Below are 227,828 nucleotides of genomic sequence, written 5' to 3' on the forward strand. Positions count from 1 at the left end.
ATGCGGGTGATCGTCCCGCGGATCGTCGCGAGCCGTCACACGCGGCCGGAGAGCGGGCCCGCGTAGCAGATCACCCGCACGGACGGGGCGAGTGATACTGGAAGGACCGAGACGTGGTACGCCCAGGATCTGGAACCGGCCGCTCCGGCCGAGGCCGATCCAGCACGGCGGAACCGGCCGCCGGGTTCGGGCCGCCCGGTGGCCGCGCACGAGACGTCCGACGGAAGGAGCGCACCGGCGCGGAACACGGCCGAAGGCGCGGAGCTCGCCGTACCCGGCGGCCGTGCCGGAACGGCGACGCGAAAGGGTGCCCGCGGCCCGCGTACTTCGGCCAGATCGTCCCGGATCACCGATCTGGCCGAACTTGCCGTCGCCGCCTAGATGCCCCGGGCATCTAATGAAGATCGGCACGACGCACTTCTTCGTCTGCGAGGTCTATCCATGACGGAACTGACGGACACCACCGGACCGGCGACCCCGGCCGAACCCGTCGCATTCCCCCAGGACCGCACTTGCCCCTACGACCCGCCCACCGGATACGACCCGGTGCGCGACGGACGGCCCCTGTCCCGGGTCACCCTCTTCGACGGGCGTGAGGCGTGGCTGGTCACCGCGCACGCCACGGCCCGCGCGCTGCTCGTCGACCCCCGCCTGTCCACCGACCGGTGCCGCCCCGACTTCCCGGCGCCCACGGCCCGCTTCGCGGCCGTCCGCGACCGCCGGGTGGCCCTGCTCGGCGTCGACGACCCCGAGCACCGCACACAGCGCCGGATGATGGTCCCGTCGTTCACGCTCAGGCGGGCGACCGAACTGCGGCCACAGATCCAGCGGACCGTCGACGCGCTGCTGGACGCGATGATCGAGAAGGGACCGCCGGCCGACCTGGTCTCCGCCTTCGCGCTGCCCGTGCCCTCGATGGTCATCTGCCATCTGCTCGGGGTGCCGTACGCCGATCACGAGTTCTTCGAGGCGCAGTCCCGCAAGCTGCTGCGCGGCCCGGAGGCGGCCGACACCCTGGAGGCGCGCGCCCGGCTGGAGGCCTACCTCGGCGATCTCATCGACGAGAAGGCCGCGGCGCCCGAGCCCGGCACCGGCGTCCTGGACGATCTCGTCCACAACCAGCTGCGCGACGGCACCGTGGACCGTGCCGAAGTGATCTCGCTGGCCGTCATCCTGCTGGTCGCCGGCCACGAGACGACCGCCAACATGATCTCCCTCGGCACCTTCACCCTGCTCCAGCACCCCGAACGGCTGGCCGAGCTGCGCGCCGACGCGGCGCTGCTGCCCTCCGCCGTCGAGGAGCTGATGCGCATGCTGTCGATCGCCGACGGGCTGCTGCGCGTCGCCCTGGAGGACATCGAGGTCGACGGCACCACGATCCGGGCCGGCGAGGGCGTACTCTTCGCGACCTCGGTGATCAACCGCGACGCGTCCGTGTACGACGATCCCGACGCCCTGGACTGGCACCGCCCCGCCCGCCATCACGTCGCCTTCGGCTTCGGCATCCACCAGTGCCTGGGGCAGAACCTGGCGCGCACGGAACTGGAGATCGCGCTCGGCAGCCTCTTCGCCCGTCTGCCGGACCTCCGGCTGGCGGCGCCGCCGCAGGAGATCCCCTTCAAACCCGGCGACACGATCCAGGGGATGCTGGAACTCCCCGTGACTTGGTAAGAGGCTCTGCCCATGCATATCGACATCGACAAGGAACGCTGCATCGGCGCGGGCCAGTGCGCGCTGACCGCGCCCGGCGTGTTCACCCAGGACGACGACGGCTACAGCACGGTGCTTCCCGGCCGTGAGGACGGCGCCGGCGAACCCCTGGCGCGGGAGGCGGCCCGCGCCTGCCCGGTGGGCGCCATCAGCGTCACGGACGGCTGAGCCCCGGAGCACCGGGTGCGCCGGGTGCACCCGGCGAGGGCGGCGGATCCGGTGCGCCCGAGCGCCCCACGCACTCGGCGGGTCCGGTGTGCCCGGAGAGCCCGGTGCGGGCCGGCCGCCGTGCCGTCAGTAGGGTTCCCGGATGACCGAACACGCCGGGAACCCCTTCCTGTACGTCGTCGTCTGCGCGGCCGGGATCGCCGACGGCGTCGGCACCCTGATCACGGCCGCCCAGGAGCGGAACTGGGAGGTCGGCGTCATCGCCACCCCGGTCGCGATGGGCGGCTTCTTCGACACCGCCGCCGTCGAGGCGCGCACCGGCCGCCCGATCCGGTCCGCCTGGCGCTCGCCGGCGGACCCGCGCCCGTTCCCGCCGCCGGACGCCGTGGTCGTGGCGCCCGCCACCTTCAACACGCTCAACAAGTGGGCGGCCGGGACCGCCGACACGCTCGCCCTCGCCACCCTGTGCGAGGCGCCCGGCCTGGGCGTGCCGGTCGCGGCGCTGCCCTGTGTGAGCGGCGCGCTGGCCGCCCACCCCGCCTACCAGGACAGTCTGACCCGGCTGCGCGGCATGGGCGTCCGCATCGGCGACCCGTACCCGGGCCCGCCCCGGGAGGACGGCGCCCGCCCCCGGTTCCCCTGGGAGCGGGCCCTCGATCTCCTGGAACGGCCCTGACGGCAGGCCGCGTCAGCCCAGGCGCTGGGTCAGCGCCTTGACGAGGTCGGTCCTGGACACCTGCAGGGCGGGCTTCCCGTCCTTGCCGGGAGCCGGCTTCGCGTACCAGGGCAGTCCGAGTCGGCGCCACTTCGCCGCCGGAAGCGCGGAGAGGGACGGCAGGGGGCAGCGCCAGGGCCCGAGGTGGAGGTGTCCGCTCCACAGACCTGCGGCCAGGTCGGTGACGGGGACACGCACGGTGAAGCGTCCGTCCTTGTCCGGCGCGGTGAGCGGCCGGTACGTACGGGTGGCGCCCTTGTCGTTGGACAGGGTGATCCCGAGCTCGGCCGCGGGGTACTCGGCCAGGGTGCAGCGCGCGGTGAACTCCAGCTCGGTGGGCGCGTCGGCGGCCCAGCGGACCTTCTTGCCGAAGCTCAGCCCGGACGCCACCCGGTGCTTCTTCTCACCGAGGTCGAGCGTGAAGTTGCCGTACGGCTTGGTGGCGTAGAGGGTGACGGCGCGCAGGCCCTTGCCGGTGGTGAGCACCTGCGTCTCGGGCTCGCCGGAGACGTCGGCGGCGCGCTTGCTGCCGATCCGGACCTCCTTGGACAGGCCCTGGGCGCCGACGGCGAGGGAGATGTCCCAGAGTCCGTCGCCGAGCGGCTTTCCGCCGGCCGCCGTGGTGATGTCGACGACGGCCTCGAAACCGGCGAGGTCGTAGGCGAACCGCCCGTCGTCCTCCGTGGCTCCGAGTCCGGGCGTGGCGGTGTGCGTGACCGGCAGGCGGTACTCGGTCTTGCTGTCGCGCTCGCGCAGGACGAGTTCGGTGCCGACGTCCTCGGTCTCCACCCGGTGGAGGTAGGCGTGGCCGGCCAAGTGCAGCTCGGTGCCGAGGAGTTCGGCCCGGGTGACCTGGTGGCGCAGGCCGAGCTGATCGGTGACGTCGTAGCAGGAGTCGGGGATCGCGAGGGACTCGTCGCGCAGGTAGGGGTAACGGGCGTACGCGCGGCCCCCGTCGACGAGGAGGGGGGTGGCCGCCTTGGTCCGGGCCAGTTCCCTCTCGAACTCGATGAGGCCCAGCACCTCGTCGAGCAGGCGGTGGCGCACCAGGTGCAGCCGGAGCCGCGCCATGGCCGAGAGCTGCTCGGGCAGTTCCTCGTGCCAGAGCGGTTCGATGACCTCGGCGAGCCGGTCGAGCGTCTTCTCCTGGGTCTCGCGGCCCTCGTAGGAGAGGTGGTTGAGGATGTGCTGCATCTCCACCGTGAGGTGACGGTGGGCCAGGTGGTCGCGGCCGGGGCCGGGCGGCACGTTGTCCAGGATCAGGTCGACCATGCGCGGCAGGAACCGCAGCCGGCGCTCCGAACCCTTCAGCCGCTGGGTGATGTTGCCCTCGTCCTCGCGCCGCACCCAGTACAGGCAGTCGTAGTCGGCGACCACGGAGATGCCGGACGCGTTCAGGTAGGCCGCGCCGACGAAGAGCTGGTCCTCGCCGATGGCCAGGTCCGTCGGGAAGCGCAGCTGCAGACGCTCCAGCAGGTCCCGGCGGAACAGCTTCATCGGGTTGAGCGTCCAGTACACGCGGGAGGCGAAGACGTCCGTGCGCGGCTGGTTGCGCTTGAACATCGACTTGGGCGCCCCGCGCCCGCCGACGCCCACCATCTTGCCCAGGACGACGTCGGTGCCGTTCTCCTCGGCCATCCGCACCATGCGTTCCAGGGCCTCGGGGCCGAGGTGGTCGTCGGAGTCCAGGAAGAAGACGAACTCCCCGGTGGCGTGGTCGAGTCCGGCGTTGCGAGGCGCGGACGGACCACCGGAGTTGGCCTGGTGGAAGACGCGCAGCAGCTTCGGGTGGAGGGCGGCCAGGCGCTCAAGCTCGGCCGGCGTGCCGTCGGTGGAACCGTCGTTGACGACGATGACCTCGAGGCGGTCCTGGCCGATGGTCTGCTCTGCGACGGAGGCGATGCAATTCGTCAAATAGGGCATCGCATTGTACGCGGCGATAATCACGGACACAGTGGGGCCAGGCATGATCATGCGCTCCAAATACCGGACGACCCCGATCCATGGAGTGTTCGGATATCTCTCATGGAGGCTTCACGCGCCTGGGGCAAGCCTTCAAATTTTTGTGAACATATCATGTGCCACCTGTGTGTGGGAGTGGTCCCGTGAGGTGAAGAGCGCTGGTCATCCGGCTTCCCGGACATATCCCGCGCTGCCCGGCCGGGAGACCTTCACGTCACGGCGGACGATGCTCAGGCGGGCGCCCCAGCGGGCGAGAGCCTTGCGCAGTCCGCCGGCGGTGTACTCGATGTCCACCACGCGGTCGTCGAAGGCCTTGGCGTAGACCTCGCACTCGTCGTACTGCCCGCACTCCTCGGCCACCGCGAAGTCCAGCCCCGTCCGCCCCCGTTGCCCGGCCAGTTCCGCGGTGTTCTTCTGGGCGACGGCCAGGTGCCGGGCGTGCGCGTGGCGGGAGAGCAGACGCATGAACGCGGTCGCGTCGGCGGCGGTGAGCAGGCCGTGGGAGCGGGTGTAGCTGTCGTAGTTGTCGGGCTCGACGGCGTCGAAGCCCTTGTCCGCGCAGCCGTCGGTCCATCCCCCGACCCGCCGGGCCACCCGCTCGCGCTTGGCCGGGGTGCGGAGGTCGAGCAGGGCCTCGTCCCAGTCCTCGTCGACGACGACCCGGCCGCGGGAGTCGCGCAGCAGCAGGTCGGCGGCCCAGGAGGAGCGTTCCTGGGGCTGGGCCTGGAAGGCGTTGACGTAGCAGATGTTGTAGAGGCCGGGCGCGGGGGAGTCGGACCGGTCGCGGCTGACGATCCGCACCCCGGAAGGCGGGGGGTAACTGCCGCCGATCTGGTAGTCGAAGCCGGCGTGCCTCGGGGGCAGGCGCACCGAGACCGGCTTCGGTGACGTGGTCCGCCCGGTACCGCCGGACTCGCAGCCGCTCAGCGTGGCCGCCGCGAGGGCGAGGCCGAGCAGTGCGGCGCCGGCGGTCGTCCCGGGACCTCCGACGCGGGGAACACCCTTGTGGGGCACGTCCGCTCCATCGATCGCGGGTACGGCCCCGCCTCGGACCGGCGCGGGGCCGTCCTGGCGACTGGGGCCGGGCTGGGGCCGTCTCCGTGACGGCCCGTCACCGGCTGGGCGCACCTCTGTGTGTCCAGCCGTACGGCGCGACACCTGCGTGGAATCCAATCGGGAGCTCGTCGTCGCCGTCAAGTCCGCGCCGGAGTGCCCCGTAGGCTCCCCGTGACAACCGACCGTCCCGAAGGCGGGAGCAGCAACTATGCAGTACGTGAAGCTCGGTTCGACGGGCCTGGACGTCTCGCGGATCTGTCTGGGCTGCATGACCTACGGCCTGCCCGACCGCGGCGTCCACGAGTGGACGCTCGACGAGGAGGCGTCCCGGCCGCTCATCCGGCAGGCGCTGGACGCGGGCATCAACTTCTTCGACACCGCCAACGTGTACTCCGACGGCACCAGCGAGGAGATCGTCGGCAGGGCCCTGCGCGATTTCGCCGACCGCGACGAGATCGTGCTCGCCACCAAGGTGAACGGCCGGATGCGCCCCGGCCCCAACGGCGGCGGTCTGTCCCGCAAGGCCGTCATGACCGAGATCGACCACAGCCTGCGCCGGCTCGGCACCGACTACGTCGACCTCTACCAGATCCACCGTTACGACCACGCCACTCCCGTCGAGGAGACGATGGAGGCGCTGCACGACCTGGTGAAGGCCGGCAAGGTGCGCTACATCGGGGCGAGTTCGATGTACGCCTGGGAGTTCTCCAAGGCGCAGTACGCGGCGGAGCTGAACGGCTGGACCAAGTTCGTCTCCATGCAGAACCACTACAACCTGCTCTACCGCGAGGAGGAGCGGGAGATGCTGCCGCTCTGCGCGGACCAGGGGGTGGGCGTGCTGCCGTGGAGCCCGCTGGCCCGCGGCCGGCTCACCCGCGACTGGGGCACCGTCACCGGGCGCAGCTCCCGCGACGACTTCGGCAGCCGCCTGTACCAGGAGGGCGACCGCTCGATCGTCGAGGCCGTCACCCGGATCGCGGACGACCGGGGTGTCACGCGCGCCCAGGTCGCCCTTGCCTGGTTGCTGCACCAGGACACCGTGGCCGCGCCGATCGTCGGCGCGGCCACGTCCCGCCACATCGAGGACGCGGTGGCCGCGGTGGAGCTGGAGCTGAGCGACAAGGAGATCGAGGAGCTGCAGCGGCCGTACACCCCGCGCGCCGTCAGCGGCCACTGATGCCCGCCTGAGGTTCGCCTGCTCACGTCCGGTCGGTGCGGTGCGGTGCGCCGCGGTGTGTCGAGGTGTGCCGCGGTGTTTCGCGCTGCGCACATGCACCGCTCCGACCGGCGGTAATACGCGGCCAAAGCCTTTCTCGACGATACGTCAATAAGGGATTCCCCATATCCAATGTTTAAGGGTGGGAGATCTCTTGTTCCGTCGCGCCGGCCTGTGCGAAAGTGTGCGCTGTCGGCGCACGGGAAATCACATTTCCATAGCTCGCGCCAGGTCACTCCCGTACGCCCCCGCGCTCCAAAAGAGCTGCCTCGGGCGGACGTCCGAGATGCCACGTCCCACTCCATACCGGTTGGTATGGACTAATTCCGTGTCGCGTCTGGAGGAATGCAGTCGTGAATGACGCAGGCCCGTCGAATTCCCCCGCTTCCGGCAGCCCGTTCGACGCCTCCGACCAGGAGCTGAGCGCCGCGCTGAAGAAGTGGACGGGAACGACTCCCGCGCTCCATCAGGTCGGGGAACTCCTGGACCGGCACTGGGAAGCGGCCTTCGCCTACGCCCGGCTGTGCACCGACGGACCGCGCGCCGCCGGCATCCTCACCACCGCCGCGTTCACCCGCCTCTTCGGGGAGTCCATCAGACAGGCGGGCCCCTCGGCCGCCTGGCGCCCCCACCTCCTGGTCACCGTCCGCCGCGTCGCCGCCGAGTGGGACGGCGAAGGCGGCGACGGCCGCCGCGAACTCCTGCACCCCGCGCTGCGGACCGCCCCCGGCAGCGCCGAGCGCGCGTCGGCCCGGCTGCTTCCGCCGCCCGGCCGGAGGCTGCTGTCCCGTGCCTTCCAGTGCCTGCCCCAGTCCTCCCGCGCCGTGCTCTGGCACGTCGAGGCCGAGGTCGACCCCCTCTCCGTCCCCGCCGCGCTGCTGGGCCTGGAGGAGGAGGACATCCGGATCGAACTCCGCCGCGCCCGCGAGCGGTTGCGCGAGGAGTGCCTCCAGACCCACCGCGAACTCGCACCCGACACCGAGTGCCGGCGCTATCTGCGGATGCTGGACGTCACCTTCCGGCGCGGCGCCCTCGACATCGACCCGGACCTGCGGCAGCACCTGTCCGGCTGCCGGCACTGCCGCTCGACCGCCGACCAACTGGCCCAGTTCCACAACGGGCTCGGCCTCGCCCTCGCCGAAGCCGTCCTCGGCTGGGGCGCCCAGGCGTACCGGGAGTCCCGGGCGGCGCGGGCCGACGACACCGCGGGCGGGGAACGCGCGGCGGAGGGAGCCCTGTACGGGGACATCCCGGGCGCCGGTACCTTCCGGCCCGCCGCCGCGCCCGCCGAGCGGGCCGGAGGTGCCACTATCCCGCAGGCGCCTCCGGCAGCGCCCTACTGGGCGGAAGCGGCCTTCCCCGGGGCCGAAGCTGCCCCACCCGCCGCCCACGTCCGGCCCGCCTCCACGGCCCGCGCCGGCTCCGTCGGACCCGCCCGCTCACCCCGCTCCACCCACCGCGCCGTGCGGCGGGCCCGGCGCCGTAACCTCGGGCTGGCGGTCGCCACCGTCAGCGGTCTCGTCGCCCTGCCCCTGGTCCTGTGGTCGGCGTTCGGCTCCGACGAGCAGTCACCCGCGCCCGGCGCCACGTCCGCCACCGCGACGGGCGCGGAGTCCGTGGCACCGGGCCCGTCCTGGGCCGGGACGCGCGGCACCGCGCAGGGCGCCCTGCACGGCCGGCTGCGCAATCTCGCCTCGGGGCTGTGTGCCGGGGTGGCCGGGAACAAGGCCGTCCAGGGCGCGGAGACCGAACTGTCGCGCTGCTCATCGGCGCCGGGCCAGCAGTGGACGTACGAGACCGACGGGCTGCTGCGCAACACCTCCGCGCCCGGCCTCTGCCTGGACTCCCACCTCGGCTACTCGGTCCGGCTCGCCCCCTGTTCGGCCACCGGGAAGGCCGCCAGGAACATCCGGTACGACTTCACGCTCCAGGGCGCCCTCGTGCCCCGCTGGGACCAGGACCTCACCCTCACCCCGGCCGCCACGGACGGGTCCGGCGCGCTGGTCCTCAAGAACCGCTCGGGCACCTCCGCCGAACGCTGGACCGTCGACACCGCCAAGCCCGAGCTCCAGATGGAGAACGTCAACTGGGACACGGTCACCACCCCTGCCCCGCCCCGTTCCTCGCCGACGCCTCCCGCCCCCAGGACCTCCGCGGGCACGTCACCCGCCGCCACCCCCACCCCGGCCGGCTCCGGCGGCACGCCGTCGGGCGACCCCACCACCGACGTCTGCTCCGCCCACCCGGACTACTGCGACCGGGGCGAGGGCGGATACGACGGCGGAGGCTACGGCGGGGGTTACGGAGACGGGGGTTACGGAGACGGGGGTTACGACGGCGGAGGTTACGGCGGCGGGGGCCACGGCGGAGGCCGCCACCGCTGAGCGCCCACGCCCGGGGCCACGCCCGCGTCCGGCCACGGCACGGGCGCTGGGCCTCAGGCGCCGGTCCCGGAGCTGAACACGGTCAGGAACACGGAGGACGAGTTCCCCGAGACGGGGACCGTTCCGGCCGTCCACGCCACCTTCAGGTGGTCGCGCTCGTCCGGCGGGGTGATCAGCAGCGAGGCCGGCCTGGCCGTCTTCGCGTCGCTGATCTCCGGGTTGGAGAAGGTCAGCCCCGCCCAGGCGCTCTGTCCGGGCCGCAGTGTGACCGTCACCGGCGTGGCGGAGGAGCGCCTGGGGTCGGGGCCGAGCTGACCGCCGGAGGCGTTGACGAAGGCCGCGCCGGGATAGCCGCGCAGGGTGCAGACGCGGGCGGACTTGTTGGTGAGCACGATCGGGAAGTTCTCCTGCCCGGCGCCCGGGTTGTTGCCGCCCACCGAGGCGCGCAGCTCGGAGGTGTGACACCGGGTGCTCGTGCCGCCGGGCCTGGTGCCGGAGCCGTCGCCGCCGCCCGGGGAGGCGGACGGCCGGGCGCCGGAGGACGACGCCGCCGCACCGGTCGGGGTGGCGGCGGGGGTCTTGGCGGCCGTGGAGCCGCCCCGGGTGGCCTCGGTCGCGGGAGCCGCCGTGCCGGTCGCCGTCTTCGCCGGCTCGACGCGGACGTCCTGTCCGTCGCCGCAGGCGGTCAGGAGGCCCAGTACGGCGACCGTGCCCGCGAGCAGGGCCGCGCGCCGCTGGGGCCGGGATGAGTTCGCCATGTCGCTCAACACTCCTGGATGTTCGCGGTACGCGGCTGCCCGCGTACCTCCGGCGCCGGGTGCGCCGTCACCACATTCCGATGCGCGTGCCGCCGGAAAAGTTCGGAACGTACGGGATTCTTTTTCCCCGTCCCGGCCGCCGGCCCACGCTCCGGCCTTCAGGTGACCCGGAGTGAGCGCAGGACGGCGTCGTCGGCGGAACCGTCGTCACCCTGCCGGCGCACTTGGACGTACACCTGCGGCTCGGTGCCGCCGTGTGCGGGGTGGAGGACGGATTCGGTGATCGAGCCGCCGTCCGGGCAGCCGGTCCAGGTGCGGACGGTGCCGCGCCAGTCGGGGCTCGTGAAGGTGTGGCTCGCCGTGGAGCGGCAGCCGGGGTGGGCGAGGGCGGCGACCCGGGCGGCCGCGTCGCCGTGCGCCCCGGACCCGACGAACACGCCGTCGACCGCGGCCCGCAGATCGGACCAGGCCGCCAGGTCGTCGGCGACCACCAGCCCCGGCTCGTGCCCCCTCGGCAGTCCGAGCGTCCGCGGGTCCCAGCCGGAGGCGCGCAGCTCGCGGGCCCAGCCCGCGGGCACCTCGACGCTCACCCGGCCGGTCGCGTCCGTCACCCGGACCGGGCCCGCGTGCGCGGGCCGGTGGAGCACCAGCATCACGGCCCCGGCGGTCACCGCGGCGACCACCCCGGCGGCCACGGCCAGGGTCGTGCCGCCGATCCGGCCCCGGACCACGTCGAGCCGCCGCGGGCGCCGGCCGCCGGGGTCCGCGGCCAGCCGGTCCAGCTCGTCCGCGAACGCCCGCGCGCTCGGCCAGCGCCGCTCCCGGTCCGGCTCCAGGGCGCGCAGCAGTGCCCGCTCCGCGTCCTCGCCGAGGTCCGGCCGCAGCCTCCTGGGCGGTACGGCCTTCCCCGGCGCCCCCGGCACCCTCCCGGTGACCAGCTCGTACCCGACCGCGCCCAGGCTGTAGACGTCCGCGCGGGCGTCGATGCCCGACCCGGGTTCGGCCTGCTCGGGTGGCTGATAGCCCGCCGAACCCGCGGCGAGGGTCAGAGCCGAGGCCTGAGCGAGGCTCTTGGCCAGCCCCAGGTCGGCCAGCAGCACCCGCCGCCCGCCGTCCGGCGCGGTGTGCAGCAGCACGTTGGTCGGCTTGATGTCGCGGTGCACGATGCCCGCCTCGTGCAGCGCCGCGGCGCTCCGCGCGGCCTGCGCCGTCAGCTCCAGCGCCTGCGGGACGGGCAGCGCGGCGCCGGCGGGCAGATCGGCGAGGGTGCCGCCGTCGGCGTACTCCATCACGAAGTACGGCCTTCCGTCGGGGAGTTCGCCGATGTCGTAGACCTGCACCACCCGGCTGGAGCCGGCCCGGCGCAGCAGCCTGGCCTCGGCCAGGAACCGGTCCCGGACGTCGAGCCGGTGGGCCCAGTTCTCGGCGAGTACCTTCACCGCCACCGGGGCCTGCAGCTCGTCGTCGTGGGCGAGCCACACCGTCGCGAAGGCTCCCGCGCCCAGACGCCGTTGGGGGCGGTAGCGGCCGATCCGCTCCAGGGAGTGCATACGACTATCATGCCTGCCCTGAGATCGACTCCGAGGGAGACCTGAGGTGCAGGACGAGGCGACGGCCGAGGACCTCGCCCGGCGGGCCGCCGCGGGTGACCGGGCGGCACTGGACCGGCTGCTGGCCGAGCTGCGGCCGGAGGTGCTGCGCCGCTGCGGGCGCTTCCTGCCGTGCTGGGAGGACGCCGAGGAGGCAGCGCAGGACGCGCTGCTCCAGGTGGCCCGGCACATCTCCTCCTTCGAGGGCCGCAGCCGCTTCAGCACCTGGCTGTACACGGTCGTCGCCAACTGCTGCCGCCAGAAGTACCGCGAGCTGAAGAGGCGGGCCGCCGAGCAGCCCGCGGCCATCGAGCCCGCCGCACACGTCGACCCGCGCACCACCAGCGTCATCGCCGGCTCCCGCGTCGACCTGCTGGAGGCGTTGGACCGGCTGGAGCGCGAGCACCCGCACCTGGTGGCGCCGCTGGTCTACCGGGACATCTGCCAGTTGGAGTACGCCGAGGTCGCCGAGCGCGTCGGCATCCCGCTCGGCACGCTCAAGTCACGTCTGCACGAGGCCCGCAGACAGGTGCGGCCCTGGCTGCGCGGCTACTGACCCGCCGCCGGCCATCCCGTCGACGACGGCCCGTCCTCCGGCCGCCCCGTCGCCCGCCCGTCCGTCGCCCGCTGGTCCGTCGCCCGCCCGCCCGCGGCCGGCTGATCCCGCGTCGCCGGTTCCTCCTGCGCCGACGACAGTTCCGCCCAGATCGTCTTGCCGTCCGCGGTGTGCCTGCTGCCCCAGCACCGGGTCAGCTGGGCGACCAGCAGCAGCCCCCGGCCGCCCTCGTCGAAGATCCTGGCCCGCCTGAGGTGCGGGGCGGTGTGGCTGCTGTCGGACACCTCGCAGATCAGCGTGCCCCCGTCGTGGATCAGCCGGAGCCGGATCGGGCGGGAGCCGCGCGTGAGCGACGACCCCGCGGCCGCCGGGCCGGCCTTCCGGGCGGGTCCTCCGGGGCGGGAGTGGACGGCGGGTCCGTTCTGGCGGTCCGTCACGGTTGTTCCGGTCGGGCACCGTTGTGATCCGCGCGGGGCCGTGCGCGCTCCCGGCCGGGGCTGTGGCCCGGGCCGGGAGCGGGGGACGCCGTCGGCCTCCCCCGGGCCCCGCTGCCGGGCCGGTCCGTCAGGTGCGGTAGCCGAGGACGGTCATCATGCCGCCCTCCGAGTGGTACTGGTTGTGGCAGTGCAGCATCCACAGGCCGGGGTTGTCGGCGTCGAAGTCGACCACCAGCTTGCGGTGGGGGAGGACGATCGCGGTGTCCTTGCGCGCCCCGGCGGAGTCCAGGCCGGCGAGTGCGTAGGTGTGGCCGTGCAGGTGCAGCGGGTGCCACATGTCGGTGGCGTTGACGAGGGTGAGCCGCACCCGCTCACCGGCGCGGATGGGGTGGCGCTGACGGACGTCGTACCCCTTGTGGTCGAAGCCCCAGTCGTAGCTCTGCATGGTGCCGGTGACCCTGATGCGCAGTTCACGGTCGGGGTGGCGGTCGGGGAGCGCCACGGAGGGGTGCGGTTCGAGGCGGCGCGCGGGCACGAGCTTCCCGTCCAGTTCGTCCGGGCGCACGTTGGCAGGCGGAACGGTTCTTCCCTTGTCGGTGCGCATCACCGCGAGGGCCTGCCCCGTCTTGCCCTCGGCGAGTGCCACGAAGGGGAAGACGCCGTCCTTGGCGGTGACGAGGACGTCGTACCGCTCGGCCATGCCGATGAGCAGGGCGTCGGTCTGTTTCTGCACCACGGGGTAGCCGTCGGTGTGCGTGACCGTCATGCTGTGGCCGCCGAGCGCGACACGGAAGGCCGTGTCGGAGCCGGCGTTGATGATGCGGATCCGGACGCGGTCGCCGGGGCGGCACCGGAACATCGTGGGATGGCTGGGGGTGCGGCCGTTGGCGAGGTAGAGCGGGTAGGCGACGCTGCCCGCCTCCGAGTGCAGCAGGCGGCTGCGGGAGTTGTGCAGCCGGCGGTCCGGGCCGGTCGCCTTCTTGGTGTGCGACGCGTGCGGTCCCGCCGTGCCGCCGGGGCCGGGACGGCCGCCTCCGGGGCCCATGCCCATGCCCATGCCCATACCGCCGGCCATGCCCGGCTTGAGCTGGTCGAGCACCTTGTCGGGGGTGGAGCTGTCCACGCCGTCCAGCCAGTCGTCCAGGACGATGATCCATTCCTTGTCGTACGCGAGCCGCTCCTTGGGGTCGTCGACGATGAGCGGTGCGTACAGGCCGCGGTCGGGCTGCATCCCGACGTGGGAGTGGATCAGGTAGGTGCCCGGATGCGGGACCGTGAAGCGGTAATTGAAGTCGGCCCCGGACGCGATCTCCGACTGGGTCAGCCCCGGCACGCCGTCCATGTCGCAGCGCAGGCGAATGCCGTGGGAGTGGAGCGTGGTGGTGGCCGGCAGCCGGTTGGCGAGGGTCAGGCTGAGGACGTCACCTGAGGTCACGCGCACCAGCGGCCCGGGGAGCGAGTCCTGGTAGGCCCAGGTCCGCACCTGCCGCCCGCCCAGGTCCAGCGTGCTCACACCCGCGGTGAGCTTCAGCATGCGGACCTGCCCGGAGCCGCGTCTGCGCTCGGCCGCACGGACCTCCGGACCCGACGGCTCCACGTATCCCTTGGGCCCTGGGGGAACAAAGTCCCCCTCGACGACCGCCGCGTGCTGCGGGCCGGAACGTGAGTGGGAGCCGGGTTCGGTGCAGGCAGCCAGGAGTCCCGCGCCGGCGGCAGCGATCGGGGCTCGGAGCAGGGTACGCCGCGAAGGTGTGTGCATAAAGAAATAAGACACGTTTTGTGCTGATATCTGATGGATCTACGGCGGCGCGTCTGGTGATGGCGGGTCCGGGAGGCCGGAAGAAGGAGGTGCGGGGCGGTGCGGAGCGGTGCAGAGTGGTGGTCCCCACGTGCGAGAGGCCGGGCCTGCGCCGCACGCGGGGCGCGGGTGCGCCGCGTACTGCCCGCACAACCCGCAGGTACCATCCGAAATGGTAGATGACCTGGTGGTATTTACGGGTAAGTACCCGCGCGGTACCGTGATGGCATGCCAGCTCTCAACGTGGAGTTCAGTGAGCGCGAACTTGAGGACCTGCGGCAGATCGCCAAGGAGCGCGGTACGTCGATGAAGGCCCTCGTGCGGGAGGCGGCCGCCGCCGACATCGCCCGGCACCGGGCACTGCAGGAGGGCGCGGAGGCGTTCCGGAGCTTCTTCACCGCCCATGCCGAGGAGTTCGCGGCGGCGTTCCCCGAGGACGAGCCCGCCGCCAAGGGTGAGGCCGCCTGAGCGATGCCCCCCGTCATCCACATCGACGTACCGTGGCTGCTCCAGCGTCACGAGGACGTCCTGCCCGACCAGCCCGCCGTGCACGACCTCTCCGCGCTGGTGGCCGCCGTCGCCCGGCACCGGGTCGACCCGCCCCGGCTCGGCGTGGACTCCGACCCCGCCTGGCGGGCCGCCGCCCTCCTGCACACCCTCGCCGTGCTCAGGCCGCTGCCCGCCGCCAACGCCCGTTTCGCCTGCGCCACCGCCGTGGCCTACATGTTCGCCAGCGGCGTCGGCATCGACCCGCCCCACGGCGCCCTCGCCGACCTCGCCCGCGACCTGATGTCCGGCGGGGCCGACGTGTACGGCGCGGCCGGCCGGCTTCGGTCCTGGCAGATCTGACGGCCTTGTTGCTTGTGTGGAAGTTGTGCGAGGGTTGAAACCCCGTGCGGGGGGTAAGGGGCCGTATTTTCGCGGCAGTTGAGGAACAGCCGCGACGACACCGGTGCGCTCCCGCTCCCCGTGCGCGCGTCCCCGAGGTGCGCGTCAGCGCACCGACGTCACACCCGCGCCGCCCGCACGACCCGTACCACACGCGCCAAAGGAATCCGCCGAGTGCCCACCCCCCACTCCCCTCGTCCCGCCTACCCGCCACCCGGCGGCGATCCCGGTGAGTCCGACGACTCCCTCGCCGCCCCGCTGCGCGCCGGTTCCGACGCGGAGGCCTCCCGGTCCGCCGCGCTGCTGATGGCCCGGCACTGGCAGCCCGCGCACGACTACGCCGTCATCTGCCTGGCCACGCCCGGGCCCCTCGCCCACATGGTCACCGGAGCCGCCTTCCACCAGATCCTCGACCGGCTCGCCCTCGGTGAACCCGCGGAGGCGCTCCGGCCCCGGCTGCTGGGCGCCGTCCGGGACACCGCCGCCAACTGGGCCGCCACGGAGCGCGTCGCCGCCGCCCTGCCCGGCCTGGAGAATCCCGCCGGAGGGCGCGGCATGAGCACGGCGAAGTCCCTGATACCGGAGAACCGCGCCCTCGCCGAACACTCCTTCCGCAACCTTCCCCTGCTCGGACAGGCCCTGCTCTGGCACACCGAGGTCGACGCCGAGCCGGTGAGCGTCCCCGCCGCGCTCCTCGGCCTGGACACCGACAGCGCGGCGGCCGCGCGCGAGGAGGCCCGCGACAGATTCCGCGAAGGCTGCGTCCGCGCCCACCGGGAACTCGCGCCCAGCAACGACTGCCGCCACTACAACCGTCTGCTCGACGTCCCGATCCGCCGGGGCGGCGACCTGCTTCCCGACGTCCGCGAACACCTCGCCGCCTGCCCCTACTGCCGGCACGCCGCCGACCAGCTCGGCCGGATCGACGCCGCCCTCGGCCTCCTGCTCGCCGAGGCCGTCCTCGGCTGGGGCGCCCGCCGCTACGTCGACTCGCGCCCCGGCCGTACCCGTCCGAGCGCGGCCGGTTCGCGCGGCGCCGCCGGGCGTTCCGGCGGCCGACGGCGGGGCGGCGGCGGAACCGGGCTCCCCGGACTGCTGTCCCGGGGCTCGGCGTCCGGCGGCCGGCGCCGGGAGGAGGGCGGAGCCGGGACGCCGGCCGGGGGTACCGAGCCGGGCAGGCGCCGACGCGGCGGCGACTCCGGCGGCCTCGACCGGGCGTTCACCCCGGACCGCCGTGTGTCCGGTGCCGGGCCGTCCTCCAGGACGCTGCTCACCGGCTTCGGCGTCGCCTCCGTGGGACTGCTCGCGACCGTGCTCGCCGTCAGCGTCTGGCCCCAAGGGGGTGCCCACGCCGACCCGGTCACCGCCACCGGCGCCACACCCGGCGGCGGCGTCGCGTCCTCTCCGGCCGCCGCCTCCGGCACCGACGCCCGCTCGCCGGTGGCCGACACCCCGGGTACGGCGTCGGGCCCCGCGGGCCTGCCGTCCGCCGGACGGGCGACCCGGCTGCACAACAGCGCCGCCGCCGGCCTGTGCCTGGACGTCAAGGGCACGCCCGAGGCCGGCGCCGGCGTGCTGCTCGCCGCCTGCTCCTCGGCCGGGACCCAGCAGTGGATGTACGACGCCGACGGGCTGCTGCACAGCATGGTGGATTCCGGCCTGTGCCTGGACTCGCGTGCCGACGCCGCCGTGGTCATCCTCGGGACCTGCGCCGACATCGGCACGGCGCGGGGTGACGACGTGCGGTACGACCTCACCGTGCAGGGCGAGTTGCTGCCCCGCTGGGACCCCACGCTCGCCCTCGCCGCGACCGGCACCCGCCCTGGCGCCGACATCGTCGTCACGGCCCGGGACCGGTCGCCCGACCAGCGCTGGCAGGCCGACACGCCGTCGGCGGGGTCGGGTTCGCTGTCGGTCGTCGGCGGTGACGGCCGCTCCGCGCGGCCGGCGGAGGCGGACCAGGGGGCGTGACGGGCGTGAGCGGTTCCGCCTCGGTCCTGTCGGGTCGCGGTCCTGCGGCGGTCGTGGGGCGGTCGTGGGGTGCAGTGGATGACGGGTTCGGGGATCGGGCGTGGGGCGGTGTCGGCGGCGTGGGCGTCGCGGGCGTCGTGTACGGGGGCTGACATCGTTGCCACGGACCGGCTCCGGTTCGCCGTCCGACCGCCACGGCGTCGCTTCGCGCGGGCGTGCCGGGGCGTGGGCGTGCCGCGTCGCGGGGTGCTCCGGTGTCCTGGTGACATGGCGTCGCGGCGTCACGGTGCGCGATTCACCTCGCCCCCTGCCGCGTGAGCGCGTCCGGCGCTGGGACGGGATGAGGCCGGGCGCCGGGACGGGGTGAGGCCGGGCGGCGGGGCACCGAGCCGCCGGCGCGTTCCCGCACCCGGCCGGGGAGGGACACCGAGCCATCGCGAGACCGGCCGGCGCTCCCCGCTTCCGTGACGCCGGCCCTGCCCGCGGCCCCGTCCCCGTCCCCGCCCGCGCTCGCCGAGCACGCGCAGTCGGCCCGCGCCCGTTCTCCGCCCGCCACGGAGACGTACGCGGCCCGGACCGGGATGCGGCGGCCGCTCCCACGCGGGCGCGGCCGCCGTGTGCCGGGCCGGGTTTCAGGCGGACGGCTCCGTGAGGTCGTCCGCCGTGACCGTCGTGGGGGTGGAGTGGCCGGACAGGGCGAGGGTCAGGTCGAGTTCCGCGAGGACGCAGCGGATGACGTGCTCGACGCCCGGCTGTCCGTCGAGGCCGAGCCCGTACACGTACGGCCGGCCGAGGAGGACCCCGCGGGCGCCGAGGGCGAGGGCCTTGAAGACGTCGGAGCCGGTGCGGATGCCGCTGTCGAAGAGCACGGTCAGGCGGTCGCCGACGGCCTGCGCGACGCGGGGCAGGGCGTCCGCCGCCGCGACGGAGCCGGCCACCTGGCGTCCGCCGTGGTTGGAGACCACGACCCCGTCCACGCCGGCCTCGGCGGCGAGCCGCGCGTCGTCGGGGTGCAGTATGCCCTTGAGGACGATCGGGCCGTCCCAGTGCTCCCGGAGGAAGCCGAGGTCCGGCCAGGTGTGTCCGGCGTCCCCGAACAGGCCGAGGAAGTGCATCACGGCCGCGTTCGGGTCCTCGTGGACCGGCTTCGCCAGGCCCGCCTGGAAGGCCGGGTCGGTGAAGTAGTTGGCGGTGCCCACTCCGTGCAGGAACGGCAGGTATGCCTGGTCCAGGTCGCGCGGGCGCCAGGCCAGCAGCGGCGTGTCCAGCGTGACGACCAGCGCGGTGAACCCGGCCGCCTTCGCGCGGGCGAGGAAACTCCGCGTCACCTCACGGTCCTTGCCCCAGTACAGCTGGAACCACCGCTCGGCGTCCCCCATCGCCTCCGCCACCTGCTCCATCGGAGTGCTGGAGGCGGAGGAGAGGGTGTAGGGCACGCCCTGAGCGGCGGCGGCCCGGGCGGCGGCGAGTTCGGCCTCCGGGTGCATGATCGACAGCACGCCCACGGGCGCCAGGGCCAGCGGGGCGGCCAGCGGGCGGCCCAACACCTCGACGGACAGGTCCCGTTCGCTCACGTCCCGCAGCATGCGAGGGACGATCACGCGCCGTTCCAGGGCCGCGCGGTTGGCGCGCGCGGTGCTGCCGTCACCGGCGCTGCCCGCGACGTACCCCACCGGGCCGGGGCCGAGCCGCTGTTCGGTCAGCTCTTCCAGCCGGGTGAGGTCGGTGGGCAGCCGCGGTACGGTCCCCGCCATCCCGTTCAGGTAGATCTCGTACTGGAAGTCGGCCCAGTGCTTCGCCATCCGTGCGTACCGCCTCTCGTCGTCGATCCCGCTCGTGGCGTCGATACTCGCGGGCGGGTGCGGTTCCGTCCACCGGCGGTGACCGGCGGACGGAACCGCGGCGGGCGTCAGCCCACGCGGGCGACCGCCCGCACCGGGGCGCCGTCCGCCCCCGGCAGCCGCAGCGGGAAGAGGAACACCTCGACCTCCCGCGCGCCCACCAATTGCTCCAGCCCCGTGAGGTTCTCCGCGATCACCCCGCCCGCGCCGCACAGCACCCGGTGGGCGGGCAGACCGAAGTCCGCGTCCGGATCACCGGGTTCGGGCGTCGGGTCGACGCTCAGCGCGTCGACGGCCACCATGCGCGTGCCCGTGTCCGTGACGGCTCGGGCCGCCTCCGGGGTGAGCCAGGGGTGGGCCAGGTACTCCGGCGTGCCCCAGTGCCGGGACCAGCCGGTCACCAGCAGCAGCGACGAGCCCGGCGCGGCGGCGAGCGCGTCGAGCGCCGGCGCCAGCCGGTCGGGCGTGATCGGCGCCCGGGGCGGCAGACCCCGTACGTCGGCGACCACCGCGGGCCCGGCGAACAGGTCCAGCGGCAGTTCGTCCAGCCGGGGCCACGCGTCGTCCACGTGGTACGGGGCGTCGACATGGGTGCCCGACTGCGAACCCATGTGCAGGCTCAGGACGTTGACGCCGTCGGTCGGGGCGTGCAGGGCGGGGGAGACCGTGACCTCCGGATCACCGGGGTAGACGGGCATCCCGGTCTCCACGGGTACCGACAGGTCCAGCCAGGCGCTCATCGGCCGCCCTCGGTGACGAGCGCGGGGGACACGCCGTCGACGTCCGTGCCCGGACCGGTGATCGGCGGCACCGGCACGTCGACGGTACGGGCCAGCCGGGCGCCCTCGGGCCCGTACGCCGCCCGCGGTTCGGGGAACAGCCACAGCAGGGCCAGGAACAGCACGGCGGCCACGGCCAGCGACAGCGGCAGGCTGATGTCGACGCCGTTCGCCAGGTCTCCCAGCGGGCCGACGAACTGCCCCGGGATGTCGGTGAACAGCACGCCGATCACCGCCGACACCCACCAGGCGGTCATACCGCGCCAGTTCCAGCCGTGCGCGAACCAGTAACGGCCGCCGCGCTGACGGCGGTTGAAGACCTGGAGCGCGTCCGGGTCGTACCAGCCGCGCCGGGTCCAGAAGCCGAGCATCATCACGATCATCCACGGCGTGGTGCAGGTGATGATCATCGTGGCGAACGTCGAGATCGACTGCACGAGGTCCAGGGCGAACCGGCCGATGAAGATGAACGCGATGGACAGCACGCCGACCAGCAGCGTCGCCTGCACCCGGGACAGCTTCGGGAACACCGACGAGAAGTCCAGGCCGGTGCCGTACAGCGAGGTGGTGCCGGTCGACATGCCGCCGATCAGCGCGAGCAGACACACCGGCAGGAAGAACCAGCTCGGCGAGATCGCCAGCAGGCCGCCCACGAAGTCGGGCGCTGCCGGGTCGACGTACTTCGGCGCCTTCGCCGCGATGATGCTCGCGGTCGCCAGACCGAAGACGAACGGCAGAAGGGTCGCGATCTGCGAGAGGAACGCGGCGCCGACGACCTTGCGGCGCGGGGTGTCCGCCGGGATGTAGCGCGCCCAGTCGCCGAGGAAGGCGCCGAACGACACCGGGTTGGAGAGCACGATGAGCGCCGCGCCGATGAACGACGGCCAGAACATCGACTGGGTCGCCGCGTTCGCGTGAGCCGTGAAGACACCGGCGTACGACGGGTCGAAGTCACCGGCGAAGGCGATGGCGCCGAGCAGGAACAGCACGGTCGCCGAGGCGACGGCGATCTTGTTGACGAAGAGCATGAACCGGAAGCCGTACACGCACACCGCGAGCACCAGCCCCGCGAACAGCGCGTACGCCACGACGTACGCGGGCGTGCTGCGCTCCAGGCCGAACAGCCGGTGCGCGCCGCCCACCAGGGCGTCGCCGGAGCTCCACACCGAGATGGAGAAGAACGCGATCGCCGTCAGCAGCGACAGGAACGAACCGACCACACGGCCGTGCACGCCCAGGTGCGCGGAGGAGGCGACGGCGTTGTTGGTGCCGTTGACCGGGCCGAACACCGCCATCGGACACAGGATCAGCGCGCCCGCGACGACACCGAGCAAGGTGGCCGCGAGGCCCTGCCAGAAGGAGAGCCCGAAGAGGATCGGGAAGGCGCCGAGGACGCAGGTGGAGAAGGTGTTGGCGCCGCCGAAGGCGACCCGGAAGAGGTCGAGCGGGGTCGCGGTCCGCTCCGTGTCGGGGATGCGCTCGACGCCGTAGGGCTCGACCTCGGTGAGGGACGGGGGCGGTGCGGTGGGGGAGTCGGACGGTTCGGCGGTCGGGGAGTCGGGGAACTGTGAGGTCAACGGGGCTCCAGCGAGGTTCGCGGCAGTGGAGCGCTTGATGGCGCGGGGTGGTGAACGGCCCGTCGCCGCCACGGGGATACGGGGCGGCGGCGATCACGTCCTGGAAAGGTCTGCCGAAGGTACGGCGCGGGCGAGACCGTCGGCCAGAGGACGTTTCATCCATCTTCTCGGTCACCGGTGGAGGAATCGGCTACTTCCCGTCGTCAGGGCCTGTCTTCAGTACCTGCTGCGCGGATGCGTCGTCCGGAACCGCTGCCCGGACCCGTCTCCCGGACCCGCCGTCCGGTCTCGCGCGCCGTCACCGTGCGGGCCTCGCGGGTGCGTTCGTGGAGCTTCTGGGATCCGGGCGCGCATGAACGCGAGAAGTCGTGAAGGAGGCGTGAAGGGGTTCGGGGCCGCCGGGGCCTGAATGTTTCAGGCCTATTAACGAAGAGGTGTTTTTCGGCCATCCGGCGGTGTTCGACGATCAAGAGCCGCCCATTTGCGCGGTCATGGTGTTCGAGTTCCGTGACTTCGCGCCACTGATTCAACACGCAAGGTTACTCAAACCTGTGGGGTCGATGTGTGTTTCGCCGCCGGACTCGGCAGAGTGGCGCTCGCCGCTCCGGAGCCCACCGGGCCGGAGCCGGCGCCCCGTCTGATCGAGCGGAAGGATGCACACCATGCGGAACACCGCGCGCTGGGCGGCGACTCTCACCTTCGCCGCCACCGCCGTCTGCGGACCCCTGACCGGGGTCGCCGGCGCCGCACCGGACACCGCCGCACCGTCGCTCTACGCCCCATCGGCGCTGGTGCTCACCACCGGACACGGCGACACCGCCGCCACCGTCACACCGGAGCGCGCCGTCACCCTCAACTGCGCCCCGACCCCCTCCGGCACCCATCCCGCCGCCGGCCTGGCCTGCGCCGAACTGCGCGGCGTCGGCGGGGACTTCGCGGCACTGAAGACCCGCGACGACGTGTGGTGCACCAAGCGGTACGAACCCGTCGTCGTCACGGTCCAGGGGGTATGGCAGGGCCAACGTGTCTCGTACGAACGCACCTTCGGCAACACGTGCGCGAAGGACGCGCTGAACAGCAGCGTCTTCGCGTTCTGAGGACCGGGATCGCGTGGTCCCCGTGACGCCGGATCAGGCTCGCAACTGGGGAGTGCGGCCCCTGGACCGGGGAAATTCGCGATCTCGTGCCGGGGCAGGCGGGCGGTGTGGGGCCTCCCGCCGGCTCCCGGTGGCACCACCGCTTCCCGGGTCGGTCCGTGGGGGGCCGCCCGGGAAGCGGCCAAAAACAACCGGTTTCAACCAGCGTGCAGACGAAAGCGAGGAGCGGCCGCCGTCCCCGGAGGGACGGCGGCCGCCGCGGTCGCGCGTGTGCGCGCGGCTTCCCCGATCAGCGCGGCACGCGGCTGCTCGCCCACTCCTCGCGGAGCATCCCGAAGAGCACACGGTCGTACCGCGCCCCGTCGACCAGGACGGCCGACCGGCGCCGGCCCTCCTCCACGAAGCCCATCCTGGTGAAGGCGCGCACCGCGCGTTCGTTGCCGCTCCACGTGTCCAGCTCCAGGCGGCCGAGGCCGTACGCGCCGAACAGATGGTCCACGAGGGTCCGCAGCGCGTCGGTGCCGTGCCCGCGCCCCCAGAACTCCCGCTCGCCGATGGTGACTCCCAGCGTGGCCACCCCGTCGTGCGCGTCCAGGTCGCGGTAGTCGGCCATGCCTATCACCCGCCCGTCCGTCAGGGTCTCGACCGTGAACACGGCGGACTCCCGCGGGCTCAGCCGCAGCATGGTCTCGAAGCCGCGCCCGAGCGCCTCTGCGCTGACCGGCCCGAAGCACGGGTCGCCCGCCGCGGCCCAGCGCACCACCTCCGGGTCGTTGCGCCACCGGAGATGGTGCTCCGCGTCCTCGGCCCTCAGGGCACGCAGCCTTACCAGTTCGCCATTGATCATTGCGGAATCCTAGGTCCTGCCCGGTGCCCGGCCGCCGCCGTCAGGTCATCTGGCGGCGCACCAGCTCGTGCAGCCGGCCCTGGGTGTCCGCGAGCAGTTCCGCGGGCGTGCCCTGCTGGATGACCTTGCCGTCCTCCATCACGACGACGCGGTCCGCGTCCATCACCGTCGACAGGCGGTGGGCGATGACGACACGGGTGGCGTTCAGCTTGCGGGTGCTGTCGATGACCGTGCGCTGGGTGTCGTTGTCGAGCGCGCTGGTGGCCTCGTCGAAGAAGAGGATGCGCGGACGGCGGATCAGCGCCTGCGCGATCATCAGGCGCTGGCGCTGGCCACCGGAGATCGCGCCGTTGCCCGCGACGATCGTGTGCAGACCCATGGGCATGCGCTGGATGTCCTCCGCGAGACCCGCCATCGCCGCGGCCGCCATCGCCTCCTCCGGCGTGTACGGCTCGGTGCCGCAGATGACGTCCAGGATGGAGCCGGTGAAGGGCTGGGCGTGCTGGAGCACGACACCGCACTGGCGGCGCACCGCCGACTGGTCCAGCGCCCCGAGGTCCTGGCCGTCGTACAGGACACTGCCGGAGACCGGCTTGTCGAAACCGATGAGCAGGCGCAGCAGGGTGGACTTGCCGCAGCCGCTGGGGCCGACGACCGCCACGAACTCGCCGGGGCGGATCGCGAAGGACACGTCGTCCAGCACGAGGGGCCCGTCGTCGGCGTACCGGAAGGACAGGCGGCGGGCCTCCAGCGCGCCCGTCAGCGGACCCGGACGCGTGCTGGCCGTGCGCACCTCGGGGGTGGCCTCCAGAACCGGCTTGATCTCCTCGAACAGCGGCAGCGCGGCCACCGCCGAGACGAAGGAGCTGGTCAGCTGGGTGACCGACGTCAGGACCATCGTCACCGCGGTGTTGAAGGTGAGGAAGGCCGCCGCCGACATCGCGCCCCTGGCCGGACCCGCCAGCAGGACGAACATCAGCAGCGTGCAGACCGGCAGGTACACCGCGCCCAGCACCGAGGTGACGTTCTTGATCCGGCCGACCTTCTGCTGGAGCTCCCGGCTGCGCGCGAACTCCCGCGCCCAGGCGGCGTACGCGTAGTTCTCAGCCGCCGCGACCCGCAGTTTCGGCAGCCCCCGCAGCGTCTGGAACGCCTGGTTGTTCAGCTTGTTGCCGAGCGTCACCAGGCGCCGCTGCCAGCGCACCTGCCACAACCCCAGCCCGAGGAACACCGCGGCGATGACGACCAGCATCCCGATCGCCGCGAACGCCATCGGCGCGCTGTACCAGAACAGCAGTCCCACGTTCATCGCGCCGACGGTCGCCGACTGCGCGACCACCGGTCCGACTCCCGCCAGCAGCCGCCGGATCGAGCTGATGCCCATGGCGGCACTGGCCAGCTCACCGGTGGAGCGCTTGGTGAAGAACCGGGTCGGCAGCCGCAGCAGCCGGTCCCAGACGGCCGGCTGGAGCGCCGCCTCGATACGGCCCTCCAGACGCAGGATCGTCAGGTTCTCCAGCAGCGTGAACGCGGCCGACACCACCCCGCTGATCATCACGGCCAGACAGACCTGGACGATCAGACCCGTCTGCGCCTTCGGCACGTACTCGCCGAGCACCTTGCCCGTGGCGATGGGCACCAGCGCGCCGATCGCCACCGTCACCAGTCCGGCGAGCATCAGGTTGACCAGGTCGCCGCGGGTGCCGCGCATGCTGAAGCGGAGCAGTTCGAGCGCACCGAGCCGGCGTTCCGGCAGCGGCCGGTAGAACATCACCGCGCGCGGCTCGAACTCCTCCGCGTTCGCCTTCTCGATCGGGGTCTCGCGTCCGGTCGCCGGCTGGACGGCCACATAGCCGCCGCGCCGCCACAGCAGCGCCACCGGCGCCCCCGACAGCGCCCGGTGCCCGACCAGCGGACCCACGTTCTCCCGCCACCAGCGGCCGTCCAGACGCACCGCGCGGGTGCGCACCCGGGAGGCCAGGGCCACCCGCTCGACGGGGTCGAGCCGCTCGCTCTCCGTGCCGCTCTGCGCGGGCTCGGCCAGCCTGATCCCGGCCGCCTCGGCGACCAGCTTGCAGGCCGCGTACCCGGCGTCGGCGTCGGCGGCCGTCGTGGGGCGGGACGAACGCTTGCCGATGGAGGCCAGCAGCGTCTGGTCGGCCTGGACGCGAACCGCCTCACCGGCCTTGATGCCGGCCGCCGCACGCGTCTCGTGGGTGCGCTCCAGCTGCTCGATCCACCGGTCCAGCGCGGTCAGCAGCCGGTACTGCTGGTCGACCATGCTCTGCCACAGCGCGGGGTCCATCAGCAGATCGGCGGCGGCGTCCGCCCCGTACACCGAGCCGTACTGCACGCTGCCCGGCGGCACCTGCATCCAGAACACGTCGTCGTCGGAGGGCGCCGTCGTCCGCTCCTCGGCCATCGGCGCCTGGAAGAGGACGGACAGGCCGCGGCCGACGCCCAGCGCGATGGCGTACTCCAGCGGACTCGAAGTCGGCGGAACGTACTGCGGGTTGCCGTACTCGTCGTACGACCAGGTCTGGGTGTCGGCGGTCTGGTACAGCTCGCGCAGGTTGACGCGGTGGACCACGCAGTCCCGGACCGGGCGCGCCACCAGCGTGTGCTGGGGTCCCGCGACCGGGCCGAGCAGCAGCGCGCCCGCCTCCAGACGGCCCAGGTGGTGCCAGTGGCCCTGCTGGGCGGCGTCCACCGCGAACAGGTCCAGCGCGCCGGCCGCGACCAGCCACACCACCTGCGGACCCTCCAGGTCCAGGCGGTTGAGGCCGGCGCAGTCGACCCGCGTGCCCATCGAGCCCAGGGCGCCGAGGACGAGGTCCTCTTCGTGCACGGACGTCATCTCACCGTTCCTTGACCAGCGCGGCGTACGCTCCGCCGCGCGCCACCAGCTCTTCGTGCCGCCCGCGTTCGACGACCGTGCCGTGCTGGAGCACGACGATCTCGTCGCTGTCGCGGACGGTGCTCAGCCGGTGGGCGATCACCACGCAGGCGCAGCCGCGCCGGCGCAGGTTGTCCATCACGACCAGTTCCGTCTCCGCGTCCAGGGCGCTGGTGACCTCGTCCAGCACGAGGATGCTCGGCCGGCGCACCAGCGCCCGCGCGATCTCCAGACGCTGGCGCTGCCCGCCGGAGAAGTTCCGGCCGTCCTGCTCGACCATGCTGTGGATGCCCCCCGGCCGGCGGGTCACCACGTCGTACAGGGCCGCGTCCCGCAGCGCCTCCACCACCGCCTCGTCGGAGATCGACGGGTCCCACAGGGCCACGTTGTCGCGGACCGAACCCTCGAACAGGAACACGTCCTGGTCGACGAAGGACACCGAGGAGGCGAGGGCGCCACGCGGGATGTCGTCCAGACGGCGGCCGTCGATGCGGATCACGCCGTCCCACGGCGCGTACAGGCCCGAGATCAGCCGCGAGACCGTCGACTTGCCGCTGCCCGAACCGCCCACCAGCGCCACCTGCTGCCCAGGGCCCACGACCAGGTCGAAACCGCTCAGCAGCGGCTTGTCCAGCGGGCTGTAGCCGAAGGTGACGTTCTCCAGTTCCACGTGCCCGTGCAGCCGGCGCGTGGAGTCGCCCCCGCCCGGGCGGGCGTAGAGCGGGTCGGCCTGGAAGTTCTCCACGTCCTTCAGCCGGGCCACGTCGGCCGCGAAATCCTGGATGCGGCCCGCGACACCGTTGAGCCGGGTCAGCGGGGCCGTGAAGCGGGCCACCAGCGCCTGGAAGGCGACCAGCAGACCGACCGAGATGTGCCCCTCGACCGCCCGCATACCGCCGATCCACAGGATCAGCGCGCTGTTGAACGTGGCCAGCGTCGGCGCGACCACACCGAGCCACGCGCTCGGCACCCCGAGCCGCTGCTCCTCCTCCAGCGTGGTGGCGTGCTGCCCCGCCCACTTGCGGAAGTAGCCGTCCTCGCCGCCGGTCGCCTTCATCGTCTCGATCAACTGCAGACCGCTGTACGCCGTGTTGGTCAGCCGCGCCGTGTCCGCGCGCAGCTTCGCCGTACGCGTCGCGCGCAGCCGGATGACCATGCGCATGGCCACCACGTTCAGCAGGGCCACACCGATGCCGAGGAAGGTCAGCTGCGGGTCGTAGGTGTACAGCAGCACCGCGTACAGCACGACCACGATCGCGTCCACGCCCGCCGCCGCGAGGTCGCGGGCCAGGGTCTCGGCGACCGCGTCGTTGGACTGCAGGCGCTGCACCAGGTCGGCCGGGCTGCGCTGGGAGAAGAAGGTCACCGGCAGCCGCAGCAGATGGCGCAGGAAGCGGGCGCTGGAGAGGGTGGAGGAGATGATCCGGCCGTGCAGCAGGTTGGCCTGCTGCAGCCAGGTCAGCACCAGGGTGAGCAGCACACAGGTGGCCATCGACGTGAACAGCACGCCCAGCAGCGAGGTCTGCCCGCCGATGAGGAACATGTCGATGTAGGTACGGCTCAGCGCCGGCGTCGCCGCGCCCACCGCCACCAGCAGCAGGCTGGACAGCACCGCCGCGGGCAGGGTGCCCGCGGTACCGCGCAGCCGGGCCGGCATCGCGCCGAGCACGCCCGACTTGCGGCCGCCCTTGGTGAAGCCGTCGCCGGGCTCCAGCACCAGCACCACACCGGTGAAGCTGCCGTCGAACTCCTCCATGGGCACGAACCGGCGGCCCTTGGCGGGGTCGTTGATGTACACCCCGCGCCGGCCGAAGCGGCGGCCCATGCCGTCGTAGACGACGTAGTGGTTGAACTCCCAGAAGAGGATGGCCGGTGCCCGCACCTCGGCGAGGGCGGCCAGGTCCATCTGCATGCCCTTGGCGGTCAGGCCGTAACTGCGCGCCGCCTTCAGCAGGTTGCTCGCGCGCGAACCGTCGCGGGAGACACCGCAGGCGATGCGCAGTTCCTCCAGAGGCACGTGCCGGCCGTAGTGGCCGAGCACCATCGCCAGCGAGGCCGCGCCGCACTCGACGGCTTCCATCTGCAGCACGGTGGGCGTACGGACCGTGCCGGTACGGGACTTGGGGACCGGGCGCCGGGCCGGGGCGGCCCGCCTGCGGCTGCGGGTCTCCTGGGGATCACCGGTCTGGACGGTCACGGGAGCAGCCAATCGACGGGACGCTGGTCGGCCAGCCGGATCGAACCCGCGGCCAGGGTCATGGAGTCGAGTGCGAACGGCGGACCGTCCGCGGACGACCAGTGGTAACCGCTCTTCGTCGAGGATGACCTGTCCAGCGCGACCAGGACGGCGACCGGTCGGCCCTTGTCCGTGAACTGCCGGCCGAGCTGGCTGTCGCCGAGGAACGCGGCGATCGACTGGGCGGACTGCGCGGTGCGGTCCACCGACTTCACATGCCCGCGCAGCACGCCGTACTGCTGTGTCGGCACGGAGGGCACGGTCAGGTCCACGGCGGCGTGCGCCGGGATGGCGGCGGCGTTCTCGGCGGGCACGTACACCGTCGCGTACAGCGGGTCGGAGGCGTGCGCCACCTTCTCGACGGCGGCGACGTTCGCACCGGTCTGGATGATCTGCCCGATCGTCGCGGCGAGCGCGGTGACCCGGCCGGCGGCGACCGTCCGGATCAGTGAATCGCCCTGCTCGGTACGGACTTTGAGAACGGGGGCGTTGGCGGGCAGCCGCTCGCCCTCCTTGGCGAGCACGGCCGTCACCTGGCCGGCCACGGGACTCTGGAGCAGATAACTGCCCTGCCCGTGCGTGAGGATGGCCTGGGCGCTGACGGTGGAGGCGACCGAACCGGTCACCGCCCACACGGAGGCCGCCGCCATGACGACGACGGTGACACCCAGCGCGAGCCAGCCCTGCGGGCGCGCCAGACGCACCGGAAGGTCGAGATCCTCCGGCGACTGGAGCTTGGAGAGGGCCTGTTGGCGGAACTGCACGGAACTTCCCTCACCCGTGGAGAGACATCGTCACGACATGTTTCAGGGCATCCGAGAGCCCCGGAGCCGCAGTGCGGCTCCGGGACTTCGGTCACACCGAGGTGCGATCAGAGACCGGCGACCAGGCCGTTGACCGGGGCCACGTTCAGGCCGGTGACACCCTGGACGGTGCCGACGACCGAGTCGACCAGCGGGGTGACCGGGGCCACGCCGTTGACGACACCGGTGACGGTGTTGAGGGCGTTGAGGGACAGACCGCCGGAGACGTTGTCCAGCTCGGCGTCCGAGATCTCGACGGTCTCAACCTGGGGGGTGGAGTTCATGATGGAACTTCCCTTCGTATGGGTATTTCACAAGGGGGGAGCGGCCCCCTCTGGGGACAGATGGACGGCCGCGACCGCAAGGCGCCGGACGCCCGTCTCCGGGAGCCCGGGGCGACCCCGCGGTGCGATGGATCAAAGCACGCACGCGGCGCCCGCTTCCAATCAATCAAGCCCCTCACCAGGGAATTTGACTCATGTTCGGGCCTATCCGTGCAGGCGCGCGCACGACATGTCGGCGACTCCTTCACATGCTGTGCGGCTTCATCGCGTCGAATCGGCCGGCCGCCGTGCGGCGAATCCGGCACTCCGCGCCAAAGGAGTGTCCGGGAGTGTGCAAATGTGCAGATCTCCTGGTTCCGGTGACCTGCTTGGGTAGCCGGTGTGCAGATTCCCTGAAGCAAGCATTCCGCTACGCGATCGGAACAGACCGTTGTCGATCGGTAGCTGACCGTGTCCACCCGGAATTCGGATAGCCCGGGACCGTGTCCGCCTGGAATCGGGTCAGCCCGGGACCGTGTCCGATCGGGACCGTGTACGCCCGGAACCGTGTCCGCCCGGGACCGTGTACGCCGGGGACCGGTCAGCCCAGGATCGCGTAGACCGTGCTCGCCCGCGCCGCGAGCGCACCTGACGCCGCGTCGCTCAGCGTGATGTCCGCGAACGCCGTCCGCCGGCCCAGCTTCGTCAGGACCGCCTCGACCAGGACGTCCGCACCGGTCACCGCCCGCTGGAAGGACGTCGACTGCTGAACGGTCGTCATCGGCACGAAGGCACCCCGCGCGGCCGAGACCGCGATCACCGTCGCCGTGTCGGCGGCCGCCATCAGCGCCTGCCCCGACATCCCGCCGCCCTCCCGGGCCAGCCGGTCCGACCAGGGCAGCCGCAGGACCGCGCGGTCCTCGTCCACCGCCTCCACCGACAGCCCCAGATCGAGCACCCACGGGGCGAAGTTGGCGGAGAGGATCTTCTCGGCTTCGGCGCTGGTCATCGTCATACGGCGGAGTGTTCCCGGCGGCGGCGCACGACACACGGAGCACGGCCGATCGGCCGCGGCGCGCCGGCGGCCGGAAAACGGAATTGAACGCACCGCACGACTCGCCCGTACCTACAGCCATCCAGGCGCCCCCAGAACGACTGCCCGACACGGGCAGAGCCACGTCTCCAGGAGGTCGAGAAGTTTGAGTCACAAGCGAATGCCCAAGCGCAAGGCAGCGATAGCGGTGGGCGGTGTCGCGGCGCTCGGAGCGGCGGCTCTCCTGCTGCCCAACGCCAACGCCTCGCAGGACAAGGCCTCGGAAGCGGCCGGCACCGCCAGGACCCTGAAGGCCGCGGACGCCTCGGACCTCGCCGCGCAACTGCAGAAGCTGCTCGGCGGCGCCTTCGCCGGCTCCTACTACGACAGCACCAGGCAGCAGCTGGTCGTCAACGTGGTCAGCGGCGACAACAACGTCATCGTGCAGGCGAAGAAGGCCGGTGCGGCGGTCCGCGAGGTCAGCAACAGCACCGCCGAACTCAGGGCCGCCGCGGGCACGCTGAAGAAGGAGGCGACCGTCCCGGGCACCGCCTGGGCCGTCGACCCGCGCACGAACAAGGTCGTCGTCACCGCCGACAGCACGGTGACCGGCACCCGCTGGAACCAGGTCGAGTCGACCGTGAAGAGCCTCGGTCCCGGCATGGCGACCCTCAAGAAGTCCGCCGGCACGTTCCGGACCTTCGTCTCGGGCGGCGACGCCATCTTCTCCCAGGTGCAGGGCGGCAGCGTGCGCTGCTCCCTCGGCTTCAACGTCACCGCCTCCGACGGCAGCCCCGCCTTCCTGACGGCCGGTCACTGCGGCGTCGCCGCCAAGCAGTGGTCCGACTCCGAGACCGGGCAGCCGATCGCCACCGTGGACCAGGCCACCTTCCCGGGCAACGACTTCTCCCTGGTCAAGTACGACGACCCCAACACCCAGGCCCCGAGCGAGGTCAACACCGGCAACGGGCAGACCGTCCAGATCACCCAGGCGGCCGACGCCACGGTCGGTGAGAACGTGTTCCGGATGGGTTCCACCACCGGGCTGCACGACGGCCAGGTCACCGGCCTCGACGCCACCGTCAACTTCCAGAGCGAGACCGACCCGAACGGCGTCGACACCGTCAACGGCCTCATCCAGACCGACGTCTGCGCCGAGCCCGGCGACAGCGGCGGCTCCCTGTTCACCCAGGACGGCGGCGCCGTCGGCCTCACCTCGGGCGGCAGCGGCGACTGCACGAGCGGCGGAGAGACCTTCTTCCAGCCGGTCACCGCCGCCCTCCAGGCCACCGGCGCCACCCTCGGCGACGGCGGCGCCGCCGGAAACGGCGCGGGCGACGAGGCGGGTGCCGGGGATCAGGCGGGTGCAGGGGACCAGGCGGGCGCCGGGGATCAGGCGGGCACCGCCGACCCGTCGGCCTCGGCCGGGGACCAGTCCGGGGCGGGGGACCAGTCCGGGGCCGGCGATCAGTCCGGAGCCGGGGCCGGTGACCAGAACGCCGGATCGGCCGACCCGTCCGGCGCGGGCGGTGACCAGAGCGGCGCCGACGACGGCTCGGGCACCGGGGACCAGTACGGCGCGGGCACGGGCGACGGATCGTCGTCCGTGACGGGCACGCACTGAGGCGCAGAGCGCACCGCGCAGAGTCCAGAGCGCCCAGCGCAACGGGCTCCGCTGACGGGCCGTGAAGCCGATCCGGCCCGTCGGCGGCCTCGGAGCTGGTGAGGCCGCCGGTCGAGACCCGGTGACAGCGTCCCGGAGGGACGTACCGCCCACCTTCCCTCCCCCGTGACCCCACGGGATCCGGAGGACAGGCCCTGGTGGTCGCCGTCTGCCCAGCTGATTCCCAGAAGGCGGAAGGGCAGCCGGCGGCCGCGGTGCCCCACCGAGCAGCGCTCCTGACCGAAGCAGGGTCGGCGGACGAACCCGGTCAGCCGCTCCGGCGATTGGCGCCCGTCGACCGTCGACCGTCGACCGGCGGCCGGCGGCCGGCGTCCGGTGCCGGGGGGCCGATTACCGGCGTTCGCCGGCTCAGCCGTCGCCCCGTGCCCGCAGGAGCAGCAGGGCCACGTCGTCCACCCGCTCCCGTGCCGCCACGCTGTGCCGGACGAGCTGGTCGGCGAGGGTCTCGAGCGGCAGGTCGCCGACTTCGGCGAGCAGGGCGCCGAGGCGGGCCACGGCGTGTTCGATGTCGACGCCGGGGGATTCCACGAGGCCGTCCGTGTAGAGGGCGAGGACCGAACCGGGAGGCAGGAAGACCTCGGTCGTCGGATAGGTCGCCCCCGAGTCGATGCCCAGCAGCGGGCCACCGGCCAGGTCCAGCACGCGCACCCGCCCATTGGGACGTCTGAGCAGCGGCGGCGGATGGCCCGCGCGCGCCATCACGGCCCGCCCCTGGGCCGGGTCGAGACGCAGGTACAGACAGCTGGCGAACAGCTCGGCGCCGAGGTCGATGAGCAGCCGGTTGGTGCTGCGCATCACCTCCTGGGGCGGCTGGCCGACCGTGGTGTACGCCCGTACTCCCGTACGGATCTGCCCCATCAGCGCCGCCGCCGTCACGTTGTGCCCCTGTACGTCGCCGATCACCGCGGCCGCCTGCGGCCGCGCCGGCACCAGGTCGTAGAAGTCGCCGCCGATCTCCATCCCCTGCGTGGCGGGAAGATAGCGTGCGGCCGCCTCGACCCCGGGCGGCGGCACCAGCGAGTGCGGCAGCAGGGCGTCCTGGAGCCCGTGCGCGAGCTGCTTCTTGGCGTCGTACAGCTGGGCGCGCTCCAGCGCCTGCGCGATCAGGCCGCCGAGGCTGGTCAGGACGGCGCGCTCGTCCGCGGGGAAGCAGCGCGGCTCGGCGTACGCGAGCACACACGTCCCCACCGGCCGTCCGGACACGATCAGCGGCAGGTAGGCCCAGGCCGAGAACCCGTCGGGCGCCTCGTGCGCGCGGTGCCGGCCGGGGTACTGCCGGCGCAGGTGCTCGATCGATCCGAAGAAGGCCGGCACCCCGCTGCTGAGGGCCTGCGCGCCCGGAGTGGGCTCGCTGAGCGGCAGCCCGTCGAACCGCCGCACGACACGCGGATCCGGATAACCCCGGTGCCCCAGCACATGCAGCCGCCCGCCGCGCGAGCCGAGGACGACGAGCGCCTGGCTGCCGACCGCCGGGACGACCTCGTCGGCCACCAGCTGCACCACGTCCTCGACCCCCACCGCCTCGGTGAGCGCCCCGGCCAGGCTCAGCACCTGAGAGATGGTCACCAGCCGTGCGGGCCCCACGCCCGGCTGCGCCGCCTCCTGTCGCAGCTCCGTCACCGCCCGGATCCTGGCGATGCGCACGCTCAGCCCGGTCGTGCTCGGATACAGCCGGAACGAGAGCCATTCGCCCGGCGGACGCAGCGCCACGAACGAGGTCACCCGCTGGCTGATCAGCGCGTCCCGGTAACGCTCCTCGTACGCCGGGTCGCTCAGCCACGGCACCGACACCCACGGCAGCGTGCCCAGCAGCTCCCCGGGCGACCGGCCGAGCAGCTCGGCGGCCGCCGCGTTGGTGAAGCCGATCCGGCCGTGCAGGTCCAGCGACAGCAGCCCGTACGGCAGCCGGGACACCATCCGCGCCGCCTCCAGCGAACCCAGCGACCCCGGCGTGCCCACGGTGCCCGACGTGGGCAGCGCGAGCAGGTCGGGCTCCGGGCCGGCCGGCCGTCGCTCCGCGGTGGCCCGCTCCAGCAGCAGGGCCAGCTGGTCGCACGCCGTCGTCAGATGCTCGCGGTCGCGGCCGGACAGCTCCGGACGCGCTCCCGGCCAGGTCATGAACACGGCGCCGTACACCGTGTCCGCCGTCGCCACGGGCACCGCGGCCAGCGCGAAGGGGTACGGCAGCACCACGGCGATCCGCGGGAAGCGGCGCGCCATCTCCTGCTCGCCGCTCACCCACACCAGCCGCCGCTCCCGGGCCGCCTGCGCGACCGGGACCGGCGCGCTGAGCCCGACCCGCTCCCAGGGCGCGACGAACGTGCGGGGCATGCCCGCCATGACGGCCATCTCCAGGACCCGTTCCCCGGGCTTGAGCAGATAGACCGCGCCGGAGTGCGCGCGCACCTCCCGCATCATCGCGGCCAAGGTGATCGACAGCAGCGGCCCGTCGGCCGGCGCCGTGCCGGCCGCCGGTGCCCACGCGGGCCCCGGCTCGTCGGACACGCCGACCACCTCCTCGCCCGGCCGCGCGTCGCCTCCAGGATGTCAAGGCTCCCTCGTGGGGGCGCGCCGCGCACGGCGAGCGCCGGCCGCACGCCGCGTCCGCCCCCCTGACCTGCGGCGACCTTTTCGCGGCGTGTGCGCGCGGGTACTTCGCGCGGGCTGGGCCGATGCCCTGGAATCCGAAGCGTGCGACGGCACACAAGCGCCCTGTGTGCGCCCCCGCGCCTCCTTATGGCCGGTTCTCCGCGCCCGCGAAGGGAAATGGCATCCAAGAATGGGGCACGCGCTCAACATCCGATTGCGCGAGTGCGGCGCCACAGGGAAGGAGCACGGCGCGGTACGGGCCGAGGCCACGCGGAACGACCTGGAACGACCTGGAACGACCTGGAACGACTCAGTACGACTCCGTACGAGCTGGTACGGCGAACCTAGGGGGCGGCAAGTGATAAGGGTGCTTCTGGTGCAGGACGCGTGTCTGGTGCGATCGGTGCTGGCGGAATGGCTGCGGCGGGAACCCGGCCTCCATGTGGACGACACGCCGTGGCGCGGCGTGTCCGCGCGGGTGCGGTCGTTATGTCCGGACGTGTGTGCGGCCGACCTGGACTGTGCCGAGGGCCACGGCGTGCCGCCGCTCGCCGACCTGTGTCCGGCGGGCATGGGCGGACAGCCCCCGGCGCTCGTGGTGCTCGCCAGCGCGCACCGGCCCGGACTGCTGAAGCGGGCGGCCGAGGCGGGGGCGCAGGGCTTCGTGGACAAGGCGGGCTCGCCGGAGCGGCTGGTGCGCGCGATCCGCGGAGTTGCGGCGGGGAAACGTTTCGTCGATGCCTCGCTGGGCTTCGGTTTCCTGCAGGCGACGCAGATACCGCTGACCAGACGTGAGCTGAGCGTACTGAGCCTGGCGGCCGGGGGAGCGTCCATCGCGGAGATAGCGGGGAGCCTGCACCTGTCCCACGGCACGGTCCGCAACTACATGGCGGCGATCACCCGCAAGACGGGCGCCCGCAATCGCATCGACGCGATACGGATATCGCAGGGGGAGGGGTGGCTGTGATCAGCGGACCGGTTCGGCTGCTTCGGTTGGTTCGGCCGGTTCGGTCGGGGTGGCGGGTGCTTCAGGGGTCGCCGGTTCGGCCGGGGTGACCGGTCCGGCCGGCGTGGCCGGTTCGGGCGTCCAGCCGCCGACCAGGTCCCGGTACAGGTCAGAGGCCTCCAGCAGCTCGTCGTGACTGCCGCATGCCGTGCGCGGGCCGTCCAGGACCAGGATCCGGTCGGCGCGCCGCGCGGAACTGATGCGGTGGGCCACGACCACCAGCGTGCCGCCCGGGCGCGCGGCGAACGCCCTCTCGGCCCGGGCCTCCGCCTCAGGGTCGAGATGGCAGGTCGCCTCGTCGAGCAGGGCGAGCGGTGCGGGCGAGAGGTAGGCCCTGGTCAGCGCGATCAGCTGCCGCTCGCCCGCCGACAGCGTCGCCGGATCGACCCGGGCCGCCGGCCCGCCCAGCGTCCGCATCAGCTCTGTCAGCCCGACCGCCTCGGCAGCCGTCATCAGTTCCTCCTCCGGCACCGGGTGGGAGCGGAAGAGGCCCAGGTTCTCGGCGAGGGTGCCCCCGTGGACGTACGCCTCCTGCGGAATGAGCACCCGGGACGCGCGCGCGTCCGGCCGAGTTGCGGTACGTCCGAATGTCCGTACGACACCTCGTCCCGGCTCCAGCAGCCCGGCCACCAGCCCCGTCAGCGTCGACTTCCCGACCCCGCTCGGCCCCACGACGACCAGATGATCGCCCGCCGGGAGGCTGAGGTCGACCCCGTCGAGCACCGGCTCGCTCGCGGGGCCGTACGCGAAGGTGACGGAGTCGAGGGTGAACGCGGGGGCGTCGGTGCGCGGGGGCGGAGTGGTGGTCGCCGGGGCGGCGGTGGCCGGGGCGGTGGTGGCCGGGGCGGACGACCCGGGCACGTCCTGCGGGGCGTGCTGCCGGGTGCGGCCCGCCGTACGCCGGGAGCCGTCCTGCGGGGCGGGTGACGTCGGTGCGGTCAGGCGGCGCAGGACGATCGTGAGGCGGGAGCCGCTGGTGCCGAGGCCGTGGACCAGGTTCTGGAGGGCGGGCAACAGCGACTGGGTGACGTAGGCGAGGGCGCCGAGGAGGGCACCGGGGGAGACGCCTCGGCGGAGCAGCCAGGGCGCGGTGACGAGCAGCAGCAGCACGGGGAGTTCGCCCCCGACCGCCAGGGCCGCCACGCGCGCCACGCTCCAGTGGGCCAGAGCCCGGGAGGCGCGCCGCTCGGCGTCGACGCGGGCCGCGGTGTCCGCCGCCACCGCTTTCTCGGCGCCGGCCGCGGTGACGTCGCGCAGGGCCGGACAGACCTCGCCCAGCTGCGCGGCGAGCGCCTCGTCGGCGACGAGGAAGGCCTCCTGACGCCGGGCCAGGGGTCGCAGGGTCGCCGCGAACAGGCACACCCCGGCCACCAGCGGGGGCACGACCACCGCGAGCAGGAGTGGTGCCAGCGAGAACAGGCCGATCAGGGCGCCCGCGGCGGTGAACACGAACGCGCGGGAGACCATCACCACTCCGGCGAGCGTGTCCCGGGCGATCTCCACCTGCTGGGTCAGCCCGGACAGCGACCGCGTGTCGGCCTCCCGCACCCCGCGCCCGACCACCGTCTCCACCAGCCGGTCCCGGACCGGTTCGACGAGCGCGGCGACCACCCCGTACACCCGCCCGGTCCCGTACGCCCCCGCCACCACCGCGAGCCCGGCCGTCCCGAGCCACACCAGGCCGGTACGGGCGTGCCCGGCGAGGAAGCCCGTGTCCAGCGCGCGGGCCAGGGCGTAGCCGACCAGGAAGGTCTGCCCGCTCTCCAGCAGCGACCAGACGCCGAGCCCGGCCAGCACCGGCCACCGCGCCCTCAGGTACCGCAGTGCCCGCGTGGAGAGGTTCACGTGCCGCTCCCTTCGCCGCCCCCGAACACCGCCCGGTACGCGGGGATTTGCCACAGCTCGCCGTGGGTTCCCACCGCGCGCACCCGGCCCCCGTCCAGCCAGGCGACCGTGTCGGCGCGGGCGGCGGTGGCGGTGCGGTGGGCCACGAGCAGGCGGGTGGGGCCGGTGCCCGGGGCCAGCAGGGCACGGGTGATCTCGTGCTCGGTGACCGTGTCCAGGCTGGAGAGGGCGTCGTCGAGGACCAGCAGGCGGCCACCGTGGGCGAAGGCGCGGGCGAGGCCGAGCCGCTGGGACTCGCCGCCGGAACGGGGGGCGTCGGCAAGGCGGGTGGCGTAGCCCTGGGGCAGTCTGCGGACGAAGTCGTCGGCACGTGCCGTGCGCGCCGCCGACCGGACGCGGTCGGGGGAGGGACGGGTGACACCGAACGCGACGGTGTCCTCGACGGTCGTACCGAGCAGGGCCGGGCGCTCGAAGGCGTACGAGACCGCGCCGCGCAGTTCGTCGTGCGTCAGCTCGCGCAACGGGACGCCGTCCAGGAGGACTTCACCGCCGTCCGGGTCCGCGAGGCGGCCGGCGACCGCGGCGAGGAGCGACTTCCCGCTGCCGGAGCGGCCCACGACCGCGAGGGTCGTGCCGCCGGGAACAGATAGATCGACATCATCCAGGACGGTCCGCCCGCCCCGGCGTGCCGTCACGCCCCGCAGCTCCAGCCGCCCGGAGCCGGCCGGCAGCCGCCGGGAGCCGTGCGCCGGCGCCGGTTCGCGCAGTACCTCGGCGAGTCGCGCGGTCGCCGCGCGGGCCCGGCTGACCGCGGCGAGCCGGCCGACCAGCACGCCTACGCCGGTCGCCAGCGCGGCGTACCGGGAGGCCGCCAGCAGCTCGCCCACCGAGAGCCGGTGCCGGGCGAGCAGCAGCCCGGCCACCGCGACCACGCCCAGGTTCAGCAGCGGCGCCACGGTGACCGCCTGCGCGGCGGCCCGCCCCTGCACCCGCCACATGCGGTGCCCGGCCCGGGACAGCTCCGCCAGCGGGGCGAGGACACGCGCCGTCTCCCGGTCCTCGGCGCCCGCCGCCCGGATCGTACGGTGGCCGCCGATCGCCTCCGCCAGCGCCGCCGCGATCCCGCCCTGCACCCGCTGGTAGTCGGCCACACACGCCGACGTGTCACGGGCGAGGGCGCGCAGCAGCAGTGCCAGCACCGGCGCCCCGGCCAGGAACACGGCCGCCAGCCACGGGTCGATGAGGCCGAGCGCCACCACGGCACCGACCGGCCCGGCGAGCGCGGCGAGCAGCGCGGCCACCGCGCCCGGCGCCGTCCCGGCCTGCGCGGCGTTGCCGACGAGCCGCGCGACGAGGTCTCCGGCGCCGAACCGGGCGCCCGCGCGCGGACCCAGTGCCAGCACGTGCCCGGTGACCCGGCGGCGCAGCCACGCGGTGGACCGCGCGTCGACCGTGCCGGTGAGGACATCCGCGCACCCGTCGAGCACGGCGAGCAGCACCACCAGCCCCGCGCAGCAGGCGACCCAGCGCCCCGCCGGCGCCTGGGCCAGCAGCAGGTCGAGGGCGCGGCCGAGGGCGGCGGGCAACAGCAGCCCGGCCGCCGTCGCGGCCGTACTCACCGCGCACAGGACGGCACACCGGACGCCGCCGTGCCGGAGCACGGCGCGCGCGAGCCGGTCGGGGGCGTCGGGGTCGGCGTCGGAGGCGGAGCCGGAGCCGGGCTCGGGGGCACGGCCGGAGCCTGAGCCCGAGCCCGAGCCGGAGTCGGAGCCGGGGGCAGGGGCGGAGCCCGAGCCCGAGCCCGAGCCGGGGGCAGGGGCGGCGTCGGATGTCATCGCTGGTGCCTCACTTCGACGGCGGGGGTCTGATGGTGGCCCGGTGTCGGTTCCGCTGGTGGTCCGGCGGTGGTCCGGCGGTGGTCCGTCCTCGGTTCGGTCGTGGCCCGGCGGCGGGCCGGCCGTACTCCGGCGGGGCGGGAGCGGAGACCCCGTTCGCCGTGGGCAGCGGCCGTCGGCGCGGCGAGCCGCGTGCGGCGGCCGGCCGGGCGTGTCGTTCCAGGGGGTCCGCCGAGACCTCCACCGGGGCGGTCCGGCCGTCAGGCCCGCGTGGGGGCCGGGCCGGACGGTCCGAGCGGCCCGAACGAACCGGCCGCCCCGCACGGCTCGCACGGACCGGCCGCCCCGCACGCCCCGAACGGCCGGAACTGCCAGGGCAGTCGGACGGCGTGACACAAGCAGAGCGGCCGGAGTGGCTCCAGCGACCCGAGCGCCCCGAGCGGTCAGGGCGAACGGGAAGGCTCCGGACGGCCTCCCCCCGCGTGGAGGGGAGAACCGCCCGGAGCCCTGGACTCACCGGTCCGGTCAGAGGCAGAGCAGGATGCTCGCCGCCGAGACGCAGGAGAGCAGGCTCAGCGTGCTCGCGCCGCCGCCGTGGTTGTGGTCGTCGGACTCCAGGATCTGCAGGTCGAGAAGTGCCATGATCGTGTCCTTTCGATTGATGTGGGGACGGGGGTACAGCCACGGCACCGTCAGGTCACGGAGCCGCGTATGGGGGCCGCCTGTGGCGGCGGGAGGAAGGGCAGGTGCGCGGCGGGCCCGGCGTCGAGTGCCGAGGCGAGCGCGAGCAGGCAACCTGCCGTTCCGGTGGCGAGGTCCATGGAGAGGCGCATCATCTGGTGCCCGGGGAAGGCGAGTTGGCCCTCGTAGGCCATCGTGAACCAGCCGAGCCCCGCGATCTGCTGGGCGAGGCGTTCCCGGGTCGCACCCGGCGCGGAACCCCGGGCGAGGTGCAGGATCATCCCGGCGCGCCCCTGGAAGAGGCCGGGCTGGGCGTAGAAGCGGGAGGTCGCGGCGGTGAGGATGCCGTCCCGGGCGCGCTCGAACTCCTCGGCGGCAGCGGCCGCGTGGGCGAACAGTGCCGACTCCCGGCCGTCGGTGGTCGCGCCGGCCAGGGCGCCGAACGCGGCGCCGCCGGAGCCCGCGTGCGCCAGGTAGTCGTCGAGGACCAGCCCGATCCCCGCGCTTCCGTCCCCGAGGTACGGCAGCGTCCGCCAGCCCTCGTCGACCTCCAGGCCCCCGGTCGCCTTCTGGACGACACAGCCGGCCAGGTCACGGCGGAGCGCCTCGGCCGCCGCGGCCGCCGCACGGGCGTCGCCGGTCAGCGCGTGGCGCCGGAGCAGGAACAGTGCGGGACCGCTCGCGCCGCGCATCAGTCCGGCCCGGCGCCGAGGCGTGTCCGGTATCGGTTCGGCGAGGCGGCGTATCAGGATCTCCTCGGCCTCGGCGGCACACGCCAGCAGGTCCGGCTCGCCGGTCGAGGCGGCCAAGTGGCCGAGAACCAGGCCGAGTCCGGCGAGACCGCCGTGGAGATCGGAGGACAGCTTGCGCCAGTTCTCCCGCAGGATGCCGGAGACCAGGTCCAACGCGCGCTGCCGGTGACCCAGTCGGTCGAGGACCAGGGCGACGCCCGCGAGGCCGTCGTACAGGCCGAGCGGGGTGCCGGGCGGCGGCGGGGCGGTGTGGTCCAGCAGCCAGCGCTCGCCCTCCTCGTAGCGGGCGGCACCGCAGGCCGCCAGCGCGTACAGCACACCGGCCGCGCCGTGCGCCAGGCCGAGGCCGCCGCCGTCGCCGAACTGGGCGATGTCGCCCGGGAAGAGCCGGTCGTCGCGCTCCGGGGTCGCGGAGGCCAGGATCGCCTTCACCATCGAGTCCCGGCTGTGCGGCCAGTCTCCGGGCAGCGTCAGGGGCGCGGCCGTACGACGGGTCCGGCCGCCCGCGACGTCCCGGGTGATCTCGGCGACCGCCTCGTCCAGGAAGGCGCGCGGTACGTCCGGGAACTGCTCCGCTATCACCTCGGCCAGATGCGCGGCCTTGCCGCGGTCCACCACGAACAGCGTGGTCACGGGCAGGAACAGGGCGAGCCGCAGACAGGCCAGCGCGTACCGGTCCACGTCCTTGCCGCGGCGGTCCGGCGGGGCGAAGAAGCCGGGGTGCGCGACCGTCTGCCGGCCGTTCTCCTCGGCCGGGGCGGCCGCCTCGAAGTCGATGAGGTACACCGTCTCCTCGTCCGGCGCGACCATGATGTTGAAGACGTGCAGGTCGTTGAAGACCAGCCCGCGAGCGTGCAGCGCCTCCACCGCCCGCTCCACCGCCCCGTGCACGCGCAGCGCCCAGGCCGTGTAGTCGGCGATCCCCGCCGGGTCGGGGTCGGGTGTGAGCAGCGGATGGCGCTCGGCGAAGAACGAGTTGAGCGGACGCCCCTCCACGAACTCCATCACCAGGAACCGGTGCTCGCCCAGGGCGAACCAGTCCAGCACCTCCGGCACCACGCCCGTCCCGGCGGCCCGCTCCAGCGCCTCCTTCTCGCGCTCCAGCCGGGCCACCGCGTCCGCGCCGTCGGCGGCGAGCCCCGCGTGCGGCCGGCCCTCCTTCAGCACCACCCGGCGGCCGTCCCGGGTGTCCGTGCCGACGTACACCCCGCCGCCGTTGGAGAAGTGCAGCGCCTTCTCGATGCGGTACGGCAGTTCGCCCACCGTCGTGGTGTTGCGGGCCTCCAGCTGCGGCCGCAGGAACTCCGGCAGCGTGACCCACTCCGGAACCTGGAAGGACGGATCGCGCCGGTCCGGCACCAGACGCCCCTCGCCGTCGGCCACCGCCAGGACCAGCGAACCGCGCTCGTCGACGACGTACCGGCGGGCGAAGGCGCCGTAGCGGACGTAGAGCGGGCCGTCCTCCCAGCGCAGGTCGGTCAGGATGTACGGCCCCTCGAAGCCCTTCAGCAGCGCACCCAACTCGCGCAGCACCTCGTGTAGTTGCTCCTCGCCGTCGGGGTAGACGGTGACGAACTTGCCGCTGGTGTCGCGGCCCGCGTACTTGGCGTTGCGCAGATGCAGCAGATGCGGTCCGGGCACGAACTTGAACGGGATGCGGCGCGGCACGCAGTAGTCCCACACGATGTCCGCTATTCGCTCCGCGTTCACCGCCGTCGCCGAGGAGTGGATCTTCCAGCCCTGGGCCGGCGCCGGCGGCGGTGTGCCGTCCTCGCCCAGCGGGGTCAGTGTCAGCCAGTCGCCGGTGCGCCCCGCGTGCCAGCCGTCGGGGACCGCGCGGCGGGCCGTCGCGAACTGCGGTGCCGGTTCGCCGCCGCCGGCCGAGAGCCGGTCGGGCGTGTCGTAGAAGTGCGTGTCGGCGAGCGCGTACACCTCGTACCGCTTGTCCATGCCCCTCCCGTCCCTTCCTCCGGCCGGCCCGGTTCTCCCGGGCGACCCGGTTCCATCGGGCGACCGGGATAGACACTCGCAGGAGTCGGCCGAACGCGGACAGTAGCGGCTGTCATGAGGTCGTCATGCGGAACGCACATGTAAAGATGTGTTCGGGTCGTTTCGAGCGGTATGGCCAAAGCCGACACAATGCGTTCACAGGGGCTGCGCGGAAGGCTGATAAGCGCTCTAATGGCGTTCGTGGCGAGCGAGGGTGCTGCGGTACGCAGAGCGACGAGAACAGAGCGTGCCGGACATGCCCTCGACACGCTGAGCGCCTCACCGCCCTCTCCCGACCGGCTCCGCCGCGTCCTCGAACAGGCCCTCGTGCTCGCCGGGGCCGCTTTCGCCGGGGTGTACGCGCCGGGTGACGATCCGTCGGTGCTCCGCCTGGCCGAGTCGGCCGGCCTGCCGCGCACGCTCTACGGCCTGCGGGACGGCTATCCGGTCAAGGGCGGTTCACCGGCCGCCGAGGCGCACCGCACCGGCCGGCCCGTATGGCTCGGCCCGCAGGAACTGGCCGACTGCCCCGAGTCGCGGCGGACGCCGTCCCCGGACTTCTCCCTGGCCGCCCTGCCCCTCGGCCCGCCCCATGACGGCTGCTTCCTCGCCGTCAGCGAGCACCCCGGCGGCTTCGGCGCCGACGACCGGGCCTGCCTGGAACTGATCACCCAAGCGCTCGCCGTCCCCTTCCCGAACACCCCGGCCGCCGGCCCGGTTTCCGATCCGGCCGCCGGCCCGGGCGGCCTGCCCGCCGACGCCTTCAGCCTGGCCATGGACACCGGCCGGGTCGAGGTCGGCGAGGAGATCCTGCGCCTGTTCGGCATCGACCCCGAGGACTTCGACGGCAAGGTGGAGACCCTGCTCGGCCTCACCGTTCCCGAGGACCTGCCGGCCCTGATGTCGGTGGTCGAGGCCGACCACATGTCACTCGGCGACCGCGAGCTCGAGTTCCGCGTCCTCCAGCCCGCCGGGCCGCCCAAGTGGCTCCGGCTGCGCGGCCGGCTGCTGCCCGGCGGGGAGGGCCGCCCGGTCCGGATGGCCGGCACCGTCGCCGACGCCTCCACCCTGCGCTCCGACGTCACCGACGTGGCCCGCGTCCAGCGCCTGGCCGCCGCCCTCGCGATGGCGGGTACCGTCAAGGACGTCGGCAACGCCGTCGTCGCCGCCCTGCGCAAACCCCTGCGGGCCGACCGCATCGCCCTGGCCGAACTGGAGAACGAACGGCTCGTCGTCACCGTCCTCGACCCGCCCGAACCCGAATCCTGGCCCGACCTGTGGCGCACCGAGTGGCGCACCGAGTGGCCCGACGCGCCGGTACGCGCGATGCCCACCCTCGCCGCCGCCCTGCGCGAGGGACGCGCCCGCATCTGGCCCGCCGGCTCCCCGCTGGAGCCCGCCCTCGCCGACGTCGGCCCCGGCGGCCTCGCCGTCCTGCCGCTGCCCGCCGGCGGCCGGATGGCCGGCGCCTGCCTGATCGGCTGGGACCAGCCGCACGAGTTCGGCCCCGACGAACGCGCCCTGCTCACCGCCTGCGCCGGCCTGACCGGCCAGGCCCTGGTGCGCGCCCACGCCTTCGACGCCGAACACGAACTCGTCGGCATGCTCCAGCGGACGCTTCTGCCGCGCCGTCTGCCCCGGCTGCCCGGCGCGGTCGCCGTGGCCCGCTACCTGCCCACGACCGCCGGCCTGGAAGTCGGCGGCGACTGGTACGACGTCATCCCGCTGGCCGACAACCACGTCGCCCTCGTCATCGGCGACGTCCAGGGCCACAACGCGGGCGCCGCCACCCTCATGGGCCAGATGCGCACCGCCCTGCGCGCCTACGCCGCCGAGGGCCACACCCCGGACGTCGTCGTCGCGCACGCCAACCGGCTGCTGCTGGACATGGAGACCGACCTCTTCGCCACCTGCTGCTACGTCGACGTCGACATGGAGCAGGGCACCGCCCTGTGCGTACGCGCCGGCCACCTCCAGCCCGTGCTGCGGCACCCGGACGGCTCCGCCGAGATCGTCCAGGCCGAGGGGGGACCGCCGCTGGGCGTGCTCGCCCAGGCCGAGTTCCCGATGACCCCGCTCCGGCTCCAGCCCGGCACGGTCCTCGCGCTCACCACCGACGGCCTGGTGGAGTCCGCCGACACCGACATGGACGAGGGCATGGACCGGCTCGCCCGCGGCCTCGCCGCCGCCGACCCCGGCCATCTCGGCCTCGTCGCCGACGCCCTGCTCACCGGGGCCCACCGCGGCGACGACGTCGCACTGCTGCTGACCCGCTACGACGGCATGGCCGTACGCCCGCTGCGCGAGAGCTGGACCGTGTGGCGGGTGCCGGAAGCCGTCCGGCACGCCCGCCGCTTCACCAAGCGCACCCTTCGCGTGTGGGGCGCGTCCCCCGACACCCTGGACGCGGCCCTCCTGATCGTCTCCGAACTGGTCACCAACGCCCTCGTGCACACGGAGGGTCAGGTTCGTCTCGAACTCAGCCGGGTCGGCGCCCGCCTCCGGCTCGCCGTCGCCGACGCCTCGCCACGCAGTCCCGTCAAGCCGACCAACATCGGCTGGGAGGCCACCGGCGGGCGCGGCATCCTCCTGGTGGAGGCGGTGTCGGCGACCTGGGGGACGGTCCCGGTCAGCGGCGGCAAACAGGTGTGGGCGGACCTGGTGCCGGACGCCTGAGGGGCGCACCCCGACGGTGCCCGGGTGCGGTGCGGCGACCCGCCACACGGGTAGCGGTCGGCGCCGGCGACGGCAGGTCGGAGCGGCCCGCTCGCGGACCGTGCCTAGGGTCGGGCGGTGTGGCACACACCTTCGATGAACTGGTGCAGAAACAGCGCGCGGCCGACGCGGCCCACGCCACCGTCGCGGACCTGCGGGAGGCCTACGGGCCCCCGGCGGAGCGGGGGATGACGGGCGCTCAGTCGGACCAGTACGAGACGGCCCTGCGCGCCTGGCGTGACCTGGCCCGCGACGTCCAGACCGCGGTGAGCGACTACGCCCGGGACACGGGCCAGCCCAGGGCCGAGATCGAGGCGGAGGTGGAGCGGGCGGCGGCACAGGCACAGGAGGGGCAGGAAGGCCGGGAGGGCTGGGAAGGCCGGGAGGGGTAGGTGGGGCAGGCGGGGGAGGAGGGCTGAAGGCCGAAGGGGCGGGTGGTGCGGGCGGGGTGGGGGCGGCAACCTGAAGGCCGGGGCGATGCCGACCCCCGTGCGGGCGGAGGCGAACGGACCCGCGGCGCGGGCCTGGTGCCGGGCAAGGTACAGATGCCCGTATGCACCTCCTCGTCACCGGCGCCGCCGGCTTCATCGGCTCCACCTACGTCGGCACGCTGCTGGCCGACACCGGCCCCGACGCCCCGCGCGTCACCGTGCTGGACAAGCTCACCTACGCCGGCACGCTCGCCAACCTCCCCCTCGGCCATCCCCGGCTGGACTTCGTGCACGGCGACATAGGCGACGCCGGCCTGGTCGACAAGCTGATGGCGGACGCCGACCAGGTGGTGCACTTCGCCGCCGAGTCGCACGTGGACCGGTCGATCGAGGGGGCCGGTGCCTTCGTTCTGACCAACGTGGCCGGCACACAGACTCTGCTGGACGCTGCGGTGCGGCACGGTGTCGGGCCGTTCGTGCACATCTCCACCGACGAGGTCTACGGCTCCGTCGCGTCCGGCTCCTGCCGGGAGACGCACCCGCCCGCGCCCAGTTCGCCGTACGCCGCCTCCAAGGCCGCCGCGGACCTGCTCGTCCTCGCCTGCCACCGCACCCACGGCCTGGACGTCCGCATCACCCGCTGCTCCAACAACTACGGCCCGCGCCAGTTCCCCGAGAAGGTGATCCCGCTCTTCGTCACCCGCCTCCTCGACGGCCTGAAGGTCCCCCTGTACGGCGACGGGCGCAACCTCCGAGACTGGCTGCACGTCGAGGACCACTGCCGGGGCATCGACCTTGTCCGCACAAAGGGGCGCCCCGGCGAGGTCTACAACATCGGCGGCGGCACCGAGTTGAGCAACAGGGAACTCACCGGACTGCTCCTGGAGGCATGCGGCGCCGGCTGGGACCGGGTCGAGTACGTCGCCGACCGCAAGGGCCACGACCTGCGTTACTCGGTGGACTGGGACAAGGCCCGTGACGAACTCGGCTACCGGCCGCGTCGTGACTTCGCGACCGGGCTGGCCGAGACGGTGGCCTGGTACCGGGACGGCCGCGAGAGCGGGTGGGGTCCTGGCCGCGGAGCGACGGCTGAGGCGGTGAGGCGGTGAGGCGGTGACGTGGTGAGGCGGTGGTGGGGCGGTCGGCGGGCCGCGCCCGGTCCCCCGCGCGAGAGGGACCGGGCCGGTCCGTCAGGCGTGGGTCTTGGCCAGGAGCTCCAGGATCTCCGCCGTCGTACCGGACTCACCGAGCCGCGGGAAGACCCGCTCGACGCTGTTGCGGTGCGCCTCCGCGTCGGCGTCGGCCATGGCGTCCGTGGCGAGGGTGACGTGGTAGCCGTGGGCGTAACCGTCACGGGCGGTGGACTCGACGCCGATGCTGGTGGCGATGCCGGTCAGCACGATCTGGGTGATGCCGCGGCGGCGCAGCTGGACGTCCAGGTCGGTGCCGAAGAAGGCACTCCAGTTGTGCTTGGTGACGTGGATGTCGCCGGGGTGGCCGGACAGCTCGTCGACGATGACGTCCCAGCCCTCCGGGAAGGAGAGCCCGCGGGCCTGGCGCTCGGTGCGGCCGGGCATGGCGTCGGCGCCGTCGGCGGCGAAGGAGACACGGACCAGGACCACGGGCAGGCCCTGGGCCCGGAAGGCGTCGGCGAGTTCAGCGCTGCGGGACACCACCTCCGGGCCCGTGTACGGCTGGGTGGGCATGCCCACGATGCCGTGCTGAAGGTCGATCACGACGAGGGCGGTACGGGGGTCGAGGGTGCTGACAGACATGGGTCGATCAGGCCTTTCGGGGGGTGAGCCGGCCGAGTGAACGGTCCGGGAGGGGCGTCGCCGGCGGCAGGGGGGAGCCGACGAGCGGGAATACGGCCGGGCGTTGCGGCCCGGCCGGTCGGCGCGGCGGGGGAGGGAACGCCGCGGTGGCGGCGAACGCGCCCGGCGCGCCGGGGTACTTGGGGATCCGCTACGGCCCCGGAGCCGTCGGCGTGATCAGGGGGCGGAGCAATCCGGCGGGGGAGGGGCGGGCGGTCCGCCCGGGATGTCCGGTGAGCCCCGGTGTCACGGCCGAGCGAGCCGTTCCATCAGCTCCAGCGCCGTGAGCACCGACCGCCGCTCCTCCTCGGTGAAGCGGTCCTGGAAGGCGCGCGCCAGCCACTCCTCGCGCAGCTGTCTGTTGCCCTCGACGCGGGCGCGGCCCGCGTCGGTGAGCGTGACCAGCTGGCGGCGGCCGTCGTCCGGGTCCGGGGCGCGGCGGATCAGGCCGTGCTGGTCGAGTGCGGCCAGCGTGGCCGCCATCGACTGCGGCCGTACGCCCTCCGCGGCGGCCAGGGCACTGGCCGTGGCCGCGCCGTGCTTGCCGACCAGGGAGAGCGCCGACTCCTGCGACGGCGTCAGATCCGCGTCCTGGGCGACCTCGCGGATACGGCGTCGCAGCCGGCTGAACACCACGCGCAGGTCGCGCGCGGCGAGCGCGGCGGAGTCAGAGATGTCAGCCATGCCGTGAGCGTAGAACCGTCAGGCGAAACTGTCCAGTCCAGACTGTTTAATGTTGGCTGACGATATCCGCCGTACGTCCATCCGCCCGTGCTTCCATCCGGCTGCCCCCGCTTCGCCCGCCTGAGGTCTGTGACCCGCGCCGCCCACGCGCGCCATTCCGTGCCGCCCGCCGACCGGCCCCCTGCTTCCCTACGCTGGTCGTGTGCGTCTGCTCCTGCTGTCCGACACTCATCTCCCGAAGCGTGCCAAGCGGCTCCCGGACCCGCTGCTCGCCGAACTCCCGCGCGCGGACGTCGTGTTCCACGCCGGTGACTGGGTCGACACCGCCACCCTCGACCTGCTGCAGAGCCGTAGCCGCCGCCTGATCGGCGTGTACGGCAACAACGACGGACCCGAGCTGCGCGCCCGGCTCCCCGAGGTGGCCTACGCCGAACTGGACGGCCTGCGCTTCGGCGTGGTGCACGAGACCGGCCCCGCCCAGGGCCGCGAGGCGCGCTGCGCGGCCCGATTCCCCGACCTGGACGTGCTGGTCTTCGGTCACAGCCACATCCCCTGGGACACCGTCGCCCCCGGCGGCCTGCGGCTGCTGAACCCCGGCTCCCCGACCGACCGCCGACGCCGGCCGTACTGCACCTACCTGACGGCGACCCTCGCCGACGGGGCGCTCACCGAGGTCGCCCTGAAATGCCTGCCCCAGCGGTAATGGGCCTGTGGCACGATACGGCGATGATCTCTGACGACCGGATACCCGACGTCGTACCCGCCGGCGCCATGGCCGACGTCGACCAGCCCGTGCTCGACCTGCCGGGGGGACTGGAACTGCGGCCGTGGCGGACCGGCGACGCCGACGCCGACGCGCTGCTCGCCGGCGGCCAGGACCCGGCGATCCGGCAGTGGAACCTCTTCTCCGTCGGCAGCCGTGACGAGGCCCGCGCCCGGATCGCGCGCATGCACGAGCGGTGGCGTGCGGAGACCGGCGCCGTATGGGCGATCGCCCGGCCCGGTGGGCCGCCCCTCGGGCTCACGGGACTGCACTCCGTCAAACTTGCGGAGGGCAACGCCGAGATCATGTACTGGGTGCTGCCCGAGGCGCGCGGCGGCGGCATCGTCGTCGAGGCGACCCGGCGGATCGGCCGATGGGCCCTGGACGACCTGGGCCTGCACCGGCTGCGGCTGTGCCACGCGGTCACCAACACGGCTTCCTGCCACGTCGCCGAGAAGCTCGGCTACGCCTTGGAGGGCACCATGCGGTCCTCGCTGCTGCACGCCGACGGCTGGCACGACGAGCACCTGCACGCGCTGGTGGGCGGGGAGGCCTGACCGGGCAGGCCTGACCGGACAGGCCGTACCGCCGCCACGCGCCGGGTTCACCGCCGTGGATGAATGGGCCCTCGCACCATGCTCAACGGCTCTCCGCTCCCGCCCCACCGCAGCGCGATGATCTCGCCGGCCACCGACACGGCCACCTCCTCCGGGGTACGGGCGCCGAGGTCCAGGCCGAGCGGGGCGCGCAGGCGGGTCAGTTCCGCGGCGGTCACGCCGGACTCGGTGAGCCGGCGGAGCCGCTCCTCGTGGGTGCGGCGGCTGCCCATCACGCCGATGTAGGCCGCCGGGCGGCGCACCGCCTCCCGCAGCACGGGCACGTCGAACTTGGCGTCGTGGGTGAGGACGCAGATCACCGTCCGCTCGTCGGTGTACGTGCCGCGCAGATAGCGGTGCGGCCAGTCCGCGACGACCTCGACGCCCTCCGGGAACCGGTGGGGCGCGGCGAACACCGGGCGGGCGTCGCACACCGTCACCCGGTAGCCGAGGAACTCACCCATACGGGCGAGGGCCGCCGCGTGGTCGATCGCGCCGAACACCAGCATGCGCGGCGGCGGGGCGAAGGACTGCAGGAAGACGGTGACGTCGTCCCCCAGGTCTTGGTTCCCCAGCTCTTGGTTCCCCAGGTCTTCGCGCCGCTCGGTTTCGGGCCGCTCACGTTCATGCCGCTGGCCTTCGCGCCGCTCACGTTCACGCTGCCGGCCTTCACGCTGCCGGCCTTCGCGTTGCTCGCCTTCACGCCGTTCGCCGTGCGGCCCGTAACGCCCGAGGCCGGTCGCGCCGAGGGCCAGTCCGCCGCGCGCGTCGGCGGCCACCGCCGCGTCCAGGCCCGGCGTGCCCAGCCCGCCGGAGGCCGTACCGTGCCACACGGCCAGGGTCGCCCCGCGCGGAGCCGGACCGTCCACCACGGTGGCCACGGTGACCGGATCGCCGGCCGCGACGGACGCGGCGACCGCCCCGAACGCGGGATCGCTCGCCGGTGTGACGGGCCGCACCAGTACGGTGATCTCGCCACCGCAGGGCAGTCCGACCGCGAAGGCGTCCTCGTCGCTGTAGCCGTATGTCTCCAGCCGGGCCTCACCGCTCGCGACGACCTCCTCGGCCAGCGCGAACACCGCGCCCTCGACGCAGCCCCCGGACACGCTCCCGACGACCTGGCCCTCCGGGCCGACGGCCATCGCCGCACCCGGTCCGAGCGGCGCGCTGCGGCTGACGGCGACGACCGTGGCGAGCCCGAACGGGACATGAGCGGCGTACCAGCGGTCCAGCACGGCGAGAATCTCACGCATCGTCCGCTCCTCGGCTCGCCTGTCGGGGCACCTCGTTGAACGTTAATCCGTTGGCACGGCCCGCGCCGTTCTGCTCCACTGCACCGGTCGGGTCCCCGGAGAAACCAGGAGCGATCATGCGCACACCGTTCATGTCCCCCCAGGAAGGAACCACCCACTCACTCGAGGACATGACGCAACGTGCACCTGACCAACCTCAACCTGGGCATCCTCGCGCACGTCGACGCGGGTAAGACCAGTCTCACCGAACGGCTGCTGCACACGGCCGGAGTAACCGACGAGATCGGCAGCGTCGACGACGGCAGCACCGTCACGGACACCCTCGCGCTGGAGCGGCAGCGCGGCATCACCATCAAGTCGGCGGTCGTGTCGTTCCCGCTCGACTCGGTCACCGTCAACCTCATCGACACCCCCGGTCACCCCGACTTCATCGCCGAGGTGGAGCGGGTGCTCGGCGTGCTGGACGGCGCCGTGCTGGTCGTCTCGGCCGTGGAGGGCGTCCAGGCGCAGACCCGGGTGCTGATGCGCACCCTGCGCCGGCTGCGCATCCCCACGCTGGTCTTCGTCAACAAGATCGACCGGCGTGGCGCCCGCGAGGAGGAGGTGCTCCGCGAGATCGCCGACCGGCTCGCCGTACCCCTCGTGCCGATGGGGGCGGCCACCGCCCTCGGCACCCGCGGCGCCCGTTTCGTCCCCGGGCTCGGACCGGCCGCGCTGGACGTCCTCACCGGCCACGACGACGCCCTGCTCACGGACTACGTGGACCGCGGTGGCCTGTCCGCCCGGCGGCTGCGCGCCGCTCTGACCCGGCAGACCCGCGCGGCCCAGGTCCATCCCGTGTACTTCGGCTCCGCCCTCACGGGAGCCGGCGTCACCGAACTGATCGACGGCATCGAACGGCTGCTGCCCACCGCCGACGGCGACCCCGACGCATCGCTCTCCGGCACGGTGTTCAAGGTCGAGCGGGGTCCTGCCGGGGAGAAGGTCGCCTACGCGCGCGTCTTCGCCGGAACCCTGCGGGTGCGGGACCGCGTTCCCTTCGGGGACGGCCGGGAGGAGGGCCGGATCACCGCGCTCGCCGTGTTCGACCAGGGCACCGACACCCGGCGGGACAGCGTGACCGCGGGCCGCATCGCCAAGGTGTGGGGCCTCGGCGGCATCCGGATCGGTGACCCGATCGGCGTGCCGGGACGGGCGTACGAGCACCACTTCGCGCCGCCCACCCTGGAGAGCGTCGTCGTCCCCGGCCCCGGCACCGACCGGCGCTCGCTGCACCTCGCGCTCACCCAGCTCGCCGAGCAGGACCCCCTCATCGGCGTCCGCCGCGACGAGCTGCGCGGGGAGACCTCCGTCTCCCTGTACGGCGAGGTGCAGAAGGAGGTCGTGCAGGCCACCCTCGCCGACGAGTACGGTCTCGGCGTCACCTTCCGGGAGACCACCACGCTGTGCGTCGAGCGACCGGTCGGCAGCGGGCAGGCGGTGGAGTTCGACAAGAAGGACCTCAATCCCTTCCTCGCCACCGTCGGCCTGCGCGTCGACCCCGCCCCGCCCGGCTCGGGCGTGGAGTTCCGTCTGGAGGTGGAGCTGGGCTCCATGCCGTACGCCTTCTTCAAGGCCGTCGAGGAGACCGTCCGCGCGACCCTCGGCCAAGGGCTGCACGGCTGGGAGGTCACCGGCTGCGCGGTCACCATGACCCACTCGGGCTACTCACCCCGGCAGAGCCACGCCCACCAGGGCTTCGACAAGAGCATGTCCAGCACGGGGTACGACTTCCGTAGCCTGACCCCGCTGGTCCTCGTCGAGGCGCTGCGCCGGGCGGGCACCCTGGTGCACGAGCCGATGCACCGCTTCTCCCTCCGGGCCCCCGCCGACACGCTGGGCGCGCTGCTGCCCGTGCTGGCCCGGCTGGGCGCGGTGCCGGAGACCACCGGCACGCACGGGCGCGCCTGTGTGCTGGAGGGCGTCGTCCCCGCCGCCCGCGTCCACGAACTGGGGCAGCGGCTGCCCGGACCGACCCGGGGCGAGGGCGAGGTGGAGACCGCCTTCGACCACTACGCGCCGGTCACCCGGGGCCCGGTCCCCGAGCGACCGCGCACGGACCACAACCCGCTGAACCGGAAGGAGTACCTGCTCAATGTGACGCGCAGGGTCGGGGACTGAGCCGCCGGGTCCGGGAGTGTGCCCCGCACTCCCGGGCCGCCCCACACTGCCGGGCCGCGCTGCGCGCCGACCGGGCCCGCGCCCGAAAGCCCGTTCGACGCCGTGGTCGCCGCCGCCGCTCGACGCGCGCGAGAGTGCCGGAGCTGGTCTGCTGGATCGGGGGTGTTCCCTACCCGTCCCTGTTCTCCGGAGAGACGCATGAGTACCTATCGAGTCGCGCAGGTGACCGCCCCCGGCGGCACGTTCGAGCTGGTCGAGCGGGAGGTGCCGCGGCCGGGTCACGGCCAGGTCAGGATCGCCGTGGAGGCGTGCGGGATCTGCCACAGCGACGCCTTCTTCGTGGACGGGGCGCTGCCGGGCGTGACGTTCCCGGAGGTGGCCGGGCACGAGATCGCCGGGCGTGTCGAGGAGCTGGGCGAGGGGGTGGAGGACCGGGGCTGGCAGGTCGGCGACCGGGTGGCGGTCGGCTGGTTCGGCGGCAGCTGCGGCTACTGCACGCCCTGCCGGGACGGCGACTTCGTCGTGTGCGTGCGGCTGAAGGTGCCGGGCTGGGCCTACGACGGCGGCTTCGCGGAGAAGGTGATCGTCCCGCAGGACGCGCTTGCCAGGATCCCCGAAGGGCTGTCGGCGAGTGATGCCGGGCCCATGGCCTGCGCGGGTGTGACCACGTTCAACGGACTGCGCCGCAGCGTCGCGCGGGCCGGGGACCTGGTCGCCGTGCTCGGTATCGGCGGCCTCGGGCACCTCGGGGTGCAGTACGCGGCCGCGATGGGCTTCGAGACCGTCGCGATCGCGCGCGGTCCCGAGAAGGCCGACTTCGCCAAGAAGCTCGGCGCCCATCACTACATCGACAGCACCTCCGGCACTTCCGTCGCCGAGGCGCTGCAGGCCCTCGGCGGCGCGAAGGTCGTCCTGGCCACGGCCGGCAACGCCGAGGCCATGTCGGGCGCGGTGGACGGCCTGGCCCCCCGAGGGCAGCTCGTGGTGATCGGCGTGACCCCCGAACCGATGAAGATCGCCCCGGCCCAGCTGATCCTGGCCGGCCGCGAGGTCACCGGTCATCCGTCCGGCACCGCGCAGGAGGTGCAGGACACCATGGAGTTCAGCGCCCTGCACGGTATCCGCCCCATGACCGAGACCGTGCCCCTGGACCAGGTCGGGCCCGCCTACCAGAAGATGCTCTCCGGAAACGCCCGCTTCCGGATGGTGCTCACCATGAGCTGAGCCGGGGCCTGTTCGTCTCCCTGACCAGGAAGGACCGCATCGCGCTGGCACGCTACGGCATCAGGGCGGTCTCGTTCGTGCTCCGGGAGCGGTCCCCGGCCCTGCTGGAGAAGGCACTTCTGGGGGCGGGCCTGGGCTTCGAGGACGAGGAGGGTCCGCGCGAGCTCATGGTGGACGTCTGCCTGCACCACGTCGTGGCCACGATGCTCGGTATGCGGCCGGAGGCGCTGTTCACGCGGGTCGCGGGACGTCTGCCGGGGACCGAGGGGGCGCGGATCATCCGCGAGTTCGGGCCTCGCGACGACGTCACTCCGGCGGCGTTCGCGTGGACCATGGCCGACACCCCTGACGGTCCCGACTTCTTCCGGGGCTGAACACCTCAGCCGGACCTGGGAGTTGCCCCGACCCCGAGCCGGCCACCAGAGGCTCGAAGCAGCCGTGCGTGACCAGGGTGACGTCGTGCCCGGCACGGCCGAGCCGGTGCCCCAGTCCGGTATAGGGGGCCACATCGCCGCGTGACCCCGCCGTCATGATCGCAACCCGCATGACGGCAAGTATGGCGGCGAAGAGGCTCGCCGGGGCCCAACGAACCGGCCCCGGCACCGACTTCACGCCGGTCCGCGCCCGCGAGCGCACCCGTGGGCGCCGGTCACACCCCGAGCTGCCGGGCGGCCGCGTCGACGGTCTGCTCCAGCAGCGTGGCGATCGTCATCGGGCCGACACCGCCCGGCACCGGAGTGATCAACGAGGCCCGCTCCACGGCCGAGTCGAAGTCGACGTCGCCGACGTTGCCCGCGTTGTAGCCGGCGTCGATCACGACGGCGCCCGGCTTGATGTCCTGCCCGCGGATGAGGCGCGGCCTGCCCACGGCGGCCACCACGATGTCCGCCTCGCGCACGGCCGCCGACAGGTCACGGGTGCGCGAGTGGCAGTACGTCACGGTCGCGTCGCGGGCCAGCAGCAGCATGCCCACCGGCTTGCCGAGGATCGCGCTGCGGCCCACCACCACGGCGCGCTTCCCGGCCGGGTCGACGCCGTACTCGTCCAGCAGGCGCAGGATGCCGCCGGGCGTGCAGGACACGAAGCCCGGCAGGCCGAAGCTCATGGTGGCGAACGACGCGAACGTGACGCCGTCGACGTCCTTCTCCGGGGCGATCGCCTCGAACGCGGCCCGCTCGTCGACGTGGTCGCCCACCGGATGCTGGAGCAGGATGCCGTGCACGGCCGGATCGGCCGACAACTTCCGCAGGGTGCCGACGAGTTCGGCGGTGGTAGTGGTGGCGGGCAGGGCAACGTGACGGGACTCGATGCCGGCCTTCCGGCAGCGGTTCTGCTTCATCCGGACGTAGGTGACGGACGCCGGGTCCTCACCGACCAGCACCGTCGCCAGACAGGGCGCGACGCCCGTCCTCGCGGTGAGATCCGCGGCCTTCGCCGCCGTCTCCTCGACGATGCGACGGGCGGCGGCGGTGCCGTCCATGAGACGGGCCTGGGTCACCTGGGTCATCTGCGCGCTCCTGAGCTGGTCGACGTTCATCGCCCAGGCGCGCGGCATCAACCACGGACCGCTCCCCGGTGGTACTCCACCTCAGCGCCAGTCACGGCCCGCGTACAGCGTAACCGAGGACGGGGACGGCACTGCGAGTGCGTACGGGGAACGGCCTTTCGGGCGGGTACGGGGAGGGTGGCCGGCGGGCGCGCCCACCGCCCGCCCCACTCCTCCCCACCGCATGGGTGCGTTCGCCGGGGCTGGTACCCCCTCACCGCAGCCTGGAGCGCCTCCGTCGCGAGGCGCCCGGCAGCGGAGGGTGCGCGCGTGCCGCGCGCACGAGTGAGCGGAGGAGCGCGGCCGAGGCCCGCAGGACCTGCGCGGACGGCGGCCCCGGCTGCGGAGAGTACGGCGTACCGCCCCGCCCGAGCGAGGTCCTGGCCGAGAAGGTCCAGGTCAGCCGGGAGGTGACCTGGACCCTCGTGGCCCGCCTGCCTAGCCCTCGTCCCATGCCTGGATCAGGATCTGCTCGCCGATCTTGCCGTCGCGCAGCGTGATCATCGACTCGGAGAGGACCTTGGTGCCGTCCGCGTACTCGCAGGACTCGGTGAACGCGGCGTGGGTGCCCTCGATGACGCACTCTTCCAGGTGGTGGGTCATGTCGCGGCTGTAGACCTCGTCGAGCATCTCGGCTATCTCGCCCCGGCCGCGCACGATCTTGGGATGGCTCGGCTGGGCGTTGTGGTCGATGATGCGGATCTCGGCGTCGTCCGCGTAGAGGGACAGCAGGTTGTTGCCGGTGTCCCCTTCGATGCCCCTGCGCAGTGTCTCGATGTCGAAGGTGGAGCCTGTCGCGGTGCCCATGATGACCTCCTTCGGGCGCCCGCGGCCCTGGGGGAGCGGATTGCACGGGCCCCACCTTCGAGGCTCCTCCGCCCCGGCGGTCACGGCAAGCGCAGGCGCCACCCTCCGCCTCACGAGTGAGCGCGGCCCGGCGCCCGTGTCCGGCCGGGGGGCGCCGCCGTTGCTGAAGACATGATCTCAACACGACGTATCGTCGCCGCCGTCGGTCTGGCCGTCGGCGTCACGGGCCTCGCCGCACCGCTGGCGAACGCGGCCGACGCGGGCACCACGAACCCCCAGCAGATCAACCCGATGACCACGCTGGACACGCTGGCCGTCAGCGACATCCCCGCCGAACACCGCGCCGAGGTCCCGCGCGTCACCGACCAGATGCGTTCGCTGAACGACCTCGGCAGCGGACTGAACCGGCTCAACGAGCTGCACCAGCTCACCGACCTCGCCGCGCCCGTGACCGGTCTGCTCCCCGCGGTCGAGGCCTGACCCGGCACGCGGACCCGAGGGCCGTCCCCGCCCGGGGGCGGCCCTCGGCGCTGCCGGAAAGATCCACTGCCGTCGACGTGTCCGTGCCGCGACCCGTCCGGCGCGCGTAGGGTCGGCACCGCAGGTGATTCTTCTACGCAGAGGGGCCAGGTCATGGCGCAGGAAGTACGCGGCGTTGTCGCACCGGGGAAGGACGAGCCGGTACGGGTCGAGACGATCGTGATCCCGGATCCCGGGCCCGGGGAAGCCGTCGTGCAGATCCAGGCCTGCGGTGTCTGTCACACCGACCTGCACTACAAAGAGGGGGGAATCACCGACGAGTTCCCCTTCCTGCTCGGCCATGAGGCGGCCGGTGTCGTGGAGTCGGTCGGCGAGGGCGTCACCGATGTGGCGCCGGGTGACTTCGTCGTCCTCAACTGGCGTGCGGTGTGCGGCAACTGCCGTGCCTGTCTGCGGGGCCGCCCCTGGTACTGCTTCAACACCCACAATGCGAAGCAGAAGATGACCCTCGCCTCCACCGGGCAGGAACTCACCCCGGCCCTCGGGATCGGGGCGTTCGCCGAGAAGACGCTCGTCGCGGCCGGACAGTGCACGAAGGTGGACCCGGCCGTCTCCCCGGCCGTGGCCGGCCTGCTTGGCTGCGGTGTGATGGCCGGCCTCGGCGCGGCGATCAACACCGGCAACGTGGGCCGCGGCGACTCCGTCGCCGTCATCGGCTGCGGCGGTGTCGGGGACGCGGCCATCGCGGGGGCGAACCTCGCCGGCGCCGCGAAGATCATCGCTGTCGACATCGACGACCGGAAGCTGGAGAAGGCGCGCGCCCTGGGCGCCACCCACACCGTCAACTCCCGTGAGACCGACCCGGTCGAGGCGATCCGCGAGCTGACCGGCGGCTTCGGCGCCGACGTGGTGATCGACGCGGTCGGCCGCCCCGAGACGTACAAGCAGGCCTTCTACGCCCGCGACCTGGCCGGCACCGTCGTCCTCGTCGGCGTCCCCACCCCCGAGATGAAGCTCGAACTGCCGCTGCTGGACGTGTTCGGACGCGGCGGCGCCCTCAAGTCCTCCTGGTACGGCGACTGTCTGCCCTCGCGGGACTTCCCCATGCTCATCGACCTGCACCTGCAGGGCCGCCTGCCGCTCGACGCGTTCGTCTCCGAGACCATCGACATCAACGAGGTCGAGGCGGCGTTCGAGCGGATGCGGCAGGGCGACGTGCTCCGTTCGGTGGTGGTGCTGTGATGACCGCGCGCATCGAACGCCTCGTCACCTCCGGCCAGTTCACCCTCGACGGCGGTACCTGGGACGTCGACAACAACGTGTGGATCGTCGGCGACGACCACGAGGTGATCGTCATCGACGCCGCCCACGACGCCGAGGCCATCCTTCGCGCCGTGGGCGACCGCCGGGTCACCGCGATCGTGTGCACCCACGCCCACAACGACCACATCGACGCGGCCCCCGCCCTCGCCGACCTCACCGGCGCCACCATCTGGCTCCACCCCGACGACCTGCCGCTGTGGAAGCAGACCCACCCCGACCGCGACCCCGACGCCCATCTCGTCGACGGCCTGGTCCTCGAGGCCGCCGGCGCCGACCTGACCGTCCTGCACACCCCCGGGCACGCGCCCGGCGCGGTCTGCCTGTACGACCCCGGGCTCGGCGTCGTCTTCACCGGCGACACCCTCTTCCAGGGCGGCCCGGGCGCCACAGGACGGTCGTACTCGCACTTCCCGACGATCATCGACTCCGTCCGCGACCGGCTCCTCGACCTCCCCCCGGAGACCAAGGTGCTCACCGGCCACGGCGACTCCACGACCATCGGCGCCGAGGCTCCCCACCTGCAGGAATGGATCGACCGGGGGCACTGACCCGGAAGACCGGCACGAGAAGTCCGGCACAAGAAGACCGGCACAGAAGCCGGCGAAAAGGCGACAGGAGATGTCCGGCTTTCCCGTGAGAGTGGTCCGCGACAGGAGTCGTACCGCACAGGAGGCCGGACATGTCAGGACCGCTGCAGGGCAAGGTGGCGCTGGTCGCCGGAGGGACCCGGGGTGCCGGACGGGGCATCGCCGTGGAACTCGGCGCGGCCGGCGCCACCGTCTACGTGACCGGCCGCAGCACCCGCGCCCACCGCTCCGAGTACGACCGTCCGGAGACCATCGAGGACACCGCCGACCTCGTCACCCAGGCCGGCGGCCACGGCATCGCGGTGCCCGTCGACCATCTGGACAAGCCCGCCGTACGGGCCCTCGTGGACCGCATCGCGGAGGAGCAGGATCGCCTGGACGTCCTCGTCAACGACATCTGGGGCGGCGAGAAGCTCTTCGAGTGGGACGCGCCCGTGTGGGAGCACGACCTCGACAACGGGCTCCGGCTGCTCCGGCTCGCCGTCGAGACGCACGCCGTCACCAGCCACTTCGCACTGCCGCTCCTGCTGCGCCGGCCCGGCGGCCTGGTGGTGGAGGTCACCGACGGCACCGCCGACTACAACCGCGACACCTACCGCGTGAACCTCTTCTACGACCTGGCCAAGGCGTCCGTGCTGCGCATGGCCTTCGCGCTCGGCCACGAACTCGGCCCGCGCGGCGCGACCGCGGTCGCGCTGACCCCCGGCTGGCTGCGCTCCGAGATCATGCTCGACACCTTCGGCGTCCGCGAGGACAACTGGCGCGACGCCCTCGACCAGGTCCCGCACTTCGCCATCTCCGAGTCCCCGCGCTTCGTCGGCCGCGCCGTCGCCGCTCTCGCCGCCGACCCCGGCGTGGCCCGCTTCAACGGGCAGTCCCTGTCCAGCGCCGGACTCTCCCAGGTGTACGGCTTCACCGACCTCGACGGCAGCCGGCCCGACGCCTGGCGGTACCTGACCGAGGTGCAGGACACGGGCAAGCCGGCCGACGTGACCGGCTACCGGTGACTCACAGCCGCGGCAGCGGCCGGCGCGCCGAGTGACCGGGCGGCAGCGCGAGATCCTCCCGCACGGCCGCGTAGTAGCTCGCGCGGCCGGCGCGCTGCCGCTCCAACAGGGCCTGCCAGGGCGCGGGTTCGCGCCGCTCCTCCCGCACGAACCGTTCCATGTCCATGACCACGACGACCCATTCGCGGGCCTTCTCCACGACCGCCTGGCTGCCCAGCAGCAACAGGGTCTCCACGGACGGATCCCTGGCGACGGCCGCCTCGGCCAGCAGAGGATCCGCCTCCGCGGGCGGCAGCGGGTGCGGAGGCGGGTCATTGCCGAAGTGGGCGGCCGTCCGGTACGTCAGCGTGACCGACTGCTTCAGCGTGCGCGCGTAGTCGGCGTACACCCTGAGCCGCCGCTCCTCCCAACGCGCCGCCTGCTCGCGCCGGAAGCGGACCTGATCGCCCCGGACCACGGCCAGATACGAACCGAGCGCGCCGATCACGACACCGATGAGGGCCGGAAGTTGCTGCAGGAACGCGGACATGTGCGCACGCTGTCTGTCGCGTTGATCGTCCGGGCCGTACGGTCACTGCCATGACCGGACTCGAACGCTTCGCAGGCCACGGAGTTCTCGTCACGGGCGCGGCCCGCGGCATCGGCGCCGCCGTCGCCCGGCGGCTCGCGGAAGAGGGGGCGCGGGTCCTCGTCACCGACCAGGACGCCCCCGAGGCGGACCGCACGGCCGCCGCCCTGCGGCAACAGGGCCTCACCGTCGAGGCGTTGGCGTGCGACGTCGCCGACCGGGCATCCGTCGAGGCGGCCGTCGCGCACGCCGTGACGGCCTTCGGCTCGCTCGACGTGCTGGTCAACTGCGCCGCCCACTGCACCCCGGACGTGCCGCTCTTCGAGGACGACCCCGACGAGGCCTGGGCCCGTGACCTCGACATCACCCTCACCGGCACCTACCGCTGCTGCCGCGCCGCCCTGCCGCACCTCGCCGCCCGCGGACGCGGTGCCATCGTCAGCATCGGCTCGGTCAACGGACTCCAGGACTACGGCAATCACGCCTACAGTGCCGCCAAGGCAGGCCTCGGCTCCCTCACCAGGACCCTCGCCGGGCACGCGGCCGCCCGCGGCGTCCGGGTCAACCTCGTCGCTCCGGGTACCGTCCGCACCTCGGCCTGGGAGGGGCGCGACGGCGAAGTCGAGGCCGTCCGCGCGCTGTACCCGCTCGGTCGGGTCGGTGAACCGCAGGACATCGCGGCCGCCGTGGCCTTCCTCGCCTCCCGTGACGCCGCCTGGATCACCGGGACCACGCTCGTGGTCGACGGCGGACTCACCGCCGTGCACACCGGTTTCCACGCCGCGCTCCGCCAAGCCTGAACCGTCAGGACGTGTGCGCCTTCAGCGCTTCCAGCACGCGCCGCGTATCGTCAGCCGTCGTACGCCAGTTGCTGAACGCCGCGCGCAGCGCCGGCACCCCGCCGTACACCGTCGGCGTGAGGAACGCCTCGCCGGACTCGGCGACCGCCCGCGCCAGCGCGTCGACCCGCTCCACGGACGGACTCTCCCCGGCGAGCGTGAAGCAGACGACGTCGCCGGCCGGCACGGGCTGACCGTCCTCGCCGACGAGACGATGCGCGACCTGGACCTCAGAACACCGCCCGGCACCGAACCCCACCTCGCCGGAGCCCGGGTGATCCAGATCGGCTCCGCGAGCAAGACCCTGTGGAGCGGCCTCCGGGTCGGCTGGATCAGGGCGGGCGCGGACCTCGTACGAGAACTGTGCCGCAACCCCCTCCAGGCCCAGCTCTCCCCGCCCCCGCTGGAGCAGCTGGTCGCCACCGAACTCCTCGGGGCACCCCTCCCGGACCTCCTCGCCGACCGCCGCGACCGCCTGCGCGCCCAGCGCGACCACCTCGCGGCGCTGCTGACCGGGGCCGGATGGACGTGCACCGTCCCGGACGGCGGACTGACCCTCTGGTCGCGCCTGCCCGACGGCATCGACGCCACCGCCCTCGCGGCGCACGCCGCCGCCCTCGGCCTCGCGGTCACCCCGGGCCCGTACTTCGCCGCCGACCGCACCACCCTCACCCACCACCTGCGGCTGCCGTTCACGGCGACGTGCGACGTGCTGACACGGGCGGTGGGGCTGCTGGGGGAGGCGGCGAAGTTCACCGTTTCGTCACAACCCGGCCGGAACGACAACTGCCGGGGGCGTGAACAGGTCTAGTAGGCGGAAGTAGCGCATACCGCGCACGGGCGCCCGGGAGGATCTGGGCAAAAGGGGAGAAGGGGAAGAGGGAGACATGGGGGACATACGTCGACGAGGCGTCGTCGCGCTCGGTGTCGCCGGGCTGGTGGCGCCGCTCACGCTCGCGCTCGGCGCGGCACCGGCCCAGGCCGCGAGCTGCACCACGCAGGCGGGGCCGTACCAGAAGCAGGTGGAGAAGTTCCTGGGCCGTCCGGTCGACGGCAAGCAGTCCACCGCCGACTGCAACGCCATACGGTCTTTCCAGAACAAGCACGGCATCACGCCCGCCATCGGCTACGCGGGCTCCGTCACCTGGGGCGTGATGGACCTCATGAACAAGCAGAAGGCCGTCGGGAAGAACCCCAACAAGGACGGCAAGTGCCCGGTGAACAAGGGCCGCATCGCCTGCGTGAACCTCACGCTCCAGCTGAGCTGGATCCAGGACGGCCGCAGGCTCGTGCACGGGCCCGTGCCGGTGCGCACCGGACGGAACGGCTACGAGACGCGCACCGGGCTGAAGAAGATCTACTGGCGGGACATCGACCACGTCTCGAGCATCTACAACGTGCCGATGCCGTACAGCCAGTTCTTCGACGGCGGCCAGGCCTTCCACTCGGTGAACCTCAGCATGTGGAACCCGCCGGGCTCCCACGGCTGCGTCAACATGACCCCGAAGGAGGCCAAGGCGTACTGGTCGCTGCTGAAGAAGGGTGACGACGTCTTCGTCTACGGCCGCAAGCCGGGCACCTGAGCGCATGGCCGACGGACGGCGGGCCGGCGGGCGCGGAGCTGAACTGCCGCGCCCGCGGACCCCATTGACGTGATGAGCGACACGGTCCGAAATGTCCGGATCAGGGGTACTTACTCACAACGCCTTCACCCCGGTCGGCATATGCTTCACAGCATGTCCACCACTGTTGAAGCCGCCTCCGAGCGATCGGCCGCGGAGGTCAACGAGGAGATCCGGGCCCTGTGGCTCCGGTCGGGCGGGACACTGACCACGGAGCAGCGCGCGGAGTACCAGCGCCTCGTGTTGGAGTGGGCCGAGGCGGCCCCCGAGTAGCACCGGGGTGGTCCCGGGCGACCGCTGTCGCGGCCTCCCGGACGACCTTGGAGCCACCTTTCGTCGGCCCCGCCCGCGATGCCCCCGCTCAGCCCCAGGTCGCCGAGTAGTACCGCCGGTAGGCCCGGCGATCCTGCTCCGCCCGGATGAACCGGGTCGCGACCAGGAGGATCAGGCTGCCCGCGATGACCAGCAGCCCGGGGCCGATGGCCCGGGCGTCAGTGAGCCGTGCCAGCAGGGTCTGGCCCTCGGTCGTGCCCGTGACCGGCGCCGAGGAGCCGGGAGAGGCCGCGTTCGGCGTCATCGCGCCCTGGCCGGCGGCCGTGGCCGAGGGCGCCGGGGAGGCGCTCTGGGTGCCGGCGGCGTTCGCCGCGGAGACCAGCAGGCGCACGTTCAGCGCCGCCAGCGCCTTGGTCACCGGCTGGAAGAACGTCGTTCCGCCCGTCTTGCAGTCGCCGTTGCCGCCCGAGGTGACACCGAGCGCGACGCCCTCGGAGAAGAGCGGGCCGCCGCTGTCGCCCGGCTCGGCGCACACATTGGTCTGGATGAGCCCGGTGACCGCGCCCTCGGGGTAGTTCACGGTCGCGTTCAGCGCGGTCACCTGGCCGTCGTGCAGCCCGCTGGTGCTGCCGCTGCGGAACACCCGCTGCCCCACCGACGGATCGGCCACCCCGGTGATCCTGACGCCCTTGCCGCCGCCGATCGAGACCACGTCGGCGCCCTCGCCGGCCGAGCCGGAGTCGTACTGGACGAGGGAGAAGTCGTTGCCGGGGAAGGTGCTGCGGACCGTGCTGCCCAGCTTCTGGTCGCCCTGGCTGTCGGCGAACCAGATGGATCCGGACGGACCGCAGTGGCCCGCGGTGAGGATGAAGTCCCGCTGTCCGTCACTGACGTTGAAGCCCGCCGAGCAGCGGCCGCCGGTGGACAGCAAGGGCAGCGCCCCGTTCAGCCGGGTGGTGAAGGCACCCTTGGTGCGCTCCATGTGCACGAAACCACCGATGCCCGAAGCGACTTGGGACAGGCGCGACCAGTCGCCGGCCGACACCGTGCGGTCCGCCTGCACCACGACCTGGTTGGTCCGGTAGTCCACCATCCACGCCGTGCCCGCCACGCGCGGCGCCGAACCCAGCGTGGCGGTGGCCGACTTCAGCTCGTCCATGCTGTGCCGTACGACCTTCGGCACGGCCCCGGCGCCGCGCACCTCCCGCGCGGCAGCCGCGTCGGTCACCGCGACGACCGGGCGTCCGTCGGCGCCGATCCAACTGCCCGCGGTCCGTGTCGTGCCCAGCCTCGCGGCCAGCGCGGCACCCGCGTCACCGGCCTTGCCGGCCGAACCGGCGGCGGTCGTCCCGGCGGCGGCGGCCGACGTGGCGGGAGGCTCGCTCGCCATGGCCGCCTGGGCGACCATCGCACCCCCCAGAAGAACTCCGCCGACCGCCGCCAGCCGTGTCACCCGCCGGACGACCCGTCGTCGTGCGTGCCTCATGCATGGCTCCCGAACCCCGAACGCGCGATGCCCGTCCGGCACCGCGGGGCCCTCCGGTCGTCGAGCGCCCGGCCTTGAGTACGTGCCCCGGGCCCAGGGTGTTCACCGGCGCCCGGGGCGTTCACCAGGCCGAGGTGTCCGGCGGCGTCAGTTCTTGCGCGCGACCCCGCCGAACATCGCGACCTCCTCCGGCTCGGCCCCGTTGGTGTGCTCCGGGCGCCAGCGCGAGCAGGACACCACGCCCGGCTCCAGCAGCTCCAGGCCTTCGAAGAACCGGGTCACGTCCTCGGGCGTGCGCTGGGTCAGCTTCGGAGTGCCGTGCTCGTTCCAGAACTTGACCGCCTCGTCCACGTCCGGCATCGACGGGCTGGTGATGGTGTGGGACAGCACCAGATGGCTGCCGGACGGCAGCCGGTCCGTCAACTGCCGCACCAGGCCGTACGGGTCCTCCTCGTCACCGATGAAGATGGTCACGCCGAGCAGCATCAGCGCCACCGGCTCGCTGAAGTCCAGTGTCTTCGCGGCGTGTTCGAAGATCGCGTCGACGTTGCGCAGGTCCTCGTCCAGATAGTCGGTACGTCCCTCGGGCGTGCTGGTGAGCAGGGCGCGGGCGTGCGCGAGGACGAGCGGGTCGTTGTCGACGTACACGATCCGGGTGTCCGGCGCGACGCGCTGGGCCACCTCGTGCGTGTTGTCGGCGGTCGGCAGCCCGGTGCCGATGTCCAGGAACTGCCGGATGCCCACCTCGCCGACCAGATGACGGACGGCCCGGCCGAGGAACAGGCGGTCGGCGCGCGCGTACTCGCCGATGCCCGGGTGCAGTTGGCGGATCTGGTCACCGGCCGCGCGGTCGACCTCGTAGTTGTCCTTGCCACCGAGCCAGTAGTTCCAGATCCGGGCGGTGTGCGGCTGGCTGGTGTTGATGCGGGCGCGCAGCGACGAGGCGACGTCGTTGGTGGTGGCCGGGTTGTCGGTCACGTGGTCAGCTCCTGGATACCGGGTGAGAGGTACACCGTTCATCCGGCAATCTAGACGCCCGAGTTGATCTCCGCCGCTGGTCCGCGGTATTCCGTCGCCCCGAGACGGGAAGCGCCGGGTGCGACGCGCCGGATCGGGCGCGGATGGAGAGCGGATGGGCCAGGGAGAGACCGGTGAGAGGCCGGGGAAAGGCCGGGGGGAGGCTGGGGAGTGTCCGCGGACGGGCCTCCCGGCCGTGGGCCAAGAGGCCGCCGCCCGCGCCACGCCCACCGGGCCCGCCCCGTTCCCGGGCACGCCACGGGCGCCTATCTTGAGCCCCATGACCCGCATCCCGCACGACGCATCCGGCGCCCCCGACCCGCTGCGCGCGCTCGGCCTCGATCGGCTGCGCCGTCGTACGAGCATGAAATGGCGCACCTATCCCGAGGACGTGCTGCCCCTGTGGGTGGCCGAGATGGACGTGCCGATCGCCGAACCGGTCGTCCGCGCCGTCACCGACGCGCTCGCGCTCGGCGACACGGGCTACCCGGCGGGCACCGCCTACGCCGAGGCGCTGGCCGGCTTCGCCGCCAAGCGCTGGGACTGGGACGGCATCGCCGTCGAGCGCACCGCGCTCGTGCCGGACGTCATGCTCGGCGTGGTCGAGATGCTGAAGCTGGTCACCGGACCGGGCGACCCGGTGATCGTCAACTCGCCCGTGTACCCGCCGTTCTACCAGTTCGTCACGCACATGGACCGGCGCGTGGTGGAGGCCCCGCTCGGGGCCGGACTGCGCATCGACCTCGGCGTGCTGGAGGACGCGTTCCGCGCCACGACCGCCGGCGGTGACCGCGCCGCGTTCCTGCTGTGCAGCCCGCACAACCCCACCGGCACCGTGCACATCGCCGCCGAACTGGCCGCCGTCGCCGACCTCGCCGAGCGGTACGGCGTCCGTGTGGTCGCCGACGAGGTCCACGCCCCGCTGGTCTCCCCGGACGTCACCTTCGTGCCGTATCTGAGCGTGCCCGGCGCCCAGCGCGGCCTGTCGCTGATGTCCGCCTCCAAGGGCTGGAACCTGCCCGGACTCAAGGCCGCGCTCGCCCTCGCCGCCCCCGGTGCCGCCGCCGACCTCGACCGGATGCCCGAGGAGGTCAGCCACGGCCCCAGCCACCTCGGCGTCCTCGCCCACACCGCCGCCCTGAACGACGCCACCGACTGGCTGGACGCGCTGCTCCCCGGCCTCGACGCCAACCGGCGCCTGCTCACCGCCCTGCTCGCCGAGCACCTGCCGGCCGTCCGCGTCCACCCCGGCCAGGGCACCTACCTCGCCTGGCTCGACTGCCGTGCCCTCGGCCTCGGCGACGACCCCGCACAGGTCTTCCTCGACCGCGGCCGGGTCGCCCTCAGCTCCGGAATCCCCTTCGGCACCGGCGGCGCCGGGCACGCGCGCCTCAACCTGGGGACCTCACCGGAGATCCTGGCCGAAGCGGTACGGCGTATGGCGGCGGCCGTGGCCTGACGTCCTCCTAGACTGCGCACATGGACGAGACGCTCGTTGCCCGGCTCGGCGCCGGCAAGTACCTGCTGGTCACCAGCTTTCGCAAGGACGGCACGCCCGTCTCCACTCCGGTGTGGGTGGTGCCGGACGGCGACACCCTCGGTGTGTGGACGGCCGCCGACAGCTGGAAGGTGAAGCGGATCCGCCGCCGCGCCGACGTCCTGGCCGGCCCCTGTGACCTTCGCGGCAACCCCACCGGCGACCAGGCCCCCGCCACCGCCGAGATCGCCGACGCGGCCACCACCGCACGCTACCGGGGCCTCATCGCCCGCAAGTACGGCATCGTCGGCCGCCTCACCCTGCTCGGCAGCAGGCTGCGACGCGGCCTGGACGGCACGGTGGGGATCACGGTGACGATGAACCCGTGAGGTGCGGGGCGCCGGGTGCACCGCGTATGCGGGTCAGCTGCCGGTGTCCAGCCGGCGGGCGAGGTCATGGGCGGTGGCGCTGGTGAGGTCACCGACGAAGGGCCCGGCGATCTCGAGACGGCCGCCGGTGATCGAGGAGGTCACCAGGGGGTTGCCCCGGAGCTTGCCGTCGATGACGATCGCGAACTCGTTGCGCGGGGACGGGGCCGCGGCGATGGAGCCGGTGAGGGCGGCGAAACGGCTCCGGTCGGCGGAGTCGAGGGTCACGTCGACGCGCCAGGTGCCGTCGGTGCTGCTCCTGGCCGCCTTCGCGGAGGCGACATGGACGTCCGTCATGCCCCTGGCCCGGTCGGCGTGGATGCAGAACGCCTGGTGGGTCGCGCTCGCGTGGACGGTGTAACCGCCGCTGCCATGGGTGCAGGTGCGCTCCCTGGACGAGGTGACCGGCAGGATGGACAGGGCCGCCTTCCCGGTGTTCCCCGTGACCCCTGCGGCCGGCCGAACCACGTGCGCGTGCCCGGTCGCGCCGTCCGCGACGGTGACCCAGGCGGTGGCGACCACAGCGGCGACGGCTACGCCGACCCCGGCGCGGGCCAGGCGCTGCCGCCGCCGGGCGGCCTCCAGCGCGCCGTCGGCCAGGCCGACCAGATGGCGACCGGCGGACTTGCCACCGCTGTCCTGGACATGGGCGTGCAAGGCATCGCGGAGCAACGTTTCGTGCAGCGGGTGTTCGGTCGAGTCGTTCATACGACGACGCTCCTTCCGGAGGCGGTGGAGGAGGCGGTGGAGGAGGCGGCGGCGGTGGAGGAGGGGTCGGCCGACGGCCCTGCCTCGGCCAACGTGGCGCGGAGGGAGGCGAGGGCCTTGTGGGTCTGGCTGCGGACCGTCCCCTGGGCGACGCCCAGAATCGCGGCGATCTCGGTGTCCGGCCGGTCCTCGAAGTAGCGCAGCACGATCACCGCGCGCTGGCGCTTGGGCAGCCGTCGCAGCGCGGCCATGATGTCCTGCCGCTGGACCACGGTGTCGGCCAAGTCGGCGACCTGCGTGGACCGATGGTCGGGCAGGGTGTCGGTGACCGTCTCCCGTCCCCAGCTGAGCAGTCGGAAGCGGTCCACCTGGGCGTGGTAGATCGCCCGGCGCACATAGATCTCCGGCTGCTGCCGGTCGCGCAGCCGCGACCAACGCCGAGCGGTGGAGGCGAGCGCGGTCTGGAGCAGATCGCGGCCCTGTTCCCAGTCCCCGGTCAGCAGGTAGGCCGTGTGCAGCAGCGATCTCGACCGCGCCGCCACGAACTCGCGGAACTGGCGTTCCTCGTCGGCGTTCAATGTGCCCTCCCTCTTTCCCCCGTAAAGACGGGTACGGAAGAGGGTTCGACTGCCTTGCCGGTCAGACTTTCTCGGCCCCGAGCCTGTCGGGCTCCTCGCGCGGAGCGCCGTGGCGGTTCACGCGGCCCTGCCGCGCGAGCCGAGCCGTGCGGCCGACTTCACGCCGAGGCCGGGCTGTTCGGCCGCGACCGGCACCGCACTGGCCCGGTGGTGGTACATCCGCCGGCCCGACTCCTCGTCGCGCACCCGCCACAGGGAGCTCCGCCGGGCGCGCCGGCCCTCCAGCCCGGCCTCGTACGTCAGGTGCGTCAGGCCCGCGGCCAGGACGACGCCCGTGACGGCCGAGGCTTCGTACCGGGGGCCCTGGTGCGAGCTGCCCGCCGTCAGGTCCAGGCGCGGTACGGCTCGTCGAGCAGCTGGAAGACGGGCTCGCCGCGGACCGGATCCTTGGCCGTGGAGATGCGGACGCGGTCGCCGCTGTGGATGCCGATGGGCGGGCCCATGACGCGGCCGCGCACGACGAAGCCCTCGCTCATCTCGATCAGCGACACGTTGCGCGCCGCCGGTGTGTTGCGGTGCACCACGGTGGAGTGGCGGACGGTGCCCGTGCCCTCGCTGCGCTCCGTGCGCAACTCGCTGCCCTGGCACACCGGACACAGCAGCCGGTGGAACATCGCGGTCCCGCACCAGGTGCAGCGCTGGAAGAGGATGGCGTCCTTGGAGTCCGCGGACACGGGGTCGAGGACATCCGTCCCGGAACCGGCCGCCGGATACGAGTCGCTTGCTGAGTGGTGATGCACGCTGGTCAACTCCCTGCGCTCGGCCGGTGTCCCGCATGCGGGCGGGAACCCCGCACGCGTGTGCGCGGTCGCGGTGCCACCGTGCACGCCGACAGCGTATGGCACTGAGTGTCACTCGTAAAGGCACTCCGTACCCCAATATCCGTGGAGTCCCGGAGCAGGGACGGTCTGCCCCGGCAGGGTTCAGGCGCGGCCCAGCGCGGTCTCGAACTCCTGCACCACGCGCCACAGCGGGGCGTCGCGCCGCGAGACGAGCACGACCACGTCGTCCGGGTGCTCGCCCCGGGCGCCGGTGCGGACCGGCCGGCCGAACGCGGTCTGGACGTACGCCAGTGCGTGGTCCACGGCGGTCCCCGCGTCGCCCTCCCCGTCCGAACGCAGCCACGAGCGCAGGGCGTTGTTGTGCGCGGCGACGACCGCGGACGCGACGACGTCCGCGTGCAGCGTCCCGTCGGGCCGGCCGGCGAACCGCTCCCTCAGGTACTCGGCGAGCGCGCGCTCGTAGCGCCACACCACCGACAACTCGTAGGCGCGCAGCCCCGGGACGCGCCTCGTGAGCCGGTAACGCTGCACCGAGAAGGTCGGGTTCTCCGCGTACATCCGCAGCACCAGCCGGGCCGCGTCGCACACGCGCCGCACCGGATCGTCCGCCTCGGCGCCCGCGTTCAGGAACGCGGTCATGTCGGCGAGGCAGCGTTCGTGGTCGGGGAAGACCACGTCCTCCTTCGAGGGGAAGTAGCGGAAGAACGAGCGCCGTCCGACCCCGGCCAGCGCCACGATGTCGTCCACCGTGGTCTGCTCGTACCCGCGTTCCAGGAAGAGCCGGAAGGCCGCCGCGACCAGGGCGTCCCGCATCGGCGGCTTCGCGGCCGGCGCCGCGCTGCTGGAGCTCATGACCGGGAACGTAGCACCGAAGGCGGTCTCATGGCACTCAGTGCAATGTGGGGATTCCCGGGGAGGAACTGAGTGCTGCCGGACCGGACCAAAGCCGTGGTCAAACTGTCCCTACGCTGCGAAGTAACCTTTCTCCACAGTTGCCGCCGTCAGTCCGCACGAGGAGATCCGCATGCCCGCCGCGCGCCCCCGCCTGCTCTACGTCACCGATCTGGCGTACCCGGCCCGCGGACGCCGTTACGGCGACGAGGACGTCTTCCTCACCTCCCGGCTGCGCGCCCACTTCGACCTCGCCCTGTGTCATCCCCTGGACGCCGCCGCGCTCATGGACGGCTACGACGCCGTGGTCGTCCGCAACAGCGGGCCCGTCCTCGGCTACCAGCAGGAGTACGACGCCTTCCGCGCACGCGCGCTGGGCGACGGGGTCCGGGTGTACAACCCGCTCACCGGCAAGGCGGACATGGCCGGCAAGCAGTACCTGCTCGACCTGACCACGGCCGGCTTCCCGGTCATCCCGACGGTCGACCGCGCCGAGGAGCTGCACCGGCTGCCCGCGGCCGAACACTACGTGGTCAAGCCCAAGTTCGGCGCCGACTCCCTCGGCCTGCGCGTCCTGCCCGCCGGCCGGATCGCCGACGCGCCCCGCGCCGACGGCGGCCTCCTCGTCCAGCCCTGCGTCGACTTCGCCTACGAGGTGTCCTTCTACTTCGTCGACGACGACTTCCAGTACGCCCTGCACGCCCCCGACCCCGAGCGCCGCTGGGAGCTGAAGCCGTACCCGGCCACCGCCGCCGACCTGGAGTTCGCCCGCCGGTTCATCGACTGGAACGCCCTCGGGTACGGCATCCAGCGCGTCGACGCCTGCCGCACCGCGGACGGCGAGCTGCTGCTGGTGGAACTGGAGGACCTCAACCCCTACCTGTCCCTGCACGCCCTTCCCGAGGAGGACCGGGACTCCTTCGTGGCCGCGCTGACGTCGTCCCTGAGCCGGTTCGTCCAGGGGTCGTTCCGCCCGGCCTGACGGGGGCTCGCCCAATCGGTCGTGCCTCTCCTGGTGGCGGGGAGCCTGAACAGCGCTGCCCCGCGGGCCGTATCCCCTCGGGGGACCGCGGACTCCCGTACCCACGGGACGGAAGGAGAGCAGCGTGCCGGCACCGTCGCCCGACCCCGAAGGGCCCCGCGTCGAAGGGCCCCGGGCTGAACGGCCCCGCGCCGAAGGGCCTGCCCCCGGGCCGGTTCTGGAACCCGTCCGCATCCTGCGGTTACGCCGCTTCGACGCGCTCGCGGAGCTGATGCGCGAGGTGATGCCGGACCTGGAGACGATGGAACCGCCCGACCCGTCGCCGACGGCGCGCGGGCGGGAGGACGCCGAGGACGACACGCAGGAACTTCCCCCTGTCGCGGCAGCTCCGCCGCCCGCACCCACCGCGTCCGCGCCGCCCACTCGGCCCACTTCGCCCGCGGCGACCATTCCGCCCCGCGCCAAGGGTCCGCTCGACACCGGCTCCGACGGTGCGTCCCGTCACCGCTCCGGAGTCCGCCGGGCGGCCGTCGCCGCGACCCTCGGCGCCGCCGCACTCGTCGGCTTCGGCTGCGCCCTCCTGCTCCCGGCCCGCCACCAGACGGCCGACGCAGCACCCCGGGGGCCTTCCCGCTCCGCCGCCACGGCACAGGCCTCCGCGGCCCCGCCCGCGTCCGTCCCCGGGGACCCGGCCGGCGCACCTCCGGCTTCGGCTCCGACCACAGCCGTCGACCCGGACGGCTCCGGCACTCTCCGCCAGGGTGACACCGGCCCCGAAGTCGTCGAACTGCAGCAGCGCCTCCTGCGCATACCCGACGTCTACCGGGACGGCTCGACCCAAGGAACGTACGACAGCACCCTCACCGAAGCCGTGGCCCGTTTCCAGCTGTGGTACGGCATCAGCGGCGACGAGACCGGCGTCTACGGCGACGACACCCGACGCGCGCTGGAGTCCCGCACGAGCGCCGGAACCGGCTGACCGCCCCGGCCCGCGGGCACCCCACCCCAATTGCGGAGGCGCGGTGCGGTCGGCCCGTCCGTCAACGCGCCTGTCAGCGCCCGCCGGAGCCGCGTCCGCCCAGCGCCTCGGAGACCGCACGGACGCTGCGCGCGATGTGCTGGAGCTGAAGCACCTCCGCCGCGTACAGCTTGATGCTGTGCTCGATGACCGACTCGGGCATTCCGAGGGCCGGGAGTTCGGCGCGGGCGGTCTGCAACGCCGTACGCGCCACCCGGACTTCTTGTTCGACCTGGAGCTGCGCGTGCCGGGCGAGCAGCACGGGGTGCCGCATCAGTGCCGGGTAGCTGGCGTACCGCGCCGGGATCAGCTCGCGCAGCCACCTGGTCGCCGACCGCTCCCAGTCGTAGCTGCCGGGCGTCTTGACCTGGCAGGGCCAGTCAGGGCTGATGCGCGTGCTGGTCAGTGGCATCGTCATCGCTTCCGGTCTGCGGCGTCGGGAGGGGTGGTCCGGCGGTGTGGGGCGGTCCCGGCCCAGGGGATGACCGGGACCGCCACGGGCGCGTCGCCGGGGCGCCGCGCCGGCGGACGGTCCGGGCACCGGCGCGAGTAGGGCGCGACGGCGTCGGGTGTCCGTGCGGGTGCCCCGGGCGTCAGGTGCCTGCGCTGCGGGTGTGCCTGCGTGCGCATGGGCGGGTCCGTCGGCTTTCTCGGGGCGGGGTGGGGTGGGGCGGAGCGGGATGCGCGCGGTGGTCGACCTGGCGCGATCCGTGAGCAGTATTTATATATGCCGACGACTTGGCAAGGCGCATGAAAACTTTCATGTGCCAATTGTCGTGAATGCTCCGCGGGCGCCGAATGATTCCTGCGCTCTGTGCCCTGTGCTCTGCGCGCAGCGCCCCCTGCCCAGCGTCCCGTGACGTCCGCCCCGTGACAGGCCCCGGCCCTCCCGGACGGAAGGAGGGTCAGTTCTTGAGGAAGAACTGCTGCTGGTCCGCGACCTGTTCGTACTTCTCCAGGCGTCCCTGGGTGCGTTCGGGATCGGCGTCCGTCATGGCCTGCAGCAGCGCCGCGGCCATCACGCCGGGCGCGGCGTAGGAGTCGAAGACCAGGCGGGAGCCGGTGCCGGTGGCGAAGGTGACGTCGGCCTCGTCGGCCAGCGGGCCGAGCGCGAGGTCGGTGACCAGCGCGACCTTCAGACCCGCCTCGCGCGCGACCCGGAGCGCGGTGAGCGTCTCCTGCGCGTGCCGGGGCATCGCGAACGCCAGCACCCAGCTGCCGCCCGCCTCACGCGCTTGCAGCAGCGCGTCGTACGCCACGCTGCCGCCCCGCGTCACCAGCCGCACATCCGGGTGGATGCGCCGGGCGGCGTAGCCGAAGTACTCGGCCAGCGACATCGAGATGCGCAGGCCCAGCACGGTCAGCGGGGTGGAGCGGGACAGCGCCCGGCCGACGCGGATCACCCGGTCCGGGTCGGCGAAGTCGCGGCGCAGGTTCTCCAGGTTCTGCAGCTCGGCGTCGACGGCGGCCTGGAGTTCGTTGGCCCGGTCCTCCTCGCCGGGGCCCCCGGCCAGCGCGCTCAGCGCGATCGACTGGAGCCTCTCCCGGAGCGCGGGATAGCCGCTGAAGCCGACCGCCGACGCGAAGCGGGTGACGGAGGGCTGGCTCACGCCGACGCGGTCCGCCAGCTCGGTGATCGACAGGAACGCGGCCTCGGTGATGTGCTCGATCAGGTACTGGGCGATCCGGCGCTGCCCGGGGGACAGCCGGGGGCCGTCGAAGAGCTCCCGGAGCCGGGACGTGGGTGCGGCCTCGGACTCCGGGCCGGTCCTGCCCGAAGTGATCGCCGACGCCTGGGCGCGCGCCTGCTGCGGCGAGTGAACCGGTCCGGACGGTCCGGCGGGTACGGCGGGTACGGCGGGTACGGCGGGTTCGGCCGGGGCGGGCGGCGCCGCGGGTTCTGCCGGCTCCGCGGTTTCTGCCTGTTCTGCCGGTCCTTCAGGTTTGTCTCCCACGAAAACTCAACATAGCTCACCCACCATGGTGACCAGGGAGTTGTGACGGCCCGGCAGCCCGGCAGCCCGGCAGCCCGGCAGCCCGGCAGCCCGGCGAAACCGGCGGCCCGGTGGCCCGATGGCCCGACGGCCGGCGGACCGCGGCCTCACCGCCGGTACAGGGTGATCGAGTGCCCCACCTCGTCGACCGCGCGGCTCGTGCGGATCAGCTCGGCCAGCCCTCCCCGCGCCTTGGCGACCGCGGAGTCCGACACGACCAGCAGCCCGTGCACCCGCTCCGGCGCCACCTCACGCGGATCGGAGGCGCGGATCCCGTAGGACGACGGAACACCGCTGCCCTTGTAGACCAGCCACACCCGCTCGCCCGGATAGCGCTCCCTCAGCCGGTCGGCGAGCCGCCCCAGGTCCTGACCCCAGTCCACGTTGGAGTCGTGCAGCACCCGATGGGTGTGCGCCGGACCCCCGAACGCCTCGTTGGCGTACGGCAGGTAGTACGGGAACGCGCGCAGCGAACTCACCGCCGCCCACAGCACCAGCACCCCCGTCACCGTTCCCGCCCGGCGCCGGTGCTCCGCGCGGCAGGCGGTCCGCACGCATGCGGCCGTCACCGCGAGGAACATCGGCACGAACAGCGCGTACCGAGTACCGAAGTCCCGCGAGCCCGTCATCGCCGCCGCGAGCAGCACCACGGGCGGGAGCAGCAGATACGGCGCCGCCGACCGCAGCCGTCGTACCGCCACGACCGCCACGGAACCGGCCGTGCCCAGCGCGAGCAGCCCGATCGGCGTCTTCACCAGCAGGGCGACCGGGAGGTAGTACCAGAGGGCGCCGGCGTACACGTGCCCGAACAGATAGCCCTGCCACGGGTAGTCCTCCAGCCCGAACTGCACGCGCATCCCGGCCCGGTACGCGTCCGGCAGCGGCAGCAGCTCCGTCAGCAGCCCGCGCGGCCCGGGCACGGCCGGCACCGGCTCGGTGGGCGTGAACCGCAGCCGGGGGTCGACCGCGAGATACGCGGCCCATACGACGGCGACCGCCACCAGCGCCACGACCGCCGCCCCCGCCAGGCACAGGCGCGCCTCACGCCACCGCCACCGCCGCCATGACCCGGTGCCGGGCAGGGCGGCGCGCACGGACACGACGGCGAGGGCCATCAGCACCGGTACCGCGGGCAGCGCGCTCATCTTGGTGGCCACCGCCGCGCCCAGAGCCGCCCCCGCGAGCGGCAGGCACCGCCACGGCCGCTGCCGCGCCAGCCACACCAGCCAGGCCGACGTCAGCACGAACCCGGCCGTCGGCACGTCCAGCGTGGCCAGCGAGCCGTGCGCGATCACGTCGGGGGAGTAGGCGTACAGCGCGAGCGCCACGAGCCCGCCCGCCGTACCGGTCACCTCGCCCGCGAACGCCCATACGACCAGCCCGAAGAGCAGCGTCAGCGCGATCACCGGCAGCCTTGCCCACAGCATCAGCCGCCAGGGGTCGTTGCCCGACTCGTACAGCAGATGCCGGCCCACGTCCCCCTGGGTGCCCGTGTACGACGGGTCGTAGTGGGGGTCGGCCACCGCGACGCCCGCCGCGATCAGCAGCTTGCCCAGCGGCGGGTGCTCGGGGTTGTAGCGCAGGCGGTGCTCACGCAGGTAGTCGGTGGCCGTGGCCACGTACACCGGTTCGTCGATGGTGGGGGTCTGCTGGACGGCCGTGGTGACCATCGCCGCGGCCATCTGAGCCAGCAGCAGCGTCACGAGCGCCGGCACCAGCCACCGCCGGCGGCGGCGCAGCCCGGCGTACAGCACGGCCCGGAACGGTGTCCGCGCGGGTCCGTCGTCGCCGGTGGGCCCGGGGGCCAGGACCGCCTGGCCCGCACGGGCCGTCTGCTGTTCGTGCGTCGTCACCGTCCGCCGCTCCCGGACTCGTAGTCGTACCCACGCTTACGGCCCGAGGCCGCACGGAGTTCAGCACGACACGGGTGATCTCCGCACGGATCACTCGACGCGACCACGGTGGAATTCTCTGCGAGGGTGGGAACCGCACGCGTCGGACGAGCCGGGACGGTGGACGGTGACGGCATCAAAGCTGAACGGCACGGGGTACGACCACGCGAAGCGCCTGATCGAGCAGGGGCGTTTCGTCGCCGACAAGGACGACTGGCAGGAGGTCCAGCCGTCCGCGCAGCAGGAGAACGCCTTCATCGAGGCGCACGGGTTCGGACAGTTCGCCGAGTGGTACCTCGGCGTGAACGAACAGGAGCCCGAGGAGACCAAGGCGCGGTACTCCTTCCCGTACGGCGACTTCGACAAGGTTCACCGCAGCGGCCTGGTCGCTGTGGAGTCCCGGGCCGGACAGTACAAGCACCATGACATCGAACGTGCCGCCCGCCATCTGCGTGAACTGATCGACGAACGCGCGTAGCCGGCCGACGAACGCGCCTAACCCACCGACGACGAGGGCCGGCGATCCGCTCCGGCGGTGGGCTCAGCCCCGCCCGGAGGCCGGCGCGGTGTCCCGCGCCGCGCACGGTGTGGGCAGCGCGGTCGACGGCACCACCAGGTCCGCCCGGTCCCGGGTCGTGGCGACGAGGTCGGCGTTGCGCTGGTCCGTGCCCAGCACCCAGGCCACCGCCGTCTCGTGGTCCTTGCCGAACTCCTCGTGCCGGGCCACCAGCCGCCGGACGCGCTCCGGCTCTTCGCTCTCGCAGAACCACACCTCGTCCAGGGCCGGCCGCACCCGCGCCCACGAACCCTCGCGCAGGAGCAGGTAGTTGCCTTCGGTCACCACCAGCCGGGCGGCCGGTGGCACCGGGATCGAGCCCGCGATCGGCTGCTCCAGCACCCGCTCGAACCCGGGCGCGTACACCACCTCGTCGGCGTCCTCCCGAAGTCGCCGCAGCAGCGCGGCGTAGCCGGCCGCGTCGAAGGTGTCGGGTGCGCCCTTGCGGTCCCGGAGGCTCAACCGGTCCAGCTCGGCGTCGGCGAGGTGGAAGCCGTCCATGGGGACGTGCGCCGCCCAGGGCGGCCCGTCGGCGTTGAGGGCCCGCACCAGATGCTCGGCCAGCGTCGTCTTCCCGGCACCCGGAGCGCCGGCGATGCCCAGGAGCGCACGGCGCCCGTCCCGGGAGAGGGCGCGGGCCCGCAGGAGCAGGTCGTCAAAGGTCAGCGACACGGGGGGCACAGGGGAGAGTCTGCCAGGCCGCCGCCTTCGCCTCTCGGACAGCGGCGCCTTCGGCGGCACCTTCCCCTCCCGGGCCGGCGCCTTCACTTCCTGGGCCGGTGCGTTCGCCTCGCGGTCAGGGGTCTCACCCGGGCCGGGTGACTGCCTCTCGGGCCGGGTCGCTGCCTCTCGGGTCGGCGGCTTCGCCCTTCAGGCCGCGGCCGTCGCCCCCCTCCGACCAGGGCCCTGACTTCGGGGCCGGCGCCCTCGCCTCTCAAGGCGGCGGAGCTCGCCTCTCAAGCCGGACCCTCGTCTCTCGGGCCGGCGCCCGAAACCCCCGGCCGGGGCCACTTGCCTCTCAGATGAGTGGGCGCGCCAGGAGTCCGAGGAAGTCGAGGAGGTCGCGGGTGGCGTCGGCGGCGCCGAGGGCCGGGAGGGCGCCCAGGGCGAGGACGGCGAGGGCGGCGGGCCACAGGTGAGGGGGCGGTGTCGTCTGCAGGGCCGCGATGCGCCGGGAGACCGCGCGGTCGGTGAAGGTGAGGGCGCAGCCGGACCGGGCTTCGCCCGCCGTGAGCGCGGCGCGGGCCAGGGCGCGGGCGGTGGTCCGCCGGTCCCCGACGGTGGCCGCGGCCCGCTCGTCCGCCCACCGCTCCACGAGGAAGGTCACCGCGGAGCGGACCGGGCCGAGCAGCGGATTGGCCGCGGCGGCCAGTGTCGCCGCCGTGACCAGCCGGCCGTGCCGGTGCGCGAGATGGGCCCGTTCGTGCGCGAGCAGCACCCGGCGTTCGGCGGGTTCCAGCGCGGCCAGCATCGCCGACGTGACCAGGATCCGGCCCGGCCGGCCGGGTACGGCGAACGCCTGCGGCACGGAGGACGCGGCGACGACCAGCTCGGTGTCCGCCGGATGCCCCGCGCACAGCCGCCGCAGGGCCCGACGGGTGGCCCGCTCGCAACGGATCGCCCGGTACACCCGGTGGGCGACGAGCAGGAGAGCGAGGCCCGCGGCGACCCCGACGACCTCGGGCACCGGGTCGACCAGCCGGCGGCCGTCCTCCCGGGCCTCCGCGATCACCGGCGGCGCGTCCCCGAGCAGGGCTGCGGCCAGCAGCATCAGCGACCAGGTGGTGGCCGCCGCGGTCAGCACCGCCGCGCAGGTCAGTACGCGCGCCGCGAGCGCCGGGGCCACCCGTCGTCCCATCACCGGACTGACGAGCGGCAGCAGCACGGACAGCAGCAGCGGGGTGTACACGTCGAATCTCATGCCCCGCCTCCGGCGAGCAGTTCCCGCAGCGCCCGCTCCTCCTCGGGGCTCAGGCCGGTCACGAACTGCTGCAGCGCGGCGATCGGATCGGGGCCCCGGTCCAGGGCCTCGTGCATCGCCGCGGCGGTCAGCTCCGCCGCGTTCTTCGCCGGCCGGTACGCGCCGCGCCGCCCGTCGGCGTCGCGCAGGACCAGCCCCTTGTCGTACAGGCGCTTGAGAATGGTGTGGACCGTGTTGTAGGCGAGTCCGCCGCCGATCTCGGCCTGGATCTCCGCCGGAGTCAGCGGCCCTTCGGTGGCCCAGAGGGCGGCCAGTACCTCACTCTCCAGCGCCCCGGCGCTGCGCCGTTCCGCCCTGCCGCGGGACCCTGTGCCAGCCATGCCCCAACCTTACAGCGCGTAGGGCCGTCGCTCGGATGGCCGTACCTGCCCGCCGGACATCCACCGTGCGCGCTAGTTTGTCCCTGTTGCCCTCGAAGCCGGACCTGTAGCCCTACAGGCTGTAGGGTCGCAGCAGGCCCTACACGGTGTAGGGGGTGAGGGGCGACGATGGCCGGCAGCGCGCACGCCACAACGACCGAGGACGGGCGCGCAGGCTCGCGCCGCACTGTCACGGGTGCCACTCCCGGCCACGGGGCTCTGCCCCTCGCGGTGGTCGCCGCAGCCTTCACCCTGGCCCAACTCCTCCTCGTACCCCCGGTCATGGGACTCGGCTGGGACGAGACGGTGTACGTCAGCCAGGTCAGCGGACACGTGCCCGCGGCCTTCTTCAGCGCACCCCGCGCGCGGGGCGTCTCGCTGCTGACGGCGCCGATCACCTCCTGGTCCTCGTCCACCCCGCTGCTGCGCGTCTACCTCGCCCTGCTCTCCGGTTTCGCCCTGTTCCTGGCCCTGCGTGCCTGGCGTGGCCTGTTCCCCGTCCGCGTCCTCGCCGGGGCCGGCGTCTTATTCGCCTCGCTCTGGGTGACGCTCTTCTACGGCCCTCAGGCCATGCCCAACTACTGGGTGGCCGTCGGCGCCCTCGCCGCCGTCGCCTGCTTCCTGCGCGCCGGTACCGCCGCGAGAGGGGACCGCCACCCGCGCGGAACGAAGAACCCCACGGAGGGCCGGAAGGACCGGGAGAGCTGGAGGAGCTGGGAGGGCCGGAAGGACCGGGAAGACCGGGAGGGGCGGGAGGCCGGGGAAGGCCGAGACGGCCGGACCGTGCTCTGGGGCTTGGCCGCGAGCGGGGCGCTGATGGCGTTGATGCGGCCCATGGACGCGGTCTGGGCCTGCCTGCCGCTCCTCGTTCTAGGCCTCCGGCGCCCCTACCGGCGCCCCCTGCTCGTCCTCCTGGCCGGACTCGCGGCGGGGGCCGCCGAGTGGGTGATCGAGGCGTACGTGGGATACGGCGGCCTGTTCCAGCGGCTGTCGGACGGTTCGGCGATCCAGGGCGGCCTCGGCCTCCACCTCGCCGTCGTCGACCAGTTGCGCAGCCTCGGCGGGCGCGCCCTGTGCCGGCCGTGCACCGGCGGGTTCCCCGGCCCCGCGGTCATGGGGTGGTGGTTCGCTCTGCCCCTGCTCACCGCGCTCGGCCTGGCGGTCGCGGTCCGCGCCCGGCGTACGACACCCACTCTGCTCCCGCTCGCCTGCGCGGTCACCGCCGCCACCCCCTACCTCTTCCTCATCGGCTACGCGGCGCCCCGTTTCCTCCTGCCCGCGTACGCCCTGCTCGCGATCCCGGCCGCCGACGCGCTCGATCGTCTGACGACCGCCCGCGACGGCTCCCGCCGCCCCCTGGCCGTCGCCCTGGTGGCGCTCGGGCTCGCCGCCCACCTGACCGTCCAACTGACGGTCCTCATGCCCCTCGTGGACCGCACCACCACCGCCCGCCGGTCCTGGTCCGGCACCGCGGACGCCCTGCACCACCTCGGCGTCCGTCCGCCCTGCCTGGTCACCGGGCACGAGGCCATCCCCGTCGGCTTCTACGCCGGCTGCTCCTCGGCGGCCACGTCCGGGCACAACGCCAACAGCACGGACGAGGCCATCGGCCGCGCCGCCCGGCGCCTTCCGGTGGCCACCCTGGTGGTCCCGGGCACCCGGCCACCCGCCTACGCCCGCGACTGGCCGTCCGTGGCGGTCGGCGCACTGCGCGTGTACTACGCCGTACCCGAGGCCGGTTGATGAGCCGTGCCGGATCCCGGTTCATGAACCGCCGCGCCAGGACCGCAGGTGCGCCGTCGACTACACGCCGCGCCAGGGAGACCGGTACGCCCGGTACGCCGTCGACGACACGCCGCGCCGGTGCCGCCCGCGCGCCGATGGTGCCGCGCCGCGCCGACGAGCAGGAGGGGCATTGATGACGCGCCGTGTCAGTGAGCAGGGAGGCCGCTGATGTCCCGTCACGCCGCTGCGGAGGCCGCCCATGAGGACCGAAGGCCGGTGACCGAGAGCGCTCAGGACGATGGGATGTCAGCCGCCGCGGCAGGCGAGGACGGTCCGTCTCCACCTCCGGACCCGACCTCGACCTCGGCCCTGGGGGCGACCTCGGCCCCGGCGTCCGTCCCCGCCCCGGTCCCGGCCTCGGGACCGCTCACGGCATGCCTCGCGGACCTCATCCCCGCTGTCGCGCGGCGACGGGTCTGCTGGCACGGCGCCGGCTGCCTCGCGGTACTGCTCTGCGTGGGCTACCTGGCCCGGCGGCACTGGCCGGTGGTGCGGGCCGGGGTGGAGCGACTGGCCGTGGCCGATCAGGGGTGGTTGCTGGTCGGCGCGGTGGCGGCCGTCGGCACGTGGGCGGCCTCGGCGCTGGCCCAGCAGGGCGCGGTCACCCGGCGGTTGCCCACGGGGCGGCTGATCGCGGCGCAGTTCGCCGCCTCCGCCGCGAACCACCTGCTGCCGGCCGGCCTCGGCGCGGGCGCGCTGAACCTGCGGTTCCTGATGCGCTGCGGACTGTCCGCGAGCCGTGCGGCCGGCGCGCTCGCCGTCAAGGCCGGCGCCGCCGGGGCGGTCCGCCTGGCACTGATCGCGCTGCTCGCCCTGGCCTGCCCCGGCCTGCTGCGGGTGCCGCACTTCTCCCCGGCCGTGCTCGCCGCCGTACTGGCCGCCGTCGCTCTCCTCGCCGCACTCGTGGCCGTCCCGCTGCGGCCGCGCTGCCGCCGCGCGGTGACGGCCGTGCTGACCGACATCCGTGCCGTGCACGCCTGTCCGCTCCGCACGGCGGCCCTGTGGGGCGGCTCGCTGGCCTTCGCCACATTGCACTGCGCGGTGTTCGTCGCCGTCGCCAAGGCCGTCGAACTGCCCCTCCCCGTCGTACAGGTGGCCCTGCTGTACCTGGCCGCCAGCACGGCGGCCGCCCTGCTGCCCACTCCGGGCGGCCTGGGGTCCCTGGACGCCGCGCTCGCCTTCGCGCTGACCGCGTCCGGCGCCCCCGCCGCCACGGCCGCCTCCGCCGTGCTCGGCTACCGCCTGCTGACCGTTTGGCTGCCGCTGCCACCGGGCCTTGTGGTCCTGGCGGTGCTGGTGCGCCGCAAGGCGTTGTGAGAAAAAAGATCCGGGAAGGAACACCCTGCCACCGGGTTTTGGAGTTTCCGCGGTCCCCGCATCAGGTAGGAGTCGATTGCTGCCGTGCGACACAGGAGGATGAGTGGCATGCCGGATAGGGACATCGCGGGTCTGCCGGCCGAGGAGTTCTTCGTGCCAGGGAGTTCGTCCTTCACCGAGTTCCTGGCGGCCCACCGGCCCGGGCTGCTGCCCACCACACCGCCGTTCCCGGACGGCGTTCGCGTCGCGCCGGACCGGTTTCCGCATGGCACCACGGTGCTCGCCCTCACCTACCGGGACGGCGTCCTGATCGCCGGCGACCGCCGCGCCACCATGGGCAACCTCATCGCCCAGCGGGACCTGGAGAAGGTGCACCCCGCCGACGACCACACGGCCGTCGCCTTCGCCGGCACCGTCGGCCTCGCCCTCGACATGGTGAAGCTCTACCAGGTCGAACTGACCCACTTCGAGAAGGTCGAGGGCGCCCCCATGACCCTCAACGCCAAGGCGACCCGCCTGGCCGCCATGATCCGGCAGAACCTCGCCCAGGCCATGCAGGGCCTCGCCGTCGTCCCCCTCCTCGCGGGCTACGACACCGCCGCCACCGCCGGTGAAGGGGGCCGCATCTTCGGCTTCGACGCGGCCGGAGGCCTGTACGAGCAGCGGCACTTCCACGCCGAGGGGTCCGGCTCCCCGTACGCCAGGAGCGCGCTGAAGAAGCTGTTCACCCCGGGGATGTCCCGGCGCGAGGCCGCTCTGACCGCGCTGCACGCGCTGTACGACGCCGCCGACGACGACTCGGCCACCGGTGGCCCGGACCTGCACCGCCGTATCTTCCCCCTCGTCCACGTCATCACCGAGGACGGGTTCGAACGGCTCCCGGAGGCGGAGACGGAGGAGTTGAGCCGCGAGATGGTCGCACAGCGCCAGAGCCGGCCGGACGGGCCCCACGCCACTCCCTGACGGGTGAGCGGTGAGCGGTGATTGGCGAGCGGCGAACGGCAGTGCCGCGGCGCGGACCGCACGACGAGGATTTCGGCACCCCCCACCGGGTTCCCGCCCCTCGCGGCGCTCACGGTGGCTGCGAGCGATCGTCGCCGGGGACGGATTCATCCCGGTGTGCCGGCTCCGACGCGGGTTGCCTCGTGGAGGTCGGTGCCAGGCTCGGCGCCCGTCACCTCGTGGGCTCCAGTGCGCGTATCAGGTGTCCGGGCAGCCACCAGGCGCCCGCGCACAGCCACATGCCGAGCCAGCCGACGGCGAACAGCCAGCCGCCGAGCACGTCGGTGGACCAGTGCACACCGAGGAAGACCCGGGTCAGCCCCACCCCCGCGCCCCAGCAGGCCACCGCCAGGGCCACGCACAGCGGGAAGCGGCCGCGCGGGGCCCGCAGGAACAGCGCGATGATCACCAGGCCGGCTGCCAGGGCCGCCGTGGTGGTGTGCCCGGAGGGGAAGGACCAGCCGGAGGCCCGCGTCAGCCAGTCGTGCCGCGGCGGCCGTGCCCGGCCGACCAGCTCCATGACGCCGTACCGCACGGCCTGGCCGGTCGCGAGGACGACGACCGCGAGCAGTGCGGCGACCGCGCGCCGCCGCCGGCCCCGGACCGCGAGCAGCCCGGCCGTCGCGACCAGCGTGTACGGGATGACTCCGGTGCCCGTTGCGGTCAGCCCCCGGGCCACGGCCACCGCCACCGCCGGACGGTGACCCACGGACCAGGTGTGCGGGACGCGGTCGGCGAGGAACGGGGCGCCGTGCCGGCCGGACACGACCATCGCCAGCACCGCGAACGCCGCCCACGCCCCGAGCGCGGCACTTCCCGCGAGCTCGGCGACGCCTTTTCGGTTCACCACAGCCACGCTGGGTTCGGTGCCTCCCGTGCGATCCTCCACCGCTACCTCGCCCCTTTCGCGATCCGTACGACCCGCGGTACAGCACCGCCTGTCCGTACTCCCCGCGGAACAGTCCCGGTCGCTCACGGGGCCCGCAGGGGAGCCCCGACCGTCCGCGGGGTGCGTGAAGCGGCCCCGACCGTCCGCGGGACCGGCGGCAGAGCACCGACCGTTCGCGGAGCCCCCAGGTGAGCCCCGACCGTCCGCGGGACCGGCGGCAGAGCACCGACCATCCGCGGGCCCCGTGGAGCGGCCCCCGCTGTCCGTGGGGCCGGCATCGGAGCGGCGCTCGTGGCCCGGGTGTCCGCCGGGGGTGCCGTCGCGGTTCATGCCACCAGCAGGGGACGCAGCCTGGTCGCCGCCAGCCGTCCGGCCGGTCCGGAGGCCCAGCGGCGCAGCACGGTCATGGCGAGGAAGGCGACCAGGCCACCGACGAGGGCGCCCGCGATCACGTCGTGCGGGTAGTGGGCCCCGACCCAGACCCGGGAGGCCGCCATGGCCACGGCGAACCCGGAGGCGACCCGTCCCAGTCGGCGGGAGACGAAGAAGAGGGCCACCGCGGCCGCGATCGCGATCGCGGTGTGATTGCTGGGGAACGCGTAGTCGCCCGGCGCCGGGCACGCCTCCAGCGTGCGGAAGGGCAGGTTCCGGCAGGGCCGGTCCTCCCGCACGAGCAGCTTCAGCCCCGAGTCGGCGGCGAACGCCACCAGTACGGCCACCGGGACGGCCAGCGCCGTCATCGCCGCGGCGGCCGCGACCCCGCGGGCCCGCCACCAGCCCACCAGCATGAGCACCGCGAACACCGTCAGCCCGTACGCCGACCACGCCGCGACGACGCCGTCCAGCCAGCCGGGGGAGCGGCGGGCGAGATCCACCACATCCCGGTACAGAGACCCGTCCACCGACGAGCCCGTGAGCGCGAGAATCATCAGCGGGCCTCCTTGGCGGCCTTGCGGGAGCGCAGCACCTCGGCGGCGAGCGGGATCAGCGAAACGACCACGATCAGCGCGATCACCGGCAGCAGGTATCGGTCGACGTTGGGGATCGACGAGCCCAGCGCGTACCCGCCGAGGGTGAGGCCGAGGGTCCACACGAGGCCGCCGGCCACCTGCCACAGAGTGAAGGTGCGCGCCGGTACGCCGAGAGCGCCCGCCATCGGGTTGAGCACCGTGCGCACCACCGGCACGAAGCGGGCCAGCACGATCGCCTTGGCGTATCCGTACCGCTCCAGCAGTTCCTCGGCACGCTGCGCGCCCTCGTGCAGCCGGGCCGACCGGCTGCGGGCCAGCAGGGCGCCGCCCGCCTTGCGGCCGAGCAGATACCCGACCTGCGAACCCGTCAGGGCGCCGACGGCCGCCGCGGCGAGCAGTGGCCCTAGCGACAGGTGCACACCCCGGTCGGACGCGCCCGCGCACAGCAGGCCCGCCGTGAACAGCAGGGAGTCGCCGGGCAGGAAGAAGCCGATCAGCAGGCCCGTCTCGGCGAACAGCACCACACCGACACCCAGCACGCCGAAGGCGGCGAGCAGGGAGTGGGCGTCGAGCACGTTGACCGCGAGCTGCGACGCCAGGTCTGAGGGAGTGGCCATCGCCGCACGCCCTTTCCGTTGGTTGCGTGGGTTCCGCCGGTTCGGCCGACCGGAATCCGCACGACTACACATGTGTAGACCGTCTACTGAACTGTAGACGATCGGAGGGCCGTGATCGTTCCCGGGCTTCGCCCCGTCATTGCCACTCCATGGACGAACGACCATGCGCGTCCGGTCGTGACGGTCCGAGCAGGGGCCGTCCGGGTGCTCCTCGCCCGGCGGTCGCCTTTCCCCGCCCACGAGGAAGGCCTGTCGCGGCCCTTTACTGCACATGACTTGCAGGTGCGAGATGATGGCGAAAGGTTGTGAAGCGCAGTCGTACCCGTGTCACCCGAAGGAAAGCCCCATGACGGCCGCCCCTGGTTCCGCTCCACCCCTCCCCGCACAGGCCGGCGCAAGGCGCTCGGCCTGGCAGCGCGTGCGAGGCTCGATGACGCGGCAGGAGTGGACCAGGGTCGGCTCGATGGCCGCGTTCGTGCTCGCGCTGCACGTCGTCGGCTGGGGCACGCTGGTCGGCGTCGTCGCCCCCGAGCGCTTCGACGTCGGCGCTCAGTCCTTCGGCATCGGCATCGGCGTGACCGCGTACACCCTGGGCATGCGGCACGCCTTCGACGCCGACCACATCGCCGCGATCGACAACACCACCCGCAAGCTGATGGGCGAGGGGCAGCGCCCGCTGTCGGTCGGCTTCTGGTTCTCCCTCGGCCACTCCAGCATCGTCTTCGGCCTCGCCCTGCTGCTCTCCCTCGGCATGAAGACCCTGTCCGGACCGGTCCGCGACGACAACTCGCACCTGCACCAGGTCACTGGCCTGATCGGTACGACGGTCTCCGGCGCCTTCCTCTACCTCATCGCCGGCATCAACCTCGTCGTCCTGGCCGGCATCTGGAAGGTGTTCCGTGAGATGCGCACCGTCCGGTACGACGAGGCCGCCCTGGAGCGGCGACTGAACGACCGCGGCTTCATGAACCGCCTGCTGGCCCGGGTCACCGGGTCGATCACCAAGCCGTGGCAGATGTACCCGCTCGGCCTCCTCTTCGGCCTCGGCTTCGACACGGCCACGGAGATCGCGCTGCTGGTCCTCGCCGGCTCGGGCGCCGCGTCCGGGCTGCCCTGGTACGCCATCATGTGCCTGCCCGTGCTGTTCGCGGCCGGCATGTCCCTGTTGGACACCATCGACGGCTCGTTCATGAACTTCGCCTACGGCTGGGCCTTCTCCCAGCCGGTCCGCAAGGTCTACTACAACCTCACCGTCACCGGCCTCTCCGTCGCCGTCGCCCTTGTCATCGGCACCGTCGAACTCCTCGGCCTGCTCGCCGACAAGCTCGCCCTGCACGGCAGCTTCTGGGACTGGGTGGGCGGCCTCGACCTCAACACCGTCGGCTTCGTGGTCGTCGGCCTCTTCTTCGCCACCTGGCTCCTCGCCCTGCTGGTGTGGAAGGCCGGCCGCATCGAGGAGAAGTGGACGGTCGGCCTCGCCCGTGCCGAGCGGCCCGCCGACCAGGCCCTGTCCGGATTCCTGATCAGCGGGATCTGCGTCGGACCCGAAGAGAACGCCGGGTCGGCCATCGGCCAACCCGGCTTCCCCGCCCGCCTGTCCGGGGCCCCTCGGTCGCCCCGCTCACGTGCCCCTCAGTCGCCGAGGTGGTCGATCTGCCGCAGCTTGTTCGTCGCGTCCAGAGCGGCCACCTTGTACGACTCCGCCAGCGTCGGGTAGTTGAACACCGCGTCGACCAGGTAGTCCACCGTGCCCCCGCAGCCCATCACGGACTGCCCGATGTGGATCAGCTCCGTGGCGCCCGTGCCGAAGCAGTGCACGCCGAGCAGGGTGCGGTCCACCGGGGAGACGAGCAGCTTCAGCATGCCGTGGGAGTCGCCGATGATCTGCCCCCGGGCCAGCTCCCGGTAGCGGGCGATGCCCACCTCGAACGGCACGCGGTCCTCGGTGAGCTGGTCCTCGGTCCGGCCGACGAAGCTGATCTCGGGAATGGTGTAGATCCCGATCGGCTGGAGGTTGTGCATCCGCCCGACCGGCTCGCCGCAGGCGTGGTAGGCGGCCGCTCGGCCCTGCTCCATGGACGTGGCCGCGAGCGCGGGGAAACCTATGACGTCGCCGACGGCGTAGATGTGCTCCACCTCGGTGCGGTAGTGCTCGTCGACCTTGATCCGGCCGCGCGGGTCGGCCGCCAGCCCGGCCTTGCCGAGGTCGAGGTCGTCCGTGAGGCCCTGCCGGCCCGCCGAGTACATCACCGTGTCCGCCGGGATCTTCTTGCCGCTCTCCAGCAGGGTGAGCGTCCCCCGGGCGTGCCGCTCCACCGCCGCCACGGTCTCCCCGAAGCGGAAGGTGACCGCCAGGTCCCGCAGGTGGTACTTGAGCGACTCCACGACCTCGACGTCGCACATGTCCAGCATCGCGGGCCGCTTCTCGACGACCGTCACCTTGCTGCCGAGCGCGGCGAACATGCTGGCGTACTCCATGCCGATCACACCCGCGCCGACGATCACCATGGAGCGCGGCACCCGCTCCAGCGAGAGCACGTTGTCGGAGTCCATGACGGTCCGCCCGTCGAACGCGACCGTGTCCGGGCGGGCCGGCCGGGTGCCGGTGGCGATGACGATGTGCTCGGCGCTCAGCAGCCGCTCCTGGCCGTTGGCCCCATCGCGCAGGATGACCGTGTGCGGGTCGGTGAACCGGCCCGTGCCGGAGTACAGGGCCACCTGGTTGCGGGCGAGCTGACTGCGGACGACGTCCACCTCACGGCCGACCACGTGCCGGGTGCGCGCGGTCAGGTCGGCGACGGTGATGTCCTCCTTCAGGCGGTAGCTCTGTCCGTACAGGTCGCGCTGGGTCAGGCCGGTCAGGTACAGCACGGCCTCGCGCAGGGTTTTGGACGGGACGGTCCCTGTGTGCAGGGAGACGCCCCCGAGCATGTCGGGGCGGTCGACGACGGCGACCCGGCGGCCGAGCTTGGCCGCGGCGATGGCGGCCTTCTGCCCGCCGGGTCCGGATCCGATGACGAGCATGTCGAAGTCGGGCACGCTCGGGAGTCTGGCAGCCCCCGGGCACCGTACGGAAGGCCCCTGCGCCGGGGAGACCGGCCGGCGTCCGGCGCGCGGGGCGGACGCCGGACGCGCACGGAACCGTCGGCGCGCCCGGCCGGACCCCCGTTGACCCGCGATCCCCGGACGCTCTACGGCAGCAGCTTCTCGATGGCCGCCGCCCCCTCCGTCTCCATCTTGCGACGCGCCCAGTCGAGGTTCTTCGGAGTGACGTCCCTGCCCGTCGCCATCACCATGTCCTCCGGTGTGACGTCCCTCGAGGGAGCGGTGTGGAGCAGAGCGTCCGGGGTGCAGTAGTCGTCGGGCGACATGGACTCTTCGGGTGTTGACCTCGACATGATGCCTCCTCCTCGGTCCGGATGACCGCATCCGTGCCGGTGCCCCCGAACGGGGCACACTCTTACCATCGTCCGCCTCGGCGCACCCTGCATCCGGAAGGCGCCGGCAGCGTCGGAAGACGCCGCGGGGTGCCGCGGGACGCCGGGGCGCGCCCGGACGAGGCGGGTGAGAAGCGTCTGCCCAAGGCGGGCGAGAACACTCGCCTTCAAGTCGAGGGGGAACACTCGCCCCCAAGCCCGTGGCGGCCCGCCCTAAGCTGGTAGCACCCCGCACACCGCAACGGGAGGCCGCAGCGATGGCCGAGACACCCTTCCAGCAGGATCAGTCCGGAATACCCCGCTACCTACCGATCGCCGAGCACGGCCTCATCGGTGACCTGCGCAGTGTGGCACTGGTCGGCAGCAACGGCACCATCGACTGGTACTGCTGCCCGTCCTTCGACGCGCCCAGCGTCTTCGCGGCCGTCCTGGACGCCGAGCGCGGCGGGCGCTTCGAGCTGGGCGCCGCCGTACCGGCCCGCACCAAGCAGTTCTACTTCCCCGACACCAACGTCCTGATCACCCGCTTCTTCACCGAGGACGGGGTCGGCGAGGTACAGGACTTCATGCCGGTCACCGCGGAGTCCACCGGCGAGAACGGCCGGCACCGGCTGATCCGGCGGGTGGTCTGCGTCCGCGGCACCGTGCCCTTCCGCGTCCTCGTCGCCCCGCGCTTCAACTACGGCGCCGACCCGCACACCCTGAGCTGCCCGGACGACACCGTCGTCTTCGAGTCCCCGGACCTGTCCCTGGCGCTCACCTCGACCGTCGCCATGGAGTGCGACGGCCGGGACGCGCGCGCCGACTTCAAGCTCGGCGAGGGCGAGACCGCCGTGTTCGCGCTGGACCGGGTCGGCGACGTGGTGGCCCCGCGCGCGTGCGCCCACGCCGAGGCCGAGCGCGAGTTCAACGACACCGTCGCCTACTGGCGCCGCTGGCTCGCGCAGTCCCGCTACCGGGGCCGCTGGCGCGAGATGGTGCACCGCTCCGCGCTCACCCTCAAGCTGCTCACCTACGCCCCGAAGGGCGCCATCATCGCCGCGCCCACCACCAGCCTGCCCGAGCAGATGGGCGGCGAGCGCAACTGGGACTACCGCTACGTCTGGGTGCGCGACGCGGCCTTCGCCGTCTACGCCCTGCTGCGGCTCGGCTTCAGCGGCGAGGCGGAAGCCTTCATGAAGTTCCTGACCACCCACATCAGTCCGGGCGACGGATCCCCCTCCGGGCCCCTGCAGATCATGTACGGCATCGACGGCCGCACCGAACTGCCCGAACGCGTACTGAGCCACCTGGAGGGCCATCAGGGCTCCGCCCCGGTCCGGGTCGGCAACGACGCCGCCAACCAGCTCCAACTGGACATCTACGGCGCCCTGATCGACTCCATCTACCTCTACGACAAGTGGGCCCAGCCCATCTCCAGCGGCCAGTGGGACGACGTGTGCCATCTGGTGAGCTGGGTGTGCGACAACTGGGACCAGCCCGACGAGGGCATCTGGGAGACCCGCGGCGGGCGCAAGAACTTCCTGTACTCGCGCCTGATGTGCTGGGTGGCCGTCGAGCGCGCCATCCGGCTGGCCAACCGGCGCGGGCTGCCCGCCGACCTGCCCCGCTGGCGCCAGTCCCGCGACGCCATCTACCGGCGGATCATGGAGCGCGGCTGGTCGGAACGGCGGGGCGCCTTCGTGCAGTACGAGGACGGTGACGTCCTGGACGCCTCCGTGCTGATGATGCCGCTCGCCAAGTTCATCGCGCCCACGGACCCCAAGTGGCTCTCCACTCTGGACGCCCTTTCCGAGGACCTGGTCTCCGACTCCCTCGTCTACCGCTACGACCCGCAGGCCAGCCCCGACGGACTGCGCGGCGACGAAGGGACCTTCTCCATCTGCTCGTTCTGGTACGTCGAGGCGCTCGTGCGCGCCGGACGGGTCGACGAGGCCCGGCTCGCCTTCGAGAAGATGCTCACCTACGCCAACCATCTCGGCCTGTACGCCGAGGAGATCGGCCGCACCGGTGAGCAACAGGGCAACTTCCCGCAGGCGTTCACCCACCTGTCCCTGATCAGTGCCGCGTTCAACCTCGACCGCGCCCTGGGGTGAACGCGGGACCGCTCAGGCGAAACGCGAACTCGGCACCGGCCCGGCGGAGGTGAGGCGGGTGCGCGGCCCGTTCAGCCACGTGCCGCGCACGGCCGCGACGAACGCGGTGAACGCCTCGTCGGTATCGGCGGGCCCCTCGTCGTCCCCGTCCTCGACGGCGAGGTCCGCCGCCGTGACCGAGGCGGCGATCTCCGCCTCCGGCCGGTCGTCGGCGGGACCCCGCTCGACGCCGCCGTCCGCGCCCTGGCGCAGCTGTTCACCCCAGGGTGCCACCACCGTCTGGTGCAGCAGGCCCACGCTGTCCGCCGTGACGACCGGCGCGTCCGTCCAGCAGCTCGCGTGCTCGTGCAGCACCTGCCCCGGCAGCCGTTCGACGAGCTGCCCGAGGATCTCGGGGCCGTCGTCGTGGGCCGCCACGCCGTTCAGGTCGTAGGCGACCACCACCGTGTCCGTCCGGCCGGGCGTGAACGGCTCGGCCGGCAGGCCCAGCACCTCGGCGGCGGCGAGGCCCAGGACCCGGGAGTCGCGGTCGGGCAGCAGCGACACCGACCGCGGCCGCACCTCGGCCGCCTCCAGCAGCGTCCGCAGCCGCAGCAGGCCCCGCAGGCACCGCGCGGGGTCGTCCTGCAGCCAGGCGTACCGGCCGGTCATCCCCGCGTCGAAACCGTACGGGGAGACCGCGCCCAGCACGGTGCCGCCGAGCACGTACTGCCAGCCGCGCAGATCGGTCGGGCCGAGGCCGCCCGCCCGCTCGGCGTCCCCCGCGCGCAGCAGCATCCGGCTCTGCCGGTCGCGCGTCGGCTGCCACTGCGCGTCCTCCGGGTCGTCGAGCAGCGCGTGGTGGCGCCGGGCCGTCGCCAGGTCGCCCGCCATGATCGCGTTGAACACCAGGAGATAGCGGTCCGGCCACTCGGCGAACCGGTCCTCGTGCCGGGCCAGTTCGGCCACCGCCTCGCCGTGGCGGCCCTCGCCCTCGTACGCCGACACCAGCTCGCGCAGCAGCCCGAGCGACTCCGGGCGCAGGCGCAGGGCCTCCCGCAGGGCGGGGATCGCCAGATAGTGCACACCGCGCTCGACGCACGCGTACCCGTAGTCGTAGAGCGCGCGCGCCTGTCCGGGGTCGGCGGTCAGGGCGGCCGCCGCCTCGGCCAGGTCGTCGAAGCCCGCCGCGCCGGCCGCCCGCCTCACCACCAGGGCCACCTCGCCCAACGGCTGGTCCTCCCCGGTGGCCCGCAACTGCCGCAGCGCGCCCGGCACGTCACCGGATTCGAGGGAATCCCAGGCCTTGAGGAGTTCGGGGGACTTCGGACGGCGATTCCTGCGCGAGAACATGACGGAGAGCATCGCCTGTCACCTGATGTGTCCTCAACACATTTCTGCGCCCTCAGAGCGACGCGGAGCCTCGCGGCAGCGGCTGCTCCGCCCAGATGATCTTGCCGGTGGGGGTGTAGCGGGTGCCCCAGCGGTCGGCCACCTGGGCGACCAGGAACAGGCCCCGGCCGCCCTCGTCGGTGCTCGCCGCGTAGCGCAGGTGCGGCGAGGTGGTGCTGTGGTCGGACACCTCGCAGATCAGCGTGCGGCCGCGCAGCAGCCGTACCCCGATGGGACCGCGCCCGTAGCGGATGGCGTTGGTGACCAGCTCGCTCAGGATCAGCTCCGTCGTGAACGACAGCTCCTCCAGGTCCCACTCGGACAACTGCCGGGTGACCGCGGCCCGCACCTGTGCGACGGCCGCCGGATCCGACGGCACCTGCCACTCCGCCACTCGGTCGGGGCCGAGGACACGGGTCTGCGCCACGATCAGCGCGACGTCGTCGCGGGGCCGGGCCGGCAGCCGGTCCAGCACCGTCCGGCAGGTCTCCTCCGGCGTGGCACCCGCCGTGCGGCTCAGCGCGTCGCGCAGCAGGTCGAGTCCCACATCGATGTCCCGGTCCCGGTCCTCCACCAGTCCGTCGGTGTACAGCACCAGCCGGCTGCCCTCCGCCAGTTCCAGATCGACGGTCTCGAACGGCATTCCGCCCAGGCCCAGCGGGGGACCGGCGGGCACGTCCGCGAACGCCACGCTGCCGTCCGGCTGCACCACCGCGGGCGGCGGATGACCGGCCCGGGCGACGGTGCAGCGCCGGGACACCGGGTCGTACACCGCGTACAGACAGGTCGCCCCGGTGACCGCGGCGGCGCCGTCGGCCGGGGTCTCGTCCTGGTCGATACGGCCCACCAGCTCGTCCAGCAGACCGAGCAGTTCGTCCGGCGGCAGGTCCAGCGCGGAGAAGTTGTGCACGGCCGTACGCAGCCGTCCCATCGTCGCCGCAGCGTGCAGTCCGTGCCCCACGACGTCCCCGACCACGAGCGCCACCCGCGCCCCGGACAGCGGCAGCACGTCGAACCAGTCGCCGCCCACGCCCGACTGCGCCGGCAGATAGCGGTAGGCGATCTCCAGCGCGTCCTGCCCGGGCAGCGTGCGGGGCAGCAGACTGCGCTGGAGCGTCACCGCCAGACTGTGCTCACGGGTGTAGCGGCGGGCGTTGTCGATGGACACGGCGGCCCGCGCGACCAGTTCCTCGGCGAGGGCCAGCTCCTCGGCGTCGAACGGCTGCGGCTTCTCCGCGCGCCAGAAGGTCGCCACCCCGAGGACCAGGCTGCCCGCCCGCAGCGGAACGGAGATCAGCGAGTGGATGCCGTAGCCGACGATCTGCTCGGTGCGCTCCAGGTCCTGCGCCTGCCAGCCGGGCGCGTCGCGCAGCCGGGGCTCCACCACCGACTGCCCCGTCGTCAGGCTGCGCGCCTGCGGCGAGGTCGGTACGAACCGGATGCGCTCGCCCACCGGATACAGCGGGGCGTCCTTGCGGACACCGGCGCAGGCCGTACGGAGCAGCGCCGTGCCGGGCCGGGGCTCCTCGCCCTTCAGTACCGTTTCGAACAGGTCCACGGTGGCGAAGTCCGCGAACCGGGGCACCGCCAGCTCGGCCAGTTCCTGTGCCGTACGGGTCACGTCCAGGCTGGTGCCGATGCCCACCCCGGCGTCGTACAGCATGTTCAGCCGCTCGCGGGCCACCTCGGCCCGGCCGGACAGTGCGCGCAGCTCCGTGGAGTCGCGCAGCGTGGTGACGCTGCCCGGCGGGCCGCCGCGCAGGTCGGTGGGGCGCTGGTTGATGGCCAGCAACCGGTCCTTGACCAGGTGGACCTCGTCGGTCGCGATCCGCCCCGAGGCCAGCAGCCCGGCCGTCTCGTCGTCCAGACCCAGGTCCAGCACCTGCCGCAGCTCGGCGTCCTCGGGCAGCCCCAGCAAGCGGTGCGCCTCGTCGTTGGCGAGGAGCAGCCGCCCGTCACCGCTCACGATCAGCACGCCCTCGCGGACGGCGTGCAGCACCGCGTCGTGGTGTTCGTACATCCGGGTCATCTCGTACGGCCCGAGTCCGTGCGTCTGCCGCAGCAGCCTTCTGCTGACCAGGGCGGTACCCGCGGTGGCCAGCGCGAGCGCCGCCGCGGCCGACGCGAGCAGCAGGGGCAGCTGCTGGTCCGCCGCCCCGCCGACGTGCGCGGTGGTGATGCCGGCCGACACCAGGCCCACCACCTTGCCGCCGGAGTCCTTCACGGGCACCACGACCTGCACGAGCGGGCCTATGGTCCCGTTGATCTCCTCGACGACCGTCTCACCGGCCACGGCCGGCCCGATGGTGCCGACGAACTTCTTGCCGATGCGGTCCCGTTGGGGGTGCGTGTAGCGGATGCCGTCGGTGTTCATCACCACGACGAAGTCCACTCCGGTCGCCTTGCGGGCGGCCTCCGCCGACGGCTGGAGGAGCGCCGTCGGATCGGGGGCGCGCAGCGCGGCGGCCGTCCCCGGGGCGTTGGCGTACGACTCGGCCACGGCGAGCGAACGGTTGCGGGCCTCCAGGATGCTGTCGTGCCGCACCTGCAGCACCTGCGCCACCACGGCCGAGACGACCAGCAGCAGCACGATCACCACCTGCAGCAGGAACACCTGCCCGGCCACACTGCGCCCGGTCACCGCCGCCCGCAGCATTCCGGGCCGGCCGTCGTCCACCCCGCCTGCCCCCGACTGCCGTGCGCCGGCCGGCGCACGCCGGTACCCGAACGGACGGAGCGGCCGCGAGTCGGGCCGGCCGGGCAGTCGCACCATGTGCCCATGTCTACACCGCCGAGCCCGGACAGGCGAGGGCGTTGTGCGAGAGACGGGTGTGAAGTCGGTGGCGTGTGCGCACCGCGCGTGCGCGTGCCGTGCCGGCGGAACGGGCGTCACGGCCGTCCGCGTACGCCACCGGCCCGTCGTACGTCCCCGTCACCCCCTTGCACCACACCCCTCATACCACTGCCGCACACGGGTGGCAGGACACCGCGCGGGCTCCTAGTAATGGTGTGCGTAACGCCGCGTGCCGCACTCGGGGGTGTTGGGCGGTCGCACCCTTCTCCAGGAGCCGAGATGAACACCCGCTCTTCCGCCCTTTGCCCCGACGACCCCGCCATACCCCCGGCGACAGCCGCCACCGGCGTCGCCACAGCCGAACCCGACCCTGACCCTGATCCCGACCCCGACTTCCGCTCCGCAGCGCCCCCGGAGAAGCACGCCGAGGCCCCGCCCGTGGACGACGCCCCGTACGACGATCCGCTGCACGGCCTGCTCCACAGAGCCGTCGCCGACCGTCCCCTGGAGGACGTCGTCGAACTCATCACCCTGCTGGAGAGCTCACCGGAGCACGCCCCGGCCACCGCCGACGCGCTGCGCGCGGCCGGTGTCGACCGCTCCGTCGAGGACGTCACCCGTCTGGTCACCCTCCTCACCCGGCCGCCCCGCGGCACCGAGAGCGCCGACGAAGCGATCCGCGCCGCCGCCGAGCACCGCCCGGTGGACGAGGTCACCCAGTTGATGGAACTGCTGCACCGCACGCCGCTGGAGCCCCACTGCGGGCGTGCGGCCGTCCAGGCGGCGGCCGTCAACCGGCCGGTCGGGGAACTCGCCGAGCTGATCGGCCGACTGCCCGCCGGACGACCGGATCAGGGCGCCCCGCCACCGCCCGCCGTGGCCGCCGCCGGGGTCCCGGCCGGGGTTCCCGCCGGGACCGGGTCTCCGCCCGCCGTACCGCCACCGCAGCCGGCGACGCCGGCCGCGCCGACCGCTCCGGGCCCCAAGTCCCGCGCACCCGAGGCAGGACGGGCCCCCACGACCGTCCTCTGGATCGCGCGGGTGGCCGCGCTGACGGTCTTCCTGTGCGGGGTGGCGCACGCCCCGCGCTCCTGGACCGGGCTGTCCCACAGCGTCCTCGCGGCCACCCTCCTGGCATCCGGGTCCTGTCTGCTCCTCGCGCTGGCGCTGCTCGTGCGCGCGGTACAGATCCGGCTGGTGGCGGCGACCGTCACGCTGGTCGTGACGGCGTTCCTCGCCGCCACTCAGGTGCTCGGCGGACGCTTCGGCCTGCCGGACCCCGCCCGGCCCGCGACCGCCATGCTCGCCCCGCCCGGGATCGCGGGCACGGTCGCCGCGGCGGCCGCACTCGCGGCCCTGGTGGTGCTGCTGACCGCCCTCACGACGGCCAACTCCCGCCGGGGCGAGGGCCGCTGAGTCAGCCGGCCGCCGCCGCGTCCACCGGACGCAGCACCAGGTGACCGTCCATCCGGGCGGCCACCATGGCGAACGGGACGGTGTCCACCTCAAGGCACATCGCCACATCCTGGGGATGGACACCCTCCCAGCCGAGCCGCACCCCCTCGGCGAGCCGGCCGGCGGCCCCGGAGCGCCGGGCCCGGTCGAGGTAGGGGGCGGGGTCGGTACCGGACGCGGGGCCGGTCCCGGTTCCTGTTCCGGTGGCGGTGGCGGTGGCGGTGGCGGTGACGGTGGCGGTCCCGATTCCGGTGGCGGTGGCGGTGTCGGTGGCGGTGTCGGTGGCGGTCGGGGCGGCAAGGGCCGCGATGTACTGGGCGCAGGCGAGGTCCTCCTCCGCCCGCCCGCCGTCCCCGGTGACCACGAAGGTCACCCGCTCCGGCCGGGCCCGCCGCAGGACCTCGGCCGTCGCCCCGGCCACCGCGAAGCTCGCGCACAGCAGCAGCCGCGCCTCCGCGACCGCCAGGGCCCCGGCTGTCCCGGCCGTGGTCTTCTGTACGACCGTACGGCCGCGCACGTCGAGGGAGCGCAGCAGGGCGGGTGAGTTGGCCAGGTCGAAGCCGGGCACCGGCGGACCGTCCTGGAAGGCCAGCCAGTCGCGGTGACGGGCCTTCAGCTCCAGGGCCTCTTCCTGCGTACCGGCGAAGACGATCTTCTCCGCACCGCCCCGGAACGCCCAGGCGGCCACGGTGAACGCGCGCATCACATCGACGACCACGGCGACATCGGGGGCCACGGGCGCGCCGGGGATCCCTGTGTAGGTGGGCTGCATCGCTCCATGGTGGGGCATGCGGCATGCGGCTGCGCGGAAATTCCCGGAGCTCCGCGAGAGCCTCAGACCTCGTCGGCCTCGGACGGCAGCGGGCGCGGAGTGCGCAGGGAGCGCAGGGAGCGCAGGGCGATGAGCAGGACGCCGATGTCGTCCAGATAGACCGGGTCGGGGAGCAGGTCGGTCGGCAGCACGAGGTACAGCACCGCACCCCAGAACACCCAGCGCGGGCCCGTGGGCAGCCCGGCCCGCCGCAGGGTGCGCCGGGCCCGGACCAGCCGTATCAGCAGGCCGATGGCGACGGCCAGCACCAGCGCGGCGACGACGGCCGCGACGATCAGGAGCAGGGTCGTACTGGAATCCATGCGGCCTCCCGGCTCTCTGGCGGTGCGTCGGTGTCGCTGCCGTGGTGCTTCAGTGCGTCGGTGCTTCAGCGCTGTGGTGCGTCGGTGCGGGCGGCGCTTTTGGTCCGACCGGTCGGTCGGCCGCGTCGCGACGACGGCCGTCCCGGACAGCGGTCGTCGCGGTGAACGGCTGTCCCGGACCGCGGCTTTCAGTCCCCGGCTAAGCCTGTCGGTCCGTGCTCTCCGTACCCTGCGTGCTCTCCGTGCCCTGTGTGTCCTCCGTGCCCTGCGGGCCGTCGTCGGCGGGCGACGCCTTCGGGCCCGGTGCGGGGAGCGACCCCTTGCCCGTGAACCTGAACCTTTCGAAGGTCCGCGTCAACTGCTGAAGCGGGGACGGCTGCCGGGTGCCGGGCCGTTGCTGCGGCAGGGCCGGGCCGGAGGGCGTGTCCCGGTAGGCGACCAGTGCCTCGTGGGCGTCCTCCGCCGCCTGCCGGTACAGGTCCCGGGACTTCGTCATGGCCTCCAGCGCCTCGGCGTACATCGTGACCCGTCGCCGTTCGCGCTCCAGCTGCTCCTGGAGGGTCAGCAGCGTCCAGTTGTCGCGCAGGTCCGCCAGGGCCTCCTCCATGCCGCGCGGCATGGGCCGGCGCAGGGCGGCGAAGTGCCGCAGCGCGGAGAAGAGTTCGGTGGGTTCCGAGCCGTCGAGGAAGACGCTGCGCACACTGTGCTCGTGCGCCTCGTACCCGTCCGGCGCGGGGTCCGGCGGCAGCAGGACCGCTCCGCCGCGTGGCACCTCGACACCGAGGTCCTTCAGCGCCCAGTTGACGGCGCGGAACTGCTGCGGCGCGGCGCGGTGCTCCAGCACCCGGTGCCGCAGCCCCGGCGGGAGCAGCCGGGCCAGGGGCTGCCGGCCGTCCTCGTCCGGTGTCATCGCCTCGTGCACGACCAGGTTGACGCACCACGCCTCGCGGGCCGCGTCCCGCAGCCGGTGGCGCATCTCCTTGTCGTCCTCGGGCAGCGCGTTGACCTGCCGGTAGCGCAGGTCCTCGACGGTGGGGTGGTGGTCCCAGTCACCGTCGTACCCCAGTGGCGTGCCGCCCTCCGGCCAGAACCGGGTGGCGGGCGAGGGCCACGACTCGTCCCACTGCCGCTCCGCCTCCGCGACGAGCGTCCATTCGTGTTCCCCCAGCCGCCGCTGCCGTGGCACGAGGGTCAGCCGGGCCCGCACGGTGACCGTGCCCCCGACCTGCCAGCGCGCCTCGAAGATCAGGTGGCCGGATTCCTCGGGCGCCGACGGCTCGGCGAAGTCGTCGATGTCACCGTTTTCCTTGCGCCGGCGCAGGGTACGGCGGACGACGTCCTCGGTGGCGGGACCTGTGTGGCGGCCACGGGCCGCCCAGACGGTCTGCGGGATGGTGGCGCGGCCGGTGGCGGAGTTCGACATGAGCCAATCTGCTGATGGGGGCGTGTGCGTCTTCCAGTATCACCCATCGCCGATCAAAGGCCCGGGCACCCCGACGGGTGAGCCGGGGCAGGGGCGCGCGGGCGGGGCGGTCACGAAGGGATCGCACGGCGCGGTACGGCGCTCAGGGGCGCGCGTCGAGGCGTGCGGCCCGGGCGAGCGCGTGTGCGTAACGGGCGCGGCAGCGGCAGCGGCAGCGCGTGCTCCGGACCGGCAGGCGGCCGGGAGCAGCGCGCGGGAACACCGCTGGACCCCGACGGGCCGGCCGACGGCTCGGTCGGCGGCCCAGGTCGGGGTCCAGCGGTGACGGAGAGGCTTACGCGCCGCTCTCCCGCAGCATGTCCTCGCGCTCGACGATCTTCACGCGCTCGCGGCCCTGCGGCTCGCCCAGCGCCCGCTCGGCGGCGTCCAGCTTGTACCAGCCCTCCCAGGTGGTGAAGCGGACGTCCCGCTCGGCGAGGAAGGCGTCGACGGCCTCCGGCGCCGGCGAGGCGGGCGTGTGCAGCCGGCCGTTCGCGAAGTCGTCCAGGAGGTTGGACACCGTCTCGTTGGCGTCGCCCTTGGTGTGGCCGATGAGGCCGACGGGACCGCGCCGGATCCAGCCGGTGACGTACGTCGACCGCAGGTGGTCGCCGCCCTCCTCGACCACCCGGCCGCCCCGGTCCGGGACGGTGCCCGACTCCAGGTCCCAGGGCAGCTTGGGGAGCTTGTCGGAGAGGTAGCCGACGGCGCGGTAGACCGCGGTGACGTCCCAGTCCTTGAAGGCGCCGGTGCCCTTGACGTTGCCGGTGCCGTCGAGGGCGGTGCGCTCGGTGCGCAGGCCGACGACCTTCCCGTCCTCGCCGAGGATCTCCGAGGGCGACTCGAAGAAGTGCAGGAAGAGCTTGTGCGGGCGGTCGCCGGTGTCCCGGATCGCCCAGTTCTCCAAGGTCTTGGCGACCATGTCGGCCTGCTTGTTGCCGCGCCGGGTCTCGATCGACCCCGCGTCGTAGTCGATGTCCTCGGGGTCGACGATGACCTCGATGTTCGGGGAGTGGTCCAGCTCACGCAGTTCCATGGGGCTGAACTTCGCCTGCGCCGGGCCGCGGCGGCCGAAGACGTGGATCTCCAGCGCCTTGTTGGCCTTCAGGCCGTCGTGGACGTTCGCCGGGATCTCGGTCGGCAGCAGTTCGTCCGCCGTCTTCGCCAGGACTCGCGCCACGTCGAGCGCCACGTTGCCGACGCCGAGCACGGCGACCTTCTCGGCTTCCAGCGGCCAGGTGCGCGGCACGTCCGGGTGACCGTCGTACCAGGACACGAAGTCCGCCGCGCCGTACGAGCCGTCCAGCTCGATGCCGGGTATGGACAGCTCGCGGTCGGCCGTCGCGCCGGTCGAGAAGATCACCGCGTCGTAGAAGGCGCGGAGGTCGTCGAGGCTGATGTCGGTGGGGTAGTCGACGTTGCCGAACAGGCGGATCTGCGGCTTGTCGAGCACCTGGTGCAGGGCGGTGATGATGCCCTTGATGCGCGGGTGGTCGGGCGCGACGCCGTACCGGATCAGGCCGAACGGGGCGGGCATCCGCTCGAAGAGGTCGATGGACACGCCGGGGTCGGCGGCCACCTCGGATTTGAGCAGGGCGTCGGCGGCGTAGATCCCGGCGGGGCCGGCTCCGACGATGGCTACCCGCAGGGGGCGCGACATGATCAGGTTCCCTTCGAGCGTGAACAAGCGACTCGAACAGGAAGCCTAAACTAAGGCAGACCTAACTTAGTATGCGGGTCGGGTCCAGCGCCTTGTGAGTCGATCATACGAGGTGTCCGACGGCCGCTCGGAACGCCTTCCCGGGGGCGGACCGGCACGAACCGGTGTGAACCGGTCCGCGCGCCGCCGCGACCGTCACGCCGGCCGGATCACCCGGTGGATCGCCTGCTCGCCCGCGCCGTAGATCGACTCCTCACGGATGTACGCACCCGGGCCCGGCGCGTGGATCATCACGCCGTCGCCCACGTGGAGACCCACGTGCCGGTCGTCGTCGAAGAAGAGGACGAGGTCCCCGGGCTCGATGCCGGCGAGGGTCATCGGGGCACCCGCGAGCGCCTGCTGGTGCGCGGTGCGGGGCAGCGTCACGCCGGCCGCCTTCCACGCCCCCTGGGTGAGGCTGGAGCAGTCGTACGAGTCCGGCCCGGTCGCCCCCCAGACACAGGGCTTCCCGATCTGCGCCCGCGCGAACTCGATGGCCCTCGCGGCACGCCCGGCGTGGGTCGACTCGGGAGCGGGGACCGGGAGCGTGAAGGAGCCGGTGTCGGCGGGGGAGTTGGCGGTGACGGGGGGCGCGAAGGCGCCGGTGCCGGCGGGGGAGCCGAGGGTGGTGGGGAGCGTGAAAGAGCCGGTGTCGTAGGGGGAGTTGGCGCTGACGGGGGGCGCGAAGGCGCTGGCGTCGGCGAGGGAGCCGAGGGGGGCGGGAAGCGTGAAGGAGCCTGTGGCGAAGGGGGAGTCGGGGATGGTCGGGAGCGTGAAGGAGCCCGTGTCGGCGGGAGCGGTGAAAGCGCCGGGGACCGCGAAGGAGCCCGTGTCGGCCGGAGCGGTGAAGGCGCCAGGGACTGCGAAGGAACCCGTGTCGGTGACCGGGGTCGCGGGGGCGGGCTCCGTGTACGTGGGGTAGGGGAGGGACCCCGTGTCGGTGAGCGGGTCGGGCGTGCCGGGGCGGGGGAAGGCGGGCGCCTGGTGGCGGGCCAGCAGATCCCGGGCCGTGCCGAGCTTGCGCTGGTTGGTCGTCTTGAAGTCCGCGGGGGAGGGGCGACGGGGCTCGGTGGCCGCGGCCGGCAGGGCCCCCGGGGCCTGTACCGCGGCCTCCTGTGCGGCGGGCAGGGCCGCGACGGGAAGCACCGCGGTCTCGGCCGGACCGCTCGGAAGCTCCGCACGCCGGGCGGGCGGCAGTTCCGCGAGAGGGCCACCGGGCAGCCCCGCACCGCCCGCCTCCACGGCGAGCCGCGGTCGGGTGCCGGGGGCCACCGCGGGCGCGCCGGTGAGCTCCGGCAGCGCGCGCGGTCCGGACTGCCCGGTGACGCCGGCCGGCAGCGCGGGCAGCTCTGCCGGTGGTGCGACCGGCGCGGGTCCGGTGCGGTCGGCGTCCGTACGGGCCGGGGGCGCGGGAGGGGCCGGCAGCCGGTCGGCCGGGAGTACCGCGGGCATCGTGGGGCCGGCCTTCGCGCGGGCCGCGTCGAACCACTGCCGGGTCACCGCTTCGAGGGCGGGGTCCGAGGGCTGTGCCGTTCGCCGGGCCGGCGGAGCCTCCCGCCTGCGCGCCGCCGCAGCCATCGCTCGGGTCGCGTTGAAGTTCCCGGTCGCGTTCTCGGCCCGGTCGTACAGGGAGTCGATCCGCTGCCGTACCTCGTCGCGGCTCTCCGGCGCCATGGAAGATGTGCTCCCTCCTTGCCCCGCGGGGCAGTCGGGCCGAATCCCGGTGTCGGACCCCGTCCGGTGTGCCACTGCGGGCCGACTGGAGGGGGAGCCGGGATGGCCTGGCGTCAACTTAGCCAACTTGTGTCACTCGTGTGAAGGTTGACGGGCGGTATGTCCGATACGTATTTGTGATGTTCGTTGCGGCGTTCGAGCGGGAAGACTTGGCCGCCGCGTCCGCCCGGTCCGGTGCACCCGGCCGCAGGGTCGAGCGACCGTGGGGGAAAGCGGATGCTGTGACCGGGTTTTCCTGTGAGGTCGCCATGAATTTCCGGCACGGTTGAACGCCGTGGCCGCGCCGTGCGTATGGGGCCGGGGAGTCACATGCCCCGACCGACCACGACACGCAGGGGAACGACCTTGGAACGGAACAGGCGCAGACGTCCCACCGGCGCGCGACGCGTGACCTTCGCCGCGGTCGCCCTGATGCTGGGCGGGGGCGGCCTCGTCGCAGCCAACGTCTACGCCTCGGCCGACGAAGCAGGCTGGGGCGGACAACCGGGCTCCGAGGCGACCGGGCAGGTCAGGTCCGCGGGCATGGCCACGATCGACTGTCCCGACGTCGGCAGCCGACTGACGGCCGTGCCGGACGAGGCCCGCGGGGACGTGGACCGTGAACTCGCCCAGCTCGACGAGCAGATCGCCGCCGCCTACCGGCAACTCCAGCAGTCGGCGCAGGCCGTGCGCGAGGACCCCGCCGCGGCCGACGGTCCGATCATGGACCCGCTGAAGGAGCGCCGGGCGGCGACCATCGCGCGCATGGCCGACGCCATCGACCGCGCGGGGGACCGGCCGCAGGGGCTCGAAGACCTGGCCGCCTGCGCCCTGCGCCCCGGCGAGAACGGCACGGCGACCGGCGGCCCCGGCAGCGGCAGCGAGGGCGGCACCACCGCCACCCCGGGTGACGGCTCCCAACCCGGCGGCGGGCAGGGGCAGAACGAGGGCGGCGGCGCGGCCGGAGCCGGCCAGGGCGGCAACGGGCCCGTCGTCTCCGACTACGCGGACATCACCGCCGTACAGCCCAACGTGCCGGACCCGGCCCAGCAGTCCGACGCCTCGCGCGGCACCTTCACCTCCCAGTGCGGCGTCAACGCGAACGGCCTGTTCAACTCGGACAACGTGATCGTCGCCCCCGGCGTCTCCAACGGCGCCCACCACTTCCACGACTACGTCGGCAACCAGTCCAACAACGCCTTCGCCAGTGACGGCGATCTGGCGAAGGCCGACACCTCCTGCGTGGACCGGGGTGACAGATCGACGTACTACTGGCCCGTACTGCGCATGCAGAACGGCAAGCAGGAGCGGGACGCCGGTGCTCCGGGCGGCGGCACCGAGGGGAACGCGGGCCAGATCGTCACGCCCAAGGAGGTGACGCTCACCTTCGTCGGCAACCCGCGCGCCCGAGTCACCGCGATGCCGCGCCTGTTGCGCATCATCACCGGCGACGCCAAGGCCTTCGTCAACGGTCCCGGAAACGCCAACGCCTCCTGGAGCTGCACCGGTTACGAGGACCGGCAGCTCAAGGACAAGTACCCGCTGTGCCCGGCCGGCAGCGCCGTCGTCCGCACCTTCCACTTCCAGAGCTGCTGGGACGGCCGGAACACCGACAGCGCCAACCACCGTACCCACGTGGCCTTCACGGCCCCCGACGGCTCGTGCGCCCAGGGCTTCGAGCCCATTCCGCAACTCGTCCAGCGCATCGTCTACGACGTCCCCGCCCCGAGCGTGAACGACGGCGGGCGGACGGTTCCGCTCTTCGCGGTGGACTCCTTCCCGGAGCAACTGCACAAGCCCGTCACCGACCACGGCGACTTCATCAACGTCTTCGACGAAGACCTGATGCGCGAGATGGTCGACTGCATCAACTCGGGCCGCACCTGCGGCGCCCGTGACGGCGGCGACTCCGGTGCGACCGACGGTCCGAGCGCCGGTCCGAGCGCCGGTCCGAGTGCGGCAACTCCGCCCGCGACCACCGCGCCCGCCCCGACGGCGTCCGTGTCCAACCCCGTCGAACAGCCGAGGACCGACACGACGACCGAACCGGCGAACACGACCGAACCCGCGAACACGACCCGGCCCGCGAACACGACCAAGCACGACCGGAAGGACGGGAACGGCCGGCGCGGCGAGACCGATGCGCCGTCCGAGCGTGCCACGGCCGACCGGGACACCTCGTCCGCCCAGACCGGCGCGGCGGCCCCGCCCGTGGCGTCCGCACCGACCGGCTCCGGCGCCGGCCGGTCCACCCCGTCCGTGTCGGCCGGGACCGGTGTCACCGGCGGCGACAGCGCACCCCCGGCGCGAACCGCCCCCCAGGCCGTACAGGGCGGACTCGCGGACACCGGGGCTCACCTGTGGCCCGCGGCCATCGGCATCCTGCTCGCCCTGTCGGGCCTGATCATGCTGGTCCGGGCCAGGCGGCTGCGATACTGACCCGCTCCACGCGGGACACCTGACGGCAATGGCCCGCCCCTCCCGGAGGGGCGGGCCACCGCGCGTGCACCAGGTGATGCCCCTCAGGCGGCCCGGAGCGTGCGCTTGGCGAGTTCGTACGCCGGCAGCATCGCCTCGTGCTCCTCGGTGTCCAGTCCGCCGAGGTGCACGACGACCGGGCCTTGGGGCGTGCTGACGGCGAAGGCCGTCTCCTTCTTGGTCTCGTCGAGGAGCTTGCTCGTGTAGAGGTACCGCACTTCCACGCCGGACAGACCGCCGCCCAGCTCGACGGCGCGGTACCGCTCCTCGCTGACGTCGTCCTCGGCGGCGACGAACTCGCGCAGCACGGCCCGGGCATCGCCGGCACCGGGCTTGCCCGTCCACACGCGCAGGAAGCCGAGGTGACCGGCGGGCTTGGCGTCGATCTCGCACGCGGTGGTGACCGGTCCCTGGCGCAGGAAGCTCTCGGCGAGCTCGCCCGGCGCACCGCCGTCAGAACCGCCGGCCGTCTTGGACAGCTCCGCCTCGGCGTCGATCCCCTTGGCCTTCCAGCCCTCGGCGATGTCGAAACTGACGGGCAGCTCGCAGGGCGAACCGGCGGCGCCGATCGAGCCCCCGCTCACCGCGCCCTTCCCCTCGGCTCCCGCGCCCTTCGACACGCCCGGCGTGCTCGCGGACGGCCGGCTCTCGTCCTCGTCGCCGTCAGCGGACTGCGCGCACCCGCCCAGCACGGCCGTCAGCACCATCACCCGAACCACGCCGCCGAGCACGGACCCCACCCTGACCTGCACCGCTGTCTCCCCTCCTGTTCAGGGCGGCCACTGTATCCGGCGGGGCCGACAAGGGCGTACGGCTCTGTCCGGCGGAGCCGGCATGGTCGTACGACGATGTCGCGGCGGGGCGGCGGGGCGGCGGGGCGGCGGGGCGGCGGGGCGGCCGGGCGTCACTCCCCGGCGTGTTCCCCGTCGTGCTCCCCGTCGTGCCGGCAGTACAGGAACAGGTGCGGCTCGGGTATGGCGTCGGGGTGGGCGGGGGCGAACAGGGCGTGTTCCTCGGCGAGCACCGTCAGGCCCGCCTCCGTGGCCAGCCGTGTGAAGTCCGCGCCGGCGAAGCTCGTCACCCGGACCGGCTGCCCCATGAACACCGCGTCGACGGCCTCCACGTCGAGCGGCACGGTGGCCAGCACCGCGAGGCCGCCGGGACGCAGCGCCCGCGCCAGCCGCGCCACGACCGCCGACTGCTCCGCGCGGGTCATCTGCAACAGGGAGAAGTACACGCACACCGCGTCGAACGAGCCGTCGGCGAGCGGCAGTTCACGGATGTCGGCGAGCTGGAACCGGGCCTGCGGCACCTGGTGGGAGGCGACCTCGACCATGACGGGCGAGACATCGACGCCCAGCACGTCGTACCCGGCCTCGGCCAGGGTCTGCGCGGTCGGCCGTCCCGTTCCGCTGCCCACGTCCAGCACCCGGCTGCCCGGCTCCAGCTGCCCCAGCAGCCACTCCACGGAGGCCCGGTGCGCCTCGGAGGAGGCGAAGGCCTTCTCGTAGTCGAGGCCCAGTGCGTCGAACACCACGGCGGCCGGTACCCGGCGATCGTCCTCGGTCAAGACGGCTCCTCCCGTAACCCGTGCGGGTGCCGGGCATCGTCGCACCTCCGGCCCGCGCCCCACAACGCCGCGCCCGCATGCCGTTTGCGGGCCGCGGCACCGGCAGGGCAGGGTTCGGGGCGTGCCTACCTTGCTGATCGTGCATCACACCCCCTCGCCGCGCTGCCAGGAGCTGTTCGAGGCGGTCGTCTCGGGCGCGACCACCCCGGAGATCGAGGGCGTCCGCGTCGTACGGCGCGCGGCCCTGTCCGCCACCGCCGCCGACGTCCTCGCGGCCGACGGCTACCTCCTCGGCACCCCGGCGAACCTCGGCTACATGTCCGGCGCCCTCAAGCACTTCTTCGACCAGATCTACTACCCCTGCCTGGACGAGACCCAGGGCCGCCCCTTCGGCTACTACGTGCACGGCGGCAACGACGTCACGGGCGCCGTCCGCGCCATCGAGGCCGTCACCACGGGCCTGGGCTGGCGCCGCGCCGCCGAAGCGGTGACCGTCACCGGCGAGCCGGGCAAGTCCGATGTGGAGGCGTGCTGGGAGCTGGGTGCCACCGTCGCGGCGGGACTCGCCGAGGGGTGAGCCCCGCTGCCCGCGCGGCCACCGGAGTGATCTTGGCGCACACGCCCCCGGTCACCGGCGTGGACCGGATGCCCGCCCGCCACGTGCTCTGTTAGTCCTGTTCATGTGCTCATAGGACATTTACGGGTGGTTGGTCGTTCCCCGGGTGCCCGGGGACGCCGTACCGCGTTGCTGCTGTCGCTGCTCCTCACCGCGGCAGGCGGCCTGACCGGCTGGGCGACCGCCGACGGCGCGGGGACGCACGGGCTCGCGCTGGCGGTCGCGGTCAACACCCGTCCGGGCACGGGCGCGACACGGCCGGGCATCCGGATCGGGCACGCGGCGGTGAAGACCTACCGGCTCGCCAACCGCACCGGAGCCGACCTCCAGGACGTCCGGATCACCGACCCCGAGCTGCCCGCGACCGCGATCCGGTGCCCCGGCGGCCGCACTTACGTCCCGATGCTGCGCGGCCTCACCTCGGTCACGTGCACGGCACGCACCGTCGCCCGGCCCGGCGTGCGGACCGTCGACGTCCGGGCGGTGGGCCGGATCCCTGCCCTGCACACGGAGTCCCGCGCCGTCGCCCGCGCCGGCTACAGCGGCGTCGGTGGACAGGTCGGCCTGTCGGAGACGGTCCGGACGGTTCGTACTATCCGGACGGCGCGGAACGTCCCGACGGCGGAGAGGTTCCCGACGGTACGGACCATCCGTGCAGTCCGTGCAGTCCGTGCAGTTCGGGTGGTGCGCCCGGTGCGCCCGGTGCGCTTGGCCCTGGCGCGACGTGCCGCGCCGGGCGGCGGTGCCACCGTCTTCTACGAGGTGACCAATCCCGGCAACCGCACGGTGTACGACCTCCACCTCACCGATCCCGTGCTCTCCCCGCCCCGCATCGACTGCCCCGGGGGTGGCGCCGTCGTATCCGCGCTGGACCCGGGCCGGTCCGTGCGATGCGTGGCGCAGGTGCGGCGGCCCCCGGGGACCTATCGCAGCGCAGGGTGGGTCGAGGGAACCGACCGCACCCACACCCTCCTGCCGAACGGCAGCCTGGAACCCCCGCCCCTGCTGACGGCCCGCGCGGCCGGGACCTTCACCCTGCGAGCCCCCGCACTGCCGAGACCGAGCACCCCCCGAGCCCCCGCGTCGCCACCCGTCGCCGCACCTCCGGCAGGCCCGGCGGCCCCAGCAGGTCCGCCGCCCGTCCTGCCCCTGCCCCCAGGCGCCGTGTTCCCGCCCGCACCCGCGCTGCCACCCCCTGCCGGTGCGGCAACCGTTCCGGCAGCCCCGGCACCCGCACCCGTTCCCGGTGCTGCTGCGGGTGCGGCCGCCGGGACTGGTACGACCGCGGGGGCCGCCGCGGGTACGACGGCCGGAGCCGGAGCCGGAGCCGGAGCCGGAGCCGGAGCCGGAGCCGGAGCCGGAGCCGGAGCCGGAGCCGGAGCCGGAGCCGGAGCCGCCGCCGACGGTGCGGGTGCCGGAGCCGCTGCCGGCGGTGCGGGTGCCGGAGCCGCTGCCGGAACCGGTGCCGGCACCACCACCGGTGCGGGTGGTGCGGGTGGCGCGACGGGTACCCAAGGCGGTGATGCCGCAGCACAGGTGACGGGTGGTCAGAGCACCGATGGGCAGGCGACGGCAGGCGTGTCGTCCGAGCGGCAGACGACCGGCTCGTCGACGGAGGGCGGGACCACGGCAGGCCGGTCGAGCGGGGACGGGACAGCCTCGGGCCAGTCGGTATCCGGCGAGGAAACCTCCGGTCAATCAACCGGGGGCAGATCGACGTCAGGCCAGTCAAGCTCAGGCCAGTCAAGCTCAGGCCAGTCGACCTCGGGCCAGTCGACCTCGGGCCAGTCGACCTCGGGCCGCCTGGCCGCCCCCGCCGTGCCCCCGCGGCGCGCCCCCTCCATCCTGACCCGCTTCGTCCGCCCCGGCGGCGACCCGACCGGGCTCGGGCTGCTCACCGTGCTGTTCCTGATGCTGATCCCCGCCGTCGTGGCCGCAGTGCTGCTCGGCTCGCGGGGGACCGGTTCGTAGCCGCCGACCGCCGTACCCCGCCGTGCACATCGAGACGACAGGAGCGCCCCAGCCGATGATCGAGACCTTTGCCGTTGTCCTGGGGGTCGCACTGGTCGCCGCCGGTGTCGTGGTGGCCCGGCACCGGTACTGGCCGCCGGCCCCGGAGGCGGAACCGCGCGAGGACGTCGCCGAGTACATCTCCATGATGGTCGGGGTCCTCTACGCCCTGGTGCTGGGGTTGGCCATGGTGTCCGTGTGGGAGACGCGGTCCGGGGCCGAGAGCCATGTGCAGGCCGAGGCGAGCGCCGCGCACCAGATCCTGCTGCTGTCCGCCGGGCTCCCCGCGCCGGAGGCCCGGCGGACCCGCGGCGCCGTGGACGCGTACGTGCACCACGTCGTGTCCGCCGAGTGGCCCGCCATGCGGGACGGGAGCGTGCCCGGCCAGGAAGGCTGGGCCCTGCTGGACGCCGTCCGCGCGTCGGGCGGTGTCCCCGCCGACGCCACCCCGGTCCAGCAGGCGACGCTGCAGGAGACCCTGGCCCAGCTCGGCGTGCTGGACGACGCCCGGCGCGGGCGGGAGGCCGACGTGGGCAGCGGTCTGTCGCCCGTCCTGTGGTTCGGGCTGATCGTCGGCGGGATGCTCACCGTGGCCTTCATGTTCATGTTCGGGGTGAAACGCAGCGTCACCCACGTGGTGATGGTGATGGGCCTGACGGCGCTCATCACCTTCACCGTGCTGCTGGTCTACCAGCTGAACCAGCCGTTCAACGGCTTGTTCGCCGTCGACTCCACACCCTTCACCCGCTACTTCCCGTACGCCTGACCCCGTCCGGTACCTGGCGTCCGTCCGGTACCCGGTCTCCGTCGGTGCCCGCCGGGGTCCCCAGCAGCCGCGCCGCGATGCGCCGCTCGTCGGGCCAGCGCACGTCGTACGCCCAGCCCCACCGTTCGAACCCGGCGATCAGCCAAGCCGTGAGGTCCGGCTGTCCCTTCAGCCCGCCGTGCCGGGCGCTGTTGGGGTCGGCGTGGTGCAGGTTGTGCCAGCCCTCGCCGAAGGTCAGCAGCGCCACCCAGCGGATGTCGCGTGACTGGTCGCGGGTCGCGTAGTGCTGGGCGCCGAAGGCGTGCGCGACGGAGTTGACGGACCAGGTGACGTGGTGGACGACCGCGTACCGCACGAGGCTCGCCCACAGGAAGGTGACGGCCGCCGTCCGCCAGTCGTGGGTCCAGGCCAGGACGAGCAGCGGCGGCAGCCCCAGGGAGACGGCGATGGCCACCGGGTAACACCGGTCCAGGCGGCGTACGTCCGGGTCGGCGAGCAGATCCGGGGCGTAGCGCGGATAGTTGGCACGGACCGGCGAGGACGAGAACCAGCCCACCTGCGCGTGCCAGAGCCCCTTGAGCAGGGCCCGGCGGGAGGTGCCGTACTTCCACGGCGAGTGCGGGTCGCCGTCCCGGTCCGCGTACTGGTGGTGGCGCCGGTGCTCGGCCACCCACATGGTGACCGGCCCCTCCATGGCCATGGAGCCCGCGATCCCCAGGGCGATCCGCAGTGGCCGTCTCGCCTTGAAGGACAGGTGGGTGAAGTGCCGGTGGTAGCCGGCGGTGATGCCCATGATGGACAGGGCGTACATCCCGATGGCGAGGCCCACGTCGTACCAGTGGGGCCCCCAGCCCGCCACGAGGGCGGCCGGCAGCGCCACGGCCAGGACGGCGAGCGGTCCTACGACGAGCATGAGCAGGTAGCCGGTGCGCAGCGGGACGCTCACCGGGACGGTGTCGGGCAGCGGGGCGCGTAGGCCGTTCGGGTGATCGGCGGAGGTGGTCACGGCGCACCTCGCACGCGGCGGAACGGGCAAGTGGAGGGGGTCATGTGCGGCGATTATGCGGGCGCCATATGCCGCCGGGGCTCAGGCGCGCACGGCCGCACGGGCCCGGCGCCCATGCTCTACCTGGATGGATGAAGGTGCGGGCGCCGTGCGACTGCCCGACGATGGGACCGGGGCCGGGTTCCCCGGACGCGTCCGCCCCCTCGCGCAGACGCTGTCGTATCCGCGTTCATCTCCGCCCACCTCCATTCGTCCCAGTTCATCTCATTTCATCTCCTTTTGTTTCCGCTCGCTCCTATTCATCGTCAGTCATCAACAGCCATTCGTATTCGTATCAAGTACGTCGTCGAGTCGAGGAGTGTCGGATGCGCACGGACGGCCACGCACCCGGACGGCATGGGCAGGAAGGGCGGGACGGACAGGGCGGACAGGAACGGCGGGACGGGCAGGACGCCAAGGAGTTGCTGCGCCGGTGCGCGCGGGACGTGGTGGACGTCGCCGAGGGCATCCGCGAGGTGGCCGGGCGCACCAGCACCGCGCTGTTCGCGCCCGCCCTGGCCGGCTCGGCGCGCCGCAGGCCCCGTACCGGCCTCCCCGCCCAGTGGGCGCTGCTGCGGGCCCTGACCAACAAGCAGGGGCTCGGCGGCGCGGCCATCACGGCACCCAAGGGCATGGGCTACATGCTCGGCGCCGCCGGTGAGGCCCTGGGCCGGGAGAGCCTGGCCGCGCTGGTGGCCGTCTCCTCGCTGCGGCTGCGGATCGCCGCCGTACTCGTGGACCACCCCGAGTTCGAACGCGACCCGGGCATGCGCCGGCTGACGGAGGCCGTCACCGCCGACCACGACCTGGCGGCCGTACGAGCCCTGCGCGCCCTGTTCCGTGACCAGGGCGCCCAGCGCGCCCTGTCCGGCCTCGCCCCTCTGCTGGCCGAACTCCTCGCAATCCGGGCCCTGTTGGACGAGGACCCGATGAACGACGAGACCGGCTGGGCGCTGGCCACGGGCCGCGAGCTGACCGCCGACCCGGTCAAGGGCATCGGGGCCGCCCGCGTCGCCGGCCTGGACCGGGGTGACGGCGCCGCCGAGGCCGTCGACCTCACCGACCAGGAGAAGCAGACCATCGCGGGCGAGGGCTCCTTCCTCGGTTTCCTGCGCAACATCGAGACGCTCTCCACCGACGGCCGGATCCTCGTGCAGAACGTGCGCGGCCCCGACGGCGTCGTACGGTACGTCGTCCAGGCCCCCGGCATGGCCCCCGGCCGCCCCCGCAACGACTCCCCGCAGGACTTCGTCGGCGCCTGGCGCAATCTGTTCATGGCCGACTCGCCCTACACCCGCGCGGTGCTGCTGGCCCTGGAGGAGCACGGCATCCCGCGCGGCGCCGAGATCGCCCTGATCGGGCACAGCGAAGGCGGGATCGCGCTGATGAACCTCGCCCAGGACGAGGAGTTCTGCCGCGCCTACCGCGTGACGCACATGGTCGCCGTCGGCTCCCCCGTCGACAACAAGAAGCCCGCCGACCCGCGCACCTGGGTCGCCAGCATCACCAACCAGCACGACATCGTGCCGGTCCTCGACGGCAGGGGAGCGGGCACCGCCTTCGACCCCCACCCCCACTGGTACGAGGTCGACTACACCGGGCCCACCCACGAGTTCCCGCTGTGCCACATGCTCCGTGAGTACATGGAGCACCTGCGCACCGTCATCCCCGAGGCCCGCAAGGACGTCGACGAGGCGCTCGCGCCCTACCGCGGCCCCGTCGTGCGCACCCAGGCCTACCAGCTCAAGGACCGCGCCAACCCGCCCGAGGGCTACCCCTTCCTCACCCTGCCCACCACGTCCGTCGCCACCACCGCGGGCCCGGTCGACGTCCCCGTGCGCTACTACGACTCCTCCGCCGCCCACCTGGGCTTCCCGGTCGACGCCGGCGTCGCCCGGGCCCTGCTGCCCGGCGTCACCTGGATGGTGCCGAGCCGGCTGGGCCGGCGGGCGCTGGCGGTGCTGTCCCTGTACGAGCACCGCTGCTCCACCATCGGCCCCTACACCGAGATCGTCCTGTCGGTCCTGGTGGACGACCTGTGGCGGCCCCGCCCGCTCGACATCGCCGCCGACCTGCTGCGCCGCGCCGACCTGCGCCGCACCGGCCGGTACGTCCTCTCCCTCGCCGTCACCACCGAGGAGGCCCGCGTGGTCGCCCGGGAGCTCTGGGGCCAGCCCGCGGTCCGCACCCTGGCCGAGGCCGACCTGATGGGCCGTGACATCCGCTTCACCTCGCCGGACCTCGGCATCGCCGTCGAGGGCCGCCTCGGCCCGGGCGTCCGCTGCCCCGAGGCGGACTGGGTGCTCTACGGCCGGCGCCGCGAGAGCACCGTACGCACCCTGCTACGCACCCACGGCAAGCTGCGGCTGCACACCGGAACCGGCGTACGGCTGCGCCTGGACACCGCCGCGGCCGAACCGATGGCCGGGCAGCTGCGCCGGCTCGGCGTCGACACCGCCCGCCCGCTGTTCGTCCTGTCCTGCCCGCAGTTCATGACCCATCGCAGCGCCGGCGCCGTCCTGCCGCGCTGAGCCCCCCGCCCCCTCCACGCGACCGGGAGCAGCCATGGTGACCGAGTCCCCCGCAACGATGCCGTCGACCGGTGAACTCCTCGACAGGGCAACCGTCCTGCGCGCCGACGCCGACCTGATGGACGACTACGCCCGACGGCTGCGGGCCACCGCGGCGACGCTGGACGGCTGCGTGGCGGCGCCCGCGTGGAGCCGGCCCACCCTGGAACAGCAGGCGGCGGCCTGCGGCACGGCGGCGGAGCAACTGCGCACCGCCGCCGAGGCCTTGCACGCCCATGTACGGGCCGGTGGCTGACCGCCCTCAGAGCGCCGCGGTCCTGGAGTCCGCGGCGCTCCTGCCGAGCGACACGAAGTAACGCGCCTTGGTCTCGGGCAGGTTGCGGTGCAGCAGGTCGGAGAAGCCGCGGGTCTCGCGGACGATCCGCAGACCCTCGGCCGAGAACGTCGACGGCGCGAACAGGCGCGGCGCCAGCAGGGGGTTGTTCAGCGCCTCCGAGAACGCGTCGACGGAGATGACGCGTTCGAGCAGCCGCCCGAAGATCGCCCCCGGCTCCGGCTCCTCCGCGAACACACCGACGTACAGATCGATGGCGTCGACGTCGCCGTACACCTCCATCAGCGCGTCCTGGACCCGCGGGTCGCCGGAGATCTGCCTGGGGTGGGTGACGCGGGGGAAGCCGTAGTGGGCGCGGTAGTCGTTGTACGGGGCCAGCCGCAGCTCGCGGCCGACCGCGATGCTGCGCTCCTCGATGGGCATCAGCACGTCGTCGGTGTTGAACAGGCCCGAGAGACCGGCCGGTTGCAGGGACAGGTCCTCCATCAGCGGTCCGAGACCGCGGTCGGTGACCAGCCGCCCGTTGGCGATCGTGCGCGCGAGCGGCACCTCCCGGCCGCCGATGGCGTAGCTGGACGGAACCAGGCTGTGCCAGCGGTACACCAGGCTGAACTCGACCGTCGCCCAGTTCTCCCGGTGCCACACCCCCCGGTCGGTGCGCACCGGGTCGAGGACGAAGTCGAAGTGGTACGGCGTGATGTGGTTGATGTACTCCTCCAGCATCACCCGGATCATCATCACGATGAGCGTGTTGCGGGTGGTCTGGAAGAGCCGTTCGTCGTCCCAGTCGGGGTGGGCGTCGGCGAGCAGGCCGGCCACCCGGTTGTGCTCGCGCAGGAAGAGGACGTTCATCGCCATCGGGCCGATGTGCGCGTGCACGCGGTCGCCGCCGGAGGCGAAGAGAGTGTCCCGCAGCTCCTCGGGCACCTCGTCGAACCGCACCGGCCGCAGCGCCCGGAACTCCTCCTTGATCTTTCCGCCCTCGCACAGCAGCGGCGGGAACTCGCCCCCGTCCACCTGCCTGCTCTTCAGCCGCCCGCCCTCGAAGGTCCGCAAGGAGGCGGTGACCTCCGCGCGGTCGCCGTAGAGCTGGCACATGTCGAGTGTGTGCGGGGAGTCGGTGCGGCGCGGATCGCCGGTGGCGGCGTGCCCGCGCAGGAAGCCGTCGGTGAACCACTGGGCGAACGCGGGCAGCAGCGCCGTCGACCGGGGGCAGTACCGGGTCGCGCCGTCGCGCCGGAACAGCTCGGCGACCTTTTCGGGAGCCGGCAGCCGCTCTGCCCCGCCGTCGGCCGGTGGCAGGTGCCGGCCCACCCACGAACGGTCGGTGAGGGAGTCCCACGACGTGTACGGGCTCTTGGTGCTCAGCGGGTCGGGACGCGGGGGCGCCTTGAGGACGGCCAGGTCGGTCAGGGTGGAGTTCAGCCGCCGGTGCAGCCACCTGCTGCGCTGGGCCGTCCGCCACACGGGCCCGAAACGGGTCAGCAGATGCGTCTCGAACCGATTGCGCCGCCCGTCGCGGGATCGGTCCCGTGCCCCGGTCCACGGTCCGGTCCGGGTCTGCGTCGCACGAGACGTGACGGTCATGGGTCCTCCGGGTCAGGTCGCGTTCCCGGCCGGGCGGCCGGAACTCACCGTGTAGTGCTGCGGGAACGGGGTGCCGGCGTAGTCCAGCTCCCGCTCGCCGCCGGGCAGCGGGAGGATGCCGGGGCGCAGCAGCACGCGCCGCACCAGCTCGGGCAGGATCACCGAGGCCGCGTACCGGCCGACGCAGTCGTGGGCGCCGTAGCCGAGGACGAGGTTGTGCGCGGGCGGGCGTCCGGGCCGGAACTCGGCGGGCGCGTCGAGGACCTCCTCGTCGAACATCGCCGACGCGAAGCAGGCCAGCACCACGCTCTTGGCCGGGATCACCGTCTGCCGCGGGGTGCCGGCGGCGAGGGTGTGGTCGCGCACGCACAGCCGGGGCGTGACCGGCACGAACGGGTGGAAGCGCAGGGCCTCCCACACGAAGGCGTCGAAACGGGCCGGGTCGCCCTCCGCCGCCAGCCGCCGCGCCTCGGCCAGCGCCTGCGGGCGGACGGCCAGTTCCTTGACGGCGGTGGCCACGCACTGGGTGGCGTTCTGCTGGTAACCCGTCAGGTAGCCGACCAGGTTGGCGTTGATCCGCTCGTCGTCGAAGGCGTACTCGGCGGGCAGGCTGATGCGCAGCATCCGCGCGAGGACGTCGTCCGAGACCCGGCCGGGTGCGGCACCGTCCGCGGCCCCGCGACCGGATGCGGCGCCGAGGCCGTCACCGTCCGCGACTCCGGGGCCGTCACCGGGTGTGCCGTCGGCCGCCTCCCGGCGGCGGGCGATGACCTCGGCGACCCGGTCGTGCAGCTCCCGGCCCGCCGCCACACCCGCGGCATGGATCCCGGGGTCGCGCTCGGGGTTGACGGCGAACGCCCACTGCATCGCGCGGGTGCAGCCGTGCAGGATGTCCTCGTCGATGCCGGTGAAGCCCAGATAGCCGATGGCGACACGGGCCGCCGCCGGACGGGCGTAGTCCTGGATCAGGTCGAAGGTGTCCGCACCCCGGGCGACAGCCTCGTCCAGCACGGCGTCGGCGACCGACGCGGTCAGCTCCCGCACCCGGGGCGCGTCCTCGGCGGCGAGTACGAGCTGCCCGTACCCCCGCTCGCGCCAGTGCACGTCGGCACCGTCCCGCGCGAGGACGAACGGCGCGCCCAGCACGTCCTCCAGCGCCGGTCCGAACACCCCGACCGTGAACGTGCCGGGTGCGGACAGCACCTCCAGCACGTCCGGGTGCCGGGTGACGAAGACGCCGACCGGCGTGCTGAACACCGGACGCTGTGCGCGCAGTTGGGCGAAGACGGCCGCCTTGTCGGCGACCATGCCCTGTCGCAACAGGGACACCCGCTGCGGGACGTCGTCCTCGGGGATCGCGTCGTACGCGGCGAGAAAGTCCATGAGGGCATTCAGCCACCGGCCCGGACACGTCGCATTTCGGACGGGCATTCGGATGACCGGGCCCGCGCGGGAGGTACATTGACGGTGCCGCACGCGGTGCCCCCACCGGATTCCGCACACCCGGCCGCCCCCGCGACCTGTCCCGCCCACCCGCCGGGCCCGTCGCCCGACGGTCCCCGTACCGCAGAGGAGCGTGCGCGATGCTCTCCACCTGGGCCGGGGCCCTCGTGCCCGTGTTCAGCGACACGACCGTCAGCGGTGCCGAACGGCTGCTCGGGGAGCCCGGGCACGGCCGCGTCCTGGCCGCCAACCACACCTCCTTCTTCGACCCGGTCCTGCTCATCGGCACCCTGCACCGGCTCGGCCACCGGCCCGCCGTCCTGGCCACCGCCGGGCTGTGGCGGGTGCCCCTGCTGGCGCGCGCCCTCACCCACGAGGGGTACGTACCCGTGCACCGGGGCAGCCGCCGCGCCCCGGACGCCCTGCGGCCCGCCTCCGACGCCCTCGCCGAGGGGCGCGGCGTGCTGATCTACCCCGAGGGCCGCCTGCCCCGGTACCGCGCCGCGCACGACCGACCGCCCGGCCCGCTGAAGACCGGCGTGATCCGGCTCGCGCTGTCCACCGGCGTTCCGGTGGTCCCCGTCGGGCACGCCGGAGCCCGCCGCGTCTCCTCCGGCAGCCGCGCCAAGCAACTGGCCGGATGGGCCACCGCCCCCCTGCGACGCCCCCGCGTCCACGTGCACTTCGGGGAGCCCCTCCACCTGGACGACACGCGCCGGCCGCTGGAGGACCTGGAGGCCGCCCTCGCCGACGCCTGGTCGTGTGCCGTACGGGCGCTGGGCCCGGGGCAGGCCGAGGACACGCCGGACGGCGACGGCCTCTTCCCGGCCCCGGGCCGCTGACGGTTCGGCCGCCGCGTTGGCACATCCGGGTGGTAGCGGACGCCGTCCCGCGCCGAAGGAGTTGTCGCAGCAGGGAACAGGCGTCCCCCGCCCGGATAATCACCGCTCATGCAGCTCGTGAAAGCAGGCGGCGGGGCGCGGCGCGCCCCCGTGGCGGTCACCGGACTGGGACTGGTCACCCCGGCAGGCATCGGCCGGGACGAGGCATGGGAGGGTCTGTGCGCCGGTCAGTCCACGGCGACCGCCGACCCCGGCCTGGACGGGCTGCCCGTGGCCTTCTCCTGCCGGGTACCCGACCTGGACGCGCGCGGCCTGCTGGGTCACCGGCTCAGCCGCCGGCTGGACCGCTTCACCACCTTCGCGCTGCTCGCCGCGCGCGAGGCCGTCGCCGACGCCCGGCTCACGCCCGACGGCTGGGACGGGGCCCGGGTCGGCGTCGTGATGGGCGTCGGCACCGGTTCCATGCAGGGGTGGCAGGCCGAGTTCGACCGGCTCGCGGACCACACGCCGGACCGGGTCTCCCCCCTCGCGCTGCCCCGCAGCGTGCCCAACATGGCCGCCGCCGAGATCGCCCTGGACCTCGGTGCGACCGGCCCCAACATGGTCGTCAGCACCGCCTGCGCCTCCGGCACCAGCGCGATCGGACTCGCCCGGGACTGGCTGCTGTCCGGCGCCTGCGACCTCGTGCTCGCCGGCGGCAGCGAGTCGGCCCGGCTCCGGATGACCGCCGCCTGTTTCGCCCAGATGCGCGCCCTGTCCCGCCGCGCCGACAGCCCCCACGAGGCCTCGCGCCCCTTCGACCGCGACCGCGACGGCTTCGTCCTCGGTGAGGGGGCCGCCGTCCTCGTCCTCGAACGCACCGAGGACGCCCGCGCCCGCGGCACCCGGCCGGCCGCCCTGCTCTCCGGCTTCGGCGCCTCCTGCGACGCCCACCACTTCACCGCCCCGCAGCCGAGCGGCGACGGTGCCGCCCGCGCGATCCGCGGCGCCCTCGCCGACGCCGGCCTGGGCCCCGAGGACATCGACCACGTCAACGCGCACGGCACCTCCACCCCACAGGGGGACGCGGCCGAACACAACGCGCTGCACGCGGTCTTCCACCGGCCGCCGCCCGTCACGGCCGTCAAGGGCACCATCGGGCACGCCATCGGCGGCGCCGGCGCCATCGAGGCGGCCTGCACCGTGCTCACCCTGCGCCACCAGCTGATCCCGCCCACCGCCAACCTCGACACCCTCGACCCGGCGATGGACCTCGACGTCGTCACCAAGACGCCCCGCCCGCAGCGGATACGAGCCGCCGTCAGCAGCTCCTTCGGCTTCGGTGGCCAGAACGCCGTCCTCGCCTTCACCGCCCTGGACTAGGGCCAGGCCCACCGAACCCGCCCGTCCCCCCCGAGCCGAAAGGTCCCCCGTTGCCGGAGTTCCCGGAGTCCACGGACGTTTCCGAGCCCACGGAGGTCTCGGAGCGCAGGGAGGTCCCGGCGCGCGCGGAGCCCTTGTCCCGATCGGGGGCTCCGGTGCACTCGGAGGCTCCGGTGTGCTCGGAACCCGGCCCGCCGTCCCGCGGAGTGGGCTCCTGGCAGCGCGCCGAGCAGCTCCTGATCGGGGTGTTCGTCGCCGTACCGTTCCTCGCGCTCGTCGCCGCGGTGCCGCTCGCCTGGCGGCACGGCCTGAGCCCCACGGACCTCGTGCTCGCCGTCGCCTTCTACCTCGTCAGCGGGCTCGGCATCACCGTCGGCTTCCACCGGCACTTCACCCACGGCTCGTTCAAGGCCCGGCGCCCGCTCAGGATCGCGCTCGCCCTGGCCGGCAGCCTCGCCGTCGAGGGCCCGCTGCTCACCTGGGTGGCCGACCACCGCAAGCACCACCGCTACTCCGACCGCGACGGCGACCCGCACTCGCCCTGGCGGTACGGCCGTTCGCCCCGCGCCCTCGCCAAGGGCATGGCCTACGCCCACCTGGGCTGGCTGTTCGAGACCGAGCACGCCTCACCCCGCGAGTACGCCCCCGACCTCCTCCGGGACCGCGCCATCACGCTCGTCTCCCGCGGCTTCGGCGTCCTCGCTCTCGTCTCCCTCGCGCTGCCGGCCCTGCTGGGCGGCGTACTGACCGGATCCTGGCAGGGCGCCCTCTCCGCCTTCTTCTGGGCAGGACTGGTACGGATCTGCCTCGTCCACCACGTCACCTGGTCCATCAACTCCATCTGCCACGCGGCCGGCGCGCACCCCTTCCGCAGCCGCGACCGCTCCGGCAACGTCTGGTGGCTGGCCCCGCTCTCCTTCGGCGAGTCCTGGCACAACCTCCACCACGCCGACCCCACCAGCGCCCGCCACGGCGTCCTCACCGGCCAACTCGACGCCAGCGCACGTCTGATCCGCTGGTTCGAACACCTCGGCTGGGCCTACGACGTCCGCTGGCCGGACGGGCGCCGGGTGGCCGGCCGCCGGCAGGCGGAAACGCCCGGCGGCGCACCCACCCCCTAGCGTGGACCCATGTACGCCACGCGAGTCACCCGGCGCGTACGGGCGCCCGCCGAGGCCGTCTACCGGGCCCTGACCGATCCGGACGACCTCGCGGTCTGGCGGGTCCCCGAGAACACGACGGCCCACGTCCACACCTTCGAAGCCCGTGAGGGCGGTGCCTTCCGGATCTCGCTCGTCCACGCCGCACCGGGCGCCGTGGGCAAGTCCGGTGGCCGTGCCGACACCTACCACGGGCACTTCGTGACGCTCGTTCCCCGTGTCCGGGTGGTGGAGGTCTTCGCGTTCGAGACGGACGACGAGGCCCTGCGCGGCACGATGACCCTGACGACGACGCTCACCGAGGCGGACGGCGCGACCGACGTCGAGGTGCTGCACGAGGGCATCCCGGACGCCATCTCCCGCGCCGACAACGAGCTGGGCACCCGGATGGCCCTCGACCACCTCGCCCGCCTGATCGAAGAACGGAACCCCACCGGGGGGCCGCACACGAAGGAAGGGGACGGCGGAACCGGCGGGGACGGATTGCGGTCTTAAGGTGTGTCGACGAACGGGATCGGACCGGTCGCGAAGTAAACGGGGAAATGAGAAACATGTCCATCCGCAAGCGCAAGACCCTGCTCACCGCCGTGGCCGTCACCGCCGGCCTCACCCTGGCCGCCGTCACGCCAGCCCTCGCCGGCACCAGCACCAGCACCGCGAGTCACCCCGCCCGGGCCGCCGCCGTCCCCGGTGCCCAGGGCGACCCGCGCAACGTCACCCAGCGGGTGGCCGACTTCTACGGCGCCTACATCGACGCCGTGTGGGACGGTGAGGACGCGGCCGCCGGCGCGGACCTCAAGGCGCTGCGGGCCTTCTACCTGAGCAACTCCGCGCGGAAGAAGGTCGCCGCGTACGAGAAGAAGAACCACGCCGACGGCATCCTCTTCGCGCAGAACGTGCCGGTGAAGTGGAAGGTCGCCTACACCGGCTCCGGCGCCGGCCACGCCACCAGCAGGGTCACGCTCACCTGGGGCGACGGCAGCCACGCCGAGGTCAGCAGGATCGACGTCCAGTCCGACCTGAAGACCCGCAAGATCACCGACCTGAAGCCGGTGCGCTGACCGGCCGACGGAACGCGGTCCCGCCCCGCCCGCCCCGGCTCGGGGCGGGGCGGGGTTCGCCCGCCGCGGACCGGCCCCGAGCGGTTCCGGTGCCCCGGGAAGGGGTCAGAGCCGTCCGTCCCGACCGTGCGGGTGGTGTGGGCCGTGCGGACGGTACGGGTGGTAGGGACGGGGCAGTCGCATCCCGCGGCCGGCCATGATCTGCCGTACGCGGTCGGGGTAGTCGGTGATGATCCCGTCGACGCCCATGTCCATCAGCGCCTCCACCGTCGCCGGATCGTCGCAGGTCCAGGGGACCACCTTCAGGCCGCGGGCGTGCGCCTCGGCGACCATCGCCGCGTCGGAGTAGAAGCGGAAGCCGGGGTCGCCGACCTTTCCGGCCTGGGGGAAGCCGTAGTTGGGGGAGAGGGCAGTGACACCGGGGACGGCCGCGGCCGCCCTGACGAAGTCGCCGCCGTAGTCGTCGGCGTCGATCCCGCCGAGCCACGGGGACGCGCCGGGCTGACCGACCTGCAGGAAGTCGTAGTTCGTCAGCGCCACCAGCGGCCAGGCCGGGGCCAGCCGGTGCATCGCCATCAGCGCGCCCCAGTCGAAGGACTGGACGGTGACCTGCCGCTCGATGCCGGAGCGGTGGATCTCCTCGTACACCCGGCGCACGAACACCCCACGCGGCGCGGTCTGTTCGGGTGAGCCGGCCTCGACCTTGGTCTCGATGTTCAGCGTGACCTGGTGCGCGTGATAGCTCTTCACCAGGTTCAGGACGTCCTTCAGCTCGGCCATCCGGAAGCCCTGGACGACCTCCTGGTCCGGGAAGCCGGGCAGTTGCCGGTAGCCGCAGTCCAGGGTCCTGATCTGGGCGAGCGTCAGGTCCTTGATGTACTTGCCGACATACGGGTACAGCGGGTCATCGGGCGTGACGGGGCCGGTGTCGCGGCACTTGACGCCGTTGATCTGCCGGTCGTGGTTGACGACGACCTTCAGGTCCGCGGTGATCTGGGTGTCCAGCTCCAGGGTGGACACCCCGAGCCGCATCGCCTTGCCGAATCCCTCCAGCGACTCCTCGGTCGTCATGCCGAGACCGCCGCGGTGGGCCTGGAGATCGAAACGGGACAGGGGCGGGCCGCCGTGGGCCGCCTGCGCGGTGACCGGGAACGCGAGCGCCGGCAGCACGGCCAGACCGGCGAGCAGGTGTCGTAAGGACATGCGCGGATTCTCGCAACGGCCGGGGCCCGTGGGGCACCTCCCCGACCGGACTTTGGCGCAAAGGCTCTCGGACGAGTACGGCCACGAGTACGGCCGAGGGTGCGGCCACGGGTGCGGTCACCGGTGCCGGAACCCCTGCCTCCGCCCGCGTCTCACCCCGTCCGGGAGCGGCTCCCGGTGCCGTGCCGCAGGCTCTCCGCCGCCGCGCCGAGGCCGTGGTGCCGGCGCCGGTCGACGGGGGTGCGGTGCAGGGCGATGAGCGCGGCGTCGTCGCCGAGGCGGCCGCCCGCGTGGGCCAGCAGGTCGCGCCGCAGGTGGTGCATCAGCGCCTCCGGACTCTCGTCCGTCCAGCGTGCGACCCGCTCGGCCAGCGGATAGAACCGGCCTCGCGCGTCCCGGGCCTCCACGACACCGTCGGTGTAGAGCAGCAGGGTGTCCCCGGGCCCGAAGGCGAACACGTCCAGGGTGTGTTCGGCGTCGCCGTGCACGCCCAGGGGCGGCGAGGGGTGCAGGCTCGGTACGGTGACCGCGTGCCCGGGGCTCAGCAGCAGCGGCGGAGGGTGGCCGCAACTGGTCATCAGGGTGACCGGATCGCGCTCCGGGACCTCCACCAGCAGTGCCGTGGCGAAACGCTCGCCCGCGTCCTCCGGTGTGTCCAGCTCGGCGGCGTACCGGGTGACGCTCTGGTCCAGCGAGGCGGCCAGCTCCGCCAGCCCCATGTGCCGGTGCGCGCTCTCCCGGAACGCGCCGAGCACCAGCGCGGCCTCCCCGATCGCCGGCAGCCCCTTGCCGCGCACGTCACCGATCAGGACACGGACGGCCCCGTCGTTCGAGGCCACCGCGTACAGGTCGCCGCCGATCTGGGCCTCGTCCTCGGCGGCGAGATAGAGGGACGCGATCCGCAGCGAGCCGATCCGCTCGGGCAACGGCCACATCAGCACGTGCTGCGCGGCCTCGGCGACGTTGCGGACCTGCGCCAGCTGGGCATTGCGTCGGTCCCGCACGACGCTGTAGACCACCACGATCACGCACAGCACGGCCAGGGTGATCAGCTGAACGATGTGGTTCGTGGTGCCGATGCCGCCGTGTTTGAGGGCGATGAGCGTCTGTCCGGCCAGCGCCAGGGCCCCGACGAAAGCGGTGGCGCGGGGCCCGGCCAGCGACGGGGTCAGCGCCGGCGCGATCACCAGTGCCGGACCCAGGTGGACGTTCATGGGCGCGCGCAGATCCACCACCGTGATCACCGCGATCAACGCGACCGGCAGCAACAGCAGCGCGTGTGCCGACCGCAACGGCTGCCGCAGACCCGCACCCCACTGCCGGAGGCTCATGCCTACCAGGGTGCGCCAGGACGCGGTGGACGGCATGTCGCCTTCGGCGAAGCGGCCGGTCTGGATCCCGGTGACCGCCAGTGGATCCCGGTGAGCGCATCCCCTAGCCGTTCAGCGTCCGCATACCCGCCTCGTCGTACCGCTCGCCCGAGACCTCGGGCAGCTCGGCGTCGATGCGGGCGAGGTCCTCCTCGGTGAGGACGATGTCGACGGCGGCCGCGTTCTGCTCCAGGTAGCCGCGGCGCTTGGTACCGGGGATCGGGACGATGTACTCGCCCTGCGCCAGGACCCAGGCGAGGGCCAGCTGGGCCGGTGTCACACCCTTCTCCGCCGCGATCTCCTTCACCTTCGCCGCCAGCCGGAGGTTCGCCTCGATGTTGGCCTCGGTGAAGCGGGGACTGCTGCGGCGCCAGTCGTTCTCGTCCAGCTCGTCGGGGGAGGAGAAGCGGCCGGCGAGGAAGCCGCGGCCGAGCGGCGAGTACGCCACGAAGCCGATGCCCAGCTCCCGGCAGGCTGGCAGCACCTCGGACTCCACGTCCCGCGACCAGAGCGAGTACTCGCTCTGCACAGCCGTGACCGGGTGAACGGCGTCGGCGCGCCGGATGGTCTCCGCGCTCGCCTCGCTCAGCCCGATGTGCCGCACCTTGCCCTCGGCGACCAGCTCGGCCAGCGCGCCGACCGTCTCCTCGATGGGCACGTTCGGGTCGACCCGGTGCTGGTAGTAGAGGTCGATGTGGTCGGTGCCGAGGCGCTGGAGCGAGCCGTCCACGGAAGCGCGGACATGCTCGGCCGAGCCGTCCTGCCGGCCCACCGTGGACATGTCGCCCGCCACCGCGTCGTCCATCCGGTAGTTGAACTTCGTGGCGAGCACGTACTCCTCGCGGTGCCCCCGGATCGCCTCGCCGACCAGGGACTCGTTGGTGAGCGGCCCGTAGACCTGCGCGGTGTCGAGGAAGTCGATCCCCAGCTCCCCGGCCCGCCGTATCGTCGCGATGCCCTCGTCCTGGTCGGCCGTCCCGTAGAAGGCGGACATCCCCATGCAGCCGAGGCCGATGGCCGATACCTGGAGATCCCGCAGACTGCGCTGTCGCATGTGGTGTCCCAGCCTTTCGCGAACATTCTGTGAGTGGTTCCGTACCAGTGCCGTACGACACGGAAAGCCCTCATCCATCTAGCGACGGATTCCGCCGCCCGGCATCCCGTGGGGGAGGCCGGGCGGCGTGCGGCGCGTGGTCGTCGGCACGGTCGCGACGCTACGGCTTGGAGCGCGCTCCAGGTCAAACTCAGCCGTTCAGGCGCACCGGCAGCTCGAACAGGTCGTTCTGGGTCACGACCGGCTTGTTGCGCAGCTCGGCCGCCGGCACCGCCAGGTCCAGGCCGGGGAAGCGGGCGTACAGCGCGGGCAGCGCCACGCCCGCCTCCAGGCGGGACAGCGCGGCTCCCGGGCAGACGTGCGGACCGTGCCCGAAGGAGATGTGCCGGTTCTTCGTCTCCCGCGCGATGTCGAAGTCCCCGGCGCTCGGGCCGTGCGCCTGCTCGTCGCGGCCTATCGCGCCGTACGACACGATCAGCGCGTCACCGGCCGGGATCACCCGGTCCCCGACCGGCACGTCCTCGGTCGCGAAGCGGATCAGGACGTGCGAGGTCGGGGTGGCGTAGCGCAGCGTCTCCTCGATCACCGCCGACCAGTCCGCCTGCCCGGACAGCACCAGAGCGCGCTGGTCGGGGTGGGTGGACAGGTTCACGACGGCGTTCGCGATCAGCGAGATCGTCGTCTCGTGACCGGCGGCGACCATCAGCTGCAGGGTGGAGACGATCTCCTCGTCGGTGAGGTGGTCACCGTCCTGCGAGGCGAGGATCAGCGCGCTGGTCAGGTCGTCGCCCGGCTCGGCCCGCTTCGCCGCCACCGTCTCCGCCATGATCTGCGCCAGCTCGGTGAGGGTCGCGATGACCTCGGCGGGCGGCGTCTGCGTGGAGAAGAACTTCTCGAACAGCACCTTGAGACGGGGCAGGTGCGCCTGGTCGATGCCCATCAGGTCGGCGACGACGTACATGGGCAGCGGATAGGCGAAGGCCGCCTTCAGGTCCACGACCTCCTCGCCGGCGGGCAGCGTGTCCAGCAGGTCCTGGGTCAGCTTCTCGATGCGCTCGCGCATCAGCTCCACCCGGCGCGGGGTGAGCGCCTGCGCGACCAGGGTGCGCATCCGGCGGTGGTCGGCGCCGTCGACGGTGAGCATGGAGCGGCCCGGGTTGGCCAGGCCGATCAGCGGCCAGTCCGCCGGGATCTCGCCGCGCCGCCAGGCGCCCCAGACGTTGATGTCCTTCACCAGGCGCGGGTCGGTGAGCAGCGCCTTGGCCTCGGCGTGGTGGGTGACCGCCCACACCGGGACGCCGCCGGGCAGCTCCACGGCGGCGAGCGGTCCGGCCGCGCGCAGCGCCGCGCTCTCACCGTCCAGGTCGGTGACGAAGGGGTCGAGGGCGATCCGGGAAGTCTCGGTACCGGTCGTCATCGTGACGTGCCTCCCAGGGCAAGAGTCGGGGGTACTGCGTCCGTCCGGGGCGATCCCCGGACCCCCGGCCGGACAGCGGCCCGGCCGGGGTGACGAGGAATCAGAGGGCGGGTACGGGTGTGAACCGCACGGGCAGTTCGGTCAGCCCGCGCAGCCAGGGCGAGGGCCGGCGGGCGAGGGACTCGGCGGGCACCGCCAGGTCGATGTCCGGCAGCCGGTCGAGGACGACCTCGATACCGGTGCGCGCGATCACCTCGGCGACCTCCTGCGCGGGGAACGGGCAGCGGTGCTCGCCGTGCCCGAAGGAGAAGTGCGCGTTGTTGCCGCCGGTCAGCGTGGAGGCGTCGGTGCGTACCTGCGGATCGGAGTTGGCGCCCTGCAGGCCGAGCAGCAGCAGGTCGCCGGCCCGTACGCGGCGACCGCCGAGGTGGGTGTCACGGGAGGCCCAGCGGCCGGCCACGTTCTGGGTGGGCGTGTCCTCCCACAGCACCTCGTTCATCGCCTCGGCCACGCTGTTGCGGCCGCCGAACAGGGAGGCGGCGAAGCGTTCGTCGGTGAGCATCAGCCGGATCGAGTTGCCGATCCAGTCGGCGGTCGGCTGGTGGCCGGCCGCCAGCATCACCATCAGGTCCTGGACGATCTCCTCGTCGGTGAACCCGCCGTCGTCCGCGAGCATCCGGGAGACCACGTCGTTCGCGGGCTCCTTCTTGCGGTCGGCCAGCAACTGCCCCATGGCGCCCGCCAGATGAGCCTGTCCCGCGAGGGCCCGCTCACGGCCGTCGATCATGTCGTTGAGGGCCGTGACCAGACCCGGCCCGTCCTCGTCCGGGAAGCCGTACAGCCGGGCGAGGACCCGTACCGGCAGCAGCATCGCGTAGTGGGCGACCAGGTCGGTCTCGCCCGAGGCGCAGACCGCGTCGATCAGCTCGTCCGCGAACCGCTCGGCGTGGTGGCGCAGTTCGAAGGCGTCCACCGCCTCCAGCGCGTTGCTGATCATCGCCGCGCGCTGCCGGTGCCGTTCGCCGACCGTGTAGAGGATCGACGGCTGCCGGTGGCCGATCATCGGCAGCAGCGGCCAGTCGTCCGGGACGTTCTCCCACTGGTTCCACAGCTCGGAGTCACGGCTGAACAGCACCGGATCGCCGGTCACCTGGTGCAGCTCGCGGTAGCCCAGCACCAGCCACGCGGGCAGGTCACCGTCGAGCAGCACCGGGACCACGGAGCCGTGGTCGCGCCGCATCTCCCGGTACAGACAGGAGGGTTCGCTCTGGAAGCGGGGCCCGCCGAGGGGGACGGCCTCGGACATCACACCAACTCCTGTCTGACCAGGCCCGCGTTCGCGGACGGGTCGGCGTACCGGTGCTTCACGTGCTGCACGAGCGTGATCAGCACCTGCTTGGCGGACTCGCGGGAGCGGGCGTCGCAGTCGACGAGCGGTACATGCGGATCCAGGTCAAGGGCCGCGCGGACGTCGGCGCCGGCGCGTGCCGGGCCGCCGAAGTCGTTGCAGGCCACGATGAACGGCGTGCCGTGGCGTTCGAGCCGGTCGATCGCGTACCAGGAGTCGTCGATCCGGCGGGTGTCGACCAGCACGACCGCGCCGAGCGTGCCCGAGAACAGCCGGTCCCACAGGAACCAGAAACGCTCCTGGCCCGGCGCGCCGAACAGGTACAGCACGTTGTGCGCGTCCAGCGTGATCCGGCCGAAGTCGAAGGCGACGGTGGTGGCGGTCTTACTGCTCACCTGGCCGATGTCGTCCACCGACTCGCCCGCCTGGGTCATCGTCTCCTCGGTGTTGAGGGGACGGATCTCGCTGACGGAGCGGACCAGGGTGGTCTTGCCGACGCCGAAACCGCCCACGACGACGATCTTCAGACCGTTGTCGGCGGAGGCACCCAACGGGGTGCGCGCGTCAGAGATTTCGGAGTCCAACGAGCACCTGCTCCAGGATGTCGGGGTCGGTGATGGCGGGCCGGCGCGGATGCCGTGCGCTGACGCGGCCCGCCGCCAGCAGGTCGCCGAGCAGCACCTTGGTGATGCTCACGGGCAGGCGCAGTTCGGCGGCGATCTCGACCACCGAGGTGGGGAACTCGGCGAGCCGCAGGATCGCCACGTGCTCCGACTGCATGCCGGGCACCGGCTCCGACTCGGTGACGACCAGCGTGACCAGGTCGAAGGGGCTGTCGGGGCCGGTGCCGGTGCGTCCCTGGGTGATGGTGTACAGACGGTCGGGAGCGTCGTCCCTGCCGGGACGGCTCATGACGAACGCGGCGGCGCGGTCAGGTGTTCGCCGAGTTGCTCCACCAGTTCGCTCATGTGGTGTCCCACGACGCCCGGGTCGGCGTCCTCGCTGGTGATGAGGGCCAGGTGCGCACCCGCACCCGCCTCCACGATGAACAGCACGCCCCCGTAGAACTCGGTCATCGCCGAGCGCACGCCTGGGTTGCCGTCGCCGAACTCCACGGACGCCCCGTGCGACAGCGACTGGATGCCGGCGGCGATCGCGGCGAGCTGGTCGGCCTGGTCGACCGACAGCTCCGGCGACCGGCACAGCTTCAGCCCGTCCCGGGACAGTACGAGTGCGTGCCGTGCGCCCGGGGTCCTCTCCAGCAGGCCCTCCAGGAGCCAGGTGAGCGTCTCGTCGGCGGTGGTCGGGCCGGTCATGAAGTGGTGTCGCCTTCCGGGAGCGTGTGCGTGTGCATGGGAGAAGCAGCGGGGGAGGGGGTGGGGGTGTCGTGCTCGGCCGCGTCGGGCGCGGAGCCCTGCGGCGAGCGGGTACCGGGGTCGTGGGCCGAGGCGTTCCGCGCGCCGTCGGCGGGACGGGCGGTGGAGGAGCCGTCCCGTGCGTGCCCCGTCTCGGCGGTCTGCGGGGAGGTGTCCCGTGTGCCCTGCGGCGAGCCGTCCGTACCGTCGTCCGGCGTGGAGCCGGCGGAGGGCTCCCGCGCCGCGGGGTCGTCCGGTGCGGAGGGGCGGACGGCCTGCCGGAAGCTGTTGAAGCGGGCGGCGCGCGTCTTTGCCTCGGCGCCGGCGGAGGCGGGGGACGAGGGGTCGCTCTGGGGCGCCGAGCGGGACCGCTCGGCTTCGGCGAGGGTGCGGCCCCGGCGCCGTTTGGGCAGGTTCGCCGGGCCTTCGGAGCCCTGCGGCTCCGGGGACTCCTGGCCCGTGGCCGCGGCGGTGACCGTCGGGGGTCCGGCGGGGCGCCCGGCGGCCGGGCGTACGGCCGCGGAGCTGCCGGAGCGCGTGGCAGCGGGGGCCGCGCCGGGTGCGGCGGGGTCGGTGAGGAGCTCCTGCGGTATCAGCATCAGCACGCCGGTGCCGCCGCGTGCCGACGGGCGGAAGGACACCTTCAGGCCGTACTTGCGGGCCAGCCGGCCCACCACGGTGAGCCCCAGCCGCGTGCCGGTCAGACCGCCCAGCTCGGAGGTGTCGCCGGCGACCGCGCGCTCGGCGCGGCGCAGCTGTACGTCCCCCATCACCAGGCCGCTGTCCTCCACGGACACGATGACACCGGCCGGCACCTCCTCCACGTACACGTGGACCTCGGCGGTCGGCGGGGAGAAGTTCGCCGCGTTGTCGAGGAGTTCGGCGAGCGCGTGCATCACGCCCTCGGCGGCGTGTCCGGCGACGGCGACCTCGCTGGCGGAGTGCACGCGCACCCGCTGGTAGCCGCTGATCCGGCCCATCGCACCGCGCAGGATGGACTCCATCGAGATGGGCCGCGCCCACCGCCGTCCCGAACGCGCCCCGGTCAGCACGGCGATGGAGTCCGCGAGCCGGCCGGCCTGCGCGGTGCGGTGGTCGAGCTGCAGGAGGTCGGTGAGCACGTCCTCGTCGGTGTGCCGGTCCTCCATCGCGCGCAGGTCCGCCAGGGTGGCCGTGGCCAGGGCCTGCATCCGGCCGGCCGCGTTGGAGGTGGCGGACACGGCCGCGGCACGGTCGCGCCGGGCTCGTTCCAGTTCCTCCGCCAGGCGGGTGATCTCGCCGCGGAGCTCCTCCCGCTCCCGTGTCCCGGTCTCCTCGGCGTGTGCCAGGTCGGTCGTGAACTCCGTCCGCTGCTCCGCCAGTTCGTCGATGAGCCGCTGCTGCTCCCGGCGCGCCTCCTCGGCCGCGCGGGTCTGCTCCAGCAGGAGCCGGCCGACGTCCCCGGTCACGCTCTCCAGCCGGCGCCGGGTGCCGCGCGCGGTGGCCATGGCCTGCACGGCCGTGGCCACGGCGGCGCAGAACACGGCCGCCGTGAGGCCCCCGCCCCAGAGCAGCGGGGTGCGCACCGAGTCCGGGGCGGCGGTCGCGACCGCGGTCAGCGTGAGTGCCGACAGGGCGGTGGTCACCGCGAGGGCGGCGGCGAGCGCGCGACGGGAAGGTCGGTCGCCGGGATGCGTGGGCGCGGTCATCGGTCCGGTCTGGTCCTCGCGGCAGATGGGGCGGGGTGGGTCGAAGCGGGCGAGCGGGAGGAGAGGGAGTGACTCTCCAAAGTGAACCGGCGGTCACTATACGAGAGTTGTTGATCAAAACAGAAAGACCTCGGACATCGTCCATCAAGTGGGCGCCCAAACATGCATGTTGACCATGAACCGGACATCAGGGTGCCGTACCGGCATAGGCCGCGAATTGACGGCGCGTCAGGAGCGCCGGCCGTGCTCCCCGCGCCCGTTCGCGGCTACTGCGACGCAGGTCCGGGGGATCTTGACGACCGTCCCCCGGCCCACCGCACCGTGACCGCCGGACCCGGCGCCGACCGCCCGGGAGACAGGGACGGCCCGCACGGAAACCACCCATCCACGCGATGGCGGCCGAAACGGGTCGAAGACGGGACCGACACCCCGCGCACCGGCGACACCGGAAGCGGGTCAAGGGGGCGGTGACACGCGGGCCGGCGGGGCGTCGGGCTGCCGCCCGAGCCGGCCGGGTCCTCGGCACGGCCCGTGCTCCGCGGCCGTCGTCGGCCTGTTCACCTGTCTGGCCGTCATCCGGCGCGCGCCCTCGGTGTGCACGCCGACCGGCGGACCGACGTCGAGGGAGTCGCCCCCCTCCCCCGATCCGGCCGGCCGCGAGTACCTCGTCGCCGTGGGCGCGGCGGTCGTACGCGGGCTCCCGCACGGCCGCGGGCGGCGGGTACGGGTACACGCGGCCGGCCGTCGTACGACGCCCGCCCCGGACCGGAAGGCCGTACCCGCGCGGGCGCGGACCGCCGGCACCCCCGTGCCGCGCGGGGGTGCCGCAGGATCACCCGGACGCCCCCGCCGGGACACGTCAATGTGACGGTTTTCGCACTTCGACGGGGACCGGCACCCCCTAGTGTTTCCGCGAGGTACGGCAAGGCGTGGCTGACACCATGGTGTCCGTCGCCGGCAGGCTGAAGGGGATCCAGGATGTTCCGTAAGGTACTGGTCGCCAACCGCGGGGAGATCGCGATCCGCGCGTTCCGGGCGGGCTACGAACTCGGGGCGCGCACGGTCGCCGTGTTCCCGCACGAGGACCGCAACTCGCTGCACCGGCTGAAGGCCGACGAGGCGTACGAGATCGGGGAACCGGGCCATCCGGTCCGGGCCTACCTCTCCGTCGGGGAGATCGTGGGCGCCGCGCGACGGGCCGGCGCCGACGCCGTCTACCCGGGCTACGGCTTCCTGTCGGAGAACCCCGAACTCGCCCGCGCCTGCGAGGAGGCGGGCATCACCTTCGTCGGGCCGAGCGCGGACACGCTGGAGCTGACCGGCAACAAGGCCCGCGCGGTCGCGGCCGCTCGGGCGGCGGGCGTTCCCGTCCTCGGCTCCTCCGCGCCCTCCGACGACGTGGACGAACTGGTCCGCGCCGCCGAGGAGATCGGCTTCCCCGTCTTCGTCAAGGCGGTCGCGGGCGGCGGCGGCCGCGGCATGCGCCGCGTGGAAGACCCCGCCCAGCTGCGGGAGTCCATCGAGGCGGCCTCCCGCGAGGCCGCGTCCGCGTTCGGCGACTCGACCGTCTTCCTGGAGAAGGCCGTCGTGGACCCCCGCCACATCGAGGTGCAGATCCTCGCCGACGGCGAGGGCGAGGTCATCCACCTCTTCGAGCGCGACTGCTCGCTCCAGCGCCGCCACCAGAAGGTCATCGAGATGGCGCCCGCGCCCAACCTCGACCCGGAGCTGCGGGACCGGATCTGCGCCGACGCCGTCCGCTTCGCCCGCGAGATCGGTTACCGCAACGCGGGCACCGTGGAATTCCTCCTCGACCGCGACGGCAACCACGTCTTCATCGAGATGAACCCGCGCATCCAGGTCGAGCACACGGTCACCGAGGAGGTCACCGACGTCGACCTGGTCCAGGCCCAGCTGCGCATCGCCTCCGGCGAGACCCTCGCCGACCTCGGCCTGTCCCAGGACACGGTCACCCTGCGCGGCGCCGCCCTCCAGTGCCGCATCACCACCGAGGACCCGGCCAACGGCTTCCGCCCGGACACCGGCCGGATCAGCGCCTACCGCTCACCGGGCGGCTCCGGCATCCGGCTCGACGGCGGAACCACCCACGCGGGTACGGAGATCAGCGCGCACTTCGACTCGATGCTGGTCAAACTCACCTGCCGGGGAAGGGACTTCGCTTCCGCCATCGGCCGGGCCCGGCGCGCCGTCGCCGAGTTCCGCATCCGGGGCGTGGCCACCAACATCCCCTTCCTGCAAGCCGTCCTGGACGACCCCGACTTCCGGGCCGGACGCGTCACCACGTCCTTCATCGAGCAGCGCCCACACCTGCTCACCTCCCGCCACTCCGCCGACCGCGGAACCAAGCTGCTCACCTACCTCGCCGACGTCACCGTCAACAAGCCGCACGGCGAACGGCCGGAACTCCTCGATCCCGTCACCAAGCTGCCCCCGCTGCCGGCCGGCGAGCCACCGGCCGGCTCCCGGCAACGGCTCGTCGACCTCGGCCCCGAGGGCTTCGCCCGCCACCTGCGCGAGTCCCCGGTGCTCGGCGTCACCGACACCACCTTCCGCGACGCCCACCAGTCGCTGCTGGCCACCCGGGTGCGCACCAAGGACCTCCTCGCCGTCGCGCCCGTCGTCGCCCGCACCCTCCCCGAGCTGCTGTCCCTGGAGTGCTGGGGCGGCGCGACGTACGACGTGGCGCTGCGCTTCCTCGCCGAGGACCCCTGGGAGCGGCTGTCCGCCCTGCGTGAGGCCGTACCCAACATCTGCCTCCAGATGCTGCTGCGCGGCCGCAACACCGTCGGCTACACCCCGTACCCGACCGAGGTGACCGACGCCTTCGTGCAGGAGGCCGCCGCCACCGGCATCGACATCTTCCGCATCTTCGACGCGCTCAACGACGTCGGCCAGATGCGGCCCGCCATCGAGGCCGTACGCGAGACCGGAACCGCGATCGCCGAGGTCGCCCTCTGCTACACCGCCGACCTGAGCGACCCCGCCGAGCGGCTGTACACCCTCGACTACTACCTCCGCCTCGCCGAGCAGATCGTCGAGGCCGGCGCCCACGTCCTTGCGGTCAAGGACATGGCCGGGCTGCTGCGCGCCCCGGCCGCCGCCAAGCTCGTCTCCGCGCTGCGCCGCGAGTTCGACCTGCCCGTGCACCTGCACACCCACGACACCGCGGGCGGCCAGCTCGCCACCTACCTCGCCGCGATCCAGGCCGGCGTGGACGCGGTGGACGGCGCGGTGGCCTCCATGGCGGGGACGACCTCGCAGCCGTCGCTGTCGGCGCTCGTCGCCGCCACCGACCACTCCGAGCGGCCCACCGGACTCGACCTCCAGGCGGTCGGCGACCTGGAGCCGTACTGGGAGAGCGTGCGGAAGATCTACGCCCCCTTCGAGGCGGGTCTCGCCTCCCCGACCGGCCGCGTCTACCACCACGAGATCCCCGGCGGCCAGCTGTCCAACCTGCGCACCCAGGCCGTCGCGCTCGGCCTCGGCGACCGTTTCGAGGACATCGAGGCGATGTACGCCGCCGCCGACCGTATCCTCGGGCACCTGGTCAAGGTCACCCCGTCCTCCAAGGTCGTCGGCGACCTCGCCCTGCACCTGGTCGGCGCCGGTGTCTCCCCGGCGGACTTCGAGGCGACCCCAGACCGTTTCGACATCCCCGACTCGGTCATCGGCTTCCTGCGCGGCGAGCTGGGCACTCCGCCCGGCGGCTGGCCGGAGCCGTTCCGCACCAAGGCCCTCCAGGGCCGCGGCGAGCCGAAGCCGGCCCCCGAACTGTCCGCCGACGACCGCGAGGGGCTGGCGAAGGACCGCCGCGCCACCCTCAACCGGCTGCTGTTCCCGGGCCCGACACGGGAGTTCGACACGCACCGCCAGTCGTTCGGCGACACGAGCGTCCTGGACAGCAAGGCCTTCTTCTACGGCCTGCGCCCCGCCAAGGAGTACGCCGTCGACCTGGACCCCGGTGTCCGGCTGCTGATCGAGCTCCAGGCGGTCGGCGAGGCCGACGAGCGAGGCATGCGCACCGTGATGTCGTCTCTCAACGGCCAGTTGCGGCCCATCCAGGTCCGCGACCGTGCCGCGGCCTCCGACGTGCCGGTGACCGAGAAGGCCGACCGCGCCAACCCGGGCCATGTGGCGGCGCCGTTCGCCGGTGTGGTGACGCTCGCGGTGGCCGAGGGCGACGAGGTCGAGGCGGGCGCGACCGTGGCCACCATCGAGGCGATGAAGATGGAGGCCACGATCACCGCCTCGAAGGCGGGCCGGGTCTCCCGGCGGGCCATCAACCGCATCCAGCAGGTGGAGGGCGGCGACCTGCTGGTCGAGATCGAATGAGCGGCCCGCGCCCCGGCCCGCCGAGGCGGTGACCCGCGGGGGAGCGCCGGCGCGGAGGCCGCACGGCACTGGCGGCTCCCAGGCCGGACGTGTCCCTCCGGGCCGGACGTGTCCCCCTGGGGCGAATGCGTCCCCCGGGCCGGACATGTCCCCTGGGCCGCACGGCTCCCCTGGGTCGCACGCGTTCCTCCGGCCCGAATCGCCGTTCGGAGCCGGGCGCTCGCCGCGGCCGCGGGCCACCGCCCCGGACCCGCGACCGGTCGGCCCCGGACCCGCGACCGGCCGGCTCCGGGTCCTACAGGCGGCCGGCCGGGTAACGCAGGCTGGCGAGGAGCAGGTTCGGGTCCTGCCGGGTGACGTACGCGGCGCTCGGTACGTAGACGCTCCGGCCGCGCACGGCCACCGAGGTCGGGTTGGACAGGCCGTCCTGCTGGGTCAGCACGACCGTGTGCGTGCCGTCGCGGCGCACCAGCACGACCTTGCTGGTGCCGTTCAGCGCGGCCAGCACGGTGTTGCCGTGGCCCGGGAAGGTGAAGTCGTCGATGCCTTCGAGGCCGCCGGCCCGCTGCTGCACCGGGCCGGCCGAGCCGTCCGCGTGGATGGGGACGGACAGCAGGGTCCCGCGGTCGCTGTTGGACACCCACACGGCGTCGCGGTGCACCTTGATCCCGTTGGCGCCGTAGCCGTTCGCGGGCGGTGCGGGCAGCGGGCCGAGGGCCGCCCCGCCGGCCCACGCGGTGGCCCTGCCGCCGGACCGCGGCACCCGCCAGACCGTGCCCCGTACCGAGTCGGCGACGTACAGCATGCCCCGGCGCTCGTCCAGGGCGAGGCCGTTGGGGAGCCCGTCCTGCGGGAGTTCGGCGATCTGCACCGGCGTGCCGCCGGCGCCGGGGACGCGCCAGATACCGGTCTTCCGGGTGCCGGTGGCGTAGTTGACGTACAGCGTGCCGTCGTGCGCGCGGACGATGCCGGTGACGACGGCACCGTGCATCAGGGGCGTGTCCGGGTTCGCCACGGCCGGCAGGGTCGCGAGGGTGCGGGTGGCTCCGTCCGGGGCGACGTGGACGACCTGACGGGCGTAGGCGAGCGTGAGGTCGGCGGAGCCGTCACGTTCGAGGGCGATGTTCTCGGGCATCCGCCCGGCGGCCAGGCCGAAGCGGGTGACGATGTGCGCGTCGGTGACGGTCGGCTCGTGACCGGCGGCGGGCGCCGCCGCGAGCAGGCCGAGAGCGAGGGCGGCCGTGGCGGTGCTCGCCAGGCGCGGGATTCGGGGCATGTGACCTCTCTTCGGACGGCGCGCGAGGCGCCGGCGTGCGGGGCCACACCAACATGACGCTCCGCCGGTCACCGGTGTCGGCAGCCGTGGCCGAGGGGTCGCCCGCGCGGCCCACGACACGGCGCCGTCCGGGGCGCGGCCGGGTGATGTCCCGCGCGAGCGGTCAGTCCCAGAGCGGGACGGTCATGACCTGCCGGAAGCCCTCCGGGCGGGCGTCGGTGTAGGTCAGACTCATCCGCGTGAAGTGCTTGACGCCGGGTTCCTTCTGCCACGGCTCCGGGCGGTCCAGCCGCACGGTCACCCGGTATCCGTGGAAGCGGCCGGCCGCACAGTACGGGTCGCAGTCGTTGACCACGTTCACGCCCTCGGCGACCGCCGAGTGCCGGCCCCACTGCGTCCAGCGCAGCCCGGTGAGCCTGCTGTTGCCGTCACCGCAGGCCAGGAGGAAGTCGGCCGGCTCGATGTCGCGCTGCCAGAAGCAGTCGACGAGCACGGGATGCGGGCCACGGAGCCGGTCGGCCGCAGAGGGTGCGGTGGCCGGGGACGCCGGGGAACCCGTGGCGGTGGTGGCGGTCGAGTGAGAAGGGGACGGTGCGGGGGAGGGGTTCGGCGGGCCGGCCGAAGCCGTGGTCATCGCCGCTGTGAGCAGGGCCCCCGCCGCCAGGGTCACCGCTGTCGCCGTCACTGATGCGCGCATGGCCGCTCCCACCCGTCGTGCTGTGTCCGACCGCGTTCCCCCGACGCTACGACCGTCCGCCCGGATGCACCAGTCGCGCAGGTCGTGCCGCGTGTCGAGGACCGCGGGCGGCTTTCCGGAGGGCTTCTCCGGGGCCCCTTGAGGCCTCCCCGGTGGACCTGGTGGGCGGGCCCCGCTGGGTGGGGCGTTTCGGCCGGTCCGCGCATGCCGCGGGCGGCCGTACCACGGTGCGGCGGGGGCGCTCGGTCGGCGAACACGCCAGTGATCGGCTTCCACGAGGGACGGATGTCCGTTTCGTACCATGAGCCGGTGATCAGGTCAGGTGGGCGACGTGTCCGGCGGCAGGGGCGGTGGAGTTCCGTGCGGTCCCGCTCGTTCGCGTGGGGCGTGGCCGGGATCGGCGTGGTGGCCGTCGCGGCGTCCGTGCTGCGCGGCGGGCCGGGGGACGCGGCGTCCGCCGGTTCCGCCGCACCGACCCCGGTGCGGTCGATCAGGGCCACGACACCCGCGGCGCCGGGGCCGCCGCGCCCTGTCGCCACCGTGCGGATCGCGGCCGTGGGCGACGTCGTGATGGGCTCGCTTCCGGACGCTCTGCCGCCGGACGACGGCGCCGGGTTCTTCGACCCCGTCGAGGACCTGCTGACCGGCGACGTGGTGCTCGGGAACCTGGAGGGAACGCTCACCACCGGCGGCTCCAGCAAGTGCGACTACGACAGTCCGAACTGCTTCGCGTTCCGCGTCCCCCCGCACTACGGCCAGTGGCTCAGGAAGGCCGGGTTCACGATGATGAACGTGGCCAACAACCACATCGACGACTTCGGAGCCGAGGGGCGCAGCGAGACGTTCGCCGCGCTGCGCTCGGCGCACCTGCCGTACACCGGCCGCCAGGGCCAGATCACCGTCCAGCGGGTCAAGGGCGTCCGGGTCGCCGTGGTCGGGTTCGCTCCCGACCGAGGGTCCAGCGATCTCACCGACATCCCCGCCGCGAAGCGGCTCACCGCTCGCGCCGCGACGATGGCGGACATCGTCGTCGTCACCATGCATGCCGGCGCGGAGGGCTCGGACCGCACCCATGTGGAGCCCGGCACCGAGTACTTCCTCGGCGAGGACCGCGGCGACAGCTATCGCTTCAGCCGTGCGGTGATCGACGCCGGCGCCGACCTGGTCGTGGGCAGCGGCCCGCACGTCATGCGGGGGATGGAGTTCTACAAGGGCCGGCTGATCGCCTACAGCCTGGGCAACTTCTCCGGCTACAAGGTGCTCGGCCTCGGCGGCGTGCTCTCCACCAGCGGCGTGCTCCAGGCCACCCTCCGTGCCGACGGCACCTATGTGTCCGGGCGTCTGCGCCCGACCCGGATCGTGGCGCCGGGCACACCGGAACCCGGCGGCGACGGCATCGACCTTGTCTCCGAGATGTCGGAAGAGGACTTCGGCCCGAACGCCGCCCGGATCTCGGACGACGGGACGATCCGGCGCCCGTAGCCGGGCACCGGCACCGCCCGGTCCGCGTCGGTCCGATCCGGTCTCAGCAGGTCCGATCCGGTCTCAGCAGGTCCCCTCGTCCTGCCACGGCCCCCACTCCGCGCCGGTGGGCACCTCGTTCTGGGTCCACCACTTGGCCTTCCAGTTGTGGTGGTTGTACGACGCCTCGTCGCCGCCCGTGTACACCGCGGTCGGGCTCCAGGGCGCCTTGCAGCCGGTGCCCGGCGGAGTCGGCGTCGGGGTCGGCGTGGGCGTGGAGCTGGGCGGGGTGGCGCCGGCGAACTTCACCGAGTACTTGGCGAAGTCCCACGCGTTCTGGGCCACGCTGGAGCAGGTCCCGGAGGTGCGCCCGCCGTTGTCGGCCGGGGTGCACTGGCGGTCGCGGTTCAGGGCCCAGAACGTGAACCGGTCCATGTTGTGGCCGGTCGCGTAGTCCAGCACGGTCTGGAAGTCGGCCTGCGAGAAGTACTCGCCGCTGTCGCTGCGGCCGTTCATGCCCGAGAAGCCCTCGTGGGCGTAGGCGGTGGCCTGGTCCCAGCCGAACGTGGACTGGAGGATCGCGTTGAAGTTGGTCAGGGCGGCGGTCTGGCTCGCGGCGCCGCTGAACCCGCCGTCGAAGGGCATGATGGAGAAGTTGTTCGGGGTGAACCCTTGCGACTTGGCCTCCAGCAGCATCTGCTTGCCGAACCAGCCGGTGCCGTCCGCCGTGCCCGCGGTGGTGACGGACACGTACAGGCCCGGGTTGTTCTGCTGGAGGATCTTCGCGGCGCCGATCTCGTTCCTGACGGCCGTCGTGTTCTCGTACTCCGGCTCCTCCAGGTCGAAGTCGATGGCGCGCAGGCCGTACTCGGTGACGACCTGCTGGTACGCCGCCGCCGTGGAGGCCGCGTCGGAGCAGGCCTGGCCCAGCTTGGTGCCGCCGTAGCCGCCGATGGAGACGGACACGTCGCCGCCCTTGGCGCGGATCGTGCTGATCACCGACTGTACGGCCGAGTCGGAGGACACCGGTGCCGTTCCGCCCCAAGTCGGCGAGCACCCGCCCCCGTTGGGGGCGAGAATGAAGGCCAGCTGGAAGGCCTTGAGGCCGCTGGCGTCCATGATGGCGGCCGCGTCCGGCGGGTTGTTGTCGAGCGGCATCAGGTAGGGGGCCGCGGCGTACCACCGGTTGCTCAGCGCGCCGGGGGCACCCGAGGCGTTGCCCGCGACCAGTGCGGCCGTGCCCGTGGCGGTCAGTCCGACGGCGGCCGCCGCTCCCAGACATGCGCGAAGACGTCTCACTGCGTCCTCCAGGGGTGTGGGGGTGGGGAGTTGACCCAGCCTCCGGGAGGTGTCGCAGTCACGTCAATGACTTGGTCTAGTCCAAAGGGTTCCGTTGGACTGGACCATAACGTTTCTTTACTCGACTCGACTTGACTCGCGTGGGTGCGGTCACGCGCGAGCGGCGGATGCGGCGCGTGGTGCGCTGTCACGGGTGCGCGACATGTCAACACTGCTATCTGGTAAGTGAGTTGTCGTGTAGGCGAAGGGTGGTGATCCGCCGCGCCGAAGAGGGGCGGCCCGTCAGATGATCCCTCCGTTGGCGCGTACGACCTGGCCGTTGACCCAGTGGCCGGCCGGAGAGGCGAGGAAGGCCACCACCTCGGCGATGTCGGCGGGCGTACCGAGGCGCTCCAGCGGAGGCTGCGCGGCCAGCCGGGCGACGGTCTCCTCGTCCTTGCCATCCAGGAACATGTCGGTGGCCGTGGGACCGGGGGCCACGGCGTTCGCGGTGACGTCCCGGCCGCGCAGCTCGCGGGCCAGGATCATGGTCAGCGCCTCGACCGCGCCCTTGCTCGCGCTGTAGGCGCCGTACGAGGGAAACGCCAGGCCCACCACGGAGGTGGAGAAGGCGATGAACGCGCCGCCCCGGCGCAGCGTCCGGGCGGCCTGCCGGGCCACCACGAAGGTGCCCCGGATGTTCGTGCGGTGCAGCGTGTCCAGCTCCGCCAGGTCCAGCTCGGCGATCGGCGCGAGGTACATCCGGCCGGCGGTGTGGACCACGACGTCCACCCCGCCGAACTCGGTGGCGGCCGTCTCGAAGAGCCTGTCGACCTGCTCCTCGTCGGCCACGTCGGCGCGGACGGCCACCGCCCGGCCGCCGGCCGCGGTGATCTCCTCGACGGCCGCCTCGGCCAGGTCGCGGCTGCCCGCGTACCCGACCACCACGGCGAACCCGTCGGCGGCCAGCCGCGTCACCGTCGCGCGGCCGATGCCGCGCGAGCCGCCGGTGACGATCGCGACGCGGGGGGCGGGAAGGGGCGATTCCTGGGAGGGCATGAGAACTCCTGAGTGCGGAAGTGTCGAGGGCGGTGACGCCGGCCCCGCCGGTCGGGGCCGTGACCCAAAGCCTGGGCCGGGGGCCGCGCGGGTGCCACGGCTGAGCGCACCCTGGGGTCGGCGACCCTTGGCTACGGGCGGCCGCGAGAGTGACCATGGAGGGCGTGAACCACTCCGAACTCCCCGCCTTCCTGAAGTCCCGCCGCGACCGGATCAGGCCGGCCGACGCCGGCCTGACCGCCGGGCCCCGCCGCCGGGTCCCGGGGCTGCGGCGCGAGGAGGTCGCCCAGCTGGCCGGGCTCTCCGCCGACTACTACACCGAGCTGGAACGCGGCCGCGGTGCCCAGCCCTCCGCACAGGTCCTCGCCGCCCTCGCCCGCGCGCTGCGGCTGAGCGGTGACGAGCGCGACCACCTCTACCACCTGGCCGAACGCCCGGTGCCCACCCCCCAGGCCACCGCGGCTCACCCCCAGGCGGCCCTGGTCGGCCTGCTGGACCGGCTCACCACCACCCCCGCCCAGGTGATCACCGACCTGCACCAGGTCCTCGTCCAGAACCCGCTCGCCCGGGCGCTCCTCGGCCCACCCCCGGCCACCCGCGGCCCCGAGGCGAGCTTCGTCCACCGCTGGTTCACCGAGCCCGCCGCCCGCGCCGTCCACCCCGTCGAGGACCACCCGCACCACTCCCGGATCTTCGTCGCCGACCTGCAGGCGGTCGCCGCCCGGCGCGCCAGGGATCCGGAGGTCACGCGGATGGTGGCCGCCCTGCGCCGCCGCAGCGAGGAGTTCGCCGCGCTGTGGGAGCAGCGGGACGTGGCCCTGCGCCGCACCGACCACAAGCGCATCGTCCACCCCGTCCTCGGTGTCATCGAGCTCGACTGCCACAACCTGTTCAGCGAGGACGGCCGCCAGCGCCTGCTGTGGTTCAGCGCGCCACCCGGCACCGAGGGGGCGGCACAGCTGGAGCTGCTGTCCGTGATCGGCACACAGGACATGACGGCCGGCGCGGAACGCCTGGGGCGCGGGCAGGGCTGATCCGGCCGGAACGTCCGCACTCGCCACCGAGCGCCCGATTCGCGGCGTACTCTGCGCAAGGGGCTGAGGGGCTGAGGGGCTGAGGGGCTGAGGGGCTGAGGGGCTGAGGGGCTGAGGGGCGGGATTCGATGGTTCAGGGACTCGGAGGTCCCGGGGTCCGGAGGTCCGGAGGTGTGGAGGCCCCGGGCCGCCCGGGGTTTCGGGGAGCCGGGGACGCGCGTGCCGGCATCGCCGGGGTGGCGCGGTCTCCGTAACCCCTGAACCACCCGATGTCCGCAGACCCATGGCGGACCGTCCGCCGTCTGCGGCACCCTTGACAGTGTGCGTACTGTTTCGCGACGTTTGAGCAGTGGGGCACGGCGGGGATCCGCAGACATCGACGAAATGGCAGGACGCGCCCGGCGCGTCATGGGGGGAGCGGTCGCCCATGCGATCCATGAGCCATGAAGCATCCACCTCACCAACGCGTGCCGCGTCCGGCACACCACTAGCGAAGCCGGCGGAAGGGCGGTCGAACTGAGGTGGAGATAACCATCCACAGACCCGGCGACCTCACCTCGGCGCTGCGCGGAGCCTGGCACCGGGCGATGGACGAGTCGCCCGAATACGCCAACCCGTTCCTCGCACCCGAGTTCACCATGGGAGTCGGCCGGTACCGCGGCGGGACGCGCATCGCGATCCTGCGGGAGCGCGGTGAACCGGTCGGCTTCTTCCCTTACGAGCGCGGCCCGTTCGGCACCGGCCGGGCCGTCGGACTCGGACTGTCCGACTGCCAGGCCCTGGTGCACCGGCCCGGCGTCACCTGGAACGCGGAGGAACTGCTGCGCGCCTGCGGGCTCAGCATCTTCGAGTTCGACCACCTCGTCCAGGAACAGCGGCCGTTCGCCCCGCATGTCACCGGCACCTTCGCCTCGCCGGTGATCGACGTGAAGCCCGGCGACGGCACCTACGCGGAATGGCTGCGCGGCGCCTACCCCGGGCTGGCCAAGACGACGCTGAAGAAGGAGCGCCGGCTCGGCCGGGACATCGGCGAGGTGCGCTTCGAGTTCGACGAGCGCGATCCGCGGGTCCTGCACACCCTCATGCGGTGGAAGTCCGCCCAGTACCGCCGTACAGGCCGTATGGACCGTTTCTCGCGGCCCTGGATCGTCGACCTCGTGGACCACCTGTTCCACGTCCGCGAGGAGCATTTCACCGGTGTCCTGTCCGTGCTCTACGCCGGTGACCGCCCCGTCGCCGCCCACTTCGGCCCCCGTTCCAGCACGGTCCTGGCCGCCTGGTTCACCGCGTACGACCCCGAACTGCACTACTACTCGCCCGGGTTGATGATGCACCTGCGGACGGCCGAGGCGGCCGCCCGGCACGGCGTGACCCTGGTCGACCTCGGCCGCGGCGACAAGGAGTACAAGGACTGGCTCAAGACCCGCGAACTGTACGTCGGTGAGGGCTTCGCCGCCCGCACCCATCCCGTGGCCCTCGCGCAGCGGCTGTGGCGCCGGCCGGTGCGCGGTCTGCGCAACACGGTCCTCGCCCACCCCGAGCTGCGCGAGCCAGCCGACCGACTGCTCAGGACGATGGGCCGGCTCCGCACCCAGGGCGGGGCGGCGACCTCCCGGGAGGGCGGGGCGACGGCTTCTCAGGAGGGCGGTCGACCGGAGTGAGTCGGGCGGCGGCTTCAGGGGAGGGGCGGGCGACCGGAGTGAGCGGGGCGGGGTGAGGGCCCTGCGGCGGCCTGGCGGCGGCGTCGCGCCTTGAGCTTGGAAACCGATCGGTTTACCGTGATGGAAACCGATCGGTCGGTGCCCCATCCAGCGAGAGACTTCATGGATGGGGACACCGTTGCTCAACGTGACGGTGGCCCACTTGCGACGAAGGTCGTGCGGCGTGTAAGCGGGCAGCCCGAGTCGGCGCATCACACGGTTCCAGGATTGCCGGACGAGGTCCGGACTCGTCATGCCCGCCACGTTGTTCACGATCGGAAGTCGAGGAACGATTGAGCGATGCGTGAGCGGACGGCTCGTGCCGCGCCGTCCGCTCACGCATCGCTCACGCAGACCGTGGGTTTGACCAGTACCGATACCCGCCCCAAAGCAGGACCCGACCGCACACGAATACGGACGCGGAGTCCGTGACAGCAGGAGATGTTGGTCGTCATGGCGGCGAGCCGACCGGGAGTGAAGCGGTCCGTCGCTTCATGGAATGAACTGCACCTCCGGGAAGGCCGGGCACGGGCCGTCGAGCAGGTGCCCTCGGTGGTGTCGTAGGTGCAGGTCGAAGAAGGCGAGCGGGTAAGCCTGCTGGATCCGCACCGCCCGGGCGGGATCGAGTGTGCCGATCCAGCCCTGGAGGTCCGCGTTGCTCATCCCGACGGCCTGCGCCAGTTGCGGGATCAGGAACTGTTGGTCGCAGTACGACCCGTGAACCGCGCCCTCCGCCTGGACGTTGAGCCGCCATCCCCGCAGGTGCGACCAGAACTCGGCGACGCTCGGCTGCGTGGCCCGGGGGAACTCGGCGGTCATCAGCATGAACGGCCGGTCCAGGTCGGTGGTGACCGTCGGCTGCATCGGCCCGTCGAAGCTCAGCCCGGCCCGGACGCGCCGGTCCTCGCTCATCACGAAGGCCGTCGCCGACGCGCCCTTCGACCAGCCGAACATGCCGATGCGCTGCGGATCGAGGGTGCCGAGCAGACCGGCCGGCAGCGGCCGGTGTTCGGCGTCGGGGTTGCGCCCGGCCGCGAGATCCTCGACGCGGTCGAGCACGAACCGGATGTCGGTGGCGAAGTCCCGCGGTGTCAGGCCAGGTCGGTCGAGCCCCGTGAACCGGCCGTCGGGGAACACGCTGAACGCGTCGTACGTATGGTCCACCGTGACCACCACATACCCGTGGCTGGCAAGCTCCTGCACCACGATGGTGGTGTCCGCCCGGTGATCGTGCGCGCCGTGCGAGAAGACGACGACGGGCAGTCGTCGGCCCGTTCGCAGCACCGGTGCGCTCTCGTGGCCGGCCGTTAGCGGCGCCACCGCCACATCGGCCGGGAAGCCCGCCGACGTGAGGAGTGCCCGCATCACGGCGGGGGACGTCCACCGGGCCAGTGGATACCGATCGACGCCCCGGGCGGGATACCAGACGGAGGCCATCAACTCGCGGTGGTGCCCGGGGCCGGCCACGGGATCGGGACGTGAAGTGTCGACGAGGTGCAAGGGCACCGTGCCCACCGGGTACGGTCCGGTGGGCACGGGCAGGGTGAGCTGCACCGGGCCCGGAGCGGTCGAAGCCGCCCTCGCCTGGCCTGCCGCGCCAATCGGCACGGTGACCCCGACGGCCAGCGCGGCTCCGAGCATGCGACGGCGCGTCGTTCCTTCTTGGTTCATGAACGGCGTGGTTGTCACGGACCCTCCCTGGGTTTCTGGACAGCACTGGGCTACACCCGGCGCCTGGGCCGCCGGCCCGGGCCGGCAATGTTTCGGTCTTGATCAGCTCAGTGGTTCGGTGGAATGCGGCCTTCACGCGGCGCGGACATGAGGTAGGCGAGCACGGCCAACACCCGGCGGTTGTCGTCGTCGGAAGGGGCGAGCTCCAGCTTGGTGAAGATGCTCGTGCTGTGCTTGGACACGGCCTTCTCGCTGATGAAGAGCCGGCTCGCGATGGCGCTGTTGGAGCGCCCCTCGGCCATGAGCTCAAGCACCTGGCGTTCCCGCTCGGTGAGTCTGGAGAGGGATTCGCGTTCGCCACGGCTGCGGCGGCCGAGCAGCTTGGTGACCACTTCGGGGTCCATGACCGTGCCGCCGGCGGCGACCGTACGGATCACGTCGACGAACTGGTCGTCGCTGAACACCCGGTCCTTGAGCAGGTAGCCGACCCCTCCGGCCTGGTCGGCGAGCAGTTCCTGGGCATAGATCTGCTCGACGTACTGCGAGAGCAGCAGGATCGGCAGCCCGGGCATCCGTTCCCGGGCGGACAGCGCCGCACGGAGTCCGTCGTCGGTGTGGGTGGGCGGCAGCCTGATGTCCACGATCGCGAGGTCCGGCCGGTGCTCCAGCAGCGCGTCGAGCAGGCCCGGCGCGCTGTCGGTGGCCGCCACGATCTCGAACCCTCGCGCCTTGAGGAGCCTGACCAGCCCCTCCCGGAGCAGGAAGAGATCCTCCGCGACGACTATGCGCACGGCACCTCCATGACCACGATCGTCGGCCCGCCGGGCGGGCTGCTGACCGCCAGGATGCCGTCGAAGGCCGCGAGTCGCCGCTCCACCCCGGCCAGCCCGGTGCCCCGGGTGGGATCCGCGCCGCCCACCCCGTCGTCGACCACCTCGATGCGCAGCAGCCCGTCCGCCCGGGCCATTCGGATCTGAAGGCCGTGCGCCGAGGCGTGCCGGACGGCGTTGGTGACCACTTCGGCGACGGCGAAGTAGCAGGCCGATTCCAGCGGGGCGGCGAGCCGCTCGGGCAGATCGATCTCGGTCTCACACGGCAGGGGCAGGTCCAGTGCGAGCGCCCGGACCGCCTCCCCCAGACCCCGGTCGGCCAGCATCGGCGGGTGCATCCCCCTGATCAGGCCGCGCAGTTCCGCCAGTGCCGCCGCCGAGGCGACGCGGGCCTCCACGACCAGTGCGGCGGCCTCGTGCGGATCGCTGTGGATCATCTCCTCCGCGACCCGGAGGTTCATCCCGATGGTGACCAGCCGTCCCTGAGCGCCGTCGTGCAGGTCCCGCTCGATCCTGCGCAGCTCCGCGGCCGCGGAGCCGACCGCATCGGCCCGCGTCTCGGTCAGCTCCCGCACCCGCCGGGCCAGCGCCGGGTCCGGCCCGCGCCCGAGCAGCCGGCCGGCATCCGCCAGCACGGTCCTCGGCAGCAGCCACAGCCCGAAGGCCAGCAGCACCGCCCCCTGGATGCCGCCGAGGACCGAAGCATGGTGAGCAACCGTTTCGAAGGAACCGAACGGCGCCGGTACGCCTGGGGAGCCGTACCTCCGCACCTCCACCATGTCTTGCCCGAACCCGCTCTGCGCGACGTCGTACGCCCCGATCCCCACCAGCCCCAGGACCGCCAGGTCCGCCGCCGCCCTCGGCCACCGCACCAGCCCGGCCACAACGGCCGCCAGCAGCGCCAGTCCGGCCAGGTAACTCGTCACGGCCGGCCCGATCCCGGTGCCCGGCGGCGCGGGCCGCCACAGATCGAGGCCGAGCAGGTCGCCGGTCATCACCACGACGGCGGGCAGCAGCAGGGCCCAGCGTGCGGACCTGAACGCATCGGCTCCGGCCAGGCGTTCGGGCCTGCCGTTCGCCGGCCGGCGCAGAGCCGCACCGGCGAAGGCGGCGAGCACCGGGATGCTCACACAGGCCACCAGGACATTCAGGGGTGTCAGGGGGTAGTAAACAGGGGAACGCGTGAGCGCGTGCGTGGCCCAGTACGTCCATTCCAGCAGTTCACCGGTCACCGCCGCGACCACGGGCAGGACCCAACGCCTGGGCGCACGTGCCGAGTCGATCAGCGCGGTGGCCAGCAGACCGGCCGTCAGCAGCCCCGTCGGGAGCAGCCCGTCGGGCTGGAGATCCGGTGAGGTGGCGATGTAGCCACCCGTTCCGGCGGAGTTGTGCAGGGCGAGCAGCAGAGCCGGCACACTGCCGTACGCCGCCGTCCCTACCAGCCCCGCCACGACCGGCCAGCCGATCCGCCCAGCCGGTCGCGCGATGCGCCCCGGCCGGTCCCGCGCCTGCTCCGCCCTGAAGGCCAGCACGGCGCAGACCGCGGTCATCGCCAGGAGCACGCCCCCCGGCCAGGGCGCCCCGTCCACTGGAAACGGCCACATATTCGTCCCTCGTCTCGTCTCCCAGGCCACGCGCTGTGACCTGGAGATCATGCTGCTGCGAGGGGACCAGCAAGTGCCATGGGCCGAAACCTACTTCTGGGGTAGGCAAACACCTACCCCGGGATGCCTCTGCTGGAAGTTTCGGCCGGAAAGAGACAGTCGGGACGTGCCCGGGGGGGTGCTGTGCGCACCACGCGGTCAGCTCCGCCTACCTGCGCCACTCCTGCCACCCGCCTCAAGTCATCGCATCGAGCGGCAACTTGCGGCAGGCACACCCCATCCTCTTGAAGTACGAGCGCCAACACACCCATCCACTTGATGCTCAAGCAGAATTGGCGGCTTGGTGGCGCCGGCCGCAGCACGCTGGCACTCCGCACGCGGTCACGCCCAGCAGGCCGAAGCCTCCCGTCAGACCGCCGAGCATCTTCGCGCCGCCTACCACCAGGCCGCCGCCGCACCCATGCAGGCCCTGCGCGACCAGGGCCGAGTCCAGCCCGAAGCCCAGCGCCGCACCTACGAGACCACCATCCGCGCAGCCCTGCCCGCCGACACGAACACGAAGAACGATGCCCTGGCAGCCACCCCGGCCCAGGCCGAGCAGACAGGCCACGACCCCAAGGCCCTCCTGCAGAAGACCATCGTCATGCGCGACCTCGACACGGCCGAGGACGTGAACGACGTCCTGGTCTGGCGACTGCGCCACCTCGCCCAACTCCGCGCCCACCCGGGCGAAGCCACTCGACGCCCGCAGACCGGCACCGGTGGGGCCAAACCTCCCGCCAACCAGGCTGGCGTCCGACCCGCGCCCCCGGCCTCGCCCAGGCCTGCCGCACCGGACCCGCGCAGCCGCCCGCCGCGCCGCTGAGCAGCAGTCCGGCAGGGCCACGACTGGCCTGTCGGACGGCGCGAAACCCCTGGACGACCGGCTCGACCGGTTGTTACGGATGAAGAGAAGGCCCTCGACCGGGAGATGACGCACGTGCTCAGAACGACCGACCACCACGTAGAGCCGACCCCCGTCCTGCCCGCCGCCCCCGCCGTAAGTGATCCGCTGCTGCAACTCCAGTACGAGACGCGGCCGCCCAGCGGCCCCGGCGCAACGCGCTGCCTCAGCCACCCGCCGGAGCTGTCCCTGCGCGGGATCCTCGTGATGTGCTCGGCCTGCCGGGCGCGGCGCGACTGGCTGCTCATCAACCACGACACCCCCTAGGGCCTCTCTTCCGGATCTTGCCGGGGTCGCGGGGTCTGGCACGCACTCCCCCAAGCTCTGCGAGCAGGGGGTACCCCCAGCGGCGTTGTCGTCGGTCTCCCCCAAGCTCTCGGCTTCGCTCGAGCAGGGAGGGACCCCCATCGCGCCGCGTCGACTCCCTCCTCCGCCTTGCAGCTGCACGCACCAGACCCCGCTCGGGTCGGCCAGAAGGCACCGCAGACCGGAGCCGGCCTGATCCGGAAGAAAGACCCCAGGTCCGCTGCCACTGCAGCGACCAGTGGCTCGAGCCTGAGATCAGCCGCGCCGACTTCGACGCCATGATCGCCATCCCGGACGGCACGATCTGCTCCAGCGTCGAGCAGGGCCTGATCGCACTCGGCTTTGGCGGCGCCTTCGCCGGCACCGACCTGGAGTAGCGTGCCGAGTTACAACCGTCGTAACAGTTCGCGCACTGCCGGTGATCAACTGTCCTGAGAGCGCTACGACCGTGAGGTGGCGGCACGCCGTCGCCACCTGTGACGCGGCCCGGCCGGGTCAGGAGAGGCAGTCACCCGAGCCGATGAACTCGGGGGTTCCCATGTTCCCGCCGTAGACGGCCACGGACCAGCGGATGTACTGCCAGGACTGGTTCCTGCTGTACTCGTCCCTCAGCTTCCGGCAGGTAGTCCTTCGGGCGACATCCTGGAAGTTGTCTCTCTGAGCGCGGCCGATCAGCGCTCCATAGGTGTCCTGGATCCACACGTACGCCGCCTTCTCGGCCGGGTCGAACCCGAGGTTGATGTCGTCGTCCGCGGCGGAGGGGTCCACGCCGTTGCCCTCGGCGACCCGGGTCTTCCACGCGGCGGTGATGGCCTTGTCCGTGGCGTCGGCGACCCGGATCTCGTCCTTGTCGGTACTGGGTATCTGCGCGGTCGCCATGCCGGCCTCGTCTCCCTGCCACTGCCCGGCGACCTCGTTGTAGCACCCGTCGGTGGCCTGGCCGAAGCCGAGGATGTCTGCCTCGGTGTCGCCGTCGGAGTTCTTCCAGAAGACGGAGTAACGGCCGTAGGGCCAGGTGGTGGGGCTGGCCTGGAGGCGGTGGGCGAGAGCGGTGCAGGATGCCGTCTCTCCTGCCCTGCGGAACACCTCCTGGTCGTCCTCCGGCAGTTGGGAGACCGGCCCGCCGGTCACCACAGCGGTCTGCGCACGCCGGTTGAACGTGACCGTGGCAGTGAGGTGGTCCAGGCCCTTGGTGGCGAGCATGGACCTCACGTCGTCCTCGATCGCCTGGGCGGTGTCCTTCTCCTCCTGGGTGCTCGCGGTGGTGCTCGCTCTCCACTCGTCGTCCGACGGCTGGGCCTCGTCACCGGCCCGTGTGAAGGCGGGGTGGGCCACGCCGGCCAGCGGATCGGTCGGTACGCGGATCCCGCGCGGATCGGCCGTGGTCTGCGTCGCCACAGCGGGGCCAGGGGTTCCAGTGGGTTCGGTGGCGACGCCGGCGTGCCCGGCCGGGGACGCGGTCGACCGACCTGCGGCGGCGTCCCGCGATCCGCCTCGGTCTCCGTCGTTCGGGAAGGCGGCCGGAAAGGCCAAGGCGCTCCCGGCGAGAGCGCCGATCACGGCGGCGGCCACGAGCACGGTCGTGACGGTCCGTCTGCGGGAGAGTGAGGAGGGGGCGTGCCAGGTGGGGTCGTCCACAGTGGGCATCTCCCACACGGCCGTGACCAGTTCGCCGACCCGGGTGGGTGCCGGTCCGTCGCCGCCCGCGAGGACCTGGGTGGCCTGGGAGGCGAGGAATCGCGAGCACTCCTGGGAGGCCGAGGCGGCGGATATCCGGTCGGCGGGTTCCTTCGCGAGGGCGCTCTCCACGACTTCGCGCAGTTCCTCGGGTACACCGTCCAGGTCGGGGTCCCCGGACATCACACGGAACGCGACCACGTCCGGCGCGCCGGTGCCGAACGGGAGCCGGCCGGTGGCGGCGTAGGCGACGAGCGCGCCCCAGGCGAACATGTCGCCCTCCGGCCCGGCGGTGCTGGTGCGGTAGTACTCGGGGCTGATCCAGCCAGGGGTGCCGGTCATGACGCCCGTCCGGGTCACGCTCGTGCCGTCGGCGGCGTGGGCGATGCCGAAGTCGAGGACGCGAGGGCCGGCCGGAGTGAGGATGACGTTCTGCGGCTTCACGTCCCGGTGGACGACGCCGGCTTCGTGGACGGCCGCCAGTGCATGGGCGGTGCCCGTCGCGAAGGCGTACAAGGTGCCGCCGGTCAGGGGGCCGTGGTCGGCCAGGTATTGGTTGAGGGTAGGGCCCGGAGCGTAGGCGGTCGCAAGCCAGGGCGCGGCGGCTCCGGGGTCGGCGGCGAGCAGCGGTACGAGGCACGGCCCCTGCACGCGCGCGGACAGCTGCACCTCGCGACGGAACCGGGCCCGGAACTCAGGGTCTTCGGCCTGCGCAGGGTGGATCACCTTGACGGCGACCCTGAGCCCGTCGGCGGTGAGACCGGCATGGACGGTTCCCATGCCGCCGGAGCCGAGGCGGCCGATGATCCGGTAGGGGCCGATACGGGAAGGATCACCTGGGCGGGCGGGTTGCACCCGTCCGCCGGAACCAGCAGCGCTCACGAGGAGTCCCAGCCTAGGAAACTGACAGTGAAGAAGATGTGGAGGACGTATATATCATGATCACATAGTTACGTGAAACGGGCCGGCCATGGACTTGGGGACTCCTCCGCCTCGGAGGGGCAGTCGAGATATGGTCGAAACGGATAGCAGGACTCTTCCCCGGCCGATCGCTGCCAGCCGGCATGCCGGGGTGGTCGGCCTTTGGCGCTGACCGCCCGTCAGGCCCCCGGCGTCGCGAGGCCGTCGGCCGGTGTCGCCATGTCCACCGGGTCTGCCGCATTGGGACTTGACCGGCACCCACGAGGTCCTGCGCCCCCACCGTGTTCCGCGGCCGGCACTGCCATGAACTGCGGGCTGTCGGTAGCCTTCTCCAGGGTCGCAAGAACCTCCTCGCCCATGACCGTGCCAGCCGCGTCGTGGTGGGCACGGGCAGTAGTGGAGTCCACGCTGACTAGGGACAAGTCCAACTGCTCACGGCGGGCGGCCTCGGCGATCACGCCTCCATTGCGGCGGCGAACGCCCCGGCATCGCGCCGCTGGGCGAACCGTTCGTAGGCGGTGGACCCGGAGCCGAACGCCTCCGGTGCGTCTCGCCACGGGCCCCCGGGTGCGGAACCGCCAGATGATCCCCTCCAGTTGGTCGCGCAGGTGTTCCGTGTATGGGCCGCACTGCCCGATTGGCAGGTGAGGGCTGATCAATTCCCAGTAATCATCGCGCAGTTCACGCGTCAAGCACGTCGCGACGGGAGGCTGATCGCTTCCGCGTTCGCCGACGGGTGGCAGAGCCGGGGCAAGGCGAGCAAGTAGGGCCTGGTGACGGTGTACGACAAGGGCGCCGAGATCCTGAGCAACGGCAATTTCTAGCCTCAGGTGACAGGGGCCCTCGTCTTCACGGGGACCCCACTCCCGTTCACAGGTCAACCACATATGATCCTCCAGCTACGAACCACGTGGGGGGTACATCTACATGCAAACGATCATTAAGCGCTTGAGCCGGAAGCGACTGGTGATTCTTTTCGTCTGCGCCTTCGTCGTCCTCGGTGGCATCGTCACCTGGACCGCGGTCGGAGGCGATGGCGGACCGCCGGCCTGCGCGAAGACCAAGGTTGTTAACGGTAGAAAGGACCTTGGCGGGGCAATCGACTGCGCAGCCAAGGTTGCGAAGTGGTGCCACGAACATCACCCCGGCGACACGGCTCCTTGCACGAATGCCGTTGCGGCTGACGGGGACGACCGCAATATCGACAAGTACAAGAACGCTGCTCGCGATGCCAAGCCCGTCCCGCCCGCTACGTCGACCATGAGGCCCTTGCAGCAGGCGTTCGAGAAGAACCGGAAGGCCCTGTACGACTGGTACGAGATGGGCCTCGATCCACTCAAGATCAAGATTACGAAGATGGAGTTGAAACCGGACGACTACGTGTACATCACGGTCAACCTGGCGTCGGGCGATGGGCATGACAAGGGACTGGACGCCGGGCTGGACTCCTTCAACTCGTACCACCAGGACGACTTCGAAACGACGCTCAAGCACATGACGGAGCTGAAGGGGATCAAGGGCATTAAGACGTTCTATTCGGACGACAAGCCGATCCATGCACCCGGGCCGGCGAACCAGTAGGAGGGCGCATCATGCAAACGCGACAGGTCCAGCTGTGGTCGCAGACCAACAGTCTGCGCCTGGACCTCCAGCCCCACGGCATCCAGGTCACGGGCCTGCACATGGGCTATGTCGACACCGACATGACGGCCGCCATCGACGCGCCGAAGGCCGACGCCCACGACATCGCGGTGGCCGCCCTCGACGGCATCGAGTCGGGGGCGTACGAGGTGCTGGGCGACGACACCACCCGCTGGGTGAAGCCGGTCCTCTCGCAGGACGTGACGTCGATTCACCAGCAGCCCGCCGCCTGAGCCCGACGGTCCACGCCCTGACCGGTCCACGCCCTGACCGGCCCCTGCCCTGACCGGTTCCTGCCCTGATGCCCTGGGGAAAGGGCGGGGCGGCCGGCCCGGCTATCCTGCGCGGATGCCGATGACCCAGGGGGAGTCCGACGCCCAACTGGCCCTGCGCGCCGCACGGGTGGGCGCCGAGGTGGTACGCGCCCTGTACGGGGGAGCGCTCGCGCGTTTCGAGAAGCAGGCCGGTGACTTCGCGACGGAGGCGGACCTCGCCGCGGAGAAGGCCATCGTCGATGTCCTGCGCGCGGCACGGCCCGACGACGCCGTGACGGGCGAGGAGGGCGGGCACACCGGCGTGGCCGGCGCGCACCGCCGCTGGCTGGTCGACCCGCTGTGCGGAACGCTCAACTACGCGGTGGGCAGCATGCTCGTCGGCGTGAACGTGGCCCTGCGCGTGGGGGACACGGTCGCGGCCGCGGCCACGGCGGACCCCTTCAGCGGCGAGGTCTTCTGGACCGACGGCGAACGGGCCCGGGTCAGGAACGGCGGCGGGGACCGGGAGTTGACGCCCTCGCCGGACTCCGCGCTGGTCGACGTCAATCTCGACCCGCCCTTCCCCAACGCACCCGGCTTCCGGGCCGTCCGGCTGCTGGCCGACCCGGAGTTCGCCCGGCGGTTCCGGCCCCGGGTGGTGTCCACGACGCTCGCCGTCGCCTGGGTGGCCGCCGGGCGCAGGGCCGCCTACGTCACCGACGGCGATCTGCGCGACAGCGTGCACTTCGCGGCCGGGATCGCCCTCTGCCTCGCCGCGGGCTGCACGGTGACCGACATCCACGGCCGGCCCGTGCACACCGGCGCCGACGGGCTGATCGCGGCGGCCGACCGGGACACCCACACGACGCTGGTGGACATGGTGAGGAGTCAGGCCCGGGAGGCGTGACCCGGACCCCGTACCGGCGACCTCCCCACCCGGAGCCACACGCCCGGCGCTCGCCGGGGTGCTCGTCCCACGGTTCCGCGCTTTTCCGGCACGCTTCCCGAACGGCGTACCAGGGCAGGCGCCCCACGCCCGTTGCCCGTGTGATGGAAGAGTTCCATCGTCAACCAGTGAGGCAACTCATGCGTATGCGCAGCTTTGCTACTACGGCCGTTCTCGCGGGTGCTCTTGCCCTGACGGGCACCACCGCAGCTCACGCGGCCGACCCGGACCCGGTGACCGGGGTCGCCACGGGCAGCCCGGGCATCCTCTCGGGCGATGTCATCCAGGTCCCGATCCACATCCCGATCAACCTGTGCGGCAACACCATCGACGTCATCGGTCTGCTGAACCCGGCCGCCGGTAACGCCTGCGCCAACAACGGCTGACGCCGCCTCCGTGTGCCGGCCCTTCTCGCGGGGGCCGGCACACGACTGTCCGGGGCCACGGGCCCGGGGCCCCGGCCGCTACGCGGGACGCCGGAACAGCGCCGTCCACAGGTACGGCTGCCCGAACAGGCCGGAGCCGGCGGGCTCCTCCCGCATGGGCCGCAGCTCCACCTTCACAGGCTGTCCATGAGCCGCAGTACGTCCACAACCCCCAGAGTCCCGTGGTGTTCCGCAGCCGACCGACGACAAGGGCGCTCTCCCGCCCGCCAGAACTCCAGGACGATCACCGGCGCGTGACCAGGGCCCGCCGCGGACGGACAGGGCCCCGGTCGTGCCGGGACCCTGCCGTGACCGGGACCGGTCACGTGGCCTGGTCTAGCGCGCGGACGGGGCCGGCTCCGGCTTCGGCTCCGGGGTGGTTTCGCGAGTGCGGCGGCCGCGCAGGATCAGGCGTCTGGCAGGACGTTCCACCGCCTCGTACAGGACCCAGGACAGCGCCAGGGACAGGGCGAACGCGGTGGTGGTGACCGCGAGGCCCGCGAGCACGCCGAAGTGCGGCTTGGTGCCGAGCAGACTCGTGCCCGCGCGCAGGACGAGCAGGTGGATCATGTAGAAGGCGAACGACAGTTCACCCAGACGCACGAGCCGCCGGTGCCGCCACAGCGACGGAAGCCCGTTCAGGTCGGCGAGGGCCGCCGCGGGGATCAGCAAGGTGAACCCGGCGAGCGTGCAGACGGTCGCGGAGTATCCGGGGGTGACCTGCGGGACGAAGAAGTAGCCGATGACGGCCAGGGCCAGCGAGGCCTCCAGCCCGGGCCCGCGCCACCGGCCGAGCAGTACCAGGCGTGCCGTGACCGCGCCGAGGACGAACTCGGGCAGGCGGGCGGAGGGCATCGAGTAGAGCGACTGGCTCGTCCAGTGGTGGGCGTCCGCCCAGGCCAGGACGAGGACCGTCGCCACCGACAGGCCGCCCAGTGCCGTCGCGCCCCGGGCGCCCAGCCGGCGCAGCAGCAGGATCAGCGCGGGGAACACGGCGTAGAAGAACGCCTCGCAGGCCAGCGACCAGCTGACCGGGTTCAGGGTCTGCCACCACGGGTGCCACCAGGAGTGCACCAACAGGACGTTGGCCAGGCCCTGCTTGGGCGTCGGCCTCGGCAGATGCGCGAGGGTGTACGCCATGACGAGCGCCACGACGAGGGTCACCAGGTGTACCGGGTAGACCCGTGCGATGCGCCGCCGCCAGAAGCCGAGCGCCCGGTCGTGCGGCCGGGCGGACCAGGTCAGCACGAACCCGGAGAGCACGAAGAAGAACGACACCCCCGTGGCGCCGGCCCCGAAACCCCAGGACACGATGCGGTCGGCGGCACCGCCGAAGTAGCCGAAGTTGTGGACGTGCAGTCCGAAGACCAGGAGCGCGGCCATCCAGCGAAGGCCCGTCAGGGAGGGCAGGGACGGCGTGGGGGAGGGTGGGGAGGACGCGGCCGGGTCGGTCCGCGTGGGCGGCGTCCGGGTCGCCCGGGTCGTCGCCGTGGTCATCGGATCACCTGCCGCAGAAGGTTAGCGTGGGGCATGAAGGGGAACGTTGCCCGTTCGCCCCCTCTCATTCACGTCGCGTCGGAAACGTCACACTGCTGCCGAACGACACAACCCCCGCCATGCCACGGATGGCCCGGCCTTGTGCACCCGTACGAGTGAGGGGCCGTCCGGAGGCGATCGCCGGGGGAGCGTGCGTCGGCGAGAGCCCTTCGCCGGTGGAGAACGTGCTGCTCGGAGCCCTCGCCGGGAGAGCGCCCGCCGAGCCGGAGAACATCTGGGTGGTGACGTGTCATGGACAGGTGCCCCGAGCGGCTGGGAGTATTCCCGATCATGAGCCAGAGCCCGCGGGTGAGGCCCGCCGTTCCCGAGGACTACGACCGCATCATCGCCGTCGCGGACGAGTGGTGGGAGCGGCCGATCAGCTCGGTCCTGCCCCGGCTCCACCTGGACCACTTCCACCGCACGAGCCTGGTCGCCGAGGACGAGTCGGGCCTGGCGGGCTTCCTCGTCGGGCTGATCTCCCCCTCCGCGCCCGACGCCGCGTACATCCACTTCGTCGGTGTGGCGCCGCGGATCCGCGGCACCGGGCTGGGCCGCCGCCTGTACCACCGGTTCTTCGAACTGGCCGCGGCCGAAGGCCGTTCGCGGGTCGGAGCGGTCACCTCGCCGCAGAACCGGCGCTCCATCGCCTTCCACACCGCGATGGGCTTCACGGTCACCGGCCCCGTCCCCGACTACGACGGCCCCGGCGCCGACCGTGTCGTGTTCCAGCTCCTGCTGCCGCCCCGGTAGCGCGCGCCCACCCGTTCGGAGGACCTCACGGCTCGGCGCCCCGCCGGGGGTGCCGTACCGCCCGATGATGCGTGCACAGGCGAACACGGGCTGCCACGTCGGGTCACGGGACGATCACAGATTTGGATGACTCGTTTTCTTGAATCACTCGTGTTTACGGGGGTAGGTTCGGCACATGACGTCATCCCAGCCCCCGACCACCGCCGAGGAGCTGCGCGGTGCCGGTCTGCGCGTGACGGCGGCCCGCGTCGCGCTGCTGGAGACCGTCCGCGACGGTGACCACCTCGGTGTCGAGGCCATCGCCTCCGGGGTCCGTGACCGCGTGGGCCATATTTCCCTGCAAGCTGTCTACGAAGCCCTGCACGCGCTCTCCGCTGCGGGTCTCATACGCCGTATCGAGCCGGCCGGCAGCCCCGCCCGGTTCGAGGGGCGCGTCGGCGACAACCACCACCACGCCGTGTGCCGGTCGTGCGGTGCCGTCGCCGACGTCGACTGCGCGGTCGGCCGGGCGCCCTGCCTGACCGCGTCCGACGACCGCGGTTTCTCCATCGACGAGGCCGAGGTCGTCTACTGGGGCACCTGCCCCGACTGTTCCACCGGCCGCAGTTCCTGAGCACAGATTTCCGTTCAGTTCGGAAGGATTGCCATGACTGACAACACCGACCCGATCGTTACCGAAGCAAAGCCCGGGGAGAGTGCGGGCGGCTGCCCCGTCGCGCACGGCAGCACCTTGCACCCCACCCTGGCCGGCGGCAACGACCACTGGTGGCCCGAGCAGCTCAACCTGAAGGTCCTTGCCAAGAACCCGCCCGTGGCCAACCCGCTGGGCGAGGATTTCGACTACGCCGAGGCGTTCCTGAGCCTCGACCTTCCCGCGGTCAAACGGGACATCGCGGAGGTGCTGACGACCTCCAAGGACTGGTGGCCGGCCGACTTCGGCCACTACGGGCCTTTCATGATCCGGATGGCGTGGCACAGCGCGGGCACCTACCGCATCAGGGACGGACGCGGTGGCGGCGGTACGGGCCAGCAGCGCTTCGCCCCCCTCAACAGCTGGCCGGACAACGCCAACCTCGACAAGGCGCGCCGCCTGCTGTGGCCGGTGAAGAAGAAGTACGGCAAGAACCTCTCCTGGGCCGACCTGCTGATCCTCACCGGCAACGTCGCCCTGGAGACGATGGGCTTCGAGACCTTCGGCTTCGGCGGCGGCCGCGTGGACGCGTGGGAGCCCGACGCCGACGTCTACTGGGGTCCCGAGACCACCTGGCTCGCCGACGAGCGATACTCCGGCGACCGTGAGCTCGAGGAGCCGCTGGCCGCGGTCCAGATGGGCTTGATCTACGTCAACCCCGAGGGCCCCAACGGGAACCCGGACCCGATCGCCGCGGCCCGCGACATCCGCGAGACGTTCCGCCGGATGGCGATGAACGACGAGGAGACCGTGGCCCTGATCGCGGGCGGCCACACCTTCGGCAAGACCCACGGCGCCGCCCCGGCCAGCTATGTCGGCCCGGACCCCATGGACGCGCCGATCGAGCAGCAGGGCCTCGGCTGGAAGAACTCGTACGGCACCGGCAAGGGCCCCGACACCATCACCTCCGGACTGGAGGTGACCTGGAGCAACACCCCGACCCAGTGGGGCGGCGGCTTCTTCGACAACCTCTTCGGCTACGACTGGGAGCTCACCGAGAGCCCCGCCGGAGCCAAGCAGTGGACGCCGAAGGACGGCGCCGGCGCGGGCACGGTGCCCAGCGCCTACGGCGACGGGCGGATCGCGCCGTCCATGCTCACCACGGACCTCTCGCTGCGCTTCGACCCGATCTACGAGCCGATCGCGCGCCGCTTCCACGAGAACCCCGAGGAGTTCGCGGACGCCTTCGCCCGCGCCTGGTACAAGCTGACCCACCGCGACATGGGCCCGAAGTCGCTGCTCCTCGGCCCCGAGGTGCCGGCGGAGACCCTGCTGTGGCAGGACCCGCTGCCGGAGCGCGACTACGAGCTGATCGACGCCGCCGACGTCACGGCCCTCAAGGCCAAGGTGCTGGACTCGGGACTGACCGTGCCCCAGCTGGTCAGCACCGCGTGGGCGTCCGCGTCCACCTACCGCGGCAGCGACAAGCGCGGCGGTTCCAACGGTGGCCGCATCCGGCTGGACCCGCAGCGCAACTGGCAGGTCAACGACCCCGACCAGCTGGCGCTGGTGCTGCGCACCCTCGAGGGCATCCAGCAGGAGTTCAACGCCTCCTCCGGCGCCCGCAAGGTCTCCATCGCCGACCTCGTCGTTCTCGGCGGCGCCGCCGCGGTGGAGAAGGCGGCCAAGGACGCCGGCTTCCAGATCGAGGTGCCGTTCACCCCGGGCCGCGTCGACGCGAGCCAGGCGGAGACCGACATCGAGTCCTTCGAGGCGCTGGAGCCGGTCGCGGACGGCTTCCGCAACTACCTCGGCAAGGGCAACCCCGCACGCGCCGAGTACCTGCTGGTCGACCGGGCGAACCTGCTCACCCTGAGCGCCCCCGAGACGACCGTCCTCCTCGGCGGCCTGCGCGTCCTCGGCGCCACCTACGACCAGTCCTCGCTCGGCGTCTTCACCGAGACGCCCGGCAGGCTGACGAACGACTACTTCGTCAACCTGCTCGACCTGGACACGGACTGGCAGGGCGTCAACGGGGACCAGGGCACGTTCGAGGGCCGCGACGAGGCCACCGGCAAGGTCAGGTGGACCGCCACCCGTGCCGACCTGGTCTTCGGCGCGAACGCCGAGCTGCGCGCGGTCGCGGAGGTCTACGCCAGTGATGACGCGAAGGAGAAGTTCGCGCACGACTTCGTCGCCGCGTGGGACAAGGTCATGAACCTCGGCCGGTTCGACCTCGCCTGAGCGGCCTCCTGAAGGCATCCGGCCCGGTTCCCCGCGGGGGACCGGGCCGGACGTGTTTCCACCACCGCCTTCCGCATCACCTTCCGTATCGCCTTCCGCCACGGCCTTCATCACCGCCTTCGTCACGGCCTTCGTCACCGCCTTCCACCACCGCTTTCATCGCCTCCCCAGCGGCCGGTTCTGCGCCCGCGCGGGTCGAGGTGCACGATGGTGGAGTGACGCGCGCGGGCCGGGTCCGCGCACCTGTTCCCGACGCCGTCCGTCGCCCGCGGGGTGCTGAGCGCGGGCCGTGACGGGCGCCGCGGTGCCGGGACGTGTGCGGGTGACGCCGGTCCGCCAGGTCACCGGGACCCGAGCCGGACCTTCCGGATCCCCATCCGGTTCTTCCTGCCGGATGCCGAGCGGGGCCGCACCTTCCGACAGGCGGCCCCCGGCGGGCGAGAGGAGGCGGCGGCCGATGCATCGGACACCTCCGACGACGGTCACCTCGGTACGGCTGTGGCGCTGGCGGCGCAACCCGCTGCGGCGGCACAGCGACATCGTCGAGGCCTGGATCGTGCTCGCCGCCTGGGTCCTCGCGGTGCTGGGGGGCGCCGTCGCCGGCTGGGCCGCGGCACACGCCGTGGAATCCGGGCTCTCCGCGCGCCGGGCCCACGTACACTCCGCGTCCGCCGTGCTGACCGACGCCGCGCCGAGGACCTCGCCCGCCGGAAGCGGCTACGACGACGGACGGGTATGGGCCACCGTCCGCTGGACCGCCCCGGACGGATCCGTGCACACGGACCGGGCCAAGGTCCTCGCGGGCGCCCCCGCCGGCAGCCCGGTCACGGTGTGGACGGACGGCACGGGCCGGACGGTGCACGCGCCCGACTCCACGGGCGAGGTGATGCTCCAGACCGTCCTGACCGGCACCCTCGTCGCCCAGCTCGGCGGGGCGATGGTCTGGTCCGGTGGCTGGCTGCTGCGCACCACACTGGTCCGGCGGCGACTGGCCGAGTGGGACGCGGAGTGGCGGCGGGTCGGGCCGGAGTGGCGCAACCTGAGCGGCGGCAGAGGCTGACCGCAGGCGCCCCGGTCGGCGCCGTAGGCCCCCTTCAGTGGGCGCGGCGTCTGGGGGCGCACTGTCTGTGGGCGCACCGTCTGTGGGTGCACCGTCTGTGGGTGCACTGTCTGCGGGCGCGCCCGGATCACGCCACCCGGATCACGCCACCCTGGTCATGCGCTGCCCCGGTCATGCGCCGCCCCTGGTCATGCGCTGCCCTCGGCCGCCTCGGCCGCGCGCCTCAGTCGCGGAGTGCCTCGAACGCCTCGCGGGCGCCGAACCCGATGGCGAGGTCGATGTCCGGCGCCTGTCCCGCCCGCCGGTCCGCGCGGGTCAGCGCGGCCAGGGCGATCCGGTCTCCGGAGTCGGCCTCCACCACACCGATCTCGTGCCGCAGATGGAGGAAGGTGCCCGTCTTGCCGCTGAACCGCAGGCTGTCCGCGCGCAGTTCGCTCGCCAGCCGATGGGTGAACACTTGATGCCCCATCAACCGCCGTAGCTCGGCGGTGACATGCGGTTCGGAGATGTCGTCCTGCCATACGCGCCGCAACAGTTCCACGAGCCCGGCGGCCGTTCCCGCGTTGGCGTGGGCGGAGTCGAGAGTCGCGATCGTGTGCCGGCCCGCCCGTTCGTCGCGGACGGCGAGTTCCAGGGCGAGGGAGAAGTCGTCGCCGGCGGCACCCGCGGCGCACTCGTACATGTGGTTCAGTCGGTGTCGCACCCGGATGCCCTCGCAGCCCCAGGCGCGCAGCCGGGCGTCGACCTCCGCCACCGGCACCAGGTCCAGCAGCGCGTCCGCGGCGGCGTTGTCGCTCACCGAGAGCATGAGGAAGAGGAGATCGCCGACCGCCACCGTCGCCGGATGGCGGAACGCGGCGAGCCCTGTCGGGCCGACGCTGCTCGCGGCCGGGTCGACGGTCACCGGACGGGCCGGATCGAGCTCCCCGGCCGCCACCCGGTCCAGTACGACGAGGGCGAGAGGGACCTTGACCACTGACGCGAGCGGTATCAACGCGTCGACATCAAAGCCCAGTTGTTCACCCGAGTCGATGTTCCGGGCCAGGAACGAGCCCCGTACCCCGAGTGCCGCCCAGTCCCGGGCGATCGTCTCGGCCACGTCGAGCAGGGCGCCGTCCCCGGCGACGTACACCGGTCGGTGTACCGCCTCCCCGCTCATCCGCGCGCCGCCAGTCGTGCCGGGACGTCCCCGACCGCGTCCTCGGGGCGCCGCGTGCCCGGCGCGGCGGCAGCGACGCCCGCAGCCGCCGTCAGCGACGCCACCAGCCAGTCCGGCGCCGCGGCCGTTCCGCTTCCACTCAGGCGCGCGGTGGCCCCGACCTCGTACCCGCGGTGCAGCGACACATCGCCGAGCCGGACCCAGTCCGCCCCGTGCTGACGCGCGAAGGGCTCCGCGCACAGCAGCATCGCCTGCCCGGCCAGGGTCTCGGTGAGCGCCGCGGCCGGCGAGCCGGTCGTCCGGGCCAGCCCCTCAGGCAGCCCGGCCCGGGCCAGAGCGTGCGCCAATCCGTCGCGCGCATACGGCACTTCGTCCTCCTCCAGGATCAGGATCGGCAGGGGAGCCGGGGCGGTACCGGGCCGCGGTCCGGTCGTCGGCCCGCTTCGCCGCGGTCTGAGGTCCTCCAGCCGCAGCGCGCGACCCCGGGCGGAGCGCCCGGCGGTACGCCGTGTCACCGGGCCGTCCGGCGGAGGCGCGGACGCCAGGCCGAGCGGGACCCGGAAGGCCGCCTCCGCGGGGGGAACGCGCCGCAGCGCGTAACCGAGGGAACCGTCCGCCAGGCCCAGGTCCCTTTCCAGGGGCGGAAGTTCACTCACGGCGAGCGTGACCCCGTGCTCGGCCCCGGCCCGGATGACGCGCGCCAGCGCCGCCGGCACACAGTCCGCGGGAACGCCGACGACACGCACCCGCGCCTGTCGGGCCGACCGTGCGGCCTGCCGCAGCCGCTGGGCGCGGTCCAGTACGTCCCGAGCGTACGGCAGCAGGAGCAGACCCAGCTCCGTCGTCGACACCTGGCGCCGCGAGCGGTCGAACAGCAGCCCGCCGAAGTGCTCCTCCAGCGTCTTGATCCGACGGCTGAGGAGCGGCTGGGCGATCCCCATCCGGTCGGCCGCGCGCGAGAAGTTCGCCTCGTCCACGGTCGCGACGTAGGCCTCGAGATGCGCGAGCAGATCCATCCGGCTGTCATATCAATTGGTTATGGCGTGTGCAAAGTTCACTCTTGGACATGGGTGGTGCCCTGCTGCTTCGCTGTCCCCGTCGAAGATCCACCAAGCCGACGACGCATGAGCCGGGAGAACTCCGCACATGACCACACCCACCCCTCTGCCGCGCCGCCGCCTCTTCAGGACCGGCCTCGCCCTCACCGCCGCCGCGGCGGCCGCCCCCGTTCTGGCGGCGCGGGCCGCGTCCGCCGCGCCGGATGCGGCGCCTGATGCCGCGCCGCACGCCCCGGCGGGGACCGGCCGGGCCGCCGGACACGACCGGGTGCGAGCCGAGTTGAGTGAGCTCGAGCGGCACTACGGCGCGCGCCTCGGCGTGTACGCCCGCAACACGCGCACGGGACGGTGCGTCACCTACCGCGCGGGGGAGCGGTTCGCGATGTGCTCCACGTTCAAGGTGTTCGCCGCGGCGGCGGTCCTGCGCGACCACGGGGACTGCGCACCGCTGGACCGGGTGGTCCACTACCCGCCTGCGGACATCCTGCCGAACGCGCCGAGGACCGCGGAACACGTCGACACGGGCATGACCGTCGGCGACCTGTGCGCGGCCGCCATCCAGTACAGCGACAACACGGCCGGCAACCTCCTGCTGCGCCAGATCGGCGGCCCCGCCGGCCTCACCCGGTTCTTCCGCTCCCTCGGGGACGACGTGAGCCGGCTCGACCGCTGGGAGACGGAACTGAACACCGCCGTACCCGGCGACCCGCGTGACACCACCACCCCCGCGGCCATCGGAAGGAACCTGGAGCGGCTGACGCTGGGACGTGCGCTGGACCGCGCCGACCGCGAGCGGCTCGTCACCTGGCTGAAGGGCAACACCACGAGCGCGGAGCGGTTCGGCAAGGGGCTGCCGCAGGGCTGGGTCCTCGGGGACAAGACGGGCACCGGCGACTACGCGAGCGCGAACGACATCGGTGTCGCGTGGACCACCCGGAGGACGCCGGTCGTGCTCGCCGTCCTGTCCACGAAGACGGCCGAGGACGCCGCCGTCGACAACGCGTTGATCGCCGACACGGCAGGCATCCTGGCGCGCGCGATCGCCCCGGGCGAATAGCACCCGCGGCGGCCGTCACTCGCCATCACGCGGGAGGTGTCCGGCCTGGCGCGCGGAGGGCGACCGAGGAGGGAGATTGAGGAGGGTGACTGGGCAGGGCGGCTCCTGACGCCGTCCTGGCCTGCGCGACGATCGCCTCCAGGGCTGACGCCTTCGTGGCCGGGGCGGACGCCTCCGGGGCTGGCGCGGACGCCTTCGGCGGTTACCGCGATCGCACGGGCTGTGACCGTCCCTCGGGTGGTCGCAGCCCGAGTTTCCCAGTACCGGCAGTAACATGATCATCTTGGCCCGGGTTACCAGTCAGTCAACTTGGCGCCCGCCCCGCTGGGGCGCGCCCGCCCTGCCCGGAGATGGCCATGTCTACTGTCGACGACGCGTTGGAAAACACTCGTTCCGCCTACGATCAACACGTGCGGACCTGCCGCCAGTGCCATGCGGACACCACGCCCTGTGCCGTGGCCAAGCATCTCCTCCGGCTCCATAACCAGGCCCGCAGGGACCGGATGCGTTCCGCGGGCCAGTAGCCCTCATGGCGGCGGCGCGCCCGACACGGGCACGCCGCCCCGCCTAGGGGGTGTCGTTTGGATCAGCTCGGGTCCGCGACGCCCGGCGCGGCACCTCGCCGCGTTGTCGGGTCAGCCGAGTACGTCCAGTACGCGGCAGATCCTCCGCCTTGCGAGGCACCGACCGGACGCCGCGGCCTGATCCGACCTGATCCAAACGACACCCCCTAGAGCGGAGGACCTTCGCAGAGCTCCAGCAGTGACCGGGCGCTCTGCGAGCCTCCGAAGCTGCTGTCCCCGCCTCCCCCCGGAAACACCCGCCCCCAGGCCCGCGCACGCCCCAGTGCGCCCAGGCGCCACGCGAGACTCGTCGCGCGCCTGAGCTCCTTCGCGGTCCGTCCCGGCCCCGTCCACGGCTCCAGGTAGGCGTCGCGCAGCCGGGGGAGTACGGCGTCCCCGTAACGTTCCTGGGCCTGCAGGGCCGGGACCCGCAGACTGCAGAACGGGTGCGAGACGACGGCGTCGCCCCAGTCGAAGAAGGTGAACCGGCCCGGTTCCGGGTTGAACAGCTGACCTTCGTGCAGATCCGCGTGGTCGAGGGAATCGGGAACGCCCAGAGCGGCCAACTCGGCACACCAGTCCACCAGTCGCGGCCGGAGCGCGTCGAGCCGCGCCCGCTGGTCCGCGTCCAGTGCCGGGTTCCCGGCGAGCAACTCGTCGAAGGACGAGGCCAGTTCCGCGGTCCTGAGCCGCTGTACGCCCAACTCCTCGATCTCCCCGGCATGCGGGACCAGCGCGGCCTGCATGCTCGCGTACCGGCGGAGCAGGTCCTCCCAGGCGCCCGGGCCCACGGAGTCCCGTTCGAGCACGTCCCTGAAGAGGTCGCCGCCGTCGGGCAGCAAGGACCAGCCGTGGCCGGCGTCGACCGCCAGCGGCTCCAGGACGTGCTCCGGCACCCAGCGCGCCAGCGCCGCGGTCAGCGGCCCCTCGAAGCGGCTGTCCGGCGGATTCGCCTTGAACCAGACGGCCTTCCGCCCGGCCACGGGTACGGTATTCCGCCCGGCCGTCGATACGGCCTCCCGTCCGGCCACCGGCACCCGCACCAGCACCGACCACGGCCGCAGCCGTACCCGCAGCGGCCCGGTCGCGCGCAGTCCGTGCCCGGCGAGCCGGTCCTCCACCCAGCCGAGCGCGGCGGACCGCCAGCTCTCCCGCTCCCAGGGCGTGACCGTGTCCGGATACTGCCCCCGGTCCACCGTCAGCGCCGCATCATGTGACATCCCGCCATTCCAGCACCACGACCCGCGGGCCGACCAGCGGGTTTCTCCGGGGCCGGGCGGGCACCGCGTCAGCGCACCGGGAAGCCGAAGGAGTAGCCCTGCTGCTTCAGCGCGGGCAGCAGTTCGCCCAGCGCGGCCACGGTCTGGGAACGGTCGCCGCCGGCGTCGTGGAAGAGCAGCGTGGGACCGTTGTGCAGCTCGCCCTGCACCGTCGCGACGATGGCCTCGGTGCCGGGCCGTTCGAAGTCCTTGGAGTCGACGTTCCAGCCGAGCGGCCGCATGCCGTGCGAGGCCGCGAGGTGTCGACTGTAAGGGGTGAAGGCGCCGCCGGGGGCGCGGTAGTACATCGGCCGCACGCCCCCGGAAGCCCGCGTGATCTGGCGTTCGGCGTCCAGGATCTGCTGTGACTGGTACGCCTCGGACTTGCTGTCCATGGTGGTGTCGTGCGACACGGTGTGGTCGCAGAGCCGGTGCCCCGCGGCAACCACCTGCCTGACCAGATCCGGGTGTGCCTGTGCCTGGGGGCCCACCATGCAGAACGTCGCCTTCACGCCGTTCTCCCGCAGCACGCGCAGCACCTGTGGGGTCCAGGCTGGGTCCGGACCGTCGTCGATGGTGATGTTCACGGCCCGGTCGCCGCCCTCGGAGGCGTGCGCGATCGTCGCCGACACCGGTGCGGTCCGCGGGGCGGCGGGGCGCGCCGCCGTACCCGTCCCGGCTCCCTCGACGGGACCGGCCTGCGCGGTCCACACGGACGTCGCGGCGGCCAGCGCCGTCACCCCGACCGCCGCCGCGATCACTCGACCGTGCCATCCCCGCCCGCTGTGCCGTGCCATGTCCGCCCCGTTCTTCGCTGCTCCGTAGATCCTTTGCACTTGTCAGGACGGCCGAAGGCGGGTCGGGGCTCCCGCTGTTACGGATCACGGACAATTCCGCACTGCTTTCACGACAGCTCCCACCGGAACGCGGCACTCCACCGCGGCGACGCCAACTCTCGGTCACATTCGTGAACTTGGCTCACATGGGTGTACACGTATGGCGTGACCGTGCAACGCTCGACCAACTTCCGTTCAGGAATGCCGAGTTGGAAGGAGATCGGTCCGATGGACCTTTCCCGACGTACCGTGCTGACCACGACGGCCGGTGCCGCGGCGCTCTACGCGACACCGGCGACGTCCGCACACGCGGCCTCCGGACCGGCCACCCACGCGCGGTCCGGACCGGCCGTCCGGACTCCGGCGGACACCGCTCAGACGCTCCGTGCCGCCGCCGACTACGCGATCGGGAAACTGCGCACCGTCGCCCCGGGCGTGACCGCCTTCCCGGTCGGCACCAAGGCCGAGAAGTGGGTCTACTCGCAGAACGGCGACTGGGTCGGCGGATTCTGGCCCGGCACGCTGTGGATGGCGTGGCTGTACAGCGGCGACGACACCTTCCGGGCCCTGGCCCTCGACTCCGCGCGCAGACTCGCGCCCCGCCAGTACGACACCACGACCCACGACCTGGGCTTCCTCTTCTCCCCCTCCTGGGTCACCGCCTGGCGCCTGACCGGCGACGACACCTGGCGCACCGGCGCCCTGCGCGCCGCCGACTCGCTCAGCCGGCGCTACAACCCGGGCGGCCGCTTCATCCGGGCCTGGGGAGCACTGGACGACCCGAACAACGCGGGTCGCGTCATCATGGACACGATGATGAACCTCGATCTGCTGGCCTTCGCGAGCGAGCAGACCGGCGACGGCAAATACCTCGGCATCGCCGAGCAGCACGCCAAAACGGTGCAGCGGAACTTCCCGCGCCCTGACGGTTCGACTCCCCACGTGTACGACTTCGACCCCGCCACCGGCGCCCCCATCGGCCCCAACACCGTCCAGGGATACAGCCCCACCTCCTGCTGGTCACGCGGACAGGCCTGGGGCGTCTACGGCTTCACCACGATCCACCGTCGCACCGGGAACCCCGAGTTCCTCGCGACGGCACGTTCGCTCGCCGACTACGCGCTCGGTGCCCTCACCCCGGACCACATCCCCGTCTGGGACTACCGGGCACCCCAGCAGCCGTACGACGTGAAGGACGCCTCCGCCGGTGCGATCATGGCCTGCGGTCTGCTCGACCTGGCCGCGGCGACCGGCCGACAGCAGTACCGGGAGGCCGCGCTGCGCATCCTGACCGCGCTGGCGGACACCTGCCTGACCCGGCGTTCCACCCGCGCGGAGGCCGTCGTCGCCCGCTGTACACGCAACCGGCCGGCCGAGGACGGCGTCGAGATCTCCCTCCCCTACGCCGACTACTACCTCCTGGAAGGCATCCTGCGCGTACTGCGGCCACGGGACGTCGACCGAGCCATCGACCTGTCCAGCCGCCGCCCCACCCCCTGACGGCCTACTGGCGGCACCCTGGCGGCTTCACCATGTCTGACCGGACAGCGAGTTGGCGGTCGTACGCGACGCGGGGCGCGGATCGGGCGCGCCCGGTGCTGCCGAGGCGCTGGTGGCGGCCACGGGCGGGTGCGCCGCGCGTCCACCTTGCCGTCGCCGCGGGCCGTGAGCGAGTCCGTCGTGCGGCCGAAAAGGAGGGGCGCGTGGGGCGTTCGCCGTGCCACGCTTGCGCGTCGGCACCGCCCGCCCCGGGCAGGAAACACCCGTTCGTCCCAGGAGCGTCGATGACCACACCGCCCCGCCTGCTACCGCTGCTGGAGCAGTTCGACTTCGCGTGCGAGCGCCTGTCCGGCCGGATGGCCGGGCCCGTGATGGACAGCGGCGACGGGTCGCAGACCCGGGTGGAGGGCCTGACCGACGCCGAGTACTTCTGGGAACCCGTGCCGGGCTGCTGGTCGGTGCGGCGGCGCGAGGACGGGCCCGGGCCGCGGGCGACCCTGCTGGCGGGCAGCGGCGCGTGGGGGCGCGACGGCGCCGCCTACCCGCACCCCTGGCCGCCGCCGGTCACCACCCTGGCCTGGCGCCTGAGCCATCTCACCGAGATGCTCGCCCTGCGCGCGGACCACACCGCGGGCAGCCACACGCTGACCCGGGACGACCATCCGGTCGGCGGAGACGCCGCGAGCGCCGTCTCGGCCTTCGCGGCGGCCGCCGGGGCCTGGCGCGAGGCGCTGCTGGGCGTCGACGACGCCGCCCTGGACACCGTGGGTCACTGCACCTACCCGCACGGCAGCGACGCCGACGACCCGTTCATCGACATCGTGTGGTGGGTCAACCAGGAACTGCTGCACCACGGAGCCGAGATCGCCCTGCTGCGCGACCTCTACCGGGCCGGGCCGCGCTGATCCCGCCCGGCGGTTTCGGGGACCGTCCGCCGTCAGCGGCCGTAGCGGCGGTCGCGGTCGGCGTACGAACGCAGCGCCCGCAGCAGGTCGATCTCCCGGAACGCCGGCCACAGGACGTCGACGAAGTGCACCTCCGCGTACGCGGACTGCCACAGCAGGAAGCCCGACAGCCGCTGCTCGCCGGAGGTGCGGATGATGAAGTCGGTGTCGTGTCCGGCCGGTGAGTACAGGTTGTCGGTGATGTGTTCCAGGTCGAAGTCCGCGGCCAGTTCACGGGGATCGCCGCCCGTCCCGATGTGCTTGTCGAACGCCGCCTTGACCGCGTCGACGATCTCGCGCCGGCCGCCGTAGCCGACGGCGACGTCCACCTTGAGCGCGCCCCGGCCGTGCGTGCTCGCGGCGGCCTCCTTCAGAACGCGGGCCGTGTTCCCGGGCAGCAGGTCCAGCGCGCCGATGATCTCGATGTGCCACGGCTCCTGCGGGGCACAGACCCGCTGGACGGTCTCCTCGATTATGTCGAGCAGGGGGCCCAGTTCGTCGGCCGGACGGTGCAGGTTGTCGTCGGACAGCATCCACAGCGTGACGTGCTTGATCCCGGCGTCGCTGCACCAGTGCAGGAAGTCCGTCACCTTGGCGCCGCCGACACGGTATCCCTCACGCACGTCGCTGTGGCCCGCACCGCGCGCCCAGCGCCGGTTGCCGTCCAGCATGATCGCCACGTGCCGCGGCCTGGGCAGCCCCTCCAGCTTGTGGTTCAGGCGTCGTACGTAAATCGCTTCCAACGCCGAACGCAAGGCTTTCCATGCCACGCCGATATCCCTTCTGCGACCGTGAACGAGGGCGCAACGATAGTCCCACGCCCGGCGGGTGAGCCACGCGGGCGTCCCCTCCGCGACTCCGGTGCTCCCTCCGGGGCGGTTACGCTGCCGCCGTGACCGGTCGAACCCCAAGCCGCCGTGGCGTGCTGCGAGCCGCGCTGCTGGGCGCCGGCCCGGCCAGCGTCCTGGCCGGATGCTCCGAGGACACCGGCCCGGCACGGCGGCTCAGGTTCGCGACGGGAGCGCCCGGCGGCCCGTACAACGCCTTCGGCAAGGCGTTGGCCGCGCAGGCCGCGCGCACCGTTCCCCGGCTGCGCGTCACACCCGTCAGCACCTCGGCGAGCGTGGACAACCTGCTCCGGCTCGGCGCCGGTTCGGCGGACCTGGCGCTCGCCATGGCGGACGCCGCCGAGGACGCCGTACGCGGGCGCCCGCCGTTCCCGGGCCCCGCCGCCCGGGTGACCGCCCTCGCCCGCGTCTACGTCAACTACACCCATCTGGTGGTTCCGGCGCGCGGACCGGTGCGCTCGCTGCGGGACCTCGCGGGACGGTCCGTCGCCACGGGAGCGGCGGGCTCCGGCGGCCAGGTGCTGGCCGGACGGCTGCTGCGGATCGCCGGTCTCACCGGAGACAGGGCGGTACGACAGCGCCGGCTCGGCCTCGCCGCCTCGGTGGACGCCCTGCGCGACGGCACGGTCGACGCGTTGATCTGGGCGGGCGGTGTGCCCACACCCGCCCTGTCGGAGCTCGCCCGCCGCTTCCCCTTGCGGTTCCTGCCGTTGGAGGCCGAGGCGAAGACCCTGCGGGACAGGTACGGCCCGGTCTACACGGCGGTCACCCTCCCGGCCGGCGTCTACGGGCTCACCGAGCCGGTCGGCACCATCGGCGTCGCCAACTACCTGCTGGCCCGCTCCGGAGTCCCGTCGCAGGCGGCGCGCGAGGTGCTGTGGGTGGTGTTCGACCGGTGGCGGGTTCTGCTGGACGAAGTGACGGCGGGCGCCCGGCTCGAACCCCGGTTCGCCGTCGCCACCGGGGACGTACCCCTGCACCCCGGTGCCGTCGCCTACTACCGGTCGGTGTACGGCTGAGCGCCCACGGAGCCGGCCGGCAACCGCAGTTCCACCACCAGGCCGTGGGGAACGTTGCCGGACGCCGTGAGCCGGCCGCCGCTGAGGCGGGCGATCTCGTCGGCGATGGCCAGCCCCAGACCGCTGCCCGGCGCGTTCTGGTGTTCGGGCGCGCGCGTGAAACGCCTTGTCAGCAGCGGAAGTTGAGCCTCAGGAACCCCTGGTCCGTCGTCGCTGACGCGCACCACGACCACACCGCCGCTTTCCGCTTCGTCTTCCCCTTCCCTCTCCTCGTCCCCGTGCGCGGCGGCGACCGTGACCGCCACGGTGACCCGCCCGCCGCCCGGCACGAACTTGACGGCGTTGTCCAGCGCCGCGTCGAGCACGCGCCCCACCGCGTCGGGCACACCCCAGGCCCACACCTCCACCGGTACGTCGACGGCGGCCAGTTCCAGCCCCGACGCCTCGAAGACCGGCTCCCATGCCGCGACCCGCCCGCGCACCGCCCCCGACACGTCCTGCTCCGCACGCTCCGCCGTACCGGACTCCACCCGCGCCAACGCCAGCAGTCCGTCGAGGAGTTCAGCCAGGCGCTCCGCCTCGTCCAGAGCACGCGCGTGCTCCTTCCTGCCGGGACCGGGCGCGAGATGCGGCTCGACGTTCTCCAGCTGGAGCACCAAGGTGGCCAGCGGATTGCGCAACTGGTGCGAGGCGTCGGCCACGAACGCGCGCTGACGGCCGATGGAGTCGGCGACCGCCTCGGCCATTCCGTTGAAGTGCCGCCGCAGACTGCGCAGTTCCGGTGGCCCGGTGTCGGACACCGCCCGCGCCTCCAGACTGCCCGAGGCCAACCCGGCGACGGCCCGGTCGAGATCACGGACCGGACGCATCAGCCAGCGCGTGATCCCCGCCGCGACCAGCGCGGCGGCCGCGAAGGCGGAGAGCGCCCCGCAGGTGATCACCGCCCAGCGTACGGTCACGTCCCGGCGGGCCGCGGCGGTCGGCACGGTCATCAGTACCGCCCCGCTCACCCGCTCGTCCCGGCCGACCGGTTCGGCGAGCACCACCCGGCGCGGACCCCAAGGGTGCACCGTCGGCAGCCGCTCGGTGGACCGCCCCGTCAGCGACCGCCACAGGACGTCTCTCGCCGCCGCGACCGGAACCCCGGACCCGGCCCGCGCGACCGTACGCCCCGCCGTGTCCACCACGGTCACCGACGCCCCGTACAGCTCGGCGTACCGGCGGATCTCGGTCGACAGCTCGGCCCGGTCGGCCGCGGTCCGGCCCCGGTCGGCGAGATCGGCGAACCGCACCGCGTCGGCCCGCCGCTGGAGCAGCAGATGCTCCGTCCGCCCGCTCGCGTACGAGTCGGCCAGCGGGACGGACAGCAGCAGTGTGGCGGCTCCCATGAGCACCGTCAGCACGACCAGCAGCCGTCGCCTCAGAGGTCACCCCACCTTTCGCCGTCGGGAGCTGGCGCCCCCAGCTGGTAGCCGAAGCCGCGCACGGTGCGCACCAGTTCGGCGCGGCACGTCTTGGCACGGATGCCCGCCACATGGACGTCGAGGGAGCGGGAGGCGGCGAGGAAGACATCGCCCCAGATCCGGTCCAGGATCTCCTCGCGGGCGTGCACCTCTTCGGGCCGGGCCGCGAGGAAGGCCAGGACGTCGAACTCACGCCGGGTGAGCCGGACTTCCACCCCGCCGACCGTTACCGTGCGGCCCGCGACGTCGATCTCCACATCGCCGGTGCGCACGGGCCGCCCGCCGCCGTCCGCGCGGGAGCGGTGCGGTGCGGCGGTGCGGCGGCGCACGGTGTCGATGCGGGCCATCAGCTCGTTCATCCGGAACGGCTTGACCACGTAGTCGTCGGCGCCCGCCCGCAGCCCCTGCACGATGTCCCGCTCCTCGCAGCGGGCCGTCACCACGATCAGCGGCGCCTCGCACACGGTGCGCAGCCGTCGCAGCAGTTCGAGCCCGTCCAGGTCTGGCAGCCCGAGGTCGAGGAGCACGAACTCGGCCTCGTGGACGAGCCGCAGGGCGTCCAGGGCCCGTGCGGCCCTGCGGACGGTGTGCCCCCGCTGGGCGAGGGCCGTCGTCAGGGCCTGGGCCATTCGGTCGTCGTCCTCGACGAGCAGCGCGTGCATGGGAAGTCCTCGTACCGTGGTGACCTGGGCCGCAGCCTGCGTGGATGCCGCAGCTTACGTAGCTGGCCCGGCCCGGGCCACCACCGGGTCAGCCGGCCGCCTTCGCGGGACTGCGGTCGCGCGCGGTGTCCTCCTCCGCCTCGGCGCGGCTGAGCGCGGCGTTGCGGGTGTCCGGCATCAGCACGTAGGTGACCAGCGAGACGAGCGCACACCCCGACACGTACCAGAAGAACACCTTCTCGTGACCGCTGTCCTTGAACCACAGGGCCACGTACTCGGCCGTACCGCCGAACAGCGCGTTGGCGATCGCGTAGGGCAGCGCCACGCCGAGTGCGCGCACCCGGGTGGGGAACAGCTCCGCCTTCACGGCCGCGTTGATCGAGGTGTAGCCGGTGACGATCACCAGCGCGAGCAGCGACAGACCCAGCGCCGACCAGTACGAGGACGCCGAACCGAGCGCGGTCATGATGGGGTAGGTGCCCACCGTGCAGCCGACCGCGAAGGTGATCAGCAGCGGCCGGCGCCCGATCCGGTCGGAGAGCATGCCGGCGAGCGGCTGAAGCAGCGCGAAGACGGTGAGCGCCGTGAAACTCACCAGCGTGGCCGTGGACTTCGCCATCCCGGCGCTGCCGATCAGGTACTTGGTGAGATACGTCGTGTACGTGTAGTAGGCCACCGTGCCGCCCAGGGTGAGCGCCATGACCAGACCGGCCTCGCGCCGGTGCTGCCACAGCGCCGCGAGCGAGCCGCGCGCGGTGTCCGCAGCGCCTTCCGCGCCGGACTCCTCGGTGAACGCGTCCGTCTCCGTCAGCCGGCGCCGCAGCCAGAACACCACCAGGGCGAACAACGCCCCGATCACGAACGGGATCCGCCAGCCCCAGCTCTGCAACTGCTCGGTGCTCAGCGTGTGCTGCATGGTGATCAGGATGGCCAGCCCGAGAAGCTGGCCGCACGTCATCGACACGTACTGGTACGAGGAGCCGAGACCGCGCCGGTCACGGGCGGACGCCTCCGTCAGGTAGGTCGCGCTCGCGGCGTACTCGCCGCCGATGCTCAGCCCCTGCAGCAGCCGCGCCAGGAGCAGCACCAGCGCGCCGAAGTAACCGGCCTGGCCATAGGTGGGCGCGACGGCGATGAGCAGCGCCGCCACCGACATCAGGGTGACGGTCAGCGTCAGCGCGCTCTTGCGCCCGCGCCGGTCCGCCGCGCGCCCCAGGATCCACCCGCCGACCGGGCGCATCAGGAAGCCGACGGCGAAGATGCCGGCGGTGTTCAGCAGCTTGGTGGTCGGGTTGTCCCCGGGGAAGAACGAGTCGGCGAAGTAGATCGCGAAGCTGGCGTAGACGAACCAGTCGTACCACTCGACCAGATTGCCCAGCGATCCGCCGATGAGGGCGAGACGGCGGGCGCCGGGGGAGTCCGCGGACGGGTGTCCGGGCGCGGCGGCAGGGGATGACATGGCGGCTCCAGGAAGGAACGGGGAGAACCCGGTGGGAGTCGGGGCGGGGGAGCGGTTTCCCCGGGAACGTGAACGCGCCCGAGCATGCGGTGCCCGTCGCACCCGGACAAGGTCCGCCGCGCAGATCTAACATGCCGCTAAGAAAGCGAACCTCTCGTGCCACCGCGCGCCCTGCGGCAACGCGCCGGCCGGGCCTGCGGTCGCGCGGGCGACGGTCCGGGGTCCGCCGCCTTCCGCCGCCGAACGGCCGCCATGCGGAGATCCCCGGGAGGTACCCGCTGCCCGGTGGGGGCCGTAGCCCCGTCCAGCCCCCACCGAAGCCCCGCGATCAGCTTTCGAGCGCCAGATACAGGCGGGCACCGCGGGAGCGGAAGCCGACGCGCTCGTACACGCGCCGGGACCCCTCACCCGAGTACTCCAGCCAGACCGACTCCGCCCCGCGCGTGAACAGGGTCTCCGCCAGCGACGCGGTCACCGCCGCGGCGATGCCGCGACCACGGTACGCCGGACGGGTTCCCACGCCCGCCAGCTCCGCGGTGCCGGCGGCCGGCGCCGAGCACATCGCCGCCCCGGCGCAGCCCCCGTCCTCGGCGCGGACGAACCGCACGGCCCCGCCGTTCTCCTGAGTGCGCCGCAGTCGCGCGGCGCCCTCCGCGGAGGGCGGGAACTCACCGTCGAACGCCTCCGACAGGGCGGCGTCGACAGCCCTGAACTCGTCGTCGCCGAACGGGGTTTCCACACGGAAGCCGCCACCCGCCGGCCCGCCGGGCGCGTCCGGCATCGCCAGGGCAGCGTGCATCTCGGGGGACGCCGGCATCGTCAGGGACACGGGTGTGCAGACCATGTACTCGTGCTCCGCCTCCGTACCGAAGCCCGCCCTGCGGAGCACCGCCTCCACCGCGGGCGCGGCGTCCGGGGCGAACTCCAGGCGGGGCTTCAGCCCCCGCTCCCGGAACGCCCCGATCAGCGCGGCGACATCCGCGTCCGTGGGCTCGGCACCGGGGCGCGGGGTGGCGTAGTTGACGTACGGGCTGGTCGTCGAGGGATCGAACCCCGCCACGAAACCGCCGACCTCGACCGGCGCCGGACGACGCAGGAGGTGGGCAAGGGTGAAACTCTGGACATCGGTACGCATGGTGATGAAGACCTCATGATGAAGTGCAGCCTCGCAGGCTGCGGGACACGCCGGAGCGTGCCCTGGGACAACGGCATGGCCTGCGCCGAGCGCGAGGCCGCGCGGTGTGCTGGACACCGCTTCATGGGGTCGCCGTGAGGAGATGCGAAGGCACCGCTTACCGCTGCCGCGAGGCGAACGGCTCAGTGCCGACGGCGACCACTGCGGGGCGCCGCGATCAATGGGCTCAGTCCTTCATCACATCGAGGGAGAGCAGGGAAGGGGCTCTCCGAACATGGCAGCAGCCTGCCACAGCCTGACTCGGAAGATCAACGCATTAAAGGGTCGAACTCCGGTGCGGCGAAGGTCGGAGAGGCGCACCCTGCGTCCGGGCGGCGCGCCGGACCGACCGACCTGGCTCTGTTGTCCAGGATTGGCTTATCGGTCTAGCGTGGGCGCGAGCACCCCGTAGATCGGAAGAGGCGGCCATGGACGCACACTTCACCACCGGCACACCCGGTGCGGCCGCGGCGGACGAGCACCTCGTCCGGGAGGCGGAGAAGATCGCCGTCGCGCTGGGGCGGATGTTTCCGGGGCTGTGTGAGGTGGTGCTGCACGACCTGCGTGATCCACGGCACGCGATCCGGGCCATAGAGAACAACCTGTCGGGACGCCAGGTGGGTGATTCCGCCACCGAGTTGGGGCTGGCCCGTATCGCCGACCCGGAGTACCCCAGCGTCATCCAGAACTACGCCAACCGCTTTCCCGACGGCCGCCCGGCGAAGAGCACCTCGATAGGGATCAAGAACGGCGCGGGTGAGTACATAGCCGCCCTGTGCCTGAACCTCGACGTCTCCGTGCTGTCCCCGGTCACGCTCGCGCTGTCCCAGCTCGTCGCCACCGACACCGAGGACCGAGCACAGCCCCTGGAGGCACTGCGGGACCGCAACGCCCGGGAACTGCGTCAGGCCGTGGAGACCCGTGCCGCCGAACGCGGGGCCACGCCGCGGTCGTTGGGACGCGATGCCAAGAAGGCACTCGTACGACAGCTGCACCGGGACGGTTACTTCGACTCGCGCGACGCCGCGCAGGCCATCGCGGACCTGCTCGGTGTGTCCCGCGCGACCGTCTACAACTACACCAAGTGATAGGCGCGTATGGCCTGCCCCGGAACCGAGCTTGATCCCCGCTCCGCACGCGGTGTCGCGGGACGGCTCACCCGGCAGGCACGCGAGAGGTGCGCACCCTTGCTTCCCACGACCGACCTCACCCCCGGCGGTCTGCTGCACGTCGCCGAGGAGCGGACCGCCGAGCTCGTCGACGAGGAACTGGCGCTGGAGGCCGCCCGCGCGGCCTTCGCCGCGACCGTGGACGGCACGGTCTTCCCCAGCGTCTCCGTGCACGGCTCCGATCCCCGTAACCGGTTCTCCCTCAAGCCGGCAGCGTCCGCGACCCACGCCGGTGTGAAGATCGGCAGCCACTGGCCTGACAACCCCCGGCACGGGCTCCCGTGCCACCACTCCACCCTGCTGCTCTTCGACCAGACGATCGGCAGGATCGCCGCCGTCCTGGAGGTCGGCACCGCCAACGCGTACCGGACCGCCGCGGCCGACGCCCTCGCGGTCGACCTGCTCGCCCGCCCCGACGCCGGGACCCTCGCGGTCTTCGGCACCGGACACCAGGCCGCGTACGACGTACGGGCCGTGAGCCGCGTGCGGCCCATCCGCCACGTCCTCGTCGTGGGCCGCGACAGGAGCCGCGCCGAGCGGATGGCGGCCACCCTCGCGGCAGGGGGACGTGACGCGACGGCCGTCGACGCCGACGAAGCCTGCGCCCGGGCCGACGTGATCGTCACCGTCACCAACGCGACCACCGACTCACCGCCCCTGTTCCCCGCCGACCGGGTACGGCCCGGCACCCACATCTCCTGCATGGGCGCCGACGCGCCCGGCAAGCGGGAACTTGATCCCGCGCTCTTCCCCCGTGCCCGCGTGTTCTGCGATCTGCCCGAGCAGGCCCGCGGCATGGGGGAGTGCCGGAACGCGCCCGAGGGCACCCCGCTCACCCCGCTCGGCGAGGTCCTGACCGGGCGCGCCGAGGGGCGTGCCGGCCACGACGACATCACCGTCTTCGACAGCTCCGGTATCGGCCTCCAGGACCTGTACCTCGGCCTCGCCCTGCTGCGGAGGATGGGCGTGACCCTGTGACCGCCTGCCGCCTGCCGCCTGCCGCCTGCCGCCTGCCGTATTCCCTCTTCCGCCCTCCGCCCGTTGCCGTGCAGCCCCTGCCCTCCGTGTCGCCCGTGCCCGCATCCGTCACGCCTGAGCCCTCGTCATCGTAAGGACACGCCATGCCCGCCGATCTGCCCGTAACGTTCGACGACGTCCGCGAGGCCGCCGTACGCCTCCAGGGCATAGCCCATCGCACCCCGGTCCTCACCTCGCGCACCTTGAACTCCCTCGTGGGAGCCGAGGTGTTCATCAAGTGCGAGAACTTCCAGCGGGTCGGCGCCTTCAAGTTCCGGGGGGCCTACAACGCCGTCGCCCAGCTGACGGCCGGACAGCGGGCCAAGGGCGTCGCCGCCTACTCCTCCGGCAACCACGCCCAGGCCACCGCCCTGGCCGCCCGCGAACTGGGCACGACCGCCGTCATCCTGATGCCCGAGGACGCGCCCCGCTCCAAGCTGGCGGCGACGGCCGGCTACGGCGCCGAGATCGTCACCTACGACCGCTACACCCAGGACCGCACCGCGCTCGGCGAGGCGCTGGCGGCGGACCGCGGTCTGGCGCTGATCCCGCCGTACGACCACCCGCACGTCATCGCGGGCCAGGCCACCGCCGCGCTCGAACTGCTCGAGGACACCGGTGAACTGGACGCCCTCGTCGTGCCCGTCGGAGGCGGTGGCCTCATCGCGGGGAGCGCCACCGCGGCCAAGGCGCTGTATCCCCGGATCCGGGTCGTCGGGGTGGAGCCCGAAGCGGGTGACGACACCAAGCGCTCCCTGGAGAGCGGGGAACGCGTGTCCATCCCCGTGCCCCGCACCATCGCCGACGGCCAGGCCCTGACCACCCCCGGCGAGATCCCCTTCGCCATCAACCGGCGTCTGGTCGACGCGGTCTCCCTCGTCAGTGACGAGGAGATCGTCCGCGCCATGCGGTTCGCCTTCGAGCGCCTGAAGATCGTCCTTGAGCCCAGCGGTGCGAGCGGCCTGGCGGCGCTGCTGGCAGGCCGCGTCGAGAACCCTCCGCGACGCATCGGCGTCATCGCCTCGGGCGGCAACGTGGACATCGAGCGGTTCGCCGACCTCGTCCGCGCCGAGGAGGGCGAGAGCGTCCGAGGGGACTGAAGGAGTCCGAGGGGACTGAGGGCGGCCGGGGCGGCCGTCGCGTGGACGTCACGGCCGCCTCACGTCCTGGACCCCGGACGACGAAGCCGCGTGCGGCCCCCTGCCGGTCCTACTCGGCCGGCAGGGCGTGATCCGCGAGCGCGACAGAGCCGGAGTTGGCCAGCGGTATCCCCTCCAGGTACGCGGCCGGAAGGTCGAACGCGTCCGTCAGGGCCGTCATGTGCGGGGCGAGGTCGCGCAGGACGTCGTCGAGGAGCTGGGGCATGCCGCAGACCTGCTCGGCGGACAGATGGCCGTGGGCCAGCAGGTCCCCGGTGTACGGCCCGATCTCCTGGAGCAGGAACAACAGGCAGAGCCTGGTCAGCAGTTCCCCCGCCCGGGGGTCGGCGGCCCGACCGGCCGCGTCGAGGAAGGCGTCCGCCGCCCTGAGACCCGCGTGGACGGACACCATCTCCAGCGCGGCGGAGGAGGCGCCGTTCCACCGGGCCACCGGATCGCCGGACGGCCCCTGGCGCAGCTGGGCGCGGGCGCGGTCCTGCCAGACGGCCTCGGCCCGTGCCAGCAGCTCCCGCAGATGGCGGGGGTCCGTCAACTGAGCCACGTCACCGGGGGAGTCCAGGGCCCCCAGGGGCGGCTGCTGGGCGAAGAGCAGCTCGGCCGCGGCCTTCACCCGGATCACCGTGTTGTCGCCCTCGGCGGTGACCGTGCCCTCGATGTAGTGCGGGAACTCGGACAGGCCGTTGACGGCGAACAGGCCCTGGGCGCCGCACCGTTCGCGGCACTCGACGGTGACGGCCCGCGCCTGCCAGGTGATCCAGCTCTTGGCCACGGCCACCAGGCGCTCGGCCTCCGCCTGCCGCCCGGCGTCGCCGTCGGCGCGGTCCGCGGCCCAGCGGGCGAGCGCCGAGCGGTGCAGGAAGGTCATGGCGTAGGCCGTGGCGAGGCCCTTGAGCAGCGGTCCGTGATGAGAGCGGTGGGCGTTGACGGGAATGCGATCACCCGCGCGCGGGCCGCTGACCCGCCGGTGGCCGCCGTAGCGTACGGCGATGGCCAGCGCGGCACGGGTCGCCCCGACCGCGGCGGCGCTCATGCACAGCTTGCCCATGGTGACCCGGCCGATGGACCGCAGGAACCGCTTGCGCCGGTTGCCGAGGCTGCTGTGCAGCCGTCCCTCGGGGTCCAGGCGGCCGTGTGCGGACTCCAGCAGGGCGTCACGGGGCAGGAGCACGCGGTCGAACGCGGTCAGGCAGTGGTCCACCGGAGCGCCCGTCCGCATCGGCAGCCGGCGCACCTGTACTCCCGGCAGCAGCCCGTTCTCGTCGCTCAACGGGGTGAGGAAGAGGAAGACGCCCTCGTCCCGGCCGTCGACGAGGAGCCGGGCGGCGACCAGGGCACTCTTGGGACCGCCGGTCAGGCTGGTGTTGGGCATGAACTTCCGCGCGCCGGGGTGCGGCGTGTTCAGTACGAACCCGCCGGTGGCCGGGTCGAGTTCGACGGTGGTCTCCAGTGCCGAGGCATCGTTGCCGTGGTCCAGTTCGGTGCAGAGGAAGGTACCGATACGCCTCAGGTCCGTGAAGTCGGACAGATCGCGGCTCCGCGCATCCTCGTGGTCGAGCAGGCTGCCGAGGAAGAGGTTGTAGTGGATGCTCGCCACCGTGCACAGGCCGCCGCCGCCGTCCACGATCGCCGCCCACTCGTGCAGCCCCGCCAGTGGCGCCGGTTCGTCCGCGAGCCGGCGCGGGTCCCCGGCCGTGTCGTTCACCAGGTGCAGCCAGGTGTAGGAGAGGGCGGCGCGCTCGGCCGCGCCGAGTCCCGGACGGTGACGGAAGGTGTCCTGCGCGATGAGGTCACGCCAGCGTCCGTGGACGTGGTCCCGGTCGCCGTCGGCGAAGAGGAGCCGGGTCAGATCGGCGACGGTCTCGTCGGAGCTTTCGTCCGTGACCGCCGCACCGGCAGAACTCCCGTCGGCGGGACCCCCCTCCGTGACCGCACGCGGACCGCCGGCCGGAGAGGCGCCGCGGATGCCCCCTTGACCGGTGCCGCGCTTCTCGGTCCCGGGTGCGGAGGTGAGGTCTGCCTGAGATGTCAGAAGAGTCATGGCCTGCTCCGGTGGTCGCAGATCCGGAAGGTGGGGATACGCAGTGTCAGAAGATACGGACCTTCCGGTTTGCTTATCAAGCAAAATCTCTGCCAATCGGTGACTGTTCAATTGCGCAAGGTGCTCACTTTGTGCTCGTCAAGTGACCGTAATTGAATGCCTGTTGTGCGGTTGATGCGTGTGCCGCAGCCACCCGGACCGGCCCACGAGGCGCCCGGATACCGGGCGGCACGTTTTGTTGTCGGGGCCGGCGAAAGGCCCGGACGCTCGGCACGGTGGGGGCGGAGGGGGGTTCGCGCACGCTTGAAAGGCCGAGTTCCCGGGTGGCAGGATGCGTACCCGCCGGTCTCTTTTCGTCGCCGACCGGCCGTGAAGCCAGTGCGGAGGGTGTGCCGTGGCCCTGCAGGAACGAGCGATCAGGACAAGGCGCAGCATCCTGGTGGCCGCCGCCGACGTGTTCGCCGACGTCGGCTACGAAGCCGCGACCATATCGGAGATCCTCCAGCGGGCGAACGTCACCAAGGGCGCCCTCTACTTCCACTTCGCGTCCAAGGAACAGCTCGCCCAGGCGGTGCTGACGGACCAGCTCAACTCCGTGCCGGACTCCCCGCCGCGCGAACTGGTGCTCCAGGAAGGGCTGGACGCCGGATTCCTCCTCGCCCATCTGCTCGGCGCGGGCGACCCCATGGTGCGCGGCAGCGTCCGCCTCACCGTGGACCAGGGATCACCGCACGACGGCCTCGACCGGCAGGTGCCGATGGCCTCCTGGATCGATCACAACGCCAAGCTGCTCGCTCGGGCGAAGACGAGCGGTGAACTGCTGCCCCACGTCGACGTCGAGGCCACGGCCAAGGCGTTCGTCGCCGTGTTCACCGGCGCCCAGGTGCTTTCCAAGATCATGAGCGATCACACCGACCTGATGGAACGCGTGGCCGACCTCTACCAGCACCTCATGACCAGCATCGCGGTCCCCGCGGTACTCGTCCGGCTGGACATGTCGGCGGAGCGGGGCAAGCGGGTCTACGAGGAGGCCGTCGCCCTGCGCCGCGAAGCGGAGGAGATCCCGGCCGCCGGCTGACGGGAGTGGCCCGTGGGCTGATCGCGGCGGGACGCCGGCTGAAGCGACGGCGGGACGCCGGCTGAAACGACAGCAGGGCGCCCGGCCGAAACGGCGGCAGGGCGCGGGCCGACGGTGGCGGGGGCGTGCCGGGGCACGGATTCCGGCGGCCGGCCGGGAATCCGCCGCGGGGGAGTGACTTCGCTCCCCTTGGGCACGTCGCAACGCAACAACGTGATGCAGGACCGACCCAGGGAGCACGCCGATGGAAACGACCGCCCACCCCTACGCCCTGGACCTCACGGGCCGCGACCACACGGGGGAGGCAGCCCTGCTGCGCGCCCAGGGCCCCGCGGTACGCGTCGAACTGCCCGGCGGTGTGATCGCCTGGGCCGTCGTCCAGCAGACGTACGTGGAGCGGCTGCTGGCCGATCGGCGCGTCTCGCGCAGCGCACGCCTGCACTGGCCGGCGTTCATCGAGGGCAGGATCACCGAGGAGTGGCCGCTCTACCCGTGGGTCGCCAACGAGAACATGCTTTTCGCCTACGGCGAGCACCACACCAGGCTGCGCCGGCTGGTCGCCGCGGCCTTCACGGCGCGGCGCTCCGAGACGCTGCGCCCCCGGGTCGAGGGGCTCTGCGCCGAACTGCTCGACACTCTGGCCGCACTCGCCCCCGGCACCACCGTCGACCTGCGCACCTCCTACGCGGAGGTGCTGCCGCTGCGCGTCGTCTGCGAACTGTTCGGCGTGCCCCGGGGCGCCGAGACGGACGCGCTGTCCGCGGCGCTGAGCACGGTGTTCAGCTCCACGGTCTCCGCCCAGGAGATGGAGGCCGCCCGCCTGGAGGCCTTCGGGCGGCTCGCCACACTGGTGAAGACCAAGCGGCAGCAGCCGGGCGAGGACCTCACCAGCTCACTGATCGCCGCGCGGGACGACGACGACCGCCTCACCGAGGACGAACTGCTCGGCACCCTCTTCATGTTCATCGCCGCGGGCCAGGACACCACCGCCACCCTGATCACGAACGCGGCCGGCGCCCTGCTGACCCACCCCGAGCAACTGGAGCACGTGCGTGCGGGGCGGGCGACCTGGGCCGACGTGGTCGCCGAGGCCATGCGGGTGCACACGCCCGGCGCGTACTCGCCGCTGAGGTTCGCCGTCGAGGACATCGACCTCGACGGCGTGACCATCCGCAAGGGCGAGTGCATCCTCGTCAACTTCGCCGCGGGCGGCCACGAGACCGACCGGCACGGCCCGGACGCGGACCGTTTCGACGTGCTGCGCACCGGCCGTGACGTCCTCGGCTTCGGTCACGGACCGCACCGCTGTCTCGGCGCCCCGCTCGGCGAGATCGAGGCCGCCTCCGCGCTCGCCGAACTCTTCGACCACTTCCCCGACGTCCGACTCGCCTGCGAGCCAGCCGAGTTGCGGCCTCTGCCGACCTTCATGCTGAACGGATACCGGTCGCTGCCCGTGGTCCTGCGGCCCGCGGTCTCCTGACCAACCGCACCTCTGCCGCCGGGACTCCCGAACCCGCTGTGGGCAAACGGAGTTCCGGCGGGGCGCACACCCGGGCAGGAAACCGGACAAGCGGTTTTCCGGGTGACGCCCGAGGGGAGGTAAGTCGGGAATTCGCCGGTTCTCCGGCCGGTTCGCGCGCGGGTCCCCGGGTGTCCCGTCGGGTCTTGCCCCAGCAGATCCGGCAAAACATACTGAACACGCGGTCGGACGGGCGACGAGGGGTGCGGCGCCGGCCCCGGGTTCGCTCCCGGGCCGGGCCCAGAAGGAGAGCGTCATGGTCAAGCAGGTGCGGGCGGTCCGCACACGGCAGGCCCTCCTCCGTGCCGCGGCCGAGGTCTTCGCCCACAACGGATACGCCCGTGCCTCCCTGCCGGCGATCAGCAAGCGGGCCGGGGTCAGCGCGGGCGCCCTGCACTTCCACTTCCCCAGCAAGGACGCCCTGGCCGACGAGGTCGAGGACGCGGCGACCCGGGCCGTGCAGGAACTGGCCGGGCGCTGCCGTCGTACGAGCGGCAGCGCGCTGGCAGCACTCGTCGCCGCGACCCACCATCTGGCCGCCGCCCTCACCGCCGACCCCGTGACCTGGGCGGGCTTCCGGCTCGGCGCCGACCCCGCGCGGCGGAACCGGGCCGGACTGCTCGAATGGTGGCACGCCTGGGTGCTCGACGTGGTCGGTCAGGCACGGGAAGCGGGCGAACTCGCCGACGGGGTCTGCCCGGAGGGCGCGGCCGTGGCGGTCGTCGCGGCCACGGTCGGCTTCGAGGCCCTGGGCAGCCGGGACCGGGACTGGCTGTCCGAGGAACGCATGGTCCAGTTCTGGACGTTCCTGCTGCCCAGCCTGGCGGCGCCACCCGCGCGGAGCCTCACCCAGGTGCTGGAGGCCGCCCGGACGGCCTCACCGGCACGAAGGGACGGCTCGGCCGACCTGGTGGCCGCGGCGGGGACCGACCCCGCGACCTGACTGAAGGACACGGGAGGCAGGCGGGCCGCCCCTTCCTGGACCCGGGAATCCCCCCGCGCGCCTCTCGCGGGCCGGGCAACCACGCCTCCCGGTCCCGCGGTTGCCGAATCCGATCGCTCACCAGCGGCCCGCGGCGGACCCCGTCCCGTTCCCCTTCTAAGATCACCCGCCATGATCCCTTCAGCCGGTGGCCGCCGAAAACCCCGACCGCCGTACGCCGTCGCCGACTTCACCCGTGGCCGCACCAGCGATTCGACCGGCGACCTCACCCGCCTCTGGCGCGCGTACGCGGTGAGCGGTGCCGGAACCGCCGTCGGCGCGGGCGCCCTTCCGCTGGTGGCCGTGACCCTCCTGCACGCGACGCCCTTCCAGGTCTCGCTGCTGGCCGCGTCGTCCGCGCTCGCCGGTGCCGCGATCACGCTGCCGCTCGGCGGTCACATCGAACACCGCCGCAAACGCCCCGTGATGATCACCGCCGATCTGGCGCGCGCCGCGGCCATGACGTCCGTCCCGGTCGCGGCGGCTCTCGGCCTGCTCTCCTTCGCCCAGCTCTGCGTGGTCGGCATCCTGCACGCGGCGGCCACGATCGCCTTCACGGCCGCGAGCACCGCCCACCTCAAGGGCCTGGTCGAGCCCGCGGACCGGCTGCGCGCGACCGCGCGCTTCGAGACCACCGACTGGATCAGCCAGAGCGCGGGCCCGCCCGCCGGCGGCCTCCTCGTCGGCCTCCTCGGTACGACGGCCACGGTGGCCGTGGACGCGGTCTCCTTCCTCCTCTCGGCCCTGGGCATCCGCGGCCTGCGCACACCGGAACCGCCGCCACCGTCCCGCGGCGGCCCCGTCTCCGGCCCCGGAAGCCTGATCGCGGGCTGGCGGGCCATCCTCGGCCACCGTGGTCTGCGGCCGCTGTTCTGGAACGCGATGCTCTTCGGCGGCTCGGTGATGGCGACCGTTCCGCTCGTGGCCGTACTGATGCTGCGTGACCTGCACTTCACGGCCTGGCAGTACGGTCTCGCGCTGGGCCTGCCCTGCCTGGGCGGCATCCTGGGCTCGCGCTGCACGGTCCCGCTCACCCGCAGGTTCGGTGCCCGCCGGGTGCTGCTCGGATCCGCGGTGCTCCGCACCCCGTGGACCCTGCTGCTGGCGTGGGTCCCGGCCGGCCCGCTGGGACTCGCGGCGATCGTGGCCGTCGACACGGGGCTCCTCTTCGCCGCCGGAGTCTTCAACCCGTCCTTCGCGGCCTTCCGGATGGCGGCTACCGAAGACCACCTGATGGCCCGGGTGGTGACGGCCTGGTCGGTCTCGTCCAAGACGGTGCAGCCCGTGTTCATGGTGGCGGGCGGTCTGGTCGCCGCGCACGCCGGGATCCGTACCACCCTCGTCGCCGCCGGCGTGCTCAGCCTGGCGAGCGGCTTCCTGCTGCCCTGGACGGCGCCGGCCCCCGCGAACACCCCCGCCGCCGAGCCGGTCCCCACCTGAGCCTGTCCCGTACCTGAACCTGTCCCGTACCTGAGCCTGTCCCGTACCTGAACCGTCCGCCCGGAAGCCGGTCCGCTCCTGAGCGGCGACGCGAAGAACCCCGCCCCTGCGATCAGGGACGGGGTTCTGTTCGAGCGCCGGGCAGGCCTTGCACCTGCATTTCCCCGCAGGAAGCGGGGCGTCTTTCCTTGGACCACCAACGCACAGTGAGCCGGGCCCACTTGGGTGCCTCGCTCAGAAGTGAGCCTATCGTACGAAGAACTCGTCGGCCAAAAGAGCTCCCTGGAGCGTCCAGATCAAGGACTGGCTCTCGGACGCGAGCACTCCGCCCCGACCGGGTCCCGGCGGCACGGGCCACGTCCACCACGGCTTCGCCGAGGTGCTGGACTCCGCCTTCCCGGAGGTCCGCGACACCCTGGCCGAGCTGCGGACGAACGGTCAGCGTGTGTACGTCACCGGGCACAGCCTCGGCGGGGCGCTGGCGATGCTCGCCGGTGCGCGGCTGTATCTGGAGGAGCCGCGTCTGGCGGCGGACGGCGTCTACACGTTCGGGCAACCGCGCACGTGCGACCGCGTTCTCGCCAAGGCCTACGAAAAGGGCTTCGCCGACCGCATGTTCCGGTTCGTCAACAACAACGACATCGTCTGCCAGCTCCCTCCCGAGCCGGTGTTCACCCACGTCCACGCCCTGCGTTACATCGACTCCCGCGGCAGGCTGCACGAGTCCATGCCGCTGCTGGGCGGCGTGGCCGACCGGGCCGCGGGCATGGTGGCCGACCCGTTCGCGCCGGCCTCCGACGGCGTACGGGACCACTTCATGCACGGTTACATCGGCGCCCTGGAGAAGAACCTGGGCTGATGACGGCACGGGCACTGTCGTGCCCCCACCCGTGGAGGCGTGGGGGCACGGCCGTACGGCCTGCGACGGTCAGACGGTGCCGCTCTCGGTGATCGTGATCTTGCCCTTCGTGGCACCGTTGCCGCTGCCGAGCTTCTCGATCTGGTCGACGAGCTCCTTGCCCTCGACGACCTCGCCGAAGACGACGTGCTTGCCGTCGAGCCAGTCCGTGACGACCGTGGTCACGAAGAACTGCGATCCGTTGGTGTTCTTGCCCGCGTTCGCCATGCTGAGCAGGTACGGGCGGTCGTGCTTGAGGGTGAAGTTCTCGTCGGCGAACTTCTCGCCGTAGATGCTGCGGCCACCGGTGCCGTCGCCCCGGGTGAAGTCGCCGCCCTGCAGCATGAAGTTCGGGATGACCCGGTGGAAGGACGAGCCGGCGTAGCCGTAGCCGTGCTTGCCGGTGGCCAGCTCACGGAAGTTCGTCGCGGTCTTCGGGACCACGTCGTCGAACAGACGGAAGACGACCCGGCCGGCCGGCTTGTCGTCGATGCTGATGTCGAAGTAGACGTTCTCGCTCATGGAGATCAACCTACCGCCGAGCGGGCCCCACGTTCATCAGTGCCCGGCCACGACGCGCTGTGGCAGGTGAGTCCGGTCCAGGGCAGGGGAGTGGTCATTCCCAGTCGCAAGCATCCGGACTCCGTCGGCCTCGCCGTACGCGGCCGCCCTCCCCGCCGCCGCTCAACCGCCGTGCCGTCACTGCGAAGGCCTGGCGGGCCCGTTGAGGGCCGGTGACCGCGGCAGCCGGGTTCGCACCGCCTCGCGACGCATTCGCGAACGCTTGGGACGGCCCGCGTGAGTCCCGCGCCACGGAGCGCTCGTGAATGAGGGACAGCACCCGATCGGAGACCACGATCCGAGTGGGATTTGTCACCGCGACGGCGGTGTCGCCCCCGCGTCCCGTCACGGGTGTTCAGCGGGACGACGTGGCCCGCACCCGCGCGGCGGCCCGGGTCACCAGGTGACCGGGAGCGTCCTCGGGCCCCGGATGAGCCCGTCGCGCTGGAACTCGACCTCCCGGGCGGGTACGGCGAGCCGGAGGGCGGGGAAGCGGTCGAGTACGGCCCGGATCACGACCTCGGCCTCCATCCGGGCCATGAGAGCGGCCAGACAGAAGTGGGGGCCGTGACCGAAGGCCAGATGCCCGGCGCCGTTCCGGTCGAAGTCCAGTGCGTCGGGGTCGGGGAAGACCTCGGGATCGCGGTTGGCGGCGACATAGGCGTTGTAGACCGCCTCGCCCTTGCGGATCACATGGCCGCCGATCGCCACGTCCTCCGTGGCGATACGGGGGATGCCTACGCCGTTGCGGTGCGGAACGAAGCGGAAGAGTTCCTCCACCGCTCTGGGCAGCACCTGCGGATCGCGACGCAGTTGCTCGAACTGCTCCGGATGGGTGAGCAGCGCGTACATCATGGAGCCGCTGTTGTTGCGTACGGCGTGACCGCCGCTGACGTAGATGGCCATCGCGAGCGAGACGGCCTCGTCGTCGGTGATCTCACCCGTGGCGGCGGCCTGGGCCAGCACCCCGGCGAGGTCCTCGCGGGGTTCGTCGCGGCGGCGCCGCAGGAGGTCGGTGACGCGGCCGTAGGTCGCCTGGCGGGCCTCCTGGTTGCGGCCCTTGCCGTCCGCGGCCTTGGACAGGAGAGCCTCGGAGTTGCCCGCCCACTCCTGCCAGTCGTCCTCTTCCGCGCCCAGGAAGTAGCACACCACCGCGATCGGGAAGGGGGTGTGCAGGTGTTCCATGAGGTCGCCGGGCGGGCCGGCTTTTTCCATGGCGTCGAGCATCCGGTGGGCGGTGCGCTCCGCCATCGGGCGCAGCCGCGCCATGCTCCTGCCCGTGAACGCCCGGGCCACCACCCTGCGCAGGCGGGTGTGCCGGGGCGGGTCGATGTACTGCAGTCCCGCCGTCTGTGACGCCACGGCCTGCGGCGTCATGGAGGTCACCGGGCGGTCGACCAGTTCCTCACGGGAGAACCGCGGGTCCGAGGTGACCATGCGGACGTCCTCGTAACGGGTGACGAGCCAGGCATACCCGTCGCCGTGCGGGAGCGTGATGCGGGTGATCGGCTCGTCGCGGAGCAGTCCGTCGAGGAAGGGGTCGGGGTCCAGGGCGGGCAGGTCGGCGACGGACCACGATCTCACCGGCGGGCCGGGCGACGGGGACGGGGAGTCGGTGTCCAAGGTCATGTCGCATCACTCCTGAGATGTCCCGTCAGCACGTCCCGTGCTCCACGCCGGAGATGCCAGAGATGTCAGAGATGCCGGGGAGGTCCGGTGTCGCGCCGGGGGGCGCCGCTCCGGGCGATCACGCGTTCCAGCCGGGCGTTCCGGTGTTCTGGCGTTCCGACAGCGGCTGCGGCTGCGGCTGCGGACCCGGCTTCGGCTTTGCCACGGGCTCATGCCGTTGCCGCTCGCCGCGTCCTCGGCGTTGCCCGGACGGCCGGTGCGGCCGGCCGCCCTCGGTCACGCCCTCTCCCTCTCCCTCTTTCTTTCTCTGGCTCTGCTCCGTAGCCTGCACCAGCCTCGAAGGGCCCGCACGTCAGGCAGGGGTGTCCCGACGGCCACTCGCGTGACGCGCGCCGAGGAGCGGCGTGCGGCCCGACGCGTTCCGGGTTCCGTCGTCCGGCGTGGCTCGACCGCGCGGGCCCAGCGTCGTCAGGCGGCCTTCCGGGCCACGCCCGCGTAGATGCCGACCTCGTGCGACCGCGCGGGCGGCGGGGTGTCCGGGTGCCAGAAGGGGGCCTGCACCAGGCCTGGTTCGATCAGCTCGAAGCCGTCGAAGAGCCGCTCCACCTCCGAGCGGGAGCGCAGGTTCAAGGTGGCGGTCGCCTTGCCGTAGACGGCACGTGCCGCGCTGCGGTCCGCGAAGTCGCCCGTGGCGTGGGAGAGGACCAGGCAGCTGCCGGCCGGGAGCGCGTCGCGCAGCGTGGCGACGATCCGGCCGGGTTCGTCCGCCTCGGTCAGGAAGTGGACCACGGACACGAGGAGCAGGGCGACCGGCCGGTCGAAGTCGATGACGCGGCGCACGACCGGATGGTCCACGACGGCCCGCGGGTCGCGCAGGTCCGCCAGCACGACACGGGTGGATGCCCGGGACGCCGGGGACGCGGTGGGTACAGGCGACGCGGTGGCAGCGGTGGCAGCGGTGGCAGCGGTGGCAGCGGTGGCGCAGAGCAGGGCGTTCGCGCGCGCGACCACGAACGGGTCGTTGTCGACGTGGACGACCCGGGTGTCCGGAGCCACGGCGTGGGCGACCTCGTGCACGTTCGGCGAGGTGGGCAGTCCGGTGCCGATGTCGAGGATCTGACGGACGCCGAGGCCGACGACGTGACGGACGGCGCGGTGGAGGAAGGCGCGGTTCGCCCGCAGGCCGACGCGTACCTCGGGTGCGGCGGCGGCCAGTTCGTCGCCGGCCCGCTGGTCCACCTCGTAGTTGTCCTTGCCGCCCAGCAGATAGTCGTAGATCCGCGCGGGGTGCGGTCTGCTGGTGTCGATCGTCGCGGCCGGGTAGCCGTCCTGCGTCACGCCGGGTCTCCTCTCGTCGGCCGTGACGGTGCCGACCGCGCACGGCTGGCGAGAGTCTCGCACGCCAACTCGCTTGACTGAAAGCGGAGTTGGCGAATCAATCGACGGCGGCGGTGTCGGCGGAGCCTGAACCGGGGGCGGGGGCTTCCGCCTTGTGTGACGTGCTTCCTTGCGGTCCCTGTGCCTGAGCGGTGAACCTCTTGTGGAACAAGTCTGCGAAGAACTGTTATCCGAAACCGCCCGAGCGGTCTCCCAGGTATCGGACAGCTTGTTCGGCGTCGAGGACAGGGAAGCTTTTGATGAGGTCAGAGCACGCGGCGGAGCCGGCGGCACTGGTGAGTGCTGCCCGGACGGGTGACCCGGCGGCACAGGACGCCCTGATCAGCGCGTATCTGCCGCTGGTCTACAACATCGTGGGGCGGGCGCTGAACGGCTCGGTCGACGTCGACGACGTCGTGCAGGAGACCATCCTCAGGGCCCTGGACGCGCTCCCGCGTCTACGCGATCCCGGGAGCTTCCGCTCCTGGCTCGTGGCGATCGCGATGAACCAGGTACGGGCCCACTGGCACGACCGGCAGGCCGCGGCCGGCACCGTGGACGAGGCGGCCGAACTCGCCGACCCCGGTGCCGACTTCGTCGACCTGACCATGCTGCGGCTCCAGCTGTCCGGCCAGCGTCGGGAGACCGCCCGCGCGACGCGCTGGCTGGAGCCCGACGACCGGGCCCTGCTGTCCCTGTGGTGGCTGGAGTGCGCCGGGGAGCTGACCCGCGACGAGGTCGCCGTGGCCCTGGAACTGTCGCCCCAGCACACGGCGGTGCGGGTGCAGCGGATGAAGGCCCAGCTGGAGGCGGCGCGTGTGGTGGTGCGGGCGCTCGACGCCAACCCCCCGTGCGAGGAGCTGCGCGGCGGGCTGGCCTCGTGGGACGGCCGGCCCTCGGCGCTGTGGCGCAAGCGCATAGCCCGGCACGCCCGCGAGTGCGTGCGCTGCGGCGGCCTGTGGAACGGGCTGATGCCAGCGGAGGGACTGCTGGCCGGTCTGGCACTCGTCGCGGCCTCGGCGGCGCTGCTGGCGAACGTGCGCGCCGCCGCAGGGATGTCCCCGGCCGGCTATGCCGCCGGGCTCGATGCCGCCGGGGCACAGCCGACCGCGGCACAGTCCAGCGCTCCACAGTCCAGCGCGGCGCGGACCGGCGCGGACGGCGACTCGGCGGACCGCGACGCGCCGGATCCGGGAGCCCGGCACCGTGTCTCGCGCGGCCGTACGGCGTCCCGCGGCGAGGCCCGCCGTCGCAGGCGCGTCAGGCGCCGGGCCGTCGGCGGCGTCGTGATGGCGGCCTGCGTGGCGGGCGGCGGCCTGTGGTACTTCGGCCCCTTCGGCGCCGGTCCCGGTCCCGGCGCCGGATCCGGCTCCGGTGACGCGAGCGCCGCACGGGCCGCCGGGGACCCCCTCCCGGCCCCCTCGGCCGCCGAGACCGACGGCACCACACCCCCGGCGTCGGCCCCGGCGTCGCCGTCTTCGTCACCGTCCGCGCCGGCGTCCAGGAAGGCGACCGCGCCCAAGTCCCCGCAGCCCACCGAGAAACCGGCGCCGTCGTCCCCGCCGACCGCGCGGCCGACCCGGAGCGCCTCTCCCGCACCGCAGTTGCAGGCGGCGCCGGCGGACACCGTGGCACAGGTGGTCGAGCTGGTGAACAAGGAGCGTGCGACCGCGGGTTGTGGTGCGCTCACGGAAGACCCGCAACTGGAGAAGGCGGCCCAGGGCCACTCCGACGACATGGCAGCCCGTGACTTCTTCGAGCACACCAACCCGGACGGCACCGATCCCGGTCAGCGCATCATCGCCGCGGGCTACCACTGGTCCACCTACGGGGAGAACATCGCCGAGGGCCAGCCGACCCCGCAGGCGGTGATGGAAGCCTGGATGAACAGCCCCGGCCACCGCGCCAACATCCTCAACTGCGCGTTCAAGAACATCGGTGTGGGCGTGCACAAGGGGTCGGGCGGCCCGTGGTGGACCCAGGACTTCGGCGCCAAGCAGTGACGCGCCGCGGGGGCCGGCCCCCCCGGGCGGCGACGTCCGGGGCGGACGCGTGGGGCCTGTCCCGCGCATCCCGCCTGTCCCGTGCATCCTGCCTGTCCCGTGCATCCTGCCTGTCCCGCGCATCCCGCCGCGCCGGTCACGGAAGGCGCGGGGTGTCCCGGGGAGGCGGCGGGGTGTCGTCGGGAAGCGGGGGCAGCGCGAGGTGCGCGAGGTCTCCGGGCGGCCGGGTGGAGACCGGCCACAGGGGAGCGGCGTTGCCGTCGGCGACCGCGGCCGGCGCGTCGGTGAGGTTCATGCGCTCGCGCAGGCGGCCGTAGAAGTCCATCGGCCCCAGCCGGACCGCCTTGAGCCGGCGGGGAGCGCGGTACACGCCGATCCAGTCGCCGGGGTTGAGCACACCGCGCATCTGGCCGTCGATGCTGACGGCGGCCTGCCCCGACCGTTCGAGCACCCGCAGCGCGATGGGCTCGTCGGGGGCCGCCATCACCGACCGGTTGAACGTCATGTGCGGGGCGACCGGCGTGAAGATGAGCCCCTCCGCGCGGGGCGAGACGACCGGGCCGCCGGCTGCGAAGCTGTACGCGGTCGAACCCGTGGGCGTGGCCACCAGCACGGCGTCGGCGGAGTAGGACGCGAGGAGTCGGCCGGCCAGGTAGACGCCGACCGACACCTGCCGGTCCCGGGCCAGCTTCTCCACGACGACATCGTTCAGCGCGGTGACGTTCAGGGCGACGCCCCAGTCGTCCCCGGTCTCGCACTCCGTGCGCACACGCGGAGGGGGCAGGCGGGGCCCGCGGCCGTACCGCACCAGCGCCTCCATGTTCGGCGGCACCTCGAGCCGGCACGACGCCCGCATGGTGAGCAGCATCCGGTGCTCGACGGTGATCCGGTCCTCCCGTACGGCGTCCAGGGCGGCGCGCACCGCCGTGGCCGGGACCTCCGTCAGGAAGCCCACCCGTCCGAGGTCGACACCGAGGACCAGGGCGTCGTTCTCGGCCGCCAGCCGGGCGCCGCGCAGGAAGGTCCCGTCGCCGCCCAGCGTGACAATGAGGTCCGGGTCGCCCGCGGAGTCGACCTCTTCCCTGGCGCTGTGGCGCTCGCCCTCCTGCCACACGTCGATGTCGGCGCACCCCACGGCGTGCTCGGCACACCACGCGCGGACGGCCGCCGCGGCCGCCACGGCCTCCGCCCGTCCGCCGTGAACGACCAGGCCGACACGGTTCACCGCCATACCCGCCTCCCAGTCGGCTCGCGCAGAGTGCCATCCTCACCGGGAAGCGCGCCGCGCCCGCGCACGCCACGCCGCCGTCCGTCGTCGCCGCGCCCCACCGAGGGGGGCGGCGTGTCAGCGCGGGTTCGCGGAGGAGACGGCGGTGCGGGCCGCCCGTTCGACCAGGGCGACGCCGTCCTTCATCGACTTGTTGCCGTCGGAGAGGACGGCGACGAGGTAGTGGTGTCCGCCCTTCGTGATCCGGCCGACACTGTTGACGTCCCACAGCCCGGTCGTGTTCCGCTGCAGCCATCCGTTCTTCAGGGCGGGCTTCGCGGCGGGTTTCGGGGCCGGCGTCGGGGTGTGCTCCGGAGCGGGCTTCTGGGTCGGCTTCTGGGTCGGCTTCTGGGTGTGGCCGGAGCCGACCGCCGCCGAGACGCCCCAGGACTGCTCGGCGGCGACCTGGCTCATCAGCGTGCGGATGTAGGCGCGGGACGTGGCGTCGAGCGCCGGCTCGTGCCCCGCCTTCGCGGCGGCTCCTCCGGCGGTCCGGTCGGCCGGACCGCTGTCGAACAGCGCGCGCAGCAGTCGTATCTGATCGCTCGCCGTCGTCCGGGTCAGGCCCCACCGGGCGCCGGGACCGCCCCGGGTGGAGGTCAGCCCCAGCCGTTTGTTCGCGGCCTCCAGGCCATGGGCACGGCCGATGTGCCGCCACAGGGCGTTCGCGGCCTTGTTGTCGCTGTGCTCGATCATCGCCTTCGCCTGGGCGCGCTCCGCCCTGGTCAGCGGGCGCCCGGAGTCCTGCGCCTGGAGCAGCGCCGTCGCGAGGATGTCGACCTTGATGATGCTCGCCGTGTCGTACGGGGCGTCGTCACCGTAGAGCGCGGGCTTCCTCCCCGTGCCGTCGAGATCCAGCACCGCGGCCGTCACCCGCGCCTTGCCCTTGGCCCGCACCGACGCCCCGAAGCCGGCGGCGTGGGATCCGGAACCGGCCGGCGCCACGGCCATGCGCGCGGCGCTGTGCGCGGCCGTCTGTGCGGACGTGAGCGGAGCTGTGTGCGTGGACGTGAGCAGGGCCGTCTGTGCGGACGTGAGCGGGCCCGTCTGCGCAGGCCTCAGCGGGGCCGCGGCCGCCGGTGTCGCGTGGAGGGCGCCGGCCACGAGCAGCGTCGTCGCCGAGGCGGCGACCACACCGGACACCGCCGCGCGGCCGCCCCGGGACCGGGACCTGACCCGTGACGGGCACGACGACGGCTTCGGGCGGTGGGAAAGGTTCGGCATGGTGAGTGGCCTCGGCATTCCACGGAGCAGGGACACAGCACTGCGAACGTAAACAAAACACCTGCTCGACGAAGTGACGACGGCCACCCGGACGCCCCGTGAGCGCGAAGTGTGAGCAGGGCGACAACGTTCACAGAGGGACGGGTGAACCGACCGTGAGCGCTCCTCGCACGGTGTGACCCGCCGCGCCCCCCAAGAAATGATCAATCCCGGCCGCGTGATCTTCCCGGCGCGGCGACCACGGAGGAGAATGCGATCAGCGGGGCGTGATCAGCTTCAGGAGGCGTCATGAGCACATCAGCCGAGCCGAGGGTGTCCGGTCTGGAGGTCCGGTCCATCGACTACGTCCCCCTGGACGAACGGCATGGCAAGCTCTGGCACCTGGGCCCCCTGTGGTTCATGTCCAACGCCACGATCGCCACCCTCGCGGTGGGGCTGATCAGCATCACCGAGGGCGGCAACCTCATCTGGTCGCTCCTCGCGATCGTCGCCGGCACCGTCATCGGCACCTTCTTCATGGCCTTCCACTCGGCCCAGGGACCCCAGCTGGGCCTGCCGCAGATGATCCAGTCGCGGCCGCAGTTCGGCTACGTCGGCGCCCTCCTGGTGTGGCTCTTCGCCTACGTCCAGTACGCGGGATTCAACGTCTTCAACACCATCCTCACCGCCGACGCCCTGCACACCACAGTGCACGGCAGCGTCAAACTGTGGGTGGTCGTGGTCACCGTGGTCGCGCTCGTCATCGCCCTCGTGGGCTACGACGTCATCCACAAGGCCGAACAGATACTGACGTACGCCTTCCTCGTCATCTTCGGCGTCTTCACCGTCGGCGTCCTGGTCTATCTGCACTACCCCGCGGGCTCGTTCGACCTCGGCGGCTTCCAGTGGACGCCGTTCCTCGCCCAGTTCGGCGTGGTCGCCGGCTACCAGATCAGCTGGGCCATCTACGTCTCCGACTACTCGCGCTACCTCCCGCCGAACGTCACGGTCCGCAAGACCTTCTACTGGACCTACTTCGGCTCCGCGCTGGGCGGCATCTGGCTGATGGTGCTCGGCGCCCTGCTGGCGGCCTGGGCGGGCAAGAACTTCGAGACGATCGCCTCGATCAACGCCGCCGGCGACAAGGTGTTCAGCGGCTTCGGCGCGATCGTGCTGCTCTTCGCCGCGCTGGGCCTGATCTCCGTCACCGCGCTGAACATGTACGGCGGTTCGCTGACCCTCATCAGCGCCATCGACTCGGTCAGGCGGGTGCGCCCGACGCTCGGCGTCCGCCTGCTGACCATCGGGTTCACCGCCGCGCTCTCCCTGGTGGGAGCGCTGGCCGCGACGGCCAACTTCCTCGAGAACTTCAACAACTTCCTGCTGCTGGTGCTCTATCTGTTCATCCCGTGGACCGCGGTGAACCTGATGGACTACTACGTCGTGCGCCGCGGCCACTACGCCGTCGCCGAGATCTTCAATCCGCACGGCATCTACGGCCGTTGGGGCTGGCACGGCATCATCTCGTACCTGGTCGGGTTCGCCGTGATGATCCCGTTCTTCTCCGTCGGGACGCTCTACACCGGCCCCGCCGCGACGGCGCTCGGCGGAGCCGACATCTCCCTGTTCATCGGGCTGCCGGTCTCCGCCGGGCTGTACTGGTGGCTGACCCGCTCGATCGACGTGGAGGCCGAGGCCGCCCTGGCCGAGGAGGAGGCGGAGGCGCTGGAGCAGGCCGCGCACCGGCACCTGGAGCCGGATGCCGGCGCCTGACGCGCGGACCTGCCGGGAACCGGCGCCGCTCTACCGGGCGGTGCCGAAGTCCTGCGTCCAGTAGCTGCCGGGCTGGGCGAGGCCGACACCCATCTCCTTGAAGGAACAGTTGAGGATGTTGGCGCGGTGGCCGGCGCTGGCCATCCAGCCCGCCATGACCTGCTCGGGAGTCGTGTAACCGTAGGCGACGTTCTCGCCGTACGTGCTCCACGCGTAGCCGGCGCTCGTGATGCGGTCGCCGGGCGCGGAGCCGTCGGACCCGGTGTGCGACATGTTCTGATGGGCCGCCATGTCGGCGCTGTGCGCCTGAGCGACCTTGTTCAGTGTCGTGTTGAGGGTGACGGCCGAGCAACCGACCTTGGCACGCTCCGCGTTGACGAGCTGCACGATGCGGGTGATCGTCGCGGACGCCGTGGTGGCGGCCTTCGGGGTGCTCGCCGTCGCCGTCGCCGCGGGAGCGGGCGTGGCGGTGGCGGAGGGGGTCGCGACGGGGGTGGGGGCGGCGATGGTGACCGGCGTGCCGGTGGGAGTGGCGTGGACGGTGCGAGCGGTGGGCACGGCGCTCGCGGTGACCCGGGGTGCACTGGTCGGCACGGTCTGCCGGGGGCTCGGCTTGGCGCCGTGCGCGGGCTTGTCCGAGTGCGGCGTGCGGCCGTTGCTCCCGGCGGCGGGCTTCACCGCGGGCTTCGGGCTGCTCTGCGCGGGACGGGGGGTGGCGGTGGCGCTCTTCGACGGCGTCGCGGTGGGTGCGCCGGACTTGGCGCCGTGCCAGGCGAGGTTCTGGTCGTCCGGCCGGGACTGGGCGTTCTCGGTGTCGTACCACCAGTCCTTGTCGGCGGCCCGCAGCGCTTTGGTGGCGTGGGAGTCGGAACCGCGCCCCCAGTCGGTGCAGGCCATGGCGGCGGACGGTATGCCCACCGCGCTCACGACGACAGCCGCGATGACCATCCGTCGGTAATGCGGCTTCTTGCGGTGCTTACTCATGCGTGACCTCACTCGGTAGTCGCCGAGCGCCCCTTCTGCGGCTGTCTCTGCGCGGACTTCGCCTTCCGAACCGCGGAAGGCGCCCCCTGCGGTCGTCATTCTTAGGACGGCGTCACGGGGAGCGCAAAGGGCGCTTCGTACTACGCCGCTTCGTAGGCCGGTCGGGGTTTGCCAAGCGTGCGCCGGCGTGCAGGACCGCTACCCAGGGGCGTGTGCGGCGCCTGCCGCCTCGTCAGAAGCCCGCCGACTTTGCAAAAGCGAGCAAAAATTCGGTGCGGGTGCGAGGTCGCCGATCCGGGTGCGATCCGCTCCTGGATCATGACGGACAAATCCTTTTTGTCACCAGGTAGGCACCCATCGTGCGGCCGGCCCGGACCGAGGTCCGGGGTGACGGATGTCACGGAGCGGGTGCCCGCGGGGACCCATGGACGCCCTTGGCCGGTGCGGGCCGTGTCATCGGCGGTGCGGGCGGGCCGGGTCCGCGGTGCAGGCCGGCCAGGTCCGCGCTGCGGCGCCGCTCAGCCGGGTACGTCCATGCGCTGGGTGCCGATGACCGACAGCAGCCGCAGCGCCTCCTCGGACGGCGAGCCGGGATCGGCGGTGTAGATCACGAGCTGCTGGTCGCGGTCGGCGATGTGGAGGGCGTCGCAGTTCACGGTGACCGGTCCCACCAGCGGATGCTGGAAGGTCTTACGCAGGGAGGACCCGGCGGACACGTCGTGCGCGGCCCACAGTCGCGTGAACTCCTCGCTTCCGTCGAGGAGTTCACGTACCAGCTCCCGTACCTCGGGGTCGCCGGGGTAGCGGGCGGCGGTGGCGCGCAGGCGCTGTGCCGAGTGGCGGGCGAAGGCGTCCGCGTCCGACACCCCGTACAGCAGCCGGCCCCCGGGACCAGGTCCGAGGAAGACCTTCCGTATCAGGTTGCGGTCGCGCCGCGGTACCGCGGAGAAGTCCTCCATGAGGGCGGCGGCGAGATCGTTCCAGGCGAGCACCTCGAACGTCGCGGAGGTCACCGTCGCGGCGGCCTGCGGAAGCCGCCGCAGCAGTTCGAGGATGCTCGGGCGCACCTCGCGCGAGGGTCCGGGCGGTGGGCCCGGCGGCACGCCGGCGAGGTGATGCAGATGGTCGCGCTCGGCGTCCGACAGCCGCAGGGCCCGGGCCAGCCCGGCCAGCACCTCCCGTGAAGGATGCGGCCCGCGGGCCTGCTCCAGCCGCGTGTAGTACTCCGTGGAGATGAACGCCAGCTGGGCCACCTCCTCGCGGCGCAGCCCCGGGGTCCGGCGGCGCGGCCCGGCCGGCAGCCCCACGTCGGCGGGGGTGATCCGTTCGCGCCTGCCGCGCAGGAAGTCCGCCAGCTGTCGTCTGTCCACTCCTTCAGTCTGCGCGGAACGCCCCGCGCCGATCCAGGTATCGCCGGTGCCTGGATCGGCGCCGGGGACAGGCGCAGCCTCGGTGCCATGAACGACACACCCACCTCTCCTACGACCTCGATGGTCCCCGGCCTGCTGCAGGGCAAGGTCGCCTTCGTCACCGGTGCCGGACGAGGCATCGGTGCCGCGGCGGCGCGGCTGTTCGCCCGCGAGGGTGCCCGCGTGCTCCTCGCCGCGCGGACCGAGGCACAGCTGAAGACCGTGACCGAGCAGATCCGGGCGGCCGGCGGCACCGCGGACCACGTGGTGTGCGACCTGGCCGACGCGGCCGCGGTGCGCGCCGCCGTGGACCGTACCGTCACCCTGTACGGCCGCCTCGACATCGCCTTCAACAACGGCGCGACCATCCAGCGCCCCGGCCCCCTCGACTGGATTCCCGAGGCCGAGTTCGACCACGTCTACACCGTGAACCTCAAGGGACAGTGGCTGGCCATGGCCGCCGAGGTCGCCGCCATCCGGGCCACCGCCGGCACCGGGGCCATCGTCAACAACTCGTCCATCGGCAGCCTGCGGGGCAACCCCGAACTACCGGTCTACGGCGCGATGAAGCGGGCGCTCAACAGCCTCACCGAGTCGGCCGCCGTCACCTACGGCCCGGAGGGCATCCGCGTGAACGCGATCGCGCCCGGCCACACACGGACCGAGATGATCCGCGAGTGGGAGGCGGAGTCGCCCGGCCTCACCGAACGGCTCAAGGCCCGCACCCCACTGCGCCGCGCCGCCGACCCCGAGGAGATCGCCCAGGCCGCCGCCTGGCTCCTGAGCGACCGCGCCTCCTTCGTGACCGGCACGATCCTCCGGGTCGACGGCGGCGCCCGGGCCTGAGCGCCGAACCGGCTCAGCCCCGCCCGGGTCCCGACGGCCCCGTGCGCCCGGGGGCCGTGCGCCAGCGGCTCCGCGTGCCGACGGGCCCGTGCGTCAGCGGCTCCGTGCACCGACGGCCCCGTGCGCCAGCGGCCCCGCTCCGAGCCCGCGTGTCCGTGACCCTGTGTGCTTATGGTGAAGTGTGATCAACAGCGACGTCGAGCCTCCCCGGCCCCGCCGCCGGCCGGGATACGCGGCCGCGGCGGGTGTCTTCGCCGTGGGGATGATGGGCACCACCCTGCCGACGCCGCTGTACGGGCTGTACCGGGAACGCATCGGGTTCTCCGAGCTGATCGTGACGGTGGTCTTCGCCGTCTACGCGGTGGGTGTCATCGTCGCGCTGCTGATCGCCGGCGGCGCGTCCGACGTACTGGGGCGGCGCCCGGTGCTGCTGTGCGCGCTGGCACTGGCCGCGCTCAGCGCGGTGTGCTTCCTGGGCGAAGGCGGACTGCCGCTGCTGTACGCGGGCCGGGTGCTGTCCGGATTCTCGGCGGGGCTGCTGAGCGGCACGGGCACCGCGGCCGTCCTCGACCTGGCGCCGCCCGGGGGACGGGGCCGGGCCGCCCTCGCGGCCACCGCGGCCAACATGGGCGGCCTGGGCCTCGGCCCCTTGCTCTCGGGCATCCTCGCCGAGTACGCCCCCTGGCCGCTGACGCTTCCCTTCCTGGTCCATCTGGCCCTGCTGGCCGTCGCCGGGCTCGTCACCATCCTCCTGCCCGAGACCGTGCACCACCCCGGACGACGGCCCCCGCTGCGCCCGCAGGGCATGACCGTCCCGCCGGAGGTGCGCGGAGTGTTCGCGCCCTGCGCCCTGGCCGCCTTCGCGGGCTTCTCCCTGCTCGGCCTCTTCACGGCGGTGGCCCCGGCCTTCCTCACCGAGACACTGGGGGAGCGCAATCTGGCGGTCACCGGTGCCGTCGTCTTCTGCGTCTTCTGCGCCTCGACCGGCGGCCAGCTGCTCATGGGACGCCTCGGTGCGGACAGAGCCCTGCCCTGGGGCTGCGTCGTGCTCGTCGCCGGCCTGCTCCTCGTAGGAGCCTCGTTGCTGACGGAGTCCTTCCCGGTGCTGCTCGCCGGGGCGGTCACCGGCGGCGCCGGGCAGGGCATGGCCTTCCGCGCCGGTCTGACCGCGGTGAGTTCCGCGGCGCCCCCGGAGCACCGGGGTGCCACCATCTCGGCCTTCTTCGTCATCGCCTACCTGGGCATCTCCCTGCCCGTCGTCGGCGTGGGCGCCCTCACGGTGGCGCTGGGCGTGCGCGACGCCGGCATGGTCTTCACGCTCTGCGCGGTCCTGCTCGTCACGGCCGTGGGCATCCGCGTCCGGCTGCGGCCGCCCCGCACGGCGTAAGGGGCCGGCCCGGAGGCGGACGGGACCCGCGCCGAGCCGCAGGCGGAGGGGACCCGGGGCGTGGCGGAAAGCGGGCGCTACTCGGAGGCGTGTCAGAGGCGGACGGTCAGCCGTACGGCCACCTCGTCGCCGGGCGTCAGACTCTGCGGCACGCGCACCGCGCTCTTCAGCGGCACCAGATACGCCCCCTCCCTGGGGAAGAGTGAGGTGGTGAAGGCGGCTTCGCCGATCCGCGCCTCGACGGGGATCACCCCCCACCCGTACGTGGCCATCGAAGCCACCTCGCGGATGTCCGCCGACTCCTGCGCGGGTACGGGGACGAAGTAGTACGGCGCCGGGCCGCGCCACTCGATCACCTGGCCGACGAAGGCGAGCTCCACCATGTCAGTTCCGTCCCCCGCGTCACTCGAGTCCGTACGGCGTGCGTGGCGCGTGCCCGCGGCGCACGCCGGTCAGGATAGGGCCCGCGCGTGCGCCGCCGCGATCCCTCGGATCTCGACTCCGGGGTAGCTCTCGGTGTAGTGGTCGCCGTCGGCGCCGTAGTAGGTACAGGTGCGCGCGGTCAGATCGACGTCGTACCGGACCACACCGGCCCGCCAGCATCCCCGTACGAACTCGGGGAAGGCCGTCTCGCCCGCCTGGTCGGCGCGCAGCGCGGCGACGAGTGCCTCGCGGTCGAACGGCATCACCTCGGTCATGCCGCTGATCAGCGGCTCTCCCTGTACGGCGACCGGACCGGCGTCCGTGAGATAGAGCATCGCGTTCGACGGCACGGCCATCCCGCAGTGGCGGACCCCCGCCTGGCGGAGCGCTTCGGCGAGGTAGGGGAATCCACCGACCTGCGGACGGACGGCGGCGGCCCGCGCCAGGGCGGCCTGGAGATTCGAGAGGGCGGTGGTCATGGGCTTCTCCATGGAAGTGGGAGGGGCGGGGGGAAGGGGCGGGACAGAGTGAGGGACAGACGAAATCCCATGTCAACAAGTTGTCATTCAGGCAACATGTTGTCAATCTGCCGCAGCGTCGGGTCGCCTCCATGGCCCACCCGCCCGCTATGGCACCCTGTTGCCGTACTGGCAGCGTGTTGCCAAGCGGGAGGCGTGAGATGCGGGACGAGGCTGCCCTACTGGTCGCCGACGTGTTCGAGGCGGCGGGGGCGCTGCGGCGGCTGGGGGAGCGGACCGCCGGTGCGGAGGGGCTCACACAGGCCCGGTGGCAGGTGCTGAGCGTGGTGTCCGAGGACCCGCTCACCGTGCCCCAGGCGGCACGCCGGCTCGGCGTCAGCCGTCAGAACGTCCAGCGGGTCGCCAACGACCTCGTGGCGGGGGAACTCGCCGCCCTCGCACCCAACCCTGACCACCGGGGCTCGCCCCTGCTGACCCTGACCCCGCGCGGCAGGGACTCCCTCGCGCGCGTCACCGACAGGGCCGCGAAGCTGCACCGAACCCTCTTCGGGGACATCCCCGACGAGGAGATCAGCGCCACGCGGGCATCGCTGCGCCGGCTGCTGGACCAACTCGACCGCCACGAAGGGGCCGTAGGCGAGCAGTGAGCGGTGAGCCGTGACCGAGTCGCCGAACTGCCGCGTCGCCGCGCCGCTCACCCCACCGGATCCCCGGGGCGCCCCGGCGCGCCGTTCAGCCGGACCGTCGTGAAGACGCGCACGAGCGAGGGCGCGCGGGGCGTCGAGCCGAAACCGAACCGTACGGGCGGGTCGACGGGGGCGAGCGAGCCGAGGTCCCGGCCCCGGTACACGGTCCTCGCCGTGGTGATCCGGTGCAGGTCATGAGCGCCGTACCACTCGAACCGGCCCCCGCCTGCGCTCCCGCGCGTGTGGACGCCCATCAGCAGGCGGGCGGCCGGGTCGGTGACGGCCGACCAGGCCGGCCGGGCCGCCACCGCTGCCGGTATCGCCCGCAGCAGTGTGCCCAGCGTCCCCCGCCGCCCGACGGTGAAGGAGAGGTCGAGCAGGGAGCCGGCCGCGACGGTCCAGCGGTCCCCGGCGACGCGGACCCTTACGGGTACGACCCTCACCTCCTCGAAGGTGTAGGTGCCGGCGATGAAGCCGGCGGTCCGGCGGGTCGGGGCCAGCAGCGTCCGGTGGCCGTCCGGGTCCTCGATCATCACGTCGCTGAACGGACCGAACGGCGAGTGCGCCCAGTGCCCCAGCACCACGCGCGTCCCGGACGTCGTTCCGACACCGGCGATCCGGCCGTCGAAGCGCAGGCGGGGAGCGGAGCGCGCGCTGGGGGCGGAGCCCGCGGCGGGCCCCGGCTCCCGGCTCCTGCCGGAACGGCGTGCGGACGGACCGCTCATGCGCAGGCGCGTCCTTTCCCGTAGCGATCCGCGCGGCCGCGGACCGGGTGCGCCGGACGCGAGCCGCCCAGCCGCACCTGTCGGATCCCGTCGCAGTAGTGCGCCAGCGGCTCGGTGCCGGGCGGCGGCAGGCCGGCCGCCCGGGTGAGCGTCTCCTCGACGGCGTCGAGGCGGGCGTGCCGCAGAGGGAAGGGCGGGTGCTCGACGGGCGTCTCCCACAGCACACCGAGCCGCTTCGTGTAGGCACGCCAGCGCGAGGTCAGCCAGACATCCCGAGGGGAGGGCGCGAGGCGTTCACCCGGGCGGACGACCAGCCGGTACGACGGCCCTGCGCGTCCACGCGAGCCGGTGTACGTCACGACACCGTCCTGCCGGTCCACGTCCAGCCGCCCCACGTGAAACGGCGCGCCCACCGCGCGGGCGGCGAGCATCGCCGGGCAGCCCACCTCCAGGGACAGGAACCACAGCCCCTCACGCCCGTCCGGGCGCCGCACATAGGTGCGCAGGTTCGTCTCGGGGAAGTCGGGCAGCCCGGGGAGGGCGGCCGGGAGCACCGGTGGGCGCAGGCCGGCCATGACGAACGCCGTGAGACTCACCCACGCGGTGTCGTCGAACGTGTCCACGACCAGGCCGTCCGGTACCAGCCGCCGCACCTGCTCCAGGGGGTAGGGCCAGTGGACGAACGTCTGGGTCAGCCAGCCGGCGCACAGCGCGGGGACGTGCACGCGCAGCTCCGGCCCGTACGAGACCACGCGCTCCGAATGCCCCCGTGCCCGGCGGCGAAACCCCGCGGGACGGCGACGCGGTGAACGGGCGCACCCCCTCTGCCCGTGCCCTCCGAACGGTCGGGGGCGCGTCAGTGGCGTACCGCCGCCGCCCGCTCCAGCGCATCCCGCGCGGCGCCGATGGCCTCGGCGCGGTCCTCGGGGACGACGCCTATGCGGGTGCGCCGGTCCAGGAGGTCGGAGGGGTCGAGGGCGCCCTCGTGCAGGGCGGCCCAGAGGAGTTCGGCGCGGGTGACGGGATGACCGGGCAGGACGGGCTCGGCCAGGGCCGGATCGCGCCGGGCGAGTTCGTGGACGGCGGGGGCCTCGGTGCCGTAGCGGCGGATCAGGCGGGCCGGGGCGGGCAGGGCGCGCAGGCGTTCGGGAGCGGTGGCGCCGACGAGGGGGAGGCCGGCGGTGGGGGAGGGGCCCGCGGGCAGCCGGTGGGCGGCGATCGCGGCGTCCACGGCGTCCTGAGCCATCCTGCGGTACGTGGTCAGCTTGCCGCCGACCACGGTGACCGCTCCCTCCGCCGAGGTGAGCACCGCGTGCCGACGCGAGATGTCGGAGGTGCGGGCCGCGGCGGCACCGGAGCCGTCCTGGCCCGAGGTGTCCAGCAGGGGGCGCAGCCCGGCGAAGGCGCCGTCGACCTCGTCCCGGTGCACCGGCGCGTCGAGCACCGAGCCGAGCACGTCGAGCAGGAAGCCGATGTCCGTCTCCGGCACCTCCGGCTCGTCCGGGATCTCGCCCTCGACCGGCTCGTCGGTGAGCCCGACGTAGGTCCGGCCGTCGCCCTGGGGCAGGACCAGGACGAAGCGGTTGGTCTCGCCGGGCACCGGGATGTGCAGGCCCGCCGGGAGCGCGCCGAGCCGCTCCGAGCGCAGGACCAGGTGAGTGCCGCGGGAGGGGCGGATGCGGATGCCGTCCACGAGACCGCCGGCCCACACCCCGGTGGCGTTGACGACCGCACGGGCCCTGATCTCGCCCTCCTCGCCGGTGAGTTCGTCGCGGACGCGGGCACCGGAGGCGGTGAGTTCCAGCACCCGGACCCGGGTGAGGACGCGGGCGCCGCGCGCGGCGGCGGACCGGGCGAGGGCGGTGACCAGCCGGGCGTCGTCGGTGACCTTGCCGTCCCAGGACAGCAGCCCGCCCCGCAGCCCGGCGGCGCGCACCGAGGGCGCGAGGTGCCGGGCCTCGGTGGCCGACAGCCGGCGCGGCGCGGGCAGCACCTGCCGCGGGGTCCGGGCGGCCAGCCGGAGCATGTCACCGGCCCGGAACCCGGCCCAGGCCAGGGAGGCCTGCGCCCGGGACACGAGCGGGGTCAGCGGCAGGACGAAGGGCTGGGCGGCCACCAGGTGCGGAGCCGTACGGGTCATCAGCACCCCCCGTTCGACCGCGCTCTCGTGCGCCACGTCGAACTGGGCGGAGGCGAGGTAGCGCAGCCCGCCGTGGATGAGCTTGGAGCTCCAGCGGGAGGTGCCGAAGGCCAGGTCGTGGGCGTCGACCGCGACGACGTCGAGACCGCGGGCGGCCGCGTCCAGGGCAGCGCCCGCCCCGGTCGCGCCGAGCCCGACGACCAGGACGTCGGCCGCCGGCCCGTCGACCGCCGAGGCCAGTTCGCGCGTGCGCCGGCCGGCGCTGAGGGACGATCCGGGTGCCGCCCCGGAGCGGTCGGCGCGTTGGCTGGTGGGGCTCATGGGACGAGGGTCCTCTCCAGAAGGGTGCGCAGCTCGCCGAGGAAGGCGCCGGCGTCGAGTTCGGGGTCGTCCTCGTCGGTCATCGTGCGGAGCGACAGGGCGAAGGACTGCACGATCAACAGCACACCGCGGGCCTGCCGTTCGGTGTGGGTGACGCGCACCGAGCCGTCCGCGTGGCCCTCGCGCAGCGCGTCGCCCAGGAGGGCGAGCAGCGCCTCCTGGCTCGCTCCGCGCCGGTCGAGGACGTAGGGCAGGAGCAGTTCGGGGTCGACGTCGACGATCTTGCGGAAGAGGGGATGCGCACGGAACGCCGCCACGCCCGCGACCAGCCCGTCCACCATCCGCGTGCGCGCGTCCGCGCCGTCCGCCCCGGCCGGCATCGCCCCGGCGGCGACGGCCAGCCACTCACGGGTCATCAGATCACCCACCAGGGCCCGCAGATCGGGCCAGCGCCGGTACAGCGTCATACGGGAGACGCCGGCGCGGCGGGCCACGTCGGCGAGGGTGGTACGGCGCACGCCGACGGCCAGGACGCAGTCGCGCACCGCGTCGAGCACGGTGTCGGCGTCCGAACGGTTGTGACGAATAGACGTCATGTGTAACAGTGTAACGCCCGGGGGCCGGGCGGACCATGGCGCACCGCGAACCGGCCTGTCACGCACCGGACTTGTCGCGAACCGACCCGATCACGTACCGAGCGAACCGACCTTGTGAGGACGACCGTTCAATGGACATGCTGTGGAACGGCTGGGGCGACCCGGCCAAGGCGGCCCCGCTGCCCGATCCGGTGACGGGCCTGCTGCGCGACATGCTCGGCGTCAAGCCGCCCCGCGCCGGCGAGGCGACGTCCCCGGCCGGCCTCCCGGTACCCGAGGTCACGGCCGGCCCGGCGACGCTGCGCGCCCTCGCCGACGCCGTCGGAGGCGAGGAGCACGTCCGCACCGACGCGGAGAGCCGGATCCGGCACACCCGCGGCAAGTCCACGCCCGACCTGCTGCGCATGCGCGCGGGCGACGTCACCGACGCACCGCAGGCCGTCGTCCTGCCCGCCACCCACGACGAGGTGCTCGCCGTGCTGCGGGCCTGCTCCACGCACCGGCTCGCGGTCGTCCCCTTCGGCGGCGGGACCAGCGTCGTGGGCGGACTCGCCCCGCAGCGGCGCGACTTCGTCGCCCTCGACCTACGGCGCATGAACGGCCTGCTCGAACTGGACCCGGTCTCCCGAACCGCCGTACTCCAGCCGGGCCTTCGCGCCCCGGAGGCCGAAGCCCTGCTCGCCGCACACGGGTTCACCCTCGGACACTTCCCGCAGTCCTTCGAATGGGCCACCATCGGCGGATTCGCGGCCGCCCGCTCCAGCGGTCAGGCCTCCGCCGGATACGGCCGCTTCGACGACATGGTCCTCGGCCTCACCCTCGCCACGCCCCGGGGGACCGTCGAGGCGGGCCGCGCCCCCCGCTCGGCCGCCGGACCCGACCTGCGCCAGCTGGTCCTCGGCTCCGAGGGCGCCTTCGGCGTCATCACCTCCGTCACCGTACGGATCCGCCCGGTGCCGGAGCAACGCCACTACGAGGGCTGGCGGTTCGCCTCCTTCGAGGAGGGGACCGCCGCGCTGCGCCGGCTCGCCCAGGACGGCCCCCGGCCCACGGTCCTGCGGCTGTCCGACGAGACCGAGACACTCATCGGCCTGGCCCAGCCCGACGCGATCGGCGCCGGACCCGCGGGCGGCGCCGGCTGCCTGGCGATCACCGGCTACGAGGGCACCGCCGAGGACGTCGCCCACCGCCGCGAGCGCGCCGCCGCCGTACTGGAGGCATGCGGCGGCACCCTCGCCGGGACCGAGCCGGGCGAGCGCTGGGCCCACGGCCGCTACTCCGCGCCCTACCTGCGCGACGCCCTGCTCGACACCGGCGCCTTCGCCGAGACCCTGGAGACCGCCGCCTTCTGGTCCCGTCTCCCCGGGCTGTACGCCGCCGTACGCACCGCGCTCACCGACACCCTCACCCGCTCCGGCACCCCGCCCCTGGTGATGTGTCACATCTCGCACGTGTACGAGAACGGCGCCTCCCTGTACTTCACCGTCGTCAGCGCCCAGGGCGACGACCCGGTCGCCCACTGGACGCCGGCCAAGCACGCGGCCAACGAGGCCGTCCTGGCCGCCGGCGGCACCATCTCCCACCACCACGGCGTGGGCACCGACCACCGGGACTGGTACGTCCGCGAAGCGGGAACGCTCGCCGTCGAGGCGTTGCGCGCGGTCAAGTACGGCCTCGACCCCGAGGGGTTGCTCAACCCCGGCGTCCTGTTGCCTACTGACTGACCGGGTCCCACCCGGTCCGCCCGACGCCCCTTTCCGCCCGTCCCACCGCACCGCTCCGGAGGCACACCGATGCGACAGTTCACCGCCGTCGTCAACCCGACCGCGGGCGGGTCCACCGGGGCGGCGAGCCTGCTCCAGGTGGCCCGGCTGCTCCGCGAGGCCGGGGCCACCCTGGAGACCGAGTACAGCCACAGCCTCGCCCACGCGCAGGAACTCGCCCGCCGCGCCGGAGCGAGCGGCCGGGTGGTGCTGGCGGTCGGCGGCGACGGCATGGCCGGGGGCATCGGCGGCGCGCTCAGCGGCACCGACGCCGTCCTCGGCCTGATACCCGCCGGGCGCGGCAACGACTTCGCCCGCGCCCTGGGCCTCCCCGACGACCCCGCGTCCCTGGCCCGCGTCCTGCTGGACGGCGAACCCAGACGCGTCGACACCATCGAGGTGGAATCGGCCGTCCACCGGCGCACGGTGGTCCTCGGCAGCGTCTACGCCGGCGTCGACGCGCTCGCCAACCGGTATGCCAACGACGCCCGGCTGCTGCGCGGCGCCGCCTCCTACTACGCGGGCGGACTGCGCGCGGTCACCACCTGGCGCCCCGCGGACTACCGCATCACCCTCGACGGCGTGGACCACACCCACCGCGGCTACACCGTCGTCGCCGCCAACTCCCCCTACTACGGCTCCGGCCGCATCATCGCCCCCGGCGCCGAGGTCGACGACGGTCTGCTCGACATCGTCCTCATCCGCGAGGCCCCGCGCCGGCTCTTCTTCACCCTCATGAACGAACTCAAGACGGGCGCCCACGTGCACCGCCCCGAGGTACGGGTCCTCAAGGGCCGGGAACTGCGCATCGAGTCCTCCCGCCCCGTCCCCTACGGCGCCGACGGCGAGGTGGAGGCCACCTTGCCGGTCACCGTCCGGGTACGCCCCCGCGACCTCGCCGTCCTCTGCTGACGGGCGCCCGCCGTGAGGATCAGCCGGACTTGGCGAGCAGATGCGGCGCGTGGGCCGCGACCGCCTCCAGCAGCTGCTTCTTCGAGGGGTTGACCATCGCCCGCCCGGCCACGGTCACCGTCGGCACGGTCTCGTTCCCGTCCGCGACCGACCGCACGAACGCGGCCGCCGCGGGGTCCCGCCAGATGTTCACCTCGGTGTGACGCAGTCGCGTGAAACGCAGCTTCAGCCGCAGCCTCATACAGAACGGACACAACGGCCGCCAGTACACGACCACACCGTCACGATCCTGGTCCATCGCTCGCCCCCTCGATTGCGTGGCCCCGGGTGCAGGGTAACCCCGTCGACATGAGCGAACGGATGGCACAGGGTTTCCCCATGGCTGATCTCTCCCCGCTCCGGCTGCCGGCCGGCTACCGGAGCCGGGCGGCGACCACCGCCGACGCCCCAGCGATCCACCGCCTGGTCAGCGCGTGCGAGCGCGAGCTGCACGGCCGGGCCGTGACCGGGGCCGACGCGATCGCCGCCGACCTCGCGTCGCCCGGCGTGGACCCGGCGTCCGACACGGTGCTCGTCGACGGCCCCCGCGGGGAGCCGGCGGCCTGGGGCCGGCTGGAGCGGGGACGCCGGTTCAGGGCCGACGTCCATCCCGGTCACCGAGGGCGCGGTCTCGGCACCGCGCTGCTCGCCTGGGCCGAGACGCGGGCCCGGCAGGCGGGCAGCGACCGCATCGCCCAGACGGTCCCGGACGACGACCGGGCGGCGGTCGCGCTCCTCCGGGCCGGCGGCTACCTCCCGTTCGTCACCGAGTGGCTCCTGGAGATCGAGCTGCCCACCGAACCGCCGGCGCTTCGGCCGCCGGCCGGGATCACGGTGCGGCCCTTCCGCCCCGGCGACGAACAGGCGGCCTACCGGCTCACCGAGGACGCGTTCGGCGCATGGCAGCGGCGCCGGCTGTCCTACGAGGAGTGGGCCGGGCACTGCGTCGCCCGCGAGACGTTCGACCCGGCGGCGTCACCGGTCGCCTTCGCCGGCGACCAGATGGTCGGCGTGGTGCTGTCGCTGGACCTGCCGGGCCTGGACGAGGGCTACGTCGAGCGGGTCGCCGTACGGCACGACCACCGCGACCGGGGCATCGCCCGCGTGCTGCTGCGAGAGGCGTTCCGCGCCTGCCACCGCCGCGGGAAGCGGACCTGCACCCTCTGGACGCACTCGGAGACCGGCGCCCTGCCGCTGTACCAGCGGCTGGGCATGACCGTCCGGCGCAGTTCCACGGTCTATGGCAGGGCTCTCACCGTCGTCCGGCCGGCCTGAGGACCGTACCCGGCCCGGACGTGGACGCGTGTTCGGCCCGGACGTGGACGCACACCGCGGACGCGCATCCGGCCCGAGCGGGGGCGCACATCCGGCCCTGACGTGCGTGTACGCACGACCCGGGCCGGCGGTGAGGGAGGCGTGTTCGGGCTCAGAAGGCGACCAGCTCCGCCCAGCGGGTGACGCCTCCCAGGTGGACGCGTAGGCCGTGGCGGGTCGCCAGGGCGTGGACGATCTCCTCGCCGCGGCCGTGTTCGTCGGGGTCGATCCCGGGCGGTGAGAAACCGTCCGGGAGAGCCGGGCCCGCGTCACCGACCTCCACGCGCAGGGTCCCGAGACCGGCCTCGCAGAGCCAGGACAGGCGCAGTACGGCCGGTGGCAGGGCGTGGACGATCGCGTTGGTGACGAGCTCCGACACCACGAGGAGAGCGTCCTCGACGATGTCCGGGCTCACCTTCCAGTCGGCCATGACCTTGCGCGCCTGCCGGCGGGCGACCGACACGGACCCGGCGACGGGGGGCATCGGACACACATGTTCGCGTGCCTCCCCGACCAGCGTGCTGAGCTGTACCGCCATCTTGTCTCCAACGGGGTGAGCGGCGCGGGACGAGCGCCGGGCCTGGGACTTCTGCCAGGCTCTGCAGCACGTTAGGAAGCCGGACCAGGCCGGTCAATGAACATGGGTCGGCATTACCGAACGCCGATGGCCACTCCCGTGCGCCGGTGCCCGTACGCACACCAAGCGAACCGCTCGCGGCGGTAATAGGCTCACCTCATGCCCGGCCCAGTCCAGTCGATCGAACGGGCGGCGGCGATTCTGCGCCTGCTGGCAGGTGGGCCGCGCCGACTCGGGCTCGGGGAGGTGGCGGCCTCGCTCGGGCTGGCCAAGGGCACCGCCCACGGCATTCTGCGCACGCTCCAGCACGTGGACTTCGTGGAGCAGGACGCGGCGACGGGGAAGTACCAGCTCGGGGCCGCCCTCCTGCACCTCGGCACCAGCTACCTCGACGTCAACGAGCTGCGCTCGCGCTCCCTGAACTGGGCGGACGCCCTGGCCGCCCGCAGCGGGGAGGCCGTGCGGCTGGGCACACCCCTGGAAGGGAAGGTCCTGGTCATCCACCATGTGTTCCGTCCCGACGACACCCTGCAGACCCTCGACGTGGGCTCACTGCTGCCCCTGCACGCCTCCTCCCTCGGCAAGGTCCTGCTGGCCTACGGGACCGCCACCCTGGAACCGGGCCCGGAGCCGGAAGCGGGGCTGGAGGCTTACACCCGGCACACCCTGGTCACCCCGCAGCGGCTCGGCCAGGCGCTCGCCGAGGTCCGCGAGCAGGGGTGGGCTGCCGAGATCCAGGAGATGAGCATGGGCGAGGCCGGGCTGGCCGCGCCCATTCGGGGACACGGCGGCCTGGTCGTCGGCGCCCTCGGGGTGTCCGGCCCGGTCGAGAGGATCTGTGACGGCCAGGGGCGGCCCTGGCCGGCCCTGATCACCCTGCTGCGGGAGGGAGCGCGGGCGATCTCCAGAGACCTGGGCGCCGCACGCTGGTAGGCCCGTCCGCTCCCTGAGCAAGCCATCGGAAGGCGAACCCGATCATGGTTGAACGGTATGTGATGTCCATCGACCAGGGCACCAACTCCACTCGATGCATCCTGTTCGACCACCAGGGCCGGCTGGTGTCGGTCGCCCAGAAGGAGCACCGCCAGTACTTCCCCAAGCCCGGCTGGGTCGAGCACGACGCCGTCGAGATCTGGCAGAACCTGCGGCGCGTCGTCCCCGAGGCCCTGTCCGCCGCCGGGGTCGAGGCCGACCAGATCGCCGCCGTCGGACTGGCCAACCAGCGCGAGACGACGGTCGTGTGGGACCGGCGCACGGGCGCCCCACTGGGCCGCGCGATCGTCTGGCAGGACACCCGCACCGCCCCGCTCGTCGAGGAGCTGAGGCAGCGGCCCGGTGAGGACTTCTTCCTCGACCGGTGCGGCCTGCCCCCCTCCACCTACTTCTCCGCACTGCGTCTGCGCTGGCTCTTCGACAACGTCAAGGGTCTGGAACAGCGCGCGAAGGACGGCGAGGTGCTGTGCGGCACCATGGAGAGCTGGCTGATCTGGAACCTCACCGGCGGCGCCGACGGCGGCCTGCACATCACCGACCCCACCAACGCCAGCCGCACCATGCTGATGAACATCCGCACGCTCACCTGGGACGAAGAGCTGCTGGAGCTCTTCGGGGTGCCCCGGCCGATGCTGCCCGAGATCAGATCCTCCGTCCAGATCTACGGCGAGGCCGTCACCCTCGTCCCCGGCGTCCGCATCGGCGCCGCGCTCGGCGACCAGCAGGCGGCCCTCTTCGGCCAGACCTGCTTCTCCCCGGGCGAGGCGAAATGCACCTACGGGACGGGCAGCTTCCTGCTGCTCAACACCGGCAACGACCTCGTACGCTCCCGGCACGGACTCCTCTCCACCGTCGCCTACCAGATCGGCGACCAGCGGCCCGTCTACGCCCTGGAGGGGTCCATCGCCGTCACCGGCTCACTGGTCCAGTGGTTCCGCGACCGACTCGGGCTGATCAGCAGCGCGCCGGAGATCGAGACCCTCGCCCGGACGGTCGAGGACAACGGCGGCTGCTACATCGTGCCCGCCTTCTCCGGCCTGTTCGCCCCCCGCTGGCGCAGCGACGCGCGCGGCGTCATCGTCGGCCTCACCTCGTACATCACCAAGGGACACCTGGCCCGTGCGGTCCTGGAGGCCACCGGATGGCAGACCCGGGAGGTCGTCGACGCCATGAACGCCGACTCCGCGGTGGCGCTCAGGGAGCTGAAGGTGGACGGCGGCATGACCTCCGACAACCTGCTCATGCAGTTCGTGGCCGACGTCCTCGACGTGCCCGTGGTACGGCCCCTGGTCGCGGAGACGGTCTCCCTCGGCGCCGCCTACGCCGCCGGACTCGCCGCCGGCTACTGGCCCGACCTGGAGGTGCTGCGCCGCAACTGGCACCGGGCCGCGCAATGGCTGCCCGACATGGACCCCGCCCACCGGGAGGCGGAGTACGACAACTGGCAGGAGGCCGTGGAACGGGCACTGGGGTGGGTCAAGCCGCCGAAACCGGAAGCCGGCCCTGCCTGACCGGCCGGCCCCCGCCCCCTTCCGTGAGGGAGGGAGCGGGGGCCGGCCGGCGCCGTGCTCAGGGCAGGGTGCGGCAGAGCAGGGCGGCGGGACCCGGGCGGCTGCCCAGCCGGGTGGTGAAGGCGATCCCGGCGGCGTACTCGTTCACCGCGCACTGGCCCTTGTAATCGCCGTAGGCGAAGTCACCGCCGGCCGCGTCGGCGGGACGGTTGTCGGACCGGTCGAACCACACCGTGCGCCCACCGCCCGCGAGCGAGCCGCGACCCGGGGCGCACAGGCCCGCCGAGACACGCTCGCCGCGCACGCTGTAGCCGATGAGGAATCCGCCCGACGGGCACTGGAACTTGGTGTAGCCGGACGCCCAGTCGCCGCCGGAGGGGACGTACCGCTCGTCGGTGACGACGGTCTGCGTCCCGTCGGCGGCGCGCAGGTCCGCCGTGCCGGCGTCGGTGCACAGGCCGCGGCCCGAGGTGTGGCCGAGACCGACGAGCCGCAGCCCGTCCGGGCAGGCCGCCTTGCGGGCCCCGTTGTCCCAGTCGCCCGTGGCCCGCACCCGCAGGGACTCCACCGCGTCGGCGTGATCGGTGCCGAGCATCCGCCAGACGGGTACGGCCGCCACGGGACCGGTCCGGTCCGGCGCGGTCATGAGGTGCTGCCATGCCGTACCGCGCCAGTCGGCCGGGTCCAGGACGCCGGAGCGGTGCCCCGCGCCGTCGTAGCGCAGCAGCGCCCAGTCGTCGTGCCCCTCGAAGCCCACCAGCGGCCAGTACGCGAAGTCGGCGTCGTGGTCGGCGAAGTAGTCGGTGACGTTGGTGAACCAGGTGCGCGCCGCGGTGTTCGTGTCACCCGCGCCGGCGCCGAACTCACTGACCCAGACGGGTGCGGTGTAGTGCTGCCCGGACTGCTCCACGAAGAACGCCTCGTCGTCCAGGGCCGCGTCCAGCTCCGCGCGCGTCATGTCCTGGTAGCGGGGGTCGTGGGTCTCGCCGACCCCCGTGGCGCCGCTGTGGTTCGGGCCCGTGTAGCCGTAGAAGTGGGCCGAGTAGACCAGCTTGTGGGCGTCGACGAGGGTGTGCGACAGGGTGCGGGCGGGGGTGAGCGTCGGCCGCCCGTGCGGGAAGCCGTCCACGGGCAGCCCGGTCCAGTTGATGCCCTCGATGACGATGAGGAGGCGCGGGTTGCCCTCGGTGAGGATGCGGTCGGCGGCCAGCTGGGCCGCCGCGTACCAGTCGTGGGCGTCGCCCAGGCCCCAGTTGGGGTCGTCGAGGATGTCGCGGCGGACCTCGTTGTACAGGTCGGCGCCGACCACGCGCGGCACGGAGGCGTAGCGGCGGGCCATGAACACCCAGTCGTCGGCCCACTGCGCGGTGCTCTGGCTGCTGTTCCAGCGCTCGTTGCCGTCGATCCCGCAGCACCAGCGGGACGTGTTGGTGTGGTTGTTGAGGATGACGGCGAACCCGCTCCCGCTGAGCGCGGCGACCACGGCGTCGTAGACCTCCAGCGGCGTCTTCCCGCGCAGCTGGGGGTTGGCCGCCACCGCGTCGTCGGGAACGGTCGCCGTGGCGTGGATCATCTCGTTGGAGAAGGGCAGCCGGACGGTGTTGATCCCCAACTGGTGGAAATCCGCGAGGAGCTGGGAGAGCGGGGCCCGGTCCAGGCCGAGCGGGATGCCGTGGGAGTCCTGGCCCGCGTGGTGGTTCGCGGGGTCGGAGGCGTTGCCGCTGCCGTTGTACGAGCCCTGCGCGCCGTCCCAGTTGGCGGCCTTCAGCCGGAACCGGTTGCCGTCGGCGTCGACGACGTAACGGCCCCGGGTCGAAAGCGGCGCGGTCCAGGAGGCGGTGTCCGCGGCCACGGCGGCCAGGGGCGCGGACGCACGGGCCGGCTGGGCGGCGGACACCGGCGTGGCGGTGGCGGCGAGGAGCAGTAATCCCGCGCCGGTGACGGCCAGGCGCAGGGAGGGTGGTGCGATCGGCATGGGGAAGCCCTTGCAGGTCGGGGGGTGGCGGAGCTGCTGAACCGGGGCGAGAGAGCCGCCCCGGCTGCGCGCAGTGTCCACCACCCGGCCCGTCACACGGAAGGGCCCGTCACCCCAACTGTGTTGTGAACAAACGGAGTTGGGGCACGACGCCGGACTTCACGGGCCGCCCGCGGTCACTTCCCGCGCTCGTCGTCACCGTTCTGCTCGCCCAGCTTGTCGACGTACTCCTGGGCCTTGTCGACGGCGGTGTCGATCGCGCCGCTGTGCTTGCCGCCGGTCCGGTCGTCGATGACGTCGCCGAGCTTCTCCAGGCCGTCGGAGATCTTGTCGCCGTGCTCCTCGGCGATGTCCTCGGCCTTGTCCTTGAGGTTCTTCAGGTTGTCGAACACGGGTGCCTCATTTCTCGAAGAGTCCTACGTGAAGGCGTGGTTGCGGACCCCGGCATCATCGCACCGCGCCTGTACGGAGACGGGCGGAATGCCGGATTCGTGGAACGGGTGAACACGCGAGCGAGAGTGAGGGCCTGGTGAGGTCGACGCCGGTGCGGTGAAGGCCGGGTGAGGTGGTCGAGGCCGGGTGAGGCGACGGCCTTGTGAGGCGGCGGGACGCTCGGCCATGCTGCGGCGATGACGACCTCCCTCCTCGCCTTCGTCGGCGCGTGCTTCCTGATCGCCATGGTCCCCGGACCCAGCACGGTCGTGATCCTGCGCCGGGCGGTGACCGACGGCCGGCGCACCGGCATGGCCACGGTCCTGGGCAACGAGTGCGGGGTGCTGCTGTGGGGCCTCGCCGCCGCCTTCGGCCTCTCCGTCCTCCTGCTGGCCTCGCAGCTCGCGTACGACCTCATGCGGATCGCCGGTGCCGCGGTGCTGGTGTGGATGGGCGGCCGCGCGCTCTGGCACGCCCGGCGCGGCGGCGGCCTGCCCGGACAGGAACCCGGGACCGCGCCCCGGGTGTCCCTCCCGCGCGCGTACCGGCAGGGCCTCGTCACCAACTTCGCCAACCCCAAGGCCGGCGTGTTCGCAGTCTCCTTCCTCCCGCAGTTCGTGCCGCACGGCGCCCCCGTCCTGCCGACCCTGCTCGCCTTCTCGGTGATCTGGGCCGTCGTCGACCTGATCTGGTACCTGCCGCTCGTCTGGCTCGCCGGACGGGTCGGCGGCGTGCTCGGACGGCCGTCCGTACGCCGCCGCATGGAGCAGCTGTCCGGCGCGGTCCTGGTCGGCCTCGGCATACGCCTGGCCGGCCAGGCTTAGGCGCTGCCGGCAGCCCCGTCCGGCACGGCCAGCTCGGCCCAGATGGTCTTGCCGCGGTGCTCCCGGCGGGTGCCCCAGCGCTCGGTGAGCTGTGAGGTGATGGACAGGCCCCGTCCGTGCTCGTCGTCGTCCTCGGCCTGCCGCAGCTGCGGGGCCGTGCTGCTGTCGTCGGTGACTTCGATGATCAGGGCGTGGTCGCGGACCAGACGCAGCCGGATCGGCCCCTCGGAGTAGCGGACGGCGTTGGTGACCAGCTCGCTGACCACCACGGAGGCGGTGAACACGAGGTCGGACAGGCCCCAGTCGCGCAGATGGCGCTCCGTGCGGTGCCGGGCCTCGCCGACGGCCACCGGATCGTTGGGAAGCGTCCAGGAGGCGACCCGGTCGCCGCCCAGGGCGAACGTGCGGGCGAGCAGCAGCACGCCGTCGCTGGTGGGGTCCCGCTGCGTCGCCAGGCCCTTCAGGACCGACTCGCAGATCTCCTCCAGCGGACGGTCCTGCGGACGCAGCGCGTCACCGAGGCGGGCGAGCTGCTCCTCGGAGCCGACGCCGGCGGCATGCAGCAGCACCGGGTTGCACAGCACCATGATCGTGCCCTCGGGCAACTCGGTGCGCACCGACCGGTAGCGTCCCCGGCCGTGACCCAGCGCGGGGCCGACCGGTACGTGCGCGAAGGCCGGCGCGTCGCCGGGCCGGGCCAGGACCGGCGGCGGATGGCCCGCGCTGGCCAGGGTGCACCGGCGCGAGACGGGGTCGTACACGGTGTACAGGCAGCTGGTGCCGGAGCGCCGGCTGTCCAGGGTGTCCTCGGGGTGGCGCGACTCCTCCGCGTCGAGGCGGGTGACCAGCTCGTGGACGCGTTCCAGGACCTCCTCGGGCGGGAGGTCGAGGGAGGCCAGGGCGCCGATGGCGGCCCGCATCCCGCCCATGGTGACGGCGGCCCGGATGCCCCGGGTGGGCGGCTCCCCGACGACCAGCGCCACCCGCGCCCCCGACAGCGGGATGATGTCGAACCAGTCCCCGCTGGTGCTGCTGGGCAGATAGCTGTGCGCCGTCTGGACCGCGTCGTGCCCGGGCACGTGCGGGGGCCGCAGACTGGACTGGAGGATCCGCGCGACGGACCGTTCGCGCGTGTACAGCCGGGCGTTGTCCAGGCACAGCGCGGTGTGGCGGGCCAGTTCCCCGGCCAGCCTGAGGTCGTCGGTGTCGAACGGCACGGGGGTGAAGGGGCGGTAGAACCGGACCAGGCCCAGGACCCCGCCACGCGCGCACAGCGGCACCGCCAGATGCGCGTGGGCGGTTCCCTCCGGCACCAGCTTGTGCCCCGTGGCCCGCGCCTCCTCCGGCGACCGCCCGCTGATCAGCAGCGCCCGCCGTTTCGCGAGGATGTGCCGGTAGCGGTCGGTGAGCGTGGGTTCCAGCACGCCGCCCAGCTCCGGCGCGTGGCGTCCGTCGGCCGGATGGACACAGCGGTAGCCGGCACAGCGCAGCAACAGCCTGTGCCCGAGGGAGTTCGGGGAGGGGACGTCGCCCCGCAGCACCGAGTCCAGCACGTCCACGATCGTGACGTCGGCCAGGCCCGGCACGCTGACGTCCGCGAGTTCCTGTGCCGTGGGCACGATGTCCAGGCTGGAGCCGATCCGCACACCGGCGTCGCGCAGCACGCCGAGCCGGACCCGCGCGCGATAGCGGTCCGTGACGTCCTCCACGGTGAGCGCGAGCCCACGGACGCCGTCCCCCGCGATCCCCAGCCGGAACGCCGAGACCGTCAGCACCCGGACCGGAGTCTGTGCCGAGTCGGGCGTCCTGACCTCGACGCCCGTCGCGGCGGTCCCGGTGGCCAGCACCTCGCGCAGCACGGCCTCGACGGACTTGTGGTGCAGCCCCCGGGCCCAGTGTCCGAGCGTCCGGCCGAGCGCTCCCTCCAGCGGGAACGCCCCGCCGCGCCGGGCGGCGTCGTTGAAGCCCACCAGGCGCAGGTCGTCGTCGAGGACGTACAGCGGCTGCGGGCAGTCGGAGAACAGCGCTCCGAGAACGGCCTCGTCGAATCCGCGCCCCGGATCCGCGGCCATGTTCCGCGATGCGTTCACCATTCCAGACTGCGCCCGGGAAAGCCGACGTGCCGTGCGGGCGTCCACTCATGCGGTGTTCCCGTCCGTGTGCCAAGCTCGAATCATGACTGCTCCCGCAAACACGACCGGAACCAACGACACCACGCTGTATTACGGTGATCTGAGCGCCCCCCATGACCTTCAGGTGTTCATGGAGATGCGCGACCGGGCGAGTGCCGAGGTGGCCAAGACCCTGCTGGACACCATCCGCCAGGGCGCCGACCAGGGTAAGTTCGTCGTCAAGTTCCATTTCGCGGAGACGATCGACGACACGGTCGGCGGTTGCGGCTCGCAGCGTGCCGTGAGCGCGCTCGCCGCGGCCAGCGACGAGGGACAGAAGCAGTTCATCGAGTACATGGCGGCGCTCTTCGCCGCCCAGCCCTTCCCGCCCGGTGACGACAAGTTCGCCGAGGCCTCGGTGCTGCTTTCGGTGGCTGACAAGGTGGACGGACTGCGGTCCGACACGTTCGACCAGAAGATCACGGACAAGACCTATCTGACCTGGGCCGGGGAATCCATCGGGAATTTCGGTTCCTTCGGCCTGCCGGGAACACCGGCCGTCTGGTACGACAAGGAGAACATTCCCGTCGTGACCGTCGAGGGCGACGTCGATATCACCGCGCAGAAATTCCTGGACGACATCAAGTGACGGCAAGCCGCGGATCATGGGTACGCAGGACCGACTGACGCACATCGACGAGGCGGGCGCGGCCCGGATGGTCGACGTTTCCGGGAAGGACGTGACCGCGCGTACCGCCCGTGCCAGTGGCCGGGTTCTCGTCTCGCCCCGGGTGATCGAGCTGCTGCGCGGCGAGGGTGTCCCCAAGGGTGACGCCCTGGCGACCGCGCGGATCGCGGGGATCATGGGTGCCAAGCGCACTCCGGACCTGATCCCGCTGTGCCATCCGCTGTCGGTGTCGGGTGTGACACTGGACCTGTCGGTCGCGGACGACGCCGTGGAGATCTACGCCACCGTGAGGACGGCGGACCGTACGGGTGTCGAGATGGAGGCGCTGACGGCGGTGTCCGTCGCCGCGCTGACCGTGATCGACATGGTGAAGGCGGTCGACAAGGGAGCGGTCATCACGGACGTACGGGTGGAGGAGAAGACGGGCGGCAAGTCCGGCCACTGGCAGCGCACTGCGTCCTGATGCCCGCTCACACGGACAAGGCGGCGCGGAAAGGTGCGCAGCGCCCCGTCCTGGGTAGGGAACGAGCGCCGGGCCGCACGCGCGGCAGGGCGCTCGACTCGTGGACAGGGAAGGGGTGGTGGCGTCATGTCGCTGGAGCAGGCCGCCGGGGGAACGGTGCAGGCGGTCGTGGTGTACGACGGCAGACTGCTGATGGTGGCGGAGCACGCGGAACACGAGGACTGGGAACTGCCCGCCGGCACCCCGGAACCGGCCGAGTCCCCGCACGCCACCGCGGAGCGCGTCGTCTACGAGCTCACCGGTTACCTCGTCGACGGCTCCCAGGCACTGGAACCGCGCGAGGCGGGGGAGCCGGTCGCGGTGGCAGCGGTGGTGTGCCAGCTGCTCAGCGAGTCCCCGTCCGGCGGCGGCAGCCTCCCGGCGGAGCAACAGCGCTGGGCCCCGTTCGCGGAGGCGGCCCGCCTCCCGCTGCCCGGAGCCGTACGCGACTACCTCCAGGGACACACTCCCGTGTGAGCGGGGCGCCGTCCGTCCGGATCAGTCGTCCGTCGTCTCCGGCGCCTGCACGAGGAACCGCCGGCGGTCGACGATCGCCCGGTCGATCTCGCCCCTGGCCACGAGTGCGCCCGAGCCGTCGACGGCCCGCACGGCGAACGTGAGCCTTCGGCCCGGCACGGACGGCGGCGACTCGGCGGTCACCTCCACATGGCCGCCCACGCGCGTGGCGCGCAGGTGTTCCACGCGTACGGCGGTGCCCACCGTCGTGAGGCCCGGCCCGGTGAACGGCATGGTGGCCCGTACCGTCGCCGCCTCCATCCACGCGATCAGGCGCGGGGTGGCGAGCACGGGAACGTCGCCGCTGCCCATGGCCGCCGCGGTGTCGGCATCGGTCACCTCGTGGCGCATCGCACCACGCTAACGTCACCGGGCCCGCGGCGGACGTCACCGGCGCGCCGCTCTTTCGTGCCCTTTCGTCCTCAGCGGTACAGCAGCCGGGCCAGCAGGAGATAAGCGCGTTGCTCGGCCGCGGCGAGGACCGCGGGGTCGATGCCCGCAGGCCACAGCTCGCCCGCCGCCGCGTCGTCGGCCTCGCGCAACTCCACGGTGGTCACGGCCAGCTGCACCTGGACGATCGGACGCGGCGCGTGGACGGGGTCGGCCAGGGCCTCCTCCGCCCAGCCGATCGCCTCGGTGCACGCGGCCAGCGCGTGCTCCACCCGGACCGCGGCACGGTCGTGGACCACCAGCAGCGCGCACAGCAGCCCGACGACGATGCCGAGCACGCTGGCCAGCCCCCGGTCGTAGAGCAGCGTCTCGGTGGGAGAGGGCGTGGCCAGATCGCTCAGCAGCAGCGCCAGCGGCGTGAGGAAGACGACGCCCAGGCCGTAGTTGCGGACCACGCCGTACTCCAGCAGGAACTCCAGGAGCACGATCACCGCGGCGAGCACCAACGGAAGCGGATGCGCGGCCAGCACCGCGAGGGCGATGACCAGTCCGGCCGCCGTACCCAGGGTGCGCTGGGCGGCGCGCTGCGCGGTGGTGCGGACGTTGACCGCGTGCAGCACCGCGGCGGCCGAGATCGCCGCCCAGTAGCCGTGTCCGATCCCCAGGCCCACGGCCACCCCGCCGGCCACCAGCGTGCCGAGGAACATCCGCAGCGCGGGCACGAGCAGCACCGTCCGGGGGGCGTGGCTGTCGCGGCGCCCCTTCACCAGTTCCCAGGCGCGCCGAGCGGCGGGATCCACCGGTGCCACTTTCGCGGTCCTCTTCCCGTGGGCCACGTCCGTCGTCGCCACGGGGGACAGCACGGCCAGGTCGGGAAGCAGCGGGGCGAACCGGAGGCGGCGGTCCGTGAGCAGTGCGGCCTGCTGCCTCAGATGCCCCGCCAGCACGGCGTCGTCGCGGGAGTGCTGGGAGGAGTCGATCAGCAGGGACCAGGACAGGTCGGTCAGGCGCACACAGGTGGTGTTCCGGTCGATCGTCTCGGCGCCCGTCGGGGGAGCGAGCCCGAGGGAGTGGTACGCCTGGAGGACGGCGCCGGTCGCCCGGTGCCGGGCCCGCCCGGCCCCGCCGACGGCGCCGTCCAGCAGGTCGGCGAGCGAGCGCAGCGCCGCGGCAACGACGAGCCGCTGCGGCCGGTCCGGGTGCACGAACCGGCCGATCATGGCCAGCACCCAGGCCACCGCCGCCCCCGCCGCGGCGAGCGCCGTCTGCACCAGCACCTCACCGGGCTGGGGCTGCGCGTTGGCCGCCACCGCGAAGGAGAAGAGCAGCAGCACCGCGCCCAGTCCGCCGAGCCCGGTCGCGTCGCAGACGAGCTTCGACAGCCCCGCGACCACCGCCGTCGCCGTGACCACCACGGCGGCGCCCGCGCCGCCCTCCCAGGGATGCGCGACCGACGCGAGAGCCGAGCCGAGGCCCACACACGCGGTCATGGCCACCGCGACCCCGGCGAGCACCCGGGCCCGGCGCCGGTAGGGCAGATTGCGCCCGAACGTGGTGGTGAAGGAGCCCAGCATCGCGTACACGGCGAGGTCGGGCCGTCCGACCAGTGTGACGGGCAGCGCCGAGAGCGCCATGGCGAGAGCCGCCCGCAGAGCGAAGAGGAACGCCCCGTCCACCCGGTTCAGGGTGAGTACCCCGCTCGGGGTGAGCACCCTCGCCAGGCCGGCGGCCGACCGCCGTCGGCCACTGCCGTTCCCGGGGGGATCCGGAGGGCGAGAGAGGGGCATGTTCGGTGTATATCACTTGCCCCGGCCGGATTCCTGATCAGGATTGCGCGTATCGCGCGCGAGGCGGGCGCGGCACCTTCTCCCGCGTTCGCCGCCCGCCGACCCCGACGGCGGTATCACCGTGCCGACCAGGTGCGGGGCCGCTACCGTGAGGCCTTATGAGCACGTGGCTGCCGCTGTCAGCGGTCCCCAGGCTTGCCGTCGCACTGGTGGTCGGCGCGGTGGTCGGCGCGGTCGTCGCTGTGACGACCGACCAGTCGACGCTCGGCCTGCTCGCCGGCATCGCCGCCACGGGGGCGGTCTTCGTCGTCTCGGGCTGGCTCGTGCTGTGGCCGATGGACGGGCCGGCGACTCATCGCAGCTCGCGGCGGGAGAACTTCCGGCCGCTCACCGAGGAACTGGTGGTGGTGGCGGCCGCCTCGTGCGGACTGGTCGGAGTCGTGCTGCTGCTCCTGTCCAGCCATTCCGGAACCGGTCACGCCGCCGCGGCGATCGCGCTCGGCGGCGTCTTCATGGCGTGGGCGGCCCTGCACCTGATGTACGCCACCCGTTACGCGCATCTCTACTACGACGTGACCGACGGCGGGATCGACTTCAACAACAAGCTGCCGCCGACGTACCGGGACTTCCTCTACTTCAGCTACAACCTCGGCATGACCTACCAGGTCTCCGACACCGACGTGTCCAGTCCGGTGATCCGCTCGATGGTGCTGCGGCAGACGCTGCTGTCCTACGCGTTCGGCACCGTCATCCTGGCCACCACCATCAACCTGGTCACGGGGATCGTCACCGGCTGACCCTGACCGGTCGGGGGCGGACCCGCGCGGGCGAGGCGGGGTCCACCGCCCCGCCGCTCGGGGTCCGCCGCCCCGCCGCTCGGGATCAGCAGGCGCCGACCCACTCCTCCGCGCCGTCCACGAAGATCTGCCGCTTCCAGATCGGCACCGTGTGCTTGAGGTCGTCGATCAGACGGCGGCAGGCGGCGAACGCCTCGGCGCGGTGCGGGCAGGAGACGGCGGTGATCACCGCGATGTCACCGATGGCCAATAGACCCGTGCGGTGCACCGCGGCCAGCGCGCGTACCGGGAACTCGGCGGCGACCTTCGCCGCCACCCGCTCCAGCTCGCGTTCGGCGGTCGGGTGGGCGCTGTACTCCAGGGAGGAGACCGACTGGCCGCCGTCGTGGTCGCGCACCGTGCCGACGAAGAGGGCGGTGCCGCCCGCCGCGTCGTCGCCCACGGCGGCGTACACCTCGTCGAGCGAGAGGGGGGTGTCGCGCAGGGAGAGCAGGCGGATGGGGCTCGTGAGGGTCTGGGGCGTCTGCAGCATGGGGGAATCCAGATTCGGGTCCGAGAGGCGGCTTGGGTCGGGGGTGCGGGTGGGACGCGGTACGGCGGTGCGGGTGGCAGGTGGTGCCGGGGTGTGGCCTCAGCCGCCCGCGAACGGCGGCAGCACCTCGACCGTGCCGCCGTCGGGCAGGGCCACCGCCGCGTGGTCGCGGCCGCCGACCTGGTCGCCGTTCACCAGGATCGAGGAGATGGCCAGCACCTGGGCGAAGCGCGGCCGGTCGGCGTGCCGGGCCCGCGCCTGGGCCAGCGCCTGTGCCAGCGTCGACGCTCGGTACGGCTCCTCCGCCGTGCCGGCCGCTCCCTTGGCGGCCGCCCAGTAGCGGATGATCCCGGTGGGTGCTGTCGCTGTCTCCATGTCTGGTGCCTTCTTCGTCAGGTGGGTTCCGGCTCGTGGGCCGGTGGGTGTCGTCGGGTCCGGGGTGTCGCCGGGCCCAGGTGGCGGGGCGGGGGTGGTGAGGCGGCGCGGAGCCGGTCAGCGACCGGGCAGCCGTACGACCTCCACGGCGGCGCCGGCCGCCACCCCGCCGGGGGGCAGCACGGCGAGGCCGTCGGCGAGTGCCAGGCCGCGCAGCATCGAGGGACCGCTGAACGGCAGCGGTGCCACCGAGGTGCCGTTGACGCGCACCGGCAGCAGCTTGGTGTCGCGCGGATGTCCCGGCAGGGCCTCGGCCGCGGTCATCGGACACGGCTCGGTGTCCGCGTGACCGCCCAGGCTCCGCAGCAGCGGTACGGCCAGGGTGACCACGCCGGCCACGGCGGCCAGCGGGTTGCCGGGCAGGCCGACCAGCCGGCGGGCCCGGCCGTCGGGGGCGGCCGGCAGCTCGGCGAGCAGCATGGGGTGGCCCGGCCGTACGGCGACCGAGTCGACCGGCAGCCGGGCTCCCAGCGCGCGCAGGGTGTCGTGCAGGAAGTCCACCGGTCCGGCGGCGGTGCTGCCGGTGGTGATCACGACATCGGCCCTCGAGTCGCGTACGGCCTCCCGCAGCGGCCCGAGTTCGTCCGCGATCCGGTGCTCGCCGATCAGCTCCGCGCCGCAGCTCTCCAGCCAGGGCGGCAGCAAGGGGCCGAGCGCGTCACGGACGCGTCCGCCGCGCGGCACACCGGACTGGAGCAGCTCGTCGCCGAGGACGAACAGTTCCACGCTCGGACGGCGGTGCACGAGCAGCCGGTCGTATCCGGTCGCCGCCGCCAGGCCCAGGACGGCCGGGGTCACGGTGGTGCCGGTGGGGAGCAGCGGCTCACCACTGCGGCACTCCTGGCCGCGCGGGCGCACGTCGCGTCCCTCGGCCAGGGGCTCCGGGCCGGGGGAGCGGTCGTACAGGACGCCCTCCCGGCCGTCCGTCTCCCCGTGCTCGCGGCGCAGTACGGCCGTCGCGCCCGGGGGCAGCGGCGCGCCGGTGGCGATGGGGGCAGCCGTGTCCGGCCCGAGCGGTTCCGGCGAAGCGCCGGCCAGGATGCCGGCACCACCCAGCCGCCAGGGCCCGGGGCCGGACACGGCCCAGCCGTCCATCGCCGAGGTGGCGAAGGACGGCAGGTCGGTGAGCGCGGTCAGCGGCTCGGCCAGGGCGTGGCCGAGGGCGTCCGCCAGGGTGCGCGGGACGGCGGGCAGCGCCTGCCCGGCGGCGGCGCGTGCCGCCGACCGGGCCTGCTCCCAAGCCATGTGGGCCGAGTGCGCCGCATGCCGCGGCGCACCGCCCGCGCTGTTCGTCGGGTCCGTGGTCACGGGGCTGTGGAGCCGTTCTCGCGCTCGCTCGCCCAGCGTTCGGCCAGCTTCGTCACCTGCTCGTTGGCCTGGGCGACCGCGGCCGGGCCGCCGCCCTGGAGCGCCGCGGCGTAGCCGACCAGGAACGAGGTGATCGGCGCGGCGGGGCGCGCCACCTCGTGGGCGAC

At 73.0% G+C, this 227,828-nt stretch carries 194 protein-coding genes, 7 pseudogenes and 1 riboswitch (1 of these 202 running past the window's edge); of the genes and pseudogenes, 90 read left to right on the forward strand and 111 right to left on the reverse strand.

Annotation, left to right across the window (positions count from 1 at the left end; translation table 11 throughout):
• The first annotated feature begins 441 nt into the window (after positions 1–441).
• The 3 genes from OIB37_RS33160 (at position 442) to OIB37_RS33170 (ending at position 2,554) form a co-directional block, all read left to right on the forward strand.
• The gene (locus OIB37_RS33160) at positions 442–1,671 is read left to right on the forward strand and encodes a cytochrome P450 (protein WP_330461294.1); all 1,230 of its coding nucleotides are present in this window, start codon (positions 442–444) and stop codon (positions 1,669–1,671) included.
• A gap of 12 nt (positions 1,672–1,683) precedes the next feature.
• The gene (locus tag OIB37_RS33165; protein ID WP_330461295.1) at positions 1,684–1,878 is read left to right on the forward strand and encodes a ferredoxin; all 195 of its coding nucleotides are present in this window, start codon (positions 1,684–1,686) and stop codon (positions 1,876–1,878) included.
• A gap of 142 nt (positions 1,879–2,020) precedes the next feature.
• Positions 2,021–2,554, forward strand: a complete 534-nt coding sequence (locus OIB37_RS33170; RefSeq protein WP_330461296.1) for a flavoprotein — start codon at positions 2,021–2,023, stop codon at positions 2,552–2,554.
• 12 nt (positions 2,555–2,566) lie between these two features.
• On the opposite strand, the gene OIB37_RS33175 is transcribed toward OIB37_RS33170, so the two are convergent.
• Both OIB37_RS33175 and OIB37_RS33180 read right to left on the reverse strand, forming a co-directional pair.
• Positions 2,567–4,567, reverse strand: coding sequence for a glycosyltransferase family 2 protein (locus OIB37_RS33175; RefSeq protein ID WP_330461297.1), 2,001 nt, complete (start codon positions 4,565–4,567; stop codon positions 2,567–2,569).
• A 150-nt stretch (positions 4,568–4,717) separates the two neighbouring features.
• Positions 4,718–5,569: an endo alpha-1,4 polygalactosaminidase gene (locus tag OIB37_RS33180; RefSeq protein ID WP_443058234.1), complete on the reverse strand. Its 852-nt coding sequence runs from the start codon at positions 5,567–5,569 to the stop codon at positions 4,718–4,720.
• Positions 5,570–5,819: 250 nt separating this feature from the next.
• Between OIB37_RS33180 and OIB37_RS33185 the strand changes: the two genes are divergently transcribed.
• Positions 5,820–6,788 (forward strand): aldo/keto reductase, encoded by a 969-nt coding sequence (locus OIB37_RS33185; protein WP_330461298.1) that lies wholly within the window; start codon positions 5,820–5,822, stop codon positions 6,786–6,788.
• A 392-nt stretch (positions 6,789–7,180) separates the two neighbouring features.
• Positions 7,181–9,211: an RICIN domain-containing protein gene (locus OIB37_RS33190; protein ID WP_330461299.1), complete on the forward strand. Its 2,031-nt coding sequence runs from the start codon at positions 7,181–7,183 to the stop codon at positions 9,209–9,211.
• A 53-nt stretch (positions 9,212–9,264) separates the two neighbouring features.
• Here the strand turns inward: OIB37_RS33190 and OIB37_RS33195 are convergent, their stop codons facing one another.
• Both OIB37_RS33195 and OIB37_RS33200 read right to left on the reverse strand, forming a co-directional pair.
• On the reverse strand, positions 9,265–9,969 hold the full coding sequence (locus OIB37_RS33195; protein WP_330461300.1) for a DUF4232 domain-containing protein: 705 nt from the start codon (positions 9,967–9,969) through the stop codon (positions 9,265–9,267).
• Between the two features lie 158 nt (positions 9,970–10,127).
• Positions 10,128–11,519, reverse strand: a complete 1,392-nt coding sequence (locus tag OIB37_RS33200) for a serine/threonine-protein kinase (protein ID WP_330461301.1) — start codon at positions 11,517–11,519, stop codon at positions 10,128–10,130.
• A 46-nt stretch (positions 11,520–11,565) separates the two neighbouring features.
• On the opposite strand from OIB37_RS33200, the gene OIB37_RS33205 reads away from it, so the two are divergent.
• Positions 11,566–12,114, forward strand: a complete 549-nt coding sequence (locus OIB37_RS33205; protein WP_330461302.1) for an RNA polymerase sigma factor — start codon at positions 11,566–11,568, stop codon at positions 12,112–12,114.
• Here the strand turns inward: OIB37_RS33205 and OIB37_RS33210 are convergent.
• Both OIB37_RS33210 and OIB37_RS33215 read right to left on the reverse strand, forming a co-directional pair.
• Positions 12,108–12,455: pseudogene (locus OIB37_RS33210) on the reverse strand (ATP-binding protein); the annotation flags it as partial. The gene OIB37_RS33205 and the pseudogene OIB37_RS33210 sit on opposite strands and share 7 nt — an antisense overlap.
• Before the next feature lie 223 nt (positions 12,456–12,678).
• On the reverse strand, positions 12,679–14,310 hold the full coding sequence (locus OIB37_RS33215) for a multicopper oxidase family protein (RefSeq protein ID WP_330461303.1): 1,632 nt from the start codon (positions 14,308–14,310) through the stop codon (positions 12,679–12,681).
• 267 nt (positions 14,311–14,577) lie between these two features.
• On the opposite strand from OIB37_RS33215, the gene OIB37_RS33220 reads away from it, so the two are divergent.
• From OIB37_RS33220 to OIB37_RS33230, 3 genes are all read left to right on the forward strand, one after another.
• On the forward strand, positions 14,578–14,817 hold the full coding sequence (locus tag OIB37_RS33220) for a hypothetical protein (RefSeq protein ID WP_330461304.1): 240 nt from the start codon (positions 14,578–14,580) through the stop codon (positions 14,815–14,817).
• Positions 14,818–14,820: 3 nt separating this feature from the next.
• The gene (locus OIB37_RS33225) at positions 14,821–15,198 is read left to right on the forward strand and encodes a toxin Doc (protein WP_330461305.1); all 378 of its coding nucleotides are present in this window, start codon (positions 14,821–14,823) and stop codon (positions 15,196–15,198) included.
• Between the two features lie 213 nt (positions 15,199–15,411).
• Positions 15,412–17,208 carry an RICIN domain-containing protein gene (locus tag OIB37_RS33230; RefSeq protein ID WP_330461306.1) on the forward strand — a complete coding sequence of 599 codons (1,797 nt, stop codon included), beginning with the start codon at positions 15,412–15,414 and terminating at the stop codon, positions 17,206–17,208.
• A gap of 632 nt (positions 17,209–17,840) precedes the next feature.
• Here OIB37_RS33230 and OIB37_RS33235 read toward each other — a convergent pair.
• The 3 genes from OIB37_RS33235 to OIB37_RS33245 all read right to left on the reverse strand — a co-directional run bounded on the left by OIB37_RS33235 (position 17,841) and on the right by OIB37_RS33245 (position 21,405).
• Positions 17,841–19,010 (reverse strand): lactate 2-monooxygenase, encoded by a 1,170-nt coding sequence (locus tag OIB37_RS33235; RefSeq protein WP_330461307.1) that lies wholly within the window; start codon positions 19,008–19,010, stop codon positions 17,841–17,843.
• Positions 19,011–19,117: 107 nt separating this feature from the next.
• Complete coding sequence (locus OIB37_RS33240) at positions 19,118–19,789, reverse strand: cyclase family protein (protein ID WP_330461308.1); 672 nt, start codon at positions 19,787–19,789, stop codon at positions 19,118–19,120.
• The gene (locus tag OIB37_RS33245; protein ID WP_330461309.1) at positions 19,786–21,405 is read right to left on the reverse strand and encodes a purine-cytosine permease family protein; all 1,620 of its coding nucleotides are present in this window, start codon (positions 21,403–21,405) and stop codon (positions 19,786–19,788) included. The genes OIB37_RS33240 and OIB37_RS33245 overlap by 4 nt, the downstream gene beginning before the upstream one ends.
• Positions 21,406–22,067: 662 nt before the next feature.
• Between OIB37_RS33245 and OIB37_RS33250 the strand changes: the two genes are divergently transcribed.
• Positions 22,068–22,502 carry a protease inhibitor gene (locus tag OIB37_RS33250; protein WP_330461310.1) on the forward strand — a complete coding sequence of 145 codons (435 nt, stop codon included), beginning with the start codon at positions 22,068–22,070 and terminating at the stop codon, positions 22,500–22,502.
• Between the two features lie 289 nt (positions 22,503–22,791).
• Here OIB37_RS33250 and OIB37_RS33255 read toward each other — a convergent pair whose 3' ends face one another.
• From OIB37_RS33255 to OIB37_RS33280, 6 genes are all read right to left on the reverse strand, one after another.
• On the reverse strand, positions 22,792–23,349 hold the full coding sequence (locus OIB37_RS33255) for a GNAT family N-acetyltransferase (protein ID WP_330461311.1): 558 nt from the start codon (positions 23,347–23,349) through the stop codon (positions 22,792–22,794).
• Positions 23,350–23,389: 40 nt separating this feature from the next.
• Positions 23,390–26,206, reverse strand: coding sequence for an NHLP bacteriocin export ABC transporter permease/ATPase subunit (locus OIB37_RS33260; RefSeq protein WP_330461312.1), 2,817 nt, complete (start codon positions 26,204–26,206; stop codon positions 23,390–23,392).
• Position 26,207: 1 nt separating this feature from the next.
• A complete protein-coding gene (locus OIB37_RS33265; RefSeq protein ID WP_443058297.1) occupies positions 26,208–28,325 on the reverse strand; it encodes an NHLP family bacteriocin export ABC transporter peptidase/permease/ATPase subunit in 2,118 nt (705 codons plus the stop codon).
• A 113-nt stretch (positions 28,326–28,438) separates the two neighbouring features.
• The gene (locus tag OIB37_RS33270; protein ID WP_330461314.1) at positions 28,439–29,245 is read right to left on the reverse strand and encodes an HlyD family efflux transporter periplasmic adaptor subunit; all 807 of its coding nucleotides are present in this window, start codon (positions 29,243–29,245) and stop codon (positions 28,439–28,441) included.
• A 107-nt stretch (positions 29,246–29,352) separates the two neighbouring features.
• Complete coding sequence (locus OIB37_RS33275) at positions 29,353–29,568, reverse strand: type A2 lantipeptide (RefSeq protein ID WP_330461315.1); 216 nt, start codon at positions 29,566–29,568, stop codon at positions 29,353–29,355.
• Positions 29,569–30,148: 580 nt separating this feature from the next.
• The gene (locus OIB37_RS33280) at positions 30,149–30,562 is read right to left on the reverse strand and encodes a PaaI family thioesterase (RefSeq protein ID WP_330461316.1); all 414 of its coding nucleotides are present in this window, start codon (positions 30,560–30,562) and stop codon (positions 30,149–30,151) included.
• Between the two features lie 199 nt (positions 30,563–30,761).
• On the opposite strand from OIB37_RS33280, the gene OIB37_RS33285 reads away from it, so the two are divergent.
• Entirely contained in the window at positions 30,762–32,204 is a 1,443-nt protein-coding gene (locus tag OIB37_RS33285; protein WP_330462065.1) for a S1 family peptidase, read from the forward strand.
• Between the two features lie 408 nt (positions 32,205–32,612).
• Here the strand turns inward: OIB37_RS33285 and OIB37_RS33290 are convergent, their stop codons facing one another.
• Positions 32,613–34,778 carry a SpoIIE family protein phosphatase gene (locus tag OIB37_RS33290; RefSeq protein WP_443058235.1) on the reverse strand — a complete coding sequence of 722 codons (2,166 nt, stop codon included), beginning with the start codon at positions 34,776–34,778 and terminating at the stop codon, positions 32,613–32,615.
• A 433-nt stretch (positions 34,779–35,211) separates the two neighbouring features.
• Between OIB37_RS33290 and OIB37_RS33295 the strand changes: the two genes are divergently transcribed.
• The gene (locus tag OIB37_RS33295; protein WP_330461318.1) at positions 35,212–35,820 is read left to right on the forward strand and encodes a response regulator transcription factor; all 609 of its coding nucleotides are present in this window, start codon (positions 35,212–35,214) and stop codon (positions 35,818–35,820) included.
• Here the strand turns inward: OIB37_RS33295 and OIB37_RS33300 are convergent, their stop codons facing one another.
• The 4 genes from OIB37_RS33300 to lanKC all read right to left on the reverse strand — a co-directional run bounded on the left by OIB37_RS33300 (position 35,821) and on the right by lanKC (position 42,922).
• A complete protein-coding gene (locus tag OIB37_RS33300) occupies positions 35,821–37,704 on the reverse strand; it encodes an ATP-binding cassette domain-containing protein (RefSeq protein ID WP_330461319.1) in 1,884 nt (627 codons plus the stop codon).
• Positions 37,701–39,539, reverse strand: coding sequence for an ABC transporter ATP-binding protein (locus tag OIB37_RS33305; RefSeq protein WP_330461320.1), 1,839 nt, complete (start codon positions 39,537–39,539; stop codon positions 37,701–37,703). The genes OIB37_RS33300 and OIB37_RS33305 overlap by 4 nt, the downstream gene beginning before the upstream one ends.
• A gap of 525 nt (positions 39,540–40,064) precedes the next feature.
• Positions 40,065–40,181, reverse strand: coding sequence for a SapB/AmfS family lanthipeptide (locus tag OIB37_RS33310; RefSeq protein WP_330461321.1), 117 nt, complete (start codon positions 40,179–40,181; stop codon positions 40,065–40,067).
• A gap of 50 nt (positions 40,182–40,231) precedes the next feature.
• Positions 40,232–42,922, reverse strand: coding sequence for a class III lanthionine synthetase LanKC (gene lanKC, locus OIB37_RS33315; RefSeq protein ID WP_330461322.1), 2,691 nt, complete (start codon positions 42,920–42,922; stop codon positions 40,232–40,234).
• 231 nt (positions 42,923–43,153) lie between these two features.
• Between lanKC and OIB37_RS33320 the strand changes: the two genes are divergently transcribed.
• The 3 genes from OIB37_RS33320 (at position 43,154) to rfbB (ending at position 47,216) form a co-directional block, all read left to right on the forward strand.
• On the forward strand, positions 43,154–45,637 hold the full coding sequence (locus tag OIB37_RS33320) for a SpoIIE family protein phosphatase (protein WP_330461323.1): 2,484 nt from the start codon (positions 43,154–43,156) through the stop codon (positions 45,635–45,637).
• Positions 45,638–45,756: 119 nt separating this feature from the next.
• On the forward strand, positions 45,757–46,068 hold the full coding sequence (locus tag OIB37_RS33325; RefSeq protein ID WP_330461324.1) for a hypothetical protein: 312 nt from the start codon (positions 45,757–45,759) through the stop codon (positions 46,066–46,068).
• 161 nt (positions 46,069–46,229) lie between these two features.
• Positions 46,230–47,216 carry a dTDP-glucose 4,6-dehydratase gene (gene rfbB / locus OIB37_RS33330; protein WP_330461325.1) on the forward strand — a complete coding sequence of 329 codons (987 nt, stop codon included), beginning with the start codon at positions 46,230–46,232 and terminating at the stop codon, positions 47,214–47,216.
• 81 nt (positions 47,217–47,297) lie between these two features.
• On the opposite strand, the gene OIB37_RS33335 is transcribed toward rfbB, so the two are convergent.
• The gene (locus tag OIB37_RS33335; protein ID WP_330461326.1) at positions 47,298–47,882 is read right to left on the reverse strand and encodes a hydrolase; all 585 of its coding nucleotides are present in this window, start codon (positions 47,880–47,882) and stop codon (positions 47,298–47,300) included.
• A gap of 285 nt (positions 47,883–48,167) precedes the next feature.
• Positions 48,168–48,605: a MarR family winged helix-turn-helix transcriptional regulator gene (locus tag OIB37_RS33340; RefSeq protein ID WP_330461327.1), complete on the reverse strand. Its 438-nt coding sequence runs from the start codon at positions 48,603–48,605 to the stop codon at positions 48,168–48,170.
• Positions 48,606–48,807: 202 nt separating this feature from the next.
• On the opposite strand from OIB37_RS33340, the gene OIB37_RS33345 reads away from it, so the two are divergent.
• Positions 48,808–49,308 carry a metallophosphoesterase family protein gene (locus tag OIB37_RS33345; RefSeq protein ID WP_330461328.1) on the forward strand — a complete coding sequence of 167 codons (501 nt, stop codon included), beginning with the start codon at positions 48,808–48,810 and terminating at the stop codon, positions 49,306–49,308.
• Between the two features lie 23 nt (positions 49,309–49,331).
• The gene (locus tag OIB37_RS33350; RefSeq protein WP_330461329.1) at positions 49,332–49,925 is read left to right on the forward strand and encodes a GNAT family N-acetyltransferase; all 594 of its coding nucleotides are present in this window, start codon (positions 49,332–49,334) and stop codon (positions 49,923–49,925) included.
• Positions 49,926–49,972: 47 nt separating this feature from the next.
• Here OIB37_RS33350 and OIB37_RS33355 read toward each other — a convergent pair whose 3' ends face one another.
• Complete coding sequence (locus tag OIB37_RS33355; protein ID WP_330461330.1) at positions 49,973–51,217, reverse strand: XdhC/CoxI family protein; 1,245 nt, start codon at positions 51,215–51,217, stop codon at positions 49,973–49,975.
• 180 nt (positions 51,218–51,397) lie between these two features.
• Between OIB37_RS33355 and OIB37_RS33360 the strand changes: the two genes are divergently transcribed.
• The 3 genes from OIB37_RS33360 to OIB37_RS33370 all read left to right on the forward strand — a co-directional run bounded on the left by OIB37_RS33360 (position 51,398) and on the right by OIB37_RS33370 (position 54,975).
• Positions 51,398–53,377, forward strand: a complete 1,980-nt coding sequence (locus OIB37_RS33360) for a translation factor GTPase family protein (RefSeq protein WP_330461331.1) — start codon at positions 51,398–51,400, stop codon at positions 53,375–53,377.
• A gap of 198 nt (positions 53,378–53,575) precedes the next feature.
• A complete protein-coding gene (locus OIB37_RS33365; protein WP_330461332.1) occupies positions 53,576–54,601 on the forward strand; it encodes an alcohol dehydrogenase in 1,026 nt (341 codons plus the stop codon).
• A 77-nt stretch (positions 54,602–54,678) separates the two neighbouring features.
• Complete coding sequence (locus OIB37_RS33370) at positions 54,679–54,975, forward strand: hypothetical protein (RefSeq protein ID WP_330461333.1); 297 nt, start codon at positions 54,679–54,681, stop codon at positions 54,973–54,975.
• 31 nt (positions 54,976–55,006) lie between these two features.
• Here OIB37_RS33370 and OIB37_RS33375 read toward each other — a convergent pair.
• The 3 genes and pseudogenes from OIB37_RS33375 to OIB37_RS33385 form a co-directional block, all read right to left on the reverse strand.
• Positions 55,007–55,147, reverse strand: a pseudogene (locus tag OIB37_RS33375) (glycosyltransferase); the annotation flags it as partial.
• A gap of 103 nt (positions 55,148–55,250) precedes the next feature.
• Positions 55,251–56,099: a bifunctional 5,10-methylenetetrahydrofolate dehydrogenase/5,10-methenyltetrahydrofolate cyclohydrolase gene (locus OIB37_RS33380; RefSeq protein ID WP_330462066.1), complete on the reverse strand. Its 849-nt coding sequence runs from the start codon at positions 56,097–56,099 to the stop codon at positions 55,251–55,253.
• A gap of 33 nt (positions 56,100–56,132) precedes the next feature.
• Positions 56,133–56,213: riboswitch (ZMP/ZTP riboswitch) on the reverse strand.
• 372 nt (positions 56,214–56,585) lie between these two features.
• A complete protein-coding gene (locus OIB37_RS33385) occupies positions 56,586–56,954 on the reverse strand; it encodes a nuclear transport factor 2 family protein (RefSeq protein WP_330461334.1) in 369 nt (122 codons plus the stop codon).
• Between the two features lie 171 nt (positions 56,955–57,125).
• On the opposite strand from OIB37_RS33385, the gene OIB37_RS33390 reads away from it, so the two are divergent.
• The 4 genes from OIB37_RS33390 (at position 57,126) to OIB37_RS33405 (ending at position 60,351) form a co-directional block, all read left to right on the forward strand.
• The gene (locus OIB37_RS33390) at positions 57,126–57,434 is read left to right on the forward strand and encodes a hypothetical protein (protein WP_330461335.1); all 309 of its coding nucleotides are present in this window, start codon (positions 57,126–57,128) and stop codon (positions 57,432–57,434) included.
• Between the two features lie 153 nt (positions 57,435–57,587).
• On the forward strand, positions 57,588–58,676 hold the full coding sequence (locus OIB37_RS33395) for an S-(hydroxymethyl)mycothiol dehydrogenase (RefSeq protein WP_330461336.1): 1,089 nt from the start codon (positions 57,588–57,590) through the stop codon (positions 58,674–58,676).
• Positions 58,676–59,305 carry an MBL fold metallo-hydrolase gene (locus OIB37_RS33400; RefSeq protein WP_330461337.1) on the forward strand — a complete coding sequence of 210 codons (630 nt, stop codon included), beginning with the start codon at positions 58,676–58,678 and terminating at the stop codon, positions 59,303–59,305. The genes OIB37_RS33395 and OIB37_RS33400 overlap by 1 nt, the downstream gene beginning before the upstream one ends.
• A 131-nt stretch (positions 59,306–59,436) precedes the next feature.
• A complete protein-coding gene (locus OIB37_RS33405) occupies positions 59,437–60,351 on the forward strand; it encodes an SDR family oxidoreductase (RefSeq protein WP_330461338.1) in 915 nt (304 codons plus the stop codon).
• Position 60,352: 1 nt separating this feature from the next.
• Here OIB37_RS33405 and OIB37_RS33410 read toward each other — a convergent pair whose 3' ends face one another.
• Positions 60,353–60,880 carry a hypothetical protein gene (locus tag OIB37_RS33410; RefSeq protein WP_330461339.1) on the reverse strand — a complete coding sequence of 176 codons (528 nt, stop codon included), beginning with the start codon at positions 60,878–60,880 and terminating at the stop codon, positions 60,353–60,355.
• Between the two features lie 50 nt (positions 60,881–60,930).
• On the opposite strand from OIB37_RS33410, the gene OIB37_RS33415 reads away from it, so the two are divergent.
• A complete protein-coding gene (locus OIB37_RS33415; protein ID WP_330461340.1) occupies positions 60,931–61,719 on the forward strand; it encodes an SDR family NAD(P)-dependent oxidoreductase in 789 nt (262 codons plus the stop codon).
• Positions 61,720–61,723: 4 nt separating this feature from the next.
• Here OIB37_RS33415 and OIB37_RS33420 read toward each other — a convergent pair.
• Positions 61,724–61,933 (reverse strand): annotated as a pseudogene (locus OIB37_RS33420) (aspartate aminotransferase family protein); the annotation flags it as partial.
• 39 nt (positions 61,934–61,972) lie between these two features.
• On the opposite strand from OIB37_RS33420, the gene OIB37_RS33425 reads away from it, so the two are divergent.
• From OIB37_RS33425 to OIB37_RS33435, 3 genes are all read left to right on the forward strand, one after another.
• Positions 61,973–62,569 carry an aminotransferase class I/II-fold pyridoxal phosphate-dependent enzyme gene (locus tag OIB37_RS33425; RefSeq protein WP_330461341.1) on the forward strand — a complete coding sequence of 199 codons (597 nt, stop codon included), beginning with the start codon at positions 61,973–61,975 and terminating at the stop codon, positions 62,567–62,569.
• A 76-nt stretch (positions 62,570–62,645) separates the two neighbouring features.
• Complete coding sequence (locus OIB37_RS33430) at positions 62,646–63,341, forward strand: L,D-transpeptidase family protein (RefSeq protein WP_330461342.1); 696 nt, start codon at positions 62,646–62,648, stop codon at positions 63,339–63,341.
• Between the two features lie 153 nt (positions 63,342–63,494).
• On the forward strand, positions 63,495–63,653 hold the full coding sequence (locus OIB37_RS33435; RefSeq protein ID WP_330462105.1) for a hypothetical protein: 159 nt from the start codon (positions 63,495–63,497) through the stop codon (positions 63,651–63,653).
• Between the two features lie 88 nt (positions 63,654–63,741).
• Here OIB37_RS33435 and OIB37_RS33440 read toward each other — a convergent pair whose 3' ends face one another.
• Together OIB37_RS33440 and OIB37_RS33445 are read right to left on the reverse strand one after the other, a co-directional pair.
• Positions 63,742–65,139, reverse strand: coding sequence for a S1 family peptidase (locus tag OIB37_RS33440; RefSeq protein WP_330461343.1), 1,398 nt, complete (start codon positions 65,137–65,139; stop codon positions 63,742–63,744).
• A 147-nt stretch (positions 65,140–65,286) separates the two neighbouring features.
• Positions 65,287–66,117, reverse strand: a complete 831-nt coding sequence (locus OIB37_RS33445) for an SAM-dependent methyltransferase (RefSeq protein ID WP_330461344.1) — start codon at positions 66,115–66,117, stop codon at positions 65,287–65,289.
• A 319-nt stretch (positions 66,118–66,436) separates the two neighbouring features.
• Between OIB37_RS33445 and OIB37_RS33450 the strand changes: the two genes are divergently transcribed.
• Together OIB37_RS33450 and OIB37_RS33455 are read left to right on the forward strand one after the other, a co-directional pair.
• The gene (locus OIB37_RS33450) at positions 66,437–67,615 is read left to right on the forward strand and encodes a MalY/PatB family protein (RefSeq protein WP_330461345.1); all 1,179 of its coding nucleotides are present in this window, start codon (positions 66,437–66,439) and stop codon (positions 67,613–67,615) included.
• Between the two features lie 20 nt (positions 67,616–67,635).
• Positions 67,636–68,022 carry a PPOX class F420-dependent oxidoreductase gene (locus tag OIB37_RS33455; protein WP_330461346.1) on the forward strand — a complete coding sequence of 129 codons (387 nt, stop codon included), beginning with the start codon at positions 67,636–67,638 and terminating at the stop codon, positions 68,020–68,022.
• 33 nt (positions 68,023–68,055) lie between these two features.
• On the opposite strand, the gene OIB37_RS33460 is transcribed toward OIB37_RS33455, so the two are convergent.
• The 5 genes from OIB37_RS33460 to OIB37_RS33480 form a co-directional block, all read right to left on the reverse strand.
• Positions 68,056–68,769 carry a SecDF P1 head subdomain-containing protein gene (locus tag OIB37_RS33460; protein ID WP_330461347.1) on the reverse strand — a complete coding sequence of 238 codons (714 nt, stop codon included), beginning with the start codon at positions 68,767–68,769 and terminating at the stop codon, positions 68,056–68,058.
• A complete protein-coding gene (locus OIB37_RS33465; protein WP_330461348.1) occupies positions 68,766–69,347 on the reverse strand; it encodes a SigE family RNA polymerase sigma factor in 582 nt (193 codons plus the stop codon). The genes OIB37_RS33460 and OIB37_RS33465 overlap by 4 nt, the downstream gene beginning before the upstream one ends.
• A gap of 117 nt (positions 69,348–69,464) precedes the next feature.
• Positions 69,465–69,593 carry a hypothetical protein gene (locus OIB37_RS33470; RefSeq protein WP_330461349.1) on the reverse strand — a complete coding sequence of 43 codons (129 nt, stop codon included), beginning with the start codon at positions 69,591–69,593 and terminating at the stop codon, positions 69,465–69,467.
• Between the two features lie 137 nt (positions 69,594–69,730).
• Positions 69,731–70,147 carry a Zn-ribbon domain-containing OB-fold protein gene (locus OIB37_RS33475; RefSeq protein WP_330461350.1) on the reverse strand — a complete coding sequence of 139 codons (417 nt, stop codon included), beginning with the start codon at positions 70,145–70,147 and terminating at the stop codon, positions 69,731–69,733.
• Between the two features lie 183 nt (positions 70,148–70,330).
• A complete protein-coding gene (locus OIB37_RS33480) occupies positions 70,331–71,041 on the reverse strand; it encodes a TetR family transcriptional regulator (RefSeq protein ID WP_330461351.1) in 711 nt (236 codons plus the stop codon).
• Positions 71,042–71,213: 172 nt separating this feature from the next.
• On the opposite strand from OIB37_RS33480, the gene OIB37_RS33485 reads away from it, so the two are divergent.
• Together OIB37_RS33485 and OIB37_RS33490 are read left to right on the forward strand one after the other, a co-directional pair.
• On the forward strand, positions 71,214–72,062 hold the full coding sequence (locus tag OIB37_RS33485) for a hypothetical protein (RefSeq protein ID WP_330461352.1): 849 nt from the start codon (positions 71,214–71,216) through the stop codon (positions 72,060–72,062).
• A gap of 124 nt (positions 72,063–72,186) precedes the next feature.
• On the forward strand, positions 72,187–73,041 hold the full coding sequence (locus OIB37_RS33490) for a peptidoglycan-binding protein (protein ID WP_443058236.1): 855 nt from the start codon (positions 72,187–72,189) through the stop codon (positions 73,039–73,041).
• Positions 73,042–73,114: 73 nt separating this feature from the next.
• On the opposite strand, the gene OIB37_RS33495 is transcribed toward OIB37_RS33490, so the two are convergent.
• The 3 genes from OIB37_RS33495 to OIB37_RS33505 all read right to left on the reverse strand — a co-directional run bounded on the left by OIB37_RS33495 (position 73,115) and on the right by OIB37_RS33505 (position 76,756).
• A complete protein-coding gene (locus OIB37_RS33495) occupies positions 73,115–73,498 on the reverse strand; it encodes a hypothetical protein (protein WP_330461353.1) in 384 nt (127 codons plus the stop codon).
• 487 nt (positions 73,499–73,985) lie between these two features.
• Positions 73,986–74,864, reverse strand: coding sequence for a MurR/RpiR family transcriptional regulator (locus tag OIB37_RS33500; protein ID WP_330462068.1), 879 nt, complete (start codon positions 74,862–74,864; stop codon positions 73,986–73,988).
• A 317-nt stretch (positions 74,865–75,181) separates the two neighbouring features.
• Positions 75,182–76,756, reverse strand: coding sequence for a phospholipid carrier-dependent glycosyltransferase (locus tag OIB37_RS33505; protein WP_443058298.1), 1,575 nt, complete (start codon positions 76,754–76,756; stop codon positions 75,182–75,184).
• Between the two features lie 337 nt (positions 76,757–77,093).
• Between OIB37_RS33505 and OIB37_RS33510 the strand changes: the two genes are divergently transcribed.
• Complete coding sequence (locus OIB37_RS33510; protein WP_330461354.1) at positions 77,094–77,444, forward strand: hypothetical protein; 351 nt, start codon at positions 77,094–77,096, stop codon at positions 77,442–77,444.
• Between the two features lie 63 nt (positions 77,445–77,507).
• Here the strand turns inward: OIB37_RS33510 and OIB37_RS33515 are convergent, their stop codons facing one another.
• The 3 genes from OIB37_RS33515 to OIB37_RS33525 form a co-directional block, all read right to left on the reverse strand.
• Positions 77,508–78,194 (reverse strand): nucleoside/nucleotide kinase family protein, encoded by a 687-nt coding sequence (locus tag OIB37_RS33515; protein ID WP_330461355.1) that lies wholly within the window; start codon positions 78,192–78,194, stop codon positions 77,508–77,510.
• A 346-nt stretch (positions 78,195–78,540) separates the two neighbouring features.
• Positions 78,541–79,443, reverse strand: coding sequence for a M56 family metallopeptidase (locus OIB37_RS33520; protein ID WP_330461356.1), 903 nt, complete (start codon positions 79,441–79,443; stop codon positions 78,541–78,543).
• On the reverse strand, positions 79,440–79,823 hold the full coding sequence (locus OIB37_RS33525) for a BlaI/MecI/CopY family transcriptional regulator (protein WP_330461357.1): 384 nt from the start codon (positions 79,821–79,823) through the stop codon (positions 79,440–79,442). Before OIB37_RS33525 ends, OIB37_RS33520 begins: the two co-directional genes overlap by 4 nt.
• A 168-nt stretch (positions 79,824–79,991) precedes the next feature.
• On the opposite strand from OIB37_RS33525, the gene OIB37_RS33530 reads away from it, so the two are divergent.
• The 3 genes from OIB37_RS33530 (at position 79,992) to prcB (ending at position 83,927) form a co-directional block, all read left to right on the forward strand.
• Positions 79,992–81,605, forward strand: coding sequence for a hypothetical protein (locus OIB37_RS33530; RefSeq protein ID WP_443058237.1), 1,614 nt, complete (start codon positions 79,992–79,994; stop codon positions 81,603–81,605).
• A 285-nt stretch (positions 81,606–81,890) separates the two neighbouring features.
• Positions 81,891–82,964, forward strand: a complete 1,074-nt coding sequence (locus OIB37_RS33535) for a lysylphosphatidylglycerol synthase domain-containing protein (protein ID WP_330461358.1) — start codon at positions 81,891–81,893, stop codon at positions 82,962–82,964.
• Positions 82,965–83,072: 108 nt separating this feature from the next.
• The gene (gene prcB / locus OIB37_RS33540) at positions 83,073–83,927 is read left to right on the forward strand and encodes a proteasome subunit beta (RefSeq protein WP_330461359.1); all 855 of its coding nucleotides are present in this window, start codon (positions 83,073–83,075) and stop codon (positions 83,925–83,927) included.
• Between the two features lie 211 nt (positions 83,928–84,138).
• Here prcB and OIB37_RS33545 read toward each other — a convergent pair whose 3' ends face one another.
• From OIB37_RS33545 to OIB37_RS33555, 3 genes are all read right to left on the reverse strand, one after another.
• A complete protein-coding gene (locus tag OIB37_RS33545; RefSeq protein ID WP_330461360.1) occupies positions 84,139–84,813 on the reverse strand; it encodes a phosphatase PAP2 family protein in 675 nt (224 codons plus the stop codon).
• Positions 84,814–85,181: 368 nt separating this feature from the next.
• A complete protein-coding gene (locus OIB37_RS33550) occupies positions 85,182–85,784 on the reverse strand; it encodes a phosphatase PAP2 family protein (protein WP_330461361.1) in 603 nt (200 codons plus the stop codon).
• On the reverse strand, positions 85,784–86,443 hold the full coding sequence (locus OIB37_RS33555; protein WP_330461362.1) for a DedA family protein: 660 nt from the start codon (positions 86,441–86,443) through the stop codon (positions 85,784–85,786). The genes OIB37_RS33550 and OIB37_RS33555 overlap by 1 nt, the downstream gene beginning before the upstream one ends.
• A 346-nt stretch (positions 86,444–86,789) precedes the next feature.
• Here OIB37_RS33555 and OIB37_RS33560 point away from each other — a divergent pair.
• Positions 86,790–87,941 (forward strand): annotated as a pseudogene (locus OIB37_RS33560) (HoxN/HupN/NixA family nickel/cobalt transporter); the annotation flags it as partial.
• Between the two features lie 134 nt (positions 87,942–88,075).
• Here OIB37_RS33560 and sthA read toward each other — a convergent pair.
• Positions 88,076–89,482 (reverse strand): Si-specific NAD(P)(+) transhydrogenase, encoded by a 1,407-nt coding sequence (sthA, locus tag OIB37_RS33565; protein WP_330461363.1) that lies wholly within the window; start codon positions 89,480–89,482, stop codon positions 88,076–88,078.
• Between the two features lie 152 nt (positions 89,483–89,634).
• Positions 89,635–89,841 (reverse strand): hypothetical protein, encoded by a 207-nt coding sequence (locus tag OIB37_RS33570; RefSeq protein ID WP_330461364.1) that lies wholly within the window; start codon positions 89,839–89,841, stop codon positions 89,635–89,637.
• Between the two features lie 296 nt (positions 89,842–90,137).
• Between OIB37_RS33570 and OIB37_RS33575 the strand changes: the two genes are divergently transcribed.
• A complete protein-coding gene (locus OIB37_RS33575; RefSeq protein ID WP_330461365.1) occupies positions 90,138–91,976 on the forward strand; it encodes a glycoside hydrolase family 15 protein in 1,839 nt (612 codons plus the stop codon).
• Between the two features lie 12 nt (positions 91,977–91,988).
• Here the strand turns inward: OIB37_RS33575 and OIB37_RS33580 are convergent, their stop codons facing one another.
• Positions 91,989–93,308 (reverse strand): hypothetical protein, encoded by a 1,320-nt coding sequence (locus OIB37_RS33580; protein ID WP_330462071.1) that lies wholly within the window; start codon positions 93,306–93,308, stop codon positions 91,989–91,991.
• Between the two features lie 52 nt (positions 93,309–93,360).
• Complete coding sequence (locus OIB37_RS33585) at positions 93,361–96,120, reverse strand: SpoIIE family protein phosphatase (protein WP_443058238.1); 2,760 nt, start codon at positions 96,118–96,120, stop codon at positions 93,361–93,363.
• 300 nt (positions 96,121–96,420) lie between these two features.
• Between OIB37_RS33585 and OIB37_RS33590 the strand changes: the two genes are divergently transcribed.
• Positions 96,421–97,557, forward strand: coding sequence for a hypothetical protein (locus tag OIB37_RS33590; protein ID WP_330461366.1), 1,137 nt, complete (start codon positions 96,421–96,423; stop codon positions 97,555–97,557).
• A 1-nt stretch (position 97,558) separates the two neighbouring features.
• On the opposite strand, the gene OIB37_RS33595 is transcribed toward OIB37_RS33590, so the two are convergent.
• From OIB37_RS33595 to OIB37_RS33615, 5 genes are all read right to left on the reverse strand, one after another.
• Positions 97,559–98,368 (reverse strand): 2-phosphosulfolactate phosphatase, encoded by an 810-nt coding sequence (locus OIB37_RS33595; protein ID WP_330461367.1) that lies wholly within the window; start codon positions 98,366–98,368, stop codon positions 97,559–97,561.
• Positions 98,369–98,430: 62 nt separating this feature from the next.
• Positions 98,431–98,730, reverse strand: coding sequence for a YkvA family protein (locus tag OIB37_RS33600; protein WP_330461368.1), 300 nt, complete (start codon positions 98,728–98,730; stop codon positions 98,431–98,433).
• Between the two features lie 199 nt (positions 98,731–98,929).
• Positions 98,930–100,153 (reverse strand): hypothetical protein, encoded by a 1,224-nt coding sequence (locus OIB37_RS33605; RefSeq protein ID WP_330461369.1) that lies wholly within the window; start codon positions 100,151–100,153, stop codon positions 98,930–98,932.
• Between the two features lie 334 nt (positions 100,154–100,487).
• Positions 100,488–101,852, reverse strand: a complete 1,365-nt coding sequence (locus OIB37_RS33610) for an FAD-dependent oxidoreductase (RefSeq protein WP_330461370.1) — start codon at positions 101,850–101,852, stop codon at positions 100,488–100,490.
• 195 nt (positions 101,853–102,047) lie between these two features.
• The gene (locus OIB37_RS33615) at positions 102,048–103,565 is read right to left on the reverse strand and encodes a C40 family peptidase (protein ID WP_330461371.1); all 1,518 of its coding nucleotides are present in this window, start codon (positions 103,563–103,565) and stop codon (positions 102,048–102,050) included.
• 471 nt (positions 103,566–104,036) lie between these two features.
• On the opposite strand from OIB37_RS33615, the gene OIB37_RS33620 reads away from it, so the two are divergent.
• Positions 104,037–106,043, forward strand: coding sequence for a DUF1996 domain-containing protein (locus OIB37_RS33620; protein ID WP_330462073.1), 2,007 nt, complete (start codon positions 104,037–104,039; stop codon positions 106,041–106,043).
• Between the two features lie 83 nt (positions 106,044–106,126).
• On the opposite strand, the gene OIB37_RS33625 is transcribed toward OIB37_RS33620, so the two are convergent.
• Together OIB37_RS33625 and OIB37_RS33630 are read right to left on the reverse strand one after the other, a co-directional pair.
• Positions 106,127–106,834, reverse strand: a complete 708-nt coding sequence (locus OIB37_RS33625; RefSeq protein WP_330461372.1) for a lipoprotein — start codon at positions 106,832–106,834, stop codon at positions 106,127–106,129.
• Positions 106,835–106,986: 152 nt separating this feature from the next.
• Complete coding sequence (locus OIB37_RS33630) at positions 106,987–107,652, reverse strand: class I SAM-dependent methyltransferase (protein WP_330461373.1); 666 nt, start codon at positions 107,650–107,652, stop codon at positions 106,987–106,989.
• Positions 107,653–107,773: 121 nt separating this feature from the next.
• Between OIB37_RS33630 and OIB37_RS33635 the strand changes: the two genes are divergently transcribed.
• The 3 genes from OIB37_RS33635 to OIB37_RS33645 all read left to right on the forward strand — a co-directional run bounded on the left by OIB37_RS33635 (position 107,774) and on the right by OIB37_RS33645 (position 111,044).
• A complete protein-coding gene (locus OIB37_RS33635; RefSeq protein ID WP_330461374.1) occupies positions 107,774–108,229 on the forward strand; it encodes a flavodoxin family protein in 456 nt (151 codons plus the stop codon).
• Between the two features lie 126 nt (positions 108,230–108,355).
• Positions 108,356–110,239 carry a hypothetical protein gene (locus tag OIB37_RS33640; protein WP_330461375.1) on the forward strand — a complete coding sequence of 628 codons (1,884 nt, stop codon included), beginning with the start codon at positions 108,356–108,358 and terminating at the stop codon, positions 110,237–110,239.
• A gap of 55 nt (positions 110,240–110,294) precedes the next feature.
• Entirely contained in the window at positions 110,295–111,044 is a 750-nt protein-coding gene (locus tag OIB37_RS33645) for a bestrophin-like domain (RefSeq protein WP_330461376.1), read from the forward strand.
• On the opposite strand, the gene OIB37_RS33650 is transcribed toward OIB37_RS33645, so the two are convergent.
• Positions 111,019–112,050, reverse strand: coding sequence for an acyl-CoA desaturase (locus tag OIB37_RS33650; protein WP_330461377.1), 1,032 nt, complete (start codon positions 112,048–112,050; stop codon positions 111,019–111,021). The genes OIB37_RS33645 and OIB37_RS33650 overlap by 26 nt on opposite strands.
• 365 nt (positions 112,051–112,415) lie before the next feature.
• Between OIB37_RS33650 and OIB37_RS33655 the strand changes: the two genes are divergently transcribed.
• Positions 112,416–114,620, forward strand: coding sequence for a hypothetical protein (locus tag OIB37_RS33655; RefSeq protein WP_330461378.1), 2,205 nt, complete (start codon positions 112,416–112,418; stop codon positions 114,618–114,620).
• Positions 114,621–114,654: 34 nt separating this feature from the next.
• A complete protein-coding gene (locus tag OIB37_RS33660; protein ID WP_330461379.1) occupies positions 114,655–114,915 on the forward strand; it encodes a hypothetical protein in 261 nt (86 codons plus the stop codon).
• Positions 114,916–114,921: 6 nt separating this feature from the next.
• Here the strand turns inward: OIB37_RS33660 and OIB37_RS33665 are convergent, their stop codons facing one another.
• Positions 114,922–116,541 carry a peroxidase family protein gene (locus OIB37_RS33665; protein ID WP_330461380.1) on the reverse strand — a complete coding sequence of 540 codons (1,620 nt, stop codon included), beginning with the start codon at positions 116,539–116,541 and terminating at the stop codon, positions 114,922–114,924.
• A gap of 12 nt (positions 116,542–116,553) precedes the next feature.
• The gene (locus tag OIB37_RS33670) at positions 116,554–117,924 is read right to left on the reverse strand and encodes a cytochrome P450 (protein WP_330461381.1); all 1,371 of its coding nucleotides are present in this window, start codon (positions 117,922–117,924) and stop codon (positions 116,554–116,556) included.
• A gap of 200 nt (positions 117,925–118,124) precedes the next feature.
• On the opposite strand from OIB37_RS33670, the gene OIB37_RS33675 reads away from it, so the two are divergent.
• The 5 genes from OIB37_RS33675 (at position 118,125) to OIB37_RS33695 (ending at position 122,409) form a co-directional block, all read left to right on the forward strand.
• Complete coding sequence (locus OIB37_RS33675) at positions 118,125–118,826, forward strand: lysophospholipid acyltransferase family protein (protein ID WP_330461382.1); 702 nt, start codon at positions 118,125–118,127, stop codon at positions 118,824–118,826.
• 108 nt (positions 118,827–118,934) lie between these two features.
• Positions 118,935–120,188 carry a beta-ketoacyl-[acyl-carrier-protein] synthase family protein gene (locus OIB37_RS33680; protein WP_330461383.1) on the forward strand — a complete coding sequence of 418 codons (1,254 nt, stop codon included), beginning with the start codon at positions 118,935–118,937 and terminating at the stop codon, positions 120,186–120,188.
• 173 nt (positions 120,189–120,361) lie between these two features.
• Positions 120,362–121,309, forward strand: coding sequence for an acyl-CoA desaturase (locus OIB37_RS33685; RefSeq protein ID WP_330461384.1), 948 nt, complete (start codon positions 120,362–120,364; stop codon positions 121,307–121,309).
• Positions 121,310–121,318: 9 nt separating this feature from the next.
• Positions 121,319–121,843, forward strand: a complete 525-nt coding sequence (locus OIB37_RS33690; RefSeq protein ID WP_330461385.1) for an SRPBCC domain-containing protein — start codon at positions 121,319–121,321, stop codon at positions 121,841–121,843.
• A gap of 56 nt (positions 121,844–121,899) precedes the next feature.
• Positions 121,900–122,409, forward strand: coding sequence for a hypothetical protein (locus OIB37_RS33695; protein ID WP_330461386.1), 510 nt, complete (start codon positions 121,900–121,902; stop codon positions 122,407–122,409).
• 105 nt (positions 122,410–122,514) lie between these two features.
• Here the strand turns inward: OIB37_RS33695 and OIB37_RS33700 are convergent, their stop codons facing one another.
• The 9 genes from OIB37_RS33700 to OIB37_RS33740 form a co-directional block, all read right to left on the reverse strand.
• Positions 122,515–123,612 (reverse strand): glycerophosphodiester phosphodiesterase family protein, encoded by a 1,098-nt coding sequence (locus OIB37_RS33700; RefSeq protein WP_330461387.1) that lies wholly within the window; start codon positions 123,610–123,612, stop codon positions 122,515–122,517.
• Positions 123,613–123,764: 152 nt separating this feature from the next.
• On the reverse strand, positions 123,765–124,943 hold the full coding sequence (locus OIB37_RS33705; protein ID WP_330461388.1) for a PP2C family protein-serine/threonine phosphatase: 1,179 nt from the start codon (positions 124,941–124,943) through the stop codon (positions 123,765–123,767).
• Between the two features lie 103 nt (positions 124,944–125,046).
• A complete protein-coding gene (locus OIB37_RS33710; RefSeq protein WP_330461389.1) occupies positions 125,047–126,036 on the reverse strand; it encodes an aldo/keto reductase in 990 nt (329 codons plus the stop codon).
• Between the two features lie 190 nt (positions 126,037–126,226).
• Positions 126,227–127,453 carry a cytochrome P450 family protein gene (locus OIB37_RS33715; protein WP_330461390.1) on the reverse strand — a complete coding sequence of 409 codons (1,227 nt, stop codon included), beginning with the start codon at positions 127,451–127,453 and terminating at the stop codon, positions 126,227–126,229.
• Positions 127,454–127,553: 100 nt separating this feature from the next.
• Positions 127,554–128,759 (reverse strand): cytochrome P450, encoded by a 1,206-nt coding sequence (locus OIB37_RS33720; protein WP_330461391.1) that lies wholly within the window; start codon positions 128,757–128,759, stop codon positions 127,554–127,556.
• Positions 128,759–129,385: a GTP-binding protein gene (locus OIB37_RS33725; protein WP_443058239.1), complete on the reverse strand. Its 627-nt coding sequence runs from the start codon at positions 129,383–129,385 to the stop codon at positions 128,759–128,761. Before OIB37_RS33725 ends, OIB37_RS33720 begins: the two co-directional genes overlap by 1 nt.
• The gene (locus tag OIB37_RS33730; RefSeq protein ID WP_330461392.1) at positions 129,366–129,713 is read right to left on the reverse strand and encodes a DUF742 domain-containing protein; all 348 of its coding nucleotides are present in this window, start codon (positions 129,711–129,713) and stop codon (positions 129,366–129,368) included. The genes OIB37_RS33725 and OIB37_RS33730 overlap by 20 nt, the downstream gene beginning before the upstream one ends.
• Entirely contained in the window at positions 129,710–130,117 is a 408-nt protein-coding gene (locus OIB37_RS33735; RefSeq protein ID WP_330461393.1) for a roadblock/LC7 domain-containing protein, read from the reverse strand. The genes OIB37_RS33730 and OIB37_RS33735 overlap by 4 nt, the downstream gene beginning before the upstream one ends.
• Positions 130,114–131,844, reverse strand: coding sequence for an ATP-binding protein (locus OIB37_RS33740; RefSeq protein WP_330461394.1), 1,731 nt, complete (start codon positions 131,842–131,844; stop codon positions 130,114–130,116). Before OIB37_RS33740 ends, OIB37_RS33735 begins: the two co-directional genes overlap by 4 nt.
• A 978-nt stretch (positions 131,845–132,822) precedes the next feature.
• Between OIB37_RS33740 and OIB37_RS33745 the strand changes: the two genes are divergently transcribed.
• Positions 132,823–136,197 (forward strand): pyruvate carboxylase, encoded by a 3,375-nt coding sequence (locus tag OIB37_RS33745; RefSeq protein WP_330461395.1) that lies wholly within the window; start codon positions 132,823–132,825, stop codon positions 136,195–136,197.
• Between the two features lie 295 nt (positions 136,198–136,492).
• On the opposite strand, the gene OIB37_RS33750 is transcribed toward OIB37_RS33745, so the two are convergent.
• Positions 136,493–137,473 carry an SMP-30/gluconolactonase/LRE family protein gene (locus tag OIB37_RS33750; protein WP_330461396.1) on the reverse strand — a complete coding sequence of 327 codons (981 nt, stop codon included), beginning with the start codon at positions 137,471–137,473 and terminating at the stop codon, positions 136,493–136,495.
• 163 nt (positions 137,474–137,636) lie between these two features.
• Positions 137,637–138,170, reverse strand: a complete 534-nt coding sequence (locus OIB37_RS33755) for a hypothetical protein (RefSeq protein ID WP_330461397.1) — start codon at positions 138,168–138,170, stop codon at positions 137,637–137,639.
• 360 nt (positions 138,171–138,530) lie between these two features.
• Here OIB37_RS33755 and OIB37_RS33760 point away from each other — a divergent pair, with 360 nt between their 5' ends.
• Positions 138,531–139,652, forward strand: a complete 1,122-nt coding sequence (locus tag OIB37_RS33760) for a CapA family protein (RefSeq protein ID WP_330461398.1) — start codon at positions 138,531–138,533, stop codon at positions 139,650–139,652.
• A gap of 63 nt (positions 139,653–139,715) precedes the next feature.
• Here OIB37_RS33760 and OIB37_RS33765 read toward each other — a convergent pair whose 3' ends face one another.
• On the reverse strand, positions 139,716–140,930 hold the full coding sequence (locus OIB37_RS33765; protein WP_330461399.1) for a carbohydrate-binding protein: 1,215 nt from the start codon (positions 140,928–140,930) through the stop codon (positions 139,716–139,718).
• A gap of 282 nt (positions 140,931–141,212) precedes the next feature.
• Positions 141,213–141,968: an SDR family oxidoreductase gene (locus OIB37_RS33770; protein WP_330461400.1), complete on the reverse strand. Its 756-nt coding sequence runs from the start codon at positions 141,966–141,968 to the stop codon at positions 141,213–141,215.
• Positions 141,969–142,132: 164 nt separating this feature from the next.
• Between OIB37_RS33770 and OIB37_RS33775 the strand changes: the two genes are divergently transcribed.
• Both OIB37_RS33775 and OIB37_RS33780 read left to right on the forward strand, forming a co-directional pair.
• On the forward strand, positions 142,133–143,002 hold the full coding sequence (locus OIB37_RS33775; RefSeq protein WP_330461401.1) for a helix-turn-helix transcriptional regulator: 870 nt from the start codon (positions 142,133–142,135) through the stop codon (positions 143,000–143,002).
• A 521-nt stretch (positions 143,003–143,523) separates the two neighbouring features.
• Positions 143,524–144,663, forward strand: coding sequence for a GNAT family N-acetyltransferase (locus OIB37_RS33780; RefSeq protein ID WP_330461402.1), 1,140 nt, complete (start codon positions 143,524–143,526; stop codon positions 144,661–144,663).
• 531 nt (positions 144,664–145,194) lie between these two features.
• Here OIB37_RS33780 and OIB37_RS33785 read toward each other — a convergent pair.
• From OIB37_RS33785 to OIB37_RS33795, 3 genes are all read right to left on the reverse strand, one after another.
• Positions 145,195–146,391: an alpha/beta hydrolase family protein gene (locus OIB37_RS33785; RefSeq protein ID WP_330461403.1), complete on the reverse strand. Its 1,197-nt coding sequence runs from the start codon at positions 146,389–146,391 to the stop codon at positions 145,195–145,197.
• 89 nt (positions 146,392–146,480) lie between these two features.
• A complete protein-coding gene (locus OIB37_RS33790; protein ID WP_330461404.1) occupies positions 146,481–147,164 on the reverse strand; it encodes a response regulator transcription factor in 684 nt (227 codons plus the stop codon).
• Positions 147,155–148,753: a sensor histidine kinase gene (locus OIB37_RS33795; RefSeq protein ID WP_330461405.1), complete on the reverse strand. Its 1,599-nt coding sequence runs from the start codon at positions 148,751–148,753 to the stop codon at positions 147,155–147,157. The genes OIB37_RS33790 and OIB37_RS33795 overlap by 10 nt, the downstream gene beginning before the upstream one ends.
• Positions 148,754–149,147: 394 nt before the next feature.
• Here OIB37_RS33795 and OIB37_RS33800 point away from each other — a divergent pair, with 394 nt between their 5' ends.
• On the forward strand, positions 149,148–149,672 hold the full coding sequence (locus OIB37_RS33800; protein ID WP_330461406.1) for a hypothetical protein: 525 nt from the start codon (positions 149,148–149,150) through the stop codon (positions 149,670–149,672).
• Between the two features lie 879 nt (positions 149,673–150,551).
• Here OIB37_RS33800 and OIB37_RS33805 read toward each other — a convergent pair.
• On the reverse strand, positions 150,552–152,615 hold the full coding sequence (locus OIB37_RS33805) for a serine/threonine-protein kinase (RefSeq protein WP_330461407.1): 2,064 nt from the start codon (positions 152,613–152,615) through the stop codon (positions 150,552–150,554).
• Between the two features lie 966 nt (positions 152,616–153,581).
• Between OIB37_RS33805 and OIB37_RS33810 the strand changes: the two genes are divergently transcribed.
• From OIB37_RS33810 to OIB37_RS33825, 4 genes and pseudogenes are all read left to right on the forward strand, one after another.
• The gene (locus OIB37_RS33810) at positions 153,582–154,235 is read left to right on the forward strand and encodes a hypothetical protein (RefSeq protein ID WP_330461408.1); all 654 of its coding nucleotides are present in this window, start codon (positions 153,582–153,584) and stop codon (positions 154,233–154,235) included.
• 32 nt (positions 154,236–154,267) lie between these two features.
• A pseudogene (locus OIB37_RS33815) lies at positions 154,268–154,528 on the forward strand (short-chain dehydrogenase); the annotation flags it as partial.
• A 115-nt stretch (positions 154,529–154,643) separates the two neighbouring features.
• Complete coding sequence (locus OIB37_RS33820; RefSeq protein ID WP_330461409.1) at positions 154,644–155,456, forward strand: inositol monophosphatase family protein; 813 nt, start codon at positions 154,644–154,646, stop codon at positions 155,454–155,456.
• 185 nt (positions 155,457–155,641) lie between these two features.
• The gene (locus tag OIB37_RS33825; RefSeq protein ID WP_330462075.1) at positions 155,642–155,881 is read left to right on the forward strand and encodes a chaplin; all 240 of its coding nucleotides are present in this window, start codon (positions 155,642–155,644) and stop codon (positions 155,879–155,881) included.
• A 78-nt stretch (positions 155,882–155,959) separates the two neighbouring features.
• Here OIB37_RS33825 and OIB37_RS33830 read toward each other — a convergent pair.
• Both OIB37_RS33830 and OIB37_RS33835 read right to left on the reverse strand, forming a co-directional pair.
• Positions 155,960–156,055 (reverse strand): annotated as a pseudogene (locus tag OIB37_RS33830) (SAM-dependent methyltransferase); the annotation flags it as partial.
• Positions 156,056–156,256: 201 nt separating this feature from the next.
• A complete protein-coding gene (locus tag OIB37_RS33835) occupies positions 156,257–157,417 on the reverse strand; it encodes an acyltransferase family protein (protein WP_330461410.1) in 1,161 nt (386 codons plus the stop codon).
• A gap of 330 nt (positions 157,418–157,747) precedes the next feature.
• On the opposite strand from OIB37_RS33835, the gene OIB37_RS33840 reads away from it, so the two are divergent.
• The 4 genes from OIB37_RS33840 to OIB37_RS33855 all read left to right on the forward strand — a co-directional run bounded on the left by OIB37_RS33840 (position 157,748) and on the right by OIB37_RS33855 (position 162,144).
• Positions 157,748–158,209: a GNAT family N-acetyltransferase gene (locus OIB37_RS33840; RefSeq protein ID WP_330461411.1), complete on the forward strand. Its 462-nt coding sequence runs from the start codon at positions 157,748–157,750 to the stop codon at positions 158,207–158,209.
• Positions 158,210–158,384: 175 nt separating this feature from the next.
• On the forward strand, positions 158,385–158,822 hold the full coding sequence (locus OIB37_RS33845; RefSeq protein ID WP_330461412.1) for a Fur family transcriptional regulator: 438 nt from the start codon (positions 158,385–158,387) through the stop codon (positions 158,820–158,822).
• A gap of 33 nt (positions 158,823–158,855) precedes the next feature.
• Positions 158,856–161,084 carry a catalase/peroxidase HPI gene (gene katG / locus OIB37_RS33850; protein WP_330461413.1) on the forward strand — a complete coding sequence of 743 codons (2,229 nt, stop codon included), beginning with the start codon at positions 158,856–158,858 and terminating at the stop codon, positions 161,082–161,084.
• Positions 161,085–161,541: 457 nt separating this feature from the next.
• A complete protein-coding gene (locus tag OIB37_RS33855) occupies positions 161,542–162,144 on the forward strand; it encodes an Rv1733c family protein (RefSeq protein WP_330461414.1) in 603 nt (200 codons plus the stop codon).
• A gap of 223 nt (positions 162,145–162,367) precedes the next feature.
• On the opposite strand, the gene OIB37_RS33860 is transcribed toward OIB37_RS33855, so the two are convergent.
• Both OIB37_RS33860 and OIB37_RS33865 read right to left on the reverse strand, forming a co-directional pair.
• Positions 162,368–163,303 (reverse strand): serine hydrolase, encoded by a 936-nt coding sequence (locus OIB37_RS33860; protein WP_330461415.1) that lies wholly within the window; start codon positions 163,301–163,303, stop codon positions 162,368–162,370.
• Complete coding sequence (locus OIB37_RS33865) at positions 163,300–164,319, reverse strand: LysR family transcriptional regulator (protein ID WP_330461416.1); 1,020 nt, start codon at positions 164,317–164,319, stop codon at positions 163,300–163,302. Before OIB37_RS33865 ends, OIB37_RS33860 begins: the two co-directional genes overlap by 4 nt.
• A 130-nt stretch (positions 164,320–164,449) precedes the next feature.
• On the opposite strand from OIB37_RS33865, the gene bla reads away from it, so the two are divergent.
• Positions 164,450–165,418 (forward strand): class A beta-lactamase, encoded by a 969-nt coding sequence (gene bla, locus OIB37_RS33870; protein WP_330461417.1) that lies wholly within the window; start codon positions 164,450–164,452, stop codon positions 165,416–165,418.
• A gap of 730 nt (positions 165,419–166,148) precedes the next feature.
• Here the strand turns inward: bla and OIB37_RS33875 are convergent.
• Positions 166,149–167,201 carry a phosphotransferase gene (locus OIB37_RS33875; RefSeq protein WP_330461418.1) on the reverse strand — a complete coding sequence of 351 codons (1,053 nt, stop codon included), beginning with the start codon at positions 167,199–167,201 and terminating at the stop codon, positions 166,149–166,151.
• A 68-nt stretch (positions 167,202–167,269) separates the two neighbouring features.
• Positions 167,270–168,037, reverse strand: a complete 768-nt coding sequence (locus OIB37_RS33880; protein WP_330461419.1) for a polysaccharide deacetylase family protein — start codon at positions 168,035–168,037, stop codon at positions 167,270–167,272.
• A 267-nt stretch (positions 168,038–168,304) separates the two neighbouring features.
• Between OIB37_RS33880 and OIB37_RS33885 the strand changes: the two genes are divergently transcribed.
• Both OIB37_RS33885 and OIB37_RS33890 read left to right on the forward strand, forming a co-directional pair.
• The gene (locus tag OIB37_RS33885) at positions 168,305–169,576 is read left to right on the forward strand and encodes a glucuronyl hydrolase (protein ID WP_330461420.1); all 1,272 of its coding nucleotides are present in this window, start codon (positions 168,305–168,307) and stop codon (positions 169,574–169,576) included.
• A 284-nt stretch (positions 169,577–169,860) separates the two neighbouring features.
• Positions 169,861–170,481, forward strand: a complete 621-nt coding sequence (locus OIB37_RS33890; protein ID WP_330461421.1) for a DinB family protein — start codon at positions 169,861–169,863, stop codon at positions 170,479–170,481.
• A 32-nt stretch (positions 170,482–170,513) separates the two neighbouring features.
• On the opposite strand, the gene OIB37_RS33895 is transcribed toward OIB37_RS33890, so the two are convergent.
• Positions 170,514–171,290, reverse strand: a complete 777-nt coding sequence (locus tag OIB37_RS33895) for an isoprenyl transferase (protein ID WP_330461422.1) — start codon at positions 171,288–171,290, stop codon at positions 170,514–170,516.
• A 122-nt stretch (positions 171,291–171,412) separates the two neighbouring features.
• Here OIB37_RS33895 and OIB37_RS33900 point away from each other — a divergent pair, with 122 nt between their 5' ends.
• Complete coding sequence (locus OIB37_RS33900) at positions 171,413–172,387, forward strand: TAXI family TRAP transporter solute-binding subunit (RefSeq protein WP_330461423.1); 975 nt, start codon at positions 171,413–171,415, stop codon at positions 172,385–172,387.
• Here the strand turns inward: OIB37_RS33900 and OIB37_RS33905 are convergent.
• The 4 genes from OIB37_RS33905 to OIB37_RS33920 all read right to left on the reverse strand — a co-directional run bounded on the left by OIB37_RS33905 (position 172,366) and on the right by OIB37_RS33920 (position 177,106).
• Entirely contained in the window at positions 172,366–173,775 is a 1,410-nt protein-coding gene (locus OIB37_RS33905; protein ID WP_330461424.1) for a sensor histidine kinase, read from the reverse strand. The genes OIB37_RS33900 and OIB37_RS33905 overlap by 22 nt on opposite strands.
• 32 nt (positions 173,776–173,807) lie before the next feature.
• Complete coding sequence (locus OIB37_RS33910; protein WP_330461425.1) at positions 173,808–174,512, reverse strand: response regulator transcription factor; 705 nt, start codon at positions 174,510–174,512, stop codon at positions 173,808–173,810.
• An 88-nt stretch (positions 174,513–174,600) separates the two neighbouring features.
• The gene (locus tag OIB37_RS33915) at positions 174,601–175,971 is read right to left on the reverse strand and encodes an MFS transporter (protein WP_330461426.1); all 1,371 of its coding nucleotides are present in this window, start codon (positions 175,969–175,971) and stop codon (positions 174,601–174,603) included.
• Positions 175,972–176,299: 328 nt separating this feature from the next.
• Positions 176,300–177,106, reverse strand: coding sequence for a GNAT family N-acetyltransferase (locus tag OIB37_RS33920; RefSeq protein ID WP_330461427.1), 807 nt, complete (start codon positions 177,104–177,106; stop codon positions 176,300–176,302).
• Positions 177,107–177,573: 467 nt separating this feature from the next.
• Here OIB37_RS33920 and OIB37_RS33925 point away from each other — a divergent pair, with 467 nt between their 5' ends.
• From OIB37_RS33925 to OIB37_RS33935, 3 genes are all read left to right on the forward strand, one after another.
• Positions 177,574–178,233 carry a helix-turn-helix transcriptional regulator gene (locus OIB37_RS33925; protein ID WP_330461428.1) on the forward strand — a complete coding sequence of 220 codons (660 nt, stop codon included), beginning with the start codon at positions 177,574–177,576 and terminating at the stop codon, positions 178,231–178,233.
• Between the two features lie 99 nt (positions 178,234–178,332).
• On the forward strand, positions 178,333–179,292 hold the full coding sequence (locus tag OIB37_RS33930; protein ID WP_330461429.1) for an ornithine cyclodeaminase family protein: 960 nt from the start codon (positions 178,333–178,335) through the stop codon (positions 179,290–179,292).
• Positions 179,293–179,435: 143 nt separating this feature from the next.
• The gene (locus OIB37_RS33935; protein WP_330461430.1) at positions 179,436–180,431 is read left to right on the forward strand and encodes a threo-3-hydroxy-L-aspartate ammonia-lyase; all 996 of its coding nucleotides are present in this window, start codon (positions 179,436–179,438) and stop codon (positions 180,429–180,431) included.
• A 109-nt stretch (positions 180,432–180,540) separates the two neighbouring features.
• On the opposite strand, the gene OIB37_RS33940 is transcribed toward OIB37_RS33935, so the two are convergent.
• Entirely contained in the window at positions 180,541–182,529 is a 1,989-nt protein-coding gene (locus OIB37_RS33940) for an acyl-CoA dehydrogenase family protein (protein WP_330461431.1), read from the reverse strand.
• A gap of 394 nt (positions 182,530–182,923) precedes the next feature.
• Here OIB37_RS33940 and OIB37_RS33945 point away from each other — a divergent pair, with 394 nt between their 5' ends.
• From OIB37_RS33945 to OIB37_RS33965, 5 genes and pseudogenes are all read left to right on the forward strand, one after another.
• Entirely contained in the window at positions 182,924–183,607 is a 684-nt protein-coding gene (locus OIB37_RS33945; protein ID WP_330461432.1) for a ScbR family autoregulator-binding transcription factor, read from the forward strand.
• Between the two features lie 244 nt (positions 183,608–183,851).
• On the forward strand, positions 183,852–185,087 hold the full coding sequence (locus OIB37_RS33950; RefSeq protein ID WP_330461433.1) for a cytochrome P450 family protein: 1,236 nt from the start codon (positions 183,852–183,854) through the stop codon (positions 185,085–185,087).
• Positions 185,088–185,382: 295 nt separating this feature from the next.
• Positions 185,383–186,069 carry a ScbR family autoregulator-binding transcription factor gene (locus OIB37_RS33955; protein ID WP_330461434.1) on the forward strand — a complete coding sequence of 229 codons (687 nt, stop codon included), beginning with the start codon at positions 185,383–185,385 and terminating at the stop codon, positions 186,067–186,069.
• A gap of 171 nt (positions 186,070–186,240) precedes the next feature.
• Positions 186,241–187,548, forward strand: coding sequence for an MFS transporter (locus tag OIB37_RS33960; RefSeq protein ID WP_330461435.1), 1,308 nt, complete (start codon positions 186,241–186,243; stop codon positions 187,546–187,548).
• A gap of 292 nt (positions 187,549–187,840) precedes the next feature.
• A pseudogene (locus OIB37_RS33965) lies at positions 187,841–188,407 on the forward strand (alpha/beta fold hydrolase); the annotation flags it as partial.
• Between the two features lie 69 nt (positions 188,408–188,476).
• On the opposite strand, the gene OIB37_RS33970 reads toward OIB37_RS33965, so the two are convergent.
• The 3 genes from OIB37_RS33970 to OIB37_RS33980 all read right to left on the reverse strand — a co-directional run bounded on the left by OIB37_RS33970 (position 188,477) and on the right by OIB37_RS33980 (position 191,974).
• Positions 188,477–188,968, reverse strand: a complete 492-nt coding sequence (locus OIB37_RS33970) for a peptidylprolyl isomerase (RefSeq protein ID WP_330461436.1) — start codon at positions 188,966–188,968, stop codon at positions 188,477–188,479.
• 435 nt (positions 188,969–189,403) lie between these two features.
• Positions 189,404–190,636: a cytochrome P450 gene (locus OIB37_RS33975; protein WP_330461437.1), complete on the reverse strand. Its 1,233-nt coding sequence runs from the start codon at positions 190,634–190,636 to the stop codon at positions 189,404–189,406.
• 468 nt (positions 190,637–191,104) lie between these two features.
• Positions 191,105–191,974 carry an SAM-dependent methyltransferase gene (locus tag OIB37_RS33980; RefSeq protein WP_330461438.1) on the reverse strand — a complete coding sequence of 290 codons (870 nt, stop codon included), beginning with the start codon at positions 191,972–191,974 and terminating at the stop codon, positions 191,105–191,107.
• A gap of 299 nt (positions 191,975–192,273) precedes the next feature.
• Between OIB37_RS33980 and OIB37_RS33985 the strand changes: the two genes are divergently transcribed.
• Positions 192,274–194,016, forward strand: a complete 1,743-nt coding sequence (locus OIB37_RS33985) for a sigma-70 family RNA polymerase sigma factor (RefSeq protein ID WP_330461439.1) — start codon at positions 192,274–192,276, stop codon at positions 194,014–194,016.
• A 136-nt stretch (positions 194,017–194,152) separates the two neighbouring features.
• Here OIB37_RS33985 and OIB37_RS33990 read toward each other — a convergent pair whose 3' ends face one another.
• Together OIB37_RS33990 and OIB37_RS33995 are read right to left on the reverse strand one after the other, a co-directional pair.
• The gene (locus tag OIB37_RS33990; protein ID WP_330461440.1) at positions 194,153–195,247 is read right to left on the reverse strand and encodes an NAD(+)/NADH kinase; all 1,095 of its coding nucleotides are present in this window, start codon (positions 195,245–195,247) and stop codon (positions 194,153–194,155) included.
• A 114-nt stretch (positions 195,248–195,361) separates the two neighbouring features.
• Positions 195,362–196,417 carry a serine hydrolase gene (locus OIB37_RS33995; protein WP_330461441.1) on the reverse strand — a complete coding sequence of 352 codons (1,056 nt, stop codon included), beginning with the start codon at positions 196,415–196,417 and terminating at the stop codon, positions 195,362–195,364.
• 378 nt (positions 196,418–196,795) lie between these two features.
• On the opposite strand from OIB37_RS33995, the gene OIB37_RS34000 reads away from it, so the two are divergent.
• Positions 196,796–198,259, forward strand: a complete 1,464-nt coding sequence (locus OIB37_RS34000) for a purine-cytosine permease family protein (protein WP_330461442.1) — start codon at positions 196,796–196,798, stop codon at positions 198,257–198,259.
• 30 nt (positions 198,260–198,289) lie between these two features.
• Here the strand turns inward: OIB37_RS34000 and OIB37_RS34005 are convergent, their stop codons facing one another.
• Both OIB37_RS34005 and OIB37_RS34010 read right to left on the reverse strand, forming a co-directional pair.
• A complete protein-coding gene (locus OIB37_RS34005; RefSeq protein WP_330461443.1) occupies positions 198,290–199,243 on the reverse strand; it encodes a CAP domain-containing protein in 954 nt (317 codons plus the stop codon).
• Positions 199,244–199,761: 518 nt separating this feature from the next.
• On the reverse strand, positions 199,762–200,613 hold the full coding sequence (locus tag OIB37_RS34010; protein ID WP_330461444.1) for a helix-turn-helix transcriptional regulator: 852 nt from the start codon (positions 200,611–200,613) through the stop codon (positions 199,762–199,764).
• 87 nt (positions 200,614–200,700) lie between these two features.
• Here OIB37_RS34010 and OIB37_RS34015 point away from each other — a divergent pair, with 87 nt between their 5' ends.
• Positions 200,701–201,498, forward strand: a complete 798-nt coding sequence (locus OIB37_RS34015; protein ID WP_330461445.1) for an SDR family NAD(P)-dependent oxidoreductase — start codon at positions 200,701–200,703, stop codon at positions 201,496–201,498.
• A gap of 181 nt (positions 201,499–201,679) precedes the next feature.
• A complete protein-coding gene (locus tag OIB37_RS34020; RefSeq protein ID WP_330461446.1) occupies positions 201,680–202,885 on the forward strand; it encodes an MFS transporter in 1,206 nt (401 codons plus the stop codon).
• Positions 202,886–202,977: 92 nt separating this feature from the next.
• Here OIB37_RS34020 and OIB37_RS34025 read toward each other — a convergent pair whose 3' ends face one another.
• The gene (locus OIB37_RS34025; protein WP_330462076.1) at positions 202,978–203,265 is read right to left on the reverse strand and encodes a DUF1905 domain-containing protein; all 288 of its coding nucleotides are present in this window, start codon (positions 203,263–203,265) and stop codon (positions 202,978–202,980) included.
• A 72-nt stretch (positions 203,266–203,337) separates the two neighbouring features.
• A complete protein-coding gene (locus OIB37_RS34030) occupies positions 203,338–203,787 on the reverse strand; it encodes a DUF1398 domain-containing protein (RefSeq protein WP_330461447.1) in 450 nt (149 codons plus the stop codon).
• A 200-nt stretch (positions 203,788–203,987) separates the two neighbouring features.
• Between OIB37_RS34030 and OIB37_RS34035 the strand changes: the two genes are divergently transcribed.
• Positions 203,988–204,434 carry a MarR family winged helix-turn-helix transcriptional regulator gene (locus tag OIB37_RS34035; protein WP_330461448.1) on the forward strand — a complete coding sequence of 149 codons (447 nt, stop codon included), beginning with the start codon at positions 203,988–203,990 and terminating at the stop codon, positions 204,432–204,434.
• Between the two features lie 47 nt (positions 204,435–204,481).
• Here the strand turns inward: OIB37_RS34035 and OIB37_RS34040 are convergent, their stop codons facing one another.
• The 4 genes from OIB37_RS34040 to OIB37_RS34055 form a co-directional block, all read right to left on the reverse strand.
• Entirely contained in the window at positions 204,482–205,198 is a 717-nt protein-coding gene (locus OIB37_RS34040) for a hypothetical protein (RefSeq protein WP_330461449.1), read from the reverse strand.
• Positions 205,195–205,950, reverse strand: a complete 756-nt coding sequence (locus tag OIB37_RS34045; RefSeq protein ID WP_330461450.1) for a YqjF family protein — start codon at positions 205,948–205,950, stop codon at positions 205,195–205,197. Before OIB37_RS34045 ends, OIB37_RS34040 begins: the two co-directional genes overlap by 4 nt.
• Before the next feature lie 104 nt (positions 205,951–206,054).
• Positions 206,055–207,659, reverse strand: a complete 1,605-nt coding sequence (locus OIB37_RS34050) for a glycerol-3-phosphate dehydrogenase/oxidase (protein ID WP_330461451.1) — start codon at positions 207,657–207,659, stop codon at positions 206,055–206,057.
• Positions 207,656–208,255, reverse strand: a complete 600-nt coding sequence (locus OIB37_RS34055) for a TetR/AcrR family transcriptional regulator (RefSeq protein WP_330461452.1) — start codon at positions 208,253–208,255, stop codon at positions 207,656–207,658. Before OIB37_RS34055 ends, OIB37_RS34050 begins: the two co-directional genes overlap by 4 nt.
• A gap of 131 nt (positions 208,256–208,386) precedes the next feature.
• Between OIB37_RS34055 and OIB37_RS34060 the strand changes: the two genes are divergently transcribed.
• On the forward strand, positions 208,387–209,979 hold the full coding sequence (locus OIB37_RS34060) for an FAD-binding oxidoreductase (protein WP_330461453.1): 1,593 nt from the start codon (positions 208,387–208,389) through the stop codon (positions 209,977–209,979).
• A gap of 69 nt (positions 209,980–210,048) precedes the next feature.
• Entirely contained in the window at positions 210,049–210,930 is an 882-nt protein-coding gene (locus OIB37_RS34065) for a diacylglycerol/lipid kinase family protein (RefSeq protein WP_330461454.1), read from the forward strand.
• Positions 210,931–210,949: 19 nt separating this feature from the next.
• Here OIB37_RS34065 and OIB37_RS34070 read toward each other — a convergent pair whose 3' ends face one another.
• Positions 210,950–211,228, reverse strand: a complete 279-nt coding sequence (locus tag OIB37_RS34070; protein ID WP_330461455.1) for a glutaredoxin domain-containing protein — start codon at positions 211,226–211,228, stop codon at positions 210,950–210,952.
• Between the two features lie 80 nt (positions 211,229–211,308).
• Between OIB37_RS34070 and OIB37_RS34075 the strand changes: the two genes are divergently transcribed.
• The gene (locus tag OIB37_RS34075) at positions 211,309–212,244 is read left to right on the forward strand and encodes a GNAT family N-acetyltransferase (protein ID WP_330461456.1); all 936 of its coding nucleotides are present in this window, start codon (positions 211,309–211,311) and stop codon (positions 212,242–212,244) included.
• A 151-nt stretch (positions 212,245–212,395) separates the two neighbouring features.
• On the opposite strand, the gene OIB37_RS34080 is transcribed toward OIB37_RS34075, so the two are convergent.
• Positions 212,396–212,821, reverse strand: coding sequence for an ATP-binding protein (locus OIB37_RS34080; protein ID WP_330461457.1), 426 nt, complete (start codon positions 212,819–212,821; stop codon positions 212,396–212,398).
• Between the two features lie 198 nt (positions 212,822–213,019).
• Between OIB37_RS34080 and OIB37_RS34085 the strand changes: the two genes are divergently transcribed.
• Complete coding sequence (locus OIB37_RS34085; protein ID WP_330461458.1) at positions 213,020–213,793, forward strand: IclR family transcriptional regulator; 774 nt, start codon at positions 213,020–213,022, stop codon at positions 213,791–213,793.
• 44 nt (positions 213,794–213,837) lie between these two features.
• Complete coding sequence (gene glpK / locus OIB37_RS34090) at positions 213,838–215,364, forward strand: glycerol kinase GlpK (protein ID WP_330461459.1); 1,527 nt, start codon at positions 213,838–213,840, stop codon at positions 215,362–215,364.
• Between the two features lie 58 nt (positions 215,365–215,422).
• Here glpK and OIB37_RS34095 read toward each other — a convergent pair whose 3' ends face one another.
• Positions 215,423–217,339 (reverse strand): glycoside hydrolase family 5 protein, encoded by a 1,917-nt coding sequence (locus OIB37_RS34095; protein ID WP_330461460.1) that lies wholly within the window; start codon positions 217,337–217,339, stop codon positions 215,423–215,425.
• A gap of 176 nt (positions 217,340–217,515) precedes the next feature.
• The gene (locus tag OIB37_RS34100) at positions 217,516–217,731 is read right to left on the reverse strand and encodes an antitoxin (protein WP_330461461.1); all 216 of its coding nucleotides are present in this window, start codon (positions 217,729–217,731) and stop codon (positions 217,516–217,518) included.
• 237 nt (positions 217,732–217,968) lie between these two features.
• Between OIB37_RS34100 and OIB37_RS34105 the strand changes: the two genes are divergently transcribed.
• The gene (locus OIB37_RS34105) at positions 217,969–218,595 is read left to right on the forward strand and encodes a LysE family translocator (RefSeq protein WP_330461462.1); all 627 of its coding nucleotides are present in this window, start codon (positions 217,969–217,971) and stop codon (positions 218,593–218,595) included.
• Here OIB37_RS34105 and OIB37_RS34110 read toward each other — a convergent pair.
• Positions 218,592–220,685, reverse strand: coding sequence for a SpoIIE family protein phosphatase (locus OIB37_RS34110; protein ID WP_330461463.1), 2,094 nt, complete (start codon positions 220,683–220,685; stop codon positions 218,592–218,594). The genes OIB37_RS34105 and OIB37_RS34110 overlap by 4 nt on opposite strands.
• Positions 220,686–220,770: 85 nt before the next feature.
• On the opposite strand from OIB37_RS34110, the gene OIB37_RS34115 reads away from it, so the two are divergent.
• The 3 genes from OIB37_RS34115 (at position 220,771) to OIB37_RS34125 (ending at position 222,373) form a co-directional block, all read left to right on the forward strand.
• The gene (locus tag OIB37_RS34115) at positions 220,771–221,355 is read left to right on the forward strand and encodes a thioredoxin domain-containing protein (protein ID WP_330461464.1); all 585 of its coding nucleotides are present in this window, start codon (positions 220,771–220,773) and stop codon (positions 221,353–221,355) included.
• Between the two features lie 16 nt (positions 221,356–221,371).
• Positions 221,372–221,857, forward strand: coding sequence for a cyclic pyranopterin monophosphate synthase MoaC (gene moaC, locus OIB37_RS34120; RefSeq protein WP_330461465.1), 486 nt, complete (start codon positions 221,372–221,374; stop codon positions 221,855–221,857).
• 126 nt (positions 221,858–221,983) lie between these two features.
• Entirely contained in the window at positions 221,984–222,373 is a 390-nt protein-coding gene (locus OIB37_RS34125; RefSeq protein ID WP_330461466.1) for an NUDIX hydrolase, read from the forward strand.
• A gap of 21 nt (positions 222,374–222,394) precedes the next feature.
• Here OIB37_RS34125 and OIB37_RS34130 read toward each other — a convergent pair whose 3' ends face one another.
• Both OIB37_RS34130 and OIB37_RS34135 read right to left on the reverse strand, forming a co-directional pair.
• Positions 222,395–222,763, reverse strand: a complete 369-nt coding sequence (locus OIB37_RS34130) for a thioesterase family protein (protein ID WP_330461467.1) — start codon at positions 222,761–222,763, stop codon at positions 222,395–222,397.
• Between the two features lie 71 nt (positions 222,764–222,834).
• Positions 222,835–224,589, reverse strand: coding sequence for an FUSC family protein (locus OIB37_RS34135; RefSeq protein WP_330461468.1), 1,755 nt, complete (start codon positions 224,587–224,589; stop codon positions 222,835–222,837).
• 158 nt (positions 224,590–224,747) lie between these two features.
• Here OIB37_RS34135 and OIB37_RS34140 point away from each other — a divergent pair, with 158 nt between their 5' ends.
• The gene (locus OIB37_RS34140) at positions 224,748–225,386 is read left to right on the forward strand and encodes a DUF1345 domain-containing protein (RefSeq protein ID WP_330461469.1); all 639 of its coding nucleotides are present in this window, start codon (positions 224,748–224,750) and stop codon (positions 225,384–225,386) included.
• Positions 225,387–225,471: 85 nt separating this feature from the next.
• On the opposite strand, the gene OIB37_RS34145 is transcribed toward OIB37_RS34140, so the two are convergent.
• The 4 genes from OIB37_RS34145 to OIB37_RS34160 form a co-directional block, all read right to left on the reverse strand.
• Positions 225,472–225,918 (reverse strand): molybdenum cofactor biosynthesis protein MoaE, encoded by a 447-nt coding sequence (locus OIB37_RS34145; protein ID WP_330461470.1) that lies wholly within the window; start codon positions 225,916–225,918, stop codon positions 225,472–225,474.
• 99 nt (positions 225,919–226,017) lie between these two features.
• Entirely contained in the window at positions 226,018–226,293 is a 276-nt protein-coding gene (locus OIB37_RS34150; protein ID WP_330461471.1) for a MoaD/ThiS family protein, read from the reverse strand.
• A gap of 117 nt (positions 226,294–226,410) precedes the next feature.
• Positions 226,411–227,598 carry a molybdopterin molybdotransferase MoeA gene (locus OIB37_RS34155; protein WP_330461472.1) on the reverse strand — a complete coding sequence of 396 codons (1,188 nt, stop codon included), beginning with the start codon at positions 227,596–227,598 and terminating at the stop codon, positions 226,411–226,413.
• A 59-nt stretch (positions 227,599–227,657) separates the two neighbouring features.
• Positions 227,658–227,828 carry the 3' portion of a DUF6457 domain-containing protein gene (locus OIB37_RS34160; RefSeq protein ID WP_330461473.1) on the reverse strand. The gene runs 96 nt beyond the window's last position, so the window shows 171 of its 267 coding nt (coding positions 97–267); the start codon falls outside the window, past its right edge — the gene reads right to left on this strand; the stop codon is at positions 227,658–227,660.

It is taken from the genome of Streptomyces sp. NBC_00820 (assembly GCF_036347055.1).
Classification (GTDB): domain Bacteria; phylum Actinomycetota; class Actinomycetes; order Streptomycetales; family Streptomycetaceae; genus Streptomyces.

Coding starts and splice junctions, on each gene's coding strand:
- OIB37_RS33550 (WP_330461361.1), bottom strand. CDS start 85,784: ATGATTCTCGCGCTCACGGGCTCGTCGGTGGACGGGTCTCTGTACCGG.
- OIB37_RS33585 (WP_443058238.1), bottom strand. CDS start 96,120: ATGGTGCGACTGCCCGGCCGGCCCGACTCGCGGCCGCTCCGTCCGTTC.
- OIB37_RS33680 (WP_330461383.1), top strand. CDS start 118,935: ATGCAGCTCGTGAAAGCAGGCGGCGGGGCGCGGCGCGCCCCCGTGGCG.
- OIB37_RS33840 (WP_330461411.1), top strand. CDS start 157,748: ATGAGCCAGAGCCCGCGGGTGAGGCCCGCCGTTCCCGAGGACTACGAC.
- OIB37_RS33430 (WP_330461342.1), top strand. CDS start 62,646: ATGGGGGACATACGTCGACGAGGCGTCGTCGCGCTCGGTGTCGCCGGG.
- OIB37_RS33615 (WP_330461371.1), bottom strand. CDS start 103,565: ATGGCGCCGGAGAGCCGCGACGAGGTACGGCAGCGGATCGACTCCCTG.
- OIB37_RS33535 (WP_330461358.1), top strand. CDS start 81,891: ATGTCAGCCGCCGCGGCAGGCGAGGACGGTCCGTCTCCACCTCCGGAC.
- OIB37_RS33530 (WP_443058237.1), top strand. CDS start 79,992: ATGGCCGGCAGCGCGCACGCCACAACGACCGAGGACGGGCGCGCAGGC.
- OIB37_RS33735 (WP_330461393.1), bottom strand. CDS start 130,117: ATGACCGGCCCGACCACCGCCGACGAGACGCTCACCTGGCTCCTGGAG.
- OIB37_RS34085 (WP_330461458.1), top strand. CDS start 213,020: ATGCCCGGCCCAGTCCAGTCGATCGAACGGGCGGCGGCGATTCTGCGC.
- glpK (WP_330461459.1), top strand. CDS start 213,838: ATGGTTGAACGGTATGTGATGTCCATCGACCAGGGCACCAACTCCACT.
- OIB37_RS33170 (WP_330461296.1), top strand. CDS start 2,021: ATGACCGAACACGCCGGGAACCCCTTCCTGTACGTCGTCGTCTGCGCG.
- OIB37_RS34050 (WP_330461451.1), bottom strand. CDS start 207,659: ATGAGCCCCACCAGCCAACGCGCCGACCGCTCCGGGGCGGCACCCGGA.
- OIB37_RS33525 (WP_330461357.1), bottom strand. CDS start 79,823: ATGGCTGGCACAGGGTCCCGCGGCAGGGCGGAACGGCGCAGCGCCGGG.
- OIB37_RS33275 (WP_330461315.1), bottom strand. CDS start 29,568: ATGAACTCCACCCCCCAGGTTGAGACCGTCGAGATCTCGGACGCCGAG.
- OIB37_RS33285 (WP_330462065.1), top strand. CDS start 30,762: ATGCCCAAGCGCAAGGCAGCGATAGCGGTGGGCGGTGTCGCGGCGCTC.
- OIB37_RS33410 (WP_330461339.1), bottom strand. CDS start 60,880: ATGTCCGCGTTCCTGCAGCAACTTCCGGCCCTCATCGGTGTCGTGATC.
- OIB37_RS33520 (WP_330461356.1), bottom strand. CDS start 79,443: ATGAGATTCGACGTGTACACCCCGCTGCTGCTGTCCGTGCTGCTGCCG.
- OIB37_RS34065 (WP_330461454.1), top strand. CDS start 210,049: ATGCGACAGTTCACCGCCGTCGTCAACCCGACCGCGGGCGGGTCCACC.
- OIB37_RS33305 (WP_330461320.1), bottom strand. CDS start 39,539: ATGACATCCGACGCCGCCCCTGCCCCCGGCTCGGGCTCGGGCTCGGGC.
- OIB37_RS33255 (WP_330461311.1), bottom strand. CDS start 23,349: ATGATCAATGGCGAACTGGTAAGGCTGCGTGCCCTGAGGGCCGAGGAC.
- OIB37_RS33875 (WP_330461418.1), bottom strand. CDS start 167,201: ATGTCACATGATGCGGCGCTGACGGTGGACCGGGGGCAGTATCCGGAC.
- OIB37_RS33955 (WP_330461434.1), top strand. CDS start 185,383: ATGGTCAAGCAGGTGCGGGCGGTCCGCACACGGCAGGCCCTCCTCCGT.
- OIB37_RS33425 (WP_330461341.1), top strand. CDS start 61,973: ATGCGCGACCTGGACCTCAGAACACCGCCCGGCACCGAACCCCACCTC.
- OIB37_RS33355 (WP_330461330.1), bottom strand. CDS start 51,217: ATGCGTGAGATTCTCGCCGTGCTGGACCGCTGGTACGCCGCTCATGTC.
- OIB37_RS33590 (WP_330461366.1), top strand. CDS start 96,421: ATGAACACCCGCTCTTCCGCCCTTTGCCCCGACGACCCCGCCATACCC.
- OIB37_RS33810 (WP_330461408.1), top strand. CDS start 153,582: ATGCAAACGATCATTAAGCGCTTGAGCCGGAAGCGACTGGTGATTCTT.
- OIB37_RS33825 (WP_330462075.1), top strand. CDS start 155,642: ATGCGCAGCTTTGCTACTACGGCCGTTCTCGCGGGTGCTCTTGCCCTG.
- OIB37_RS33365 (WP_330461332.1), top strand. CDS start 53,576: ATGAGTACCTATCGAGTCGCGCAGGTGACCGCCCCCGGCGGCACGTTC.
- OIB37_RS33845 (WP_330461412.1), top strand. CDS start 158,385: ATGACGTCATCCCAGCCCCCGACCACCGCCGAGGAGCTGCGCGGTGCC.
- OIB37_RS33265 (WP_443058297.1), bottom strand. CDS start 28,325: ATGGAAGCCGTCGAGTGCGGCGCGGCCTCGCTGGCGATGGTGCTCGGC.
- OIB37_RS33395 (WP_330461336.1), top strand. CDS start 57,588: ATGGCGCAGGAAGTACGCGGCGTTGTCGCACCGGGGAAGGACGAGCCG.
- OIB37_RS34150 (WP_330461471.1), bottom strand. CDS start 226,293: ATGGAGACAGCGACAGCACCCACCGGGATCATCCGCTACTGGGCGGCC.
- OIB37_RS33885 (WP_330461420.1), top strand. CDS start 168,305: ATGGACCTTTCCCGACGTACCGTGCTGACCACGACGGCCGGTGCCGCG.
- OIB37_RS33960 (WP_330461435.1), top strand. CDS start 186,241: ATGATCCCTTCAGCCGGTGGCCGCCGAAAACCCCGACCGCCGTACGCC.
- OIB37_RS33235 (WP_330461307.1), bottom strand. CDS start 19,010: ATGGCGAAGCACTGGGCCGACTTCCAGTACGAGATCTACCTGAACGGG.
- OIB37_RS33860 (WP_330461415.1), bottom strand. CDS start 163,303: ATGAGCGGGGAGGCGGTACACCGACCGGTGTACGTCGCCGGGGACGGC.
- katG (WP_330461413.1), top strand. CDS start 158,856: ATGACTGACAACACCGACCCGATCGTTACCGAAGCAAAGCCCGGGGAG.
- OIB37_RS33570 (WP_330461364.1), bottom strand. CDS start 89,841: ATGTCGAGGTCAACACCCGAAGAGTCCATGTCGCCCGACGACTACTGC.
- OIB37_RS34075 (WP_330461456.1), top strand. CDS start 211,309: ATGGCTGATCTCTCCCCGCTCCGGCTGCCGGCCGGCTACCGGAGCCGG.
- OIB37_RS33820 (WP_330461409.1), top strand. CDS start 154,644: ATGCCGATGACCCAGGGGGAGTCCGACGCCCAACTGGCCCTGCGCGCC.
- OIB37_RS34115 (WP_330461464.1), top strand. CDS start 220,771: ATGACTGCTCCCGCAAACACGACCGGAACCAACGACACCACGCTGTAT.
- OIB37_RS33165 (WP_330461295.1), top strand. CDS start 1,684: ATGCATATCGACATCGACAAGGAACGCTGCATCGGCGCGGGCCAGTGC.
- OIB37_RS33620 (WP_330462073.1), top strand. CDS start 104,037: ATGCTGGGCGGGGGCGGCCTCGTCGCAGCCAACGTCTACGCCTCGGCC.
- OIB37_RS34145 (WP_330461470.1), bottom strand. CDS start 225,918: ATGCTGCAGACGCCCCAGACCCTCACGAGCCCCATCCGCCTGCTCTCC.
- OIB37_RS33770 (WP_330461400.1), bottom strand. CDS start 141,968: ATGCCCTCCCAGGAATCGCCCCTTCCCGCCCCCCGCGTCGCGATCGTC.
- OIB37_RS33665 (WP_330461380.1), bottom strand. CDS start 116,541: ATGACCGTCACGTCTCGTGCGACGCAGACCCGGACCGGACCGTGGACC.
- OIB37_RS33905 (WP_330461424.1), bottom strand. CDS start 173,775: ATGGGAGCCGCCACACTGCTGCTGTCCGTCCCGCTGGCCGACTCGTAC.
- OIB37_RS33975 (WP_330461437.1), bottom strand. CDS start 190,636: ATGACCTTGGACACCGACTCCCCGTCCCCGTCGCCCGGCCCGCCGGTG.
- OIB37_RS33260 (WP_330461312.1), bottom strand. CDS start 26,206: ATGACGTCCGTGCACGAAGAGGACCTCGTCCTCGGCGCCCTGGGCTCG.
- OIB37_RS33935 (WP_330461430.1), top strand. CDS start 179,436: ATGCCCGCCGATCTGCCCGTAACGTTCGACGACGTCCGCGAGGCCGCC.
- OIB37_RS33390 (WP_330461335.1), top strand. CDS start 57,126: ATGATCTCAACACGACGTATCGTCGCCGCCGTCGGTCTGGCCGTCGGC.
- OIB37_RS33480 (WP_330461351.1), bottom strand. CDS start 71,041: ATGAGCTCCAGCAGCGCGGCGCCGGCCGCGAAGCCGCCGATGCGGGAC.
- OIB37_RS34135 (WP_330461468.1), bottom strand. CDS start 224,589: ATGCCCCTCTCTCGCCCTCCGGATCCCCCCGGGAACGGCAGTGGCCGA.
- OIB37_RS33200 (WP_330461301.1), bottom strand. CDS start 11,519: ATGCACTCCCTGGAGCGGATCGGCCGCTACCGCCCCCAACGGCGTCTG.
- OIB37_RS33455 (WP_330461346.1), top strand. CDS start 67,636: ATGGACGAGACGCTCGTTGCCCGGCTCGGCGCCGGCAAGTACCTGCTG.
- OIB37_RS33350 (WP_330461329.1), top strand. CDS start 49,332: ATGATCTCTGACGACCGGATACCCGACGTCGTACCCGCCGGCGCCATG.
- OIB37_RS34030 (WP_330461447.1), bottom strand. CDS start 203,787: ATGACCACCGCCCTCTCGAATCTCCAGGCCGCCCTGGCGCGGGCCGCC.
- OIB37_RS33660 (WP_330461379.1), top strand. CDS start 114,655: ATGGTGACCGAGTCCCCCGCAACGATGCCGTCGACCGGTGAACTCCTC.
- OIB37_RS34060 (WP_330461453.1), top strand. CDS start 208,387: ATGGACATGCTGTGGAACGGCTGGGGCGACCCGGCCAAGGCGGCCCCG.
- OIB37_RS33435 (WP_330462105.1), top strand. CDS start 63,495: ATGTCCACCACTGTTGAAGCCGCCTCCGAGCGATCGGCCGCGGAGGTC.
- OIB37_RS33985 (WP_330461439.1), top strand. CDS start 192,274: ATGAGGTCAGAGCACGCGGCGGAGCCGGCGGCACTGGTGAGTGCTGCC.
- OIB37_RS33185 (WP_330461298.1), top strand. CDS start 5,820: ATGCAGTACGTGAAGCTCGGTTCGACGGGCCTGGACGTCTCGCGGATC.
- OIB37_RS33605 (WP_330461369.1), bottom strand. CDS start 100,153: ATGTCGAACTCCGCCACCGGCCGCGCCACCATCCCGCAGACCGTCTGG.
- OIB37_RS33280 (WP_330461316.1), bottom strand. CDS start 30,562: ATGACGATGACCAGCGCCGAAGCCGAGAAGATCCTCTCCGCCAACTTC.
- OIB37_RS34000 (WP_330461442.1), top strand. CDS start 196,796: ATGAGCACATCAGCCGAGCCGAGGGTGTCCGGTCTGGAGGTCCGGTCC.
- OIB37_RS33215 (WP_330461303.1), bottom strand. CDS start 14,310: ATGCACACACCTTCGCGGCGTACCCTGCTCCGAGCCCCGATCGCTGCC.
- OIB37_RS33600 (WP_330461368.1), bottom strand. CDS start 98,730: ATGGATTCCAGTACGACCCTGCTCCTGATCGTCGCGGCCGTCGTCGCC.
- OIB37_RS33385 (WP_330461334.1), bottom strand. CDS start 56,954: ATGGGCACCGCGACAGGCTCCACCTTCGACATCGAGACACTGCGCAGG.
- OIB37_RS33940 (WP_330461431.1), bottom strand. CDS start 182,529: ATGACTCTTCTGACATCTCAGGCAGACCTCACCTCCGCACCCGGGACC.
- OIB37_RS33160 (WP_330461294.1), top strand. CDS start 442: ATGACGGAACTGACGGACACCACCGGACCGGCGACCCCGGCCGAACCC.
- OIB37_RS33405 (WP_330461338.1), top strand. CDS start 59,437: ATGTCAGGACCGCTGCAGGGCAAGGTGGCGCTGGTCGCCGGAGGGACC.
- OIB37_RS33505 (WP_443058298.1), bottom strand. CDS start 76,756: ATGGCCGCGGCGATGGTCACCACGGCCGTCCAGCAGACCCCCACCATC.
- OIB37_RS33335 (WP_330461326.1), bottom strand. CDS start 47,882: ATGTCTGTCAGCACCCTCGACCCCCGTACCGCCCTCGTCGTGATCGAC.
- OIB37_RS34035 (WP_330461448.1), top strand. CDS start 203,988: ATGCGGGACGAGGCTGCCCTACTGGTCGCCGACGTGTTCGAGGCGGCG.
- OIB37_RS33690 (WP_330461385.1), top strand. CDS start 121,319: ATGTACGCCACGCGAGTCACCCGGCGCGTACGGGCGCCCGCCGAGGCC.
- OIB37_RS33835 (WP_330461410.1), bottom strand. CDS start 157,417: ATGACCACGGCGACGACCCGGGCGACCCGGACGCCGCCCACGCGGACC.
- OIB37_RS33700 (WP_330461387.1), bottom strand. CDS start 123,612: ATGTCCTTACGACACCTGCTCGCCGGTCTGGCCGTGCTGCCGGCGCTC.
- OIB37_RS33795 (WP_330461405.1), bottom strand. CDS start 148,753: ATGACCGCGGTCTGCGCCGTGCTGGCCTTCAGGGCGGAGCAGGCGCGG.
- OIB37_RS33970 (WP_330461436.1), bottom strand. CDS start 188,968: ATGAGCGAGAACGTCTACTTCGACATCAGCATCGACGACAAGCCGGCC.
- OIB37_RS34070 (WP_330461455.1), bottom strand. CDS start 211,228: ATGGACCAGGATCGTGACGGTGTGGTCGTGTACTGGCGGCCGTTGTGT.
- OIB37_RS33915 (WP_330461426.1), bottom strand. CDS start 175,971: ATGTCATCCCCTGCCGCCGCGCCCGGACACCCGTCCGCGGACTCCCCC.
- OIB37_RS33720 (WP_330461391.1), bottom strand. CDS start 128,759: ATGTCCGAGGCCGTCCCCCTCGGCGGGCCCCGCTTCCAGAGCGAACCC.
- OIB37_RS33310 (WP_330461321.1), bottom strand. CDS start 40,181: ATGGCACTTCTCGACCTGCAGATCCTGGAGTCCGACGACCACAACCAC.
- OIB37_RS33755 (WP_330461397.1), bottom strand. CDS start 138,170: ATGCGCGCATCAGTGACGGCGACAGCGGTGACCCTGGCGGCGGGGGCC.
- OIB37_RS33645 (WP_330461376.1), top strand. CDS start 110,295: ATGATCGAGACCTTTGCCGTTGTCCTGGGGGTCGCACTGGTCGCCGCC.
- OIB37_RS33750 (WP_330461396.1), bottom strand. CDS start 137,473: ATGCCCCGAATCCCGCGCCTGGCGAGCACCGCCACGGCCGCCCTCGCT.
- OIB37_RS33250 (WP_330461310.1), top strand. CDS start 22,068: ATGCGGAACACCGCGCGCTGGGCGGCGACTCTCACCTTCGCCGCCACC.
- OIB37_RS33240 (WP_330461308.1), bottom strand. CDS start 19,789: ATGAGCGCCTGGCTGGACCTGTCGGTACCCGTGGAGACCGGGATGCCC.
- OIB37_RS33990 (WP_330461440.1), bottom strand. CDS start 195,247: ATGGCGGTGAACCGTGTCGGCCTGGTCGTTCACGGCGGACGGGCGGAG.
- OIB37_RS33950 (WP_330461433.1), top strand. CDS start 183,852: ATGGAAACGACCGCCCACCCCTACGCCCTGGACCTCACGGGCCGCGAC.
- OIB37_RS33715 (WP_330461390.1), bottom strand. CDS start 127,453: ATGACGACCGGTACCGAGACTTCCCGGATCGCCCTCGACCCCTTCGTC.
- OIB37_RS33440 (WP_330461343.1), bottom strand. CDS start 65,139: ATGAGGCACGCACGACGACGGGTCGTCCGGCGGGTGACACGGCTGGCG.
- OIB37_RS34105 (WP_330461462.1), top strand. CDS start 217,969: ATGACGACCTCCCTCCTCGCCTTCGTCGGCGCGTGCTTCCTGATCGCC.
- OIB37_RS33920 (WP_330461427.1), bottom strand. CDS start 177,106: ATGCGTACCGATGTCCAGAGTTTCACCCTTGCCCACCTCCTGCGTCGT.
- OIB37_RS34005 (WP_330461443.1), bottom strand. CDS start 199,243: ATGAGTAAGCACCGCAAGAAGCCGCATTACCGACGGATGGTCATCGCG.
- OIB37_RS33745 (WP_330461395.1), top strand. CDS start 132,823: ATGTTCCGTAAGGTACTGGTCGCCAACCGCGGGGAGATCGCGATCCGC.
- OIB37_RS33220 (WP_330461304.1), top strand. CDS start 14,578: ATGCCAGCTCTCAACGTGGAGTTCAGTGAGCGCGAACTTGAGGACCTG.
- prcB (WP_330461359.1), top strand. CDS start 83,073: ATGCCGGATAGGGACATCGCGGGTCTGCCGGCCGAGGAGTTCTTCGTG.
- OIB37_RS33175 (WP_330461297.1), bottom strand. CDS start 4,567: ATGATCATGCCTGGCCCCACTGTGTCCGTGATTATCGCCGCGTACAAT.
- OIB37_RS34055 (WP_330461452.1), bottom strand. CDS start 208,255: ATGACGTCTATTCGTCACAACCGTTCGGACGCCGACACCGTGCTCGAC.
- OIB37_RS33855 (WP_330461414.1), top strand. CDS start 161,542: ATGCATCGGACACCTCCGACGACGGTCACCTCGGTACGGCTGTGGCGC.
- OIB37_RS33910 (WP_330461425.1), bottom strand. CDS start 174,512: ATGCACGCGCTGCTCGTCGAGGACGACGACCGAATGGCCCAGGCCCTG.
- OIB37_RS33865 (WP_330461416.1), bottom strand. CDS start 164,319: ATGGATCTGCTCGCGCATCTCGAGGCCTACGTCGCGACCGTGGACGAG.
- OIB37_RS33675 (WP_330461382.1), top strand. CDS start 118,125: ATGCTCTCCACCTGGGCCGGGGCCCTCGTGCCCGTGTTCAGCGACACG.
- OIB37_RS34130 (WP_330461467.1), bottom strand. CDS start 222,763: ATGCGCCACGAGGTGACCGATGCCGACACCGCGGCGGCCATGGGCAGC.
- OIB37_RS34080 (WP_330461457.1), bottom strand. CDS start 212,821: ATGGCGGTACAGCTCAGCACGCTGGTCGGGGAGGCACGCGAACATGTG.
- rfbB (WP_330461325.1), top strand. CDS start 46,230: ATGCACCTCCTCGTCACCGGCGCCGCCGGCTTCATCGGCTCCACCTAC.
- OIB37_RS33880 (WP_330461419.1), bottom strand. CDS start 168,037: ATGGCACGGCACAGCGGGCGGGGATGGCACGGTCGAGTGATCGCGGCG.
- OIB37_RS33705 (WP_330461388.1), bottom strand. CDS start 124,943: ATGAGCCTCCGGCAGTGGGGTGCGGGTCTGCGGCAGCCGTTGCGGTCG.
- OIB37_RS33730 (WP_330461392.1), bottom strand. CDS start 129,713: ATGAGCCGTCCCGGCAGGGACGACGCTCCCGACCGTCTGTACACCATC.
- OIB37_RS34155 (WP_330461472.1), bottom strand. CDS start 227,598: ATGGCTTGGGAGCAGGCCCGGTCGGCGGCACGCGCCGCCGCCGGGCAG.
- OIB37_RS33670 (WP_330461381.1), bottom strand. CDS start 117,924: ATGGACTTTCTCGCCGCGTACGACGCGATCCCCGAGGACGACGTCCCG.
- OIB37_RS33555 (WP_330461362.1), bottom strand. CDS start 86,443: ATGGCCACTCCCTCAGACCTGGCGTCGCAGCTCGCGGTCAACGTGCTC.
- OIB37_RS33340 (WP_330461327.1), bottom strand. CDS start 48,605: ATGGCTGACATCTCTGACTCCGCCGCGCTCGCCGCGCGCGACCTGCGC.
- OIB37_RS33225 (WP_330461305.1), top strand. CDS start 14,821: ATGCCCCCCGTCATCCACATCGACGTACCGTGGCTGCTCCAGCGTCAC.
- OIB37_RS33485 (WP_330461352.1), top strand. CDS start 71,214: ATGCCCGCCGCGCGCCCCCGCCTGCTCTACGTCACCGATCTGGCGTAC.
- OIB37_RS34095 (WP_330461460.1), bottom strand. CDS start 217,339: ATGCCGATCGCACCACCCTCCCTGCGCCTGGCCGTCACCGGCGCGGGA.
- OIB37_RS33925 (WP_330461428.1), top strand. CDS start 177,574: ATGGACGCACACTTCACCACCGGCACACCCGGTGCGGCCGCGGCGGAC.
- OIB37_RS33495 (WP_330461353.1), bottom strand. CDS start 73,498: ATGACGATGCCACTGACCAGCACGCGCATCAGCCCTGACTGGCCCTGC.
- OIB37_RS34140 (WP_330461469.1), top strand. CDS start 224,748: ATGAGCACGTGGCTGCCGCTGTCAGCGGTCCCCAGGCTTGCCGTCGCA.
- OIB37_RS34015 (WP_330461445.1), top strand. CDS start 200,701: ATGAACGACACACCCACCTCTCCTACGACCTCGATGGTCCCCGGCCTG.
- OIB37_RS33740 (WP_330461394.1), bottom strand. CDS start 131,844: ATGACCGCGCCCACGCATCCCGGCGACCGACCTTCCCGTCGCGCGCTC.
- lanKC (WP_330461322.1), bottom strand. CDS start 42,922: ATGGACAAGCGGTACGAGGTGTACGCGCTCGCCGACACGCACTTCTAC.
- OIB37_RS33575 (WP_330461365.1), top strand. CDS start 90,138: ATGGCCGAGACACCCTTCCAGCAGGATCAGTCCGGAATACCCCGCTAC.
- OIB37_RS33610 (WP_330461370.1), bottom strand. CDS start 101,852: ATGTCGCGCCCCCTGCGGGTAGCCATCGTCGGAGCCGGCCCCGCCGGG.
- OIB37_RS33460 (WP_330461347.1), bottom strand. CDS start 68,769: ATGAACGACTCGACCGAACACCCGCTGCACGAAACGTTGCTCCGCGAT.
- OIB37_RS34125 (WP_330461466.1), top strand. CDS start 221,984: ATGTCGCTGGAGCAGGCCGCCGGGGGAACGGTGCAGGCGGTCGTGGTG.
- moaC (WP_330461465.1), top strand. CDS start 221,372: ATGGGTACGCAGGACCGACTGACGCACATCGACGAGGCGGGCGCGGCC.
- OIB37_RS33655 (WP_330461378.1), top strand. CDS start 112,416: ATGCGCACGGACGGCCACGCACCCGGACGGCATGGGCAGGAAGGGCGG.
- OIB37_RS33580 (WP_330462071.1), bottom strand. CDS start 93,308: ATGTTCTCGCGCAGGAATCGCCGTCCGAAGTCCCCCGAACTCCTCAAG.
- OIB37_RS33710 (WP_330461389.1), bottom strand. CDS start 126,036: ATGCGACAGCGCAGTCTGCGGGATCTCCAGGTATCGGCCATCGGCCTC.
- OIB37_RS33595 (WP_330461367.1), bottom strand. CDS start 98,368: ATGCAGCCCACCTACACAGGGATCCCCGGCGCGCCCGTGGCCCCCGAT.
- bla (WP_330461417.1), top strand. CDS start 164,450: ATGACCACACCCACCCCTCTGCCGCGCCGCCGCCTCTTCAGGACCGGC.
- OIB37_RS33415 (WP_330461340.1), top strand. CDS start 60,931: ATGACCGGACTCGAACGCTTCGCAGGCCACGGAGTTCTCGTCACGGGC.
- OIB37_RS33320 (WP_330461323.1), top strand. CDS start 43,154: ATGGCGTTCGTGGCGAGCGAGGGTGCTGCGGTACGCAGAGCGACGAGA.
- OIB37_RS34040 (WP_330461449.1), bottom strand. CDS start 205,198: ATGAGCGGTCCGTCCGCACGCCGTTCCGGCAGGAGCCGGGAGCCGGGG.
- OIB37_RS33450 (WP_330461345.1), top strand. CDS start 66,437: ATGACCCGCATCCCGCACGACGCATCCGGCGCCCCCGACCCGCTGCGC.
- OIB37_RS33695 (WP_330461386.1), top strand. CDS start 121,900: ATGTCCATCCGCAAGCGCAAGACCCTGCTCACCGCCGTGGCCGTCACC.
- OIB37_RS33890 (WP_330461421.1), top strand. CDS start 169,861: ATGACCACACCGCCCCGCCTGCTACCGCTGCTGGAGCAGTTCGACTTC.
- OIB37_RS33400 (WP_330461337.1), top strand. CDS start 58,676: ATGACCGCGCGCATCGAACGCCTCGTCACCTCCGGCCAGTTCACCCTC.
- OIB37_RS33195 (WP_330461300.1), bottom strand. CDS start 9,969: ATGGCGAACTCATCCCGGCCCCAGCGGCGCGCGGCCCTGCTCGCGGGC.